The sequence below is a fragment of the Streptomyces sp. NPDC020299 genome (genome assembly GCF_044387825.1).
Taxonomy (GTDB): Bacteria; Actinomycetota; Actinomycetes; order Streptomycetales; family Streptomycetaceae; genus Streptomyces.
This window is the reverse complement of record NZ_JBIRWL010000003.1, coordinates 117994-343385: the sequence shown is the minus strand read 5'-3', so window position 1 is coordinate 343385 and position 225392 is coordinate 117994. Positions and strand designations below refer to the sequence as shown.

The 225392-nt window shown below is 70.3% G+C and carries 203 protein-coding genes, 7 tRNA genes, 2 pseudogenes and 1 riboswitch (1 of these 213 running past the window's edge); of the genes and pseudogenes, 103 read left to right on the top strand and 109 right to left on the bottom strand.

Translation table 11 applies throughout. The annotated features are described in order from the left end of the window. Positions 1-587, bottom strand: partial view of a pirin family protein gene (locus ACH45E_RS09455; RefSeq protein ID WP_361442301.1) — the 5' portion only. It extends 391 nt beyond the left edge of the window; the window shows 587 of its 978 coding nt (coding positions 1-587); the start codon lies at positions 585-587; the stop codon falls past the left edge of the window. 140 nt (positions 588-727) lie between these two features. Next, positions 728-1210 (bottom strand): SseB family protein, encoded by a 483-nt coding sequence (locus ACH45E_RS09450; RefSeq protein ID WP_361442298.1) that lies wholly within the window; start codon positions 1208-1210, stop codon positions 728-730. A 213-nt stretch (positions 1211-1423) separates the two neighbouring features. Here ACH45E_RS09450 and ACH45E_RS09445 point away from each other — a divergent pair, with 213 nt between their 5' ends. Further along, positions 1424-3250: an acyl-CoA dehydrogenase gene (locus ACH45E_RS09445; protein ID WP_361442295.1), complete on the top strand. Its 1827-nt coding sequence runs from the start codon at positions 1424-1426 to the stop codon at positions 3248-3250. 88 nt (positions 3251-3338) lie between these two features. After that, complete coding sequence (locus ACH45E_RS09440) at positions 3339-4661, top strand: M18 family aminopeptidase (protein WP_361442292.1); 1323 nt, start codon at positions 3339-3341, stop codon at positions 4659-4661. 41 nt (positions 4662-4702) lie between these two features. Here ACH45E_RS09440 and infA read toward each other — a convergent pair whose 3' ends face one another. Both infA and ACH45E_RS09430 read right to left on the bottom strand, forming a co-directional pair. Further along, positions 4703-4927, bottom strand: a complete 225-nt coding sequence (gene infA, locus ACH45E_RS09435) for a translation initiation factor IF-1 (RefSeq protein WP_361442289.1) — start codon at positions 4925-4927, stop codon at positions 4703-4705. Between the two features lie 46 nt (positions 4928-4973). After that, positions 4974-5744: a GNAT family N-acetyltransferase gene (locus ACH45E_RS09430; RefSeq protein ID WP_399040326.1), complete on the bottom strand. Its 771-nt coding sequence runs from the start codon at positions 5742-5744 to the stop codon at positions 4974-4976. 307 nt (positions 5745-6051) lie between these two features. Between ACH45E_RS09430 and ACH45E_RS09425 the strand changes: the two genes are divergently transcribed. Beyond that, positions 6052-6315: a DUF6458 family protein gene (locus ACH45E_RS09425; protein ID WP_361442283.1), complete on the top strand. Its 264-nt coding sequence runs from the start codon at positions 6052-6054 to the stop codon at positions 6313-6315. Here ACH45E_RS09425 and ACH45E_RS09420 read toward each other — a convergent pair. From ACH45E_RS09420 to ACH45E_RS09410, 3 genes are all read right to left on the bottom strand, one after another. After that, positions 6303-8222 carry an NHL domain-containing thioredoxin family protein gene (locus tag ACH45E_RS09420; RefSeq protein ID WP_361442280.1) on the bottom strand — a complete coding sequence of 640 codons (1920 nt, stop codon included), beginning with the start codon at positions 8220-8222 and terminating at the stop codon, positions 6303-6305. The genes ACH45E_RS09425 and ACH45E_RS09420 overlap by 13 nt on opposite strands. Continuing rightward, entirely contained in the window at positions 8219-9040 is an 822-nt protein-coding gene (locus tag ACH45E_RS09415; RefSeq protein WP_361442277.1) for a GNAT family N-acetyltransferase, read from the bottom strand. Before ACH45E_RS09415 ends, ACH45E_RS09420 begins: the two co-directional genes overlap by 4 nt. A 306-nt stretch (positions 9041-9346) precedes the next feature. Then, the gene (locus ACH45E_RS09410) at positions 9347-9754 is read right to left on the bottom strand and encodes an ATP-binding protein (RefSeq protein ID WP_361442274.1); all 408 of its coding nucleotides are present in this window, start codon (positions 9752-9754) and stop codon (positions 9347-9349) included. 177 nt (positions 9755-9931) lie between these two features. Between ACH45E_RS09410 and ACH45E_RS09405 the strand changes: the two genes are divergently transcribed. Beyond that, positions 9932-10822: a helix-turn-helix transcriptional regulator gene (locus tag ACH45E_RS09405; RefSeq protein WP_361442271.1), complete on the top strand. Its 891-nt coding sequence runs from the start codon at positions 9932-9934 to the stop codon at positions 10820-10822. Between the two features lie 10 nt (positions 10823-10832). Next, complete coding sequence (locus ACH45E_RS09400) at positions 10833-11171, top strand: DUF397 domain-containing protein (RefSeq protein WP_361442268.1); 339 nt, start codon at positions 10833-10835, stop codon at positions 11169-11171. A 25-nt stretch (positions 11172-11196) separates the two neighbouring features. On the opposite strand, the gene ACH45E_RS09395 is transcribed toward ACH45E_RS09400, so the two are convergent. After that, positions 11197-12042, bottom strand: a complete 846-nt coding sequence (locus ACH45E_RS09395) for a calcium-binding protein (protein ID WP_361442265.1) — start codon at positions 12040-12042, stop codon at positions 11197-11199. A gap of 258 nt (positions 12043-12300) precedes the next feature. Here ACH45E_RS09395 and ACH45E_RS09390 point away from each other — a divergent pair, with 258 nt between their 5' ends. Continuing rightward, complete coding sequence (locus ACH45E_RS09390; RefSeq protein ID WP_361442262.1) at positions 12301-12792, top strand: LURP-one-related family protein; 492 nt, start codon at positions 12301-12303, stop codon at positions 12790-12792. Positions 12793-13121: 329 nt separating this feature from the next. Beyond that, the gene (locus tag ACH45E_RS09385; protein WP_361442259.1) at positions 13122-14804 is read left to right on the top strand and encodes a PE-PGRS family protein; all 1683 of its coding nucleotides are present in this window, start codon (positions 13122-13124) and stop codon (positions 14802-14804) included. A gap of 37 nt (positions 14805-14841) precedes the next feature. Here the strand turns inward: ACH45E_RS09385 and ACH45E_RS09380 are convergent, their stop codons facing one another. Beyond that, a complete protein-coding gene (locus ACH45E_RS09380; protein ID WP_361442256.1) occupies positions 14842-15657 on the bottom strand; it encodes a carbon-nitrogen family hydrolase in 816 nt (271 codons plus the stop codon). Positions 15658-15837: 180 nt separating this feature from the next. On the opposite strand from ACH45E_RS09380, the gene ACH45E_RS09375 reads away from it, so the two are divergent. Beyond that, the gene (locus ACH45E_RS09375; protein ID WP_361442253.1) at positions 15838-16662 is read left to right on the top strand and encodes a maleylpyruvate isomerase family mycothiol-dependent enzyme; all 825 of its coding nucleotides are present in this window, start codon (positions 15838-15840) and stop codon (positions 16660-16662) included. 72 nt (positions 16663-16734) lie between these two features. Here the strand turns inward: ACH45E_RS09375 and ACH45E_RS09370 are convergent, their stop codons facing one another. Both ACH45E_RS09370 and ACH45E_RS09365 read right to left on the bottom strand, forming a co-directional pair. Continuing rightward, positions 16735-18042: an MFS transporter gene (locus tag ACH45E_RS09370; RefSeq protein WP_361442250.1), complete on the bottom strand. Its 1308-nt coding sequence runs from the start codon at positions 18040-18042 to the stop codon at positions 16735-16737. Next, positions 18039-18713 carry a GntR family transcriptional regulator gene (locus tag ACH45E_RS09365; protein WP_361442247.1) on the bottom strand — a complete coding sequence of 225 codons (675 nt, stop codon included), beginning with the start codon at positions 18711-18713 and terminating at the stop codon, positions 18039-18041. The genes ACH45E_RS09370 and ACH45E_RS09365 overlap by 4 nt, the downstream gene beginning before the upstream one ends. Before the next feature lie 245 nt (positions 18714-18958). Between ACH45E_RS09365 and ACH45E_RS09360 the strand changes: the two genes are divergently transcribed. Then, positions 18959-19861 (top strand): D-alanyl-D-alanine carboxypeptidase, encoded by a 903-nt coding sequence (locus ACH45E_RS09360; protein ID WP_361442244.1) that lies wholly within the window; start codon positions 18959-18961, stop codon positions 19859-19861. A 60-nt stretch (positions 19862-19921) separates the two neighbouring features. On the opposite strand, the gene murJ (ACH45E_RS09355) is transcribed toward ACH45E_RS09360, so the two are convergent. Further along, positions 19922-21574: a murein biosynthesis integral membrane protein MurJ gene (gene murJ, locus ACH45E_RS09355; RefSeq protein WP_361442241.1), complete on the bottom strand. Its 1653-nt coding sequence runs from the start codon at positions 21572-21574 to the stop codon at positions 19922-19924. A gap of 150 nt (positions 21575-21724) precedes the next feature. Between murJ (ACH45E_RS09355) and ACH45E_RS09350 the strand changes: the two are divergent. After that, a pseudogene (locus tag ACH45E_RS09350) lies at positions 21725-22441 on the top strand (Bro-N domain-containing protein); the annotation flags it as partial. A 109-nt stretch (positions 22442-22550) separates the two neighbouring features. Here the strand turns inward: ACH45E_RS09350 and ACH45E_RS09345 are convergent. Genes ACH45E_RS09345 through pdhA (ACH45E_RS09335) form a run of 3 tightly spaced genes read right to left on the bottom strand, consistent with a single transcriptional unit; the run spans position 22551 to position 26146 of the window. Continuing rightward, positions 22551-23954: a dihydrolipoamide acetyltransferase family protein gene (locus ACH45E_RS09345; RefSeq protein WP_361442238.1), complete on the bottom strand. Its 1404-nt coding sequence runs from the start codon at positions 23952-23954 to the stop codon at positions 22551-22553. Positions 23955-23964: 10 nt separating this feature from the next. Beyond that, positions 23965-24957 (bottom strand): alpha-ketoacid dehydrogenase subunit beta, encoded by a 993-nt coding sequence (locus ACH45E_RS09340; RefSeq protein ID WP_361442235.1) that lies wholly within the window; start codon positions 24955-24957, stop codon positions 23965-23967. Position 24958: 1 nt separating this feature from the next. After that, positions 24959-26146, bottom strand: a complete 1188-nt coding sequence (gene pdhA, locus ACH45E_RS09335; protein ID WP_361442232.1) for a pyruvate dehydrogenase (acetyl-transferring) E1 component subunit alpha — start codon at positions 26144-26146, stop codon at positions 24959-24961. Between the two features lie 522 nt (positions 26147-26668). On the opposite strand from pdhA (ACH45E_RS09335), the gene ACH45E_RS09330 reads away from it, so the two are divergent. After that, positions 26669-27712 carry a phosphotransferase gene (locus ACH45E_RS09330; RefSeq protein WP_361442229.1) on the top strand — a complete coding sequence of 348 codons (1044 nt, stop codon included), beginning with the start codon at positions 26669-26671 and terminating at the stop codon, positions 27710-27712. Positions 27713-27811: 99 nt separating this feature from the next. Here the strand turns inward: ACH45E_RS09330 and ACH45E_RS09325 are convergent, their stop codons facing one another. Continuing rightward, positions 27812-29398 carry a protein kinase gene (locus ACH45E_RS09325; RefSeq protein ID WP_361442226.1) on the bottom strand — a complete coding sequence of 529 codons (1587 nt, stop codon included), beginning with the start codon at positions 29396-29398 and terminating at the stop codon, positions 27812-27814. 345 nt (positions 29399-29743) lie between these two features. Between ACH45E_RS09325 and ACH45E_RS09320 the strand changes: the two genes are divergently transcribed. Next, positions 29744-31384, top strand: a complete 1641-nt coding sequence (locus ACH45E_RS09320; RefSeq protein WP_361442223.1) for a protein kinase — start codon at positions 29744-29746, stop codon at positions 31382-31384. Between the two features lie 89 nt (positions 31385-31473). On the opposite strand, the gene ACH45E_RS09315 is transcribed toward ACH45E_RS09320, so the two are convergent. Further along, positions 31474-32013 carry a bacterial proteasome activator family protein gene (locus ACH45E_RS09315; protein ID WP_361442220.1) on the bottom strand — a complete coding sequence of 180 codons (540 nt, stop codon included), beginning with the start codon at positions 32011-32013 and terminating at the stop codon, positions 31474-31476. 173 nt (positions 32014-32186) lie between these two features. Between ACH45E_RS09315 and ACH45E_RS09310 the strand changes: the two genes are divergently transcribed. Then, positions 32187-32738 (top strand): hypothetical protein, encoded by a 552-nt coding sequence (locus ACH45E_RS09310; RefSeq protein WP_361442217.1) that lies wholly within the window; start codon positions 32187-32189, stop codon positions 32736-32738. Between the two features lie 20 nt (positions 32739-32758). On the opposite strand, the gene ACH45E_RS09305 is transcribed toward ACH45E_RS09310, so the two are convergent. The 6 genes from ACH45E_RS09305 to pdhA (ACH45E_RS09280) form a co-directional block, all read right to left on the bottom strand. Next, positions 32759-33754, bottom strand: a complete 996-nt coding sequence (locus ACH45E_RS09305) for an NAD(P)H-quinone oxidoreductase (protein ID WP_361442214.1) — start codon at positions 33752-33754, stop codon at positions 32759-32761. 75 nt (positions 33755-33829) lie between these two features. Continuing rightward, a complete protein-coding gene (locus tag ACH45E_RS09300; protein ID WP_361442211.1) occupies positions 33830-35227 on the bottom strand; it encodes a molybdopterin molybdotransferase MoeA in 1398 nt (465 codons plus the stop codon). Continuing rightward, positions 35224-36129: an NTP transferase domain-containing protein gene (locus tag ACH45E_RS09295; RefSeq protein WP_361442208.1), complete on the bottom strand. Its 906-nt coding sequence runs from the start codon at positions 36127-36129 to the stop codon at positions 35224-35226. Before ACH45E_RS09295 ends, ACH45E_RS09300 begins: the two co-directional genes overlap by 4 nt. A gap of 46 nt (positions 36130-36175) precedes the next feature. Continuing rightward, positions 36176-37504: a dihydrolipoamide acetyltransferase family protein gene (locus ACH45E_RS09290; RefSeq protein WP_361442205.1), complete on the bottom strand. Its 1329-nt coding sequence runs from the start codon at positions 37502-37504 to the stop codon at positions 36176-36178. Beyond that, positions 37504-38508, bottom strand: a complete 1005-nt coding sequence (locus ACH45E_RS09285) for an alpha-ketoacid dehydrogenase subunit beta (protein WP_361442202.1) — start codon at positions 38506-38508, stop codon at positions 37504-37506. The genes ACH45E_RS09290 and ACH45E_RS09285 overlap by 1 nt, the downstream gene beginning before the upstream one ends. Further along, positions 38505-39641: a pyruvate dehydrogenase (acetyl-transferring) E1 component subunit alpha gene (gene pdhA / locus ACH45E_RS09280; RefSeq protein ID WP_361442199.1), complete on the bottom strand. Its 1137-nt coding sequence runs from the start codon at positions 39639-39641 to the stop codon at positions 38505-38507. The genes ACH45E_RS09285 and pdhA (ACH45E_RS09280) overlap by 4 nt, the downstream gene beginning before the upstream one ends. A gap of 175 nt (positions 39642-39816) precedes the next feature. Between pdhA (ACH45E_RS09280) and ACH45E_RS09275 the strand changes: the two genes are divergently transcribed. Continuing rightward, complete coding sequence (locus ACH45E_RS09275; RefSeq protein ID WP_399040315.1) at positions 39817-40317, top strand: Lrp/AsnC family transcriptional regulator; 501 nt, start codon at positions 39817-39819, stop codon at positions 40315-40317. A 17-nt stretch (positions 40318-40334) separates the two neighbouring features. On the opposite strand, the gene ACH45E_RS09270 is transcribed toward ACH45E_RS09275, so the two are convergent. From ACH45E_RS09270 to ACH45E_RS09260, 3 genes are all read right to left on the bottom strand, one after another. Next, positions 40335-40511, bottom strand: a complete 177-nt coding sequence (locus ACH45E_RS09270; RefSeq protein WP_361442196.1) for a hypothetical protein — start codon at positions 40509-40511, stop codon at positions 40335-40337. 89 nt (positions 40512-40600) lie between these two features. Then, positions 40601-41191 carry a TetR/AcrR family transcriptional regulator gene (locus tag ACH45E_RS09265; RefSeq protein WP_361442193.1) on the bottom strand — a complete coding sequence of 197 codons (591 nt, stop codon included), beginning with the start codon at positions 41189-41191 and terminating at the stop codon, positions 40601-40603. Then, positions 41191-42702, bottom strand: a complete 1512-nt coding sequence (locus ACH45E_RS09260; protein WP_361442190.1) for a 3-hydroxyacyl-CoA dehydrogenase — start codon at positions 42700-42702, stop codon at positions 41191-41193. Before ACH45E_RS09260 ends, ACH45E_RS09265 begins: the two co-directional genes overlap by 1 nt. Before the next feature lie 170 nt (positions 42703-42872). On the opposite strand from ACH45E_RS09260, the gene paaN reads away from it, so the two are divergent. Next, a complete protein-coding gene (gene paaN, locus ACH45E_RS09255; RefSeq protein ID WP_361442187.1) occupies positions 42873-44579 on the top strand; it encodes a phenylacetic acid degradation protein PaaN in 1707 nt (568 codons plus the stop codon). Between the two features lie 24 nt (positions 44580-44603). Here the strand turns inward: paaN and ACH45E_RS09250 are convergent, their stop codons facing one another. The 3 genes from ACH45E_RS09250 to ACH45E_RS09240 are packed head-to-tail and all read right to left on the bottom strand — an operon-like array spanning position 44604 to position 47358. Continuing rightward, positions 44604-45353 (bottom strand): TrmH family RNA methyltransferase, encoded by a 750-nt coding sequence (locus tag ACH45E_RS09250; RefSeq protein ID WP_361442184.1) that lies wholly within the window; start codon positions 45351-45353, stop codon positions 44604-44606. After that, positions 45350-46558: an HTTM domain-containing protein gene (locus ACH45E_RS09245; protein WP_361442181.1), complete on the bottom strand. Its 1209-nt coding sequence runs from the start codon at positions 46556-46558 to the stop codon at positions 45350-45352. The genes ACH45E_RS09250 and ACH45E_RS09245 overlap by 4 nt, the downstream gene beginning before the upstream one ends. Then, entirely contained in the window at positions 46555-47358 is an 804-nt protein-coding gene (locus tag ACH45E_RS09240) for a DUF5819 family protein (protein ID WP_361442178.1), read from the bottom strand. The genes ACH45E_RS09245 and ACH45E_RS09240 overlap by 4 nt, the downstream gene beginning before the upstream one ends. Positions 47359-47646: 288 nt before the next feature. Between ACH45E_RS09240 and paaA the strand changes: the two genes are divergently transcribed. The 6 genes from paaA to ACH45E_RS09210 all read left to right on the top strand — a co-directional run bounded on the left by paaA (position 47647) and on the right by ACH45E_RS09210 (position 52480). Next, the gene (gene paaA, locus ACH45E_RS09235) at positions 47647-48636 is read left to right on the top strand and encodes a 1,2-phenylacetyl-CoA epoxidase subunit PaaA (protein WP_361442175.1); all 990 of its coding nucleotides are present in this window, start codon (positions 47647-47649) and stop codon (positions 48634-48636) included. Further along, the gene (gene paaB / locus ACH45E_RS09230) at positions 48633-48920 is read left to right on the top strand and encodes a 1,2-phenylacetyl-CoA epoxidase subunit PaaB (RefSeq protein ID WP_361442172.1); all 288 of its coding nucleotides are present in this window, start codon (positions 48633-48635) and stop codon (positions 48918-48920) included. Before paaA ends, paaB begins: the two co-directional genes overlap by 4 nt. 17 nt (positions 48921-48937) lie before the next feature. Then, positions 48938-49639 (top strand): 1,2-phenylacetyl-CoA epoxidase subunit PaaC, encoded by a 702-nt coding sequence (paaC, locus tag ACH45E_RS09225; protein WP_361442629.1) that lies wholly within the window; start codon positions 48938-48940, stop codon positions 49637-49639. Further along, positions 49633-50190: a 1,2-phenylacetyl-CoA epoxidase subunit PaaD gene (gene paaD / locus ACH45E_RS09220; protein ID WP_361442169.1), complete on the top strand. Its 558-nt coding sequence runs from the start codon at positions 49633-49635 to the stop codon at positions 50188-50190. The genes paaC and paaD overlap by 7 nt, the downstream gene beginning before the upstream one ends. Then, the gene (locus tag ACH45E_RS09215) at positions 50190-51254 is read left to right on the top strand and encodes a 2Fe-2S iron-sulfur cluster-binding protein (protein ID WP_361442166.1); all 1065 of its coding nucleotides are present in this window, start codon (positions 50190-50192) and stop codon (positions 51252-51254) included. The genes paaD and ACH45E_RS09215 overlap by 1 nt, the downstream gene beginning before the upstream one ends. A 92-nt stretch (positions 51255-51346) precedes the next feature. After that, positions 51347-52480, top strand: coding sequence for an acyl-CoA dehydrogenase family protein (locus ACH45E_RS09210; protein ID WP_361442163.1), 1134 nt, complete (start codon positions 51347-51349; stop codon positions 52478-52480). Between the two features lie 21 nt (positions 52481-52501). On the opposite strand, the gene ACH45E_RS09205 is transcribed toward ACH45E_RS09210, so the two are convergent. From ACH45E_RS09205 to ACH45E_RS09185, 5 genes are all read right to left on the bottom strand, one after another. After that, on the bottom strand, positions 52502-52831 hold the full coding sequence (locus tag ACH45E_RS09205; protein ID WP_361442626.1) for a rhodanese-like domain-containing protein: 330 nt from the start codon (positions 52829-52831) through the stop codon (positions 52502-52504). Between the two features lie 58 nt (positions 52832-52889). Beyond that, positions 52890-53702, bottom strand: a complete 813-nt coding sequence (locus ACH45E_RS09200; RefSeq protein WP_361442160.1) for a hypothetical protein — start codon at positions 53700-53702, stop codon at positions 52890-52892. A 117-nt stretch (positions 53703-53819) separates the two neighbouring features. Beyond that, the gene (locus tag ACH45E_RS09195; protein ID WP_361442157.1) at positions 53820-55268 is read right to left on the bottom strand and encodes a DUF2252 domain-containing protein; all 1449 of its coding nucleotides are present in this window, start codon (positions 55266-55268) and stop codon (positions 53820-53822) included. Between the two features lie 151 nt (positions 55269-55419). Next, on the bottom strand, positions 55420-56052 hold the full coding sequence (locus ACH45E_RS09190) for a response regulator transcription factor (protein WP_361442623.1): 633 nt from the start codon (positions 56050-56052) through the stop codon (positions 55420-55422). Then, complete coding sequence (locus ACH45E_RS09185; protein WP_361442620.1) at positions 56052-57332, bottom strand: sensor domain-containing protein; 1281 nt, start codon at positions 57330-57332, stop codon at positions 56052-56054. The genes ACH45E_RS09190 and ACH45E_RS09185 overlap by 1 nt, the downstream gene beginning before the upstream one ends. Before the next feature lie 224 nt (positions 57333-57556). Here ACH45E_RS09185 and ACH45E_RS09180 point away from each other — a divergent pair, with 224 nt between their 5' ends. Beyond that, a complete protein-coding gene (locus ACH45E_RS09180) occupies positions 57557-58294 on the top strand; it encodes an ABC transporter ATP-binding protein (protein WP_361442154.1) in 738 nt (245 codons plus the stop codon). Further along, complete coding sequence (locus ACH45E_RS09175; RefSeq protein ID WP_361442151.1) at positions 58288-60807, top strand: ABC transporter permease; 2520 nt, start codon at positions 58288-58290, stop codon at positions 60805-60807. The genes ACH45E_RS09180 and ACH45E_RS09175 overlap by 7 nt, the downstream gene beginning before the upstream one ends. 95 nt (positions 60808-60902) lie before the next feature. Here the strand turns inward: ACH45E_RS09175 and ACH45E_RS09170 are convergent. Continuing rightward, positions 60903-60986, bottom strand: a tRNA-Leu gene (locus ACH45E_RS09170). A gap of 421 nt (positions 60987-61407) precedes the next feature. Here ACH45E_RS09170 and ACH45E_RS09165 point away from each other — a divergent pair. The 7 genes from ACH45E_RS09165 to ACH45E_RS09135 all read left to right on the top strand — a co-directional run bounded on the left by ACH45E_RS09165 (position 61408) and on the right by ACH45E_RS09135 (position 70867). Continuing rightward, positions 61408-62277 carry a DUF3662 and FHA domain-containing protein gene (locus tag ACH45E_RS09165; protein WP_361442148.1) on the top strand — a complete coding sequence of 290 codons (870 nt, stop codon included), beginning with the start codon at positions 61408-61410 and terminating at the stop codon, positions 62275-62277. A 10-nt stretch (positions 62278-62287) separates the two neighbouring features. Beyond that, positions 62288-62806, top strand: a complete 519-nt coding sequence (locus ACH45E_RS09160) for an FHA domain-containing protein (protein WP_361442145.1) — start codon at positions 62288-62290, stop codon at positions 62804-62806. Between the two features lie 140 nt (positions 62807-62946). After that, on the top strand, positions 62947-64497 hold the full coding sequence (locus tag ACH45E_RS09155) for a Stp1/IreP family PP2C-type Ser/Thr phosphatase (protein WP_361442617.1): 1551 nt from the start codon (positions 62947-62949) through the stop codon (positions 64495-64497). Between the two features lie 27 nt (positions 64498-64524). Further along, positions 64525-65970, top strand: a complete 1446-nt coding sequence (locus tag ACH45E_RS09150; protein ID WP_361442142.1) for an FtsW/RodA/SpoVE family cell cycle protein — start codon at positions 64525-64527, stop codon at positions 65968-65970. After that, a complete protein-coding gene (locus ACH45E_RS09145; RefSeq protein ID WP_361442139.1) occupies positions 65967-67445 on the top strand; it encodes a penicillin-binding protein 2 in 1479 nt (492 codons plus the stop codon). Before ACH45E_RS09150 ends, ACH45E_RS09145 begins: the two co-directional genes overlap by 4 nt. A gap of 171 nt (positions 67446-67616) precedes the next feature. Further along, entirely contained in the window at positions 67617-69626 is a 2010-nt protein-coding gene (pknB, locus tag ACH45E_RS09140; RefSeq protein WP_361442136.1) for a Stk1 family PASTA domain-containing Ser/Thr kinase, read from the top strand. A gap of 200 nt (positions 69627-69826) precedes the next feature. After that, positions 69827-70867 (top strand): restriction endonuclease, encoded by a 1041-nt coding sequence (locus ACH45E_RS09135; RefSeq protein WP_361442133.1) that lies wholly within the window; start codon positions 69827-69829, stop codon positions 70865-70867. An 85-nt stretch (positions 70868-70952) separates the two neighbouring features. Here ACH45E_RS09135 and ACH45E_RS09130 read toward each other — a convergent pair whose 3' ends face one another. From ACH45E_RS09130 to ACH45E_RS09105, 6 genes are read right to left on the bottom strand one after another with little or no spacing between them, the layout of a single operon-like run. After that, positions 70953-71705, bottom strand: a complete 753-nt coding sequence (locus ACH45E_RS09130; protein WP_361442130.1) for a class E sortase — start codon at positions 71703-71705, stop codon at positions 70953-70955. 14 nt (positions 71706-71719) lie between these two features. Continuing rightward, positions 71720-72736, bottom strand: a complete 1017-nt coding sequence (locus ACH45E_RS09125; protein WP_361442127.1) for a class E sortase — start codon at positions 72734-72736, stop codon at positions 71720-71722. Beyond that, a complete protein-coding gene (locus tag ACH45E_RS09120) occupies positions 72733-73371 on the bottom strand; it encodes an aminodeoxychorismate/anthranilate synthase component II (protein ID WP_361442124.1) in 639 nt (212 codons plus the stop codon). Before ACH45E_RS09120 ends, ACH45E_RS09125 begins: the two co-directional genes overlap by 4 nt. Beyond that, complete coding sequence (locus ACH45E_RS09115; RefSeq protein WP_361442121.1) at positions 73368-73529, bottom strand: hypothetical protein; 162 nt, start codon at positions 73527-73529, stop codon at positions 73368-73370. The genes ACH45E_RS09120 and ACH45E_RS09115 overlap by 4 nt, the downstream gene beginning before the upstream one ends. 52 nt (positions 73530-73581) lie before the next feature. Continuing rightward, a complete protein-coding gene (locus ACH45E_RS09110) occupies positions 73582-74286 on the bottom strand; it encodes a class E sortase (RefSeq protein ID WP_361442118.1) in 705 nt (234 codons plus the stop codon). A gap of 22 nt (positions 74287-74308) precedes the next feature. Continuing rightward, positions 74309-75097 carry a DUF881 domain-containing protein gene (locus tag ACH45E_RS09105; protein WP_361442115.1) on the bottom strand — a complete coding sequence of 263 codons (789 nt, stop codon included), beginning with the start codon at positions 75095-75097 and terminating at the stop codon, positions 74309-74311. Between the two features lie 153 nt (positions 75098-75250). Here ACH45E_RS09105 and crgA point away from each other — a divergent pair, with 153 nt between their 5' ends. Continuing rightward, positions 75251-75505: a cell division protein CrgA gene (gene crgA, locus ACH45E_RS09100; RefSeq protein ID WP_361442112.1), complete on the top strand. Its 255-nt coding sequence runs from the start codon at positions 75251-75253 to the stop codon at positions 75503-75505. A gap of 261 nt (positions 75506-75766) precedes the next feature. Here crgA and ACH45E_RS09095 read toward each other — a convergent pair whose 3' ends face one another. Next, the gene (locus ACH45E_RS09095) at positions 75767-76657 is read right to left on the bottom strand and encodes a rhomboid family intramembrane serine protease (protein WP_361442109.1); all 891 of its coding nucleotides are present in this window, start codon (positions 76655-76657) and stop codon (positions 75767-75769) included. Positions 76658-76749: 92 nt separating this feature from the next. Then, on the bottom strand, positions 76750-77283 hold the full coding sequence (locus ACH45E_RS09090; RefSeq protein WP_361442106.1) for a peptidylprolyl isomerase: 534 nt from the start codon (positions 77281-77283) through the stop codon (positions 76750-76752). A gap of 315 nt (positions 77284-77598) precedes the next feature. Between ACH45E_RS09090 and ACH45E_RS09085 the strand changes: the two genes are divergently transcribed. Then, positions 77599-78309: a DUF5324 family protein gene (locus tag ACH45E_RS09085; RefSeq protein ID WP_361442103.1), complete on the top strand. Its 711-nt coding sequence runs from the start codon at positions 77599-77601 to the stop codon at positions 78307-78309. Between the two features lie 263 nt (positions 78310-78572). Here ACH45E_RS09085 and ACH45E_RS09080 read toward each other — a convergent pair. Continuing rightward, positions 78573-78645 (bottom strand) — tRNA-Ala (locus tag ACH45E_RS09080). Between the two features lie 180 nt (positions 78646-78825). Between ACH45E_RS09080 and ACH45E_RS09075 the strand changes: the two genes are divergently transcribed. Both ACH45E_RS09075 and ACH45E_RS09070 read left to right on the top strand, forming a co-directional pair. Next, positions 78826-79374 carry a helix-turn-helix transcriptional regulator gene (locus ACH45E_RS09075; RefSeq protein WP_361442100.1) on the top strand — a complete coding sequence of 183 codons (549 nt, stop codon included), beginning with the start codon at positions 78826-78828 and terminating at the stop codon, positions 79372-79374. Positions 79375-79496: 122 nt separating this feature from the next. Next, positions 79497-80870 carry a serine/threonine-protein kinase gene (locus ACH45E_RS09070; RefSeq protein ID WP_361442097.1) on the top strand — a complete coding sequence of 458 codons (1374 nt, stop codon included), beginning with the start codon at positions 79497-79499 and terminating at the stop codon, positions 80868-80870. On the opposite strand, the gene ACH45E_RS09065 is transcribed toward ACH45E_RS09070, so the two are convergent. Together ACH45E_RS09065 and ACH45E_RS09060 are read right to left on the bottom strand one after the other, a co-directional pair. Then, positions 80834-82255, bottom strand: a complete 1422-nt coding sequence (locus ACH45E_RS09065) for a hypothetical protein (protein ID WP_361442094.1) — start codon at positions 82253-82255, stop codon at positions 80834-80836. The two genes, ACH45E_RS09070 and ACH45E_RS09065, sit on opposite strands and share 37 nt — an antisense overlap. 106 nt (positions 82256-82361) lie before the next feature. Next, positions 82362-82490, bottom strand: a complete 129-nt coding sequence (locus tag ACH45E_RS09060) for a DLW-39 family protein (protein WP_003999697.1) — start codon at positions 82488-82490, stop codon at positions 82362-82364. Positions 82491-82740: 250 nt separating this feature from the next. Between ACH45E_RS09060 and ACH45E_RS09055 the strand changes: the two genes are divergently transcribed. Further along, entirely contained in the window at positions 82741-83064 is a 324-nt protein-coding gene (locus ACH45E_RS09055; RefSeq protein ID WP_361442091.1) for a DUF6344 domain-containing protein, read from the top strand. Between the two features lie 269 nt (positions 83065-83333). Here ACH45E_RS09055 and ACH45E_RS09050 read toward each other — a convergent pair. The 9 genes from ACH45E_RS09050 to dnaA form a co-directional block, all read right to left on the bottom strand. Beyond that, positions 83334-83410: transfer RNA gene (locus ACH45E_RS09050), tRNA-Ile, on the bottom strand. Positions 83411-83510: 100 nt separating this feature from the next. Continuing rightward, positions 83511-84248, bottom strand: a complete 738-nt coding sequence (locus tag ACH45E_RS09045; RefSeq protein WP_361442088.1) for a DUF3566 domain-containing protein — start codon at positions 84246-84248, stop codon at positions 83511-83513. A gap of 16 nt (positions 84249-84264) precedes the next feature. After that, a complete protein-coding gene (gene gyrA / locus ACH45E_RS09040; protein ID WP_361442085.1) occupies positions 84265-86859 on the bottom strand; it encodes a DNA gyrase subunit A in 2595 nt (864 codons plus the stop codon). Between the two features lie 42 nt (positions 86860-86901). Beyond that, complete coding sequence (gene gyrB, locus ACH45E_RS09035; protein ID WP_361442082.1) at positions 86902-88986, bottom strand: DNA topoisomerase (ATP-hydrolyzing) subunit B; 2085 nt, start codon at positions 88984-88986, stop codon at positions 86902-86904. Positions 88987-89359: 373 nt separating this feature from the next. Continuing rightward, positions 89360-89959: a DciA family protein gene (locus ACH45E_RS09030; RefSeq protein WP_361442079.1), complete on the bottom strand. Its 600-nt coding sequence runs from the start codon at positions 89957-89959 to the stop codon at positions 89360-89362. Further along, complete coding sequence (recF, locus tag ACH45E_RS09025; protein ID WP_361442076.1) at positions 89956-91077, bottom strand: DNA replication/repair protein RecF; 1122 nt, start codon at positions 91075-91077, stop codon at positions 89956-89958. The genes ACH45E_RS09030 and recF overlap by 4 nt, the downstream gene beginning before the upstream one ends. Before the next feature lie 121 nt (positions 91078-91198). Further along, positions 91199-92077 (bottom strand): phosphogluconate dehydrogenase (NAD(+)-dependent, decarboxylating), encoded by an 879-nt coding sequence (gene gnd / locus ACH45E_RS09020; protein WP_361442073.1) that lies wholly within the window; start codon positions 92075-92077, stop codon positions 91199-91201. Between the two features lie 231 nt (positions 92078-92308). Then, on the bottom strand, positions 92309-93439 hold the full coding sequence (gene dnaN, locus ACH45E_RS09015) for a DNA polymerase III subunit beta (RefSeq protein ID WP_361442070.1): 1131 nt from the start codon (positions 93437-93439) through the stop codon (positions 92309-92311). 862 nt (positions 93440-94301) lie between these two features. Further along, positions 94302-96212 carry a chromosomal replication initiator protein DnaA gene (gene dnaA / locus ACH45E_RS09010; RefSeq protein ID WP_361442067.1) on the bottom strand — a complete coding sequence of 637 codons (1911 nt, stop codon included), beginning with the start codon at positions 96210-96212 and terminating at the stop codon, positions 94302-94304. A gap of 373 nt (positions 96213-96585) precedes the next feature. Between dnaA and rpmH the strand changes: the two genes are divergently transcribed. The 9 genes from rpmH to ACH45E_RS08965 all read left to right on the top strand — a co-directional run bounded on the left by rpmH (position 96586) and on the right by ACH45E_RS08965 (position 103531). Continuing rightward, positions 96586-96723: a 50S ribosomal protein L34 gene (gene rpmH / locus ACH45E_RS09005; RefSeq protein ID WP_005482975.1), complete on the top strand. Its 138-nt coding sequence runs from the start codon at positions 96586-96588 to the stop codon at positions 96721-96723. Between the two features lie 21 nt (positions 96724-96744). Beyond that, positions 96745-97116, top strand: coding sequence for a ribonuclease P protein component (gene rnpA, locus ACH45E_RS09000; RefSeq protein WP_361442064.1), 372 nt, complete (start codon positions 96745-96747; stop codon positions 97114-97116). After that, the gene (yidD, locus tag ACH45E_RS08995) at positions 97113-97478 is read left to right on the top strand and encodes a membrane protein insertion efficiency factor YidD (RefSeq protein ID WP_361442061.1); all 366 of its coding nucleotides are present in this window, start codon (positions 97113-97115) and stop codon (positions 97476-97478) included. The genes rnpA and yidD overlap by 4 nt, the downstream gene beginning before the upstream one ends. Positions 97479-97481: 3 nt before the next feature. After that, positions 97482-98762, top strand: coding sequence for a membrane protein insertase YidC (gene yidC / locus ACH45E_RS08990; protein WP_361442058.1), 1281 nt, complete (start codon positions 97482-97484; stop codon positions 98760-98762). Between the two features lie 15 nt (positions 98763-98777). Then, on the top strand, positions 98778-99290 hold the full coding sequence (locus ACH45E_RS08985) for a R3H domain-containing nucleic acid-binding protein (RefSeq protein WP_361442055.1): 513 nt from the start codon (positions 98778-98780) through the stop codon (positions 99288-99290). Between the two features lie 117 nt (positions 99291-99407). Then, entirely contained in the window at positions 99408-100124 is a 717-nt protein-coding gene (rsmG, locus tag ACH45E_RS08980) for a 16S rRNA (guanine(527)-N(7))-methyltransferase RsmG (RefSeq protein ID WP_361442052.1), read from the top strand. A 293-nt stretch (positions 100125-100417) separates the two neighbouring features. After that, positions 100418-101491 (top strand): ParA family protein, encoded by a 1074-nt coding sequence (locus ACH45E_RS08975; RefSeq protein ID WP_361442614.1) that lies wholly within the window; start codon positions 100418-100420, stop codon positions 101489-101491. After that, positions 101488-102597, top strand: coding sequence for a ParB/RepB/Spo0J family partition protein (locus ACH45E_RS08970; RefSeq protein WP_361442049.1), 1110 nt, complete (start codon positions 101488-101490; stop codon positions 102595-102597). The genes ACH45E_RS08975 and ACH45E_RS08970 overlap by 4 nt, the downstream gene beginning before the upstream one ends. A 316-nt stretch (positions 102598-102913) precedes the next feature. Next, a complete protein-coding gene (locus tag ACH45E_RS08965) occupies positions 102914-103531 on the top strand; it encodes a GNAT family N-acetyltransferase (protein WP_361442046.1) in 618 nt (205 codons plus the stop codon). Positions 103532-103609: 78 nt separating this feature from the next. On the opposite strand, the gene trxA is transcribed toward ACH45E_RS08965, so the two are convergent. From trxA to ACH45E_RS08930, 7 genes are all read right to left on the bottom strand, one after another. Next, positions 103610-103939: a thioredoxin gene (gene trxA, locus ACH45E_RS08960; protein ID WP_355929580.1), complete on the bottom strand. Its 330-nt coding sequence runs from the start codon at positions 103937-103939 to the stop codon at positions 103610-103612. 41 nt (positions 103940-103980) lie between these two features. Continuing rightward, entirely contained in the window at positions 103981-104949 is a 969-nt protein-coding gene (gene trxB / locus ACH45E_RS08955; protein WP_361442043.1) for a thioredoxin-disulfide reductase, read from the bottom strand. Positions 104950-105118: 169 nt separating this feature from the next. Further along, positions 105119-105922, bottom strand: a complete 804-nt coding sequence (locus tag ACH45E_RS08950; protein WP_361442040.1) for a hypothetical protein — start codon at positions 105920-105922, stop codon at positions 105119-105121. Next, entirely contained in the window at positions 105919-106608 is a 690-nt protein-coding gene (gene sigM, locus ACH45E_RS08945) for an RNA polymerase sigma factor SigM (protein WP_361442037.1), read from the bottom strand. The genes ACH45E_RS08950 and sigM overlap by 4 nt, the downstream gene beginning before the upstream one ends. A gap of 51 nt (positions 106609-106659) precedes the next feature. Beyond that, entirely contained in the window at positions 106660-108363 is a 1704-nt protein-coding gene (locus tag ACH45E_RS08940) for a protein kinase family protein (RefSeq protein ID WP_361442034.1), read from the bottom strand. A gap of 119 nt (positions 108364-108482) precedes the next feature. Beyond that, positions 108483-110831 (bottom strand): murein biosynthesis integral membrane protein MurJ, encoded by a 2349-nt coding sequence (gene murJ / locus ACH45E_RS08935; RefSeq protein WP_361442031.1) that lies wholly within the window; start codon positions 110829-110831, stop codon positions 108483-108485. A gap of 43 nt (positions 110832-110874) precedes the next feature. Then, positions 110875-113238, bottom strand: coding sequence for a DUF6049 family protein (locus ACH45E_RS08930; protein WP_361442028.1), 2364 nt, complete (start codon positions 113236-113238; stop codon positions 110875-110877). Positions 113239-113517: 279 nt separating this feature from the next. On the opposite strand from ACH45E_RS08930, the gene ACH45E_RS08925 reads away from it, so the two are divergent. Further along, a complete protein-coding gene (locus ACH45E_RS08925; RefSeq protein WP_361442025.1) occupies positions 113518-114984 on the top strand; it encodes a CCA tRNA nucleotidyltransferase in 1467 nt (488 codons plus the stop codon). Between the two features lie 108 nt (positions 114985-115092). Here ACH45E_RS08925 and ACH45E_RS08920 read toward each other — a convergent pair whose 3' ends face one another. The 4 genes from ACH45E_RS08920 to ACH45E_RS08905 form a co-directional block, all read right to left on the bottom strand. Then, positions 115093-115608 carry a hypothetical protein gene (locus tag ACH45E_RS08920; RefSeq protein WP_361442022.1) on the bottom strand — a complete coding sequence of 172 codons (516 nt, stop codon included), beginning with the start codon at positions 115606-115608 and terminating at the stop codon, positions 115093-115095. Positions 115609-115722: 114 nt separating this feature from the next. Beyond that, positions 115723-116985: an MFS transporter gene (locus tag ACH45E_RS08915; RefSeq protein WP_361442019.1), complete on the bottom strand. Its 1263-nt coding sequence runs from the start codon at positions 116983-116985 to the stop codon at positions 115723-115725. A 93-nt stretch (positions 116986-117078) separates the two neighbouring features. Further along, a complete protein-coding gene (locus ACH45E_RS08910; protein ID WP_361442016.1) occupies positions 117079-118161 on the bottom strand; it encodes an inositol-3-phosphate synthase in 1083 nt (360 codons plus the stop codon). Positions 118162-118204: 43 nt separating this feature from the next. Continuing rightward, entirely contained in the window at positions 118205-118888 is a 684-nt protein-coding gene (locus ACH45E_RS08905; protein WP_361442013.1) for a PadR family transcriptional regulator, read from the bottom strand. A gap of 363 nt (positions 118889-119251) precedes the next feature. Between ACH45E_RS08905 and ACH45E_RS08900 the strand changes: the two genes are divergently transcribed. Together ACH45E_RS08900 and ACH45E_RS08895 are read left to right on the top strand one after the other, a co-directional pair. Next, entirely contained in the window at positions 119252-121888 is a 2637-nt protein-coding gene (locus ACH45E_RS08900; protein ID WP_399040296.1) for a transglycosylase domain-containing protein, read from the top strand. A gap of 129 nt (positions 121889-122017) precedes the next feature. Further along, a complete protein-coding gene (locus ACH45E_RS08895) occupies positions 122018-123559 on the top strand; it encodes a glycosyltransferase 87 family protein (RefSeq protein WP_361442010.1) in 1542 nt (513 codons plus the stop codon). Between the two features lie 90 nt (positions 123560-123649). Here ACH45E_RS08895 and ACH45E_RS08890 read toward each other — a convergent pair whose 3' ends face one another. The 3 genes from ACH45E_RS08890 to ACH45E_RS08880 form a co-directional block, all read right to left on the bottom strand. Then, positions 123650-124681, bottom strand: a complete 1032-nt coding sequence (locus tag ACH45E_RS08890; RefSeq protein WP_361442007.1) for an alanine racemase — start codon at positions 124679-124681, stop codon at positions 123650-123652. An 82-nt stretch (positions 124682-124763) separates the two neighbouring features. Next, complete coding sequence (gene femX, locus ACH45E_RS08885; RefSeq protein WP_361442004.1) at positions 124764-125885, bottom strand: peptidoglycan bridge formation glycyltransferase FemX; 1122 nt, start codon at positions 125883-125885, stop codon at positions 124764-124766. A gap of 179 nt (positions 125886-126064) precedes the next feature. Further along, on the bottom strand, positions 126065-126382 hold the full coding sequence (locus ACH45E_RS08880) for a hypothetical protein (RefSeq protein ID WP_361442001.1): 318 nt from the start codon (positions 126380-126382) through the stop codon (positions 126065-126067). 292 nt (positions 126383-126674) lie between these two features. Here ACH45E_RS08880 and rpsF point away from each other — a divergent pair, with 292 nt between their 5' ends. From rpsF to rplI, 4 genes are all read left to right on the top strand, one after another. Beyond that, complete coding sequence (gene rpsF, locus ACH45E_RS08875) at positions 126675-126965, top strand: 30S ribosomal protein S6 (protein WP_086797674.1); 291 nt, start codon at positions 126675-126677, stop codon at positions 126963-126965. A 75-nt stretch (positions 126966-127040) separates the two neighbouring features. Continuing rightward, the gene (locus ACH45E_RS08870; protein WP_361441998.1) at positions 127041-127628 is read left to right on the top strand and encodes a single-stranded DNA-binding protein; all 588 of its coding nucleotides are present in this window, start codon (positions 127041-127043) and stop codon (positions 127626-127628) included. A 57-nt stretch (positions 127629-127685) separates the two neighbouring features. Continuing rightward, positions 127686-127922 (top strand): 30S ribosomal protein S18, encoded by a 237-nt coding sequence (rpsR, locus tag ACH45E_RS08865; RefSeq protein ID WP_003949403.1) that lies wholly within the window; start codon positions 127686-127688, stop codon positions 127920-127922. 18 nt (positions 127923-127940) lie between these two features. Beyond that, entirely contained in the window at positions 127941-128387 is a 447-nt protein-coding gene (rplI, locus tag ACH45E_RS08860) for a 50S ribosomal protein L9 (RefSeq protein WP_361441995.1), read from the top strand. A 118-nt stretch (positions 128388-128505) separates the two neighbouring features. On the opposite strand, the gene ACH45E_RS08855 is transcribed toward rplI, so the two are convergent. Beyond that, the gene (locus ACH45E_RS08855; RefSeq protein ID WP_361441992.1) at positions 128506-129843 is read right to left on the bottom strand and encodes an MATE family efflux transporter; all 1338 of its coding nucleotides are present in this window, start codon (positions 129841-129843) and stop codon (positions 128506-128508) included. A 458-nt stretch (positions 129844-130301) separates the two neighbouring features. On the opposite strand from ACH45E_RS08855, the gene dnaB reads away from it, so the two are divergent. Together dnaB and ACH45E_RS08845 are read left to right on the top strand one after the other, a co-directional pair. Then, on the top strand, positions 130302-131780 hold the full coding sequence (dnaB, locus tag ACH45E_RS08850) for a replicative DNA helicase (RefSeq protein ID WP_361441989.1): 1479 nt from the start codon (positions 130302-130304) through the stop codon (positions 131778-131780). 94 nt (positions 131781-131874) lie between these two features. Next, the gene (locus tag ACH45E_RS08845; protein ID WP_361441986.1) at positions 131875-133260 is read left to right on the top strand and encodes a serine hydrolase domain-containing protein; all 1386 of its coding nucleotides are present in this window, start codon (positions 131875-131877) and stop codon (positions 133258-133260) included. 52 nt (positions 133261-133312) lie between these two features. Here the strand turns inward: ACH45E_RS08845 and ACH45E_RS08840 are convergent, their stop codons facing one another. Together ACH45E_RS08840 and ACH45E_RS08835 are read right to left on the bottom strand one after the other, a co-directional pair. Further along, positions 133313-133768: a GNAT family N-acetyltransferase gene (locus tag ACH45E_RS08840; RefSeq protein WP_361441983.1), complete on the bottom strand. Its 456-nt coding sequence runs from the start codon at positions 133766-133768 to the stop codon at positions 133313-133315. A 9-nt stretch (positions 133769-133777) separates the two neighbouring features. Next, complete coding sequence (locus tag ACH45E_RS08835; RefSeq protein ID WP_361441980.1) at positions 133778-134236, bottom strand: MarR family transcriptional regulator; 459 nt, start codon at positions 134234-134236, stop codon at positions 133778-133780. A gap of 146 nt (positions 134237-134382) precedes the next feature. Here ACH45E_RS08835 and ACH45E_RS08830 point away from each other — a divergent pair, with 146 nt between their 5' ends. Both ACH45E_RS08830 and ACH45E_RS08825 read left to right on the top strand, forming a co-directional pair. Beyond that, entirely contained in the window at positions 134383-135591 is a 1209-nt protein-coding gene (locus ACH45E_RS08830; RefSeq protein WP_361441978.1) for an MFS transporter, read from the top strand. Between the two features lie 55 nt (positions 135592-135646). After that, positions 135647-136066 (top strand): heme-binding protein, encoded by a 420-nt coding sequence (locus tag ACH45E_RS08825; RefSeq protein WP_361441975.1) that lies wholly within the window; start codon positions 135647-135649, stop codon positions 136064-136066. A gap of 66 nt (positions 136067-136132) precedes the next feature. On the opposite strand, the gene ACH45E_RS08820 is transcribed toward ACH45E_RS08825, so the two are convergent. Next, on the bottom strand, positions 136133-136999 hold the full coding sequence (locus tag ACH45E_RS08820) for a GNAT family N-acetyltransferase (protein ID WP_361441972.1): 867 nt from the start codon (positions 136997-136999) through the stop codon (positions 136133-136135). A gap of 193 nt (positions 137000-137192) precedes the next feature. Between ACH45E_RS08820 and ACH45E_RS08815 the strand changes: the two genes are divergently transcribed. Together ACH45E_RS08815 and ACH45E_RS08810 are read left to right on the top strand one after the other, a co-directional pair. Beyond that, positions 137193-137825, top strand: coding sequence for a haloacid dehalogenase-like hydrolase (locus ACH45E_RS08815; protein ID WP_361441969.1), 633 nt, complete (start codon positions 137193-137195; stop codon positions 137823-137825). Positions 137826-138036: 211 nt separating this feature from the next. Next, positions 138037-139263, top strand: coding sequence for a globin domain-containing protein (locus tag ACH45E_RS08810; protein ID WP_399040290.1), 1227 nt, complete (start codon positions 138037-138039; stop codon positions 139261-139263). A 3-nt stretch (positions 139264-139266) separates the two neighbouring features. Here ACH45E_RS08810 and ACH45E_RS08805 read toward each other — a convergent pair whose 3' ends face one another. From ACH45E_RS08805 to ACH45E_RS08785, 5 genes are all read right to left on the bottom strand, one after another. Further along, on the bottom strand, positions 139267-139749 hold the full coding sequence (locus tag ACH45E_RS08805; RefSeq protein ID WP_361441963.1) for an NUDIX hydrolase: 483 nt from the start codon (positions 139747-139749) through the stop codon (positions 139267-139269). An 88-nt stretch (positions 139750-139837) separates the two neighbouring features. After that, the gene (locus ACH45E_RS08800; RefSeq protein WP_361441960.1) at positions 139838-140743 is read right to left on the bottom strand and encodes a LysR family transcriptional regulator; all 906 of its coding nucleotides are present in this window, start codon (positions 140741-140743) and stop codon (positions 139838-139840) included. Between the two features lie 227 nt (positions 140744-140970). After that, a complete protein-coding gene (locus ACH45E_RS08795) occupies positions 140971-142167 on the bottom strand; it encodes a cystathionine gamma-lyase (protein ID WP_361441957.1) in 1197 nt (398 codons plus the stop codon). Continuing rightward, on the bottom strand, positions 142164-142706 hold the full coding sequence (locus tag ACH45E_RS08790) for a low molecular weight protein-tyrosine-phosphatase (RefSeq protein ID WP_361441954.1): 543 nt from the start codon (positions 142704-142706) through the stop codon (positions 142164-142166). Before ACH45E_RS08790 ends, ACH45E_RS08795 begins: the two co-directional genes overlap by 4 nt. A gap of 7 nt (positions 142707-142713) precedes the next feature. Then, positions 142714-143091, bottom strand: coding sequence for a phage holin family protein (locus ACH45E_RS08785; protein WP_361441951.1), 378 nt, complete (start codon positions 143089-143091; stop codon positions 142714-142716). A gap of 58 nt (positions 143092-143149) precedes the next feature. On the opposite strand from ACH45E_RS08785, the gene ACH45E_RS08780 reads away from it, so the two are divergent. The 4 genes from ACH45E_RS08780 to ACH45E_RS08765 all read left to right on the top strand — a co-directional run bounded on the left by ACH45E_RS08780 (position 143150) and on the right by ACH45E_RS08765 (position 145419). Continuing rightward, a complete protein-coding gene (locus ACH45E_RS08780) occupies positions 143150-143467 on the top strand; it encodes a cupin domain-containing protein (RefSeq protein WP_361441948.1) in 318 nt (105 codons plus the stop codon). Positions 143468-143602: 135 nt separating this feature from the next. After that, positions 143603-143815 carry a DUF5326 family protein gene (locus ACH45E_RS08775; RefSeq protein WP_361441945.1) on the top strand — a complete coding sequence of 71 codons (213 nt, stop codon included), beginning with the start codon at positions 143603-143605 and terminating at the stop codon, positions 143813-143815. Between the two features lie 341 nt (positions 143816-144156). Continuing rightward, positions 144157-144882, top strand: coding sequence for an IclR family transcriptional regulator C-terminal domain-containing protein (locus ACH45E_RS08770; RefSeq protein WP_361442608.1), 726 nt, complete (start codon positions 144157-144159; stop codon positions 144880-144882). A gap of 99 nt (positions 144883-144981) precedes the next feature. Next, on the top strand, positions 144982-145419 hold the full coding sequence (locus ACH45E_RS08765) for an SsgA family sporulation/cell division regulator (RefSeq protein ID WP_361441942.1): 438 nt from the start codon (positions 144982-144984) through the stop codon (positions 145417-145419). A 93-nt stretch (positions 145420-145512) separates the two neighbouring features. Here ACH45E_RS08765 and ACH45E_RS08760 read toward each other — a convergent pair whose 3' ends face one another. Beyond that, on the bottom strand, positions 145513-146952 hold the full coding sequence (locus ACH45E_RS08760; RefSeq protein ID WP_361441939.1) for a YibE/F family protein: 1440 nt from the start codon (positions 146950-146952) through the stop codon (positions 145513-145515). Positions 146953-147024: 72 nt separating this feature from the next. Beyond that, positions 147025-147181, top strand: a riboswitch (TPP riboswitch). On the opposite strand from ACH45E_RS08760, the gene thiC reads away from it, so the two are divergent. The 4 genes from thiC to ACH45E_RS08740 all read left to right on the top strand — a co-directional run bounded on the left by thiC (position 147174) and on the right by ACH45E_RS08740 (position 151112). Beyond that, positions 147174-148976, top strand: coding sequence for a phosphomethylpyrimidine synthase ThiC (gene thiC / locus ACH45E_RS08755; RefSeq protein ID WP_361441936.1), 1803 nt, complete (start codon positions 147174-147176; stop codon positions 148974-148976). Its footprint overlaps the riboswitch before it by 8 nt. A gap of 134 nt (positions 148977-149110) precedes the next feature. Next, complete coding sequence (locus tag ACH45E_RS08750) at positions 149111-149638, top strand: hypothetical protein (RefSeq protein ID WP_361441933.1); 528 nt, start codon at positions 149111-149113, stop codon at positions 149636-149638. A 64-nt stretch (positions 149639-149702) separates the two neighbouring features. After that, complete coding sequence (locus ACH45E_RS08745; protein ID WP_361442668.1) at positions 149703-149831, top strand: hypothetical protein; 129 nt, start codon at positions 149703-149705, stop codon at positions 149829-149831. Between the two features lie 177 nt (positions 149832-150008). Next, the gene (locus tag ACH45E_RS08740; RefSeq protein WP_361441930.1) at positions 150009-151112 is read left to right on the top strand and encodes a hypothetical protein; all 1104 of its coding nucleotides are present in this window, start codon (positions 150009-150011) and stop codon (positions 151110-151112) included. A gap of 56 nt (positions 151113-151168) precedes the next feature. Here the strand turns inward: ACH45E_RS08740 and ACH45E_RS08735 are convergent, their stop codons facing one another. The 3 genes from ACH45E_RS08735 to ACH45E_RS08725 all read right to left on the bottom strand — a co-directional run bounded on the left by ACH45E_RS08735 (position 151169) and on the right by ACH45E_RS08725 (position 154682). Next, positions 151169-152035 carry a hypothetical protein gene (locus ACH45E_RS08735; protein ID WP_361441927.1) on the bottom strand — a complete coding sequence of 289 codons (867 nt, stop codon included), beginning with the start codon at positions 152033-152035 and terminating at the stop codon, positions 151169-151171. A gap of 182 nt (positions 152036-152217) precedes the next feature. Then, positions 152218-153291: a metallophosphoesterase gene (locus tag ACH45E_RS08730; protein WP_361441924.1), complete on the bottom strand. Its 1074-nt coding sequence runs from the start codon at positions 153289-153291 to the stop codon at positions 152218-152220. A gap of 278 nt (positions 153292-153569) precedes the next feature. Then, entirely contained in the window at positions 153570-154682 is a 1113-nt protein-coding gene (locus tag ACH45E_RS08725) for a LacI family DNA-binding transcriptional regulator (protein WP_361441921.1), read from the bottom strand. A 450-nt stretch (positions 154683-155132) separates the two neighbouring features. Here ACH45E_RS08725 and hisC point away from each other — a divergent pair, with 450 nt between their 5' ends. The 4 genes from hisC (at position 155133) to cydD (ending at position 162442) form a co-directional block, all read left to right on the top strand. After that, complete coding sequence (hisC, locus tag ACH45E_RS08720; RefSeq protein WP_361441918.1) at positions 155133-156212, top strand: histidinol-phosphate transaminase; 1080 nt, start codon at positions 155133-155135, stop codon at positions 156210-156212. A 149-nt stretch (positions 156213-156361) separates the two neighbouring features. Next, positions 156362-157870 (top strand): cytochrome ubiquinol oxidase subunit I, encoded by a 1509-nt coding sequence (locus ACH45E_RS08715; protein ID WP_361441915.1) that lies wholly within the window; start codon positions 156362-156364, stop codon positions 157868-157870. Between the two features lie 27 nt (positions 157871-157897). Next, positions 157898-158902: a cytochrome d ubiquinol oxidase subunit II gene (gene cydB, locus ACH45E_RS08710; RefSeq protein WP_361441912.1), complete on the top strand. Its 1005-nt coding sequence runs from the start codon at positions 157898-157900 to the stop codon at positions 158900-158902. Between the two features lie 12 nt (positions 158903-158914). Next, positions 158915-162442 (top strand): thiol reductant ABC exporter subunit CydD, encoded by a 3528-nt coding sequence (gene cydD / locus ACH45E_RS08705; RefSeq protein WP_361441909.1) that lies wholly within the window; start codon positions 158915-158917, stop codon positions 162440-162442. 19 nt (positions 162443-162461) lie between these two features. Here cydD and ACH45E_RS08700 read toward each other — a convergent pair whose 3' ends face one another. The 5 genes from ACH45E_RS08700 to ACH45E_RS08680 form a co-directional block, all read right to left on the bottom strand. Further along, a complete protein-coding gene (locus tag ACH45E_RS08700) occupies positions 162462-163349 on the bottom strand; it encodes an HAD hydrolase family protein (RefSeq protein WP_361441906.1) in 888 nt (295 codons plus the stop codon). A gap of 71 nt (positions 163350-163420) precedes the next feature. Beyond that, positions 163421-164332 carry an LLM class flavin-dependent oxidoreductase gene (locus ACH45E_RS08695; protein ID WP_361441903.1) on the bottom strand — a complete coding sequence of 304 codons (912 nt, stop codon included), beginning with the start codon at positions 164330-164332 and terminating at the stop codon, positions 163421-163423. A gap of 42 nt (positions 164333-164374) precedes the next feature. Next, positions 164375-164833 carry a hypothetical protein gene (locus ACH45E_RS08690; protein WP_361441900.1) on the bottom strand — a complete coding sequence of 153 codons (459 nt, stop codon included), beginning with the start codon at positions 164831-164833 and terminating at the stop codon, positions 164375-164377. A gap of 12 nt (positions 164834-164845) precedes the next feature. Next, positions 164846-165394 carry an RNA 2'-phosphotransferase gene (locus ACH45E_RS08685; protein WP_361441897.1) on the bottom strand — a complete coding sequence of 183 codons (549 nt, stop codon included), beginning with the start codon at positions 165392-165394 and terminating at the stop codon, positions 164846-164848. A gap of 171 nt (positions 165395-165565) precedes the next feature. Beyond that, entirely contained in the window at positions 165566-167323 is a 1758-nt protein-coding gene (locus tag ACH45E_RS08680) for an SDR family oxidoreductase (protein WP_361441895.1), read from the bottom strand. 214 nt (positions 167324-167537) lie between these two features. Between ACH45E_RS08680 and ACH45E_RS08675 the strand changes: the two genes are divergently transcribed. The 6 genes from ACH45E_RS08675 to ACH45E_RS08650 all read left to right on the top strand — a co-directional run bounded on the left by ACH45E_RS08675 (position 167538) and on the right by ACH45E_RS08650 (position 171748). Beyond that, a complete protein-coding gene (locus tag ACH45E_RS08675; protein ID WP_361442605.1) occupies positions 167538-168503 on the top strand; it encodes an ABC transporter ATP-binding protein in 966 nt (321 codons plus the stop codon). Then, a complete protein-coding gene (locus ACH45E_RS08670) occupies positions 168493-169419 on the top strand; it encodes an ABC transporter permease subunit (protein WP_361441892.1) in 927 nt (308 codons plus the stop codon). Before ACH45E_RS08675 ends, ACH45E_RS08670 begins: the two co-directional genes overlap by 11 nt. Then, complete coding sequence (locus ACH45E_RS08665) at positions 169419-170330, top strand: ABC transporter ATP-binding protein (RefSeq protein ID WP_361441889.1); 912 nt, start codon at positions 169419-169421, stop codon at positions 170328-170330. The genes ACH45E_RS08670 and ACH45E_RS08665 overlap by 1 nt, the downstream gene beginning before the upstream one ends. A 10-nt stretch (positions 170331-170340) precedes the next feature. Further along, on the top strand, positions 170341-171060 hold the full coding sequence (locus tag ACH45E_RS08660) for an ABC transporter permease (RefSeq protein WP_361441886.1): 720 nt from the start codon (positions 170341-170343) through the stop codon (positions 171058-171060). Between the two features lie 95 nt (positions 171061-171155). Continuing rightward, entirely contained in the window at positions 171156-171374 is a 219-nt protein-coding gene (locus tag ACH45E_RS08655; protein WP_361441883.1) for a hypothetical protein, read from the top strand. Positions 171375-171641: 267 nt separating this feature from the next. Next, a tRNA-OTHER gene (locus ACH45E_RS08650) sits at positions 171642-171748 on the top strand. Between the two features lie 19 nt (positions 171749-171767). On the opposite strand, the gene ACH45E_RS08645 is transcribed toward ACH45E_RS08650, so the two are convergent. The 9 genes from ACH45E_RS08645 to ACH45E_RS08605 all read right to left on the bottom strand — a co-directional run bounded on the left by ACH45E_RS08645 (position 171768) and on the right by ACH45E_RS08605 (position 181787). Then, positions 171768-172571, bottom strand: a complete 804-nt coding sequence (locus ACH45E_RS08645; RefSeq protein ID WP_361441880.1) for an HAD family hydrolase — start codon at positions 172569-172571, stop codon at positions 171768-171770. Beyond that, the gene (gene serS / locus ACH45E_RS08640; RefSeq protein WP_361441877.1) at positions 172568-173896 is read right to left on the bottom strand and encodes a serine--tRNA ligase; all 1329 of its coding nucleotides are present in this window, start codon (positions 173894-173896) and stop codon (positions 172568-172570) included. Before serS ends, ACH45E_RS08645 begins: the two co-directional genes overlap by 4 nt. Positions 173897-174405: 509 nt before the next feature. Next, entirely contained in the window at positions 174406-175338 is a 933-nt protein-coding gene (gene pheA, locus ACH45E_RS08635; RefSeq protein ID WP_361441875.1) for a prephenate dehydratase, read from the bottom strand. 79 nt (positions 175339-175417) lie between these two features. After that, positions 175418-176785, bottom strand: coding sequence for an iron uptake transporter deferrochelatase/peroxidase subunit (efeB, locus tag ACH45E_RS08630; RefSeq protein WP_399040280.1), 1368 nt, complete (start codon positions 176783-176785; stop codon positions 175418-175420). Positions 176786-176793: 8 nt separating this feature from the next. Then, positions 176794-178767 (bottom strand): copper resistance protein CopC, encoded by a 1974-nt coding sequence (locus ACH45E_RS08625; protein WP_361441869.1) that lies wholly within the window; start codon positions 178765-178767, stop codon positions 176794-176796. Between the two features lie 13 nt (positions 178768-178780). Then, complete coding sequence (locus tag ACH45E_RS08620; RefSeq protein WP_399040277.1) at positions 178781-179260, bottom strand: copper chaperone PCu(A)C; 480 nt, start codon at positions 179258-179260, stop codon at positions 178781-178783. After that, positions 179257-179910 (bottom strand): SCO family protein, encoded by a 654-nt coding sequence (locus ACH45E_RS08615; protein ID WP_361441866.1) that lies wholly within the window; start codon positions 179908-179910, stop codon positions 179257-179259. Before ACH45E_RS08615 ends, ACH45E_RS08620 begins: the two co-directional genes overlap by 4 nt. Positions 179911-180001: 91 nt before the next feature. Then, complete coding sequence (locus tag ACH45E_RS08610) at positions 180002-180751, bottom strand: YcnI family protein (RefSeq protein WP_361442599.1); 750 nt, start codon at positions 180749-180751, stop codon at positions 180002-180004. 160 nt (positions 180752-180911) lie between these two features. Beyond that, entirely contained in the window at positions 180912-181787 is an 876-nt protein-coding gene (locus ACH45E_RS08605; protein ID WP_361441863.1) for a hypothetical protein, read from the bottom strand. Positions 181788-181987: 200 nt separating this feature from the next. Between ACH45E_RS08605 and ACH45E_RS08600 the strand changes: the two genes are divergently transcribed. The 4 genes from ACH45E_RS08600 to ACH45E_RS08585 all read left to right on the top strand — a co-directional run bounded on the left by ACH45E_RS08600 (position 181988) and on the right by ACH45E_RS08585 (position 184960). After that, a complete protein-coding gene (locus tag ACH45E_RS08600) occupies positions 181988-182434 on the top strand; it encodes an ATP-binding protein (RefSeq protein ID WP_361441861.1) in 447 nt (148 codons plus the stop codon). A gap of 83 nt (positions 182435-182517) precedes the next feature. After that, the gene (locus ACH45E_RS08595) at positions 182518-183468 is read left to right on the top strand and encodes an intradiol ring-cleavage dioxygenase (protein ID WP_361441858.1); all 951 of its coding nucleotides are present in this window, start codon (positions 182518-182520) and stop codon (positions 183466-183468) included. A 9-nt stretch (positions 183469-183477) separates the two neighbouring features. Then, positions 183478-184293, top strand: a complete 816-nt coding sequence (locus tag ACH45E_RS08590) for a triphosphoribosyl-dephospho-CoA synthase (RefSeq protein ID WP_361441855.1) — start codon at positions 183478-183480, stop codon at positions 184291-184293. A gap of 103 nt (positions 184294-184396) precedes the next feature. Further along, complete coding sequence (locus ACH45E_RS08585) at positions 184397-184960, top strand: GNAT family protein (RefSeq protein WP_361441852.1); 564 nt, start codon at positions 184397-184399, stop codon at positions 184958-184960. 48 nt (positions 184961-185008) lie between these two features. Here ACH45E_RS08585 and ACH45E_RS08580 read toward each other — a convergent pair whose 3' ends face one another. From ACH45E_RS08580 to ACH45E_RS08570, 3 genes are all read right to left on the bottom strand, one after another. After that, positions 185009-186370 (bottom strand): PLP-dependent aminotransferase family protein, encoded by a 1362-nt coding sequence (locus ACH45E_RS08580; RefSeq protein ID WP_361441850.1) that lies wholly within the window; start codon positions 186368-186370, stop codon positions 185009-185011. 66 nt (positions 186371-186436) lie between these two features. Further along, positions 186437-187930: an aminopeptidase P family protein gene (locus ACH45E_RS08575; protein WP_361441848.1), complete on the bottom strand. Its 1494-nt coding sequence runs from the start codon at positions 187928-187930 to the stop codon at positions 186437-186439. Between the two features lie 104 nt (positions 187931-188034). Continuing rightward, positions 188035-189591, bottom strand: a complete 1557-nt coding sequence (locus ACH45E_RS08570; protein WP_361441846.1) for a PP2C family protein-serine/threonine phosphatase — start codon at positions 189589-189591, stop codon at positions 188035-188037. 496 nt (positions 189592-190087) lie between these two features. Between ACH45E_RS08570 and ACH45E_RS08565 the strand changes: the two genes are divergently transcribed. Then, a complete protein-coding gene (locus ACH45E_RS08565) occupies positions 190088-190753 on the top strand; it encodes a bifunctional DNA primase/polymerase (RefSeq protein WP_361441843.1) in 666 nt (221 codons plus the stop codon). Positions 190754-190809: 56 nt separating this feature from the next. After that, positions 190810-191412 (top strand): hypothetical protein, encoded by a 603-nt coding sequence (locus tag ACH45E_RS08560; protein WP_361441840.1) that lies wholly within the window; start codon positions 190810-190812, stop codon positions 191410-191412. Between the two features lie 244 nt (positions 191413-191656). Here the strand turns inward: ACH45E_RS08560 and ACH45E_RS08555 are convergent, their stop codons facing one another. From ACH45E_RS08555 to ACH45E_RS08545, 3 genes are all read right to left on the bottom strand, one after another. Beyond that, positions 191657-192646: a DUF5926 family protein gene (locus ACH45E_RS08555; protein WP_361441837.1), complete on the bottom strand. Its 990-nt coding sequence runs from the start codon at positions 192644-192646 to the stop codon at positions 191657-191659. 443 nt (positions 192647-193089) lie between these two features. Next, on the bottom strand, positions 193090-193731 hold the full coding sequence (locus ACH45E_RS08550) for an ATP-binding protein (RefSeq protein ID WP_361441834.1): 642 nt from the start codon (positions 193729-193731) through the stop codon (positions 193090-193092). 109 nt (positions 193732-193840) lie between these two features. Continuing rightward, entirely contained in the window at positions 193841-194680 is an 840-nt protein-coding gene (locus tag ACH45E_RS08545) for a glycerophosphodiester phosphodiesterase (RefSeq protein ID WP_361441831.1), read from the bottom strand. 268 nt (positions 194681-194948) lie between these two features. Between ACH45E_RS08545 and ACH45E_RS08540 the strand changes: the two genes are divergently transcribed. Further along, positions 194949-196442, top strand: a complete 1494-nt coding sequence (locus tag ACH45E_RS08540) for a trypsin-like peptidase domain-containing protein (RefSeq protein ID WP_361441828.1) — start codon at positions 194949-194951, stop codon at positions 196440-196442. 63 nt (positions 196443-196505) lie between these two features. Then, positions 196506-196592 (top strand) — tRNA-Ser (locus tag ACH45E_RS08535). Positions 196593-196801: 209 nt separating this feature from the next. Here the strand turns inward: ACH45E_RS08535 and ACH45E_RS08530 are convergent. After that, on the bottom strand, positions 196802-197233 hold the full coding sequence (locus ACH45E_RS08530; RefSeq protein ID WP_361441825.1) for a hypothetical protein: 432 nt from the start codon (positions 197231-197233) through the stop codon (positions 196802-196804). 43 nt (positions 197234-197276) lie between these two features. Next, positions 197277-198143, bottom strand: a complete 867-nt coding sequence (locus ACH45E_RS08525; protein WP_361441822.1) for a bifunctional DNA primase/polymerase — start codon at positions 198141-198143, stop codon at positions 197277-197279. Positions 198144-198526: 383 nt separating this feature from the next. Here ACH45E_RS08525 and ACH45E_RS08520 point away from each other — a divergent pair, with 383 nt between their 5' ends. From ACH45E_RS08520 to ACH45E_RS08485, 8 genes are all read left to right on the top strand, one after another. After that, positions 198527-198784: a hypothetical protein gene (locus ACH45E_RS08520; RefSeq protein ID WP_361441820.1), complete on the top strand. Its 258-nt coding sequence runs from the start codon at positions 198527-198529 to the stop codon at positions 198782-198784. 161 nt (positions 198785-198945) lie between these two features. Then, on the top strand, positions 198946-200097 hold the full coding sequence (locus tag ACH45E_RS08515; protein ID WP_361441817.1) for an acyl-CoA dehydrogenase family protein: 1152 nt from the start codon (positions 198946-198948) through the stop codon (positions 200095-200097). Between the two features lie 77 nt (positions 200098-200174). Then, the gene (locus ACH45E_RS08510; RefSeq protein ID WP_361442596.1) at positions 200175-201119 is read left to right on the top strand and encodes an OB-fold domain-containing protein; all 945 of its coding nucleotides are present in this window, start codon (positions 200175-200177) and stop codon (positions 201117-201119) included. Between the two features lies 1 nt (position 201120). Beyond that, positions 201121-202164: an acyl-CoA dehydrogenase family protein gene (locus ACH45E_RS08505; protein ID WP_361441814.1), complete on the top strand. Its 1044-nt coding sequence runs from the start codon at positions 201121-201123 to the stop codon at positions 202162-202164. Between the two features lie 39 nt (positions 202165-202203). Beyond that, on the top strand, positions 202204-202608 hold the full coding sequence (locus ACH45E_RS08500; RefSeq protein WP_361441811.1) for a MaoC family dehydratase: 405 nt from the start codon (positions 202204-202206) through the stop codon (positions 202606-202608). Then, positions 202605-203771: a lipid-transfer protein gene (locus ACH45E_RS08495; RefSeq protein WP_361441808.1), complete on the top strand. Its 1167-nt coding sequence runs from the start codon at positions 202605-202607 to the stop codon at positions 203769-203771. Before ACH45E_RS08500 ends, ACH45E_RS08495 begins: the two co-directional genes overlap by 4 nt. 147 nt (positions 203772-203918) lie before the next feature. Next, positions 203919-204476, top strand: a complete 558-nt coding sequence (locus ACH45E_RS08490; protein WP_361441805.1) for a SigE family RNA polymerase sigma factor — start codon at positions 203919-203921, stop codon at positions 204474-204476. 91 nt (positions 204477-204567) lie between these two features. Continuing rightward, positions 204568-206244 carry a long-chain fatty acid--CoA ligase gene (locus tag ACH45E_RS08485; RefSeq protein ID WP_361441802.1) on the top strand — a complete coding sequence of 559 codons (1677 nt, stop codon included), beginning with the start codon at positions 204568-204570 and terminating at the stop codon, positions 206242-206244. Positions 206245-206354: 110 nt separating this feature from the next. Here the strand turns inward: ACH45E_RS08485 and ACH45E_RS08480 are convergent, their stop codons facing one another. After that, a complete protein-coding gene (locus ACH45E_RS08480) occupies positions 206355-207560 on the bottom strand; it encodes an MFS transporter (protein WP_361441799.1) in 1206 nt (401 codons plus the stop codon). Positions 207561-207696: 136 nt separating this feature from the next. On the opposite strand from ACH45E_RS08480, the gene ACH45E_RS08475 reads away from it, so the two are divergent. Further along, the gene (locus tag ACH45E_RS08475) at positions 207697-208278 is read left to right on the top strand and encodes a TetR family transcriptional regulator (protein ID WP_361441796.1); all 582 of its coding nucleotides are present in this window, start codon (positions 207697-207699) and stop codon (positions 208276-208278) included. Between the two features lie 28 nt (positions 208279-208306). On the opposite strand, the gene ACH45E_RS08470 is transcribed toward ACH45E_RS08475, so the two are convergent. Both ACH45E_RS08470 and ACH45E_RS08465 read right to left on the bottom strand, forming a co-directional pair. Beyond that, positions 208307-212635 (bottom strand): PAS domain-containing protein, encoded by a 4329-nt coding sequence (locus tag ACH45E_RS08470; RefSeq protein ID WP_361441793.1) that lies wholly within the window; start codon positions 212633-212635, stop codon positions 208307-208309. A gap of 261 nt (positions 212636-212896) precedes the next feature. After that, a complete protein-coding gene (locus ACH45E_RS08465; RefSeq protein WP_399040267.1) occupies positions 212897-213403 on the bottom strand; it encodes an SSI family serine proteinase inhibitor in 507 nt (168 codons plus the stop codon). Between the two features lie 182 nt (positions 213404-213585). Here ACH45E_RS08465 and ACH45E_RS08460 point away from each other — a divergent pair. The 4 genes from ACH45E_RS08460 to ACH45E_RS08445 all read left to right on the top strand — a co-directional run bounded on the left by ACH45E_RS08460 (position 213586) and on the right by ACH45E_RS08445 (position 215373). Continuing rightward, a tRNA-Ser gene (locus ACH45E_RS08460) sits at positions 213586-213676 on the top strand. A gap of 191 nt (positions 213677-213867) precedes the next feature. Continuing rightward, a tRNA-Arg gene (locus ACH45E_RS08455) sits at positions 213868-213940 on the top strand. 137 nt (positions 213941-214077) lie between these two features. Then, the gene (locus ACH45E_RS08450) at positions 214078-214233 is read left to right on the top strand and encodes a hypothetical protein (RefSeq protein ID WP_361441787.1); all 156 of its coding nucleotides are present in this window, start codon (positions 214078-214080) and stop codon (positions 214231-214233) included. A gap of 162 nt (positions 214234-214395) precedes the next feature. Then, entirely contained in the window at positions 214396-215373 is a 978-nt protein-coding gene (locus ACH45E_RS08445; protein ID WP_361441784.1) for a phosphotransferase, read from the top strand. 136 nt (positions 215374-215509) lie between these two features. On the opposite strand, the gene ACH45E_RS08440 is transcribed toward ACH45E_RS08445, so the two are convergent. Further along, complete coding sequence (locus ACH45E_RS08440; protein ID WP_361441781.1) at positions 215510-216004, bottom strand: MarR family transcriptional regulator; 495 nt, start codon at positions 216002-216004, stop codon at positions 215510-215512. Positions 216005-216091: 87 nt separating this feature from the next. Here ACH45E_RS08440 and ACH45E_RS08435 point away from each other — a divergent pair, with 87 nt between their 5' ends. The 7 genes from ACH45E_RS08435 to ACH45E_RS08405 all read left to right on the top strand — a co-directional run bounded on the left by ACH45E_RS08435 (position 216092) and on the right by ACH45E_RS08405 (position 224880). After that, the gene (locus tag ACH45E_RS08435; RefSeq protein WP_361441778.1) at positions 216092-216469 is read left to right on the top strand and encodes an HGxxPAAW family protein; all 378 of its coding nucleotides are present in this window, start codon (positions 216092-216094) and stop codon (positions 216467-216469) included. Between the two features lie 66 nt (positions 216470-216535). After that, positions 216536-217519, top strand: coding sequence for a Bro-N domain-containing protein (locus ACH45E_RS08430; RefSeq protein ID WP_361441775.1), 984 nt, complete (start codon positions 216536-216538; stop codon positions 217517-217519). A 119-nt stretch (positions 217520-217638) separates the two neighbouring features. Continuing rightward, positions 217639-218520, top strand: a complete 882-nt coding sequence (locus tag ACH45E_RS08425; RefSeq protein WP_361441772.1) for a DUF2797 domain-containing protein — start codon at positions 217639-217641, stop codon at positions 218518-218520. Positions 218521-218727: 207 nt separating this feature from the next. Continuing rightward, positions 218728-219468 (top strand): response regulator transcription factor, encoded by a 741-nt coding sequence (locus tag ACH45E_RS08420; protein ID WP_165955629.1) that lies wholly within the window; start codon positions 218728-218730, stop codon positions 219466-219468. Further along, positions 219465-221132 carry a HAMP domain-containing sensor histidine kinase gene (locus ACH45E_RS08415; protein ID WP_361441769.1) on the top strand — a complete coding sequence of 556 codons (1668 nt, stop codon included), beginning with the start codon at positions 219465-219467 and terminating at the stop codon, positions 221130-221132. The genes ACH45E_RS08420 and ACH45E_RS08415 overlap by 4 nt, the downstream gene beginning before the upstream one ends. 14 nt (positions 221133-221146) lie before the next feature. Continuing rightward, positions 221147-222676: a bifunctional glycosyltransferase family 2/GtrA family protein gene (locus tag ACH45E_RS08410; protein WP_361441766.1), complete on the top strand. Its 1530-nt coding sequence runs from the start codon at positions 221147-221149 to the stop codon at positions 222674-222676. Further along, entirely contained in the window at positions 222673-224880 is a 2208-nt protein-coding gene (locus ACH45E_RS08405) for a glycosyltransferase family 39 protein (RefSeq protein ID WP_361441763.1), read from the top strand. The genes ACH45E_RS08410 and ACH45E_RS08405 overlap by 4 nt, the downstream gene beginning before the upstream one ends. A gap of 334 nt (positions 224881-225214) precedes the next feature. Here the strand turns inward: ACH45E_RS08405 and ACH45E_RS08400 are convergent. Beyond that, positions 225215-225322, bottom strand: a pseudogene (locus ACH45E_RS08400) (PPOX class F420-dependent oxidoreductase); the annotation flags it as partial. Positions 225323-225392: the final 70 nt, after the last annotated feature.

Below are 225392 nucleotides of genomic sequence, written 5' to 3'. Positions count from 1 at the left end.
TGCGTGATGCCGGGGCCCGCGTGGCCGTCCAGTTCACCGGCGATGACACGGAGCAGCGCGCCGCCGTCGGGGGTGCTGAGCAGCTGGACGTTGCCACCGCGGATGTCCTGGTAGCGCGGGGCCATCATCTTGTCCTTGGCGGGGAGGTTCACCCACAGCTGGAGCCCGTGGAAGAGACCGCCGGACATGACGAGGGACTCCGGCGGCGCCTCGATGTGCAGGAGGCCCGAGCCCGCGGTCATCCACTGGGTGTCGCCGTTGGTGATGGTGCCGCCACCGCCGTTGGAGTCCTGGTGGTCGAAGATCCCGTCGATGATGTAGGTGACGGTCTCGAAGCCGCGGTGCGGGTGCCAGGGCGTGCCCTTCGGCTCCCCGGGCTGATAGTCCACCTCTCCCATCTGGTCCATCATGATGAACGGGTCGAGGTGGCGGTAGTTGATCCCGGCGAACGCACGGCGCACCGGGAAGCCCTCACCCTCGAAACCGCTGGGCGCGGTCGTGACGGCGAGCACGGGCCGTGCCACGGCGTCGGCGGGCGCGATCACACGGGGCAGGGTCAGCGGGTTCTCGACGGTCACTGCAGGCATGTCGGTACCTCCTTGTGCGTCCAGTTTAGTTGAGCGTTGAACTTCTTGCTACCCGGAACACAGAAAGCCCGGAGGGAATTCCCTCCGGGCGGACGGGCGAACGAGGCAGGCAGGCGGACGGGGCGGGCGGGAGCAAGCCGTCAGCCGTACATGCGGCGCATCGCGAATTCAACCATCTGTTCGACCGCCTTCGCGTCGAAGACCATGCGGTGCTCGCCCTCCATGTCGAGGACGAAGCCGTAGCCGGTCGGCAGCAGGTCGATGACCTCGGAGCCGGTGATGACGAAGTACTTGGACTCCTTGCCCGCGTACCTGCGCAGCTCCTTGAGGGAGGTGAACATCGGGATCACCGGCTGCTGGGTGTTGTGCAGGGCGAGGAAGCCGGGGTTGTCGCCGCGCGGGCAGTACACCTTGGAGGTGGCGAACACCTGCTGGAAGTCCTCGGCGGCCAGCTGGCCGGTGGTGAAGGCGCGCACCGCGTCCGCGAGCGAGGGCGGGGACGGCTCCGGGTAGAGCGGCTGCTGCTGGCCGTACCCGCCGAGGCCGCCGCCGGGCATCTGCTGCGACGAGGCGTACTGCTGCTGAGCGGCGCCACCGTCCATGGGCTGGCCGTATCCATACATGCGCGTAAGCGTACCGAGATGCCCCGCGGGGCAGGAGGGCCGTCAAAAGTTGTTGAGCCGTTTCCGAGCGCGGGTATGTAGACCCTTCTCACACTTGGACCGGTAGGGGTTGCTTCTTATTACCGGCGGGTAGCATCATCGTAGCTACTTGTTGGTACGTGAACCAGATGCGAGGAGCCAGTGCCTCGCCCAGTCCTATACGGAGCCGTCACCATGGGGCACTACAAGTCCAATCTCCGCGACATCGAGTTCAACCTCTTCGAAGTACTCGGCCGCGACAAGCTCTACGGCACCGGCCCGTTCGAGGAGATGGACACGGACACCGCCAAGAGCGTCCTGGAGGAGCTGACGCGCCTCGCGGAGAACGAGCTGGCGGAGTCCTTCGCGGACGCCGACCGCAACCCGCCGGTCTTCGACCCCGAGACGAACACCGCTCCGGTCCCGGCGACGTTCAAGAAGAGCTACAAGGCCTTCATGGAGTCCGAGTACTGGCGCCTCGGCCTCCCCGAGGAGATCGGCGGCACGACCGCTCCCCCGTCCCTGATCTGGGCGTACGCGGAGCTGATCCTCGGCTCGAACCCGGCCGTGTGGATGTACTCCTCCGGCCCGGCGTTCGCCGGCATCCTCTTCGACGAGGGCAACGACGTCCAGAAGAAGATCGCGCAGATCGCCGTGGAGCGGACCTGGGGTTCGACCATGGTGCTCACCGAGCCCGACGCTGGCTCCGACGTGGGCGCCGGCCGCACCAAGGCCGTCCAGCAGGAGGACGGCTCCTGGCACATCGAGGGCGTGAAGCGCTTCATCACCTCCGGTGAGCACGACATGGAGGAGAACATCCTCCACTACGTCCTCGCGCGTCCCGAGGGCGCCGGCCCCGGCACCAAGGGCCTGTCCCTCTTCCTCGTCCCGAAGTACCTCTTCGACTTCGAGACCGGCGAGCTGGGCGAGCGCAACGGCGTCTACGCCACCAACGTCGAGCACAAGATGGGCCTGAAGGCCTCCAACACCTGCGAGATGACCTTCGGCGACCGCCACCCCGCCAAGGGCTGGCTGATCGGCGACAAGCACGACGGCATCCGCCAGATGTTCCGCATCATCGAGTTCGCCCGGATGATGGTCGGCACGAAGGCGATCTCGACCCTGTCGACGGGTTACCTCAACGCCCTCGAGTACGCCAAGGAGCGCGTCCAGGGCCCCGACCTGGCGAACTTCATGGACAAGGCCGCGCCCAAGGTCACCATCACGCACCACCCGGACGTGCGCCGCTCCCTGATCACGCAGAAGGCGTACGCCGAGGGCATGCGCGCCCTCGTCCTCTACACCGCCTCCGTGCAGGACGCGATAGCCGTCAAGGAGGCCGCCGGCGAGGACACCTCCGCCGAGCACGCGCTCAACGACCTGCTCCTGCCGATCGTCAAGGGCTACGGCTCCGAGAAGGGCTACGAGCAGCTCGCCCAGTCGCTCCAGACCTTCGGCGGCTCCGGGTTCCTCCAGGAGTACCCGATCGAGCAGTACATCCGCGACGCCAAGATCGACACCCTGTACGAGGGCACCACCGCGATCCAGGGCCAGGACTTCTTCTTCCGGAAGATCGTCCGCAACCAGGGTGCCGCGCTGAACTCCCTCGCCGAGGACATCAAGAAGTTCCTGGCGCTCGGCACGGGCGGCGAGGAGCTGGCCGGCGCCCGCGAGCACCTCGCCAAGGCGGCCGTCGAGCTGGAGGCCATCGTCGGCCTGATGCTCACCGACCTCGCGGCCACCGAGCAGGACGTCAAGAACATCTACAAGGTCGGCCTCAACAGCACCCGGCTGCTGCTGGCCTCCGGTGACGTCGTCGTCGGCTACCTGCTGCTCAAGGGCGCCGCGGTCGCCGCCGAGAAGCTGGAGACGGCGTCGGCGAAGGACAAGGCGTTCTACACCGGCAAGATCGCGGCGGCGAAGTTCTTCGCGGCCAACGTCCTGCCCGGCGTCACCCTGGCCCGCAAGGTGGCCGAGGGTGTCGACCTGGACCTGATGGAGCTGGACGAGGCCGCCTTCTGATCCGGCCGCACCGTCCCCGCTGAACAGTCACGAGGGCCCGCTCCCGGTAGGGGGGAGCGGGCCCTCGTACGTCGTTAAGGTGAAGACTATGAGCGCACCAGCCCGCTTCGACCGCGGCCACACCGACGACCTGATGTCCTTCCTGGCGGCGAGCCCGTCGCCGTACCACGCCGTGGCGAACGCCGCCGAACGGCTGGAGAAGGCCGGCTTCAGGCAGGTCGCGGAGACGGACGCGTGGGACACGGAGACATCGGCGGCTTCCGCCGCGGGGCACGGCGGCAAGTACGTGCTGCGCGGCGGCGCGATCGTGGCCTGGTACGTCCCCGAGGGCGCCGCCGCCCACACCCCGTTCCGGATCGTCGGCGCGCACACCGACTCCCCCAACCTGCGGGTCAAGCCGCAGCCGGACACCGGGGCGCACGGCTGGCGCCAGGTCGCCGTCGAGATCTACGGCGGGCCGCTGCTGAACTCCTGGCTCGACCGCGATCTCGGGCTCGCCGGACGGCTGACGCTGCGCGACGGCTCCACCCGCCTCGTCACCATCGACCGGCCGCTGCTCAGGGTGCCCCAGCTGGCCATCCACCTGGACCGCTCGGTGTCGTCCGAGGGCCTCAAGCTGGACAAGCAGCGGCACCTCCAGCCGGTGTGGGGCCTGGGCAACGACGTGCGCGACGGCGACCTGATCGCCTTCCTGGAGCACGAGTGCGGGCTGCCGGCGGGCGAGGTGGCCGGCTGGGACCTGATGACGCACTCCGTGGAGCCGCCGGCCTACCTCGGCCGGGACGGCGAACTGGTCGCGGGCCCGCGCATGGACAACCTGCTGTCCGTGCACGCCGGCGTCGCCGCCCTCGCGGCCGTCGCCGCCTCCGGCGAAGCGCTGCCCGCCATCCCGGTACTGGCCGCCTTCGACCACGAGGAGAACGGCTCCCAGTCGGACACCGGCGCGGACGGACCGCTGCTCGGCACCGTCCTGGAGCGCTCGGTGTTCGCGCGCGGCGGCGGCTACGAGGACCGGGCGCGCGCCTTCGCCGCCACCGTCTGCCTGTCCTCCGACACCGGCCACGCGGTCCACCCCAACTACGCGGAACGGCACGACCCGACGCACCATCCGCGCGTCAACGGCGGCCCGATCCTCAAGGTCAACGTCAACAACCGCTACGCGACGGACGGTTCGGGCCGTGCCGTGTGGGCCGCCGCCTGTGAGAAGGCGAACGTCCCCTTCCAGTCGTTCGTCTCCAACAACTCCATGCCCTGCGGCACCACGATCGGCCCGATCACCGCGGCCCGGCACGGCATCCGCACCGTCGACATCGGCGTGGCGATCCTGTCGATGCACAGCGTCCGTGAGCTGTGCGGTGCGGATGACCCGTTTTTGCTGGCCAACGCGCTGGGGGCGTTTCTGGAGGGCTAGGGCCCGGTGCGAAAGGCCGCTCCGGTTCCGCTCCGGTTCCGCTACGACCGGTACCGGTAGCGGATCCGGCCGCGGGTGAGGTCGTAGGGGCTGAGCTCTACGAGCACCCGGTCGTACGGGAGGATCTTGATGTAGTTCTTCCGGATCTTCCCGCTGATGTGGGCGAGCACCTTGTGCCCGTTCTCGAGCTCCACCTTGAAGGTGGCGTTGCGAAGGCACTCGACGACGGTGCCTTCGACTTCTACGCCCCCTGCTTGCTTTGTCATGGTTTCCCTTCTCTTTTTCTCTTGTCTTGAGATAGGTGGCGGGGCGTCAGGGGCGGACGAACTCCAGGGTTCCGCCCGCGCGCCGGGCGCCGATGCCCTCGAACAGGGCGACGGCCGCCACATTGGACTCGTCCACCTCGGCCCATGCCGAAGCGGTCCCGGAGCGGTGCAGTGAACCCAGCGCGTGGGCGAGCAGCGCGCGGGCGATGCCGCGGCGGTGCCGGTCGGCCCGGACGGCGACCAGTCCGATCCGTGGCTGCCGGGTCCGCGTCGCCAGCCGGACCAGTCCCACGTACTGGCCGTCGTGCAGCGCCACCGCGTACTTCGACGGGTCGAGCACGGTGGTCCCCGGCGGGCAGGGCAGCACCTCGGCCGGCATCGTCCGCCAGCCGATGGTGGCCTCGACCTCGTCGCGGATGACGCGGTCCAGGGCGCGCAGCGGGCCCTCTTCCGCCTGACCGGCGGGCACGATCGTCACGCCTGCCGGGGGTTGAACGGAGTCGAGCCCGGTGACCCGCGGGTCGGTGGGCACGAGGTAGCCCGACTCGCGCCGCGCGGCGGCGAAACCGGCCCGCTCCCAGGCGGACCTGGAGTCGTGGTCGGCTTCGTCGACGACGGTGTGGAGCGGCGTCGGCAGGTCGGTCACCATCGCGTCGGCGAGCCGGCCGAAGACGGCGCCGTGCCACGCGTCGACGCTGATGAAGAGCCGCCCGTCGGGCCGGTGCGAAGCGTGGCCGCGGCCGACCGTGCGGTCGTCCTCCAGGGCGTGCCACTGCGTGTCCGAAACACGCGTGACCACAGAAAGCGAAGAATTCATAGGTGTTGCCTCTCAGGAGTGCCTGTCTGCGGCGCTCCCGGCGACACCTACGTCAACCGCCCACCGTGACCGAAAGGGGGAGCACCCACACCACTACAGCCTTCATGGGTCTCACCTCCTGGCGTCGTCTCACGGCTACCCAGACGGTACCAGCGGGGTCCGCCCGGCCCAACTCATTTAATTCGTTCGATCCCGGGAACGGTACGGCATCGCATGCGGCATCGCATGCGGCATCGCATGTGGGTTGACAACGGGGGTACCCGCAGCCTCGGACCGGAACGGCCGGTCCGGACAGGAGGCGACAGTCATGGGCCTCGGCGGGTGCATCATCCTCATCGCCGTGGGAGCCATCCTCACGTTCGCGACCGACTTTCACATGAACGGCGTGAACGTTCATCTGGTCGGTTTCATTCTGATGATCGTCGGACTGATCGGGGTCGCGACGTTCAGCAGCATCGCGCGGCGCAGGCGGGTCGTGGTGCCGCCGCCGACGACCACGGTCGTCGAGGAGGAGCGGCACCACCACGGAAGCGCGTACGGCGACGGTTACCGGGACGGCTACGGCGTCTGAGCCCCGGCGGCCTCGGTCCCCTCGCCCCACACGTCCCCCTCGTCCATGCCCGCCAGCACCAGCGGCAGGCGGTCCGCCCCGCCCTCGGTGAGGCGGACCGGGACGCCCCAGTCCTGCTGGTGGACATGGCAGGCGGGGTATTCGTTGGCAGGGCCCGCGGCGGAGCCGCTGTCAGACGCGGTGTCGCAGGAGGCAGCCATCGCGGAGACGTGCAGCACGCCCTCGGTGACCTCCGGGTCGAGTTCGAGCGTGCGGGACAGGTCCGTGTCCGCGCCCTCTCCCTTCAGCAGCAGCTCCGGCGGGGTGGAGGACACCAGCAGACGGGTCGAGGGCCCGTACCGGGTGTCCAGCTTCTGCCCCGCCGGAGCCTGGAAGACGACGTCCAGCCGGAGCGTTCCGGGCGCGACCTCCGTCGCCGCGCGCTGGGTGCGGTGGGCCACGGACTCCACCCGCACCGCCTCCTCGGGCAACCGCAGCCGGGTCAGGCGGTGCCGGGCCGACTCCACGACCACGATGTCCTCGCCGACGAGCACGGCGTCGCTGGGCTCGCGCAGGTCGGTGGCGAGGGTGGTCACCTCGCCGGTGGCGGGGTCGTAGCGGCGCAGGGCGTGGTTGTAGGTGTCGCAGACGGCCACCGAACCGTCCGGCAGCGCCGTGACGCCCAACGGGTGCTGGAGAAGGGCCTGTTCGGCGGCGCCGTCGCGGTGCCCGAAGTCGAAGAGCCCGGTTCCGACGGCGGTGTGGACGTGCCCGTCGAGGTCCACCCAGCGCAGCGCGGAGGTCTCGGAGTCGGCGAGCCAGAGCCGGTCGGGGGTCGCCGCGAGCCCGGACGGCTGCGCGAACCAGGCCTCGGCACCCGGCCCGTCCACGAGCCCCTCGTTGGTCGTACCGGCGGTGACGGTGACGGTGCCCTCGGCCGGGTCGTACGCCCACAGCTGGTGCACGCCCGCCATGGCGATCCACACCTTGCCGCCGAAGACGGCCACGTCCCAGGGGGAGGACAGATCGACCTCGCGGGCCGGCCCCGAGGTCGGTGAGCCCTGCCACCACTGCTTTCCGGTCCCGGCGAGGGTCGTCACCGCCCCGCTGTCGAGGTCCAGGCGGCGCAGGGCATGGTTCACGGTGTCGGCGACGACCACGGACACCCCGTCATCGACGTCCTCAAGCAGTGCGAGCCCCTGCGGCTCACTGAAGGAAGCCTCCTCGGCACCGCCGTCGTCAAACCCGCGCACACCGGAACCGATACGCCGTACGACGGTCTCCCCGTCCCCCTCCAGCTCCACCAGCTGATGCCGGGTGGTGTCGCTGACCAGGAAGTTCCCGGAGGGCAGCAGCAGCGCCTTCCCCGGGAAACGCAGGGCGGTCGGCTCCGGCTCGGGCGCCACGTACGGGCCGTCACCGCGCCGCAGGGTGCCCTTCCCCTCGTGCTCGGCCTCCAGCTCGGTCACCAGCCGCTCGATGGCGTGCACATGCCCCTCACCGGCATGCTGCGCGACGACGTACCCCTCCGGGTCGATCACGACGAGCGTCGGCCAGGCCCGCACGGCGTACTGCTTCCAGGTCGCCAGCTCGGGATCGTCCAGCACCGGGTGCTCCACGCCGTACCGCTCCACGGCGTCCACGACAGCCTGGTGCTCGGCCTCGTGCACGAACTTCGGCGAGTGCACGCCGATGACGACGACGGTGTCCTGGTGCCTCTCCTCCAGCTCGCGGAGCTCGTCGAGGACATGCAGGCAGTTAATGCAACAAAATGTCCAAAAGTCGAGGACAACGATCCGCCCTCGAAGTTCCGCGAGGCTGTACTGCTGCCCCCCGGTGTTCAGCCAGCCCCCCTTCCCGACCAGCCCAGGAGCACGGACACGGGCGCGGCGGGGTGCGGGGGTGGGCACGGGGGCACCATCGTTCATGCTTCAAGCCTGCCATCTGGGGCCGTCCGCAGGCTCTTCCGGTAGACCGTGGAACTGTGCCGAACCGTCATGCCCACACGTAGGTACAGGGCGAGCGCTCCGGTATCAGAGTGCGTCGCGAGGGTGCAGGTCCGCCGGCCCTGCCGGTGGAAGGCGCGGAAGGCGTGACGCAGCAGCAGGCGGGCGATGCCCCGATTGCGGTGGTCACGGTGTACGGCGACCTCCTCGATGTAGCCTTCGCCGGTCTCTGGGAGGTCCAGCGCGATGACGGCGCCGACGAGTTGGGTGCCGTTGAACGCCAGTGCTGACATCGCGGGGGCGAAAGTGGGGCGTTCGACGGTGTGCTGGGCCCACTCGGAGTAGGACTTGCGCCGCTGCTGCCATTCGTCGAAGGCATCCTCGATGAGCTGGTGCGCAGCATGCTCGTCGCCGCAGCGGAACGGCCTCACCATGAGGCCCGCGGGCGGCTCGGGTACCGCCGGCTCGGCGGGCATGGCGAACTCCAGCAGCCATTCGGTCACCATCGGTTCGTATCCGCGGGAGCGCAGCAGTACGACGGCATCCGTATCGTCGTCCGGCACGGTCTGGACGATCTGATCGCTCCCTGCCTGGCGGGCCCTGGCCTCGGCCCAGTCCAGGAGCACGGTGCCGAGACCACGGCCCCGATACCGGGGGTGGACGTCCACCTCGGAGCGCCGGTTCACCCAGGCACGAGCGGCCAGCCGGCCCGCCTGGTCGTGGATCAGCAGGGTGTCCAGCTCCGGGATCAGTCCCGGCCGGGCGAGGACGGCAGCGATGCCCCCGGGGTCGGTCCGCACCCGGCCGTGCACCTCGCGTTCGCAAGCCGAGACGAGGCGATGGATGGTGCTGATGTCATCGGCTGTCGCTGGGGCTGCCTGGTAGCCCGGAGGTAAGGCAGGCACGAGGTCGGACATCGGTGGACCTTCCCGGGATGTCGAATCGGGCACGGCCTGGCGGTCTCCGGCCAGGCACAGCACCGCGACAGTGTTCCGCTCGAACTGGGGCGGATCAAAGGATTATCCGGACCGGCGCCTCGAGGGGCCCTCCGCCGTCATGCGGCGGGTGGAGTTCGTCGGTGAAACCGCGCCGTATAGGTGGGCCGCTTATCGGTGCAGGTCGAACCACACCGCCTTCCCCTCCGGGCGCGGCGGGCCGGCGTACGGGATGTCCGGGGCGTGGCCCCAGCGGCCCCCGGTGAGGGCGTCCACCAGGTGCAGCCCCCGGCCGCCCTTCTCCCAGGTCTCGGGGGTCAGCCCCCTCATCACCGGCGGGCTCGCGTCCCCGTCGTACACGACCACCCGCAACCGCCCCTCCTCCACCGCCAGCCAGAGCGCCGCGCCGTCGCCCTTGGCGTGTACGCAGGCGTTGGTGATGAGTTCGGAGGTGCAGAGGGTCGCGTCGTCCACGAGCTCGTCGCCGAGCCTCAGCTCACGGAGGACGGAGGCGACGAAGTCGCGGGCGATGCGGGGGGAGGTTTCGAGGGGAGGGCAGAAGAGGGTGTAGGAGTGCATGGGGATCAACTCCGATGGTGTGAGGGGTTGTCCATGCCACGACCGTGTTGCTGTCCGACGCCCCGGGTGTCTATGGGTCGGGGTGGCGCTTCCAACGGGTTGTGGGCGTGATGGAGTTGCGGATGCGTGACCACTTAGACACGCTCCGTGAGTACGAGACGAAGTTACTCGGTATATTTGCAACGCCGCAACCGCGTCACCGGAATTGATGAGGAGTACGCCATGCCGCCGAGGGCGACCCCCACTGCCCGTCAGGCTCGTCTCGGTACGGAGCTGCGCAGGTTGCGCGAGGCAGCAGGCCTGGTGTCCCGGGACGTCGCCGCATGGCTGGGCACGAATCAAGCGCAGATCAGCAACATCGAATCCGGCAAGCACGGCATCAGCGAGGAACGGCTGCGTAACCTCGCCGAGCACTACGCCTGCGACGACCCCGAGTTCATCGAGTCACTGGTCGCCATGGCCAACGAGCGTGACAAGGGGTGGTGGGAGGAGTACCGCAGCGTCATCTCTCCCAGGGCACTCGACCTTGCCGAACTGGAGCACCACGCGTCGTACGTGCGTACCTTCCAGGTCGTCCACATCCCAGGGGTTCTCCAGACCAAGGAACACGTGCGCGCAGCCCTGAACTTCGTCGAGTCGGGTGCCACGGAAGACGTCCATGAGGCTCGTGTCATGTTCCGCATGCAACGCCAGCAAGTACTCGACTCTGGAACACCGTACGACGTGATCATCCATGAGGCGGCGCTACGCATGCGCGTCGGCGGCTCCAAGGTCGCCCGTGCCCAACTCGAGCACCTCCTCCGCGCGGCCGAGAGGACGTCCCTCACCCTGCGCGTTATCCCCTTCACCGCCGACGGCTTCGCGGGCGCGGGCCTCGCCATGCAGTACTTCGGCGGAGCCGCCGCTGAGTTGGACACGGTGCAGATCGATACACCCCATGGGGCCGAGTTCATTGACGCGCCTGCTCAACTGAACCGCTACCGAGCCAAACTCGAACGCATTGACAGCGCCGCGCTCGCACAGGACGCTTCCCTCGACCTCATCCGCCGCATCGCCCAGGAACTGTGAAGGGTCCCCAGTGTCTTCAGCCCTCCGCTGGCAGAAGTCGTCGTACTCCGCAGGCGACTCCGACAACGACTGTCTGGAGATAGCCGCTTCCTCCACCACCCTCCACCTCCGCGAGAGCGACGACCCCGCCACCATCCTCACACCCGGTGCGGGGGCCCTTCACGCTCTGCTCAGGTCCCTCCACTGGCAGAAGTCGTCCTTCTCCGGAGGCGACGCCGACACGAACTGCCTGGAGATGGCCGCCGCCACCCCCACCACCCCCCGCCTCCGCGAAAGCGACACCCCCGCCACCGTCCTCACCCCGGCCCCCACCGCCCTCCACGCCCTGCTCACCGCGCTGAAACAGTGAGCAGGGCCACCAGCGGGCCGCGGGTTCAGTCCTGGCGGATCACATCCCGGCCGGGGCCACCGGAGAGGGTGTCACGTCCCGGGCCGCCGTACAGGCGGTCGTCGCCGCTGTTGCCGTACAGGCGGTCGTTGCCGCTCTGGCCGTACAGGGCATCGTTGCCCTTGCCGCCGTAGAGCGTGTCGTCCGCGCTGCCGCCGTAGAGCTTGTCGTTGCCGTCGTCGCCGGACAGGTACTGGCTTCCGGAGCCGCCGTGGAGGACGTCGTTGCCCTTGCCGCCCTGGACGATGTTGTCGCCGCCGCTCGCATAGATGGTGTCGTTGCCGTCGCCGCCCCAGGCCAGCCCCTCCGCGCCGACCGTGATGGTGTCGTTGCCCGCGTCGCCGGAGGCGTAGGCGCCGTCGAGGCGGCCGGAGTCGGTCAGTTTGTCGTTGCCCGCGCCCAGCGAGATCTCGGCGTAGGAGTAGACCTGGTCGGTGGCGTTCTTGTACGCGAGCGTGTCGTTGCCGTCGCCGAGGTTCGCGACCAGGGCGGCGTACGGGTCCTGGCTGTCCACGAGGGTGACCGTGCAGGAGACCTTCGTGCGGTCCGCGCGGTCGGGGTACGCGCAGTCGTGGCCCGCGCTGATCGGGACGACGTCGTCGATCACATAGGTGATGCCCGTGCGGTCGGCGGTGCGCGAAGCGGTGACGGTGGCCTTGTTGGTCTGGCCGGCGGCGGCCTTGTAGGTGAGCTGCCAGTCGTACCGGTTGACCGAGGCGGTGGCCGGTGACTGCGCGGCACCGGCGGTTCCGGCCAGGGCGGTGCCGAGGATCAGCGCCGCCACCGGGACGGCTCGTATCACCCGGCGGCGTACGGAAGAGCGAAGGAGCATTGCGGGACCTCCGAGAGGAACGTGCGGTGTCGTCTGCGACTTACGCACCGTTCGACGCGGCGCCGATGCGCCTGGTTGGGCAACTTCCTTGCACGCACTGGAAGTTCAGCTTCGGGACACCCCTCGGCCCGGCGGATTCAGGGTCCCGGTCAGCGCAGGGCGTGGCCGGTGGCCCGGCCGGTCGAGTGGGGCGCCGACGCTCAGCCCGTCGGCCTACCGGCGGCGTTGCGGACCGGCCGCCGGGGAAGCGCTGACGGTATGAGATTCCTCGTACGCGACCGGATCCTCGGCATCGGTGACGACTACTGGATCGAGGACGAGCACGGCAGCAAGGTGTTCCTCGTCGACGGCAAGGCGATGCGGCTGCGGGACACCTTCGAGCTGAAGGACACGCAGGGGCGGGTCCTCATCGACATCCACCAGAAGATGCTCAGCCTGCGGAACACCATGGTGATCGAGCGGGACGGCGAGCCGCTGGCGCGGATCAAGCGCAAGCGGCTCTCCCTGCTGCGCAACCACTACCGGGTGTCCCTGGTGGACGGCACGGAGCTGGACGTCAGCGGCAAGATCCTGGACCGGGAGTTCGCCGTCGAGTACGACGGTGAGCTGCTGGCGGTGATCTCCCGGCGCTGGCTGCACGTCCGGGAGACGTACGGCGTGGACGTCGTACGGGACGACGCGGACCCGGCGCTGCTGATCGCGGTGGCGGTGTGCGTGATCCATCTGGCGGAGCAGGAACGGGAGGACTGAGCAGTAGGTTGGGCCTACGAGACGAAGACGGGGGGCGAAACGTGGTCCCTGGGACGGACGCCGGTACGCCGGAGGCGCGGGAGCGGCGGAGCCGGGCCGTGGTGGTGTCGGCCCCGCCCGACACGGCCGTGACCGCGCGCCTCGCCTCCTTGCAGCGGACCGCCGGAAACAGCGCCGTCGTCAGCCTTCTGACGGAACGGCGGACTCCGGCGGACTCCGCCGAGAAGCACCGTAATGCACCGCGGTCTGCCCCTTAGGGCCTTCCACCACGCCGTGCCGCTGTCCTAGAACGGAAGACTTGGCAGCCGAGCCGGCGAGGGGAACCACCCATGCGCTCCGTCGAGCGGGACCACCGAAACGCGGGTGAGCGGCGGCCGGGCGCCCCGCACCCCGTCTCACCGTCGACACAGCTGAACGGCGCGTGGATACGGCACATCCAGCGCGTCGCCACGGGCGAGCGCGCCGCTCCCGCTGTCCGTGCCGAAGAGGCAGAGCCGGCGGAGTCGGCGGAGGCGAGCCGGCCGGGCCAGGACAAGGGCAAAAGCGACGGCAAGGAGATCGTCGCCCGGCTCAGCCAGTCGATCGAGCAGCAGACGGTCCAGGCGAAGTCCAAGCGGAACTTCTTCGCGCCCGGCACGTGGTGGCCCGAGCAGTGGATGGTTCACGGGCCCGCGCGGCTGAGAAAGACCCTGGACCGGCGGGTGATGCGCGGTGAGGCGTTCAACGACCAGGACCTGGCCGACATCAAGCAGCTCTCCGAGGTCAATCAGAAGTGGCTGAAGGAGGTGGGCATCGGTACGTACGACGAGGCCGCACGCTACGCGGAGGGGCCGTTCAAGGACTGGCTGCGGCTCGACGCGGGCAAGCGCGTGCTCACCGCGACGCTGGCCGTCCGGAAGAACCACCCGGCCGTCAGGGACGCGGCCGTCGGAACGCCGACGGACCCGGCCTACACGCTCGGCCGGTTCATGCTGACTCAGGCGCCCGGCACCGCGCCGGACGAGCGGCAGAGCCTGGAGAGGGAGCGCGACCAGCAGATCCGCGACACCGCCGTCGACACCCTGTACCCGGACGGCGTGGCGCCCGACCGCAAGCACACCGGGGCCGTCCCGGCAGCGGGCACCACGCTGGGCAACGGGAAGAGGAAGGCGCCCGACTATGCCGGGAAGGACACCAGGGCCCGTGAGATGCTCACCAAGATCCTGCTCGTCCTGCGCCACGGGCTGCAGCTCTACAGCCCTGAAGAGGGCGGGCACGTGGCGGACCACGAGCAGGACGTCATCCGCGCGCTGGCGCACGGCGGGCGTGTCAACGTCCGTATCCCGGCGCTGAAATCCAAGGACGAACCCGCGTACTCGCTTCCCCACTTCCTGGGTGTCACCAAGGACGCCGTCAAGGGGGAGGCCGCGGAGGACGTGTCGGAACGCGACTACGCCACGCACCGCACCTCCATCGGAGCCAACAAGGACGACAAGCCGGGCAAGTTCAAGGAGAAGGGTGGCATCCTGGCGTCCGCCACCAACAAGCTGGCGGTCGGTGCCGCCAGCCCGAAGCTGTGGGGCCAGGACACCTCCGGTGGCGGCTTCGGTTCCAAGGACTGGAACGGCGACATGGTCCTGCCGAACGGCTCGTACGGCCACGTTCTGCTGGTCTACCACCGCCCGACCATGGAGAAGGACGGCTCCCTCCAGATCGGCATCGAGACCATCGCGCCGCACGCCGACAGCCCGGTCGGCTACCAGCACGACTTCCGCTCCACCGAGGCCACCTCGAACCCCGAGTCGGTCCTGCACGGCCACAAGGGGGACAAGATCGGTTCCGGCGGCCTCGGCAAGAACGAACGCTTCGTCGACCTGCGGGCGATGGGGGCCTCCCACCCCAGCGGCGACTGGCGCGTCTACCTGGACGAGATCAAGAGGGACTGGGACCAAGCGCTCGCCGAGACGGAGAGCCTCTCGCAGGAGCGCCGGGCCCTCTACGAGACCCTGGTCGGGCCGCGGGCGGAGCGGTAGCGGTCCCGCTCGGCACACGCGGCCTACGGCCTGCGGATCAGCGCGGCGGCTCCAGGCCCAGGACCCTGTCCTTGAGCGCCGGGAACTGCTCCCGGGTCGTGGCGACCTTCGCCGGGTCGAACTCCACCGTGAGGACCTCCTCGCCGGCGCCCGCCTCGGCCAGTACCTCGCCCCACGGATCTACCACGATCGAGTGACCCGCCTGGGGAACCCCGGCGTGTGTCCCGGCCGTTCCACAGGCAAGCACGAACGCCTGGTTCTCGACCGCCCGCGCCTGAGCCAGCAGCGTCCAGTGCGCGCGACGGCGCTCGGGCCAGCCCGCCGGGATCACCAGGGTCTCGGCGCCGGCGCCGACCAGAGCACGGAACAGTTCGGGGAAACGGAGGTCGTAGCAGGTGGCCACGCCGAGGATGGTGCCGGGCAGACGGACCGTCACCAGGTCACGGCCCGCACCCATCAGGACGGCCTCGCCCTTGTCGAAGCCGAAGCGGTGGATCTTGCGGTAGGCCGCGGCCAGGTCACCGGAGGGGGAGAAGATGAGAGACGTGTTGTAGAGGGGGCCCTCACCCGCGGCGGAGCCGCTGTCGGATGCAGTGCGCTCCGGGATCGAGCCCGCGTGCAGCCACACGCCCGCGTCGCTCGCCGCCTTCGCCATCGCCTCGTACGTGGGGCCCTCGAGCGGTTCGGCCTCCCGCCCGAAGTCCTCGTAGGCGAAGGCACCCGTCGTCCACAGCTCGGGAAGTACGACCAGGTCGGACCCGGCCTGTTCACGGACCAGCGCGGCCATCCGGAGCCGCCTGGCTTCGACTGATTCGTCCTCTTCTACGGCGATCTGGATCAGCGAGGCGCGCACACTACCACCGTCCTGGCATTCGAGCCGTCCATACCGGGCCTACGATCGTCACACGAAAGCACTGCCGGGGTGCCTCACAGCAGCGTAACTTAGCGTTCCAAGACACCCGCCGACAGCAACGTCCCGCTGGCAACGCCGCCACAACCTGCCCGTGTACCGACCGCCGAGGGGTCCCGTTCCGTGAGTCTGCATCCCACCCTCCAGCCCTACGCCGACGCCTGGACCCACTCCATCGAAGCGATATCCGAACTGGTCCAGCCGCTCGTGGAGGGCGAATGGAACCGGCGGACCCCGTGCCCGGGCTGGTCGGTCCGCGACGTCGTCTCGCACGTCATCGGCATGGACTGCGAGATGCTCGGCGACCCGCGTCCCATCCACTCACTGCCGCGCGACCTGTTCCACGTCACGAACGAACACCAGCGCTACATGGAGATGCAGGTCGACGTCCGACGGCACCACACGGCCCCGGAGATGACCTCCGAGCTGGAGTACACGGTCATCCGCCGCAACCGCCAGCTGCGCAACGAGTCCCGCGAGCCCGGCCACAAGGTGCGCGGTCCGCTCGGCCGGGAGATCACGCTCGAGGAGGCCATGCGCATCCGCGCGTTCGACCTGTGGGTGCACGAGCAGGACCTGCGCGCGGCTCTCGGCCGGCCGGGCAACCTGGACTCGCCGGGCGCGTACGTCGCCCGGGACGTGCTGCTCGAGGCGCTGCCCCGGGTGGTCGCGAACGATGCGCAGGCGCCCCGGAGTTCCGCGATCGTCTTCGACGTGCACGGGCCCGTGGAGTTCCTGCGCACCATACGCGTCGACATCCAGGGCCGCGGCACCCTGGAGAGCACGCCCGCACTCGGCCCCGCCGCCACCCTCACCCTCGACTGGGAGACGTACGTCCGCCTGGCCTGCGGCCGGGTCACGCCGGAGGCCGCGGCCGACCGGGTGAAGACCGAGGGGGACCCGGCTCTGACGGGCGCGATCCTGCGGAACTTCGCGGTGACGCCCTGACGAGGTGACGGGTGACTGGGCCTGGCGTACCCCACCGTCGCACCGGTGGCCGGCCAGGCCCTGCCGCCCGCGTCAGGCGGGCACGTGCACCGTCTCCACCCGGCTGGCGACCAGCCGTTCCCGCTCCCGGCGGGCCGCCCGGCCGCGCAGGCGCAGGATCTGGCTGACGCCGAGGGCCTGGAGGACGAAGACGGCGGAGAAGGCGATGGTGTAGTCGTCGCCGGTGGCGTCCAGGAGGACACCGACCGCGAACAGGGTCGTCATGGAGGCGACGAAACCACCCATGTTGGTGATTCCGGAGGCGGTGCCCTGCCGCTCCGGCGGGTTGGCGGGGCGGGCGAAGTCGAAGCCGAGCATCGACGCCGGGCCACAGGCACCCAGCACCGCGCACAGCACCACCAGCAGCCACATCGGGGCGTGCTCGGCCGGATAGAGGAGGGTCGCCGCCCACACGGTCGCCGTCGCCGCGACCGTGCCCAGCGCCAGCGGCAGCCGCGCGGCGTGGTGCCGGGCGACGACCTGGCCGTAGACCAGGCCGATCACCATGTTCGACAGGACGACCAGGGTGAGCAGTTCACCCGCCGTGGCGCGATTGAGGCCCTGCGCCTGGACGAGGAAGGGCAGGCCCCACAGCAGCAGGAACACCATCGCCGGGAACTGGGTGGTGAAGTGCACCCAGAGGCCGAGGCGCGTGCCCGGCTCCCGCCAGGAGGCGGCGATCTGCCTGCGTACGTAGGCCGCGCCCCGGTGCGGGAAGGGCTCCGGCTCACAGCCCTCGGGGTGGTCCCTGAGGAACAGCAGGACGAGGACCAGGACGACCGCGCCGGCGACCGAGCTGCCCGCGAACGCCGGGGTCCAGCCGACGCCGTGCAGCAGCCGGGCCAGCACCAGCGTGGAGACCAGGTTGCCGGCCATCCCGGCCAGGCCCGCGAGCTGCGCGACGAGCGGCCCGCGCCGGGCCGGGAACCAGCGCGTGCCCAGCCGCAGCACGCTGATGAAGGTCATGGCGTCACCGCAGCCGAGCAGCGCGCGGGAGGCGAGCGCCGTGCCGTACGAAGGGGAGAACGCGAAGCCGAGCTGGCCCGCCGTGAACAGCACGACCCCGATGGTCAGCACCTTCTTCGTGCCGAGCCGGTCGACGAGCAGGCCCACGGGTATCTGCATGCCCGCGTACACCAGGAGCTGGAGGATCGAGAAGGTCGACAGGGCGGAGGCGTTCACGTGGAAGCGCTCGGCCGCGTCGAGCCCGGCGACCCCCAGGGACGTACGGAAGATGACGGCGACGAAGTAGACCGAGACGCCGATGGACCACACGGCGACGGCACGGCGACCGCCCGGCGGGTCCCCCGGAAGGGTGGTGTGGGCGCTCGTGGCGCTCATCGGACCTCCCCCCGCGCGAGGTGCGAGAACCAGCTCACGTGCCGGTGCACGACCGCCACCGCCGCCTCCGCGTCCCCCGAGCGCAGCGCCTCGAGGATCTCCTCGTGCTCGGTGAGGGTCTTGGCGATCCGGTCGGGGTGGGAGTGCATCACGGCGACGCCCATCCGCAGCTGGCGGTCGCGCAACTGGTCGTAGAGGCGGGAGAGGATCTCGTTGCCGCCGCTGCGCACGATCTCGGCGTGGAAGCAGCGGTCGGTGACCGCGGCCGCGGCCAGGTCTCCGGCGGCGGCCTGCGCCTTCTGCTGCGCGAGCAGCTCCTCGAGCCGCTCGATCAGCCCGGGCCCGGCGGGTACGGCCTTGCGTGCCGCGTGCTCCTCCACCAGCTGCCGGGTCTCCACGACGTCGGCGATCTCCTGCGCGGAGACGGGCAGCACCAGGGCGCCCTTCTTCGGGTAGAGCTTGATCAGCCCCTCCGCCTCCAGGCGCAGCAGCGCCTCGCGCACCGGCGTGCGGGAGACCCCCACGGCCTCGGCCAGTTCGCCCTCGGTGAGCAGGATGCCGCCCTCGTAGCGGCGGTTCAGGACGCCTTGCTTGACGTGGGTGTAGACGCGGTCGGCGGCGGGTGGCTGCTTGAGGGGTGCGGGCGGGGCGACGGACGGCACGGATGGCATGTGCACATCTTAGATACAACACGTACGCGTAGCCCCTCCCCGTCCATCATGCGGACCCCGCGTGTCCCGGCGACGCCCCGGCGGCATCCCGAGCGTCAGCCATCTCACAGTCGGAATACAGAGACCCCCCGAGAAGCCGCACAACCTTCTGTGCTACTTACGTGTCAGACACATGCGGCCCACTCCCCTTGCCACCTCAACTCGGCCGCATTATCAAGGGCATTCGAGACAATCGGGGTATTTACTTGATTACCGGCATTAAGGGCATCCGCATCCGCCGCGCCGCCGCCGTCGCCGTCACCTCCGGCGCGCTGCTCGCCACGGGCGCCCTCACCGCGGCGCCCGCGCAGGCCGTCAGCACGCCCTCGATCGTGGCCAAGGGCGGCTACCTCATGAACAACGCCAACGCCAAGACGCTGTTCACCAAGGCGGCGGACGGGCAACTCCCCACCGGCTCCACCACGAAGATCATGACCGCCAAGGTCGTGCTGGCGCAGTCGAACCTCAACCTCGACGCCAAGGTGACGATCGCGAAGGAGTACAGCGACTACGTCGTCAGGAACAACGCCTCCCAGGCGCACCTGATCGTCGGCGACAAGGTGACCGTCCGCCAGCTGCTGTACGGCCTGATGCTGCCGTCCGGCTGCGACGCCGCCTACGCGCTGGCCGACAAGTACGGCACCGGCTCCACCCGGGCCAAGCGCGTGGCGAACTTCATCGGCAAGATGAACACCGCCGCCAGGAGCCTCGGCCTGACGCACACCCACTTCGACTCGTTCGACGGCATCGGCAACGGCAACAACCTCTCGACGCCGCGCGACCTGACGAAGATCGCCAGCAGCGCGATGAAGAACTCCACGTTCCGGTCGATCGTCAAGACCAAGTCCTACACGGCCAAGACGGTCACCAAGACCGGCAGCACCCGCACGATGAACCCGTGGACCAACACCAACGGGCTCCTCAACAGCTACAGCGGCACCATCGGTGTGAAGACCGGCTCCGGCCCCGAGGCCAAGTACTGCCTGGTCTTCGCCGCGACCCGGAACGGCAAGACGGTCATCGGCACCGTGCTCGCCTCCTCCTCCATCCCCCAGCGCGAGTCGGACGCGAAGAAGCTCATGAGCTACGGCTTCGCCAAGCTCGGCTGACGCCCACGCGGTGCACGGGCCCGTCGCGGTGAGCGGCGGGCCCTTCGCGTGTCCGGCCGTTCAGCCCAGACCGGGCAGCCGCCGCAGCTCACCGACCTTCAGAAGTCGGCCGAGTACGAGATACACGACCACCAGGACGAGCGCCCCCGCGAGGGTGGCGAGCGCCGCCGGTACGGTGCCCGTCCCCAGAGCGGCACCGCAGGACCGCGCGGCCGCCCAGGCCGCCCCCGCCGCGCAGGCCGACGCGGCCAGCAGCTTGGTGTAGGTGGCCCGCACGGTTCCGTCGTCGAGCCGGCCGCCGGCCTTCTTCGCCAGCAGGCGTGCGGTGAGGGCGAGTCCGGCCAGGTAGGAGAGGGTGTAGGCGCCGGCCATGCCGGTGACCGCCCAGCGAGTGGGCAGCAGCAGATGGCACGCGGTGGCCAGGGCGATGTTCACCACCCCGATCCACACCGCCATGAGGAACGGCGTACGGGTGTCCTCGAAGGCGTAGAAGCCGCGCAGCAGCAGGTACTGGGCGGAGAACGGGATCAGGCCGAGCCCGAACGCCTGGAGCATGTGACCCATCGGCTGGGCGGAGGCCGGATCCGCGGCGCCGTGCGCGAAGACCAGGGTGGCGATCTGCGGGCCCAGGGCGAGGAAGAGGAAGGCCGCCGGCACCATGACGACCCCGCTGATCCGCAGCGCCCGGGACAGGTCGGCGCGCAGGTCGGTGATCCGGCCCTCGGCGGCGGCCCTGCTCATGCGCGGCAGCAGCGCGGTGACCAGGGAGACGGTGACGATGGACTGGGGCAGCATCCACAGGGTCTGCGCGTAGGTGTACGCGGTGTAGCCCACGCCCGAGTTCGGCAGTTCCTGGTCGGCGGCGGTGGCGTAGTTGGTGACCACGGCGAGCGCCACCTGGTTGGCCAGGACGAAGAGCAGGGTCCACTTGGCCGCGTGGATACCGGAGCCCAGCCCCGTACCGCGCCAGTCGAACCGGGGCCGGAAGCGGAAGCCGGCGGCGCGGGCGAAGGGGATCAGCGCGAGGGCCTGTACGGCGATCCCGGCCGTGGTTCCGACGCCGAGCCAGCGCACCTGTGTGTCGGTGACCTGCGCGACCGAGTCCGGCACGGTCATCAGGCTCAGGTAGCCGCCGAACATGGCCAGCAGCACGATGTTGTTGAGCACCGGAGTCCACATCATCGCGCCGAACTTCTCGCGGGCGTTGAGGACCTGGCCGTAGATCGAGAAGAGGCCGTAGAAGAAGATCTGCGGCAGCAGGAACCGGGCGAAGACGACGGTGAGCCGGAACGCCTCGTGCTGGCGGGGGGTGTCCCGCATGTAGATGCCCACGATCAGCGGCGCCGCCCACACCGCCAGCGCCGTCCCGACGGCCAGCACGGTGACGACGAGGGTCACCAGGCGCTGCTCGTACGCCTTTCCGCCGTCGGGGTGGGTCTTGCGCGCCCTGACGAGCTGCGGCACGAGGACGGCGTTGAGCGCGCCGCCGATCAGCAGCGTGTACAGGCTGGTGGGCACGGTGTTGGCGGTGTTGTACGTGGTGGCCAGCAGCCCGTTGCCGAGCGCCGCGCCCTGCAGAACCGTCCGGATCAGCCCGGTCGCCCGTGAGACGACGGTACCGACAGCCATGAGCGCGGAGGAGCGAACGAGCCCGCCCCGCTCCTTCTCGCGCCGTCTGGCGTGCCGTGCTCTGCCGTTCGTATCCGTCAACATGTGTTCAAGATAAGGCAGTTGAGATCACGCACGCTCAACTGCTGTCCCGCCAGCGGAATCAGCGATCTTCGCTCACAATCGTGAATATCGCGGCTTCGGTTGGCATATTCGATTTGCTCCGCTTTACGTTCCGCTGCGGAGGTGGTTCACATGATCGAACCGAGTAATCGACGCGACCCCGCCGAACAGCGGGACGCGATCGACGTCAGCGACTTCGTGTACGCGGCGACCGGCGCCCGGGTGCGCCGGCTGACCATGCCGGACGGGACGCATTGGTTTCCGGCGGTGGATGTCTGCAAGGAACTGGGGTACACCACGACCCGAAAGGCACTGACGGACCATGTACCGGAGGACCATCGAGAAAGTCTTGAGAGAGTGACTGGAAGTCACTCTCTCAGCATTCCCGCAGGTAGGGAATGGCGCCGAGACCTGCAACTCATCAACCTCCAAGGTCTGATTCGCCTCGTCAACGCCTGCACGAAACCTGCCTGCGAGCCCTTCAAGCAGTGGGCCGCCGAGGTGATCGAGACAGTGCAGCGAGAGGGTTCATACACCCTCGAAGAGGCCGAGGTGCAGCCCATCGACCCGAGTGCCCCGGTCGTCTACGCCATGCCGGATCAGGTCGCGGATGCCATCGTCCGGCTCGAGGCGCACAACCTCCAACTGGACGAGGAGCTTGCGAACGCACAGCAGGAATCTCTCGTGCTTCAGAAGGAGACACTCTCGCTCCAGAAGGAGACGGTCACCCTGCAAAGGGAGATGCTGGCCACGCAGAAGGCCACGCTCGCCGTGCAGCAGGCCTTGGTCCGGGCGCTGGAACGCATCGCGGACCAGGTCGACGCTCTCGTCTTCGAGGGTGGGGCGCCCCGCAACGGCTTCCTCTGACGGACCCTGAGAGAGAAAGGCGGAGGGGGCGGTCGCAAGACGAAGTTGCGGCCGCCCCCTCCGGTGCTGCGAGGCTACCCTGTGATGCTCGTCACGCCCAAGTGATCAACCGCTTCGGCTGCTCCAGCACCGCCGCCACATCCGCCAGCACCTTGGAGCCCAGCTCGCCGTCGACCAGGCGGTGGTCGAAGCTGAGCGCCAGCGTGGTGACCTGGCGGGGCTTCACCTTGCCCTTGTGCACCCACGGCTGGAGCTTGATCGCGCCGACCGCGAGGATCGCGGACTCGCCGGGGTTGAGGATCGGCGTGCCGGTGTCGACGCCGAAGACACCGACGTTGGTGATGGTGACCGTGCCGCCCTGCATGGCCGCCGGGGAGGTCTTGCCCTCGCGGGCCGTGGCGACCAGCTCGCCGAGCGCCTCGGCCAGCTGCGGCAGGGTCTTGGCGTGCGCGTCCTTGATGTTCGGGACGATCAGACCCCGGGGCGTGGCGGCCGCGATGCCCAGGTTGACGTAGTGCTTGAGCACGATCTCCTGGTTCGCCTCGTCCCAGGACGCGTTGATCTCCGGGTTTCGCTTGATGGCGACCAGCAGGGCCTTGGCGACCAGCAGGAGCGGGTTGACCCGCAGGCCCTGCATGTCCTTGTCCTGCTTGAGCTCCTCGACCAGCTTCATCGTGCGCGTCACGTCGACCGTGACGAACTCCGTGACATGCGGTGCCGTGAACGCCGAGCCGACCATGGCCTGCGCGGTGGCCTTGCGGACGCCCTTGACCGGGATACGGGTCTCGCGTGCCGTGTCGTACGTCGCGACCGGCGCCGGGGGCACGGACACGGGCGTGGCCGCCACCGGCACGGGGGCCGCTGCCGCCGGGGCAGCCGCCGTCGGGGCAGCCGCCGCGTGGACGTCCTCACGCGTGATGATGCCGTCCGGGCCCGACGGGGTGACCGTGGCCAGGTCGACGCCCAGGTCCTTGGCGAGCTTGCGCACCGGGGGCTTGGCCAGCGGACGGTCCTTCGCGGCCGCGGCCCCGTGGCCGTTCAGCTCCGACTGGACCGCCGCCGAGGCCTGGGGGACCGTGACCTCCGGGCCCTTGCGGGGGCGCCGCTTGGTCGAGGATGCGGCGACGCCGTAACCGACCAGCACCGGCTGGCGGCCCGTGCCCGCGGCCTTCGGCTGCTCCGGCTTCTTCTCCTCGGGCGCGGGAGCGGGCGCCGGCGCCTCGGCGGGCGCGCCGCCCGCCACGTCCACCGCGATGATGGGCGTACCCACGTCCACCGTGCTGCCCTCGGGGAAGCGCAGTTCGCGGACCACTCCGTCGTACGGGATGGGCAGTTCGACGGCCGCCTTGGCGGTCTCGACCTCGCACACCACCTGGCCGTCGGAGACCGTGTCACCCGGCTGGACGTACCACTTGAGGATCTCGGCCTCGGTCAGGCCCTCGCCGACATCCGGCATCTTGAACTCACGCACGGATGCTTCCGTCATCGTCGTCACGACCCTCTCCTCAGTACGCCAGGGCGCGGTCGACGGCGTCGAGCACCCGGTCCAGGCCCGGCAGGTACTCCTCCTCCAGGCGGGCCGGCGGGTACGGGGCGTGGTAGCCGCCGACCCTGAGCACCGGGGCCTCCAGGTGGTAGAAGCAGCGCTCGGTGATCCGGGCGGCGATCTCCGCGCCGGAGCCGAAGAACACCGGAGCCTCGTGGACCACGACCAGACGGCGGGTCTTCTCCACCGAGGCCTGGATGGAGTCGAAGTCGATCGGCGAGACCGAGCGCAGGTCCAGGACCTCCAGGTTCTTGCCCTCCTCGGCGGCCGCGTCGGCGACCTCCTGGCAGAGCTTGACCATCGGACCATAGGCGGCGAGGGTCAGGTCGGTGCCCTCACGGACCACCTGTGCCTTGTGCAGCGGGCCGGGGATCGCCTCGGTGTCGACCTCGGCCTTGTCCCAGTAGCGCCGCTTCGGCTCGAAGTAGATCACCGGGTCGTCGCTCTGGATGGCCTGCTGCATCATCCAGTAGGCGTCGGAGGCGTTGGACGGGGAGACGATCTTCAGGCCGGCGACGTGCGCGAACAGCGCCTCCGGCGACTCGGAGTGGTGCTCCACCGCGCCGATGCCGCCGCCGTAGGGGATGCGCACGACGACCGGGAGCTTGACCTTGCCCAGTGAGCGGGCGTGCATCTTCGCGAGCTGCGTGACGATCTGGTCGTACGCCGGGAAGACGAAGCCGTCGAACTGGATCTCCACCACCGGACGGTAGCCGCGCAGGGCCAGGCCGATCGCCGTGCCGACGATGCCCGACTCGGCCAGCGGGGTGTCGATGACGCGGCTCTCGCCGAAGTCCTTCTGCAGGCCGTCGGTCACCCGGAAGACGCCGCCGAGCTTGCCGACGTCCTCACCCATGATGAGGACCTTGGGGTCCGTGTCCAGGGCGCGGCGCAGCGACTCGTTGATCGCCTTGGCCAGAGCCATGCTCTTGGATGTCACAGTCCCTGCCATCTCAGTGACCCCCCTCGTCTGCGAACGACGCCTGGTAGGCGGCGAACTGGGCGCGCTCCTCGTCGACGAGCGCGTGCCCGTCCGCGTACACGTTCTCGAAGATGGCGAAGTGGTCCGGGTCCGGCATGGCGCGGACCGCTTCACGCACTCGCCTGCCCAACGTCTCGCTCTCGGTCTCCAGTTCCGCGAAGAATCCCTCGTCCGCGTGGTTTGAGGACTCGAGGAACCGGCGAAGGCGCAGGATCGGGTCCTTCGCCTCCCAGGCCTCACGTTCCTCGTCGGCCCGGTACTTGCTCGGGTCGTCCGAGGTGGTGTGGGCGCCCATGCGGTACGTGTACGCCTCGACCAGGGTGGGGCCCTCGCCGCCGCGGGCGCGCTCCAGCGCCCACTTGGTGACCGCGAGGCAGGCCAGCACGTCGTTGCCGTCGACGCGGACGCCGGGGAAGCCGTAGCCCTGCGCGCGCTGGTAGAGCGGGACGCGCGTCTGCTTCTCGGTCGGCTCGGAGATCGCCCACTGGTTGTTCTGGCAGAAGAACACCACCGGGGCGTTGTAGACCGCGGAGAAGGTGAACGATTCAGCGACGTCGCCCTGGCTGGAGGCGCCGTCGCCGAAGTAGGCGATGACCGCGCTGTCCGCGCCGTCCTTGGCGATGCCCATCGCATAGCCGGTGGCGTGCAGCGTCTGGGAGCCGATGACGATCGTGTACAGGTGGAAGTTGTTGCCGTTCGGGTCCCAGCCGCCGTTGTTCACACCGCGGAACATGCCGAGCAGATTGGTCGGGTCGACCCCGCGGCACCAGGCGACGCCGTGCTCGCGGTAGGTCGGGAAGACGTAGTCGTCGTCGCGCAGGGCGCGGCCGGAGCCGATCTGGGCGGCCTCCTGGCCGAGCAGCGAGGCCCACAGGCCCAGCTCGCCCTGGCGCTGCAGGGCGGTGGCCTCTGCGTCGAAGCGGCGGGTGAGCACCATGTCGCGGTACAGGCCGCGCAGCTCTTCGGGGCTGATGCCGGCGACGTACTTGTCGTACTCGGCGTTCTTGACCCGCTTGCCCTCGGGGGTCAGCAGCTGCACGAGCTCCGGGTCGGCGCTCTTCTGGGCGGTGGTGCGGGTGGTGCGCTTGGTGCCGGTGGCGCCGGCCTTGCTTCCGGCGCTGCGTCGCGGCTGGCGCGCGGCAGTGCTGTCCACGGTCACGTGTGCTCCTCCGTCGGTCCGGCCCCCGGGGTTGCCGGTAGGCCAGTGCGGCTCACCTGTTTTCGACCACCGGGCACGGGGTGGGTGCCACTCGGCCGGGAACAGGCGTGACAGGTGCCCCGGCGAGCGCCCTGCAACGGTCACGTTACCCAGTGCGCCACATTTCTGTGAAACCCCTCCTGACCTGCCATTTTGCTTGGATTTCCAAGTAAATCGGTCAGGACCGGAAGGACGCTGGTCACAGCCTTGCAGGAGGCCGGAGCAACGGCACGTTATCCCGCTCACCCAGGTCACGGGAAGAGTCGGTGTCGCGCGTCGGGCCCCCGCAGGGTGCGGCCGGACGCATCTTTTCGGACGGCGGCGGGACGACGGAGGGACGGCGAAGGGACGGCGGAGGGGCGCCTCAGGGAGAATGGAAGCGGTTACCCACACCTGACGCACTCGTGACCGAAAGCGACCACCCGCGACTGCCTGTGACAAGGCCCAGCTCACGGGCTCTTGCCTTGCCCTACCATCTGGCGCGTGCCGCGCTCATGTGTACCCCCCCTCGTACCCCACGCGCCCCCTCTGGGCGCCCTGCTGCGCCTTTACGCCGCCGGTTCCGCCGTCACCTGCGAGCCCGTCGACCAGGGTCTGCTCAACCGCGGCTACCGCGTATGCACCACCCGCGGCCGCTACTTCCTCAAGCACCACTTCGACCCGGACACCGCCGACCCGGCCGCGATCGAACGCCGGCACCTGGCCACCCAGCGGCTGGCCGCCCTCGGCGTCCCGGTCGCCCCGCCGCTCGCCCACCGCGACGGACGCACGGTCGCCGTCGTCGGCGGCCACGCCTACGCCCTGTACCCCTGGATCGACGGCAGGCACCGCCACGGCGGCCAGCTCACCCCCGGCCAGTGCGCTCGGCTCGGGTCGCTCCTGGGCGCGGTGCACGCCTGTCTGGAGCGCGTGATGCCCCCCAAGGGCCGCACCCGCCCCGCCACGAGCCCCCATCCCGTGAAGAGCGCCGACCCGGCCGACACCTTCGCCCTCATCGACGACCTGCTCGCCCACGTCCGCCGCCACCGCCCCTTCGACGCCTTCGACGAACTGGCCCGCCACCGGCTGCTGGAGCGCCGGGAACTGCTGGAGCAGCACGCCGACCGGCGCCCGCCGCGCGGCGGCCCGGTGGGCTGGGTGCACGGCGACTTCCACCCCTTCAACCTGCTCTACAAGGGCGATGCTCCCGCCGCGATCGTCGACTGGGACCGGCTCGGCGTGCAGCCGCGCGCGGAGGAGGCCGTCCGCGCCGCCGCGATCTTCTTCGTACGGCCCGTGGGCGCCCTCGACCTGCCGAAAGTACGGGCCTACGCGCGCGCGTACCGGCGCGCTGCCGGGGCCACGCCCTCGGAGCTGGCGGCGGCGGTGCACCGCGTGTGGTGGGAGCGCCTCAACGACTTCTGGATGCTGCGCTGGCACTACGAACGCGGCGACACCCGCGCCGACCCGCAGTTCCCGGCGGCCTCGGCGCTCGCCGTGTGGTGGACGCGGGAGTACGACGCGGTGTGCGACGCGTTCGTGGAGTGACGCGGCTCGGCCGCGGCCGACCGGGGCGCGGTCAGTCGGACCGCGGTCGGCCGCGGCTCAGTGGGCCGGCCTGCCCGCGTCAGTGGGTGTGGGTGTCCTTCAAGGATTGTCCCCGGCGCCGCCGTCCGTGGCTCCGCCGTCGCCCGGGTCCGTGCCCGGGTCCGTGGCCGGGTCCGAAGGCTGGGTCTGGGTCTCGGTCCCCGGGTCCGTCGGCTGCTCCGCGGAGGTCTGCGGGTCCGTCGGCTCGTCGCTCGGTTCGCTGCTGGCCGTGTCGGACTGGGTGTACGACGGGGTGGGCGACGAGGGCTGCCAGTTCCCACCGCTGCCGTTGTCCGAATTGCCCTCCGTGGACGTGTCGGTGGGCTCGTCGGTCGGCTCGTCGGTCGGGCTCTCGGCCTTCTTCGTCTCCTTGGAGGAGTGCGAGCTGGTCGGCGAGGTCTTGGTGCCCGGATCGTCGGTGTTGGTCCCCTTGTGCTGCAGCGCCAGCGCCACGCCCGCAGCGATGGCGATCACCGCGAGCACGGCGAGGATCCACAGCTTGCCGCGGCCGCTGCCCCTGTTGCCGTGCCCCTCGAAGCCGCCGTCGTCGCCGCCCCCGTACCCGGCGGGCAGGATCGTCTGCGGGATCTGCGTGGTGCCCGAGGCGTCCGCGGGGTGCGGCATGACGGTCGTACCGGCGAAACCGGCCGCCGAGGTGTGCCGGCCGTCGTGCGTGTCCACCGGGCCGGTGTTCCAGGTGCCGGTGTGGCCGCCCTGGTCGTACAGCATCTGCAGCGCGTACTGGACCAGCCCGCGCATCTCCTCGGCCGTCTGGAAACGGTCGTCCGGCTCCTTGGCGAGGGAGCGCATGACGAGGCCGTCGAGCTCCGGCGGGCAGCCCCCGTCCGAGGTCTGCGACGGCGGCACCGGAATGTCCTGGACATGCTGGTAGACCACCGACAGCGGGGTCTCACCCGTGAAGGGAGGCCGCAGCGCGAGGAGTTCGTACAGCAGACAGCCCGTCGCGTACAGGTCGGAACGGTGGTCGACGGCCTTGCCGAGCGCCTGCTCCGGGGAGAGGTACTGCGGGGTGCCCATGACCATGCCGGTCTGCGTCATCGTCGTGGACGCCCCGTGCAGCGCGCGGGCGATGCCGAAGTCCATCACCTTGACGGCGCCGTTGTCGGTGATGATGACGTTGGCGGGCTTGATGTCGCGGTGCACGATGCCGTGCTGGTGCGAGTAGGCCAGCGCCTCCAGGACGCCGGAGACGATGATCAGGGCCTGCTCGGAGCCCGGCGCCTCCGCGTTGAGCAGCAGGTCGCGAATGGTGCGGCCCTCGACCAACTCCATCACGATGTACGGCACGGACTGGCCGCCCACGAAATCTTCACCGGAGTCGTACACGGCGACGATCGCGTGGTGGTTGAGCCCGGCCACCGACTGTGCCTCGCGGGTGAAGCGGGCCTTGGATGTCGGGTCCTCGGCGAGGTCGGCACGGAGCAGCTTGACGGCGACCGTCCGGCCCAGGCGTACGTCCTCGGCCGCGAACACCTCGGCCATACCGCCCCGGCCGAGCCGGTGGGTCAGCCGGTACCGGCCGTCGCCGACGAGCCCTCCGTTACCCCACATCTCCGGCGTCTCTGACATGCCGCCGCCAGACGCCTCGGGGTCGGACGGGCCCTGGGCGCTGTGCGTCTGTGCCATCGGTCCTCGCCGTCGTTTCTGCCCGCGGTGCGCGCGGTGTTGTTACGGTCTCCGTCGGCCACGCTACAGCCTCCGCGCAAGCCTCCGGTCCGGGATCGGGTCCGGGACCGGCCCGAGACGGACCGGCCATGAAACCCCTAGCACGCGCTGTCGTGCAAATTCTGTGTACCGGACGTACGCCCGCTGTAACGCTTCCGCGACGCTTCTTTCGCTTAGGGTCACGGAACGGGCACCGAGCTTGACGTGTCACTGCCCTGGGGCAGACTTGGCCGGGAATAGCACATTGGATCACCGGCATCGGGTCACCGGCTTCACGGTCACCGGCGCCTATGGGGGACGCAGAACATGAGCCAGGACGGCGCACAGGGCCGGTACGCGGGGCGGGCTCTCGCCGCCGGCCGCTACCAGCTGCGCGACTTGCTCGGCGAAGGCGGCATGGCCTCGGTGCACCTGGCGTACGACGCCGTGCTGGACCGCCAGGTCGCGATCAAGACACTGCACACCGAGCTGGGCCGGGAACAGTCCTTCCGCGAGCGCTTCCGCCGCGAGGCCCAGGCAGTGGCCAAGCTCACGCACACCAACATCGTCTCGGTCTTCGACACGGGCGAGGACTCCCTCGACGGGATGACCACGCCGTACATCGTCATGGAGTTCGTCGAGGGCCGCCCGCTGGGCTCGGTCCTCGACGAGGACGTCCGGCAGTACGGCGCGATGCCCGCCGACAAGGCGCTGAAGATCACCGCAGATGTGCTGGCCGCACTGGAGATCAGCCACGAGATGGGCCTGGTCCACCGGGACATCAAGCCGGGCAACGTGATGATGACCAAGCGCGGTGTCGTCAAGGTCATGGACTTCGGCATCGCCCGTGCGATGCAGTCCGGCGTCACCTCGATGACGCAGACCGGCATGGTCGTCGGCACGCCGCAGTACCTGTCGCCGGAACAGGCGCTCGGCCGTGGGGTGGACGCCCGCTCCGACCTGTACTCGGTCGGCATCATGCTGTTCCAGCTGGTCACCGGGCGGCTGCCGTTCGACGCGGACTCGCCGCTGGCGATCGCGTACGCGCATGTGCAGGAGGAGCCGGTGGCACCCTCCTCGATCAACCGTTCCCTGCCGCCCGCGGTGGACGCACTGGTCGCCCGCGCGCTGAAGAAGAACCCGAACGAGCGCTTCCCGACCGCCGAGTCCATGCGTGACGAGTGCCTGCGCGTCGCCGCCTCCCTCCAGACGGCCGCGCCGAGCATCGTGCCCGGCGCCGGCCCGACGCAGAGCGGCGCGGGCGTCGGCTCCGCGGTGTTCCCGCCGGTCGACCAGGCGACCCCGGCGCCCACCGGGCCCGTGCAGACGCCGTACCAGCCGGCGCCGGCTCCGGCCCCGTACGGCACCCCGTCGTACGGCTATCCCCAGCAGGGCGGCTACCAGACGCCGCCGATGGGCTACGGGCAGCAGGCGCACGGCACCCCACCGCCGTACAACATCACGCCCCAGACCTCCGCCCAGACCTCCGGGCCGGGGGGCGGCAAGAGCAACCGGCCGGTGATCATCGGCTCGATCGCGGTGTCCCTGGTCGCGGTCGTCGGCCTGATCGTCGCTCTGGTGGTGAACGGCGGCGGCAGCGACGACGACGCCAAGGGCGGGGGTTCCAGCTCCTCGGCCGCAGCCTCGGCCTCGGCCTCCCACGCGTCGGGTTACCGCGGGCCGGACACGTCGAAGACGATCGAGACGAGCGAGTGCACGGAACCGCAGGAGTCCTACGACGACCCGGACAAGATCCAGATCCCGGACTTCAAGTTCAAGTACATCAAGTCGGTCAAGGCATGCTTCCAGGCCGCCGGCTGGGAGATGAAGGAAGTCAAGGTCGACGAGAACACCTACGGCCAGGGCGCGGTCATGGGGCAGTTCCCCACCGCCGGCACGGACGTCGCCCCGAAGGACATGCCGACGATCGAGATCAGGGTCTCGAGCGGCAACCCGGCGACCGGCTGAGCCGCGACACGCACCGGAAAGGGCCCGGCCTCCTGGCCGGGCCCTTCGTGCTGAGGCCGTCTGGCTACGGCCGTCCGGCTGGCGAACGTCTACAGATACGGGCCGCCCGAGCGGCCGCCCGCACGGGGATCATCGGTGCCTTCGTGGCCCATGCCCGGCGGCAGGGCGCGGCGCATCTGCTCCAGCTGGGCCCGCGCGGCCATCTGCTGGGCGAACAGGGTCGTCTGGATCCCGTGGAAGAGTCCCTCCAGCCAGCCGACCAACTGAGCCTGCGCGATCCGCAGTTCCGCGTCGCTGGGGGTCACCTCATCGGTGAACGGCAGGGAGAGCCGCTCGAGCTCCTCGACGAGCTCCGGCGCCAGGCCGTCCTCCAGCTCCTTCACCGAGCTCGCGTGGATCTCCCTGAGCCGGACCCGGCTGGCCTCGTCCAGAGGCGCGACCCGGACCTCCTCCAGCAACTGCTTGATCATGCTGCCGATCCGCATGACCTTGGCGGGCTGCTCCACCTGCTCGGTCACCGGGATCTCGCGGGAGTCCTCGTCCCCACCGCCGCCGAGCGCCATTCCGTCCTGGCCCACGACCAGGATCTGCGGGTTCTCCGGCGACCTATCGTTTCTCGGCATCTCCATGCCGCCATTCTCTCGCACGTGTACACCTCATCACCGTGGTGCCCCCCGGCGCCGCTGATCCACCTTTTCGACCCGCCTTAGACCCTCTGGAGCAATCCGTAATGCCTGTTTGACAGGTGAATGTGAGGCTTGTCGGCGACGGTCTTGCCGACTGGGCTCGGGAGGTCACCGACGTGACTCCATGGCTGCGCTTCACACTCCGCGTGGCACCACTGCCGCTGCTCCTCGCGGCGGTCGTGGTGCCGTACGGCGCCACCGCGTCGTACGGCGCTCAGCCCACGCCGTCGGCCTCCGCCACGCGCTCCCCGGCCGCCGGCCGCTCCTCCTCGCCCTCCGCCAGCCCCTCCCGGGCCGGCAGCCGGGCCGGTGAAGGGCGCCGGCGGCCCGGGCGGCTGGAGGAGCCCCCCGCGGAGGTCGAGGGGGACGACGACACCGCCTCCGCCCAGGACACGGGTCCGGGGGACATGGACCCGCAGGACGAGGCGGGGGAGGCACAGGAGCCGCAGGACGGCGGCACGGAGCCCCCCGCGGTCTCCGAGTCCTCGGAGCAGGCCGACGTGGTCCCCTCCGCACCGCCGCCGCAGGACCCGGACCAGCCCGTCGCCCAGGGCGGCGAGGACCCCGCCGAGCCCTTCGTACGGATCCTGCCGCTGGGCAGCGGCCTGATCCTCATCGGGCTGGGCCTGGGGCTCGCCTTCGCGGGACTGCGGGTGCGGCGCGGTTAGGACTCGCGCCGGAGCCTGTCCTAGTCCTGGCTCCGCTCGGGCACCAGCAGCAGCACCTTGCCGATGTGACCGCTCGCCTCCACCACCCGGTGGGCCTCGGCCGCCTCGGGCATCGGCAGTTCGCGGTCGATGACCGGCCGGACGTGGCCGTCGGCGAGCAGCGGCCAGACGTGCTCGCGTACGGCCGCGACGATGGCCGCCTTCTCACCGAGCGGACGGGCGCGCAGCGAGGTCGCGCTGATCGCGGCCCGCTTGCTGAGCAGCGCGCCCAGGTTCAGCTCCCCCTTGACTCCGCCCTGAAGGCCGATCACGGCGATCCGGCCGTTGACGGCGAGGGCCTTGACGTTGCGGTCCAGGTACTTGGCGCCCATGTTGTCGAGGATGACGTCGGCACCCGCGCCGCCCGTGGCCTCCTTGACCTCGGCGACGAAGTCCTGCTCCCGGTAGTTGATCAGGATGTCGGCGCCCAGCCCGGCGCAGAAGTCCAGCTTCTCCTTGGTGCCGGCCGTGACGGCGACCTTGGCGCCGACCGCCTTGGCGAGCTGGATCGCCATCGTGCCGATGCCGCTGGAACCGCCGTGCACGAGCAGGGTCTCGCCGGGGCGCAGATGGGCGACCATGAAGACGTTCGACCAGACCGTGCAGACCACCTCGGGCAGTCCCGCGGCCTGCTTCAGGCCGACGCCCTCGGGCACGGGCAGCAACTGCCCGGCCGGGACGGCGACCTTCTCGGCATACCCGCCGCCCGAGAGCAGCGCGCACACCTCGTCACCGACCGACCAGCCGCCCACACCGGGCCCCAGCGCGGCGATCCGGCCGGAGCACTCGAGGCCCGGGTACACGGGCGCACCGGGAGGCGGGTCGTAGAAGCCCTGCCGTTGCATGATGTCGGCACGGTTGACGGCGCCGGCCACCACCTCGACCAGCACTTCGCCTTCTCCGGGCACCGGATCGGGGACCTCGTCCCAGACCAGCGCCTCGGGCCCACCGGGTTCGGGAATCGTGATCGCATACATGGCGGCGACGCTACTCCTCGCCGCAGACCGCGCGGTGGAGGGCCGCCCGGTCGCGGCCGGCCCGGTCCCGGGGTTTCACGTGAAACACACTCCGATCCCGGCGGCCGCCCACGGCAGATCGAGCAGCTCCGTCTCCTGTCCCTGCCGGGCGCCGCCCGGCGGTACGACCGCGAGCGCGTCGGCGGCGGCGATGCCGCGCAGCATCGCCGGGCCGTTGTAGTGCAGCGGCACGGCGTGATCACCGCGCAGCACGACGGGGGTGAGCCGGGTGTCGTGCGGATGCCCGTGCACCGCCTCCTTCAACGGCAGCGTGTACGGCTCGGGGGCGGGACGCGCGGCGAGGGTCCGCAGCAGGGGCTCGGCGAGCGTGAGCAGACCGGAGACGGCCGCCAGGGGGTTGCCGGGCAGGCCGACGAGGTGCTGCCCGTCCTTGATGCGGGCCAGCAGCATGGGGTGGCCCGGACGCACCTTGACGCCGTCGACGAGGAGTTCGGCACCGATGCGGCGCAGGGTGGGGTGGACGTGGTCGACGGGTCCGGAGGCGGTGCCGCCGGTGGTGACGATGAGGTCGGCGTCGGACGAGGTGACGGCCTTGTGCAGGGCCTTGGCGTCGTCGCCGAGCCGGCGCACCCGGGTGACCTCAGCGCCCAGGGCGCGCAGCCAGGGCGGGAGCATCGGGCCGAGGGCGTCGCGGATGAGCCCGTCGTGCGGGAGGCCCTCGGTGAGCAACTCGTCGCCGAGGACGAGGACTTCCGCGCGGGGACGGGGGACGGCGGTGACCGTGTCGTATCCGGCGGCGGCCGCGAGCCCCAGGACGGCGGGGGTGACCAGGGTGCCGAAGGGCAGCAGTTGGTCGCCGCTGCGGCATTCCTGGCCGCGCGGGCGGATGTCCTGTCCGTGGACCATGTCGCGGGTGGGGTGCAGTCGGCCCTTGCCGTCGGTGCGGCCGTGCTCGCTGCGCAGGACGGCGGTGGTGTCCGGCGGGATGCGGGCGCCGGTGGCGATCCGTACCGCCTCTCCGTCCGTCAGCGGCTCGGCGGAGCCGTGACCGGCCAGGACGCCGTCCTCCCGGACATCCCAAGGGCCCGGGCCCGCCACGGCCCAGCCGTCCATCGCGGAGGTGTCGAAGGAGGGGAGGTCGGTGAGGGCGTTGAGGGGGGCGGCCAGTGCCAGACCGAGGGCGTCCGCGAGGGCGACGTCGACCGGGGCGCGGCGGGCACCGGCCCGGCCCGCGCGGGCGGCGGTCTCGCGGGCCTGTGGCCAGGGGGAGGCCTTGTGGTGACGGTCGTCGGCGGCGTGCCTCTCCTGGGCGGCGGGCGCGGGGACCTGGCCGCCCCGGGTGGGGCCGCCTTCGGCGGGGCCGTTGTCTTCGCGGGGTTCCCTCACGAGGGCGAGCGCCTCCTCGACGTCGAGGTCGTCTGTTTCCTCGGCGTGCTCGGCGTACTCGCCGCTCCGGGTGGCGCGGGCGGTCATGTGGCGTCCGGGCCGGGGGCGGGCTGGGCGGGGTTGTTCTCTTCCTCCCAGCGCAGGGCCAGAGCCGCGGCCTTCCGGGCGGCCTCGGCGACGGCCTCGGGGCCTCCCTTGCCCTGGGCCGCGGCGTAGCCGACGAGGAAGGTGGTCAGCGGGGCGGCGGGCCTGGCCACGCCGTGCGCGGCATCACGGGCGAGGTCGAGCAGGACGCCGGTGTCGACGTCCAGGTCGATGCCCAGCTCGTCCTTGACTGCGGAGATCCATTCATCCAACACGTGCCCATGCTCCCTGATCCGTGCCCTGGCGGCGGCGATGTCGTCCCAGGTGTCGCAGTCGAAGGAAGCGACCGGGTCCGGGACGCGGGTGAGGTCCAGCGCGCCGGTCAGCCGGCGCAGGGGTAGCCCGGTGAGGCCGCCGTGAGCGCCGGTGAGCGTCGTCAGCTCACGGCGCAGCGCGGCCGTGCGGTACGCGGCCACCAGCGGCTGGTCGCGTCCGTCCGCGTCGGTGAGCAGCGCGCCCTCGGCCGTGGTGGTACGCAGGGCTGCCAGCAGCCGCCCCACGGTGGCCGTTTCGAGGAACGGCAGGTCGGCGGAGAGCAGGACGAGGTGCTCCGCCGTGGTGTGCCGCAGCCCGGCGTCCAGTGCGGCGACCGGGCCGGCGCCCGGGGGTTCCTCGCGGGCCCACCGCACCGGGCGCGCGGTGGCCCGGGGGTCGGCCACGACGACGGTCGTGGCCGCGTCGGCGCAGGCCGCGAGCACCCGGTCGAGCAGTGGGCGCCCGCCGACCCGCAGGCCGGGCTTGTCGGCCCCGCCGAGTCGCCGGGCGGCACCGCCGGCCAGCACGACGGCGTCGTACGGCAGGGCGGTCCCGGCGGCCGGGACGTTGGCCGGGGCGTTGTCGGTCACCCTCCGAGTATGTCCTGTGCGTCCCTTCTTGCGGACACCGCCTGTGTCACAGGGTGCGCAGCAGCACCGCCGGCTGTTCCACGCAGTCCGCCACGTACCGCAGGAAGCCGCCCGCCGTGCCGCCGTCGCACACCCGGTGGTCGAAGGTGAGCGACAGCTGGACGACCTGGCGCACGGCCAGCTCGCCCTCATGCACCCAGGGTTTGGACACGATGCGGCCGACGCCGAGCATGGCCGCCTCGGGGTGGTTGATGATCGGGGTGGAGCCGTCGACGCCGAACACCCCGTAGTTGTTCAACGTGAAGGTGCCGCCGGTGAGTTCCCCGGGTGTCAGTGTCCCGGACCGGGCGGCATCGGTCAGCCGCGCGAACTCGGCGCCCAGGGATTCGGCGTCGCGTGCGTGGGCGTCCCGGACGACCGGCACGACCAGCCCGCGTTCGGTCTGCGCGGCGAACCCGAGGTGGACGTGGTCGAGCCGGACGAGCTCGCGGGCCTCGGTGTCCACGTAGGAGTTCAGCTCGGGGTACCGGGCGAGGGCCGCGGTGCAGATGCGGGCGAGCAGCGCGAGCAGCGAGATCTTCGGTCCCGCGCCCGCGTTCATCGCGGCTCGCGCGCGCATGAGCTCGGTGGCGTCCGCGTCGACCCAGCACGTGGCGTCCGGGATCTCCCGCCGGCTGCGGGAGAGCTTGTCGGCGACGGCACCGCGGACGCCCTTGAGGGGGGTGCGGACGCCGTTGCGGACGGCGGAGGCCGAGGCGGGGGCAGGGGCGGGGGCTTCCTCCGCCACGGGGGCGGGGGCGGCCTTGATCCGCAGGGCGTGCTCGACGTCGGCTCGCAGGATCAGCCCGTCGGGACCGGACCCGCACAGCTGCCGCAGGTCGAGGCCGTTGTCGCGGGCGAGCCGGCGCACCAGCGGCGAGATCACGGGGACCGGACCTTCGGCGGGCACGGGGGCCGATGGCACGGGCACGGGCTCGGACGACACGGGGACGGATGGCACCGGAGCGGGGCCCTTGGCCTTCCCGTCGGCGGCGGCCGACCGTACCCTCCGGCGCCGCGCCGGTGCTTCCGAGGTGCCGTAGCCGACCAGGACGTTGCCCGACCCCCCGGTGTTCCGGCCGTCGGCCGGGGGACCCACCGCCACCGTCAGCAGCGGCGCGCCCACCGGCAGTTCCGTGCCCTCCTCGCCGAAGCGGGCGGTGACCACGCCGCCGTAGGGGCAGGGGACCTCGACCATCGCCTTGGCCGTCTCGACCTCGACGACCGGCTGGTCGATGGCGACGACATCGCCGACCTGGACCAGCCAGCGGACGATCTCCGCCTCGGTCAGCCCCTCCCCGAGGTCGGGGAGCTTGAACTCGAGCACCTGTGCCATCAGCCCTCGGCCTCCCACTGCAGACGCGCCACGGCGTCCAGGATCCGGTCGACGCCGGGCAGATGGTGCCGCTCCAGCATCGGCGGCGGGTAGGGGATGTCGAACCCGGCCACGCGCAGCACCGGCGCCTGAAGATGGTGGAAGCAGCGCTCCGTGACACGGGCGGCGATCTCCCCGCCCGGTCCGCCGAACCCGCCCGATTCGTGTACGACGACCGCGCGCCCGGTGCGCCGCACCGACGCGGCGACCGTCTCGTCGTCGAACGGCACCAGGGAGCGCAGGTCGACGACTTCGAGGTCCCAGCCCTCGGCCCGGGCCGCCTCGGCGGCCTCGAGGCAGACGGGTACGGACGGCCCGTAGGTGATGAGCGTGGCACTGCGGCCCGCGTGCCGCACCACCGCGCGTCCTATCGGCTCAACGGTCCGCGGCTCCTCCGGGTTCCAGGAGTCCTTCGACCAGTACAGCCGCTTGGGTTCGAGGAAGACGACGGGGTCGTCCGAGGCGATGGCCGCGCGCAGCAGTCCGTAGGCGTCGGCGACGGTGGCGGGCGTGACGACATGGAGCCCCGGAGTCGCCATGTAGTACGCCTCGGAGGAGTCGCTGTGGTGCTCGACGCCGCCGATGCCGCCGCCGTAGGGGACGCGGATGGTGATCGGCAGGGGCATCCGGCCGCGGGTGCGGTTGCGCATCCGCGAGACGTGGCTGATCAGCTGTTCGAAGGCGGGGTAGGCGAAGGCGTCGAACTGCATCTCCACGACCGGGCGCAGCCCGTACATGGCCATACCGACGGCCGTGCCGAGGATGCCCGCCTCGGCCAGCGGGGTGTCCGTGCAGCGGTCCTCGCCGAACTCCTTGGCGAGCCCGTCGGTGACCCGGAAGACACCGCCGAGGGTGCCGACGTCCTCGCCCATGACGTGCACGGCAGGGTCGGCGGCCATCGCGTCGCGCAGCGCGCGCGTGAGGGCCTGCGCCATGGTGGCGGGCTTGACGGCGACGGTGGTCATCGGTCACCGCCTTCCTGCTCGGCCGCCAGCTCGGCCCGCAGCAGGTCGCGCTGCTCCCGCAGTTGCGGGGTGGGCTCGGCGTACACGTGGGCGAAGAGGTCCATCGGGTCGAGTTCCGCGTTCCGGTTCATGCGCTCGCGCAGGTCGGCGGCCATTGCCTCGGCGTCCTCGCGCGCGGCCCGGATGCCGTCCTCGTCGAGCAGGCCGCGTGCGGTCAGTTCGCGCTCCAGGAGCTGGACGGGGTCGTGCTCGCGCCAGGTCGCGACCTCGGCGTCGCCGCGGTAGCGGGTGGCGTCGTCGGCGTTGGTGTGGGCGTCGATGCGGTACGTCACGGCCTCGACCAGGGTGGGGCCGCCGCCCGCGCGCGCGTGCCGCACGGCGTCGCTGAGGACCTCGTGCACGGCTGCCGCGTCGTTGCCGTCGACCAGGCGGCCCGGCATGCCGTACCCGACGGCCTTGTGGGCCAGGGAGGGCGCGGCGGTCTGCTTGGCGAGCGGTACGGAGATGGCGAAGCCGTTGTTCTGGACCAGGAAGACGACCGGGGCCTGCCAGACGGCGGCGAAGTTCAGCGCCTCGTGGAAGTCGCCCTCGCTGGTGCCGCCGTCGCCGACCAGGGCGAGCGCGACCACGTCGTCGCCCTTGAGGCGGGCGGCGTGGGCGAGGCCGACGGCGTGCGGGAGCTGGGTGGCCAGCGGGGTGCTCAGCGGGGCGACACGGTGCTCGTAGGGGTCGTAGCCGGTGTGCCAGTCGCCGCGCAGCAGGGTGAGGGCCTCGACGGGGTCCACTCCGCGGGCCACGGCGGCGAGCGTGTCGCGGTAGCTGGGGAAGAGCCAGTCCTGTTCCGCGAGGGCGAGCGCGGCGGCGACCTCGCAGGCCTCCTGGCCGGTGCTGGAGGGGTAGACGGCGAGACGGCCCTGCTTGGTGAGGGCGGTGGCCTGCGTGTTGTAGCGGCGGCCGCGCACCAGGTGGGCGTAGAGCCGGCGCAGCAGCTCCGGGTCGGCCTCGGCGACCGCCTCGGTACCGAGGACGCGGTACGGATCGGGGTCGGGCAGCAGCGGCGCGGGGTCGGTACGGGGCTGCCAAGCGGGCGGCGGCGATGGCCGGTACGCGCCCCGCTGCTCCATGACCGTCATGACGGCACCTCCTCGTGGGAGCGGCTACGGGAGGCGCGTCGTCGGTGACCCGCCTCACCTACCGATTGTTCGGTCGCCGACACATTTTGGCTACGGGCCCCCCGAGGCTGTGGACAAACGGTTCTCCACACCCTGGAATGAACGCAGGTCGTCCACGGCGGGAAGGCGGGGGGACATGGCATCTGAACAAATGGCCGAGAGCACGGAGTCCGGTGCCACTCTGCCACCGCCGCGTCCGCTGGACGCCATCGACCAGGACATCCTGCGGATGCTCCAGGCGGACGGCCGCGCGTCGATACGGTCGGTCGCCGAGCGGGTCCATGTCTCGCGCGCGAACGCCTACGCACGCATCAACCGCCTCGTCGAGGACGGTGTCATCCGGGGTTTCGGCGCCCGCGTCGACCACGAACGGGCGGGCCACGGCACGTCGGCCTACATCACCCTGAAGATCGTGCAGAACACCTGGCGCACCGTGCGCGAACAGCTCAGACAGCTGCCGGGCGCCTCGCACATCGCTCTGGTGGGCGGCGACTTCGACGTCCTGCTCCTGGTGCACACCCCGGACAACAGGGCCCTGCGCGAGCTGGTGCTCACCCGGCTCCAGGCCATCCCCGAGGTGCTCAGCACCCGGACCCTGCTGGTCTTCGAGGAAGAGGACCTCGAGCCGGAGACCTGACCGCCCGGGCCCGCCCGTCAGGACGAGGGCACCACCGCGATCGCGACCATCAGCCACAGCACCGGAAGCAGCGCGAAGCCGAGTCCGGCGCCGGCGGCCGGCATGCGCGACGTGCGCAGGGACCGGCGGCGCGGCAGCAGCCACGAGGGACGCCTTCCACCAGGTCGCGTGGCGGCGCGCAGCGGTTGGATCATGCGCGCCACCCCATCGCCGGGGACGGGAGCAAGTGCCGCTGCGGATGTCCCACCGGGCCACGCGCGCGTACTCACACCGCAGCGCGCCCTCAGCCGGCCTGTCGCAGCCCCGAGAAGACCAGCCGCGCCACCGCGTCGGCCACTTCGCGCTCGCCCATGCCTCGGCCGTCCGGCCGGTACCACTCCACGATCGAGTTGATCATGCCGAAGACCAGCCGGGTCGCCAGGCGCACCTCCACGTCGCCGCGCACCTCCCCGTCGGCGGCGGCCGCCTGCAGCAGGTCGGCCACCCGGTGGTCGAAGTCGCGCCGCCGCTCCAGCGCCCAGCGCTCGGTGGCGGTGTTCCCGCGCACGCGCAGCAGCAGCGTCACGTAGGGCAGCTCGGCTATCAGTACCTCGACCATGCGCCGGACGACGTACTCCAGGCGGTCCGCGGGCCGCCCCACGCGCGCGCGGTCCTCTTCGAGGATCCCGAAGAGGCCGTCCAGCGCCCGGGTGACGGCGCGGCGCAGGAGTTCCTCCTTGCCGGTCACGTGGTGGTAGATCGACGACTTGGAGATGCCGGCCGCCTTGGAGAGGTGCTCCATGGAGGTGCCGTCGTAGCCACGCTCGTTGAAGACCCGCACGGCGACGGAGAGCAGGGTCTCGGGGGTGTAGGTGTCCCGCTTGGCGGTGGTCATCAGGAGCCCTCCCGCCGCTCGGTGGCGTACGCGTGGCGGTAGAGCGCGAGGGACGGGGCGTAGCGCCCGGAGGGGTCGCGCAGGTGCAGGTCGTCCAGGAGGTCGTAGGCCCAGCCGCGGCCGAGCCTGCGGCTCCACTCGAAGGGGCCGAGGGGGTAGTTGACACCCAGGCACATCGCGGTGTCGATGTCCTCCTCGGTGGCCACGCCCTTGGCGACGGCGTCGTGCGCGAGGTCGACTATACGGGCGACCGTGCGGGCGACGATCATGCCGGGGGCGTCCCCGATGAGGCTGACGTCCTTGCCGAGCGCCTGGAAGAGGCCGACGGCCTCCTGAAGGGTCTGCGGGGAGGTGTCCTGGGAGGCGGACAGGGCGACGCGGGTGGCCCGGCGGTAGTCGAGGGCGAGGTCGAAGTAGACGACGTCGCGGAACTCCACGGAGGTCTGGCCGTCGGCGAGGACCAGCTGGCCGCCGCTGGGCAGGACCAGGCGGGTGCCGTGGTCCTCGTCCTCCTCGCGGACCTGGATGCCCGCTTCGCGGATCAGCGTGAGCAGATCGGCAGCCGGGCCCAGGCCGCCCTCCGCGACGACGTAGGCGGGTGCCTGCGCCTTCTCGGCGGTGTGCGGTTCGGGGCGCTCACCGTCCTCGGCGTAGTCGTACCAGCCGTGCCCGGTCTTGCGGCCCAGGCGGCCGGACTCGACCAGGCGGCGCTGGGCGAGCGACGGTGTGAAGCGGACGTCCTGGAAGAAGGCCTGCCACACGGAGTGCGTGACGGACTCGTTGACGTCCTGCCCGATGAGGTCGGTCAGTTCGAAGGCGCCCATCCGGAAGCCGCCGCACTCGCGCAGGACGGCGTCGATGGTGGCCGGGTCGGCGGCCTGGGCCTCGTAGACGGCGAAGGCCTCGGCGTAGAAGGGCCGGGCTATGCGGTTGACGATGAAGCCCGGGGTGTCGGCGCAGGCCACCGGGGTCTTGCCCCAGGCGCGGGCGGTCTCGTACGCGCGCGTGGCCGAGGTGACGTCGGTGGCGAACCCGGAGACGACCTCCACCAACGGCATCAGCGGGGCGGGGTTGAAGAAGTGCAGGCCCACGAACCGCCCGGCACCCCGCAGCGCCCCGCCGATGGCGGTCACCGACAGGGAGGAGGTGTTGGTGGCGAGCAGGCAGTCCTCGGCGACGATGCCCTCCAGCTCGCGGAAGAGCTCCTGCTTGACGTCCAGCCGCTCCAGGACCGCCTCGACGACCAGGGCGCAGTCGGCGAGCTCGGCGAGGCTCTCGGCCGGCCGGAGCCGGTCGCGGGCGGCGTCCCGTTCGGCGCCGGTGAGCCGGTCCTTCGCCACGAGCCGGTCCAGCCGGGCACCGATCGCGGCGGCCGCCTCCTGGGCGCGCCCGGGCACGGTGTCGTACAGCCGTACGAGATGGCCCGCGACCAGCGCGACCTGGGCGATGCCCTGGCCCATGGTGCCGGTGCCGACCACGGCCACGGGGCTGCTGAGGTCGAGTGCTGTCATGAGCGCGATCCTCCCGCACAGGGTTTTCCACAGATGCGGCGGACCCCCTTGTCCCGACCGATCGTTCGGTTACTCTAACTCTGTCCGGCTGTTCCTGCCCATGGTTCTGCTGTTTCTGCCCAGGTCATGAGCTCGACGGAGAGCTCTTTCAGACGAGGAGTTGGTCCCGCATGGCCGCCGAACTGACCGCGCACGAGCTGATCGCCAAGCACCGGCCCACCCTCGACCAGGCGCTGGAGGCGATCCGCACACGTGCGTACTGGTCCCCGCACCCCGAGCACCCGAAGGCGTACGGCGAGAACGGCAGCCTGGACGCGGCCGCGGGCAAGGCCGCCTTCGACGCTCTCCTCGGCACCCGCCTCGACCTCGGCCAGCCCGGCACGGACGACTGGGTGGGCGGCGAGGTCTCCCCCTACGGCATCGAGCTCGGCGTCACCTACCCGCACGCGGACGTCGACACCCTGCTGCCCGCGATGCGCGCCGGACAGGGCACGTGGCGGGACGCGGGCGCGGAGGCCCGGGCCGTGGTCTGCCTGGAGATCCTCAAGCGGATCAGCGACCGTACGCACGAGTTCGCACACGCCGTCATGCACACCTCCGGCCAGGCGTTCATGATGGCGTTCCAGGCCGGCGGCCCGCACGCCCAGGACCGCGGCCTGGAGGCGGTGGCGTACGCCTACGCCGAGCAGGTGCGCACCCCCGACACCGCGGAGTGGACCAAGCCGCAGGGCAAGCGCGACCCGCTGGCCCTCGTCAAGCGCTTCACGCCGGTCCCGCGCGGGACCGCGCTGCTCATCGGCTGCAACACCTTCCCGACGTGGAACGGCTACCCGGGCCTGTTCGCCTCCCTGGCCACCGGCAACGCGGTCCTGGTCAAGCCCCATCCGCGCGCGGTGCTGCCGCTCGCCCTCACCGTCCAGGTGGCCCGCCAGGTGCTCGCCGAGGCCGGCTTCGACCCGAACCTGGTCGCCCTCGCCGCCGAGCGCCCGGGCGAGGGCATCGCCAAGACGCTGGCCACCCGCCCCGAGATCAGGATCATCGACTACACGGGCTCGACGGCGTTCGGCGACTGGCTGGAGGCCAACGCCCGCCAGGCGCAGGTCTACACGGAGAAGGCCGGCGTCAACACGGTGATCGTGGAGTCGACGGACGACTACAAGGCGATGCTCTCGAATCTCGCCTTCTCCTTGTCCCTGTACAGCGGCCAGATGTGCACCACCCCGCAGAACCTGCTCGTCCCCCGCGACGGCATCCGTACCGACCAGGGCCCCAAGTCCTACGACGAGGTGGTCGCCGACCTCGCCCGTTCGGTCGACGGCCTGCTCGGGGACGACGCGCGCGCGAACGCCCTGCTCGGCGCGATCGTCAACCCGGACGTGAAGGCCCGTCTGGAGGCCGCGGCCGGGCTCGGCGAGGTCGCGCTCGCCTCGCGTGAGGTCGCCAACCCGGAGTTCCCGGGCGCGGTCGTCCGCACGCCGGTGATCGTCAAGCTGGACGGCGCGCGGAAATACTGGGAGGGAGCCGACGACGAGGCCGCCTACATGAGCGAGTGCTTCGGCCCCGTCTCCTTCGCCGTCGCCGTCGACTCGGCCGCCGACGCGGTGGAACTGCTGCGGCGCACGGTCCGCGAGAAGGGCGCGATGACGGTCGGCGCGTACACCACCGACGAGCAGGTCGAGCAGGCGATCGAGGAGGCCTGCCTGGAGGAGGCCGCCCAGCTGTCGCTCAACCTCACCGGCGGGGTGTACGTGAACCAGACCGCCGCCTTCTCCGACTTCCACGGCTCCGGCGGCAACCCGGCGGCCAACGCCGCCCTGTGCGACGGCGCCTTCGTGGCGGGCCGCTTCCGAGTGGTGGAGGTCCGCCGGGAGGTCTAGTCCGCCGGGAGGTCTGGGGCCGGCTCAGGAGGGTGCGCCCCCGGTGGCGCTCCAGTGGTACAGCGTCATGGCCACACTGGTCGCGAGGTTGTAGCTGGAGACCTGGGGGCGCATCGGCAGGGACACCAGATGGTCGGTGCGGGCGCGCAGCTCGGCGGAAAGCCCGCTGCGCTCCGAGCCGAAGGCGAGCACCGCGTCGTCCGGCAGCTTCAGACCCCGGAGGTCCTCGCCCTCCGGGTCAAGGGCGAACAGGGGGCCGGGCGGCAGTTCGGCGACGGTCAGCCGCTCCACGGCGGTCGCGAAATGCAGCCCCGCCCCGCCGCGCACCACCGTGGGATGCCATGGGTCGAGCGTGCCCGTGGTGACGACCCCGGTCGCCCCGAAGCCGGCGGCCAGGCGGATCACGGCCCCCGCGTTTCCGAGGTTGCGCGGGTTGTCGAGGACCACGACGGGCGCGCCGCGCGGGGCATGCGCCAGCTTCTCCAGGCTCGCCGCGCGGGACGGCCGTACGGCCAGGGCGGCCACGCCTGTGGGGTGCGGACGCGGCACCAGGGTCGCGTACGTCGCCTGAGGCACCTCGGCCAGGAGCGCGTCCAGCGTGTCCCGGACGTCCGGGGCCAGCTCGTCGGCGAGGGCGAGCGCCGCCGACCGGTCGGTGGTGACCGCGACCGGTACCTCGGCTGCGAAGCGCACCGCGTGCTTGAGGGCGTGGAAGCCGTCGAGCAGTACACAGGCGGCGGCGCGCTCGCGCCAGCGGGTGACGGGGCCGGTCATGCCCCGAAGCCTACGCGGGCGGTCTCACCGTCCTCCGCCGAGCGCGGCGGGGGCAGGTCCGGGCCGCCGCGCCGCAGCAGCCGCTCACGCGCGCGTGCCGCCCAGCCGCCGAGCCGGAGCAGGAAGGACGTCGGCAGGAACACCGAGTCCGCGGCGATCATCGCCAGCGAGAAGAAGGGCAGCCCGAGGACGACCGCGATCGCGGCGTGCTCGGTCATCATCACGGCCAGCAGCACGTTCTTGACCCGCCGGTTGAACAGCGTGAACGGGAAGGCGACCTGCGCGACGACCGTCCCGTACGTCACCAGCATGACCAGGGTGCCGTTGGCCGACAGCAGGTCGGCGAGGGCGGGCCAGGGCGAGAAGTAGTCCAGGTGCAGCGGGTAGTAGACGGCCGTGCCGTCCTGCCATCGCGAGCCCTGGATCTTGTACCAGCCGGCCGTGGCGTAGATCAGGCAGGCCTCCGCCATGATCACGAAGAGGGCGCCGTTGTGCACGAGGTTGGCGATCACGTCCAGCAGGATCCGGGGCTCCGCCGAGCGCGCCCGGCGCTCCACCGCCCACCACAGGCCCTGAGCCAGCCAGAACGTCCACAGCAGCACGGGGACGAACAGGCCGCTGTGCAGGCTGCCCGTCACCGTCACCGCGGCCAGCGCGAGACCGAGCACCCCCCACAGCAGGGGGCCGACCCGGTCGGTGACCCGTTCCCCGCGCGCGCGTGCCGCCGCCGCGCGGCCCGCCCGCCGGGCGTCCAGCGACCACACCTGGCCGCAGCGGGTGAACACCAGGTAGATCGACATCAGGTGCAGGACGTTGTCGCCGCCGTCGCCCACGAAGACGCTGCGGTTCTGCAGGGAGAGCACGCCGACCATGAACAGCACGGACGCCGTGCGGGTGCGCCAGCCCAGCAGGAGCAGGGCGCTCGCGACGAGGGCGAGCACGTAGAACGCCTCGAACCAGGCCCGCCCGTCCGTCCACATCAGAGCCGAGAAGGCACCGTTGTCCGAGGTCAGACGGCGGGCCATGGCCCAGCTCCAGGGGCCGTCGGGGCCGTAGAGCTGCTCACGGTGAGGGAACTCGCGCAGCAGGAACAGCAGCCAGGTACCGGCGGAGCCGATGCGGATCACGGCGGACTGGTAGGGACCGAGGGCCGACTCGGTGACGCGGGCGATACCGCGGGAGACCGGCAGTGCGACACGGTTCACCGCACACCTCCCGCGGCCTCGTCCCGCGTGACCGTCCACCAGGGCAGCAGCCGGTAGACCGGGGTGTCGGAGACCTGCTCGTGGCTCCACGTGGGCGGCGGCACGTTGCTCGTACGGGAGCGGACCTGCACGCGCTCGATCACGCTCTTCCGGCCGATGCCGTCCTCGGTGTACAGCCGCCGGACCACGATGCGGCGTATGTACTCCTCCGAGAGGGAGCCGCGCAGGCCCACCGGACGGTTGTCGGCGCCGTGCGTGCCGACGAAGAAGTCCCAGGCCCGGCGCAGCTCGTTCTGCTCGGTGTGGCTGGGCAGCAGACTGCCGTCTATCGCCTCGCCGTCCTGCGCCGACAGGTCGTACCAGCCGGTGGCCGTGACCGGGCCGTCCGCCGCCCTGACCTCGGCGCGGACCTGCACCGCGATGTTCTGCTGCAGCGGATTCGGGGCGAACAGCTTCCAGTTCTGCTCGAACTCCGGGTAGATCCACTCGTCGATCGCCCGGCCGTGCTGCTTCGTCACCGTGTTCGCCGGCGCCACGTGCAGGAACACCATGCCGAGATGGACGCATGCGCCCACCGCGACGACCGCCACCGCGAGGGCGGCGGCGACCTGGTAGCGGAGGGAGAGCGCGGCCAGGCCAGTGCGCGGGCCGTTCTCCTGCTCCGCCTGCCCCTTCTGCTCCTCCCGCTCCTCCTGCTCCTCGGTGGGCCCGCCGGTGGCGTCCGGCCCGGGCCGGTGGCGCGTCCCGCCCGGGCCGTCAGGCCCCGGCGGGGCCGTCGAGTCCTCGTCGTACGCGTCCATTCCGCCCCGTTCCCTGTCACCGCCGTATGGCCCACGGGCACCGCACGGCTCGTCGGCGCCCGCACGGAACGGTACTCAGCCTCACCCGTCCGGCGCAGCCCCGAGGCACTGCCGATGCGCTGCGGCACGGCGGGGGACAGGGTGACGAGCGAGGTTGTCCACAGGCTGTGGGTGTCGTTTTCCACAGCGGTTGACACCTCGCGACGACTCGCCCCACCATTGAATCCACACGGACCGAACGATCGGTCGGGAGAGTGCTCCAGCAGAGCCCAAGATCAGGGGGACCGCATGGCCACAGCAGCCGCGCAGCGCACCGCCGGCACGGAGGCGTACGAGCGCGCCTTCGACGCGGCCGTGGCCGCGGACGAGCGCATCGAGCCGCGCGACTGGATGCCCGACGCCTACCGCGCGACCCTGGTCAGGCAGATCGCCCAGCACGCCCACTCCGAGATCATCGGCATGCAGCCGGAGGCCAACTGGATCACGCGCGCCCCCTCGCTGCGCCGCAAGGCCATCCTCATGGCCAAGGTCCAGGACGAGGCGGGCCACGGCCTGTACCTGTACAGCGCCGCCGAGACCCTCGGCACCAGCCGGGAGGAACTCCTCGACAAGCTGCACAGCGGTCGCCAGAAGTACTCCTCGATCTTCAACTACCCCACCCTGACCTGGGCCGACGTCGGCGCGATCGGCTGGCTGGTGGACGGCGCCGCCATCACCAACCAGGTGCCCCTGTGCCGCTGCTCGTACGGGCCGTACGCACGCGCGATGATCCGCGTCTGCAAGGAGGAGTCCTTCCACCAGCGCCAGGGGTACGAGCTGCTGCTCGCCCTCAGCCGCGGCACGCCGGAGCAGCACGCGATGGCGCAGGACGCGGTGGACCGCTGGTGGTGGCCGTCCCTGATGATGTTCGGCCCGCCCGACGACGCCTCGCGGCATTCCGCGCAGTCGATGGCGTGGAAGATCAAGCGCCATTCCAACGACGAGCTGCGCCAGCGCTTCGTCGACATCTGCGTCCCGCAGGCCGAGTCGCTGGGCCTGACCCTGCCCGACCCGGACCTGAAGTGGAACAAGGAGCTCGGGCACCACGACTTCGGCGCCATCGACTGGACGGAGTTCCAGGAGGTCCTCAAGGGAAACGGCCCGTGCAACGAACAGCGCATCACCCAGCGGCGCCGCGCACACGACGAGGGCGCGTGGGTACGGGAGGCGGCCGCGGCGTACGCGGCCAAGCACACCGGTGACAAGTACACCGGTGGGACAGGAGCGAGCCGAGCATGACCACCACCGACTGGCCTCTGTGGGAGGTCTTCGTGCGCTCCCGCCGCGGGCTCTCCCACACCCACGCCGGCAGCCTGCACGCCCCGGACGCGGAACTGGCCCTGCGCAACGCCCGCGATCTGTACACCCGGCGCGGCGAGGGCGTCTCCATATGGGTCGTCCCCGCGTCCGCGATCACGGCGTCCTCCCCCGACGAGAAGGACCCGTTCTTCGAACCGGCCGCCGACAAGCCGTACCGGCACCCGACCTTCTACGAGATCCCGGATGGGGTGAAGCACCTGTGACGGCGACCACCGTGCCCATGACGGCCGTCCTCGCCCTCGGCGACGACGCCCTGGTGCTCTCCCACCGCCTGGGCGAATGGGCGGGCCACGCGCCCGTCCTCGAGGAGGAGGTCGCCCTCGCCAACATCGCGCTGGACCTGCTGGGACAGGCCCGGGTCCTGCTGTCGATGGCCGGGGACGAGGACGAACTGGCGTATCTGCGCGAGGAGCGCGCCTTCACCAACCTCCAGCTCGTGGAGCAGCCGAACGGCGACTTCGCGCACACCATCGCCCGCCAGCTGTACTTCTCCACCTACCAGCACCTGCTCTACGGCGAACTGGCCGCCGGGGACGGACCGTTCGCCCCGCTCGCGGCGAAGGCCGTCAAGGAGGTCGCCTACCACCGCGACCACGCCGAGCAGTGGACCCTACGGCTCGGCGACGGCACGCAGGCCAGTCACGAGCGCATGCGGCAGGCGTGCGAAGCGCTGTGGCGGTTCACCGGAGAGATGTTCCAGCCGGTGGAAGGCCTGGACGTCGACCGGGCAGCCCTGGAGACGGCCTGGCTGGAGTCGGTCGGGGACGTGCTGCGCCGGGCCACCCTGACGGTCCCCGAGGGGCCGCGGACCGGGGCGTGGTCCGCGGGTGCCGGCCGCCAGGGACTGCACACCGAGCCGTTCGGGCGGATGCTCGCCGAGATGCAGCACCTGCACCGCAGCCATCCGGGGGCGTCATGGTGACCGCGACGACTCCCCTGGAGACCGAGCTGCTCCGCCTCGCGGGCTCCGTCCCCGACCCCGAACTGCCCGTGCTCAGCCTTCAGGAGCTGGGCGTGGTGCGTGCGGTGCGGCTGCGCGGCACGGACGCCGTGGACGTCGAGCTGACGCCGACCTACACCGGCTGCCCGGCGATCGAGGCGATGTCCCAGGACATAGAGCGGGTGCTGCGCGAGCACGGCATGCGGGAGGTCACCGTGCACACGGTGCTCACGCCCGCCTGGTCGACGGACGACATCTCCGACGAAGGGCGGCGCAAGCTGCGGGAGTTCGGGATAGCACCCCCGCGTGTACGACGGGACGCCGGGCCGGTGCCCCTGGAACTGGGGCCTACCCGCGCCCGCACCGGCCGGCTCCACGCGACCGGCACGACCGGCACGACCGACCCCGTCCACTGCCCGCACTGCGGATCCGCCGACACCGAGCTGCTGAGCCGGTTCTCGTCCACCGCCTGCAAGGCGCTGCGGCGCTGTCTGGCCTGCCGGGAACCGTTCGACCACTTCAAGGAGCTGTGATGGCCCGCTTCCACCCGCTCCCGGTGGCCGCGGCCGACCGGCTCACCGACGACTCCGTGGCCCTCACCTTCACCGTCCCGCCCGAGCTGCGCGAGGAGTACCGGCACGCGCCGGGCCAGCACCTCGCGCTGCGGCGCCGGGCCGACGGGGTCGAGATACGGCGGACGTACTCGATCTGCTCGCCGGCGCCCGAGCCCGGCGGCGAGGGACCGCGCACCCTGAAGGTCGGGGTGCGGCTGGTCGAGGCCGGGGCGTTCTCGACGTACGCGCTGAAGGAGGTGAACGTCGGGGACGCACTGGAGGTGATGACCCCGGCGGGGCGGTTCACCCTGGAGCCCGCGCCCGGTCTGTACGCCGCGATCGTCGGCGGCAGCGGGATCACCCCGGTGCTGTCGATCGTCTCCACACTGCTGGCGCGCGAGCCCCGCGCCCGGTTCTGCCTGATACGCAGCGACCGCACGGCCGCCTCCACGATGTTCCTGGAAGAGGTCGCCGACCTCAAGGACCGGTATCCGGAGCGGCTGCAGCTGGTGACCGTGCTGTCCCGGGAGGAGCAGCAGGCGGGGCTGCCGTCCGGGCGGCTGGATCAGGCGCGGCTGACGGGACTGCTGCCGGCGCTGTTGCCGGTGGGCGAGGTGGCCGGCTGGTTCCTGTGCGGGCCCTACGGGCTGGTGGACGGCGCGGAGCGGGCGCTGCGGGGGCTCGGCGTGGACCGGGCCCGGATCCACGAGGAGATCTTCCACGTGGACGCGGGCGCCGCACCGGCGACGGTCACCGTGGCCCCCGCGCACAGCACCGTGACCGCCCGGCTCGACGGACGCGGCGGGACCTGGCCGGTCCAGGACGGCGAGTCGCTCCTGGAGACGGTGCTGCGCAACCGGCCCGACGCGCCCTACGCCTGCAAGGGTGGGGTGTGCGGAACGTGCCGCGCCTTCCTGGTGGCGGGCGAGGTGCGCATGGACCGCAACTTCGCGCTGGAGGCGGAGGAGACGGAGGCCGGATATGTGCTGGCCTGCCAGTCGCATCCGGTGACGGAGAAGGTGGAGCTGGACTTCGACCGCTGAAGCACCGTTCCCTTCTTCTAGAACCTGTTCTATCTTGACGGACCGTCAGATCAGCACCGTCAGACGGGCGGATCCGCCGGGAGGACAGGACCGTGGACTTCACCTTCACCGAGGAGCAGCTGGCGGCGGCCGAGGCGGCCAGGGGAGTGTTCGCCCAGATCGCGCCGGACGCGGTACCGAGCCCCGCGCTGACCACGGGCGCCGTGGCCGAGGACTTCGACCGCGCACTGTGGTCCAGGCTCGCCGACGCCGACCTGCTGAGCCTGCTGCTCGACGCCGAGTACGGCGGCGCGGGCCTGGACGCCATCGCGCTGTGCCAGGTGCTGCGGGAGTCCGCGAAGGTGCTGGCGCGGGTGCCGCTGCTGGAGAGCAGCGCGGCGGCGGCGACCGTACAGGCCTACGGCAGCGAGGAGTTGAGGGCCGGGCTGCTGCCGCGTGCCGGGCGGGGCGAGCTCGTGCTCACCGTCGCGGCGCACGGACGCACCGGTCACGACCCGGCGGAACTCGCCGTGACGGCACGGCGGGACGGCGGGTCATGGGTGCTGGACGGGGTGCAGACCGGGGTGGCATGGGCGTACGGCGCCGATCTCATCCTCGTACCGGCGCACACCGATACCGACCGGAGCGTCCTCGCGCTGGTCCCCCGCGGCCATGACAGTGCCGTGCTCGCCGAGCAGGTCTCCACCTCCGGGGAGCGGCTGGGCGAGCTGCGTCTGCGGTCCGCACGGATCGCCGCCGGTGACGTCATCGAGGCCGACGGCGCCTGGGAGTGGCTGCGCGCGCTGCTGGCCACCGGGACGTGCGCGCTCGCGCTCGGGCTGGGCGAGCGGGTGCTGCGGATGACCAGCGACTACACCGGCAAGCGTGAGCAGTTCGGCCACCCGATCGCGACCTTCCAGGCGGTCGCCGTGCAGTCCGCCGACCGGTACATCGACCTGCGGGCCATGGAGGCCACGCTGTGGCAGGCCGCATGGCGCATCGCCTCGGGCGCGCCCGGCGCGCTGCCCGCGGCCGCAGACGTGGCCGTGGCGAAGATCTGGGCCGCGGAGGGCGTACGGCGGGTCGTGCAGACCGCCCAGCACCTGCACGGCGGGTTCGGCGCCGACACCGACTACCCCCTGCACCGGTACCACGCCTGGGCCAAGCAGCTGGAACTGTCACTCGGCCCGGCGGCGGCGTACGAGGAGACGCTGGGGGACCTGCTGGCAGCCCATCCGCTGAGCTGACCGGACCGGCCCCGCCAGGCCCTAGAGGACGTGCCCCGGCTGTCCCGCGTCGGTGACGACGGGACGGCCCGCGGCCGCCCACACCTGCATGCCGCCGTCCACATTCACCGCGTCGAGGCCCTGCTGCACCAGATACATCGTGACCTGGGCCGAACGGCCACCGGAGCGGCAGATCACATGGACCCGGCCGTCCTGCGGGGCCGCCTCGGTCAGCTCGCCGTACCGGGCCACGAACTCGCTGATGGGAATGTGCAGCGCTCCCTCGGCGTGACCCGCCTGCCACTCGTCGTCCTCGCGGACGTCCAGCAGGAAGTCGTCGTCCTTGAGGTCCGTGACCCCGACCGTGGGCACACCAGCTCCGAAACTCATGACGCCGACGCTACCCGAAGAGCTCGCGGGACCGGCGGGGCTACTCCTGCGCCAGCAGCTCCGCGAGCTCCGCCTCCCGCTCCGCCACGTCCCTGCGGAGCTTCTCGGCGATCTCCTCCAGAAGGGCGTCGGGGTCGTCGGGGGCCAGGCGGAGCATCGAGGCGATCGCACTGTCCTCCAGCTCGCGGGCGACCAGGGCGAGCAGTTCCTTGCGCTCGGCCAGCCACTCCAGGCGGGCGTAGAGCTCCTCGCCGCGGCTGGGGAGCCGCTCGGCGAGCGCCGGTCCCGCGGCCCACTCCTCGGCCAGCTCCCGCAGCAGCGCCTCGTCGCCACGGGCGTAGGCGGCGTTGACGCGGGTGAGGAACTCCTCGCGCCGCGCCCGCTCGGGCTCCTCCTGCGCCAGATCCGGGTGGGCCTTGCGGGCCAGCTCACGGTAGAGCTTGCGGGCCTCCTCGCTGGGACGGACCCGCTGCGGGGGCCGTACCTCCTGCTCGGTGAGCATCGCGGCAGCCTCCGGGAACAGTCCGTGACCGTCCATCCAGCCGTGCAGCAGCTCCTCGACACCGGGGATGGGCATCACCCGGGCCCGCGCCTCCTCGGCCCGCCGCAGGTCCTCGGGATCGCCGGTGCGGGCGGCCCTGGCCTCGGCGATCCGCGCCTCCAGTTCCTCGAGCCTGGAGTACATCGGGCCGAGCCGCTGCTCGTGCAGCCGGGAGAAGTTCTCGACCTCGACGCGGAAGGTCTCCACCGCGATCTCGAACTCGATCAGGGCCTGCTCGGCGGCCCGCACGGCCCGCTCCAGCCGCTCCTCGGGCCGTGGCGGCGGGGACTGCTCAGCTTCCGGGGTCGTCACCCGACCAGCGTAGGCCACCGCGCCCCCGGCCCCGGCCCGCCGCTCAGCCCGCCCCGACGAGTGCCTGCTCACCCGCTACGAGGGCGTCTCCCGCCTGCCACTGGAGGCGCACCTGCCTCACACGCCCAGCTCCGCCGCGATCCGCCCCGACCGCACCGCCGCCACCAGGTCCGCGTGGTCCGCCTCCGTGCGGTCGGCGTAGGCGACCGCGAACGCGGCCATCGCCTCGTCCAGTTCCTCGTTCTTGCCGCAGTAGCCGGCGATCAGGCGGGGATCGGCGCTGTGGGAGTGGGCGCGGGCCAGCAGGGCGCCGGTCATCCGGCCGTAGTCGTCGACCTGGTCGGCGGCGAGCGCCGCGGGGTCGACGCTGCCCTTCCGGTTGCGGAACTGCCGCACCTGGAACGGCCGCCCGTCGACCGTCGTCCAGCCCAGCAGGATGTCGCTGACGACCTGCATGCGCTTCTGGCCCAGCACCACCCGGCGGCCCTCGTGGTCGACGGACGGCGACTCGAAACCGGCCGTCGCCAGATGCGGGACCAGCGCGGAGGGACGGGCCTCCTTCACCTGGAGGACCAGCGGTTCGCCGCGGTGGTCCAGGAGCAGCACCACATACGACCGGGTGCCCACGCTGCCCGTGCCGACCACCCGGAACGCGACGTCGTGCACCGTGTGACGGGCCAGCAGCGGCAGGCGGTCGTCGGAGAGTGTCGTGACATACCCCTCCAGGGACGCCGCCACCGCCGCGGCCTCCGCGTCCGGTATGCGGCGCAGCACCGGCGAGGCGTCGACGAAGCGGCGCCCGCCGTCCTCGGCGGCCTCGGTCGACTTGGCCGCGAACCGCCCGCTGGTGTTGGCCCGCGCCTTCTCGGAGACCCGCTCCAGCGTGCCGAGCAGGTCGTGCGCGTCGGTGTGCGAGACGAGTTCCTCGTCGGCGATGGCGTTCCAGGCGTCCAGCACCGGCAGCTTGGCGAGCAGCCGCATGGTGCGCCGGTACGCGCCCACCGCGCCGTGTGCCGCCTGACGGCACGTGTCCTCGTCGGCGCCCGCCTCCCGGCCGGCCAGGACCAGCGAGGCGGCGAGCCGCTTGAGGTCCCATTCCCAGGGGCCGTGCACCGTCTCGTCGAAGTCGTTGAGGTCGATGACCAGACCGCCCCGCGCGTCGCCGTACAGGCCGAAGTTGGCCGCGTGCGCGTCACCGCAGATCTGGGTGCCTATGCGGGTCGCGGGGGTCCGGGCGAGGTCGTACGCCATGAGACCCGCCGAGCCCCGCAGGAACGCGAACGGCGTCGCCGCCATCCTTCCCACCCGGATCGGGGTGAGCTCGGGGATACGGCCGAGGCTCGACTCCTCCACGGCGCTGACCGCGTCCGGGCGCGAGCCGTCGAGGTCCAGAGCACTGTGCGCACTGCGCGGGACGCTCTCCCGCAGCGCCTTGCCCTCCTCCTTCGGCGAACCCTGCGCCGGCCAGTCGGCGAACCCGCGCACCAGAGGCAGCCGGCGCACCTCCCCCGCTTCCGCCCCCACCGCGGTATCCGTCCCCGCCACTCCAGCACCGGTCTCGGTCATCGCGACCGCCTCCCCCGCACCCACTCGTACGAACATCAACGCCTGCCGACCGTACAGCCGGTGGCCGAAACGCGTCAGACCCTGTGGACAACTCCGCCCCTGTGGAAAACCCGCCGGTCGGACCGCCCGCCGGGCCGTCCGTCCGCCGTCCTCACCCACGCAGATACGCCAGCACCGCCAGCACCCTCCGGTGCGTCTCCTCGGCGGGCGGCAGGTCCAGCTTGGTGAGGATGCTGCCGATGTGCTTTCCGACGGCCGCCTCGGAGACCACCAGGTGCCGGGCGATCGCACTGTTCGACCTGCCCTCGGCGATCAGCGCGAGCACCTCCCGCTCGCGCGGGGTGAGCCGTTGCAGCGGATCCCGGCGCCGGCGCAGCAACTGCCGTACCACCTCGGGGTCGACCACCGTCCCGCCGGACGCGACCTCCTCCAGTGCCGAGACGAACTCCTCGACCTGTCCGACCCGGTCCTTCAGCAGATAGCCGACGCCGGTTCCGTCACCGGAGTCGAGCAGGTCGGAGGCGTAGGCCCGCTGCACGTACTGGCTCAGCACGAGGACGGGCAGCGTGGGCCGGCGCTCGCGCAGCCGGACCGCCGCGTGCAGGCCCTCGTCCTGGAAGCCGGGAGGCATACGGACGTCCGTCACCACGATGTCCGGGCGGTGCTCGGCCACCGCGGCGACGAGCGCCTCCGCGTCGCCGACGGCCGCCGCGACCTCGTGGCCGAAGCGGGTGAGCAGACCGGTCAGCCCCTCCCGCAGCAGCACGCTGTCCTCGGCCAGCACTACGCGCAGCGCTCGGCCCTCTCGCGGGGCGGGCGGGGCCGGCAAGGTTCGCAAGGAATCTCCACACGCAGCAGGGTCGGTCCGCCCGCGGGGCTGGACAGGGAGAGTGTGCCATCCAGGACCGACACCCGGTCCGCGAGTCCGGTCAGCCCGCTGCCCCGGCCGGCCTCGGCGCCGCCCCGGCCGTCGTCGCGCACCCGCAGGACCAGCCGCCCGGCGCGGTGTCCGCCGCTCACCCGCGCGCGGGTGGCCGCGCTGTGCCGGTCGACGTTGGCGAGGGCCTCGCACACCACGAAGTACGCGGCCGCCTCGACCGGCCCGGGCAGCCGTCCGGGCAGCTCCAGGTCCACGTCGACGGGGATCGCGCAGCGGTCCGCCGCGTCGGCGACGGCGGCCTCGAGGCCGTAGTCGGCGAGGACCTTGGGGTGGATGCCGTGGATCAGCTCGCGGAGTTCGGCCAGCGCGGTGCCCGCCTCCTGGTGGGCCTTGGCGAGCTGGTCGGCGAGGGGCCCGGGCGGGGCGTCCAGACGGGCCAGGCCGAGCGTCATCGTCAGGGCGACCAGGCGCTGTTGGGCCCCGTCGTGCAGATCGCGCTCGATGCGCCGCCGTTCGGCCTCGAAGGCGTCCACCAACCGCGCGCGGGAGCGGGTGAGTTCGCTCACCGTCTCACTCGGCTCGGGGGACAGCAGCAGCCGCGCCAGGGCGGCCCGGGCGCCCGCCATGACGCCCAGCGCATAGGCGCCCGCGGCCAGCAGGACGAGCCCGAGCACGGCCACCCCGAACGCCTCCGGACAGCCGGTAACCGTCCACTGCTTGAGCACCTTCGCCTCGCGGCCCTCGCCGGCCGTGGCCATCAGCAGCGGAGTGGCGACCAGGGACAGCGGTCCGCCCAGGGCGACGCCGGCCGCGAGCGCGTCGACCGGCCACAGCAGGCCCGCGAACAGCAGCGTGTACCCGAGCTCCCGCCAGGTGGCCCGCTCCCGCAACCGCGTCACCAGCCAGGCCCGCAACCCGGTGGCCGCGGGCGTCCGGTGCGGGTCGGCGGCGGGCACGGCATCGACCAGGCGCAGCCTGCGCCGCTCCACCGCGGCCACCGGGATCCCGGCGAGGGCGGTGGCGAGCAGCAGCGGCAGCCCCACGAGCACGACGGCCAGGGCCCCGCCGGCCACCGCCGTGACCGCGAGCACCACGAGGGTGACGGCACCGGTCAGCGCGCCGGACAGCAGGTAGAGGGCTGAGCGCCACGGCCAGGCCGACAGCGGGAAGCCGGGCCGGGTCATGGCCTGCCACACGTTCCGAGGGGGCTGCATGCGGATCACCGTAGGAGGCCGGAGCGGGCCGGACCATCCGTCCAGGCAGGGGCACGGGGGTATGCCTGGCCCTACCCCGGTTCTCGGTCCTGCCGCACTGCGCCGAGGGGGCCGCCGACGGTTTCGTGGAGCCACCGATTCGTGAAGCCACCGATTCGTGGCGCCGTCAACCGGCGACAACCCCAGGGGGAGCGATGAGCACCGACGCGATCAGACTTCGCGCAGTCAGCAAGCAATACGGGGCGGGCGACGGGACGGTGACCGCGCTCGACGAAGTCACGCTCGGCTTCCCGCGCGGCAGCTTCACCGCCGTCATGGGGCCCTCCGGCTCGGGCAAGTCCACACTGCTGCAGTGCGCGGCGGGGCTGGACCGGCCCACCTCCGGATCGGTGAGGGTCGGCGGGACCGAGCTCACGGGACTGAGCGAGAGACGGCTGACCCTGTTGCGGCGCGACCGCATCGGGTTCGTCTTCCAGGCGTTCAACCTGCTGCCGGCCCTGACCGCCGAGCAGAACGTGGCCCTTCCCCTGCGCCTGGCCGGCCGCCGCCCCTCCCGCGCGCGGGTGCGTGAGGCGCTCGACCGGGTCGGACTCGCCGACCGCGCCCGCCACCACCCGGGCGAACTGTCCGGCGGCCAGCAGCAGCGGGTGGCCCTGGCCCGCGCCCTCATCACCCGCCCCGAGGTGCTCTTCGGCGACGAACCGACCGGCGCCCTCGACTCCCGCACCGGCCGCGAAGTACTGCGGCTGCTGCGCGACATGGTCGACCAGGAGGGCCGGACGGTGGTCATGGTCACCCACGACCCGGTGGCCGCCTCCCGCGCGGACCGCGTGGTCTTCCTCGTCGACGGCCGCCTCACCGGCGAACTGAGCGGCGCGGACGCGGGCCGGATCGCCGCACACATGACCGGACTGGAGGCCGCCCCGTGCTGACCCTCGCCCTGAGCACCCTGCGCACCCGCTGGGCCACCTTCACCGGCGGCTTCATCGCCCTCTTCCTCGGTGTCACGCTCCTCACCGTCACGGGCCTGACCCTCGCCGCATCCCTGGACGCACCCCACCGCGCCCCCGAGCGGTTCGCCGCCGCGCCGGTCGTGGTCAAGGGAGCGGACACCCTGCGCATGGCCACCCCGGCCGGGGAACGGGAGCAGAAACTCGCCCGGCCGCGCCCCGTCCCCGCGGTGGCCGTCACCCGATTGAGGAGGCTGGGAACCGTCGTCGAGGACCGCTCGTTCCCCGTACGAGCGGACAGCGGACCCGGCAACCTGGTCGGCCACCCCTGGTCCACGGCCGCGTTCGCTCCGTACACCCTCACCGCGGGCCGCGCGCCCCGTACCGCGGACGAGGTCGCCCTCAGCGGCGGCTGGGCGCGTCCGGGCGAGCGCGTCCGCACCGGCCACGGCACCGTCCGGGTCGTCGGAACCGTCACCGCACACCACGACTTCGAGCACGCCGTCTTCTACACCGACGACCGGGCCGCCCAACTCTCCCCGACAAGCACCCAGTTGGCCATCGACGCCGACCCGGCAGCCGTACAGGAGGTGATACGGACCACAGAAGACACCCACAACACCCACAACACCCGCAGCACGGACGGCACGGACGGCACGGACGGCACGGACGTCCAAGTCCTCACCGGCGACGCCCGCCGCCTCGCCGACGCCGATCCCGACGGGGACCGGGAGGCCCTCACCGCGCTGAACTCCCTGTTCGGTACGGCCGGCGGGGTCACAGCCTTCGTGTCGGTGTTCGTCGTGGCGTCCACCTTCGCCTTCTGCGTCACCCTGCGGCGCCGGGAGTTCGGGTTGCTGCGCGCCGTCGGAGCAACCGCCGGGCAGATCCGCCGGACGGTACTCGCCGAGGCCCTGACGGTCGGCGTACTCGCCTCGACGACCGGCTGCGCGGCCGGCGCGTACGCGGCGCCGTGGCTCGCCGGACGGGTCGTCGACGAGGGACTCGCCCCGCGCTGGTTCACGATCGGCGACCCTGTCTGGCCGTACCACCTGGCCTTCTGGACCGGCCTGCTGGTCGCTGTGTGCGGGGCGCTGGCCGCCTCCCGGCGGGCAGGGCGCAACGGACCGCTCCAGGCGCTGCGCGAAGCGTCCGTGGACGCCAGGGCGATGACTGCCGGCCGGTGGCTGAGCGGTACGGCGCTGCTGCTGACGGCCGCCGTGACGCTGTGCCTGGCGCTGGCCGGCGACCCGGGTGAACTGCTGCACCGCAAGTCGTACGTGAGCCGCCCCATGCTCCTGATCACCGCGGTCGCGCTGCTCACCCCCGCCGTGGTGCGGCCCCTGGTGCGCGCGCTGGTCCGGCTGCCCGGCGTCACCGGCCTGCTGGTGCGGCAGAGCGCGGCCGCCGACATGCGGCGCACCGCCGCGGTGGCCGCCCCGGTGCTGGTCACGGTCGCCCTCACGGGCTCACTGCTGGGCGCCACCGCGACACTGAACGCGACGAAGGCCGCCGAGAGGCGCGCCCGGACGACGGCCGCGCTCGTGATCACCCCGGGCCCCACGGCGGGAGCCCCGGCCGACGCATCGGCCGACAGCACGGGCTTCGACGCGGCGACGCTGCGCCGCCTGCGCGCGGTACCCGGCGCTCGCGTGACGGAGACCTCCTCGAGCGCGGTGTACGTCCTCGAGGACGGCGTGGCCCTGATCAGATCCGAGGCCCGCGCCGCCGACCCGGCCCGGCTGGCCGCCACCACCCGGCTCCCGCTGACCGCCGGACGCCTCGCCGACCTCGACGACGGCTCGATCATCGTCAACCAGGAGTGGCGGCGGCACACCATCGGGCAGCGCGTCCGGGTCCGGCTCGGCGACGGCACCCCGAGGACCCTGCGGATCGCCGCCGTCATGACCACCGGTACCGGCGACAACGGCGTCTACGTCACCCCGCGCAACGCCCCCGGCGCACCGGTCGACAGAGTCGACGTCACCCTCGCACCCGGCGCCGACGCGCACACCGTGGCCGCGGCACTGCGCACGGCCGTACGCCCCTCGGGCGGCCGGGTGCTGACCAAGGAGCAGTGGCTGCGGGCGACTTACCCGGGCACCGACCGCACCACCCGCCTCGGACTCCTGCTGGTCCTGGGCATCGCCCTGCTGTGCACCGCCGTCTCGGTGGCCAACACCGCGGTGATGGCCACCACGGACCGGCGGCACGACCTGGCCGTCCTGCGCCTGACCGGGGCGACCAGGGCGCAGGCACTCCGGCTGGTGGCGGCGGAGGCCCTCACGGTGGCCGCGCTGGGCGCACTCCTCGGACTGCTGGTCACCGCCCTCAACCTGTGGGGGCTCGGCGCCGCCCTGCACCTGCTGTCGGCCCCGGCCGCCGTACGCCTCCCCTGGACCGCCCTCGCCACCACCGCGAGCGCGTGCGCACTGCTCGCGGTGACAGCCTCCGTCGTACCGGCCGCACTCGCACTGCGCCGCCACACGGCCTGAGAGACTCATCACACCGCACGACTCACACCGCACGGCATCGCTCCACCAACGACAACGGGCCCATCGTGATGATCACGATGGGCCCGTTGCCTCTGTGCGCGAGGGGGGAGTTGAACCCCCACGCCCTTGCGGGCACTGGAACCTGAATCCAGCGCGTCTGCCTATTCCGCCACCCGCGCATTGGGTGTGTCTTCCGGCTCCGTCCCTCTCGGGCTGGCCCCTTCCGACACCCAGAACATTAGCACGCCGGACAGGGCCGATTCACATCCCTTCTCCGGCCCCCTGCCCTGCTCCCTGGGCGTTCCCCTGGCCACGTATCAAGGAGACCCTGTTCGCGTATCAACCTCGTACCGGTCACGGCCATCTCTCCAGGAGGCGGGCCAGGTCCACAGCCAGGTGCGGGACACTGGTCTTCAAGCCCCTCTACGATCCTTGACAAGAAGCGTTCGAAGAGGAGCCGCTCGGGGAACCGGCTGATTGCCGGGCCGCGTGGATACGATCAGTAAGCAGTACAGGCAAGACAGCACGGAACGCAGTACTGGACGGCATACGGAACCGCAGTACGGCAAGGCAGGACGACAGCGACGGAGGAGGTGCCCCATGGGAGTCCTGAAGAAGTTCGAGCAGCGCCTCGAAGGTCTGGTCAACGGCACCTTCGCCAAGGTGTTCAAGTCCGAGGTCCAGCCGGTGGAGATCGCCGGCGCGCTCCAGCGGGAGTGCGACAACAACGCCACCATCTGGAACCGCGACCGGACCGTCGTACCCAACGACTTCATCGTGGAGCTGAGCGCGCCGGACCACGAGCGCCTCAGCCCCTACTCCGGCCAGCTCGGCGACGAGCTCGCCGGCATGGTGCGCGACTACGCCAAGCAGCAGCGCTACACCTTCATGGGCCCGATCAAGGTCAACCTGGAGAAGGCCGACGACCTCGACACCGGCCTGTACCGGGTGCGCAGCCGCACGCTCGCATCCTCCAGCAGCCAGCAGGCCCCCTCCGCACCCTCAGCCGCCTCGGCGGCGCCGCCCACCGGACGGCCCGGCCCGAGCGCCCCCGGCGGCGGATACGGCTACCCGCCGGCCGCCGCCCCGCCCATGCCGGCCGCGCCGCCCCCCGGCGCCCGCCCCGGCGGATACGGCTACCCGCAGCCCGCCACCCAGCGGCCCGCGGCCGCCCCGATGAGCGGCGGGCGCACCCGCTACTGGATCGAGATCAACGGCACCCGCCACCAGATCTCCCGCGCGACGCTCGTGCTGGGCCGCAGCACCGAGGCCGACGTGCGGATCGACGACCCCGGCGTCTCCCGCCGGCACTGCGAGATCCGGACCGGAACGCCCTCGACGATCCAGGATCTCGGCTCCACCAACGGCATCGTGGTGGACGGGCAGCACACCACCCGCGCTACGCTCCGCGACGGCTCGCGGATCGTCGTGGGCAGCAGCACCATCATTTACCGGCAAGCCGAAGGGTGAAGCGGGGGCAATGTCAGAGCTGACCCTCACGGTCATGCGGCTGGGTTTCCTGGCCGTACTGTGGCTGTTCGTGATCGTGGCCGTGCAGGTCATCCGCAGCGACCTGTTCGGCACGCGCGTCACCCAGCGCGGAGCGCGCAGGGAAGCCGCGCGCCCGCAGCAGGCCCAGGCCCGGCAGCAGGCCGCGCCCCCGCAGCAGCGCGGCCAGCAGAGCGGCGGCCGGCAGCGCCGCAACGCCCCCACCAAGCTGGTCGTGACCGAAGGCACACTGACCGGCACCACCGTCGCGCTCCAGGGCCAGACCATCACCCTGGGCCGCGCCCACGACTCCACGATCGTGCTGGACGACGACTACGCCTCCAGCCGTCATGCCAGGATCTACCCGGACCGCGACGGCCAGTGGATCGTCGAGGACCTCGGCTCCACCAACGGCACATACCTGGACCGGTCCCGGCTGACGACTCCCACACCGATCGCGCCGGGCGCGCCGATCCGCATCGGCAAGACCGTCATCGAGCTGCGGAAGTAGTGCTACATCATGACTGAGCGCGAGCGGAGCGAGCACGCAGCGGCGGACCGCACCCCGGTCTCCGGCGCGCTCCCGACCGGAGGGTGGGCAGTGTGGCTCGACACGACCGGCTGTACCCGGAGCCGACTGGCGAGGTGCGCATGAGCCTGTCACTGCGCTTCGCCGCCGGATCGCACAAGGGCATGATCCGCGAGGGCAACGAGGACTCCGGTTACGCCGGTCCGCGCCTGCTCGCCATCGCCGACGGCATGGGCGGCCAGGCCGCCGGCGAGGTCGCCTCCTCCGAGGTCATCTCCACCCTCGTCACGCTCGACGACGACGTGCCCGGCTCCGACATCCTCACCTCCCTCGGCCACGCCGTGCAACGCGCCAACGACCAGCTGCGCTCCATGGTCGAGGAGGACCCCCAGCTCGAGGGCATGGGCACCACCCTCACCGCCCTGCTGTGGACCGGACAGCGCCTCGGCCTCGTCCACGTCGGCGACTCCCGCGCCTACCTGCTCCGCGACGGCGTCCTCACCCAGATCACCCAGGACCACACCTGGGTCCAGCGGCTCGTCGACGAGGGCCGGATCACCGAGGAAGAAGCGACCACCCACCCCCAGCGGTCCCTGCTCATGCGGGCCCTCGGCAGCGGCGACCGCGTCGAGCCCGACCTGTCGATCCGCGAGGTACGGGCCGGCGACCGCTACCTGATCTGCTCCGACGGCCTCTCCGGCGTCGTCTCCCACCAGACGATGGAAGAGACCCTCGCCAGCTACCAGGGTCCGCAGGAGACCGTGCAGGAGCTGATCCAGCTCGCACTGCGCGGCGGCGGCCCCGACAACATCACCGTGATCATCGCCGACGTCCTCGACCTGGACACCGGCGACACCCTCGCCGCACAGCTGTCCGACACGCCCATCGTGGTCGGCGCCGTCGCCGAGAACCAGAACCACCTGCACGACAACAACATCATGCAGACCCCGGCCGGCCGCGCCTCCGGCCTCGGCCGCCAGGGCCACGGCCAGGGCGGCGGCGAGTTCGGCCCGCCCGGCAGCGGCGACACCACCGGCTACGTCCCCGGCGGCACCTTCGGCGACTACACCGACGACGACTTCGTCAAACCCCGCAGAGGCCGCAGGTGGCTCAAGCGCTCCCTCTACGGCACCCTCGCCCTCGCCGTCATCGGCGGCGGCCTCTACGGCGGCTACCGCTGGACCCAGACCCAGTACTACGTCGGCACCAAGGACGAGCACGTCGCCCTGTACCGGGGCATCAGCCAGGACCTCGCCTGGGTGTCACTGTCGAAGGTCGAGAAGGACCACCCCGAGATCGAACTCAAGTACCTGCCGCCCTACCAGCAGAACCTGGTCAAGAACACGATCACGGAAGACGGTCTCAAGGCCGCCCAGTCGAAGATCGACGAACTCTCCGTACAGGCCTCCGCGTGCAGGAAGGAGGCCGAGCGCCGGACAGCCGCCGACAAGGGCAACAGCAAGACCGGCCAGGGCAAGACCTCGGGCACCACGGGAACCACCAACACCTCCTTCACGTCCAAGGCCTCACCGACACCCAACCCGTCGGGCAGCAAGGCGCCCTCCCCTTCGAACTCGAAGTCTCCGTCCACGACCCCGTCCGCGACCCCCAGCCCCGGCCCCACCCTCTCGGAGGATGAGCAGAAGGTCGTCTCGCTGTGCGGTAAGCAGTAGGCAAGCCGTGAGAGGCCCCGTCACACGATGAGCACTACCAACCCGTCGACGCACCACACGTCCACCATCGGCGCCATCGGCGCACCCAGCAGACGCAACACCGAACTGGCGCTCCTGGTGTTCGCCGTCGCCATTCCGGTGTTCGCCTACGCCAACGTGGGCCTGGCCATCAACAAACACGTGCCGGCCGGACTCCTGGAGTACGGCCTCGGCCTCGGCCTGCTGGCCGGCGTCGGCCACCTCGCCGTAAGAAAGTTCGCCGCCTACGCGGACCCGCTGCTGCTGCCCATCGCCACCCTCCTCAACGGCCTCGGGCTCGTCATCATCTGGCGCCTCGACCAGTCGAAGCTGCTGCAGTCGCTGCGCGGCTTCGCCCCGTACGCGCCCCGGCAGCTGCTGTACACGGCTATGGGCATCGCCTTCTTCGTCGTCGTGCTGTTCTTCCTGAAGGACCACCGCGTCCTGCAGCGCTACACCTACATCTCCATGTTCGGCGCCCTGGTCCTGCTCATCCTGCCGCTGGTGCCCGGCCTCGGGGCCAACGTCTTCGGCGCCAAGATCTGGATCAGAATCCCCGGCCTGGGCCAGCTCCAGCCCGGTGAGTTCGCGAAGATCGCCCTCGCCGTCTTCTTCGCCGGCTACCTGATGGTGAAGCGCGACGCACTCGCACTGGCCAGCCGCCGCTTCATGGGGCTGTACCTGCCGCGCGGCCGCGACCTCGGCCCCATCCTGGTCGTCTGGGTGATCTCGATCCTCATCCTGGTCTTCGAGACCGACCTCGGCACCTCGCTGCTGTTCTTCGGCATGTTCGTGATCATGCTGTACGTCGCCACCGAGCGGACCAGCTGGATCGTCTTCGGCCTGCTGATGTCCGCGGTCGGCGCCGTCGGCGTGGCCAGCTTCGAACCGCACATCCAGACCCGTGTCCAGGCCTGGCTGAACCCGTTGCGCGAGTACAAGCTCAGCCGCGTGGTGACCCACGACGGCATCCTCCACTCCGACCAGCTGCAGCAGGCCCTGTGGGCCTTCGGCTCCGGCGGCACCCTCGGCAGCGGCCTCGGGCAGGGCCACTCCGACCTGATCAAGTTCGCCGCCAACTCCGACTTCATCCTCGCCACCTTCGGCGAGGAGCTCGGCCTGGCCGGCATCATGGCGATCCTGCTGCTCTACGGCCTGATCGTGGAGCGCGGCGTACGCACCGCCCTCGCCGCCCGCGACCCCTTCGGCAAGCTGCTCGCCGTCGGCCTGTCCGGCGCCTTCGCACTCCAGGTGTTCGTCGTGGCCGGCGGTGTGATGGGCCTCATCCCGCTGACCGGTATGACGATGCCGTTCGTCGCGTACGGCGGTTCCTCCGTGCTGGCCAACTGGGCCCTGATCGGCATCCTGATCCGCATCAGCGACACCGCCAGACGCCCGGCCCCCGCCCCCGCCGCCAGCCCCGACGCCGAGATGACCCAGGTGGTCCGCCCGTGAACAAGCCCCTGCGCCGGATCGCGATCTTCTGCGGTCTTCTCGTCCTCACGCTGCTCCTGCGTGACAACTGGCTCCAGTACGTCAAGGCCGACAGCCTCAAGGACGACACGCTGAACCGCCGCGTCACCATCGCCCGCTACGCCACCCCGCGCGGCAACATCATCGTCGAGGGCGATCCCATCACCGGGTCCGTCCAGACGAAGGACGGCGACCTGAAGTACAAGCGGACCTACAAGGACGGCGCCATGTGGTCGCCCGTCACCGGGTACGCCTCCCAGGCCTTCGGCGCCACCCAGCTGGAGTCCATCGACGACGGCATACTCACCGGCGACGACGACCGGCTCTTCTTCCGCAAGACCCTCGACATGATCACGGGGAAGCAGCAGCAGGGCGGAAACGTCGTCACCACGCTCAACGCGGCCGCGCAGAAGGCCGCGTACGACGGCCTGAAGAAGCAGGGTGGCAAGGGCGCCGTGGTCGCCCTCGAACCCTCCACCGGCAAGATCCTGGCCCTGGCCTCCTACCCGTCGTACGACCCCTCGTCCTTCGCCGGCAACAGCCTCACCACGGACACCAAGGCCTGGACCGCGCTGAAGAAGGAAAACAACCCCGCCGACCCGACGCTGAACCGGGCGCTGCGCGAGACCTACCCCCCGGGCTCCACCTTCAAGGTGGTCACCGCGGCGGCCGCGCTGGAGAACGGGCTGTACACCTCGGCCGACGAGAACACCAAGTCGCCGCTGCCGTGGATCATGCCGGGCACCACCACCCCGCTGAAGAACGAGGGCAACATCCCCTGCAAGAACGCGACCCTGCGGGTCGCGCTCAAGGTCTCCTGCAACTCCGTCTTCGGCAAGGTCGGCGCGGACCTCGGCAACGACAAGATGCTGGAGGAGGCCAAGAAGTTCGGCTTCGACGCCGAGCAGTTCACCCCGGTCCGCTCCAACGCCTCGGTGTTCTCCGACAAGATGAACACCTCGCAGACCGCGCTGTCCTCGATCGGCCAGTACAACACCGCCGCGACCCCGCTCCAGATGGCGATGGTCGCCTCCGCCGTCGCCAACGACGGCAAGCTGATGAAGCCGTACATGGTCGACTCACTCCAGTCCCCCAGCCTCGACCCGGTCGCCAAGACCCAGCCGGAGGAACTGAGCCAGCCGCTGTCGCCGAAGAACGCCCAGATCCTCCAGGACATGATGCAGACGGTAGTCACGGACGGCACCGGCAAGAACGCGCAGATCAGTGGCGTCAAGGTGGGCGGCAAGACCGGTACCGCCCAGCACGGCGTCGCGAACAGCAAGAACCCGTACGCCTGGTTCATCTCCTACGCCAAGCTCCCCGACGGCAGCTCGCCGGTCGCGGTGGCCACCGTGATCGAGGACGACCAGGCGAGCCGCGACGACATCTCCGGCGGCGGCCTCGCGGCCCCGATCGCGAAGAGCGTGATGGAGGCGGTCATCAAGTCCAAGAAGTGACTCCGCTCACGTCCCCCACGCATCGGTGCACGTTGCGATACCGGTCCTGTATCGGGTGACGTGCTTGGCCAGGTCACACAGAGCGAGCCGGGTACGGTAGGCCCGGACGGCAGCCTCCGGCCGCACATCCATGTGCCGGCCGGGACCGACGGAGAGGGCTGGTAGGGAACTATGGAAGAGCCGCGTCGCCTCGGCGGCCGGTACGAGCTGGGCCAGGTGCTCGGCCGTGGTGGCATGGCCGAGGTCTACCTCGCGCATGACACGCGCCTCGGCCGCACCGTGGCGGTGAAGACGCTGCGCGCCGACCTGGCGCGCGACCCGTCTTTCCAGGCCCGGTTCCGCCGGGAGGCCCAGTCGGCCGCCTCGCTCAACCATCCCGCGATCGTCGCGGTCTACGACACGGGCGAGGACTACATCGACGGGGTCTCGATCCCGTACATCGTGATGGAGTACGTCGACGGCTCCACGCTCCGTGAGCTTCTCCACAGCGGCCGCAAGCTGCTGCCGGAGCGGTCGATGGAGATGACCATCGGCATCCTCCAGGGCCTGGAGTACGCCCACCGCAGCGGCATCGTCCACCGTGACATCAAGCCGGCGAACGTCATGCTGACCCGCAACGGCCAGGTCAAGGTCATGGACTTCGGCATCGCCCGCGCGATGGGCGACTCCGGCATGACCATGACCCAGACCGCGGCGGTCATCGGCACCGCGCAGTACCTCTCGCCCGAGCAGGCCAAGGGCGAGCAGGTCGACGCCCGCTCGGACCTGTATTCGACGGGTTGCCTCCTCTACGAGCTGCTGACCGTCCGCCCGCCCTTCGTAGGCGACTCCCCGGTCGCGGTGGCCTACCAGCACGTCCGCGAGGAACCGCAGCCTCCTTCGGTCTTCGACCCCGAGATCACGCCCGACATCGACTCCATCGTCCTCAAGGCACTGGTCAAGGACCCCGACTACCGCTACCAGTCCGCCGACGAGATGCGCGCCGACATCGAGGCCTGCCTCGACGGCCAGCCCGTCGCGGCCACCGCGGCCCTGGGCGCCGTCGGCTACGGCGGCTACCCGGACGACCAGCCGACGACGGCCCTCCGCTCCGACGCGGGCGCCGGCGCCACGACCATGCTCCCGCCGATGAACCCGGACGACGGCGGCTACGGCTACGACGACCGCCCCGACCGCCGCCGCCAGCAGAAGAAGAACCACACCTCCACGATCCTGCTCGTCGTGGCGGGCATCCTGGTCCTGGTCGGCGCGATCCTGATCGGGAAGTGGGCGTTCCCCGGAAGTAATGCCGCGGACCAAACCTTCCCGGCCCCGAACTTCGTGGGCCACACGCAGTCCGAAGCGCAAAGCATGGCCAGGAACAGCGATCTGAAGGTCTCGATCACCCCGAAGGCCTGCGGCAAGCCGGCGAAAACGGTCTGCTCCCAGAACCCGACCCCGAACTCGGACGTGAAGAAGGGCGCCACCGTCACCCTGACCGTGTCGACGGGCACGCCGAAGGTCACCGTGCCGAGTGTGATCGGCCTCAGTCAGGACGACGCCGAGTCGCAGCTCGAGGGCGACGACTACAAGTTCGACGTCAAGATCAAGACTCGCATTTCCACCGAGGACCCTGGGAAGGTACTCGACCAGAATCCCATCGGCGGCAAGCAGGTTCAGAAGGGCTCGACCGTCACGATCACCGTCGCCAAGGCCGAAGCCAAGGCGACCGTCCCCGACGTCACCGGCAAGTCCTGCGACGAGGCAAAGGCCCAGATGACGGCCAACAACCTGGTCGGCAACTGCACCGATGTCGAGACCGACGACAACTCCAAGGTCGGCAAGGTGATCGGAACCGACCCACCGGCCAACACTCAGCTCAGCAAGAACTCGCCGGTGCAGATCCAGATCGGCAAGGCGAAGCAGAACCAGCAGACGCAGGTTCCGAACCTCCAGGGCCAGACCCTGAAGAACGCCAAGACCCTGCTCCAGCAGGCCGGCCTCCAGCTCGGCAACGTCAACGGATCCCAAGACGACAACGCCATCGTCTTCACCTCCGACCCGGGCGCGGGCAACACGGTCGACCAGGGCACCGCGGTCAACGTGGTAACGGTCGGCCAGGGCGGCAACAACAACGGCGGTAACAACAACGGCGGTAACGACAACGGCGGCAGCAACATCTTCGGCGGCGTCACCGGCTGATCGCATACCGAAGAGCCCCGGCACCCATCTCACACGGGTGCCGGGGCTCTTTCGTGCGCAGCACGAACACGCCACACCGACCGCACGACAGTTCTGCGACCCATCGTGTCTTCGTATGTCATGACTCGTTGATCGATGGGGTGGGGAATCGAGTCTCTGCCCCGGCCGGACGGCCACGAGACGAGCCAGAGGGGCAAAACGTGATCAACGAATCGGCGCTGCTTGAGTCGAAGACCCTGCGCGACAGCGTGCTGGAACGCACTGACGTACTGGACCGCGTGAAGGCGCTGTCACTGCTGCCGGACGGGATGCATGTGACGACGGCCATGGTGGCGGCGTACTTCGGGGTCGCCGTCGAAGCCGTCCGTCAGCTGACCAAACGCCACCGCGAAGAGCTGGAAGCCAACGGCCTGGTCGTGCTCCGGGGCGCTGACCTGCGGGAATTCGAGAGTGACAACATGTCACTCTCGCTGGGAAGTTATCCACAGGCACGGCGGAGCCTCACTATCTACTCCCGCCGAGCCGTGCTCAACATCGCCATGCTCCTCCGCGACAGCGATGTCGCCCGGCAGGTGCGCACGTACCTCCTCGACATGGAGTACCTGATCCGTACCCAGCCTGTGGACAACACTCCCCGAACGGCTCAGGACTCCCTCGACGACCACATCGACCAACGCATCACCCGCATTCTCGGCAAGACAGTCGTCCCCATGTTCAACGCCCTGATCGAGACATCGGGCGAGCACCGCCGCGAGCTCATCGCCCTCCGCGACGACATCCAGAACGTCGAGCAGAGGCTGTGCTGGCACCACCAACGGCTCAACGCCCTGGAAGGAGACGCGCCGACGGATCAGGTCAGGGCTGCCATCAGTGCCATGACCTGGCAGGCCTTCGAGCACCATGTCGCGGATCTGCTCCGCCGGGACAGCTGCACGGACGTCGTCGTACGACGGGCCCACAGCGACCGGGGCATCGACGTCACCGCCCGCACGGCCGACGGCCGTACCGTGGCCGTCCAGTGCAAGAACCGGGCCGGCCGCTGGACCGTCCCCAGCGCCGACATGCAGAAGTTCGTCGGCGCGGCACGAGCCATCGACCGCGTCGACGTCGCCCTGTTCGTCGCCACGTCCAACTTCAGCAGCGAAGCCCAGGCCATCGCCGACCTCACCGGAGTCATCACCGTGAACCGCGACGAGGTGGAGGCATGGAGCGCGGGGGCGCGCCTGAAGGCGCTGCGCTGAAACCAAGAGAGGAGGCCCGAAGCCGCAAGAGCAAGTTGCGGCTTCGGGCCTCCGTCATACAACTGGCCTCCTGAAAGGAGGCCAGTCAGCTCAGTTCCTTCGGCGGCGTCCGCTTACTGTCCACCTTGTCCACACGGACCAGCTCCCCCCACACCACATACCGGTACCTCGACGTGTACACCGGCGTGCACGTCGTGAGGGTGATGTAGTGGCCGGGCTTGTTGACGCCTGACTCCTTCGGGACCGAGGTGAGGACCTTGACGTTGTACTTCGAGGTTTCCGGGAGGATGGCGAAGGCCTTGTAGACGTACCACTTGTCCTTCGTCTCGAAGACGATCGGGTCGCCCTTCTCCACCTTGTCGATGTTGTGGAACTTGGCGCCGTGGCCGTCACGATGGGCCGCGAGGGTGAAGTTGCCCTTCTTGCCGGAGGTCGGCAGCGTGGCCTTGACGGGGTCCGTGTAGTAGCCGGCGACGCCGTCGTTCAGGACGTCCGTCGACGTGCCCTTCTCGACGAGGACCTCGCCGTTCTTCATCGAGGGAACGTGCAGGAAGCCGATGCCGTCCTTGGTGTCCAGCGCCCCCGGACCACCCGCCGAGCCGTGGGCCCAGCTGTCCCGGACCTTGTCGGCCTGCTTGTGCGCCGTGCGGTCGGCGACGACGTTCGTCCACCACAGGGAGTAGACGACGAAGAGGCCGAGCACGAGGCCCGCCGTGATGAGGAGTTCACCGAAAAAGCTGACCGCCGTGGCGATCGGGCCGGTGCCCCGGCGCCGTGGTGCGGGCGCCGCCGCGGGCGCCCCCGTGTGCTCTTCGGTGTCGTCGGCGGTCGCTGCCACTGTTTCATCTGCCCTTACTCGACGAGCGCATCCGGCTTGCCCTTGCTGCGCGGCCGTTCCTCGACCATCTTGCCCCAGACGATCAGCCGGTACTTGCTCGTGAACTCCGGCGTGCACGTGGTGAGGGTGATGTAGCGGCCCGGCTTGGTGAAGCCCGACCCCTTCGGAACGGGGTCCAGCACGCTCGTGTTGGAGGGCGCCGTCACCGGCAGCATCGACGTCATCTTGTAGACGTAGTACGTGTCCTGCGTCTCGACGACGACCGCGTCGCCCTTCTTGAGCCGGTTGATGTACCGGAAGGGCTCCCCGTGCGTGTTGCGGTGCGCGGCCAGACCGAAGTTGCCGGTCTTCGCGTCCGGCATCGCCGTCTTCAGCGCGCCCTCGCCGTAGTGGCCGACCATGCCCTTGTCGAGCACCTTCTTGTTGCTGACGCCCTCCGCGATCGGCGCCACCACGTCCAGCTCGGGAATGTGCAGGATCGCGAAACCCTGCCCCGGCTCGAAGATCCCCGGCGCGCGCTTGCCGCTCGCCCAGTCCTGCTGGAGGCTGTTCGCCTCCTGGCCGGCCTGGGCGTGCGCCCGGACGTTCGTCCACCACAGCTGGTAGGTGACGAACAGCAGCATCAGCACACCGGTGGTGATGAAGACCTCGCCGATAGCCCGGCTCGCGAGGACCGCCGGGCCCGGCTTGCGGGCCCGTTCCTGCCGCCGTGCCTCGACCCGGGACAGCGGCGCCCCGGACCTCGGCTCCCCCGAAGATCCCTCCGACGGCTCCTGCGCGGCCTCCCGCGCCCCGCCATGACGCCCGCCACGCCGCTTGGCGGCCTTTCTGCGGGCCGCTCGGCCGCCCGGTGTGGTTCGAGTGGCGGACGTGGCCGAAGAGGCCGTAGAAGCCGACGTGGGCGGCGGCTCCGGCAGCCGCAGCGCCACCGTCTCCTCATCGATGGGAGACTCATGCGGCGGCAGGCGGCCATAGGAGTCGTACGACGCGCCGCCGTACGACTCCTCGCGCTCGGGGCGGAGCGCGGTCACGCCGTGGCCCTGCCCACCACCGGGGCGAGCCCCGCCGACCTCGCCACGGCACCCAGGTCGCCGCACTCCACCAGCCAGTTGGCCAGCATCTGGTGCCCATGCTCGGTCAGCACCGACTCGGGGTGGAACTGCACGCCCTCGACGAGGAGTTCACGGTGGCGCAGGCCCATGATGATCCCGTCGTGCGTCCGGGCCGTGACCTCCAGCTCCGCCGGTACGGTGGCCGGCTCCGCGGCCAGCGAGTGGTACCGGGTCGCCGTGAAGGGAGAGGGCAGCCCGGCGAAGACGCCCTTGCCCTCGTGCTCCACCAGCGAAGTCTTGCCGTGCAGCAGCTCGGGCGCGCGGTCCACCACCCCGCCGTACGCCACCTGCATCGACTGCATGCCCAGACAGACACCGAAGACGGGCACCCCGGTCGCGGCGCAGTGCCGGACCATGTCCACGCAGACCCCGGCCTCCTCCGGCGTGCCGGGCCCCGGGGACAGCAGCACACCGTCGAAGCCGTCCTGGGCGTGCGCCGTCGACACCTCGTCGTTGCGCAGCACCTCGCACTCGGCGCCCAGCTGATAGAGGTACTGGACCAGGTTGAAGACGAAGCTGTCGTAGTTGTCGACGACGAGAATCCGCGCGCTCACTGGTTGTCCACCGTCACATCGTTGAAGGGCAGCAGCGGTTCGGCCCAGGGGAACACGTACTGGAAGAGGACATAGACCACGGCCAGAACCAGCAGGAGTGAGGTCAGCGCCTTCACCCACGTGTTTCCCGGCAGATGCCGCCAGATCCAGCCGTACATGCCGTCCCTTCCGTTCCACCACGGCACCAGACTCCCGCCGTACGTCACCAGACTAACGGCGCAGAGCCTTCGGTTCGCCTGTCTCCACAGGCTGTGTGGAGTCCAGGTGCGCCCAGACGATCAGCCGGTGACTGTGGCCCCATTCGGGATCGCACGTGGTCAGCGTCAGATACCGGCCCGGACGCGTGTACCCCGACTTACGTGGCACAGCGTCGATCACTTCAACATCGGTCGGCACCGTTTTGTAGGGCCCTTTGTCGATCCGATACGTGAACCAGGTCGTTCCGTCCGTCAGTACGACGGCGTCTCCGGCCCGCAGCTTCGGGAAGTCCTTGAAGGGATCGCCGTACGTCCGCCGATGACCCGCGACGGCGAAGTTGCCCTCCTGCCCCAGCCGCGCGGTGCGCGCGTAGTGGGCGAGCCCCTTCTTCAGCACGTCGGTGCCGGTTCCCTCGAGCACGGGCTTGTTCCACGTGAAACCGAGCCGCGGAATGTACATGATCGCGAAAGGCCTGCCGTACGTGTAAGGCGCGGGCCTCGCAGCGGGCCTCGGCGCCGGCTTTCCCGCCCCCCGCGACGCGGCGGCCGTGGGATGCACGGCCCCCTTCGACCACTGCTGGTGCAGCTGGTCGATCTGCTCGTTCATCTCACTGTCGGCCTTGACGCCGGTCCAGAACAGCACATAGACCACGAACAGCACGATCAAGGCGCCCACCGTGATGCAGAGCTCGCTGACGGTCCTGACGATCACGCGCACCGGCGGCTCCTGGCGAGGGCACCTACTTCACGGGCTTCGCGTAGTGCAGGTCCACTGTGCCCGAGTAGCCGGGCAGAGTCACCGCCCCGTCCTCGGTGACTTTCCAGCCGAGGCCGTAGACGTTCACGTACACCATGTAGGTCTGGATCGCCTGGGAGTCCGCCAGCGCCTGCTGCATCTTCGCCGGGTCACCGACCGCCGTGATCTTGTACGGCGGCGAGTAGACGCGGCCCTGGAGGATCAGCGTGTTGCCCACGCAGCGCACGGCGCTGGTGGAGATCAGCCGCTGGTCCATGATCTTGATGCCCTTGGCCCCGCCCTGCCACAGTGCGTTCACCACGGCCTGGAGATCCTGCTGGTGGATGACCAGGTAGTCGGGCTGCGGCTCGGGATAGCCGGGCAGCTTGGCCGTGGCGTTCGGCGGGGCGTCGTTGAGCATGACCGTGATCGCCTTGCCCTTGAGCTTCTCCGTCCCCGCGTTCTTCTCCAGCCCGGAGAGCTTCTCGTCCTGCGCCTTGGTGCTGCCGTCGTCCCGCTCGGCCAGCGACTCGACGTCGTCCCGCAGGGTCGCGTTGGACTCGTCCAGCCCCTTGTTCTTGTGGCTGCGCTCCTGGATGAGGTCGGACAGCTTCAGCAAGGAGGAGTCCGTACGGATGTCGGTGCCCTTGGCGGTGTTGAAGCTGGTGAAGAAGATCAGTCCGGCGAGGGCGAAGACCGCCGCGGTCAGGATCCGCAGCGGCTTGAAGCGGGGACCGCGGACCGGGCCGGAACCCGTTGATCCCGTACCGGGGGAGTCGGCAGAATTGCTCAACGTACCCTTATCTCCTTCGGCGCCGCGGAAGCACTACGCTAACGGACGCCCGGGGGAGTGCTCAGTCCGCCCTTACTGTCCCCTTGTACGCTGCCCCGGAGCCCGACCCAGTTACCTGCGCGGCCACGCAGCGCATCGACAGGAGAGACCCTCGTGCCGAAGTCACGTATCCGCAAGAAGGCCGACTACACGCCGCCGCCGTCGAAGCAGGCCACGACCATCAAGCTGACCAACCGTGCCTGGGTCGCGCCCGTCATGCTGGCGATGTTCCTCATCGGCCTTGCCTGGATCGTCGTCTTCTACGTGACCGACGGTTCACTGCCGATCGACAAGCTGGACAACTGGAACATCGTGGTGGGCTTCGGCTTCATCGCCGCGGGGTTCGGCGTCTCCACCCAGTGGAAGTAGCGACTGCTTCCGGGTGAACGCAGCTCTGCCCAGGGCTATCCGCTGAGTTATCCACAGGCACTGTCCACACGCTGGGGACAAAAGAAAGACGATCTGTGGATAACCCACCGGAGGTTGACGCCGGTATGACAGACGTACTGGCTGACGCCTACCCCTCGCCCCCTGTCCGACCTGGGGAAACACACCTGAGCGGCAGGGGGCGCAGCTGTGGGTGCACAGTGTGCACAAGATCGGGCACAGACTGTGGACAACGGTTCGGTATCAGGTGAGTTGAGCCGTCCTGACCAGCGTCAGGAGCACCACCACGGCCAGGACCAGCGCACAGGTGCCGTACTGGATCAGGGCGCGGTGTCTGCGCGGGGCGTGGACCATGGCGTAACCGCACACGACGCCTGCGACGAGGCCGCCGATGTGGGCCTGCCAGGCGATGCCGTGGGCCCCGAAGGTGAAGATGAGGTTGATTACCAGTAGGGCGATGACCGGCCGCATGTCGTAGTTGAGCCGGCGCATCAGGACGGCCGTCGCGCCGAAGAGACCGAAGATCGCGCCGGAGGCACCGAGCGAGGGCTGGTTGGGTTCGGCGATCAGGTAGGTGAGCGCGCTGCCGGCCAGGCCCGAGACGAAGTAGAGGGTGAGGTAGCGGGCGCGGCCGAGGGCGGCCTCCAGAGGACCGCCGATCCACCACAGGCTGAGCATGTTGAACAGGATGTGCACATAGCCGCCGTGCAGGAACATGGCGGTCACCAGCCGGTACCACTGGCCCTGTGCGATGCCCTCGGCGGAACCGAGCAACGGCACGTAGGCCTGGCCGAGGAGTTCGAACCGGTTGGTGAAACGGTCACCGAGGGACAACTGGATCAGGTAGACGGCCAGGTTCGCGCCGATCAGCAGCTTGGTGACCAGCCGCGGGTCAGCGGTGACCGTGCCCCCCGCCACGGTACGCGGCCGGACGTCGGCACGAGGTTGCCCGGAGCCGGAAGCACCGCGTACGCATTCCGGGCACTGGAAGCCCACGGAAGCGCTGACCATGCACTCGGGACAGATGGGGCGCTCGCAGCGGGTGCAGCGGATGCCGGTCTCGCGGTCCGGGTGCCGGTAGCACACGGGCACGCTCCTGGCGTCCTGCGCGCTGCCTGCGGCCTCCTGGTCCATGGAGTCCCCTCGGTCGTCTCGTGGACACTGCACCACTCCGCTCATCCTTACGGACGAGCGGGGCGATTGGTTCCCCGGCCTGTCCGGGCAGGTCAGCCCTGGCGGCGCTCGATGACGATGGTCTCGATGACGACGTCGTTGACCGGGCGGTCATTGGGCTTGGTGGTGGGGACGGCGGCGATGGCGTCCACGACCTTCTGGCCGGCCGGGTCGGTGACCTCACCGAAGATGGTGTGCTTGCGGTTCAGCCAGGTCGTCGGGGAGACGGTGATGAAGAACTGCGAGCCGTTGGTGCCGGGCCCGGCGTTGGCCATGGCGAGCAGGTAGGGCTTGTTGAAGGACAGGTCCGGGTGGAACTCGTCCTCGAACTCGTAGCCCGGGCCGCCGATGCCGCTGCCGAGCGGGTCGCCGCCCTGGATCATGAAGCCGCTGATCACCCGGTGGAAGACCGTGCCGTCGTAGAGCTTGTCCTGGCTGGTCGCGCCGGTGGCCGGGTGCTTCCACTCGCGCTCGCCCTGGGCGAGCTCGACGAAGTTCTTGACCGTCTTGGGCGCGTGGTTCGGGAAGAGCCGGACCTCGATGTCGCCGTGGTTGGTCTTCAGGGTGGCGTAGAGCTGCTCGGCCACGATCTGCCTTCCGTTGTCTTCCTGTGACCCTCAGATCCTCGCACGCTCCGGACCGCGCGTCGCCCGACCGTGTCCAGTGGGCGCGAATCGTCCCCGGGCGGGCGCGCGCGGCGGCGATTCGTGGCATTGTCGGGATTGTCGGCGACAGGCTCGTGTTGCCCCGTATTCACCCGCTCTTCGTGTGGTGCGTGGGGTGTGAGCGGCTCGGTCGGCACCCGTATGCCCGTCCTCGCATGCCCCATGTCCCGTTGACAGGCATGATCCGTAAAAGGGTGGAAAGTCGAATTACCGTACGCCACCGAGGAGGAGGAACCCGTGACCCGCATCGACAGCGTGCGCGCCGCGACCGGCTCGGCGAAGGACAGCGTGCTGCACGCCGCGGAAGTGGTGGCGCCCTACGCCGACACGGCCAAGGAGCGTGCCGCGCAATATGCGCAGGAGGCACGCGTACGGCTCGCGCCCAAGGTGTCGCAGGCCGCCGAACAGGCCCGCGTGCAGTACGACGCCCGTCTCGCGCCCCGTCTGGAGCTGGCCAGGGCGCAGGCCATGGCCCATGTACCGCCGAAGGTCGACCAGGCCGCCCATAAGACCGCGGTCCGCACCCGAAAGGCTGCCAGGCAGGCAGCGGAGTACTCGCGGCCGAAGATCGAGCAGGCGGTGGCCGCGGCCGGGCCGGTTCGCGACGAGGCGACGGCGCGGGGTGCCGCGGCGCTGGCCGCGCTCCGTGGCCAGGTCTCGCCCAAGGAGATCCAGAAGCTGGCTCGCAAGCACCGGCGGCGGGCCAGGGCGGGCCGTCTCGCCAAGGCGCTGGCCGTGGCGGGTGCGGTGGCCGGTGGTGCTTTCGCGGCCTGGAAGTGGTGGGACAAGCAGGCCAACCCCGACTGGCTGGTGGAGCCGCCCGCCGCGACGGAGGTGCCCGAATCGGGTCGGCTGGCGTCGGTCGACGGCGCCCCGCTCGATCCCGAGGTGCAGGCCAAGGAGGCCGAGGAGGAATCGGCGGACCGCGACGAGCGCGGCCGCGGCTGACGGCGGCACCCGGAGAGGAACGCGGTGGGGGGGGGGGGGGGGGCGCCCCCCCCCCCCCCCCCCACCGCGTTTCACTGCCGCGTTCCACTGCGTTCCATAGCAAACAATTGCAAATCACCGCAAATCGCTCAATCGGCACCCAGTCACCCAATCACCCAGTCGCCCGGCCGGAACACGGCCCCGAGACACCGGAGCGATCGTGCCCGCGGCACGCAAAAGCCCCTCCGATCCGCTTTCCGCAGATCGGAGGGGCTTCCTGGGGGTGGAGCCTAGGGGAGTCGAACCCCTGACATCTGCCATGCAAAGACAGCGCTCTACCAACTGAGCTAAGGCCCCGGGATGCAGGCATCCACCGGAAGAATCACTTACCGGCGGGCGCCGCAGACCAGAGTACCGGGTCACCCCCGGTATCTCGCAAAAAAGTTGGGGTCCCCGTCGACGACCACGCTCCGTAAGATGCCCCTCGTGGTTCGCTACAGCGAACCCACGTTCAAGGGGAAGCGATGGGGAGACGCAATGGACGCCGCACAGCAGGAAGCCACCGCAAGAGCGCGGGAGCTGCAGCGGAACTGGTACGGGGAGCCGTTGGGGGCGCTCTTCCGTAAGCTCATCGAAGATCTCGGTCTCAACCAGGCCCGCCTCGCGGCGGTCCTCGGGCTGTCCGCGCCGATGCTGTCGCAGCTGATGAGCGGTCAGCGCGCCAAGATCGGCAATCCGGCGGTCGTGCAGCGGGTGCAACTGCTGCAGGACCTGGCGGGGCAGGTCGCGGACGGCAGCGTCAGCGCCGCCGAGGCGACCGAGCGCATGGATGAGATCAAGAAATCACAGGGGGGATCGGTGCTCAGCAACACCACACAGACGACGAGCAGTTCGGGGGCGCCCACGGTCAAGCGGGTGGTCCGCGAGATCCAGTCGCTGCTGCGCTCGGTGGCCGCCGCCGGGGACATCATCGAGGCCGCGGACACCCTCGCCCCGAGCCATCCGGAGCTGGCGGAGTTCCTGCGCGTCTACGGTGCCGGCCGCACCTCGGACGCGGTCGCGCACTACCAGTCCCACCAGAGCTGAGTCCACGGCCCGGGGAGGGGTCGTAACTCTCATCACGGGGGAAGCACGTCACGGGGGAAACGGGGGAAGCTCGTGACGGGGGAACAACACGGGGGCCGCAGGGGGAGGAGCGACGGACAGCCATGGGTGAGGTCTTCGCCGGGCGGTACGAACTGGCCGATCCGATCGGACGCGGCGGTGTCGGCGCCGTCTGGCGCGCCTGGGACCACCGCCGTCGCCGCTACGTCGCCGCCAAGGTGCTTCAGCAGCGCGACGCCCACTCCCTCCTGCGCTTCGTACGGGAGCAGGCCCTGCGGATCGACCATCCGCATGTGCTCGCTCCGGCGAGCTGGGCCGCCGACGACGACAAGGTCCTGTTCACCATGGATCTGGTCGCCGGCGGCTCCCTGGTCCACCTGATCGGGGACTACGGTCCCCTGCCGCCCGGTTTCGTCTGCACCCTCCTCGACCAGCTGCTGGCCGGCCTCGCCGCCGTGCACGCCGAGGGAGTCGTCCACCGGGACATCAAGCCCGCCAACATCCTGCTGGAGGCCACGGGCACCGCGCGGCCCCGGCTACGGCTGTCCGACTTCGGCATCGCGATGCGGCTGGGCGAGCCGCGCCTGACGGAGACGAACCTCGTGGTGGGGACTCCCGGTTACCTCGCACCCGAGCAGATGCTGGGCGCCGAACCGGACTTCCCCGCCGATCTGTTCGCCGTCGGCCTGGTCGCGCTGTACCTGCTCCAGGGCGCCAAGCCCGACGCCAAGGCGCTCATCCAGTACTTCATGGAACACGGCACGCCCGGCGCGCCCAAGGGCGTTCCCGAGCCGCTGTGGCAGGTCGTGGCCTCCCTGCTGCAACCGGACCCGCAGGCCCGCTTCCGTACCGCCACGGGAGCGCGCAAGGCCCTCGCCGCCGCCGTGGAACTCCTGCCGGAGCCCGGCTCCGACGAGGAACTGATCGAGATCTTCGACCAAATCGGCCCCCTGCCTCCGGGATTCGGCCCGGAGGGGCCACTGGCGGCCGAGCCCGGGGCAGGGGCGTACGCGGGCACGAGTACGGGGTCGGGGCCGGAGGCCACTACCGGCACGGACACGGACACGGGCCACTCCGTGTCGGACACCGGCAGCTTCCGCCTGCCACCGCCGCAGCAACCGCCCGCCCCGACGCCCACGCCGACACCCACACCGGGACCCACACCCACGCCGACACCCACACCCACGACGCAGAGCCACAATCCCGCGCCCGCGCCGCACGCCCCCTTTCCCCCACCCTCGTACGCCGTCGCATCACCCCCGTACACCCACACCCCCACGGCCCCATACACCGCACAGGTTCCCCAGATCCCACAGGCCCCACCAGCCTCACAGAGCCCACAGGCCCCCCGAGCCGCGCATGCCGCACACGCCGCGCGCCGTCACCGCCCCGGGCCCCCGCCCAAGGTCGTCGTCCCGGTACTGCTGCTCGCGTTGGCCTGCTACGCGGTCGGGTTCTGGGCGCTGACCCGCATCTGAGCCTCGGCAGCTTCGGCTGCCTCGGCGGCCGAGGCCCTGCGCCGTGCCGTCAGGGTCCACAGGCCGAGCCCCAGCAGCAGGACCGTCCCGGTGCCGATCCCGCCGGCGGCGAGGGCCTTCATGGCGGTGCCGCCGCCGGGGGCCACGCCCGTGGCCGCGGCCTCCCGGTCGCCGTCGGTGATCTCGAAGAGGTTCGCGGGGGCGGACTTCCCGGTGTACCCGGGGCCCGCGTGCGGCGTGCCGTCGACGCGGACGCGCAGTGTCAGCCCGAACGCCTTGTCGCCGAAGGTGTCGGCGACCTGCCCGCTGAGGTGGACGGCGAGGTAGTAGTTGCCGGCGAAGCGCATGGCGCTGACCTGGCCGCTCGGGGCGTACCTGTTGTCGTATTCGACGGGCGGCAGGGGGGCGAGGGTGACGGTCGTCTGCCGGCCGTTGTAGCTGCGGGGAACGTCCGTGACGTCACCGCGGGCGGGGTTGTACAGGGCCAGGTCGAGGGCGCTGGTCACATAGCCGCCCTTGCCGGTGGAGCTGCCGAGTTCGGCGGTGGCGTACAGCTGCTGGCCCCAGTCGACGGGGACCTTGTAGAAGAGGGTCTGGCCGGGCCGGATGCGGGTGTCCCAGACGCCCTGGTCCAGTGCCTGAGCCCCGGCGAAGCCCGCGGTGCCGGTGCGGGTCCCGGGGTCGCCGGTGAGGGGCTCGGGGGTGGCGGAGTTCCAGGCCTCGGGCGCCGCGGTGCCGGCGGCCTTGGCCCGGGGCGGTTCGGTGACCGGGGCGATCTCCAGGCTCCAGTCCTGGGCCGAGGAGGCGCCGCCGGCCCCGGAGCCGGCCCCCGAGCCGGTCGCGTCGACGCGTTCGACGACCAGGTAGAACGTGCCCGCCCCCTGACACAGGGCCTTGCCCGCCTCACGCGTCCCCAGCGCGGTGACGGGCTGCGGGCTCAGGCCGCCGCCGAAGCCGGCGCTGTCGTTGGAGCAGGCGTTGCCGTCACCGTCCTGGAGCGAGACGCGGATGCCGTCGGTGGCCGCGACCTTGGCGTCGGACGGGGGGACGGCGGTGACGGCGACGTAGGCGGTCGCCCGGTCCTTGAGTGCGAGGCGGTAGTAGACCTCGGCGTTCTTACCGAGGGAGCTGCGGTAGGTCTCGCCGGGCTCGAGGGGTTCGGCGTCCGTGGTACCGGCCGTGCCCTGCACCGTCCGCGCCTTGGGCGCGAAGGCGTAGCCGCTCGGTGTACCGCCCGGTGTCCCGGTCGTGGTGCCGTCGGCGACCGCGGTGCCGCCCGGCAGGGCGACCGCCGCGCCCGTCAGCGCTCCGGTGACGGCGAACCGTACCGCCGTACGCCACAACGCCGTACCCCACCGCCCCGTACGCCACCGTCCCGTCCCCATGCCGCCCGCCCCCTCGCGCTCGTACCGGACCGCCGCCCATCCTGCAACACGAAACCCCGACCGCGAGGGCGGTCGGGGCTTGCTCAAATTCCGGTTTTTCCGGTACTCACGAACCCGTGGGCACGGAGTCAGTCGCCTCCGTCCACAGATCCTGCTCGGCGCGATCCGCCTGGATCTGGCGGTACACGAGGAGCCCGCCGATGGCGGCCAGTGCGACCAGGAGAAGCTTCTTCACCGCGCGACCTCGTCTTTCGTTGACGTAGGGGACCTCTGGCGCCCGACTATACACACCGACCGATATCGATCGGTGACCTACATCAGGCCGTCAACTTCCGCCCCCGTGAGAACAATTCTTGTCCTTTACGCCCATACGAGTGGTGTTCATCAGAACATCGCCGCGCCACGGGCGTCGGTCCACCACTTCGCGGCCCTCATACACATCATGAGGAAAGTACGCAAATCGCCCGACCTGAAAGTGAGGGGCCATGACCCAGAACAAGGTCATGAAGCTGTGGACCGCCATCGTCACCGCATTCCTCGCGCTGTTCACGGCGCTCGGCCTCGCCACGGCGACCACCGCCGCGGCCGCACCGCAGACCCGGACCGAGGAACCGTGCGGCGAGACCGTCCAGGTCTCGGCTCCGGTCCCGCCCCTCTTGTCCCGGTTGGTCGCCGCGTCCCTGCCCCCCACGATGAAGCAGCGCATCCAGGCCGAGGCCCACGGCAAGTCCCCCGGCTGCCGCCGCCAGCCTTCCGCCGACCAGGAAACGTCCTCCTCTCCCGAGCACAAGGCCCCCCTTCAGACCTGAGGGTCTGGGCAGCACGCCAGCGAAGTAACACGACACAACGGCGGTTTGCGTACAGCCACCCGCACAGAGAGACCCCCGACCGGCAGAACCGGTCGGGGGTCTCGTCGTACGCAGTGCTCCGTACCGGCGCCCGCCTTGCGCAACCGGAACCGGAGCCTGAACCGGAAGGAACCGGAGCCAGTGACCGTGGGGGTCTCACCCGATACCCAAGGCAAGGGGCCACCGGACGCCAAAGACCCCCAACCGCTGTCGGTTGGGGGTCTTCGTGCTGGTGGGGCTAACAGGATTTGAACCTGTGGCCTCATCCTTATCAGGGATGCGCTCTAACCAACTGAGCTATAGCCCCGCCGCGCTTTGCGGTGTATCTCCCGCGCGCTGACTCCTGAAGATTAGCGCACGAGAGGGGCAGTCCCAAAATCGGTTGTCGGGGGACTGTCGGGGGACTGTCACTCGTCTTCGGCGAGGGTCAGCTCGATGCCGCCGACGAAGCCGGCGGAGAGGTTGTAGATGAACGCGCCGAGCGTGGCCAGGGCGGTGGCCAGGACGACGTCGATGACCGCGATGATCGCGGCGAACGTCAGGACGTGCGGCAGCGAGAGAAAGGCCTGCAGGTCGAAGCCGTTGGACTCGGTGGAACCCGTGGCCTCCGAGATCTGGCCGCCGACCGTCGAGAAGACGCCCATGGCGTCCAGGACCATCCACAGCACCGCGGACGCGACGACGGTGCAGATGCCGATCGCGATGGAGAGCAGGAAACTGACCTTCATCACCGACCACGGGTCGGCCTTGGCCACCCGCAGCCGCGCCTTGCGCGTGCGGGGCATGGTGCGCGCCACGGAACCGGTGCGCGGCCGGCGTACGGCCGCCCCGGTGCCCTGGGCCGGGTAGGCCTGCGGCGGGTGGTACGGGCCGGAGGGCTGCTGCTGTTTGCGTTCCCCGGGCAGCGGCGAGGCCGCCTCGGGCGCCGGCCGGTCCTCGCGGCCGCGGGTGTCCCCCACACTTCCCCCCTGGGATCCCTGCGCGTCGGGAGAGGACGAGTCCGCCGCCTCCGGCTTGACCGCCTTCAGGTTGGTCGTGTGCGGATCCGTCGGCTGCGCGGCGCTCGCGGCGGAGCCACGGCCGCCGCCGCCCGTTTCCGTACCCGTGGAGGTACCGGCCGACCCGGCGCCCGTGGCTCCGCTCACGATCTCACTCCTCGTGCTACTCGTCCGAGGGCGCCTCACCCTCGTCCGTGCCGGTGGTCGCGGCACCCTCGGCGGTCTCGTCGACGGCCACATCGCCGTCGACCTCCTCCGCCTCGCGTCCCGCCTCGGCGTTACGTGCGATACCGACCACGGCATCGCGCTTGCCCAGGTTGATCAGTTGGACGCCCATGGTGTCACGGCCCGTCTCCCTGACCTCGTTGACTCGCGTACGAATCACACCGCCGGAGAGGGTGATGGCGAGGATCTCGTCGAGTTCCTCCACCACCAGCGCGCCCACGAGCGATCCGCGGTCCTCCACGATCTTGGCGGCCTTGATACCGAGGCCACCGCGGCCCTGGACGCGGTACTCGTCGACGCGGGTCCGCTTCGCGTACCCGCCGTCTGTGGCAGTGAACACGAACGTACCGGTTCGAACAACATTCATCGAGAGCAGCTCGTCGCCCTCGCGGAAACTCATGCCCTTGACACCCGAGGTGGCACGGCCCATCGGTCGCAGGGTGTCGTCCGAGGCGGTGAACCTGATCGACTGTGCCTTCTTGCTGATCAAGAGCAGATCGTCGTCGGCCGAGACGAGTTCGGCTCCGATCAGTTCGTCGTCGGAACCGTCCGCGCTCTCCCGCAGATTGATCGCGATGACGCCACCGGAACGGGGCGAATCGTAATCCTTCAGAGGCGTCTTCTTGACCAGACCGGCCTTGGTGGCCAGCACCAGGTACGGCGCCGCCTCGTAGTCCCGGATCGCGAGGATCTCGGCGATCGCCTCGTCCGGCTGGAAGGCCAGCAGGTTGGCGACGTGCTGCCCGCGCGCGTCCCGGCCGGCGTCGGGGAGCTCGTACGCCTTCGCCCGGTACACCCGGCCCTTGTTGGTGAAGAACAGCAGCCAGTGGTGCGTGGTCGAGACGAAGAAGTGGTCGACGATGTCGTCTTCCTTCAGCTTCGTGCCGCGCACGCCCTTGCCGCCGCGCTTCTGCGCCCGGTAGTCGTCCGTCTTGGTGCGCTTGACGTAGCCGCCGCGCGAGACGGTGACGACGATGTCCTCCTCGGCGATCAGGTCCTCGATGGACATGTCACCGTCGTAGGGCACCAGCATGGTCTTGCGGTCGTCGCCGTACTTCTCGACGATCGCGGCGAGTTCCTCGCTGACGATGCCGCGCTGGCGGACCGGCGAGGCCAGGATCGCGTTGTACTCGTTGATCTTCGCCTGGAGTTCGTCGTGCTCCTGGACGATCTTCTGCCGCTCCAGGGCGGCCAGGCGGCGCAGCTGCATCTCGAGGATGGCGTTGGCCTGGATCTCGTCGATCTCCAGGAGCTCCATCAGGCCCCCGCGCGCGATCTCGACGGTCTCACTGCGCCGGATCAGCGCGATGACCTCGTCGATGGCGTCCAGCGCCTTCAGCAGGCCGCGCAGGATGTGCGCCCGCTCCTCCGCCTTGCGCAGCCGGAAGCGCGTACGGCGGACGACGACCTCGATCTGGTGCGTCACCCAGTGCCGGATGAACGCGTCCAGCGACAGCGTGCGCGGCACCCCGTCGACCAGCGCCAGCATGTTGGCGCCGAAGTTCGTCTGCAGGTCCGTGTGCTTGTAGAGGTTGTTCAGGACGACCTTGGCGACCGCGTCCCGCTTCAGGACGATGACCAGCCGCTGCCCCGTACGGGACGACGTCTCGTCGCGGACGTCCGCGATCCCGCCGATCTTGCCGTCCTTGACGAGATCGGCGATCTTCTGCGCGAGGTTGTCGGGGTTTGTCTGGTACGGCAGCTCCGTGACCACCAGGCACTGCCGGTTCTGGATCTCCTCGACCTCGACGACCGCGCGCATGGTGATCGAGCCGCGGCCCGTGCGGTAGGCCTCCTCGATGCCCTTGCGGCCCACGACGAGCGCGCCGGTCGGGAAGTCCGGGCCCTTGATGCGCTCGATGAGGGCGTCCAGGAGCTCCTCGTGCGAGGCCTCCGGGTTCTCCAGGTACCACTGGGCGCCGGCCGCGACCTCGCGCAGGTTGTGCGGCGGGATATTGGTCGCCATACCGACCGCGATACCGGCCGAGCCGTTGATCAGCAGGTTCGGGAAGCGGGCCGGCAGAACGGTCGGCTCCTGGGAGCGGCCGTCGTAGTTGTCCGTGAAGTCGACGGTCTCCTCGTCGATGTCACGGACCATCTCCATCGACAGCGGCGCCATCTTGCACTCGGTGTAGCGCATCGCCGCGGCCGGGTCGTTGCCCGGGGAGCCGAAGTTGCCGTTGGAGTCCACCAGCGGCATCCGCATCGACCACGGCTGCGCGAGGCGCACCAGGGCGTCGTAGATCGAGGAGTCGCCGTGGGGGTGGTAGTTGCCCATGACGTCGCCGACGACACGGGCGCACTTGTAGAAGCCGCGGTCGGGGCGGTAGCCGCCGTCGTACATGGCGTACAGGACGCGGCGGTGGACGGGCTTGAGACCGTCACGGACGTCGGGCAGCGCGCGGGACACGATGACGGACATCGCGTAGTCCAGGTACGAGCGCTGCATCTCCGTCTCGAGCCCGACGGGCTCGACGCGCATCGCGACTTCGCCGCCCTCTTCGGGGGTGACAGGAGTGTTCTCGTCGGCCATTGCTGGTGAAGATCCTTCCTTGTGCGGTCAGCTGAGACCGACTCAGATGTCGAGGAAGCGGACGTCCTTGGCGTTGCGCTGGATGAACTGGCGGCGGGCTTCCACGTCCTCGCCCATCAGGACCGAGAACAGGTCGTCGGCCTGGGCCGCGTCGTCGAGGGTGACCTGGCCGAGAACCCGGTGCTCCTGGTCCATCGTGGTCACGCGCAGCTCCTCGGCGTTCATCTCACCGAGACCCTTGAAGCGCTGGATCGAGTCCTCGCGGACGCGCTTGCCGCGCTGCCGGCCCATCTCGATCAGCGCGTCACGCTCGCGGTCCGAGTAGGCGTACTCGATGTCGTCCCGGCCCCACTTGATCTTGTACAGCGGGGGGCGGGAGAGGTACACGTGCCCGGCCTCGACCAGCGGCCGCATGAAACGGAACAGGAAGGTCAGCAGCAGGGTGCTGATGTGCTGGCCGTCGACGTCGGCGTCCGCCATCAAAATGATCTTGTGGTAGCGGAGCCGCTCGATGTCGAAGTCCTCGTGCACACCCGTGCCGAACGCGGAGATCAGCGCCTGGATCTCCTGGTTCTGCAGGATCTTGTCGATCCTGGCCTTCTCCACGTTCAGGATCTTGCCGCGGATCGGGAGGATCGCCTGGTACTCCGGGTTCCGGCCGGACTTGGCCGAGCCGCCGGCGGAGTCACCCTCGACGATGAAGATCTCGCACTTGGTGGGGTCGTTCGACTGGCAGTCGGAGAGCTTGCCCGGCAGGGACGCCGACTCCAGCAGGCCCTTGCGGCGGGTCAGGTCGCGGGCCTTGCGGGCCGCCACGCGCGCGGTGGCCGCCTGGATGCCCTTGCGGACGATGTCCGCGGCCTCGATGGGGTTGCGGTCCAGCCAGTCGTTGAGGTGCTCGTAGACCGCCCTCTGCACGAAGGTCTTGGCCTCCGTGTTGCCCAGCTTGGTCTTGGTCTGGCCCTCGAACTGCGGCTCGCTCAGCTTCACCGAGATGATCGCGGTCAGACCCTCGCGGATGTCGTCACCCGTGAGGTTGTCGTCCTTCTCGCGCAGCAGCTTCTTGTCGCGCGCGTACTTGTTGATCAGCGAGGTCAGCGCCGCGCGGAAACCCTCCTCGTGCGTGCCGCCCTCGTGCGTGTGGATGATGTTGGCGAACGAGTAGACGCCCTCGCTGTAGCCGCTGTTCCACTGCAGCGCGACCTCGAGGGACAGGCTCTTGTCCTTGTCCTCGGCCTCGAGGTCGATGACCGAAGGATGCACCAGGTCGCCCTTGCGGGAGTTGAGGTACTTCACGAAGTCGACGATGCCGCCCTCGTAGTGGTACCTGACCGACTTGACCTCGTCCTTCTCGTCGGCGCCCGCCTCGTCGGCACCGGTCACGGCCTTCGCCGACTCGCGCTCATCAGTGAGTTTGATCGTCAAACCCTTGTTGAGGAACGCCATCTCCTGGAAGCGCCGCGAGAGCGTCTCGAAGGAGTACTCGGTGGTCTCGAAGATGTCCGGGTCGGCCCAGAAGGTGACCGAGGTACCGGTCTCCTCCGTCTCCTCGTGCTTGGCGAGCGGGGCCGTCGGGACGCCCAGCTTGTAGTCCTGGGTCCAGCGGTGGCCGTCGGTCCTGATCTCGACGGAGACCTTGGTCGACAGGGCGTTCACGACGGAGACGCCGACGCCGTGCAGACCGCCGGAGACCGCGTAGCCGCCGCCGCCGAACTTGCCGCCCGCGTGCAGCACGGTCAGCACGACCTCGACGGCCGGCTTCCCCTCGGAGGGGACGATGCCCACCGGGATGCCGCGGCCGTTGTCGACGACGCGCACGCCACCGTCGGCGAGGATCGTCACGTCGATGGTGTCCGCGTGGCCGGCCAGCGCCTCGTCGACGGAGTTGTCGACGACCTCCTGCACCAGGTGGTGCAGGCCGCGCTCACCGGTGGAACCGATGTACATACCGGGTCGCTTGCGGACCGCGTCCAGGCCCTCGAGGACGGTGATGGCGCTGGCGTCGTACGAGGCCGTGACCTCCCCGTTCGAGGAGGTCGCCGGTCCGTTCGCGCCCGCGTCGGTGGACGGGATGTTCTCGTTGGGGTTGCCGGAATCGGCCACGAAGCGCCCTTTCTGGCACAGCACGAGCCGGGCTCGTCGGCGGGTTGCCGGAGCGGCTGCGGCATGTTGCGTTGGTAAGCCTTGATCAGCGTTGCTCAGCTTGTCCCGGACGGTCCCCACGTTCGGGGCGGGATTGTCTTCCAGTCTACCGGTAGCGCCGACAGTGATGGGGGTTTGCCGGTACCTGAGTCCTCATGTGCCGCCCTCAACCGGTCTCCGCCGGGTCCCGATATACGGAAGGGGGCTCCAAGAGGCTCACAGCGGCACTCAGCGCTTCGGGATGTCAACCCTTCGCTACTCAAGGGTCAGGTCAGGATTCGCAAGAGCGTGCGGTTGCATGCCGAACCACCGGGACGCGCCCGCGACAGGCCCCTGCGACGTTCCTGTGTGAGTTCTGTCACCCGTAGGTGTCACCGGGGCCCATGCTGCCCGGAGCCCGCAACGGACCATAGCGACGGACGGGACCACCGGGCCCCAACACCTTGATCACCCGGACCGCGCCATGCCCCAGATCCTCGTTGAGCCGCGCGACCAGAGTCGGCGCAAGCAGCCGCAGATTCGTCGCCCACGCCGTCGAATCACAGCGCACGACCAGCGTCCGCTCGTCCTCGTCGTACTTCTCCGGAACGCAGTGCTTGGCCACGTCCTCGCCCACGATCTGCGGCCAGCGTCCCATCACACCGCCCACCGCGGCCGGGGCCTCCCAGCCCCGCTCGGTGATCAGCCGGTTGATCGCCGCACCGAGCGCCATCGGATCACGGCCGTCCGCCCGCGCACCGGAACGCAAGCCCCCCCGCCGCGCCTGCTTCTTTTGCTGCGCCGCGTCCCCACGCGCGCGTGCCTGCTCCTTCGCGGCACGCAGCGCCACCCGAGCCAGATCGACCCCCGAAGGCTCGGGCGCCTTCCCGGAAGTCGTGTCGGACCCGGGAGCCGTGCCGGACCCGGTAGTCCTGTCAGGCCTGGATGTCCTGTCGGCGCCGGAGCCCTCGGTGCTCATACCCGCTCCACCGCCCCCTCGGACACGGCATACCGGACACCCGCCAGCACATGCGGCACGTCGTCGTCGACCGCCGCCGTCACCAGCACCTGCTCACCCGGAGCCACCAGCTCCGCCAGCCGCTCACGGCGCCGGGCGTCCAGCTCGGCGAAGACATCGTCGAGGATCAGCACCGGCTCGTTGCCCTCCGCGCGCAACAGGTCGTACGACGCCAGGCGCAGCGCCAGCGCATAGGACCAGGACTCACCGTGCGACGCGTACCCCTTGGCGGGCAGCTGACCCAGCTTGAGCACCAGATCGTCCCGGTGCGGGCCCACGAGGGTCACGCCCCGCTCGATCTCCTGCTTGCGAGCGTCCGCCAGGGCCGCCATCAGCTGGGCGTACAGATCCTCGCGCGTGTGCGCCTCACCCGGCGCCGACGGCTTGTACTCCAGGGCGACCGGACCGCCGCCGGGGGCCAGCTGCTCGTACGCCTTGTCGGCCAGCGGCTGGACCGCGGCGATCAGGTCGATGCGCTGCGCGAGCAGTTCGGCGCCCGCACGCGCCAGATGCTGGTCCCACACGTCCAGCGTGGACAGGTCCATGGAGCGGCCGCCGTGCCGCCGGGCCAGCGCCGCCGACTTCAGCAGCGTGTTGCGCTGCTTGAGCACCCGCTCGTAGTCGGAACGCACGCCGGCCATACGCGGAGAACGCGCGGTGACCATCTCGTCCAGGAAGCGGCGCCGTTCCCCGGGATCACCCTTGACCAGGGCGAGGTCCTCGGGCGCGAACAGCACCGTCCGTACGATCCCCAGCACGTCCCGCGGCCTGACCTGCGAGGACCGGTTGATCCGGGCACGGTTGGACCGGCCCGGGTTCAGCTCCAGCTCGACCAGCTGCTGCCGCTCGCCCTGCCGGACCTGAGCACGGATGATCGCGCGATCGGCGCCCATGCGCACCAGGGGCGCATCCGAGGCGACCCGGTGACTGCCGAGGGTGGCGAGGTAGCCGATCGCCTCGACGAGGTTCGTCTTGCCCTGCCCGTTCGGGCCGACGAAGGCCGTGACACCCGGGTCCAGCGGGACCTCGACCCGGGCGTACGAGCGGAAGTCGGCCAGCGACAGATGCGTGACGTGCATGGTCGTTCGCCGACCTCCCCCAGGGTTGTGGATCGCCGGGCGACCCTGTGGACAACTTATTCGGTCTTCTTGCGTCTTCGTCGGGCTCGGTCGGGCTTCGTCGGGTGGCGTCGAGTCCGCGCTACGGCTTCTTCTCGACCGCGTGGCCGCCGAACTGGTTGCGCAGCGCGGCGATCATCTTCATCTGCGGGGAGTCCTCCTGGCGCGAGGCGAACCGCGCGAACAGCGAAGCGGTGATCGCCGGCAGCGGTACCGCGTTGTCTATGGCGGCTTCCACCGTCCAGCGCCCCTCGCCGGAGTCCTGTGCATAACCCCGCAGCTGCGCCAGGTGCTCGTCCTCGTCCAGGGCGTTGACCGCGAGGTCGAGCAGCCAGGAACGGATAACCGTGCCCTCCTGCCAGGAGCGGAAGACCTCGCGGACGTTCTCCACGGAGTCGACCTTCTCCAGCAGCTCCCAGCCCTCGGCGTAGGCCTGCATCATCGCGTACTCGATGCCGTTGTGGACCATCTTCGCGAAGTGGCCCGCGCCGACCTTGCCGACGTGCACGGCGCCGAGGTCGCCCTCCGGCTTGAGCGCGTCGAAGACCGGCCGCACCTTGGCGACGTGCTCGGCGTCTCCGCCGTACATCAGCGCGTACCCGTTCTCCAGGCCCCAGACGCCGCCGGAGACACCGCAGTCCACGAAGCCTATGCCCTTGGCGGCCAGCTCCTCGGCGTGCCGCTCGTCGTCCGTCCAGCGGGAGTTGCCGCCGTCCACGACCACGTCACCGGGCTCCAGGAGCTCGGCGAGCTCGTCGATCGTGGACTGCGTGGGCTCGCCGGCCGGGACCATCACCCAGACCACGCGCGGGCCGGGAAGCTTGCCCACAAGCTCTTCCAGGCTGTGGACGTCCGCGAGGTCAGCGTTGCGGTCGTATCCGAAGACGGTGTGGCCCGCGCGGCGGATCCGCTCGCGCATGTTGCCGCCCATCTTGCCGAGGCCGACGAGACCGAGCTCCATCAGTTGTGTTCCTTAGGTCGCTGTGTGGCGTGTAAGGCACTGTCGTACCCGTGTCCGAGCCTAAACCCGGACGCTCACGCACAGCTGTGGGCATACGCGCTCATTCGTATGCCCTCACCTGGGGCTTTGCCGGAGGTCGCGCTCAGCCGCTCAGCCGCACCGGCATACTGCGGTCTTGTGGGGGATGCCCCCACACCCCCAGCCGTCGCCCAGTGCCGGTCGCCTGCAGACTCAGCCGCTCAGCCGCACCGGCATGATCAGGTACTTGTAGGCCTCGTCCGCCTCGGCGTCCACCGCCGGCTTGCCGCTGAGCAGCGCGGGCTTGGTGGACGTCGTGAACGACAGCTGGGCCACCGGGGAGTCGATCGCGCTCAGCCCGTCCAGCAGGAAGGTCGGGTTGAAGGCGATGGAGATGTCGTCGCCGTCGAGCTGGGCGTCAACCCTTTCCACAGCCTGTGCGTCGTCGCTGGAGCCGGCCTCCAGGATGAGCACGCCCTGCTCGAAGCTCAGCCGCACCGGGGTGTTCCGCTCGGCGACCAGGGCCACACGCTTGACGGCCTCCACGAAGGGGGCGGTCTCGATCACGGCGACGGAGTTGAACTCGGTCGGGAACAGCGTGCGGTACTTCGGGAGGTCGCCCTCGAGAAGGCGGGTCGTCGTACGGCGTCCGGCGCCCTCGAAACCGATCAGGCCCTCACCCGCGCCCGAACCGGACAGCGCCAGGATGACGCTGTCGCCGCTGGTCAGCGCCTTGGCGGTGTCCTGGAGCGTCTTGGCGGGCACCAGCGCGACCGCGGAGACGTCCGGGTTCTCCGGCTTCCACAGGAACTCGCGGACCGCGAAGCGGTAGCGGTCGGTGGAGGCCAGCGTGACCGTGTCGCCCTCGATCTCGATGCGCACACCGGTCAGGACGGGCAGCGTGTCGTCGCGGCCGGCGGCGATGGCGACCTGCTGGACGGCGGAGGCGAAGACCTCGCCGGGGACCGTGCCGGTCGCGTTCGGCATCTGGGGCAGCGCCGGGTACTCCTCCACAGGCAGTGTGTGAAGTGTGAACCGCGAGGAGCCGCAGACCACGGTCGCCCGTACACCGTCTGTGGAAATCTCCACCGGACGGTTGGGGAGGGCGCGGGAGATGTCGGCGAGCAGGCGGCCGGAGACGAGGACCGTGCCCTCCTCCTCGACCTCCGCGTCGACCGACACGCGCGCGGAGACCTCGTAGTCGAAGCTGGACAGGCTCAGCTGGCCGTCCTCGGCCTTCAGCAGGAGCCCGGCGAGCACAGGCGCCGGCGGACGGGCCGGGAGGCTGCGTGCCGCCCACGCCACTGCCTCCGCGAGTACGTCGCGTTCCACCCGGATCTTCACCGTAAGCCGCCTCCTGCTGCTGTTGCCTCTGAGTCCTCCGACTCGGTGTCACCGCCCACTGCGACGGGAAGGACACCGGGACCAGTCTGACGCACCGCACTGACAGTAGGTGCCTGTCGGGGTCAAGTCGCTCCGAGGGGCAGCCGGGCTCGAGACGGCGAGTTGTGCACAGGCCCCGCTTCGAAACGGATTCCCAGCTCTCTCTAGTTGGGAGTAGTAGTAGGGCCTGTGGATACCGTGGATAACCGCGTTTGCCCAGCTCAGAGGCCATTTTTTATCCACTGGGCCTGTGGGTGACGCCGGTGGAAAACCGAGCGTTTCTGTGGAGAACAGAAAGTTCTGCACACACCACCCACAGCCCGGGGGCAGTTCTCCCCAGCTGCGTCCCCAGGTTTACCCACGTTTCCCACACCCCAACCCGGCACCCTGATGTGACGCCTTTCACTCGAGGCGGTGATCTGGTGCGTCGCGTTGCCGAACAGTGGACAGCCATGTGGAGAAGCCCGCGATCGCTGGGGACAACCCGCCCCAGCCTGTGGGTTGCCGGTGGACAACTTCGTGCACAGGCTGTGGATCACCGCTTCTTCCACAGCCTGTGGAGATCCTTCGTCCACCGATCCACAGGCACATGAGCTGGCCTGATGACCTTTCAACCGCACAGCCTGTGGATGGTTTCGGGACAACTTCGCAGTCCCCAGCGTGTGGACGCAAGAAAGTGCCCGAATCTGTGGAGAAAGGCCGTAACCCGGCGAGTAATCGAACACCGGCTGGCCGTGGCATGACGAAGGGCGCCCCCGGGATCTCCTCCCGGGGGCGCCCTCAGCGCTGTCGTAGGGCCGCGCCGACCGTTCGCAGGGCCGTGTCAGCCGTTCTTGATGCGGTTGGTCAGCTCGGTGACCTGGTTGTAGATGGACCGGCGCTCGGCCATCAGCGCGCGGATCTTGCGGTCGGCGTGCATGACGGTCGTGTGGTCGCGGCCGCCGAACTGCGCGCCGATCTTGGGCAGCGACAGGTCGGTGAGCTCACGGCACAGGTACATGGCGATCTGCCGCGCGGTCACCAGGGCGCGGCCGCGCGAGGTGCCGCACAGGTCCTCGACCGTGAGGCCGAAGTAGTCCGCTGTCGCGGCCATGATCGCGGTGGCGGTGATCTCGGGGGCCGCGTTCTCGCCGCCGGGGATGAGGTCCTTGAGGACGATCTCCGTCAGGCCCAGGTCCACGGGCTGCCTGTTGAGCGAGGCGAACGCGGTGACCCGGATCAGCGCACCCTCCAGCTCGCGGATGTTGCGCGAGATCCGGGAGGCGATGAACTCCAGCACCTCCGGCGGGGCGTTGAGCTGCTCCTGCACCGCCTTCTTGCGGAGGATCGCGATGCGCGTCTCCAGCTCGGGCGGCTGGACGTCGGTGATCAGGCCCCACTCGAAACGGTTCCGCAGCCTGTCCTCCAGCGTGACCAGCTGCTTGGGCGGCCGGTCGCTGGAGAGCACGATCTGCTTGTTGGCGTTGTGGAGCGTGTTGAAGGTGTGGAAGAACTCCTCCTGCGTCGACTCCTTGTCCGCAAGGAACTGGATGTCGTCGACGAGCAGGATGTCCATCTCGCGGTAGCGCTTGCGGAAGCTGTCGCCCTTGCCGTCGCGGATGGAGTTGATGAACTCGTTGGTGAACTCCTCGGAGCTCACGTACCGCACCCGCGTGCCCGGGTAGAGGCTGCGCGCGTAGTGCCCGATCGCGTGCAGCAGGTGCGTCTTGCCGAGGCCGGACTCCCCGTAGATGAAGAGGGGGTTGTACGCCTTCGCGGGCGCTTCGGCGACGGCGACCGCGGCGGCGTGCGCGAAGCGGTTGGAGGCGCCGATGACGAAGGTGTCGAAGAGGTACTTCGGGTTCAGCCGCGCGGTGGGCTCGCCCGGGCCGGTCGCCGGCGCGGGCTGCGCGGCCAGCGGGCCGGGCGCGCCGGTCGTGGGCAGGTTCGGACCCACGGGTCCGCCGCGGTGCACATGGCCGGCGCCGGGCGGCGGCTCCGGGAGCTCGCGGCGGGCCGGGTCCCGCTGGTCGTAGTCGACGCGGGAGGGGTCGTACTCGGAGCGTGGCTTGTCGTAGTCCGGGCGCGGCTTGTCGTAGTCCGGGCGCGGCTTGTCGTAAGGCTGCTCGTAGGGCTGCTCGTACGACGGGCGGTCCATCGCCGGCTGGCGGTAGTCATGGGGCGGGGCACCGTAGGCGTCACGGTGCTGTTCACCGTAGGTGTCCGGTGGGGAGGCGTACGGGTCGCGCTCCGGGAAGCCCAGGCGCTGCTGTTGCCAGCCGTAGTCGTCGTGGGTAGGGCGCGGCCAGGCGCCCGGCTCGGGCCGCTGGTACTCGGACGGGTACGCGGGTCGGGCGGTGGGGAGCTGGTCGTCGGCCCGGTGGCGGCCGTATCCCTCGTACTGTCCCGCGGGGAGCTCGGGCTCCTCGTAGCGCGGCTGCGGCTGGGCGGGGGGCGCGGGTGGGGCCGGGGGTTCGCCCGCGGTGTCGTCGACGGTGATCGCGATCCGGATGGGGCGTCCGCACTCACGGCTCAGGGTCTCGCTGACGATCGGGGCCAGACGGCCCTCCAGTACGCCCTTCGCGAATTCGTTCGGTACGGCGAGCAGGGCGGTGTCCGCGACGAGCGCGAGGGGCTGGCAGCGGCGGATCCAGTGCTCGTCCTTGACCTCCACACCCTGTCCGCGGCCCTCTCCGAGGAGTTGCTCGAGTACTCGTGGCCACACTGCGGCAAGATCGGCAGGTACGTCAGCCACAGGACACGCTCTCTCACAGGTCCCACGAACGTGTGGTTGTGGGACGGGTCGGGATGTAGATCGGTGGGGCAGGGGACAAAGGAACGAATCGGAGTCCAGTCACGGTAGTCAGGGCGGCGGGTACGGTTCAAGTTGTTGTCCCCAGCCTGTGGATAGTGTCTCTCCGTGACACTCGGTTTGACCGGATGGCGTAGCCCCGCGTACCGTAACCAGGTCGAGTTGTCGATGGCTGCTGCCGCCTGCCTCCGATGGGCACAGATCGCTGAAGGTGATCGGGAAGCGGTGCACTCGGGCGTGATGCGAGCTACTCGTGGGCGCACGGTGACAGCCAGGACGGCACCCCGCCACTACCGATTTCTTCTGGAGCCCCCGAGTGAGCAAGCGCACCTTCCAGCCGAACAACCGTCGTCGCGCGAAGACCCACGGCTTCCGCCTGCGGATGCGTACCCGTGCCGGCCGCGCGATTCTCGCGAACCGTCGCAGCAAGGGTCGCGCCAGCCTGTCCGCCTGAGTCTGATCAGGTCATGACGTCGTGCTGCCTACCGAGCATCGGCTGAGGCGGCGCGAGGACTTCGCGACCGCGGTACGACGGGGTCGCCGGGCAGGCCGCCCGACGCTCGTCGTCCACCTTCGTAGCGGTGCAACGGACCCGCACGCGCCTGGGGAGAGCGCTCCCCCGACGCGTGCGGGTTTCGTCGTGAGCAAGGCCGTGGGTGGTGCGGTCGTGCGTAACCAAGTGAAGCGCAGACTTCGCCATCTGATGCGTGACCGAGTCGTCCTGTTTCCCCCCGGTAGCCTGGTAGTCGTACGAGCGCTGCCCGGAGCGGGCGACGCAGACCACGCACAGCTGGCCCGAGACCTGGATGCCGCCGTTCAGCGGCTGCTGGGAGGGGGCGCGCGATGAAGTACCCGCTGCTGGCTCTGATCAAGCTGTACCAGTGGACGATCAGTCCACTGCTGGGGCCGGTGTGCAAGTACTACCCGTCGTGCTCCCACTACGGCTACACGGCCATCGACCGGCATGGTGCGCTCAAGGGCACGGCACTCACCGCCTGGCGCATCCTGCGGTGCAATCCGTGGTCGCTGGGCGGGGTGGACCATGTTCCGCCGCGCAAGCGCCCACGGTGGCACGAAATGCTGCGTGACGCCTGGCGTGCACGCAGGGGCGGGCCCTCCGCCGCCGAACCGGCCCTCGAAGGGGAGCTTCCTCCCGAGTCTTCTTCGAGCCCGGCCGCAGAGACCTCGTCCCATGCCCAAGGAGCATGATTAGTGGACACGATTGCCAGCCTCTTCAGCTTCATCACGACACCCGTTTCATGGGTCATCGTCCAGTTCCACACGGTGTACGGCGCGATCTTCGGGCCTGACACGGGGTGGGCCTGGGGCTTGTCCATCGTGTCCCTGGTGATTCTGATCCGTATCTGCCTGATCCCGCTCTTCGTGAAGCAGATCAAGGCGACCCGGGCCATGCAGACGCTCCAGCCCGAGATGAAGAAGATCCAGGAGCGCTACAAGACCGACAAGCAGCGTCAGTCCGAAGAGATGATGAAGCTGTACAAGGAGTCGGGCACCAACCCGCTCTCCTCGTGCCTTCCCATCCTGGCGCAGTCCCCGTTCTTCTTCGCCCTGTACCACGTGCTCAACGGCATCGCGTCGGGCACGACCATCGGCGTCATCAACGAGTCGCTGCTGGCCAGTGCTCGTCAGGCGCACATCTTCGGGGCGCCGCTGGCCGCGAAGTTCAAGGACGGCTCCGCCACCGTCCAGGCCCTGGGCGCGACGGTCACCGATGTGCGGGTCGTCACCGCTGTCATGATCGTCATGATGTCGGCGTCGCAGTTCTACACGCAGCGCCAGCTGATGACGAAGAACGTCGACACGACCGTGAAGACGCCGTTCATGCAGCAGCAGAAGATGCTGATGTACGTCTTCCCCATCATGTTCGCCGTCTTCGGCATCAACTTCCCGGTCGGTGTCCTCGTCTACTGGCTGACCACCAACGTGTGGACCATGGGCCAGCAGATGTACGTGATCCACAACAACCCGACCCCGGGTTCGAAGGCTCAGGCCGCCTACCTGGAGCGTCTGACCAAGCACGTCACGCACCACGGCAAGATCGGCCGGCGGAGCGAGAAGGCCATCGTCAAGGCGATCGTCGCCAAGGGCCGTGACCGCAACGAGTTCGAGCGCAAGTTCATCAACGGCCTGACCAAGGCGGGCCTCGCGGCCCAGGCCGACGGGTCCGTGGTGAAGAGCGAGGGCCAGGCCGTGGCGGAGACCGAGGACGGTGTGACCACCACCGCCACGACCGCCGCCAAGCGGCAGCAGCCCAAGCGGCAGAGCAAGGCCCAGCGCCAGTCCGGCAGCGCCAAGCAGGCGGATGACGCCGTGCCGTCCACGTCGCTGGAGAAGTCCGGGGAGTCCGAGGACGCCAAGCCTGCCGCCGCCGAGAAGGCCGCCCCGAAGTCCGGCGGCGGCACCCGCAGCAGGGCCCAGTCCGGCCAGCGCAAGGGTGGCCCGCAGCGGCCCAAGTCCCCCTCCAAGAAGTAAGAAGGAGTCCATCCCGTGACGGAAGGCACCACCTCCGCCGCTGCCGAGGGTGCAGACACCCTGACCCGCCTGGAGCAGGAGGGTGAGATCGCGGCGGACTACCTCGAGGGTCTGCTGGACATCGCCGACCTCGACGGCGACATCGACATGGACGTCGAAGCCGACCGTGCCTCTGTGTCGATCATCAGCGACGCGGGCACCCGCGAGCTGCAGAAGCTGGTCGGCCGGGACGGCGAGGTACTGGAGGCGCTCCAGGAGCTGACGCGGCTGGCCGTGCACCGGGAGACCGGGGACCGCAGCAGGCTGATGCTGGACATCGCCGGCTACCGGGCCAAGAAGCGGTCCGAGCTGTCCGAGCTGGGCGCCAAGGCCGCCGCCGATGCCAAGAACAGCGGCGAGCCCGTGAAGCTCAAGCCCATGACCCCGTTCGAGCGGAAGGTCGTGCACGACGCGGTGAAGGCCGCGGGTCTGCGCAGCGAGTCCGAGGGCGAGGAGCCGCAGCGCTTCGTCGTCGTGCTGCCCAACTGATTCGGTTCGTACGTCCCCTCGGCCCCGTCTGTTGCGCAGGCGGGGCCGAACTTTGTCAGCCTGGTAGTTCTGGTGATCGGCGTGTGCGCGTCGATGCTGTACGGAAGGACGGTCCCCGTGACGGAGGCAGCGGAGCTCCCCCCTGTGCCCGAGCAGGCGCGAGAGGTGTTCGGTGATCGCTTCGCCGATGCGGTGCGCTATGCGGAACTGCTGGCCGAAGCCGGTGTGCAGCGGGGGCTGATCGGCCCCCGTGAGGTGCCCCGCCTCTGGGAGCGGCACCTGCTGAACTGCGCGGTGCTCTCGGAGGTGGTCCCGGAGGGGGTGACCGTGTGCGATGTTGGCTCCGGTGCCGGTCTGCCCGGCATTCCGCTGGCGCTCGTCCGAGGCGACCTCAAGATCACGCTGTTGGAGCCGCTTCTTCGGCGTACCAACTTCCTGACCGAGGTCGTCGAGCTGCTGGGCCTGGACCATGTGACCGTCGTGCGTGGCCGTGCCGAGGAGGTCATGGGGAAGGTCCAGCCTGTTCATGTGGTCACGGCCCGTGCGGTGGCTCCCCTGGACCGGCTGGCCGCGTGGGGCATTCCGCTGCTGCGGCCCTACGGCGAGATGCTCGCGCTCAAGGGGGACACCGCGGAGGAAGAGCTGAAGGCCGCGACAACCGCGCTGAGCAAGCTCGGTGCGGTGTCGACGTCCATCCTTCAGGTCGGTGAGGGAGTGGTGGATCCCCTGTCCACCGTTGTGCGGGTCGAGGTGGGCGAAAGCCCCGGTGGTGTTCGCTTCGCGGCCAAGCGGGCCAAGGCGGCCCGTACAGGACGAGCGCGCAGGCGTCGGTGAGGGCGTCAGGACGGATCGGCCGCGCTGATCCGTCCTGACGACGAGACGTACTCCACACAAGCTGCCAAACCTACGCATGACGGAGTGTCGCGGCGGTCAGGGCCCGCTCGCTGTGCATCGTGTTTCACGTGAAACGTCGCTCACTGCTGCACGGCATCATCAGTCGCGGCCGCGCTGCTGCCGAACCGCGGGACCGGAAGCCTCTCGGCTCACTCGGAGAGGCAGCGGAGTTGTCCACAGAGGTGGATTTCTCCACAGAACGCCAGGCCTCACTGGTTCACGACCCCGAAGGCATGGGAGGCTCTGTGTATTGCGAGCCTGAAGTCGAGGAGAGTGAATCCTTGCGGTCCGACGCCAACATCGCGGGACCGATGACCGATCCGGTCCCCGGTCCCCGTACCGAGTCGATGGGGGCGGATGTTTCACGTGAAACACCGCCTCCGATGGACGACACTCCCATCGGTCGTGCTGCCCAACTTGCGGTGGAGGCTCTCGGCCGTGCCGGTGAAGGCCTGCCACGGCCTGAGCAGACCCGGGTCATGGTGGTCGCCAACCAGAAGGGCGGTGTCGGCAAGACGACGACGACCGTCAACCTTGCTGCTTCGCTGGCTCTGCATGGCGGTCGCGTCCTGGTGATCGACCTCGATCCGCAGGGCAATGCGTCCACTGCCCTCGGTATCGACCACCACGCCGAAGTTCCGTCCATCTATGACGTGTTGGTCGAGAGCAAGCCTTTGGCGGAGGTCGTCCAGCCGGTTCCCGATGTCGAGGGGCTGTTCTGTGCCCCGGCCACGATCGATCTCGCCGGTGCGGAGATCGAGCTGGTGTCACTTGTGGCGCGGGAGAGCCGGCTGGAGCGGGCGATCCGGGCCTATGAGCAGCCGCTGGACTACATCCTCATCGACTGCCCGCCATCGCTCGGCCTGTTGACGGTCAACGCGCTGGTCGCCGGCCAGGAAGTCCTCATTCCTATCCAGTGCGAGTACTACGCGCTGGAGGGGCTGGGGCAACTGCTGCGCAACGTCGATCTGGTGCGGGGGCACCTCAACCCCGACCTGCATGTGTCGACGATCCTGCTCACCATGTACGACGGCCGGACGCGGCTCGCGTCCCAGGTCGCCGACGAGGTGCGCACCCACTTCGGCGACGAGGTGCTGCGGACGAGCATTCCCCGATCGGTCCGGATCTCCGAGGCGCCGAGTTACGGCCAGACGGTGCTGACGTACGATCCAGGTTCGAGCGGTGCCCTCTCCTATCTTGAGGCCGCACGAGAAATCGCGCTGAAGGGCGTCGGTGTCAACTACGACCCGATTCAGGCCCACATCGGCGCACAGAGCAATCCGAGCATGGTGGAGGGGATCCAGTGAGCGAGCGACGGAGGGGACTGGGCCGTGGTCTCGGCGCACTGATTCCTGCTGCCCCGACGGAGAAGAACCCGCCCTCGGCCCCTTTGGGGGGTGCGGTGTCCCCGTCCCCCGCGACGGCGCCGGTGCTGACGGCCGACCGGGGAGTGGCCGCGGCGAAGGTGGCCACGCTGCCGCCCGTTTCCGAGGAGCCCGAGGAGCCTTCGGTGAACGGAGCGGTGGAGGCGCCCGCGCCCCCGGTGGGCGCGCACTTCGCCGAGATCCCGCTCGACTCCATCACGCCGAACCCTCGCCAGCCGCGTGACGTCTTCGATGAGGACGCGCTCCAGGAGCTCGTCACCTCCATCCAGGAAGTCGGCCTCCTCCAGCCCGTCGTCGTACGGCAGCTGGGTCCAGACCGCTACGAGCTCATCATGGGCGAGCGGCGCTGGCGGGCCTGCCGAGAGGCCGGGCTCGAGGCGATCCCGGCGATCGTACGGGCCACGGAGGACGAGAAGCTCCTCCTGGACGCACTGCTGGAGAACCTGCACCGGGCACAGCTGAACCCTCTGGAAGAGGCGGCCGCCTACGACCAGTTGCTCAAGGACTTCAACTGCACGCACGACCAGCTGGCGGACCGCATCGGGCGTTCCCGCCCGCAGGTCTCCAACACGCTGCGTCTGCTGAAGCTCTCGTCGGCCGTGCAGAAGCGGGTGGCCGCCGGTGTGCTTTCCGCCGGGCATGCCCGGGCTCTGCTCTCGGTCGAGGACTCGGAGGAGCAGGACCGGCTGGCACACCGGATCGTGGCCGAGGGGCTTTCCGTGCGGGCGGTCGAGGAGATCGTGACGCTCATGGGCTCACGGCCGCAGAAGGCGCAGCGCTCGAAGGGACCGCGGGCCGGCGGCCGCGTCTCCCCGGCGCTGACCGATCTCGCCACCCGGCTCTCGGACCGCTTCGAGACTCGGGTGAAGGTCGACCTGGGGCAGAAGAAGGGCAAGATCACGGTCGAGTTCGCCTCCATGGAGGACCTGGAGCGGATTCTGAGCTCACTCGCTCCGGGCGAGGGGCCGGTCCTCCAGAAGGGCCTTCATGACGGTGAGTCCTCGGAGTCCGAGGAGATGGAGGTCTGACGCGCGGCTGATCCGCACGGTCGGGCAGGGGAGCGGATCGTGTCCGGTAAGTACCGGAACACGGTCCGCTCTTTGCTTTCAGGCGGTTTCTAGGCAATCGCATCGTGGATACGATGCGATCAGGTATGGCGCATCCACCTGACGGCACCTCTGAGTGGGAGGCGGGGGCCATGCGATCGGTGAGCCGCACCGGACTGGTGAGCGCGGGCCTGGGGCTCGGCGCGGTCGGCGGGTTCGTCGGCAGTCTCCTCAGGGAACGGAGCGCACTGACAGCCGCTCGCGAGACCGCGGGCGAAGGAAGCGAGGATCAGCCTTCATGGGGCGCCGGCTCGTACCGCTCACGTTGGACAACCTTCAGGACCTTCCCAAGCGCTGTCGCTCGTGCGTCTTCTGGGAACTGGACCCGGTCAGCGGTGAGGCCGCGGTAAAGGCAGGGACAGCCGCTCTGGAGAAGGAGGCGTGGATCTCCGCCGTCCTGCTGGACTGGGGATCCTGCGGCCGGGTGGTCTATGTCGACGACATCCCGGTGGGCTTCGTGCTCTACGCTCCCCCGGCCTATGTCCCCCGGTCCACCGCGTTCCCCACAAGCCCGGTGTCCCCGGACGCGGTGCAGCTGATGACCAGCTTCATCATGCCGGGCTATCAGGGGCAGGGGCTCGGCCGGGTGATGGTCCAGACGGTCGCCAAGGATCTCCTGCGGCGCGGCTTCAAAGCCATCGAGGCGTTCGGTGATGCCCGCTGGAAGGAACCGGCCTGTCTGCTGCCCGCCGACCATCTGCTGGCCGTGGGTTTCAAGACAGTCAGGCAGCATCCTTTGCATCCCCGGCTGCGGCTGGAGCTCAGGTCGACGCTCTCCTGGAAGGAAGACGTGGAGATGGCGCTCGACCGGCTGCTGGGAGCAGTGCAGAAGGAACCGGTGCTGCGGCCTCTCTGAGCATCTCTGGAAAGCGTCTCTGGAAAACAGATGGGCCAACCCCTGGGGGGTTGGCCCATTCGTGTTTCACGTGAAACGTCACTCGGCGATGAAGTCCTCGAGGTCGCGGACGATCGCGGCCTTGGGCTTGGCACCGACGATGGTCTTGGCGACCTCGCCGTGCTGGTAGACGTTCAGGGTCGGGATCGACATGACGCCGTACTTCGCAGCCGTTCCGGGGTTCTCGTCGATGTTGAGCTTGACGACCTCGATCTTGTCGCCGTACTCGGCGGCGATCGCTTCGAGGGACGGAGCGATCTGACGGCACGGACCGCACCAGGCGGCCCAGAAGTCCACCAGGACGGGCTTGTCGCTCTTGAGGACGTCCTGCTCGAAGGAGTCGTCGGTCACGTTCTTCAGGTCGGCCACGGGTGGCTCCTAACGGGTGCGTGCGGTGGGGTGGAAGGGGATCAGACGGCGGTCTTCTCGGGCTCCGGCTCCTCCTCGTCCGCGAGGGCGGAGAGGAAGCGCTCGGCGTCCAGGGCAGCGGAGCAGCCCGTGCCGGCCGCGGTGATGGCCTGGCGGTAGGTGTGGTCGACCACGTCACCGGCGGCGAAGACACCGGTCACGTTGGTGCGGGTGGAGGGCGCGGCGACCTTCAGGTAGCCCTCCTCGTCAAGGTCCAGCTGGCCCTTGAACAGCTCGGTGCGCGGGTCGTGGCCGATCGCGATGAACAGACCCGTCACCGCCAGGTCCGACAGCTCGCCGGTCTTGAGGTTGCGCAGCTTCAGGCCGGCCAGCTTGGGGTCGCCCTGGATTTCGGCGACCTCGCTGTCCCACACGAACTTGATCTTCGGGTCGGCGAAGGCGCGCTCCTGCATGGCCTTGGAGGCGCGAAGGGTGTCCCGGCGGTGGACGATGGTCACGGACTTGGCGAACCGGGAGAGGAAGGTGGCCTCCTCCATCGCGGTGTCACCTCCACCGATCACGGCGATGTCCTGATCCCTGAAGAAGAACCCGTCACAGGTGGCACACCAGGAGACACCGCGACCGGACAGCGCGTCCTCGTTCGGCAGCCCGAGCTTGCGGTGCTGCGAGCCGGTGGTGACGATGACGGCCTTGGCCCGGTGGACCGTGCCCGCGGTGTCCGTGACGGTCTTGATCTCTCCGGTCAGGTCGACCGAGACGATGTCGTCCGGGATCAGCTCGGCACCGAAGCGCTCCGCCTGGGCGCGCATGTTGTCCATGAGGTCGGGGCCCATGATGCCGTCGCGGAAGCCCGGGAAGTTCTCCACCTCGGTGGTGTTCATCAGCGCACCGCCGGCAGTGACGGCTCCCTCGAACACCAAGGGCTTCAGCGACGCGCGCGCGGTGTAGAGCGCCGCCGTGTAGCCGGCGGGCCCGGAGCCGATGATGATCACGTTACGGACGTCGCTCACGGCTTGATTCCTCGTCTCTGGTCTGCGTCATTCGACCGGTGGGAGCCCTGTCAGAACTCTCACCCCACCCAACGGATCCTAAGGGGCCCGCATTCCCGGTGTGTCCGGGCACACGGGGGTTCACCCACGGTACGGATAACCACGTGGGGCCAAGACGAAGCCGGCTTGTTCAGGGACGTGCGAGCGACTGCTTCGCCAGGACCTTGCCGGCCGAGACAGGCTGGCTGCTGACACAGGCGGCGACGACGTAGGCCGTGACCCGAGTGGGGTCGGAGGTGTCGGACACCACGACGAGGAAGGCGTCCTTTCCTTCGTAGGACCCTGTCTTCGCTCCGAGGACGTCACCGTTGCTGTGGATGCCCTTCCGGACGCACTCCGGGACGGGGACGGAGGTCTGCATCAGGGTCTTGGCGCTCTCGGAGCCTCGCTGTGGCTTCTTCTTCGCCGAGAGGAGGCCGTCCACCTGACTCCTGAGATCACTTCCGGAGAAGGTGCCGACGGAGGCCGTCTGCTGGCCCTGTGCCGTCGAGTTCGACTTTTCGGTGCCGAGGGACTGCAGGAAAAGCGATCCGGCACCCAGGACGGCCGCGGTGAGGACGGCGCCCAGGACAACGGTCCGGCGCCGGCGCCCGCGTCCGCGACCCTTGCGGCCGGGTCCGGTGGCCGCCTGCGGGCGCCCGGCGGGGCGGTCTGCCGGCGTCGGTGTTTCACGTGAAACATGCGTCACCGATGCCTCGGCGGCAAGGGCGGCATCGATGCGGTCGGCGACATCGGCGGGCATGCGCGGTGGCTCGGGCAGCGTGCCCAGAAGCTCCCGGATCTCTTCCAGGGAGGTATGGACGTCGGCGCAGAGCTCGCACTCCTCCAGATGGCGTCGTATGTCCTCGGTCCGGGAGGGGGGAAGGAGGCCGTCGGTGAGGTCGGAGATCTCGGCAACGTCCGGGTGCCCGGCCGCGTCTGTCGTGGAAGTCACGCTCGCCCACCTCCGCCCTTCACTGTGTCCTGAGGCCCCGCTGCGGGTGGGACGGATGTCCCCTGCGTCCGGTTCCGTACTCGGCCCGGTTCTTTCCCGTCGCCGGGCTTTTCCGGCCGTAGGTGGGAGAGCAGCGGCAGCAGTCTGGCTCTGCCTCGGGCGCAGCGGCTCTTCACCGTGCCCGTCGGCACATCCAGGACACGGGCTGCCTCGGCGACGGGGTAGCCCTGCATGTCCACGAGGACGAGGGCGGCGCGCTGGTCGGGCGGGAGAGTACCGAGGGCTTCGAGGAGCTGGCGGTGCAGATCGTTTCTCTCGGCGGGAGCCGAGGCCGCCTCGTGCGGTTCCAGCAGCTGCTCGAGGCGCTCGGTGTCGTCGACGGGAGCGGTCTTGCGTGAGGCGGCCTTGCGGGCACGGTCCAGACAGGCGTTCACCGTGATCCGGTGCAGCCAGGTCGTGACGGCCGACTGGCCCCGGAAGGTGTGGGCGGCCCGGTAGGCGGACACCAGGGCGTCCTGGACCGCGTCAGCGGCCTCCTCGCGGTCCCCCAGGGTCCGCAGGGCCACGGCCCAGAGCCGGTCCCGGTGCCGCCGGACGATCTCCCCGAAGGCGTCGGGATCACCTTGGACGTGTCGGGCGAGGAGATCCTCGTCCTTCGCGTCGCCGTAGCCGGCGCCATCTGCCATCCGCCCCTCCCTCGGGGGCAACCTTACGGACTTCCCGGCGGGAATCCAGCCTCAGCTGGTCACCTTGATGTCTGCCACCCTGCCCCGCCACTGGCCGTCGTCCTGCATGGGCAGCTTGGTCAGCCATACCAAGAGGTAGCGCGACTTCAGGGACTTCCCTGGCTTGAGTTCCACGGTGGTTCCCGACCCGTCGGCGACCTTGGTGTAGGCGGAGAAGGAAGTCGGCCGGGAGCCCGGGTCTCCGCTTGCGCTGCGGAGCTCGACCGACGTGTCTCCCACGAAGGAGACGGTCACCTTCCCGACCTGCTGGGCCTTGCCGAGGTCGAGGATGATGCCGACGCCCGATTTCAGGTTGCCGAACTTCGGGCTCAGGTAGAAGTCCGTCTGCCAGTACGTGCTTGTGCTGTGGTCGTAGGCCTTCCCTATGTCGGCCGGCTTCTCGGAATGGTCTTCGCTGAAGGGGTCGAAGTCCCAGGCCTCGCTGATGGCGATCGGCTTGCCGGAGGGGGCCGGCTTCTTCTTGCCGCCCTTGTCGCCCCCGTCCGTGGTCTGCGTGGTCGGCTTGTCCTCGGACTTGCCGCTCTGGCCCATCAGGGCGTCCGCGAGCTGCCAGCTGCCGAGGCCGAGGGCGGCGATGAGGAGGGCGGAGACCGCCCACTTCAGGGCCTTGCCCGTTCGGCTCTGCAGCGGGGGCGGCGGGGGCGCGATTGGCTGGGTGACGCCGGGGCGCGGGGCCGGACGGCCGTACGTGCCCTGCTGGTACGTCGTGCGCTGGTACTCCGGTGGGGCCGTGAACGCGGGCTCCGGGGGCCGGATGCGCGGCATCTCCCCGATCGCCTTCACCAGCTCCTCGGGGGTGGTGCAGGGCGACTCGTGCCGGGAGGCGGTGGCACCGTCGTTGGCGAGGGCCCGCATGGCGAGTTCGGACAGCCCGCGATGCACACCGGCCCGCACCTGGTCCGGCGGGATCAGACCGATGTCCTTGGGCAGGCCGGACAGGCCGTAGGCGTCGTTCTCGTACGGCCAGCGCTGGGTCAGCGCCGCGTACAGCAGGGCGCCGATCGCCTCGGTGTCGGTGCGTTGCGGGGTGTCGGAACTGATGCCGCGCAGTGCCGCGTTGACGGCGAGGCCACGGATGCGCCACTGGCCGGTGGAGGCCCGCAGTACGGCGTTCGGGTTGAGGCGCAGATGGGCGAGGCCCTCACGGTGGGCCGCGGCCATGGCGGAGGACACCTGGCTGACCAGCTGGTAGGCGTCGTGCGGCTCCAAGGGGCCGACGGACAGCAGCGTGGACAACTCGGTGGCGTCGGGCAGCCACTCGTGCACGACGTACACGAGGTCGTTCTCCTCGACCGCGTCCAGGACCTGGACGAAGCGGGGGTCGCCGAGCAGTGCGGCGGAGCGTGCGGCGGCCAGCACCGAACGGGCCCGCGCGTGATCCGAGGGCAGGACATGGACGCCGACGGCACGCCGGAGTTTCTCGTCCACCGCGCGCCAGCTGCTGAATCCGTCCAGACGGGTGACACATTCCTCGAGACGGTAGCGTCTGGCGAGCTTGTGACCGCTGTGCAGTTCGGGTGGCGAGGCCTTTCCAGGCCCGTCCGTCCCACCGCTCCCCTCCGTCTCTTCGCTGTCTGTGTCCCGCTCCGGGTTCTGGGCCACCCCGTCGGCCGTGGACTGGTCCGCCTTGGCGGTCAGCGGCTCGTCACCGCTGTTGTCTGCCACGTCGACGGCAGCCGTGCTACGTTCCGCCACCGTCGTTCCCTGCCTCCCCATCCATTGCACCCTGTCCGACGCCGAAACCAATTGTGCCCACAGTCCGCCGCTATGCACGACACGCGGCGGCGAACGATGGTTGTGCGCTTACCCCTGCCTCAGCGTCCCAGGCGCCCGCGCACCATGCCCACGAGGGAGTTGAGCTCCTCGATGCGCATGCGTCGGGCGGCGACGAAGAAGACGCCCAGGAGGACCGCTCCGCCGGCCAGCAGCGCGGCGAAGGAGCCGAGGGCGCCCTGACCGAGAGTGTGGCCGATTCCGTAGCAGGCCGCACCACTGAGCAGGGCGGCGGGTACGGAGGCGATGCACAGCCGCGCGTACGTCCTGGTGACCCGGGCACCGTCCAGGTCGCCGCCGAGCCGCTTGCGCAGCCGCTTCCAGGCGACGCCCACACCGATCGCGTAGGCGAGGCCGTACGAGGCCGCCATGCCGGCCACGGCCCAACGGGCGGGTAGCAGGAAGTAACAGGCCCCCGACGCGCCCGCGTTGACCACGGCCACGATGACGGTGTTGTAGAACGGGGTGCGGGTGTCCTCGTAGGCGTAGAAGGCACGCAGGACGACGTACTGCACGGAGTACGGGATCAGGCCGAGGCCGAAGGCCATCAGCATGTAGCCCATGTTGGTGGCCTCACTGGTGCCCGACGAGCCGAAGATCAGCGTGCACATCGGGATGCCCAGCGCGACGAAGCCGAAGGCGATGGGCACGATCGCGACCGCGGTCGTGCGCAGGCCCTGCGAGATGTCGTCGCGGACGGCACCGCCGTCGCCCTCGGCGGCCGAGCGCGAGATACGCGGCAGCAGGGCCGCCATGAGGGAGACGGTGATGATGGCCTGCGGCAGGCCCCAGATCAACTGGGCGTTGGCGTAGGCGGCGAAGCCGGTGCCCGCGACCCCTGCGTCCTTGCCGGCGGCGGTCGACAGCTGAGTCACGATCATGGCGCCGGCCTGGTTGGCGAGGACGAACAGCACCGTCCACTTGGCGAGCATCGCGGCCTTGCCCAGGCCGTGTCCCCGCCAGTCGAAGCGCAGCCGCAGCCGGAACCCGGTCTCGCGCAGGTACGGGATCATGGCCAGGGCCTGGACGACCAGGCCGAGCAGCACGCCGATGCCGAGCAGGCGCTGGCCCTCCGGCGGGATGTTCGTGACGGTCATGTGGGAGTTGGCGGCGGAACCGTACACCCAGATGAACATGCCGAGCGTCACGATGATGACGATGTTGTTCAGGACCGGGGTCCACATCATCGCGCCGAACTTCCCACGCGCGTTGAGGATCTGACCCATCACCACGTGGATGCCCATGAAGAAGATCGAGGGCAGGAAGTAGCGGGTGAAGGTGACCGCGACCTCGTTGGCCGCCGGGTTGGTGGCGACGGAGTTGGAGATCATTCGTACCAGCAGCGGCGCGGCGAACATCGCGAGCGCGGTGAGGGCGGCCAGAGCCACCATCACGAGCGTCAGCAGCCGGTTGGCGAACGACTCGCCACCGTCCTCGTCCTCCTTCATGGCCCGCACCAGCTGCGGGACGAAGACGGAGTTGAGGCCGCCGCCGACGGTGAGGATGTAGATCATCGTCGGCAGCTGGTAGGCGACCTGGAAGGAGTCGCCGAGGAAGCCGAGGCCCAGCGCGGAGACGATCAGCGCGGAGCGGACGAAGCCGGTGAGGCGGGAGACCATCGTGCCCGCCGCCATGACGGCGCTGGACTTCAGCAGGCCTGCGGCCTTTCCGCCCTTCTTCCCGACGGGAGCCGCAGGAGCGGCGGCCTCCTGACCCGCGGGACCCGAAGGGCCGCCGGGGGCGGCCGGAGCGGGCGCGGAAGCGGAAGCGGCGGCGCCGAGAGAGACCGTGGAGTCGGCGTCGTAGGTCCCGGCCCCAGGCTGGGGAGCGGAGGGGTACGAGGCCGCCGGGTACTGCCCCACGGGCGCCTGAGGCCCGCCCGGCGCGTGGGCCGGACCCGGTACGGACGGGGGCTCCGTCGACGCGTGCCCGCCGCCCTGCTGCTGGTCCCGGAAGAGGTGTGCGAAGGCGTCCGGCTGGTGGCGTTCCTCGCCGGAGTGCGTCACCAGGTCGTCGACGCCCACGAACTGGGTCGTACGGGGGTCGTCGCCGTACGGCAGGTACTGCGTCGGGCCGGACGGTTCCGGCGCCGGGGTCTGGGCCCACAGGTGCGGGTCGGGAGCGTACGGCGACTGGGCCGGCTGGGCGTACGGCTGCTGCTGCGGGTACGTGCCCGGGGGCGGCGGGGGGTGGGCGGCACGGTCGTACAGCGCCTCGGCGACCGGGTCCTGGGCGGAGAGGTCCTGTGCCCGGTAGGGGTCCTGGTCGTAGGCGTCCTGGAGGTACATGTCCGCCGCGTGCTGCGGCGGCACCTGACCGGGCTCGGGCGGCTCGGGGTAACCCGAGCCGGCCGCGGCCTGGCCGCGGTCACCGTCGTACGGCGAATTCATGGTTACCCCACCTCATCCCCGGGCCCACCGGCCACGACATCGCTCAACGGTCCACTCTCTCACCCGTCCCGGACGGGTCGGTGCTTTCCGGTGCGGTGTCCGGTGTCGGGTCACTCGGCTGCTCCGGGTCGCCTGCCCGGGTGGGCGTGTCGGATTCCTCCGTGAGACGGTCGTCTGCGCCTTCGGGTTTCTCCGCTCCGTCGGTGCCCTCCCCCGCCTCGTCGGTGCCGGCGCCCCCGGCCTGCCGTGCGGCCGCGCGCTTGCGCTGGGTGTACATACGGAATCCGGCGAGGACGAGCAGCAGGACGCCGCCGCCGATGACCAGCATCACCGTGGGCGTGACCTCGGTGACCTTCACATTGAACTGAACCGGGTCGCCGTACTTCTGGCCGTCCTGCGTGTACAGCTGGGCGGTCACCATCACGGGGCCGTTGGCGTTGGCCGACGTGGTGAACTTCACGGACTGGCTGTGTCCGCCGGAGACGGCGACGCGCTGCTCCATATAGGCCTTGCCGCCGATCTTGAGGCGGGTCGGCATGGTCGAGGTGAGCCGCAGCATGAGGTGGTCGGCGCCCTGGACCAGGTTGTTCTGGACGGTCACCGGGATGGTGGCGCTGCGGCCGGAGAGCTTCGTCTCCGACTTGGGGATCAGCTTGACCTGCTGGGCGAGGTCGTCGATGTAGTTCTCCACGGCCTGCCGGAAGCTGTCCGCCTTGGTGCTCCTGCCCCGCCACGACAGGGACATCTCGCGGTTCATGGCCCGCCCGAAGGGGGTCACCACCCGGGACTGGTCGGTGAGGATCACCTTGAAGTTCTCGAGCTTGTCCTCGGTCCGTGCGATCTGCTCGAAGGCCGACCGCGGCAGTTCCTGCTTGCGCAGGGAGGAGGGATAGGCGGAGGTCGACGGGATCCGCGTGGTGGCGCCGGAGTCCGGTTTGGCCTTGGCCGCGGCGGCGAGGTCCTGCGACTGGCTCCAGGTGCCGCCCTGGAGCGCTGTGATCGCCTGGGCCATCGCCTGCGCCTGTCCGGTGGACGGCATCCGTTGCGGGGCGACGACGATGCTGCGCTGCTTGTCCGTCTGGTGGTCGAGCTCCAGGCTCTGGGCCAGGAACTGCTGCACGGCGAGCGTGGTGGCGCCCGCCTTCGTCAGGTCGCCCTCGAACGCCGTGGACAGCCGGGCGTCCGCGGCCACCGCCGTGGTGCCTCCGCCGACCGGACGGGCGGCGGAGGGGGTGTAGGACAGGCCGCCGGTCTCCTGGAGGCTGTCGCTGCGGGCGATCACCTTGTCCGCACCGGCGGAGGTGGCGACCTTGATGATCGAGGGGTCGACCGCGCCGTCCACGGGCCAGGCGAACTCGGTGCTCGGTGTGACGTGGAGCACGGCCTTCACGGTGATGGAGGCGACGTCCGTGGCGTCCTTGAGGTGGCTCAGCGACCCGGTGACGCTCGTCCCGTTGTGGGCGAGGGAGGCCAGGTCCGGGTCGGCGAAAGGCAGGGCGACGACCTCTTTGCCGGCCACCGCTTCCTGAAGATCGGCGAGCCACTGCTTGGCGACGGCCTGATGGGTGCCGGCCGTGGTGGTGCCGTCCGGGCCCTGGATCTTGTAGTTGCCCGCCATCGCGTCCACGGCGGCCAGCAGGTCTGGGTCGATCACCCAGGTGACGTCGAGGTCCTTGCCCAGAGCCAGCATCTGCGCCAGGCGGCCGCCCGGGGCGATCTCCTTGGCGAGGTCGTCGTTGAGGAAGACCGGTGTCTGGTGTTCCCCGGCGCCGGTCTTCGCCGTCATGTGGACGGTGGAGATCAGCGGCCACAGATACGTGGTCTTCGTCCGGGTGTCGGCCTCTCCCGGCTGCCACGGCAGGAAGGTGCGCCGGATGCCGAGCACCTGGTCCCACGGCTGTGCGGACGTCCGGCCCGAGAGCGAGACATCGAACTCGTAGACGCCGTCCTGGCCGAGGTCGAGCTTGTCGACCGGTACGGAGATGCTGAAGTGCTCGGCGACGCCCGGGGTCAGCTTGGCGAACTTCGCGACGTACTTGCCGCCGACCTCGGAGCCGACGGAGGTCTGGAGGTCGTCGGAGCGGTTGGCGGTGGTGTCGATCGCCGACCGGGTGTCCATCTGGGGGCCCACGCGCAGCCCGACGTGCGCGTTGTCGACCGTCTGCTTGCCGTTGTTGGTCACCGTGCCGGAGACGGTCAGCGTGTCCCCGTCGGTGGGCGCGCTGGGGCTCAGGGAGTCGAGGGAGACGTCCACCGTGTCCGAGGCGGCGGCTTGGGCCGGAGCGGCGGCGGGCAGCTGGAGCAGGCCGGCCAGCAGCGGCGCCCCGGCGAGCAGTGCTCCGGTGCGCCGCAGCCAGCGGCGGGCAGGTGAGGGACTCATCCCCTGGAAGTCTGCCGCCTCGGCCACGCGCTCGCCCGTCCCTCGTCGTCGTCAGTGGTCGTCGGAATGTGCGTCCACGCATGGTAACGATGTGCGCTGAGGGGAAGTGCCGCGGTCTGCTCCACAAGATCCGGAGACATTGCCGCCCCACCCTGTATTTCCGGCCGCCCCGCCCTGTATTTCCAGTATCGAGCGGAGAACGGTCGTACGCGGCAAAGGCTGTCTTTGTGAGGAAAGACATCCCTCTGTTCCCATGTACTTAATGGAGGCGCTGCCGGGCGGCCGGGCCACGTACCCTCTTCTGTTGTGCCGAACGCCAACGAAGACACTCCCAACGCCCTCAGCCAGGCGCAGCAGCGCGCGGTGAGCGAACTGCTGACGGTAGCTCCCGTCGCCGACGATCTCGCCCGCCGTTTCCAGGAGGCGGGGTTCTCGCTCGCCCTGGTCGGCGGCTCGGTCCGGGACGCGCTTCTCGGCCGGCTCGGCAACGACCTCGACTTCACCACCGACGCCCGGCCCGAGGACGTACTGAAGATCATGCGGCCCTGGGCGGACGCGGTCTGGGAGGTCGGGATCGCCTTCGGCACGGTGGGAGCGCAGAAGAACGCGCGCGTCGGAGACGCTGATCGGTGCTTCCAGATCGAGGTGACCACGTACCGGTCGGAGGCGTACGACCGCACCTCGCGCAAGCCCGAGGTGTCGTACGGGGACTCCATCGAGGAGGACCTCGTCCGGCGGGACTTCACGGTGAACGCGATGGCCGTGGCGCTGCCGGAGAAGGAGTTCATCGATCCGCACGGCGGGCTGCAAGATCTTGCCGCGCGGGTGCTGCGTACTCCTGGAACGCCTGAGGCGTCCTTCTCCGACGACCCGCTGCGGATGATGCGGGCCGCACGCTTCGCCGCCCAGCTCGACTTCGAGGTGGCCGGCGAGGTCGTCAGCGCCATGAAGGAGATGGCCGGGCGGATCGAGATCGTGTCGGCCGAGCGGGTACGGGACGAGCTGAACAAGCTGATCCTTTCCGCGTACCCCCGCAAGGGGCTGACGCTGCTGGTCGACTGCGGCCTCGCGGACCATGTGCTGGCCGAGCTGCCCGCCTTGCGCCTGGAGCGGGACGAGCACCACCGGCACAAGGACGTCTACGAGCACACGCTGATCGTCCTGGAGCAGGCGATCGCGCTGGAGGAGGGCAGTCCCGATCTGACCCTCCGCCTCGCGGCGCTGCTGCACGACATCGGCAAGCCGCGTACGCGCCGCTTCGAGAGGGACGGCCGGGTTTCCTTCCACCACCACGAGGTGGTCGGGGCGAAGATGACCAAGAAGCGCATGACGGCCCTGAAGTACTCCAATGAACTGGTGAAGGACGTCTCGCGCCTGGTCGAACTCCACCTGCGCTTCCACGGATACGGCACCGGGGAGTGGACGGACTCCGCGGTCCGGCGCTACGTCCGTGACGCGGGTCCGCTCCTCACCCGCCTCCACAAGCTGACCCGTTCCGACTGCACGACCCGGAACAAGCGCAAGGCGGCCGCGCTGTCCCACGCCTACGACGGCCTGGAGGAGCGCATCGCCCAGCTCCAGGAACAGGAGGAGCTCGACGCGATCCGCCCGGACCTCGACGGCAACCAGATCATGGAGATCCTGGGGGTCGGCCCCGGCCCGGTCGTGGGGAAGGCCTACAAGCACATGCTGGAGCTTCGCCTGGAGCATGGACCCATGGGTCCCGACGACGCGGTGGCGGCGCTCAAGGACTGGTGGGCCGAGCAGAACTGAGACCGTGAAAGTGGTGCATGTTTCACGTGAAACATGCACGCCGGATGCGGCCCGGACATGAAGAGGGGCGGTGTTTCACGTGAAACACCGCCCCTCTCCGCTTCTTCCTTACTTCTTGTAGTCCTTCAGGCAGAGCAGGAAGTCGCTGCCGCCCTTCTGCTCGGTGTAGGCGTACTGGAAGTCCTTGGCCTCGGTCTCGCAGGAGATCTGAGCCGAGGCGCCGGAGTACGTGCCCTTGACCTTGGCCAGGACGACGAACTGGGCCTTGGAGGAGCCGCAGTCCACGACCTCGAGGTCCGGGTTGCTGTCATTGCTGCTGCCGCGGTGCATGCAGTCGCCGACCTTCGCCGTGTCGGCGTCGTTGCGGCTCGACAGGTAGCCGCCGATGGCTGCGCCGAGGGCGATCACGACGACGACGATGAGCCTGATCGTCTTGAAGCTGATCTTGCGCTTGGGGGCCTGGGGCGGCATCGGCGCGTACGGGGCGGCCTGCTGGGGGAAACCGGGCTGGGGCGGGTACGGCGCCTGGCCCTGGGGCGGGTACGGCGCCTGACCCTGGGGCGGGTAGGGCGCCTGGCCCTGGGGCGGATACGGAGTTTGGCCCTGCGGCGGCGGAGTGGTCACTCGGGGTCCCCCTCGAACATGGATGCGCGTGGCGCGAAATAAGACCCACGTAAGTTAGCGGTTGCCTCTGACAACCCTGTAACCCAGGAAGCCTCTGTGGCCGTGATGTGACACTTACCGGCGCTCAAAGCGGCCCATAGCAACCGCAACCGCTCCGTAGACCACGGCGACCAGCACCACCAGCACGACCGACCGGCCGTCCGGCGGGAGTATGAGGGCGGCCACGGCCGCGGCACCGACGAAGGCGACGTTGAAGAGCACGTCGTACACGGAAAAGATCCGGCCTCGGAAGCCGTCGTCGACGGACGACTGGACGACGGTGTCGGTGGCGATCTTCGCCCCCTGGGTGATCAGCCCCAGGACGAAGGACGCGACCAGCAGGGGACCGGTGGCGAAGGGCAGGCCGAGCGCGGGCTCCAGGAGTGCGGCGGACCCGGCGCACACGGCGATCCAGCGTTCGGGGCCGAGCCGCCCGACCGCCCAGGGGGTCACCGCGGCCGCGGCGAAGAAGCCCGCGCCGGAGAGCCCGAGGGCCAGCCCCAGCAGACGGAGCCCCTCAGCGGGGCCTGAGGAGAGGGCGTACCGGCACAGCATCAGCAGCATGACGAGCAGCGCGCCGTAGCAGAAGCGCATCAGCGTCATCGACGCCAGCGCCCAGGCCGCTCCTCGGCGCTCGGGCGCGGCGAGGTGACGCATCCCCGCCAGCAGATCACGCGCCGTTCCGGCGAGCGCGGCACGCAGGCGTGGCCGGCCCGGCGTGCGCTCGGGCCCCAGCAGTCCGGGGGCCATGGTCAGTGACGCGAAGGCCGCGCACAGGTACAGCAGCGCACCCAGCAGGACGACGGTCGCATCGGAGTCGGAGATCGCCAGCCGTACGGCGAACGCGAGGCCGCCGCCCGCGGTCGCCGCGAGTGTCCCGGCGGTCGGGGAGAGGGAGTTGGCGATCACCAGGCGCTCGGTGTCGACCACGCGGGGCAGCGCGGCGGAGAGGCCGGAGAGGACGAAGCGGTTGACGGCGGTGACACACAGCGCGGAGACGTAGAACAGCGCGTCCGGGACGTCGCCGGCCATCAGGAGGGCGGTGACCGCCGCCAGCAGAGCGCGCAGCAGATTGCCGCACAGGAGGACCTGGCGGCGCCGCCAGCGGTCGAGGAAGACCCCGGCGAAGGGGCCGACCAGCGAGTACGGCAGCAGCAGTACCGCCATGGCCGAGGCGATCGCGGCGGGTGAGGTCTGCTTCTCCGGTGAGAAGACGACGTAGGCGGCGAGTGCGACCTGGTAGACACCGTCGGCGCCCTGGGAGAGCAGGCGCACGGTGAGCAGGCGCCGGAAGTCCCGCAGGCGCAGCAGGACGCGCAGGTCACGGACGACGGGCATGAGGCACAGCCTCACACAAGGGAGGGTCCCCGGGGCGTATACCCGGGGACCCTCTCAGCCCTGGCAGGAGCGTTTTTCGGCGTGGCCGGTCGGTTAGCGCTCGACCTCGCCGCGGATGAACTTCTCGACGTTCTCGCGGGCCTCGTCGTCGAAGTACTGCACCGGCGGGGACTTCATGAAGTACGAGGACGCCGACAGGATCGGGCCGCCGATGCCACGGTCCTTGGCGATCTTCGCGGCGCGCAGGGCGTCGATGATGACACCCGCGGAGTTCGGGGAGTCCCAGACCTCGAGCTTGTACTCCAGGTTCAGCGGGACGTCACCGAAGGCGCGGCCCTCGAGGCGGACGTAGGCCCACTTGCGGTCGTCCAGCCAGGCCACGTAGTCGGAGGGGCCGATGTGGACGTTCTTCTCGCCGAGGTCCCGGTCGGGGATCTGCGAGGTGACGGCCTGCGTCTTGGAGATCTTCTTGGACTCCAGGCGCTCGCGCTCGAGCATGTTCTTGAAGTCCATGTTGCCGCCGACGTTCAGCTGCATCGTACGGTCCAGGATGACACCGCGGTCCTCGAACAGCTTGGCCATGACGCGGTGCGTGATGGTGGCGCCGACCTGGGACTTGATGTCGTCGCCGACGATCGGGACACCGGCCTCGGTGAACTTGTCCGCCCACTCCTTGGTGCCGGCGATGAAGACCGGGAGGGCGTTGACGAAGGCGACCTTGGCGTCGATGGCGCACTGGGCGTAGAACTTCGCCGCGTCTTCGGAGCCGACGGGCAGGTAGCAGACGAGGACGTCGACCTGCTTCTTCTTGAGGACCTTGACGACGTCGACCGGCTCGGCCTCGGACTCCTCGATGGTCTCGCGGTAGTACTTGCCGAGACCGTCGAGGGTGTGGCCACGCCGGACCTTCACACCGGTGTTCGGCACGTCGCAGATCTTGATCGTGTTGTTCTCGGAGGCGCCGATGGCGTCCGCGAGGTCGAGGCCGACCTTCTTCGCGTCGACGTCGAAGGCGGCGACGAACTCGATGTCCCGCACGTGGTAGTCACCGAACTGCACGTGCATCAGGCCGGGGACCTTGGAGGCCGCGTCGGCGTCCTTGTAGTACTCGACTCCCTGCACCAGCGACGCGGCGCAGTTGCCCACGCCGACGACGGCTACGCGAACCGAACCCATTCCGGTTGCTCCCTGTGTGTACGAGTGAGGCCCTGAGTGGGTCTCACGTGGCGGTGTCGTCGGGCGTATCCGTCCGGGGGGTCTCCCCGGGACGGGGCAGGCCGCCCGTCGATCCAGTGGTGGTGTCCTGCGGAGCGGACCCCCGGGACGCGGAACCCTTCAGGTCCCGCCCGGCCCGCTCGCTCTCGATGAGCTCGTTCAGCCAGCGCACTTCGCGCTCCACGGACTCCATCCCGTGGCGCTGGAGCTCAAGCGTGTAGTCGTCGAGGCGCTCCCGGGTGCGCGCCAGAGAGGTGCGCATCTTCTCCAGGCGCTCCTCCAGACGGCTGCGCCGGCCCTCCAGCACGCGCATGCGCACATCGCGTGACGTCTGGCCGAAGAAGGCGAAACGTGCGGCGAAGTGCTCGTCCTCGTAGGCGTCGGGGCCGGTCTGCGAGAGCAGCTCCTCGAAGTGCTCCTTACCTTCCGCCGTCAATCGGTACACGATCTTCGCGCGGCGGCCGGTCAGGGGCGCGGCGAGGGCGTCCTCGTGTGTGTTCCCCGGTTCCTCGATCAACCAGCCGTTGGTGACCAGCGTCTTGAGGCAGGGGTACAGCGTCCCGTAGCTGAACGCGCGGAACACACCGAGGGACGTGTTGAGTCGTTTGCGCAGCTCATAGCCGTGCATCGGGGACTCGCGAAGCAGGCCGAGTACGGCGAACTCGAGGATCCCGGAACGCCGGCTCATCGTCGCCTCCCCTCGTCCTCGTCCCGCTTATCTCGCTCTGATGTATCGACTCGATACATCACGACGATAGAACGGCCGTCCGTACGCGACAAGTGGGGAGACGGTGAACGGGATCACATCACCGATTCTCAGGAGACGAGTTGTCCTATTTGCTCCGAACCTCGGGGCTCGGCTGGTTTTGGTGATGCGTAGTCTGTGCGGCATGCATACCGCCGGGAACCAAGTGATGCCTGGGGAGCGTCGATGTCCTCGGTGCAGTACGGGTGAATGCGGGAACGACCGCATCCGTACTTCGGGGGGACCGGAAACCAGCCGCCGTTTCCAGGCGCGCATGGGTGCGCCTGCCCGAGGAGTAATCGTTCGATGAGCGAGCACCGTCGCAAACAGCCGCAGCCGCAGGGAGGCGGACGTGCCGCGGCCCGACGCGGCCAGTCCGGCTCGTCCTCCGGCCGCCGTGCGGCTCCGCGTGACGCCACCGGGTCCCCTTCCGACGCCTACGGCTCGGGTGGTGACGACCGCCAGTACGGCAGTCGTGCCGAGGCCCGCCGGGCGGCGCAGAGAACCGGAGGGGGCCGCAGAGGGCCCGACAACACCGGGCCGGGCGGCCGGCGCGGTGGTCCAGGTGGGCCGCCCGGCCCCGGGCGTGGCAGAGGCCGGGCGAGCGAGCCCGCAAGGAAGCGTTTCATCGACTACCCGCGCGCCGGCAAGTACGGCTGGCAGCGCTGGATGCCGTCCTGGAAGCTCGTCTCCGGGCTGTTCATCGGGTTCGTCGGCTGCCTGGTCGCCACGTTCGGCATCGCCTACGCGATGGTCTCGATCCCCAACGAGAACGACGCGGCCAAGTCCCAGAACAACGTCTACTACTGGGCCAACGGCGCGCAGATGGTGGCCACCGGTACGGGTGCGAACCGGCAGAACATCCCCATCGAGCAGATTCCCAAGGCCATGCAGTTCGCGGTGATCTCGGCCGAGAACAAGAGCTTCTACTCGGACTCCGGTGTCGACCCCATGGGCATCGCGCGCGCCCTGGCGAACATGGCGCGGGGCGGTCAGACACAGGGTGGCTCGACGATCACCCAGCAGTTCGTCAAGAACACCTACCTGAGTCAGGAACAGTCGATCTCCCGGAAGTTCAAGGAGATGTTCATCTCCATCAAGGTGGGGACGAAGGTCAAGAAGCCGCAGATCCTCCAGGGCTACCTGAACACCTCGTACTTCGGCCGTGGCGCCTACGGCATCCAGGCCGCGGCGCAGACGTACTACGGCAAGGACGCGGCCAAGCTCACGCCGAGCGAGTGCGCCGTCCTCGCGGCCCTGCTCAAGGGCCCGACGTACTACGACCCCGCCGGAGCCACGGACCTCGACAAGTCGGCGACTCAGGATGCCAATACCAAGCGTTCCAAGGACCGCTGGAGCTGGATCCTCGGTGAGATGCACAAGGACAAGCACCTCACTGACGCCGATTACCAGGAAGCGATCAAGAAGTACCCCACGCCTCAGGGCCGCAAGGCGATCAAGGGCATGACGGGTCAGATCAGCTACCTGGCGGACACGGCGAAGAGGTACGTCCTGGCGCACTCCGACATCACGGAGGCGCAGTTCGACAAGGGCGGTTACCAGATCTACACGACCTTCGACAAGGACAAGGTCACCGCCCTGACCGCGGCTGTGAAGAAGATCCAGAAGGACCGCCTCGACCCCAAGAACCGGGAGCTGGACAAGTATGTCCAGTTCGGTGCGGCGTCGGTGGTACCCAATGACGGTGCGATCGTCGCGCTGTACGGCGGCGCGGGATACGAGAACGGTCACTTCACGAACAACGCGGACACGTCCGGTGTCCCCGTCGGCTCGACGTGGAAGCCGTTCGTGCTGGCCGCGGCGATGGAGTACGGCACATACAAGACCGCGCCCACGGGCCTCTCGCCGATGAGTAAGTACAACGGCAATGACCATCTCAAGGTGAGACGGCCGGACGGCACGTACTTCCTGAACAAGGACAACTCAACGTTCTTCCAGAACAACGAGAGTGACCACGCCTGGGGCTACATCACCCTTCGCAAGGCGATGGAGCAGTCCGTGAACACGCCGTTCGTCCAGCTTGGCGTGGATGTGGGCTTGTCGAAGGTGCGAGACGTCGCCAGGGCGTCCGGCATTCAGACGGGATTCGAGGGACTCAATCCGTCTTTCGCCATCGGCACCTCGACCCCGAGCGCGATCCGCATGGCAGATGCCTATGCGACGTTCGCCGCCTCCGGCAAGCACACGGACCCGTACTCCGTGACGCAGGTCAAGTACAACGGAACGGACCAGCCCGGCTTCTCCAAGCCGAAGAGCACCCAGGCCATGGACGCGAACGTGGCGAACAACGTCACGGACACGCTGGAGAACGTCATCCAGAACGGTACGGGTCAGAATGCCAAGGCCCTGGGCCGTACGGCGGCGGGCAAGACCGGTACCACCGACAGCAACAAGTCGGCCTGGTTCGTCGGCTACACCCGGCAGCTGTCGACCTCGGTGGCGATGTTCCGGGAGAACCCCAAGACCCACAGGTTGCTGTCCATGAACGGGACGGCGGGCGTGGCGTCCATCCATGGTGGTGACATCCCGACCTCCGTGTGGACCGAGTACATGAAGGCCGCGCTCAAGGGCAAGTCGGACGAAAGCTTCCCGTCGGCCGAGAAGATCGGCGAGGTCGACGACGAGGCAGGCGCCCCGTCCCCGACCCCCACGATCACGCCCACGCAGCCGACCGAGACCCCGACCGAGTCGCCGAGCCCCACGCCCAGTGACACCCCCACCACGCAGTCGCCCAGCCCGACCGATTCCTGCCAGTTCGGTTTCAACTGCGACAACACCGGCGGCACCGACGCGGGCGGCACGGACGGAGGCGTCACCGGTTCGCCAACGCCTACGGACACCACCGGCAACGGAGGCACCACCAGAGGCAATGGAAACGGCAACGGAGGCAACGGAGGCCTGTTCGCCGGTACGAACGGCTGATCCGGAGCCCTGACCGGTTGGCGATCATTTCGCCCGCCAAGGGTGTTTCACGTGAAACATGGGCCGCCGCACTCACGAGGTGCGGCGGCCCTCGGCGTATTCCTAGACAGGTACGGCAGGATGTGCCCCATGCCCAGTGCAGAAACGACGCCCGCGAGCGCGTACGAGCCCGAGTCGGTCCGGCCCGCCCCGGTGGAGACGGTGCGGCCGACCAGGGAGGACGAGGTCGCCGCTGCCGGCAGTGAGCTGATCGGCGGCCCCATCGGGCGGCGCGCCCTGCGCGGGACGTCCTGGTGGACTCCCGTGCGGATCGTGGCGCTCGTGGCGATCGGCATGTTCGCCCTCGGCCTGGTCCAGAAGGCGCCCTGCTACAACAGCGGCTGGTTCTTCGGTGCCAGCTCGCAGTACACGCACGCGTGCTACTCGGACATCCCGCACCTCTATCAGGGGCGCGGCTTCTCCGACGGACTCGTGCCGTACTTCGACAAGCTCCAGGGTGACATGCAGTACCTCGAATACCCGGTCCTGACCGGTGTGTTCATGGAGGTGGCCTCCTGGCTCACGCCCCACAGCGGCAGCATCCAGCACCAGGAGCAGTGGTACTGGTTCGCCAACGCCGGGATGCTGATGGTGTGCGCGGCCGTCATCGCCGTCTGTGTCGCCCGGACCCACGCCCGGCGTCCCTGGGACAGCCTCCTGGTCGCCCTGGCGCCCGCGTTCGCGCTGACCGCCACCATCAACTGGGACCTGCTGGCCGTGGCTCTGACCGCCGCGGCGATGCTGATGTGGGCCCGGGGGCGCACCGTCGCCTTCGGTGTCCTGCTGGGGCTCGCCACGGCCGCCAAGCTCTATCCGGTATTCCTCCTCGGCCCGCTGCTCGTGCTGTGCTGGCGGGCCGGCAAGTGGCGGGAGTACTTCACGGCCGTGGGCGGCGCGGCGGTCGCCTGGCTGGCCGTGAACCTGCCGGTGATGGTCTTCGCCTTCGACGGCTGGTCGAAGTTCTACACCTTCAGCCATGACCGGGGCGTCGACTTCGGCTCCTTCTGGCTGATCTGGGCCCAGAACTCCAGCAACCCGCCCAGCACCGACACGGTCAACTTCTTCGCCACGCTGCTGGTGGCGCTGTCGTTCGTGGGCATCGCGGTGCTGACCTTCACGGCACCGCGCCGGCCGCGCTTCGCGCAGCTGGCCTTCCTGATGGTGGCCGCCTTCATCGTCACCAACAAGGTCTACTCGCCGCAGTACGTCCTGTGGCTGGTCCCGCTGGCCGTGCTCGCCCGGCCGAAGTGGCGGGACTTCCTGATCTGGCAGGCGTGCGAGGTCGCGTACTTCCTGGGCATCTGGATGTACCTCGCGTACACGACCAGCGGGGACGCCCACAAGGGGCTGCCGACCCACGGCTACCAGTGGGCGATCGCCATGCACCTGCTGGGCACGCTGTATCTGTGCGCCGTCGTGGTGCGGGACATCCTCATGCCGGAGCGCGACGTGGTGCGCCGATCCGGAGACGACGATCCCTCGGGCGGGGTGCTCGACGGTGCGGAGGACGTCTTCGTCCTCGGCCCGGCGGCCCACCCGCCGCGGCACGCCGCGCACCTAGAACCGGCGTACGGGCCTCAGGTGGAGTGGGGCAGCCGAGGACCGGATTCCCCCGTCGAGGGTTCGCCCTGAGCGAACACGCCGGGGTCGGGGCACGGAAAAGGCCGTACACAGTGGTCCGGGAGGACCCGTGTACGGCCTTTCGGCTGCCGGCCGGCCGGATCAGCGGTCGACGATCCGGTCGAACTGCGTGGTGGTGTGCCGCAGATGGGCCACCAGCTCCTCGCCCACCTTCGGCTCGGGCGCGTCCGCCGGGACGAACAGGATCGACACCTGCATGTGCGGCGGCTCCGCGAACCAGCGCTGCTTGCCGCCCCAGACGAACGGAGAAAGGTTCCGGTTGACCGTGGCCAGGCCGGCCCGTGCTACGCCCTTGGCGCGCGGCATGACGCCGTGCAGGGCCTTCGGGGCCTCCAGGCCCACTCCGTGCGACGTACCGCCCGCCACGACCACCAGGAAGCCGTCCGAGGCAGCCTTCTGCTGGCGGTAGCCGAAGCGGTCGCCCTTGGCTACGCGCGTGACGTCCAGGACCGCCCCGCGGTACTCGGTGGCCTCGTGGTCCCCCAGCCACAGCCGCGTGCCGATCCGGGCGCGGAAACGGGTCTGCGGGAACTGCTGCTGGAGCCGGGCGAGGTCCTCGGCCTTGAGATGGCTGACGAACATCGTGTGCAGCGGCAGCCGGGCGGCGCGCAGCCGGTCCATCCAGCCGATGACCTCCTCGACGGCGTCCGAGCCGTCGGTGCGGTCCAGCGGCAGGTGGATGGCGAAGCCCTCCAGCCGGACGTTCTCTATGGCCGAATGGAGCTGCGGCAGGTCCTGCTCGCTGATGCCGTGCCGCTTCATCGAGGACATCACCTCGATGACCACGCGGGCGCCCACGAGCCCGTACACGCCGTCGATCGACGACACGGACCGGATGACGCGGTCGGGCAGCGGCACCGGCTCCTCGCCGCGCCGGTACGGCGTGAGCACCAGCAGGTCTCCGCCGAACCAGTCCTTGATGCGCGCGGCCTCGTAGGTCGTGCCGACGGCGAGGACGTCCGAGCCCAGTCGCGTGGCCTCCTCCGCCAGGCGCTCGTGCCCGAAGCCGTAGCCGTTGCCCTTGCAGACCGGGACGAGCCCGGGGAACTGCTCCTGCACGTGCTTGTGGTGCGCCCGCCAGCGCGCGGTGTCGACGTAGAGCGTGAGCGCCATGGCCGGACCTGGGACCTTTCTCGTGGCTGCGATGGGGCAGAGGTGTGGACGGTGTGAAGCCTATGGAATCAAACGGCTGGGCTCAGCGGCGCGACATGTAGATGTCGAGCGCCTTGTGGAGCAGCTTGTTGAGCGGGAAGTCCCACTCGCCGAGGTACTCCGCGGCCTGCCCGCCCGTGCCCACCTTGAACTGGATCAGGCCGAAGAGGTGGTCGGTCTCGTCCAGCGAGTCGGAGATGCCGCGCAGGTCGTAGACGGTGGCGCCGAGCGCGTAGGCGTCGCGCAGCATCGTCCACTGCATGGCGTTCGAGGGCCGGACCTCGCGGCCGATGTTGTCGGAGGCGCCGTAGGAGTACCAGACGTGCCCGCCGACGATCAGCATCGTCGCGGCCGAGAGGTTCACGCCGTTGTGGCGGGCGAAGTACAGTCGCATCCGGTTGGGGTCCTCGGTGTTGAGGGCCGTCCACATGCGCTGGAAGTACGACAGCGGGCGGGGCCGGAAGTGGTCGCGCACGGCCGTGATCTCGTACAGCCGCTGCCATTCGGCGAGGTCCTGGTAGCCGCCCTGGACGACCTCGACGCCGGCCTTCTCGGCCTTCTTGATGTTGCGGCGCCACAGCTGGTTGAAGTTCTTGTGGACCTCTTCCAAGGACCGGTTGGCGAGCGGCACCTGGTAGACGTAGCGGGGCTGTACGTCGCCGAAGCCGGCGCCGCCGTCCTCGCCCTGCTGCCAGCCCATGCGGCGCAGCTTGTCGGCCACCTCGAAGGCGCGGGGCTCGATGAAGTCGGCCTCGACGTCGCGCAGGCGCTTCACGTCCGGGTCCTGGATGCCCTGCTTGATGGAGTTGGCCTCCCAGCGCCGGATGATCACCGGCGGGCCCATCTTCACGGAGAAGGCGCCCTGCTGCTTGAGGTGCGCCAGCATCGGCTGGATCCAGTCGTCCAGATTCGGCGCGAACCAGTTGATGACCGGGCCCTCGGGGAGGTAGGCGAGGTAGCGCTTGATCTTGGGCAGCTGGCGGTAGAGGACCAGGCCCACGCCGACCAGCTCGCCGGTCCGCCCGTCGAACCAGCCGAGGCTCTCGGAACGCCACTCCGCCTTCACATCAGCCCAGGCCGGGACCTGCATGTGGCTCGCCGACGGCAGGCTCTGGATGTAGGCCAGATGCTGCTCTCGGCTGATGGTCCTCAGGGTCAGGCTCATTCGGGGCGCTCCTCGGGCTGGTGTGTCCCCCTGGGTACAGGGGCTCCGGCTCACGCGCCGAAGCCTACTGCGCCGTGCGAGCGCCCCGGCTGGGCATACGGCACCCGCGCCCCGGCCAGCGGTTCGCCGGGGTGTTCCACGGTGTTCAGAAAGAAGCCGGAGGGACGGCGTCCGGAGGCTCAGCTGATGAGGCCGCCGAACAGCCCGCCGTTCGCCATGCCGAGCATGAAGCCGACGCCCGAGGCACCGAGACCCACGATCAGACCGAAGCGCTCACGCGTGGTCACCGAGATCCACTGTCCGGACGCGCCGGTGAGCAGGCCCACCAGGCCCGCCCAGGAGCTGAGCAGGTGCAGACTGCCGAAGAAGCCCGTGATGAAGGCGGTCACGCCGAGCACCAGCGTGACCGCCATCAGGGCGTCCGGGAGCGGATGGGGTTTGCCGTCGGTGGCGAAGAGGGATCCGGCGGTGTTGGGTCGCAATGCCTGTTGTGCCATGGGGCACCTCCTGCGGAAGGCGGCGCACTGTAGCGCCGTACACACCCGATGTGTACAGACTGACGTCCTTCCCGGCCGGATTTCAACCGGAAGCACGTGTGCGGGTAGTGTGTACCGTCTGCACCGGTGTCTGCCCAGGCCTGATCGTCATCTGATTGTCAGCGGCCCTGCTTCGTCAGTGGCCCCGATCCTCAGTGCGTTGTCAGTGGCGGCCGATACCGTTGCCTACGCATCACAACCCTCCTGCCACGGAACGACCGTGGCCGCTGAGTCCAAAGGAGGTGGGTTCCACATGCGTCACTACGAGGTGATGGTCATCCTCGACCCCGATCTGGAGGAGCGCGCTGTCGCCCCCCTGATCGAGAACTTCCTCTCCGTCGTCCGTGAGGGCAACGGCAAGGTGGAGAAGGTCGACACCTGGGGCCGTCGTCGTCTGTCGTACGAGATCAAGAAGAAGCCCGAGGGCATCTACTCGGTCATCGACCTGCAGGCCGAGCCTGCGGTCGTGAAGGAGCTCGACCGCCAGATGAACCTGAACGAGTCGGTCCTCCGGACCAAGGTCCTCCGCCCCGAGATGCACTGAGCTCTCCCGCTCAGCTGATCCCGGGATTCGAGTAGCACCAAGCAGCCAGCAGCAAACCCGCCGAGAGGTTCCCCCATGGCAGGCGAGACCGTCATCACGGTCGTCGGCAACCTTGTCGATGACCCCGAGCTGCGCTTCACCCCGTCCGGTGCGGCGGTCGCGAAGTTCCGCGTCGCGTCCACTCCCCGCACCTTCGACCGCCAGACGAACGAGTGGAAGGACGGCGAGAGCCTCTTTCTGACCTGCTCGGTCTGGCGTCAGGCGGCGGAGAACGTCGCCGAGTCGCTCCAGCGAGGCATGCGCGTCATCGTGCAGGGCCGGCTGAAGCAGCGGTCGTACGAGGACCGCGAGGGCGTCAAGCGCACGGTCTACGAGCTGGACGTCGAGGAAGTCGGCGCCAGCCTGCGCAACGCCACGGCCAAGGTCACCAAGACCGCCGGCCGCGGTGGCCAGGGCGGTTACAGCGGCGGCGGTGGCGGCCAAGGTGGCGGCGGCTGGGGCGGCGGCCCCGGTGGCGGCCAGCAGGGCGGCGGCGCTCCCGCCGACGACCCGTGGGCGACCGGCGCTCCCGCCGGTGGTGGCCAGCAGGGCGGCGGCGGTGGCGGCGGCTGGGGCGGTGGCTCCGGCGGCGGTGGCGGCTACTCGGACGAGCCCCCCTTCTAGGCCCTCGGGCCAAGGGTGGGTCGTACCCAAACTTCTTGATCACACAGGAGAAACACCATGGCGAAGCCGCCTGTGCGCAAGCCGAAGAAGAAGGTCTGCGCTTTCTGCAAGGACAAGGTCACGTACGTGGACTACAAGGACACGAACATGCTGCGGAAGTTCATTTCCGACCGCGGCAAGATCCGTGCCCGCCGCGTGACCGGCAACTGCACGCAGCACCAGCGTGACGTCGCCACGGCCGTGAAGAACAGCCGTGAGATGGCGCTGCTGCCCTACACGTCCACCGCGCGCTAAGGGAAGGGTGACCGACACATGAAGATCATCCTCACCCACGAGGTCTCCGGCCTCGGTGCCGCGGGCGACGTCGTCGACGTCAAGGACGGTTACGCTCGCAACTACCTGATCCCGCGGAAGTTCGCTATCCGCTGGACCAAGGGCGGCGAGAAGGACGTCGAGCAGATCCGTCGTGCTCGCAAGATCCACGAGATCCAGACCATCGAGCAGGCCAACCAGGTGAAGGCCCAGCTCGAGGGCGTCAAGGTCCGCCTGGCCGTGCGTGCCGGCGACGCCGGTCGCCTCTTCGGCTCCGTCACCCAGGCCGACATCGCTTCGGCGATCAAGGCTGCCGGTGGCCCCGAGGTCGACAAGCGCCGCATCGAGGTCGGTTCGCCGATCAAGACCCTGGGCGCCCACGAGACGTCCGTGCGTCTGCACCCCGAGGTGGCCGCCAAGGTCAACCTCGAGGTCGTCGCTGCGTGATCGCTGCACCCGGCTTGAACGGCTGAGGCAACTCGGCCTGAACGGCTGAGAGAAGGGGCCGCACCTGCTGGTGCGGCCCCTTCTTCGTGTTGTCTTCGTTGTGTTTCACGTGAAACCGTCAGCGCGTTGCGCCGGTGACGATCCAGCGGCCCGAGCGGGTACGCAGCCACAGCGTCAGCATCCGTACGGTCATCATCAGCGTCATGGCTGCCCAGAGCGCGGTGAGTCCGCCCCCGACGACGGGGACCAGCAGCGCCACGGGAGCGAAGACCGCAAGGGTGACCAGCATGGCTCCGGCCAGGTACGGCCCGTCCCCCGCGCCCATGAGTACGCCGTCGAGGACGAAGACCACTCCGCAGACCGGCTGGGAGAGCGCCACCATGAGCAGCGCGGGCAGCGCGGTGTCCTTCACTACGCCGTCGCTGGTGAACAGGGGCAGAAACAGCGGTCGCGTCACGATCACCAGGAGTCCGAGAAGCAGCCCGACTGCCACGCCCCACTGCACCATCCGACGACAGGCGTCCCGGGCTCCCCGGGCGTCGTCCGCGCCGAGACAGCGCCCGATGATGGCCTGCCCGGCGATCGCGATGGCATCGAGGGCAAAGGCGAGCAGGCTCCAGAGGGACAGGACGATCTGGTGGGCAGCGATGTCGGCGTCGCCGAGGCGGGCCGCGACGGCTGTGGCGATCATGAGGATCGCCCGCAGTGAGAGTGTCCGGATCAGCAGGGGTGCGCCGGCATGGGCGGAGGCCCGGATGCCGGATGTGTCGGGCCGCAGGGATGCCCCGTGCCGACGGGCTCCTCGGACGACCACGGTGAGATACACCGCCGCCATCCCGCACTGGGCGATCACCGTGCCCCAGGCGGAACCGGCGATGCCGAGACCGGCGCCGTAGACGAGACCGACGTTGAGGGCGGCATTGGCGACGAAGCCCCCGACGGCCACGTACAGCGGTGTCCTGGTGTCCTGGAGCCCGCGCAGCACACCGGTGGCGGCGAGCACGGCCAGCATGGCCGGGATGCCCAGGGCGGAGATCCGCAGATAGGTCGTCGCGTACGGGGCCGCGGTGGGCGAGGCCCCGAAGAGGTCGATCAAGGCGGGCGCCAGGGGCAGGACGAGGGCGATGACCGTGGCACCCAGCAGCAGCGCGAGCCAGATGCCGTCCATGCCCTGACGGATGGCCGCCTGGAGGTCGCCGGCGCCGACACGTCGGGCGACGGCCGCCGTGGTGGCGTAGGCGAGGAAGACGAAGACGCTCACGGCCGTCGTGAGGAGGGCCGAGGCGACACCGAGGCCGGCGAGCTGGGACGTGCCGAGATGGCCGACGATCGCACTGTCGGCCATGACGAAAAGGGGCTCGGCGACCAGTGCGCCGAAGGCGGGGACGGCCAGGGCGACGATCTCGCGGTCGTGCCGTCGTGGGCCGGCTCCGGGGATCGTGGAAGCCTGTGGCATGAGCACTAATCTAATCGTCCACAGGTAAGAGATGCAAGCGTGTTGCACCCCTTACTTATGGTTGTGGGTCACATGCTTGTACACCCCTCCTGGGGCGATCTTGGTCCGACTGGGCAAGTTTTTCTTCTGCACAGCCAGTGGATGGGAAAAGCGCAGTTCAGGGAGTTATCGAGGGAAGGATCGAGGGCTTGTTCACAGGGCTGTCCACCGGGTCGTGCACAGGTTTTGGCAAGTTCTCCACAGCATCCGGGCCGTCGTCCACATGGCCTGTGGATAACCAGATTGGCTGACGGTGCCGAGGGGCCTACCGTTGTCCGGCGCCCGCTCCTTCCGCCGGTCTCGGAAACCTCACAAAACCGACGCGGTGCAACCGGAATTGGGTCTCTCAGTTGTCAGTGCCGTGCCGTACAAAAGTGGCATGGCGAGGTCCGCCCGGGCGGACGGGAGGAGGTGGCTCGGTGAGCATTTCCGAGCCCTTGGACGATCCGTGGGCCGACAGCGGTCCCAGCGATCGTCTGCCCGCCTCCCGCCGTAGCGGCGGTGGTGGCCGCGGCCGCGATGAGCAGCACGACCGGGGTGGCGACGGTGGTGCGTGGGACGGCGGTGGTTCTTCCTTCGAGCGGGTGCCGCCGCAGGACCTCGACGCCGAGCAGTCCGTGCTCGGCGGCATGCTGCTCTCCAAGGACGCCATCGCCGACGTCGTCGAGGTCCTCAAGGGCCACGACTTCTACAAACCCGCGCACGAGACGATCTACCAGGCGATCCTCGACGTCTACGCGAAGGGCGAGCCCGCCGACCCCATCACCATCGCCGCCGAGCTCACCAAGCGAGGTGAGATCAACAAGATCGGCGGAGCGGCGTACCTGCACACGCTCGTCCAGACGGTGCCGACGGCGGCGAACGCCGAGTACTACGCCGAGATCGTCCATGAGCGAGCGGTGCTGCGCCGTCTGGTCGAGGCCGGCACGCGCATCACGCAGATGGGATACGCGGCCGACGACGACGTCGACGAGATCGTCAACCGCGCCCAGGCCGAGATCTACGCCGTCACCGAGCAGCGCACCAGCGAGGACTACCTCCCGCTCGGCGACATCATGGAGGGCGCCCTCGACGAGATCGAGGCGATCGGCTCGCGGAGCGGCGAGATGACGGGCGTGCCCACCGGGTTCACCGACTTCGACTCGCTGACGAACGGCCTGCACCCCGGTCAGATGATCGTCATCGCGGCGCGTCCCGCCATGGGTAAGTCGACGCTGGCCCTGGACTTCGCACGGGCCGCCTCCATCAAGCACAACCTGCCGAGCGTCATCTTCTCGCTCGAAATGGGCCGCAACGAGATCGCGATGCGTCTGCTGTCCGCCGAGGCCCGCGTCGCCCTGCACCACATGCGCTCGGGCACGATGACCGACGAGGACTGGACACGGCTGGCCCGCCGGATGCCGGACGTGTCGGCCGCGCCGCTCTTCATCGACGACTCCCCGAACCTGTCGATGATGGAGATCCGCGCCAAGTGCCGCCGGCTCAAACAGCGCAACGACATCCGGCTGGTCGTGATCGACTACCTCCAGCTGATGCAGTCCGGCGGCTCCAAGCGTGCCGAGAGCCGTCAGCAGGAGGTCTCGGACATGTCCCGTAACCTCAAGCTGCTCGCCAAGGAGCTGGAGGTCCCGGTCATCGCGCTGTCCCAGCTCAACCGTGGCCCCGAGCAGCGCACCGACAAGAAGCCCATGGTCTCCGACCTGCGTGAGTCGGGGTCCATCGAGCAGGACGCCGACATGGTCATCCTGCTGCACCGTGAGGACGCCTACGAGAAGGAGTCCCCCCGCGCGGGCGAGGCCGACCTGATCGTCGCCAAGCACCGAAACGGCCCGACGGCCACGATCACGGTCGCTTTCCAGGGCCACTACTCGCGGTTCGTGGACATGGCACAGACCTGATCCACCGGCGTCGCCCACATCGACACGTCGGCCACGTCAACACGTGTGGCAAATCAACTCGACGCCCACGGGCCTCCCGGGGTGGACTGACGGCATGACGACATCTGAGGAAGAGCTGCTGCCCGGCACCTGTCGGGCATTGCGGCACCGGATCGCCGTGGCCCAGGCCGAAGGGCGCGCACCGTCGCTGGTCGCGGCGGTGGTGCGGGGCGGGCGAGCGGTGTGGCACGGAGCGCGGACCTGCGTGGACGGCCATGGGCCGGACGAGAACGTGCAGTACAGGATCGGTTCGATCACCAAGACGTTCACCGCCGTCCTGGTGCTGCGACTGCGTGACGAAGGTGTGCTCGATCTCGGTGATCCGCTGGAGAAGCATCTGCCGGGCACCGGTGCCGGGGAGGCCACCATCGCCGAACTGCTCGCGCACACGGGCGGGCTGGCGGCCGAGTCGCCGGGGCCCTGGTGGGAGCGGACTCCCGGTTCTTCGCGTCCGGAGCTGAGTGACGTCCTGGGCGAGCAGCCCCTGCTGCATCCGGTCGGCCGCCGGTTCCATTATTCGAACCCCGGCTACACGCTGCTGGGCACGCTGGTGGAGGAGGTGCGTGGCGCCCCCTGGGAGGAGGTCCTCCGGCGGGAGGTGCTCGAACCCCTGGGGCTGAACCGTACGACTGCCCAGCCGCAGGCACCCCATGCGGGTGGCTGGGCGGTGCACCCATGGGCCGACGCGCTGCTGCCCGAGCCGGTGGAGGACCTCGGCCGAATGGCACCTGCCGGCCAACTGTGGTCGACGACGGGTGACTTGGCCCGCTTCGCCGCCTTCCTGGCCAAGGGTGACGACCGTGTCCTCGGCGCGGGGTCGGTACGGGAGATGCGGACGCCCGCGGCGCCGGCCGAGGCCGCGGATGTGATGGACGGAGCCACCTACGGCCTCGGTCTGCAGATCCAGCACCGCGACGGGAGACTGCTCGTGGGACACTCCGGGTCGTTGCCGGGCTTTCTGGCGAACCTCACCTTCAGCGTGGCGGACGATGTCGCGGCGGTGGTGCTGGCCAACTGCACTTCCGGCCCCTTGCTGTCCGTGGTGGGCGCCGACCTCGTACGTATCGTCGCCGATGCCGAGCCGAGGATTCCCGAGCCCTGGCGTCCGCTGTCCGAGGTCGACCGCTCGGTGCTGGAGCTCGCGGGACAGTGGTACTGGGGCACACATGCATTCGCTCTGCGGGTGACGGCCGACGGGCTCGTCTCGCTGGGGCCACTGTCCGGCAACGGCCGCAGCTCGCGTTTCCGGGCCAACGGTGACGGCACCTGGACGGGACTGGAGGGCTACTACGCCGGAGAGCTTCTGCGGCCTGTAGGGCGCCCGGACGGAGCCCTCAGTCATCTCGACCTCGGGTCATTCGTGTTCACACGTCAGCCGTACGACGAGGAGGCTCCCGTACCCGGAGGCGTGGACGCGGAGGGCTGGCGGGGGATCGGCTAGCTGATCGCACCGGTGGGCTTGTTTCACGTGAAACAAGCCCACCGGCCGGTACTCAGAGTGGGAGCTTGAAACCCACGTGCGAGGCCGTGAAGCCGAGCCGCTCGTAGAACCGATGGGCGTCGGTGCGTGTGGTGTCGGACGTCAGCTGCACCAACTGGCAGCCCAGCCGCCTGGATTCCTCGATCGCCCACTCGATGAGCCGTGTGCCCAGGCCGCTGCCCCGTTCGTCCGCGTGGATGCGGACGCCCTCGATGATCGACCTGGTGGCCCCGCGCCTCGACAGCCCGGGAATGGTCGTGAGCTGAAGCGTGCCGACGACTCGGCCCTCGCGTTCCGCGACGACCAGATGCTGGTTCGGATCGGCGTCGAGCCGCTTGAACGCGCTCAGGTAGGGGGACAGGTCGTCCGGTGACTCGCGCTGTGCGCCGAGCGGGTCGTCGGCGAGCATGCCGATGATGGCGGGGATGTCGTCGGCTACGGCGGCGCGAATCTCGAAGTGATCTCCCATGGGCGCACCCTATGCGGGCACGTGCAGCGACTCCACCACGCTTACCAGCGGTGCCAGTTCGGGGCTCCTGGCCGCCTCGTCGAGGGCCTCCCGCAGGGCGGTGTCATTGGTGGGGCGCGCCTCGTCGAGCAGTTTGAGCCCGGCCTCGGTGACGTTGGTGTAGATGCCCCGGCGATCGGTGGGGCACAGGTAGCGCTCGAGCAGCCCGCGGTCCTCGAGCCTGGTGACCAGGCGTGTGGTGGCGCTCTGGCTGAGGACGACCGCGTCGGCGACCTGCTTCATCTGCAGGTGGCCTCCCTCGCCGTCGTGCTGCCGGCTGAGTACGTCCAGCAGGGAGTACTCGCGCACGCTCAGACCGTGCCCGCTCTGCAGGGCGCGCTCGATGTGCGCCTCGATCCTCCCGTGCAGCAGGGAGAGGGCGCACCAGCCCTGTGCGAGCGCGGTGAGCGCGGGGTCCGTCGCTGTCATGTGGCGTTCTCCTCGGTCCCGGAGCGGCTGCAATCCAAGGATAGGGCAGTATCGCGATAGCCTGCGATTGCATTTAACCCGCGTCTGCAACTATTGTGGACGCACGCAAAGCGCACCTGCAATCGTCTGGGAAGGTGTACCCCCACATGCCTCTCGCGCTTCTGGCCCTCGCGATCGGGGCCTTCGGAATCGGCACGACCGAGTTCGTGATCATGGGTTTGCTGCCCGAGGTCGCGGGCGACTTCGGGGTGTCCATCCCCACCGGGGGCATGCTGGTCACCGGCTACGCGCTCGGCGTGGTGCTCGGGGCTCCCCTGATGACCGCACTCGGCACCAAGGTCTCCCGCAAGCGGATGCTGATGCTGCTGATGGGTCTGTTCATCGCCGGGAACCTGCTGTCCGCCGTCGCCCCCGTCTTCGCGGTCATGCTGATCGGCCGTGTGGTCGCCTCCCTCGCACACGGAGCGTTCTTCGGTATCGGCTCGGTCGTCGCGGCCGGCCTGGTGGCACCGGAGAAGAAGGCGGGCGCCATCGCGATGATGTTCACCGGCCTGACCGTCGCCAACGTCGTCGGTGTCCCGCTCGGCACGCTCGTCGGGCAGCACATCGGCTGGCGTGTCACCTTCGGCATCGTCGCGGCCCTCGGTGTGGTCGGCCTGGCCGGCATCGCCAAGCTGGTGCCCGAGCTGCCCAGGCCCCAGGGCGTGCACCTGCGCCACGAGCTGGCCGCCTTCAAGAACGCCCAGGTCCTGCTGGCCATGGCGATGACCGTCCTCGGCTTCGGCGGTGTCTTCGCGGCCATCACCTACATCGCGCCGATGATGACCCACGTCGCCGGTTTCGCCGACGGGTCCGTCACCTGGCTGCTGGTGCTGTTCGGCCTCGGCATGGTCGGCGGCAACCTGACCGGTGGCAAGTTCGCCGACCGGGCGCTGATGCCGATGCTCTACATCTCGCTGGGTGCCCTGGCGGTCGTACTCGCGCTGTTCACGCTCACCGCACACAACAAGATCGCGGCAGCGGTGACGATCGCCCTGATCGGCGCCCTGGGCTTCGCGACCGTGCCGCCCCTGCAGAAGCGTGTCCTCGACCAGGCGCATGGCGCCCCGACACTGGCGTCGGCCGTGAACATCGGCGCGTTCAACCTGGGCAACGCCCTCTCCGCCTGGCTCGGCGGTCTGGTGATCACCGCGGGCCTCGGCTACACCGCCCCCAACTGGGTCGGTGCCGTCCTCGCCGCGGCGGCCCTGGTACTGGCCCTGCTCTCCGCGGCTCTCGAACGCCGCGACAGCGTCCGCAGCACCGTGATGGACGCCGGTACGCCCGCCGAGCAGCGCGCAGCTGTCCATCACTGAACCATCGTGCTCCCCGAGCACGATGTCCGGAACACCACAAGGAGAAGCACCCCTCATGAGCACCACCACCGTCGCCCCGCTGACCACGCAGGACGCCGAAGCCCTCGTGCAGGCGGCCCGCGAGGCGGCCGAGGCGGCCGGAGCCACCGTCAGCGTCACCGTCCTGGACGCGGGCGGCCACCTGCTGGCCTTTCGCCGGGACGACCGGGCCGTACTGATCTCCGGTGAGACCAGCACCCGCAAGGCCTACACGGCGCTTCAGCTGAACACCCCCACCGCCGGCCTCGTCGACGCCGTCCAGCCCGGCGCACCCTTCCACACCCTGCCCACCGCGCTCGACCGGCCTTTGCTGTTCATCGCGGGCGGCATCCCGGTCCACCGCGACGGCCGTCTGATCGGAGCGATCGGCGTCGGCGGTGGCACGCCGGAGCAGGACCACGGCTTCGCCCTCACCGCGGTGGAGACGCTCGCCTGATCACGGAAACCGTCAGCGCCGGCCACGCGGTTCAGCGGTGGCCGGCGTTCCGCGTACGGGGGCCTCTCAGCCCGCCGCCACCGTCAGGGGAGCGAATCGGCGGGCCCAGTCCCCGGGCAGGTCTGTGACGCCGTAGGTCATGACCGAGTTGAAGGCGATGGACTCCAGCCCACGCTCCTTCACCCACGTCAGCAGCCCTTCGTGCCGTACGTCGATGTCGGTGCGCAGCGGGCGGTCCGTGTGGGCGGCGAGTGAGGCGATGAGGGCCTGCGCCGTCTCGGCGTCCCGGGCGATCAGCGGTCCGACGACCTGCGTGTCCATATTGGACCAGGCGCCCGCGTACCCGGTGAGCCGGCCGTTCTCCTCGGCGACGCGCAACTGGTCGGCGAAGGCGGGAAGCCGCGTGATGATGTGGGTGCGGTCGGCCCCGAACACCTCCTCGTCGAGCCGGAGGATCGAGGTGAGGTCCTCCGCGGTGGCCGCACGCGTCGGGACGCCGTGCTCCGGCCCACCCGGGGTGAAGTGCCCCATCACCATCTCCGCCCGGCCGGTGACCTTGAAACCGAGCTCCTCGTAGAGCGGGCGCCCGTGCGGGGTCGCGTGCAGGGTCAGGGGAGTGGTCCCCATCGCGGAGACGACGTGGCGCATCAAGCGGCGTCCGACGCCCCGGCGGGCATGCCGCCCGGCGACCAGGACCATGCCGAGGGCACCGAGAGCCGGGCGGTCCTGCGGGCCGTACTGCGTGACGACGCACGCGGCGACCAGACCACCCTCGGGATCGTCGATGCCGTAACCCCGTCCGGCGACGAGAAGGAAGCCCCACTTGTGTTCCTCCCGTGGCCACCCCCGGTCTTCGGACAAGTCGGCGCAGGCGGTGAGATCGCGCAGCGTCAGACGGCGAATGGGCAGAGCATCGAGGGATGGAGTCGGCACGCAGGTCAGGCTGTCCGACCGGTGCCCTCTGCGTCCACCGGTTTCGCGGCATACGCAGGTGCTTTTGGCCATGTCGTAGCCATCCGCACAGCGCACGGACAGGCACGGGGTGTTTCACGTGAAACGTCGGCGAACGACGAGCATCCGGCAGGCCGCAGAAGGGTCACCAAGCCTTCCCATTAGCCTCTATGGCATGCCGAGACTTCATCTCTTCGACCTTGATGGAACTTTGCTGCATGGCACGACCGCTCCAGTGGAAATTTCCCGCCAACTCGGCTTGGAGGCCGAGGCGGTGGCCCTCGATCTGGAGATGGCGGCAGGACGGATCGGACCGCCGGAATACGCGATGCATGCGCGTGTGCTGTGGGCGGAACTCACCGAGGCGCATGTGATCGCCGCTTTCGAGGGGGCTCCTTGGCTGGCCAGGATTCGTGATGTGTGGGCGAAGATCAGGGATGGCGGTGACTATTGCGCTGTGGTGTCGCTCTCGCCTTCGTTCTTCGTGGAACGGCTCCTGGGCTGGGGAGCGCATGCGGCGTTCGGGTCCCGCTTTCCCGCTGTGCCGTTCACCGAGCCGGTGGATCCGGCCGGTGCGCTCAACTCCGCCGCCAAAGTGCGGATCGCGGACCAGTTGTGCGAGAAGCTCGGGGTGACGCGTGCCGACTGTGTCGCTTACGGCGACTCGATGTCGGACCGGGATCTCTTCACGGTGGTGCCGGTGTCCGTCGCGATCAATGCGGACGCAAGTCTGACGGGTCTCGCGACACACTCCTACACGGGGCGGGATCTGTGGGATGCCTACCAATTGGTGGGCCCTGCCCGGTAATTGTGTGGCGGGCGGTGGCCGGTAGGGTCGACTCCGGTTCACGGCGATCCAGCTAATTGAGACGGAAAGATCGAAGGACGTATTTCTGGGTATGCGGCCAGAAGTATCCGCTCTGGGGGCATGCTGCAGCCGGCCGTGGGGGGGAAAGCGGGCATCTTCCGGTTCCGGAGGTGCGCAGACCGACCGAAAGATGTTCGAGGCGAGGCACATTATGGACGCTCCGACCACCACGTCGGCGGACAACGGCACGTCCGGCGGGGGCGGCTGGTTCACGCCGCACACCGCGCCAGCTGTCCCACCGGGCGGTGGTGGTCCGGAACACCCCTCCCCGGACGCCCTCCTCATACGCCGCACCATGGCCGAAGTCGCTCCTGTGGCCGACAAGGTCACCTCGTACTTCTACGCTCTGCTCTTCGTGCGCCACCCCGACCTGCGACCGCTGTTCCCACCCGCGATGGACATTCAGCGGGAGCGGCTGCTGAAGGCGCTGCTGACGGCGGTCGAGCACATCGACAACACGCCCGTCCTCGTCGACTACCTGCAGAATCTCAGTCGCGGTCACCGCAAGTACGGCACCCGGCCCGAGCACTACCCGGCCCTCGGCGAGTGTCTGGTCGGCGCCCTGAGCCAGTACGCCTCCGCCGTTTGGGACGCTGAGACAGAGGCGGCCTGGGTGCGGGCCTACACGATGATGTCGCAGGTCATGATCGACGCGGCGGCCGCCGACGAACTGCGCTTGCCGGCCTGGTGGCATGCGGAGGTCGTCGCGCACGATCTCAGGACGCCGGACGTCGCGGTCCTCACTCTTCGCCCGGACCAGCCCTACCCTTTCCTCGCCGGGCAGTACACGAGCGTGGAGACGCCCTGGTGGCCCCGCGTCTGGCGGCACTATTCCTTCGCCTCCGCCCCTCGCAGCGACGGGCTGCTGACGTTCCACGTGAAGGCCGTTCCCGCGGGCTGGATCTCCAATGCCCTGGTGCACCGGGCGCGCCCCGGAGACGTCGTCCGGCTCGGTCCGGCCACCGGGTCCATGACCGTCGACCACACCACCGACAGCGGTCTGCTCTGTCTCGGCGGCGGCACCGGCATAGCGCCCATCAAGGCACTGGTCGAGGATGTCGCCGAGCACGGCGAACGCCGCCCCGTCGAGGTGTTCTACGGCGCCCGCACGGACCACGACCTGTACGACATCGACACCATGCTGAGGCTCCAGCAGAGCCATCCCTGGCTCTCCGTCCGCGCGATCGTCGACCAGCAGGCGAACCTCCAGCTTCCCGACGCCGTGCGTGAGTACGGCCCGTGGGCCCAGTACGAGGCATATCTCTCCGGGCCGCCCGGAATGATCCGCAGCGGCGTCGACGCGCTCAGGAACGTCGGTATCCCCCCGGAGCGGATACGCCACGACGCGGTCGAGGAACTCGTGGTCGCCGCGAACTGAGCCTCAGCCCAGATCCGGGGCATGCATGGCCCTCACGCCCTCGATGTTGCCGTCCAGGTAGTGCCGCAAGGACAGCGGGACGAGGTGGACGGAGGCGATACCGACCCGCGTGAAGGGCACACGGACGATCTCGTACTCGCCGGCGGGCGCGTCCATTTCGGGGCCGTGGCGCAACGAGGGGTCCATGGACTCCAGTCGGCAGACGAAGAAATGCTGCACCTTCACGCCGGTCGCGCCGCCGTCCTCGCCGATGTGCTCCACGGTGTCCACGAAGCAGGGCACCACATCGGTGATCTTGGCGCCGAGCTCCTCATGCACCTCGCGGTGCAGGGCGTCGACGACGGTCGTGTCGCTCGGTTCGACACCGCCACCGGGCGTGACCCAGTAGGGATCGACACCAGGCTTGGTGCGCTTGATCAGGATCAGGTCGTCACCGTCGAGAAGAACGGCACGGGCGGTGCGCTTGACCACGGGTCGGACGGTCATGGGAGAAATGTCGCCCGGTTGGTTCCACGTGAAACATCGCAAAGCGCCACCGGGTGAGCGCACGCCGTGACCGCAGTGCGCCCTCGCGTCAGCACCAGTCGGCCGCCGCCCGCTGAAGCCACTCGTGCGCCCGCGCGATATGGGGCATCGCGAGCGTGCCGGTACGTACCACCAGGAAGTATGTCCGCAGTGGGGGCACGTCCGGCTCGTGCAGTGCGACCACGTCACCTTGCTGGACGGCGGCGGTGCACAGATAGCGGGGCAGTACCGCCAGCCCGGCCCCGGCGCTCGCGCAGGCGAGGACGGCGCGCAGGTCGGGAACGATGACGGTGCCGGACGCGCAGGGACGGGAGTCGAAGACGGAGGCCCAGTACCGGGAGACGAAGGGCAGCGACTCGTGGACCTCGACCACAGGCAGGTTCTCCAGGGCGGCGGCCCCCTTGCGGCGCGGTTTCCCCGAGCCGATCCGCTCGGCCCAGTGAGGGGCGGCGACCAGGACGTGCTCCTCATCGCACAGCGGAGTCGCCGTGAGCAGTGCACCGCGCGGACGGGCCGTGCAGATGACCAGATCGTGATGCCCCGCGGCGAGCCCCTCGAGAATCTCCTCGGCGGTCCCGAAGGAGGCGCGCAGCGCGAAACCCTGCCCGTCGTTCCCGGCGAGCTCGGTGAGGGCGGGGAGCGCGCGTTCCGCGGTGAACTCGGGCGGCCCGGCGAGGTGCAGGGTGCGCAGCGAGGACTCGTCGTCGAGCCCGGTCTCGGCTATCTCCACGAGCGCGTCGAGATGCGGCGCGGCCTTGTGCGCGAGCTCGTCGCCGATGCTCGTGGGGGTCACCCCGCGGGCCTGCCTCAGGAACAACGGGCGGCCCAGCTGCCTTTCCAGGGTGCGGATCTGGGAGGTGACGGCCGGCTGGGAGAGACCGAGAAGCGCGGCGGCGCGGGTGAAGGAGCCGGCCCGGTGCACGGTCACGAAGGTGCGCAGCAAGGCCAGATCCATGGAACGCCCTCCCCTTTCCCTGCCCTTCTCCCGTCCCCCGGACAGGTCCAACTATAAATAAGTCGATAGGTCTCTGTCGCTAGCGTGATTGGACACTGACAGAGAGTCAACTAGCCTTGTTCGCGCGGTTCTGCGCGTGCGGAACCGGGACGGTCCGAGCCACGAGGGGGGAGGCTCGGACCGTCCGTCGTGCACGGCACGGATCCCAGCGGGTTCTCGTCCCGCCCTCAGCCCGCCGACTCGTCCAGCGCCCGGCGCACATCCGCCACCAGGTCCTCCGGGTCCTCGGCGCCGACCGACAGCCGGATGAATCCCTCCGGCACCGCGTCCCCGCCCCAGCGGCCGCGCCGTTCGGCCGTGGAGCGGATCCCGCCGAAGCTGGTCGCGTCGTCCACCAACCGGAGGGCGTCGAGGAACCGGTCGGCACGCGCGCGCGTGGGCAGCGTGAAGGAGACGACACACCCGTAGCGGCGCATCTGCTGTGCGGCGATCTTGTGCGCGGGGTCGTCCGGTAGGCCCGGATAGCGCAGCCCGCTCACCTCGGGCCGTTCCCGCAGGGCCTCGGCGAGAGTCAGGGCGGTGGCGTTCTGCCGGTCCACCCGCAGCTGGAGCGTGGCCAGGGAGCGGTGGGCCAGCCATGCCTCCATGGGCCCGGCGATCGCTCCGGCGATCTTGCGCCAGCGGCGTACGGCGGCCATGGCCTCGCCGTTTCGGCCGGTGACGTATCCGAGCAGGAGGTCCCCGTGTCCGGTGAGCTGCTTGGTGCCGCTGGCCACGGAGAAGTCGGCGCCCAGGTCCAGTGGCCGCTGCCCGAGCGGCGTCGCGAGCGTGTTGTCGACGGCGACCAGGGCGCCACGTGCGTGAGCCGCGCCCACGAGCCGCCGGATGTCGCAGACGTCGAGCCCGGGGTTGGCCGGCGACTCGATCCACAGCAGCCTCGCCCCGTCGAGGACCTCCAGCTGGGCGTCGCCGCCGGTGGGCGCGCTGCGCACCTCGATGCCGTACGCCTCCAGCTGGGCGCGCACCAAGGGCAGCGCCTGGTAGCCGTCACTGGGCAGCACGACGGCGTCCCCGGTACGCAACTGGGAGAACAGCACGGACGAGGTGGCGGCCATGCCGGAGGAGAAGACCAGCGTCTCCACGCCGTCCTGCCCAGGGGCCTCGAGCTCGCCGATGGCGCGCTCCAGCAGGGTCCAGGTGGGGTTCTCGTCGCGGCCGTAGGTGTACGGCCCCGTGGGATCGCCCGGCAGGTGGAAGTGGGCGGCGAACACGGGCCCGGGCAGGGTGGGCTCGTGCTTGACCGGCTCGGGCAGCCCGGCCCGCACCGCGCGCGTGCCCTCGCCCGGGCTGGAGAGACCGTGTCCGGCGCCTCCAGGGCCCGTCTCCGCGCCCGGGCCGGTGTTGCCCGCAGCCGGCTCGCTCATGCCGCTCGTCCCTCCGCTTCGTGCCGTACCGAGGCGAGCAGACCGGTGCTCGCCGCCTCCACCATCTCAAGACACTCCTCGAAGCCGTCCAGGCCCCCGTAGTACGGGTCCGGTACGTCGAGGTCGTCGCCCGCGCAATCGGCAGGTGTGTGCGAAGCGCTCGTTGAGGGGTGGTGGTCGGGTGACGGGAGGGCGTAGGAGCGCAGCAGCCGCACCTTCCGTGCGTCCTCCTCAGTGGGTGCCAGGCGGCGCAGGGCCTTGAGGTGCCCGGTGTCGAGGGCGATCACCAGGTCGAGGCGGGCGAACCACGACGCCTGGAACTGGCGGGCCGTGTGGTCGCTGTCGTAGCCGTGGCCGTCCAGGACGGAGACGGTGCGCGGGTCGGCACCGTCGCCCTCGTGCCAGCCGCCGGTGCCGGCGCTGTCGACCTCGATGAGATCCTCCAGCCCGGCCTCCGCCACGCGCGCGCGGAAGACGGACTCGGCCATCGGGGACCGGCAGATGTTGCCGGTGCAGACGAAGCAGACGCGGTAGGTCATGACTGGCTCAGTCCTCATCGGGCAGGACGACGTGCAGAGCCCAGGAGACGATCGAGATGATCAGGCCGCCGAGCACGGCCGTCCAGAAGCCCTCCACGTGGAAGCTCAGGTCGAGCTTGTCACACACCCACGAGGTCAGCAGCAGCATCAGCGCGTTGACCACCAGGGTGAACAGGCCGAGCGTGAGGATGAACAGCGGGAAGGTCAGCACCTTGAGGAGCGGCTTGACCAGCCAGTTCACCAGGCCGAAGACCAGCGCGACGGCAATCAGCGTGCCGGCCTTCTTGGCGGTGTTGTCACCGGTCAGAGTGATCTTGTCGAGCAGCCATACGGCGACCGCCAGAGCGCCCGCGTTGGCGATCGTCTTGACTATGAAATTCTTCATGTGTCTGATCGTGGCAGACCTGAACGGCTGCGAGCAGTAGGGCGAGGGCGACAACAGGATGAAGGCATTCCGGCTGGACGAACTGGAGGCGGAGCGCGCCGCCAACGCGGGTGCATACCTCCAGTTCCTGCGAGAACGGAACATGTCGGTAGGCCTGTACGCCCTCGACGCGGGCGAGCACGACCCGCAGAAGCCGCACAACCAGGACGAGGTGTACTTCGTCGTCAGCGGCCGGGCCTCCATCACGGTCGGCCTGGAGACCATCCAGGTGGCACGCGGCAGCGTGGTGTACGTGCCGGCCGGGGTCGCTCACAAGTTCCACCACATCAGCGAGGACCTCAGGGTCCTGGTGGTGTTCTCTCCGCCCGAAGCGTGAAGCCGACCCCGGTGATTCCCTAGGGGAACGGTCAGGGGAGGACAAGGGGTGCGAGGCCCCCGCCGAGCCCCCTCGCGGACCTAGCATCGAGGCAGGACATCTGGAGCACGACTTCGAGAGCAAGGGACAAGGGCAATGCGAGAGATCTTCGCGGGTCTGCCGTGGTGGGTGAAGTGGGTCGCGGTGCCGGTCATCGCCCTGGTCGTGTTCGGCGGTCTGATAGCCACCGTCGTCGGGTTCGTGATCGGCCTGCTCTTCAAGGCGCTGGTCTTCGTGGCCCTGGTCGGCGGACTCATCTACATCGTGCGGAAGTTCATGGCGGGCTCCTCGTCGCGCAGCGACTGGTGAGCCGTAGAGGGAGCCGGTGACGGTAACAGGGAGCGCCGGTTCCCTCGGGCGAGGGAAGTTTTCCGGGCGAGCGGTCCGCGAGCGGTGGCGGGCGATTAGAGTCCGGAATTCGCCACGGGGCCCAGCCCCGGGGACGGCATACACCCCCACCCCGTGTTCCTGCTGCACGGGCTGCCCCCTCGCGCTTCGGGAGTGACCTCTTGGCCACGGTCGACACCGCACCCGCGGAACCGCCCGCACCCCCCACCCAGCCCCAGCCACGCACCGCCACACCTGCGGCCGGGCGGCCGCACACCGTGGCGATTCCCGAACAGCGGCAGTCCGCGACCCTCATCGGATCGGTGCAACGCGCGATGCGCCTGCTGGAGACCGTCGCCGGTCACGAGTACGGAGCCCCCGCCAAGCAACTGGCCCGCGAGACCGGGCTCGCCCTCCCCACGGCGTACCACCTGCTGCGCACCCTGGTGCACGAGGGTTATCTGCGCCGGGAGAAGGGACTGTTCTTCCTCGGTGAGGCGGCCGAACGGCTGAGCAGCAGCGGAGCGAAGCAGAAACGTCGCAGCACGGTCGCCGACGCGCTGGCGCACTGCCGGGACTCCCTCGGTGTGCCGGTGTACTACGCCATGTACCGCGAGGGCGAGATCGAGGTCATGTGTGTCTCCGACACCCCGGGCAACCCTGCGGTCGAGGAGTGGGCCGACTTCCGCGAGACCGGGCACGCGCACGCCATCGGTCAGTGTCTGCTGTCCCAACTGGACGAGGAGGCCCGCCGGGACCACCTCGACCGTTATCCCGCGCAGTCCCTCACGCCGTACACGGTGCGCGACGACCACGCCCTGCTGCGGCGCCTCGAGCGGATCCGGCGGATGGAACCGGTGACAGAGCGGCAGGAGTACGCGCTGGGCACGGTCTGTGCCGCGATCCCGATCACCGTCGGCACCACGGCTGCCACGATGGCCATCTCCCTGCCGTCCCATCAGTCCGACCGGCTGCTGCCCGCGGTCCAGCGGCTCCAGACGGAAATCGGCCGGAACCTGGGCTCGATCGCGGTCTCTATCAGTATCTGAAAACTCACTCCTTGTGATCTCCTGTGTACTTTCAGCAAGATTTCATCAGTGTCAAAGGGGTCATTACCGGCCAGTCGGTGTCCTATGACGGGATGGGCGATGCGCGAGTCCGTACAGGCAGAAGTCATGATGAGCTTTCTCGTGTCGGAGGAGCTCTCCTTCCGCATCCCCGTGGAACTGCGGTACGAGACATGTGATCCCTATGCCGTGCGGCTGACCTTCCACCTGCCTGGTGATGCCCCGGTGACCTGGGCCTTCGGGCGCGAGCTGCTGGTTGACGGGGTGGGCCGGCCGTGCGGCGACGGCGATGTGCGCATCTCGCCCGCAGGCCCCGAGGCGCTGGGTGAGGTGCTGATCAGGCTTCAGGTGGGGGCGGACCAGGCCCTGTTCCGCTCCTCGACGCCCCCGCTGGTGGCCTTCCTCGACCGTACGGACAAGCTGGTGCCGCTGGGGCAGGAGGGGGCGCTGGCCGACTTCGACACCCACCTCGACGAGGCTCTGGACCGCATCCTGGCCGAGGAGCAGAGCGCCGGCTGAAGCGTCACGGCAGGGCCCGGGGAGCTCCGCCTCGGCACCGGGGAGCTTGCAGTAACGCTTCTCCGCCTGCTTCCGTCAACTCCTGCCGCAGCCTCACCGCTTCCGGCGCCGACCCCGTCCACCGCGTGCCGGAGCCGGCGAACTCACGCCGGCCGCGGCCGGCGCCGCTCCCGGACGGTCGGCCGCCACCACCAGAGCCGCTAGGACGGTGGTGACCGGTACGGAGGCCACCAGACCGATCGAACCCACCAGCGTGCGAACGATCTCCTCCGCCACCAGCTCGCTGTTGGCGACCGTGCCCACGCTGCTCTGCGCGATGGAGAACAGCAGGAGCAGCGGCAGCGCGGCACCCGCGTAGGCCAGCACGAGCGTGTTGACGACGGATGCGATGTGGTCACGGCCGATACGGATGGCCGCGCGGTACAGCCCCCGCCAGCCCATCGACGGATTGGCTTCGTGCAGTTCCCACACGGCCGAGGTCTGTGTCACCGTCACATCGTCCAGGACACCGAGCGAGCCGATGATGACACCGGCGAGCAGCAGACCGCTCATGTCGATCGACGGATACAGGCCGTGGATCAGACCGGTGCTGTCGTCCGTGTTGCCGGTGAGGGCGGCCCAGCCGATGAACAGCTTGCCGAGGACACCGATCAGGGACAGCGAGATCAGCGTGCCGAGGACGGCCACCGATGTACGGGCCGACAGGCCGTGGCACATGTAGAGCGCGATCAGCATGATGGCACTGGCGCCGACCACCGCCACGATCAGCGGGTTCGACCCCTGCAGGATCGCGGGCAGGATGAAGAAGTTGAGGATCAGGAAACTGATGGCCAGCGCGACCAGCGCCATGACGCCACGCATCCGCCCGACGACCACGACGGCGAGTGCGAAGATCCCGGCCAGCAGTGCCGTCGGGAAGCGCCGGTTGACGTCGGTCACCGAGTACTGCAGGTCCTTCGGCGCCGAGGGCTCGTAGGCGGCCACGACCTTCTCGCCCTGGTGCAGCTGTCGTGGCTGGTCCGGCTGCACGATCTCCGTGAACGTACGGCCCTTGTCCTTGCCGGTGTCGACCCGGATCGTCGCCTTCTTGCAGGTGCCACTCGCCTCCTGCTGCGCGGAGCTGACCCCGGCGGTGGAGGTGTCGCCGGTCGAGGTGCCCCCGGAGGCGTACACCGACTTGCAGCTGACCTCCACGACCTTGGTGACTGTGGCCTGCTGCGTCTGCCGGTCGAAGCCGACGCCCGTTCGCTTGTGCGGAGGGGCGCCGCCGGGCCACAGAACCACGAGCCCGACCACTACCGCCGCGGTGAACGGGATCAGAATGGCCGCGATGACCTTGCGCAGATGCTTGGAGACCGGGGCCGCGGGGCCGTGGCTGTGACTGTGGGAGTGCCCGTGTCCCCCGCCCTGTCCGTGTTCTCCGCCGTCCCCGCGCCCCTCACCGGCGGCGTGGCCGGATTCTGAGCCGTCGCCAGGGCCGTGCCCGTGTGGCGGCTCGGGGGGCGGGTACGGAGGCTGTTGCGTCGTGGTCACCGCCCGATCATTGCAAGAACGGGCAGAGGCGGACTGTTCACCGCGCCACAAATGACGCTAGCGTGGAGGCACCTTTGCACACGCGGGAGCTCGGAGCACCGGGCTGAGAGGGCGCTGACCTCCGTCTTCGCGATGTTTCACGTGGAACACCGACAGACGGAAACCGCTGCGTCGACCGCCGAACCTGTTACCGGGTAATGCCGGCGTAGGGAGTAGGTCTCATGACCAACAAGGACGCACGCACGCCTGCCTCCACGCAGCTCTCCAGCGACGGGGAGGCCGGGAAGTCCATCGGCTGGCACAAGGGGTATGTCGAGGGTTCGCGCCCCGACCTGCGCGTGCCGGTCCGTCAGGTGCACCTCACCACCGGCCGGTCGGTCACGCTGTACGACACCTCCGGCCCGTACACCGATCCACTTGTCGAGACCGACGTCCGCAGGGGCCTGTCGCCGCTGCGGGACAACTGGATCATCGCCCGCGGAGACACCGAGGAGTACGCGGGCCGTCCCGTCCGCCCTGAGGACGACGGGATCAAGCACACCTCGCCCCGGGGCGGCCTGCGCAACCTCGACGCGGTCTTCCCCGGACGGCCCCGCCAGCCGCGCAGGGGCCGGGACGGCCAGGCGGTCACCCAGCTCGCCTACGCACGCCGTGGCGAAATCACACCCGAGATGGAGTTCGTGGCGCTGAGGGAGAACGTTTCTCCCGAGGTCGTCCGTGAGGAGATCGCGGCGGGCCGGGCAGTGCTGCCCGCCAACGTCAACCACCCGGAGATCGAGCCGATGATCATCGGCAAGCGGTTCCTGGTGAAGGTCAACGCCAACATCGGCAACTCGGCGGTGACCTCCTCCATCGAGGAGGAGGTCGAGAAGATGACCTGGGCGACCCGCTGGGGCGCCGACACGGTCATGGACCTGTCCACCGGCCGCAACATCCACACCACCCGCGAGTGGGTGCTGCGCAACTCCCCCGTCCCCATCGGAACGGTGCCGCTCTACCAGGCACTGGAGAAGGTCGACGGCAAGGCCGAGGAACTGACCTGGGAGATCTACAAGGACACGGTCGTCGAACAGGCCGAGCAGGGCGTGGACTACATGACCGTCCACGCCGGCGTGCGTCTGGCGTACGTGCCGCTGACCGCGAACCGCAAGACCGGCATCGTCTCGCGCGGCGGCTCGATCATGGCGGCCTGGTGCCTGGCGCACCACAAGGAGTCGTTCCTGTACGAGAACTTCGAGGAGCTCTGCGAGATCCTCGCCGCCTACGACGTCACGTACTCGCTGGGCGACGGTCTCAGGCCGGGCTCGATCGCGGACGCCAACGACGAGGCGCAGTTCGCGGAACTCCGAACGCTTGGGGAACTCAACGGGATCGCCAAGCGTTTCAACGTACAGACCATGATCGAGGGTCCGGGACACGTCCCGATGCACAAGATCAAGGAGAACATCGACCTTCAGCAGGAGATCTGCGATGAAGCTCCGTTCTATACGCTCGGCCCGCTGACCACGGACGTCGCACCGGCGTACGACCACATCACCTCCGGCATCGGTGCCGCGATGATCGCCTGGTGGGGCACGGCGATGCTCTGCTATGTCACGCCCAAGGAGCACTTGGGCCTGCCCAACCGTGACGACGTCAAGACCGGCGTCATCACCTACAAGATCGCCGCCCACGCAGCCGACCTCGCCAAGGGCCACCCAGGTGCCCAGGAATGGGACGACGCACTGTCCGACGCCCGCTTCGAGTTCCGGTGGGAGGACCAGTTCAACCTCGCCCTCGACCCGGACACGGCACGGGAGTTCCACGACGAGACGCTCCCGGCCGAGCCCGCCAAGACGGCCCACTTCTGCTCCATGTGCGGGCCGAAATTCTGCAGCATGAAGATCAGTCAAAGCATCACAGAGCGGTTCGGTGGTGCGGCGGCTGAGGGGGCGTCGGCTGAGGAGGTAGCCGAGGGGATGCTCCAGAAGTCGAAGGAGTTCGCTGAGGCGGGGAACCGGGTGTACCTGCCGATAGCGGATTGACCGACGCCAGTAGAGGCGCCGTCCCCAGAAAAGCTGAAAGCCGGGGGCGGCGCTTGGCCGTATGGCCGGGTTGTGATCCACCGTAAGCTGCCTGCTTCAGCGCTCGATCGTCAGGAAGAGGTGGGCTCACGGGCATGGGCATATGGGATGTGAAGCGCGACGACGAGCGGTTGCAATGGACGCTGGAGCCGTTCGAGCGCATCGGCCCGCTGATGTTCGGAATGCGCCCCGCAGAAGTGGCCAGTGCCCTTGGCCGGGGTGCAGCGGGCTACCGCAAGAGCATCCCGTGGGGAGACACCGTGACGGGTCTGGAGGGCTTCACGGACGTGGGCCTGACCGCTTACTACGCGGATGGCGTCCGCTTGGCCGGCATTACGGTGGACGCCCGCCTCGGGCCCCAGGTCCTGGCTGACGGGAAGGCGCTCGTCGGACGTGTCCCCTCTGAGATGGAGCAGTGGCTCATAGAGCGCGCCGAGGTGAGAGAACCGTACTGCGAACTCTTCTACATGCCCGGGGCTGACCCGGGCTCACAGACTCTCGGTCTGGTGATGTGCGTGCAGAGGGTCGGAGATGTCGTGCTCACTCGGCCGGTCTTTGTCGCCTCTGAATGGATCGACGACGTCTATCACCGCCTTCCGAGCTCGGAGTGGGCAACCTTCTGAGGCCGGACGCGCACAACCTGCGGTTGCCCCGGTGCTTTCCGATTCCTGGCTCGTGTTGTCGAGCATGAAGATCTCACACGACATCAGGCGTGAACACGGCAAAACTCAGGCCGACATCGAGGAGGGTACGGCGCAGAAGTCGAAGGAGGTCGCGGCGAGCGGGAACCGTGTGTATCTGCCGATCGCGGACTGAGCCCGGACGACGGGTGGTCCGTGCTGCCGGATGGCCTGAAGCCGGCAGGGAGCACGGACCGCCCGGTCTCTCCCGGCACAGCCTGGCTGACCCGGGACCGTCCGCCGAGGGCCGCTCGTCGTAACGGAAAGGGCAAGCCGCCGGTCGCCGCCCGGCAAGATCACTACTGTCTCCGGCATGGGCGGGATCGATGTTGCCAATGGAGTGGTGGGTGCCGTACTCGGCATGTTGTGTGCGGTGCTGTTCCAGCAGCCTTTGCAGGACGGCTGGTATTGGCTGCGGAGGCGTTCGTCGAGTGCGATCCGCGGTCTGAGGCGCCAGGAGGAGTCGGGGCCCGCCTGGCGGACGTTCTCGCTCGGGCCTCTGCAGACGTCCGCCCTGATCGTGGAAGGCGACGGCGAGACCCCGGTTCCTGCCGAGACGGTCTTCGTCCATGTGCTCGACGAGGAGGTGAAACTGCCTGATGACATGGCGCCCTGGCTGGATGAGATCGCCGGGGAGAGCGAACGCCTGCGAGCCGAGGGACGCGTCCCGCTGTGGAACGGCCCGCGGTACGCGGTCGAGTCGTTCGACATCTCCCGGACCGCGCTGGAGGAGAAGCCCGAGGTCCATCTGAGACTGCGTCCGACCGACTACTACACGTTCCTCGCCGCCCAGCAACTCGACCGCCGGCTGCCGGACGGAACGACACCGCGGTCCCGTTACCTGGATCCCGACCGCCCCCTGACCGCGCCGGCCTTCCTGCAGTGCAGCTTCGCCGTCAACGTCGCGGTGGTGACGGCCGACGACATGCTGGTGGTGAGCCGGCGCAGCGAGCGGGTGCGGATGGCTCCGGGTGTGTGGAACTCCTCTGTCAACGAGGGGCTTTCCCGCCACATCGACTCCTCGGGGCGCAGCGCACCCGATCTGCATGCCGTGGCGTGCCGAGGCATGCGGGAGGAACTGTCACTGGAGCCCCATGAGTACTCGTTGGAGCTCCTGGCGTTCGTACTGGACACGAACAAGCGCCACTGGAGCGGTCACTTCTACGCCCGGCTGAAGGAGCTGCGCAGCGAGGATCTCCAGGCGCGGATGAGCCGGGGTGTCGCGGACCGGTGGGAGCACGAGACGATCGACTACGTTCCTTTCCGCCCCGCGTCGGTGGTGAGGTACATGCTGCGGGAGGACCGCGTCCACCGGTGGGCGCCTCTGGCACCCGCCCTGTTCCATCTCAGTCTCGTGCATGTGTTCAGCCGTACGAGCGTCGAACGAGTGGAGGCGCAGGTCCTCAGACGTCTGTAGTGCGCAGGCGTGCCCCGTCTCCGGCTTGCGCCCCCGCCGGGGGCGCAAGCCAGGGGTCATTCCGGCTGGTGCTCCGGGCCACCGAAGTCCGGGCTCGTGTAGTCCGGGCTGCTGAAGCTCGGGCGAGAGCCCGGAGTGGTGCCGTCGTCGGGGCTGCTGAATCCCGGTCGGTCGTAGCCGAGCCGGGGCATGCGCCCGGTCGGCGACGGCGGGGTCATGTGGTGCAGGGAGCTGGTGCCGGGGGCGGCGAGCGCCTCCTGGAGGAAGGGCAGGATGCCGCGCTCCAGCAGGGCCTCGTGCCAGGCCTCCCTGGCCCGGGTCACTTCCTCGGTCGCCTCCCCGTGGAGTCCGTCGTCGAGCGAGGGGTTGTTGCGCAGGGCGGTGAGGAGCAGGCCGACGGCGGCGACCAGGATCGCGGCAGCCGTCATGGCGCCGAACACCCAGCCAGTGGTGATCATCGTCTGGGCGAAGGCCGGAGCCGGGTCCAGCATCTTCAGGATGTAGCCGACGAGGAGGAAGATCGCCGCGGCGGTACCGGCGAGCACGGGAGCGAGGACCGCGACGATGGCGACGGCGCCCGCGCCGGCGGTCTCGGCGGCCTCGCCGAGGGTGGTGGCGAGCCCCATCGGACCCGTGCCCGGCTCCGCGGACTTGGCCAGGGGGACGGAGGACGGAGTGGGCGGCGCCGGCCGGCGCAGTTCCTCGCGGACCTTTACGTAGTACTGGTACTCGGTCGCCGCGGCCGCCGTGATGAGTGCGGTGGCGTTGAGCGCCATGGTGCGCAGTTGTTCGGGGTTGAGCCGCTGTCCTACAGCGACCAGTTCCGGGCGGTGTGGTGCGGAGCGCAGCGCCTCATCGAGGATCCGCTCGTATTCCTGGCGGTCCTCGTTCAGCAGGTGCTGCGGAACGCTGTTCATGTGCATCCCCCGATGCTCCGTAGGGCTTGGGGCTCGCACGTCGACGAGCCGTCGGGCAGAAACGGAGGGGAGCCTGCTACGGATAAGCCGATGGTAGAGCCGTCACGGCGCGTGGTGACAGGGGGTTGCCGGAAATTGGGTGCCGGCCTGCACGAACGCCGCCGGGGGAACGCCTGCCCGGCGAACGCTCAGCCACCTAGCGGAAGTTGTTGGACCAGCAGCTTTCCGGCCATGGTCACTCCGCCGTCCATCGCGATGGCCAGCCCGTCCGCGTAGACGTGGGGTCCCTCGACCACGGGACCGGTGTCCTCGTCCTCTTCCTCGGAGCCGGCCTCGCCCAGCAGGTAGGGGATGGGGCTGTGGCCGTGAACGATGCGGGTGCCGCCGTACGTATCGAGGAGGGAGCGCACCGCTTCGGCGCCGCCCTCGCGGAAGGAGAAGCGCTTGGTGAACTTGCGGAACAGGTCCCAGACTTCGTCCGCGTCGTTGCGCGTGATGGTCTCGCGGACGGTGTCGTTGACCGCTTCGATGGAGTCGCCGTAGTCGAGGTAGGCGGTGGTGTCGGAGTGGACGAGCAGGTAGCCGTCGACCTCCTCGACGGCGTCCAGGCGGGCCATCCACTGCAGGTGGTGGTCCTGGAGACGGTCCATGTCGGTCTTCTGGCCGCCGTTGAGCAGCCAGGCCGCCTGGAAGGTGGCGGTGCCGGCGCCGGAGTTGACGGGGGTGTCGCCGAACCGCTTGGCGCCGAGCAGCAGCAGCTCGTGGTTGCCCATGAGCGCCTTGCAGTAGCCGCCGGCCGCGGCGGCCTCGGCGGACAGCCGCATGACCAGGTCGATGACGCCGATGCCGTCCGGGCCGCGGTCGGTGAAGTCACCGAGGAACCACAGCCGGGCGGTGCCCGCGCACCACTGGCCGACGGCGTCGATCAGGCCCTTCTCCTGGAGGGCGGCGACCAGCTCGTCGATATAGCCGTGCACGTCGCCGACGACGTACAGCGGGCCCGGGCCGGTGTTGGGCTGGGCGGCCGGTGCGGGTCCCGGTTCGACGGTCACCTGGACGGTGTCGCCACGGTGGATGACGGGCAGGTCGCGCTCGGTGGGCGTGTACCCCTCGGGATACGCCTCCTCGACGGCGGGCGCGGTGTCACCGGGGTGGGTGCTGCGCACGTACGGACCGGTCTCGTTGACGTACGCGGGCACCCGGAAGTCGCGCAACGTCGCCGTCCGCTCCACCTCGGGTCCCTGACCGGCCCCCTGAGTCATCAGACCCCTCCACCATCGCGCCGCATCTGCACCGCATCGGACTGCCTGGTCGCAGCGGCCCGCGGTGTCGTGGGCCCATCATAGGAATGCGGATCGCGCCGTGTGATGACCCAGGGGTGGTGAATCGGAGCAAGACGCCAGTTCACCGCGGCTTTCGCCCCGTTTGGGCAGGGGTTCGACCGACTGCTGATCCCGGTGCCGGCCGCCTGTGGTCCCCCCTCGGGCCTCGCCGGCGAGTCTCCGGGCACTCCCCTTGGTCGCGGCGCCGGGACCGGCCGTCAGCTCCTCTCCGGCGCGCGCGGCGGGCTGATGGTCGTACGGGGCGGCCGGCGCTGGGAGGAGGTGCGCACGATCAGCTCCGTCGGTATCACCTGCTCCACCGGGTGGTCCGACTCCACGCCTTCGATGGCGTCGATGAGCAGCTGAACCACGGCCGTGCCGATGCGGCGGGGCTTGAGGGAGAGCGTGGTGATGGGCGGCTCGGTGTTGGCGTACACGGTGGACTCGCTGCAGCAGACCAGGAGCAGGTCGTCCGGGACGCGCAGGCCGTAGCGGCGGGCGGCGGCCAGCAGGTCGGTGCCGTTCGGGTCGAACAGGCCGTAGACGGCGTCCGGCCGGTCCGGCCGGGCGAGCAGCCGGTCGGCGGCGACGGCGCCGGCGCAGGGGTCGTGCGCCGGGTAGGCCTCGTACACCGGGTCCTGGCCGACCCGCTCGCACCAGTTCAGGTACGCGGTGGTGGACAGGTGGGTGTAGGTGTCCGTGGTCGTTCCGGTGAGCAGGCCGATCCTGCGGGCCCCGGCGGCGGCGAGGTGATCCAGGATGCCGAGGACCGCGGCCTCGTGGTCGTTGTCGACCCAGGCGGTGACCGGGAGGGACCCGGCGGGGCGGCCGTCCGAGACGACCGGCAGGCCCTGCCGGACCAGCTCGCTGACCACGGGATCCTGGTCGGAGGGGTCGATGACGACCGTGCCGTCCAGGGCGACGTTCGACCACACGTCGTGGCGGGAGGTCGCGGGCAGGATCACGAGGGCGTAGCCGCGGGCGAGCGCGGCCGAGGTGGCCGCGCGGGCCATCTCGGCGAAGTACGCGAACTCGGTGAAGGTGAAAGGTTCATCCCCGTAGGTCGTCACGGTCAGGCCGATCAGACCGGATTTGCCGGTACGGAGTGTGCGGGCGGCGGCCGAGGGCCGGTACCCCAGCCGGTCGGCGACCTCTCGGACATGGCGGCGGGTGGCGTCCGGGAGCCGGCCCTTGCCGTTGAGGGCGTCGGAGACGGTCGTGATGGAGACCCCGGCGGCGGCGGCGACGTCTCTGATGCCTGCCCGGCCCGGCCGACTGCCTCGACGTGAGGTTTCCGCGCGGCTCACCTGGTGCTTCCCTGCTGCTGTCATGGCGAGCCGATAGTAGGGCTCATGCGGTGGGGTAGTGCGGACGCATATGCACGCGTTGACAGGCACGTTTCTGCATGGTCATAGGGGGTCAACTACCTTAGAAAAAAAGGTAGTTGAACGCTCCAAAGGCAAGACGTGACTTGTTGGCGCGCATAGGCCTGCTAAGTGTCCGATGTCTCGAAGAGGTCTCAACTCACCTTCACGGGTGATGCGCGCCAGGGCGCGAGCCACCGGCGCATAGATATATGTGCGGCGCGCCCCCCGATACGTACGCCTTGGGGTGGTGATGCCCGTGATGCCGGTGTGGCGGAACGCATGAGTGCAGCGAGCTGTCCGAGGCCGTCGCTGTCATCGCTCAGCTGTACGCAGAAACGCCGAATCCTCATAAGGTGAGGAGTATTGGAAGCCGGCGGCGCTGACGGTCCGCCGGTGGTCGCGAGGAGGACTGCGGTGAGCGAGACGAGCCCCAAGCTGCGCGCCGAGCTGGAGGGTATCCCCACCTACAAGCCGGGCAGGCCTGCCGCGGCCGGTGGACCGGTCGCGTACAAGCTGTCCTCCAACGAGAACCCCTACCCGCCGCTGCCCGGGGTGATGGAGACCGTGACGGCGGCGGCCTGCAATTTCAACCGCTACCCGGACATGGCGTGCTCCGGCCTGATGGAGGAGCTCTCGGACCGCTTCGGCGTGCCCGTCTCCCACCTGGCCACCGGCACCGGCTCCGTGGGCGTCGCCCAGCAGCTGATCCAGGCCACCAGCGGGCCGGGCGACGAAGTCATCTACGCCTGGCGGTCCTTCGAGGCGTACCCGATCATCACGCAGATCAGCGGGGCGCGCTCGGTGCAGGTGCCGCTCACGCCGGGCGATGTGCACGACCTGGACGCGATGGCGGACGCGATCACCGACCGGACCCGGCTGATTTTCGTCTGCAACCCCAACAACCCCACGGGCACCGTCGTGCGGCGGGCCGAGCTGGAGCGCTTCCTCGACCGGGTGCCCCGCGATGTGCTGGTGGTGCTGGACGAGGCCTACCGGGAGTTCATCCGGGACCCCGAGGTGCCCGACGGTGTCGAGTTCTACCGGAGCCGGCCGAACGTCTGTGTGCTGCGGACCTTCTCCAAGGCGTACGGTCTCGCAGGGCTGCGGGTCGGCTTCGCGATCGCCCATGAACCGGTGGCGGCGGCGCTGCGGAAGACGGCGGTGCCCTTCGGCGTGAGCCAGCTGGCGCAGGAGGCGGCGATCGCCTCGCTGCGCGCGGAGGACGAGCTGCTCGGCCGGGTCGGCTCGCTGGTGTGCGAGCGCAACCGCGTGGTCGACGCGCTGCGCGCCCAGGGCTGGACGGTGCCCGAGACCCAGGCCAACTTCGTGTGGTTGCGGCTGGGGGAGCGCACGGTCGCGTTCGCGCAGGCCTGCGAGCGGCACGGCGTCGTGGTCCGGCCGTTCCCGGGCGAGGGTGTGCGGGTGACCGTCGGGGAGGCCGAGGCGAACGACATCTTCGTGAAGGTGGCGGAGGAGTTCCGCAAGGAGTCCTAGGCGGCCGTGGGCCGGCCGGATCCTGCCTGGTGGGGCCGGTCGGCCCGGTTGGAGGGACCCCCCTTCTCCGGCGTCGAACGGCTATGCGTCATAATGGCTTGTGAATGTGAACGCATTCACAAGCTCGTCGATGTAAGGAGGCCGGCGACGTGGAGTTGGCTTTGGCGCCGGAGACGCTGGCGCGCTGGCAGTTCGGCATCACCACCGTCTACCACTTCCTGTTCGTCCCCCTGACGATCTCCCTGGCCGCCCTCACGGCCGGGCTGCAGACGGCGTGGGTACGCACGGAGAAGGAGAAGTACCTCAAGGCCACGAAGTTCTGGGGCAAGCTCTTCCTGATCAACATCGCGATGGGGGTCGTCACCGGCATCGTGCAGGAGTTCCAGTTCGGCATGAACTGGTCCGACTACTCACGCTTCGTCGGCGACATCTTCGGCGCCCCGCTCGCCTTCGAGGCCCTGATCGCGTTCTTCTTCGAGTCCACCTTCATCGGTCTGTGGATCTTCGGCTGGGACAAGCTGCCCAAGAAGATCCATCTGGCCTGCATCTGGATGGTCTCGCTCGGCACGATCCTGTCGGCGTACTTCATCCTCGCGGCCAACTCGTGGATGCAGCACCCCGTCGGCTATCGGATCAACAAGGCGAAGGGCCGCGCGGAACTCACCGACTTCTGGGCGGTGCTGACCCAGAACACCGCGCTCAGCCAGGCCTTCCACACCCTCTCCGCGGCCTTCCTGACCGGCGGCGCGTTCATGGTCGGCATCGCCGCCTACCACCTCACCCGCAAGAAGCACGTCCGGGAGATGAAGACCTCGCTGAGGCTCGGCCTGGTCACGGTCGTCATCGCGGGTCTGCTCACCGCGGTCAGCGGAGACACCCTCGGCAAGGTGATGTTCAAGCAGCAGCCGATGAAGATGGCCGCCGCCGAGGCGCTGTGGGACGGCCAGAAGCCGGCGCCGTTCTCGATCTTCGCCTACGGCGATGTCGACAAGGGCCACAACACCGTCGCCATCGAGATACCGGGTCTGCTGTCCTTCCTCGCCGACGACGACTTCTCCTCGTACGTGCCCGGCATCAACGACGTCAACAAGGCCGAGCAGCAGAAGTTCGGGCCCGGTGACTACCGGCCCAACATCCCCGTCGCCTTCTGGGGCTTCCGCTGGATGATCGGCTTCGGCATGGCGTCCTTCGCCATCGGCCTGGCCGGGCTGTGGCTGACCCGCAAGAAGTTCCTGCTGCCACAGCACCTTCGGGTGGGCGACGACGAGGTGCCGCATCTGGTCCTGCTCCCGAACAAGGCGCTCGGCCCCAAGCTCACCACCTGGTACTGGCGCATCGCCATCTGGACGCTGGCCTTCCCGCTGATCGCCAACTCCTGGGGCTGGATCTTCACCGAGATGGGCCGCCAGCCGTGGGTCGTCTACGGCGTCCTGCAGACCCGCCAGGCGGTCTCCCCCGGCGTGTCCCAGGGCGAGGTCCTCACCTCGATGATCGTCTTCACCGCGCTGTACGCCGTCCTCGCCGTCGTCGAGGTCAAGCTGCTCGTGAAGTACGTCAAGGCCGGACCGCCCGAGCTCACCGAGGCCGACCTCAACCCGCCCACGAAGATCGGCGGCGACACCCGTGACGCCGACAAGCCGATGGCCTTCTCGTACTAGGCCTCGGGTCAAGGGAGCTGCACTGTCATGGAACTTCACGACGTCTGGTTCGTCCTGATAGCCGTCCTGTGGACCGGCTACTTCTTCCTCGAGGGTTTCGACTTCGGGGTCGGCATCCTCACCAAGCTGCTCGCCCGTGACCGGCCCGAGCGGCGGGTGCTGATCAACACCATCGGTCCCGTCTGGGACGGCAACGAGGTATGGCTGCTCACAGCGGGCGGCGCGACCTTCGCCGCCTTCCCCGAGTGGTACGCCACGCTGTTCTCCGGCTTCTATCTGCCGCTGCTGGTCATCCTGGTCTGCCTGATCGTCCGGGGCGTCGCCTTCGAGTACCGGGCGAAGCGGCCCGAGGAGAACTGGCAGCGCAACTGGGAGACGGCGATCTTCTGGACCTCACTGATCCCGGCCTTCCTGTGGGGCGTGGCCTTCGGCAACATCGTGCGGGGCGTGAAGATCGACCAGCACTTCGAGTACACCGGGAACCTGGTGGACCTGCTGAACCCGTACGCGCTGCTCGGCGGGCTGGTCACCCTGACGCTGTTCACCTTCCACGGCGCGGTGTTCACGGCCCTGAAGACCGTCGGGGACATCCGGACACGGGCACGGAAGACCGCTCTCCGGGTCGGCCTCGTCGCCGCCGTGCTGGCGCTGGCCTTCCTGGTGTGGACGCAGGCCGACAGCGGTGACGGCAAGAGCCTGGTCGCCCTGGTCGTGGCGGTCGCTGCACTGGTCGCGGCACTCGTCGCGAACCAGGCCGGGCGCGAGGGATGGTCGTTCGCCCTGTCCGGAGTCACCATCGTGGCCGCGGTCGCGATGCTCTTCCTGTCGCTCTTCCCGAACGTCATGCCGTCCACGCTCAACGAGCACTGGAGCCTCACGGTCACCAACGCCTCGTCCAGCCCGTACACCCTGAAGATCATGACCTGGTGCGCGGCGATCGCCACCCCGATCGTGCTGCTGTACCAGGGGTGGACCTACTGGGTGTTCCGGAAGCGGATCGGTACCCAGCACATCGCCGAAGCAGCGCACTGAGGTGTGTTTCACGTGAAACCGATCGATCCGCGTCTCCTCCGGTACGCCCGTGCCACCCGGCTGTTCCTGGTGGCGGTCATCGGCCTGGGCGCCATCGGAGCGGGACTGGTCATCGCCCAGGCCATGCTCATCGCCGAGGTGGTGGCCGGTGCCTTCCAGCACGGCCGGACGTCCGGTGAACTGAGCACTCCCCTACTGCTGTTGACAGCCGTGGCGGTCGGCCGTGCCCTGGTCTCCTGGCTCACCGAACTGGCCGCGCACCGGGCCAGTGCGGCGGTGAAGTCGGAACTGCGCGGGCGGCTCCTCGACCGGGCGGCGGCGCTGGGCCCCGGCTGGCTGAGCGGGCAGCGGACCGGCTCGCTGGTCACGCTGGCCACCCGGGGCGTCGACGCCCTGGACGACTACTTCTCGCGCTATCTGCCGCAGTTGGGGCTCGCGGTGGTCGTACCGGTCGCGGTGCTGGCGCGGATCGTCACCGAGGACTGGGTGTCGGCGGCCATCATCGTCGGCACGCTGCCGCTCATCCCGCTCTTCATGGTGCTGATCGGCTGGGCCACCCAGTCCCGCATGGACAGCCAGTGGCGGCTGCTGTCCCGGCTCTCGGGGCACTTCCTGGACGTCGTGGCCGGACTGCCCACCCTGAAAGTGTTCGGGCGGGCCAAGGCGCAGGCCGAGTCCATCCGGCGCATCACCGGCGAATACCGGCAGGCGACCATGCGGACCCTGCGGATCGCGTTCATCTCCTCCTTCGCGCTGGAACTGCTCGCCACGCTCTCCGTCGCGCTGGTCGCCGTGACGATCGGCATGCGCCTGGTCCACGGCGACATGGACCTGTACATCGGTCTGGTCATCCTGGTGCTGGCGCCGGAGGCGTACCTGCCGCTGCGCCAGGTCGGCGCGCAGTACCACGCGGCGGCGGAGGGGCTCGCGGCGGCGGAGGACATCTTCACCGTGCTGGAGACGCCCCTTCCGGCGGCCGGGACCGGGGCGGTGCCGTCGGGGGCGTCGGCCGTCGACGCGGCCCTCGAGGTGGCCTTCGAAGGGGTGACCGTCCGCTATCCGGGGCGCTCCGCGGACGCCGTGACGGATGTGTCCTTCACGGTCGGACCCGGGGAGACGGTGGCGCTGGTAGGGCCCAGCGGAGCGGGCAAGTCGACGCTGCTGAACGTGCTGCTTGGGTTCGTGCGGCCCGATGCGGGCCGGGTGCGGATCGGGGGAGCCGATCTCGCCGGCCTCGACCCCGTGCGGTGGCGGTCGCGGGTCGCGTGGGTGCCGCAGCGGCCGCACCTGTACGCCGGGACGATCGCGGAGAACGTACGGCTGGCCCGTCCCGGCGCGGACGACGACGCGGTACGCCGTGCGCTGCGGGACGCGGGAGCCCTGGAGTTCGTGGACGCGCTGCCCGAGGGTGCCGCGACGGTGCTCGGCGAGGACGGGGCCGGGCTGTCCGCCGGCCAGCGCCAGCGGCTCGCGCTGGCCCGGGCCTTTCTCGCCGACCGGCCCGTGCTGCTGCTGGACGAGCCGACGGCCGCGCTGGACGGCGCGACGGAGGCCGACGTGGTGGCGGCGGTCCGGCGGCTGGCCGTCGGGCGGACCGTGCTGCTGGTGGTGCACCGGCCGGCGCTGCTGGAGGTGGCGGACCGGGTGGTGCGGCTGGAGGCGGCCGAGTCCCCCGTGTCCCCCGTGCCCGCGGATTCCCAGTCGCGGACGTCCGCGGCCACGGGAACGGGACAGACACCGAACGGCACCCTCGCCGAGGACGAGCCCGAGACGGACCTCGCGGTGTCCTCGGGGGACGTCCTCGGCCGCATCCGTGCCCTCGCCGGTCCCCGCCGCGCACGGCTCGCGCTTGCGCTCCTGCTCGGATCGCTGGCGCTCGGCAGTGGCGTGGGGCTGATGGCGACCTCCGGGTGGCTCATCTCCCGGGCCTCGCAGCAGCCGCCCGTGCTGTACCTGATGGTGGCCGTGACGGCGACGCGGGCCTTCGGGATCGGGCGGGCCGTGTTCCGGTACGCGGAGCGGCTGGTGTCGCACGACGCCGTGCTGCGGATGCTGGCCGACACCCGGGTCGCCGTGTACCGGCGGCTGGAGCGGCTGGCCCCCGCCGGGCTGCGGCGGACCCGGCGGGGCGATCTGCTGACCCGGCTGGTCGCCGACGTGGACGCGTTGCAGGACTACTGGTTGCGCTGGCTGCTGCCCGCGGGTGTCGCGGTGGCAGTCTCCGCCGCCTCCGTCGGCTTCACCGCGTGGCTGCTCCCCGAGGCGGGGGCCGCGCTCGCGGCGGGGCTGCTGGCCGCCGGGGCCGGGGTGCCGCTGCTGACCGGTGCCGTGGCCCGGCGCGCCGAGCGGCGGCTGGCGTCCGCCCGGGGAGTGCTCGCGACCCGGGTGACGGACCTGCTGACCGGCACCGCCGAGCTGACGGTCGCCGGCGCTCTGCCCGCCCGTACGGACGAGGCGCGGCGAGCCGACGGCGCCCTCACCCGGATCGCGCGGCGCGCCGCCACCGCCACCGCGCTCGGCGACGGGCTCACCGCGCTGTGCTCCGGCCTGACCGTCGCCGCCACCGCCCTGCTGGGCGCCCAGGCGGTCGCCGGGGACCGGCTGAGCGGGGTGGCGATGGCCGTGGTCGTCCTGACTCCACTGGCCGCCTTCGAGGCCGTACTGGGCATGCCGCTCGCCGTGCGGTACCGGCAGCGGGTGCGCCGGAGCGCGGAGCGGGTGTACGAGGTGCTGGACGCGCCCGAGCCCGTACGGGAACCGGCACGGCCCCGGCAGGCGCCCGCGTCGCCGTTCCCGGTCGTCCTCGAGGGACTGACCGCCCGCTACCCGGGAGCGGACCGGGACGCCCTCGCAGGGCTGGATCTGACGCTCGCCGAGGGGCGGCGCGTGGCCGTCGTCGGACCGTCCGGGTCCGGCAAGACGACTCTCGCCCAGGTGCTGCTGCGGTTCCTGGATCCGCGGGCGGGTTCCTGGACGCTGGCGGGTGTGGATGCCCGTGCGCTCGACGGCGACGACGTACGGCGGCTGGTCGGGCTGTGCGCACAGGACGCGCACCTCTTCGACAGTTCCGTGCGCGAGAACCTGCTGCTGGCGAAGAAGGACGCCACGGAGGCGGAGCTGCGGGAGGCGCTCGTGCGGGCCCGGCTGCTCGACTGGGTGGACGCACTGCCCCACGGGCTCGACACCCTGGTCGGCGAGCACGGGGCGCGGCTGTCGGGCGGCCAGCGGCAGCGGCTGGCACTGGCCCGTGCGCTGCTGGCCGACTTCCCCGTGCTGGTGCTCGACGAGCCCGCCGAGCACCTGGACCTGCCGACGGCCGACGCGCTCACCGCCGATCTGCTGGCCGCCACCGAGGGCCGTACGACGCTGCTCATCACGCACCGGCTGGCCGGGCTGGAGGCCGTGGACGAGGTGGTCGTGCTGGACGGGGGGCGGGTGGTGCAGCGCGGGCCGTACACCGAGCTGGCTGCCGTGGACGGTCCGCTGCGCGGGATGGCTCAGCGGGAGGCGGCGGCGGAGGCGCCGGCCGGCGTCCGCTGACGCCGGGCGCCCCGGCTCCTTACAGCCGTTCCGCCAGCATCCGCTCGATGACGACGGCGACCCCGTCCTCGTTGTTGGCCACGGTCCGTCCCGAGGCGGCGGCCACGACCGCCGGGTGGGCGTTGCCCATGGCGTAGGACTGGCCCGCCCAGGTCAGCATCTCCACGTCGTTGGGCATGTCCCCGAAGGCCACGACCTCCTCGTGCGAGATACCGCGTTCGGCGCAGCACAGGGCGAGCGTGCTGGCCTTGGAGACGCCGGGGCCGCTGATCTCCAGCAGGGCGCTGGGGCTGGAGCGGGTGACGGTGGCCCCGTCGCCGATGGCGAGGCGGGCGACAGTGAGGAACGCGTCGGGGTCCAGCGTGGGGTGGTAGGCCAGGATCTTCAGGACGGGCTCGTCGGGGGCCGCGCCACCGGGGGCCAGCAGGTCCTCGGCGGGTGCGAGGTCGTCCGGTATCTCCATGTGGAGCTTCGGGTAGTCCGGCTCCTGGTGGAAGCCGTACGTCTGCTCGACCGCGTACACCGTGCCGGGGGCCGCGTCGCGCAGCAGCCGTACGGCGTCGAGCGCGTTGGCCCTGGCCAGCTCGCGCACCTTCACGAACCGGTGGGTGCCGGGGCCGCCGTGCAGATCGACCACGGCGGCGCCGTTGCCGCAGATCGCCAGACCGTGGCCGTGGACGTGGTCGCTGACGACGTCCATCCAGCGGGCGGGGCGGCCGGTGACGAAGAAGACCTCGATCCCCGCCTCCTCGGCGGCGGCCAGCGCGGCGACCGTGCGTGGGGAGACCGACTTGTCGTCGCGCAGCAGGGTGCCGTCGAGATCGGTGGCGATCAGCCGCGGCGGGAGGGCGCGGGCCGGGGTCTCTGGCTGTCGAGTCGCTGAGGTCACCGCGCCATTCTCGCGCATATGCCCGCACGGTCGTGCGGGACTTCGCACAGATGAGTCACAGCCGGTGCACGGACCGCATTCGGCCGAGGTCAGCGCAGCTGCGCCGTTGCCTCCATGGCGATCTGCTCGAAGACCTTCTCGTCGGCCGCGAAGACGGAGTCGGGGATGGGCCAGTGGAGCACGATCTCCGTGAAGCCCAGCTCCTGGTGCCGGCCCGCGAAGTCCACGAAGGCGTCCAGGGACTCCAGCGGGCGGCCGCGGTCCGGGGTGAAGCCGGTGAGCAGGACCTTCTCGACCCCGGCCAGGTCCCGGCCGATCGCGGCGCAGGCGTCGGCCAGCTTCTCGACCTGCCCGCGCAGGGCCTCGACCGACTGCTCGGACGTGCCGTTCTCGTACAGCTTGGGGTCGCCGGTGGTCACCCACGCCTGGCCGTGCCGTGCGGCGAGCCGCAGGCCGCGCGGGCCGGTGGCGGCCACCGCGAAGGGCAGCCGGGGACGCTGGACGCAGCCGGGTATGTTGCGGGCCTCGTGTGCCGAGTAGAAGTCGCCCTCGTACGACACCCCGGCCGGGCCGTCCTCGGTCAGCAGCCGGTCCAGCAGCGGGACGAACTCGGCGAGCCGGTCGGCCCGCTCGCGCGGGGTCCAGGGGTCCTGCCCGAGCGCGGTGGCGTCGAAGCCGGTGCCGCCCGCGCCGATGCCGAGCGTGACCCGGCCGCCGGAGATGTCGTCGAGGGAGATCAGCTCCTTGGCCAGCGTCACAGGGTGCCGGAAGTTCGGCGAGGTCACCAGCGTGCCCAGCCGGAGCCGGTCGGTGACCGACGCGGCGGCGGTCAGCGTCGGTATCGCACCGAACCAGGGGCCGTCGCGGAAGCTGCGCCAGGACAGGTGGTCGTAGGTGTATCCCGTGTGGAAGCCCAGCTGTTCGGCCCGCGTCCAGGCAGAACGGCCGCCCTCGCTCCAGCGGCGGTACGGAAGGATCACGGTGCTCAGACGCAGACTCATGAGCTCGAGCCTAGGGCCCGGGCCATGTTTCACGTGAAACGGTCACCGCACGCGGCTGCTCAGCCACGGAGTGAGACCCATCGGCGGCATGTACTCCTTGTGCGTACGGTCACCGGGGAGCGGGACCATCAGGAAGTAGTCCGGCGGGAAGCGGCGTGCCTTGACGTACGCCAGGCCACCGAAGACGGAGCGAAGGAAGGCGGGTACGTCGTCGCGTGGGATGTCGGGGCACTCGACGCCCTCGACGGCGATCAGTGCGTCGCCCTCGGGATACAGCCGCACGGTCACCCCGGGCGAACCGCCGAACTCGACGAAGGCCTCGTGCGGGAACGAGCCGTCAGGGTCGGTGGTGACACCGACACCCACCGCGGTGCGGCGCGAGGTCTGGTCGGCGCCGATGTCGTGCGTGACGTCCATCTCACGCGCGTACTCGTCGGCGATCGCACGGCAGGCGGAGACGGCGGCTTCCGTCGTCGGGAGGCGGTCCATGCGACCGATCATGCCAAACGGGGGTCAGTGCGCCCCGGGAAACCGCAGGTACTGCGGCGGCACGGCCTTCGTCAGCCACACCCCGTTGGCGCTGACGTGGAAGACATGCCCGTCGCGGTGCATGGCGGCCGCGTCGACGGGGAGGACGACGGGCCGGCCGCGGCGGGCGCCGACACGCTCGGCCGTCTCGCGGTCGGCCGACAGGTGCACGTCGTGCCGGTTCATGGGCCGCAGGCCCTCGGCGCGGATCGCGTCCAGGTTGCGGGCCACGGTGCCGTGGTAGAGGTACGCCGGCGGTGTCGCCGGGGGCAGTCCGAGGTCGACGTCGATGCTGTGGCCCTGGCTGGCGCGGATCCGGGGACCCTCGACCGCGAACCGCTTCTTGTCGTTGGCGGCCACCACGTGGTCGAGTTCCTCGCGCGTGAACCGGAACCCGTGCGCGCCGGCCGCGGCGATCAGCGTGTCGATCTCGACCCAGCCGCTCGCGTCGAGCGTGAGGCCGATCCGCTCGGGCTGGTGGCGCAGGTGCTTCGAGAGGTACTTCGACACCTTCACGGTGCGTCTTTCGTCCATCCCCTTTTCACCCATTCCCTTTTGGTCCATCCGCTCAGCATGGCGGGAGAGACGGGGATCACGCATTTTGTTTTGCCGGTGAGGTTTGGTCCACAAGCAAGTGCTGTTATCCACAGGTCAGTTGGTGATTCTGTGGACAACTCACTGCCGTTCCAGGGGAGTTCGACGGGATCACAAGCGCGGCTCCACCCGGGCGAGTGCCCGTAGTGCCCCGGGCGCGAAGCGGGACAGCAGATGCATGCCGCGGGCCTCCGGGGTCACCGGGACCAGGGGCTTGTTGCGGGCCACCGCGTCCAGGACGGCGCCGGCGACCTTCTCCGGCGGGAAGTTGCGCAGGCCGTACAGGCGGGCGGTCCGCTTCCGGCGCCGCCTCTGCTCCTCGTCGTCCACGCCCGCGAAGACGGCCGTCGACGTGATGTTCGTGTTGACGAAGCCGGGGCAGACCGCCGTCACGCCGATGCCCTGGCCGGCCAGCTCCGCCCGCAGGCATTCGCTCAGCATGAGCACCGCCGCCTTGGAGGTGCTGTAGGCGGGCAGGGCCCGGGAGGGCTGGTACGCCGCCGCCGAGGCGATGTTGACGATGTGGCCGCCCTGCCCGCGCTCGGCCATCCGGGCGCCGAAGAGACGGCAGCCGTGGATGACGCCCCACAGGTTGACGTCCAGGACCTTGCGCCAGTCGTCCGGTGTCGTGGCGAAGAAGGAGCCGGACAGTCCGATGCCCGCGTTGTTGACCAGCACGTCGACCACACCGTGCTCGGCGGCGACCCGCTCGGCCAGCTTCTCCATGGCCTGCTCGTCGGAGACGTCGACCGGTTCCGCCCAGGCCTCCGGGGCGCCGAGCGGCAAGGACAGCTCCGCGGTACGGGCGGCGGCCTCCGCATCCCGGTCGACGGCCACCACGCGCGCGCCGGCTGCCGCGAACGCGAGCGCCGTGGCCCGCCCGATGCCGCTGCCCGCGCCGGTCACCAGGACCAGCTGACCGGCGAAGCGGTCGGCGTGGCGGCCGGTCGGCTTCGACAGGGGGCGGCCTTCCTCGATGCCCGTGACGAACTCCCCGATCCAGGCCGCCAGCTGGTCGGGCCGGGTGCGGGGAATCCAGTGCCCGGCCGGGAGCGTGCGGCGGGTCAGCCGCGGAACCCACTGCTCCAGATCGTCGTACAGCCGCTCCGACAGGAACACGTCCTCCAGGGGCGTGATGAGCTGCACGGGCGCGTGCGCGTGCGCGTCCGGGCGGGGCCTGCGCAGCCGGGACCGTACGTTGTCCCGGTACAGCCAGGTGCCGTGGGCCGCGTCCGCGGGCAGGGACTCGGTGGGGTAGTCGTCACCGGGGAGCCTCTCCATCCGCCGCAGGATCTTCGGCCACTGGTTGGCCAGCGGGCTGCGCCAGGCCAGTTCGGGCAGGGCGGGGGTGTGCAGCAGGTACACGTACCAGGACCTGGCACCCTGGCCGAGGACCTGGCCCACGCGGCGGGGCGTGGGGCGCTTCACGCGCGCGTTGATCCAGTGCCCGAAGTGGTCCAGGGACGGCCCGGACATCGAGGTGAAGGAGGCGATCCGGCCCTTGGCGCGCTCCACGGTGACGAACTCCCAGGCCTGCACCGAGCCCCAGTCGTGCCCGACGAGGTGCACCGGCCGGTCCGGGCTGACCGCGTCGATCACCGCCAGGAAGTCGTCCGTGAGCTTGGCCAGGGTGAAGCCGCCGCGCAGCGGTCGCGGTGCCGTGGAGCGGCCGTGGCCCCGGACGTCGTACAACACGACGTGGAAGCGGGCGGCGAGGCGGACCGCGACCTCGGACCAGACCTCCTTGCTGTCCGGATAGCCGTGCACCAGGACGACCGTCGGCTGCTCCGGGTCGCCCAGTTCCGCCACGCACAGCTCGACCCCGCCCGTGCGCACCCGGCGCTCCCGCGCGCCCTCCAGCGTTGCCATCCCGCCTCCGCCCGCTGTCGGCTCCGGTCTCACCGCGTGCCCGCGGCCCGGTCCACGCGACTGTTCCAGCTGTTAGACCGATCGTCAACAGTGCGGCCGGTCGTCCGACCTCAGGGTTACCCCTAAGGCCCCGTACGACTGGAGTCTGACGCCAATACTGCTCTCCGGTCTGACGCCCTGAGTGGCCCCCGTCACTACCTTCTATGACGTGACTGTGATCGCGACCGAAAGCCTGAGCAAGCGGTTCCCCCGGGTGACCGCGCTTGACCGGCTCTCCGTGGACGTGGGACCCGGTGTGACGGGGCTCGTGGGTGCCAATGGAGCCGGCAAGTCCACACTGATCAAGATCCTGCTGGGTCTGTCCCCCGCCACGGAGGGCCACGCCGAGGTGCTCGGCCTCGACGTCGCCACCAAGGGCGCCACCATCCGCGAGCGCGTCGGCTACATGCCGGAGCACGACTGCCTGCCGCCCGACGTCTCGGCCACCGAGTTCGTCGTGCACATGGCCCGCATGTCCGGCCTGCCGCCGGCCGCGGCCCGCGAGCGCACCGCCGACACCCTGCGCCACGTCGGCCTGTACGAGGAGCGCTACCGCCCCATCGGCGGCTACTCGACCGGCATGAAACAGCGCGTGAAGCTCGCCCAGGCCCTGGTGCACGACCCGCAGCTGGTCTTCCTCGACGAGCCGACCAACGGCCTCGACCCGGTCGGCCGCGACGAGATGCTCGGCCTGATCCGCCGCATCCACACCGACTTCGGCATCTCGGTCCTGGTCACCTCCCACCTCCTGGGCGAACTCGAGCGCACCTGCGACCACGTCGTCGTCATCGACGGCGGCAAGTTGCTGCGTTCCAGCTCCACCACCGACTTCACCCAGACCACGACCACCCTCGCGATCGAGGTCACCGACAGCGACACCCACCCCGACGGCACCCGCGCGGTCCGCGAGGCACTCCACGCGCGCGGGGTGGACACCCACGCCGAGGGCGCCGGACTGCCCGGTGCCGGACACATCCTGCTGCTGACCGCCTCCGGCGAGGAGACGTACGACCTCGTGCGCGACACCGTCGCCGACCTCGGACTGGGCCTGGTGCGCATGGAACAGCGAAGGCACCACATCTCCGAGGTGTTCACCAGCAGCGACGAGCAGCGGAAGGAGGCCGTCGGCCATGGCGGTTGAGCATCCCCCGGCAGCGCCTTCGACTTCGCCGGGCGACCAGACCCGTATCCACAACATCGGCTACCGCAGCTACGACGGCCCCCGCCTGGGCCGCGCCTACGCCCGCCGCTCCCTGTACTCGCAGTCCCTGCGCGGCGCCTACGGCCTCGGCCGCTCGGTGAAGTCCAAGGTCCTGCCGATGCTGCTGTTCGCGGTGATGTGCGTGCCCGCGGCCATCATGGTGGCCGTGGCCGTCGCCACCAAGGCGCACGAGCTGCCGTTGTCCTACACCCGCTACGCGATCGTCATGCAGGCCGTGATCAGCCTGTACGTCGCCTCCCAGGCACCCCAGTCCGTCTCGCGCGACCTGCGCTTCAAGACCGTACCGCTGTACTTCTCGCGGCCCATCGAGACCGCCGACTACGTACAGGCGAAGTTCGCGGCGCTCGCCTCGGCGATGTTCATCCTCACTGGCGCCCCGCTGCTGGTGATGTACATCGGCTCGCTGCTCGCCAAGATGGGCTTCGCCCACCAGACCAAGGAATTCGCCCAGGGACTGGTCGCCGTGGCCCTGCTCTCGCTGCTCTTCGCCGGCATCGGCCTGGTCATCGCCGCAGTCACCCCGCGCCGCGGCTTCGGCATCGCCGCCGTGATCGCCGTGATGACCATCTCCTACGGTGCCGTCACCACGCTCCAGGCCATCGCCTACAACCAGGGGGGCAGCAGCAGCGCCAGCGCCATCCCGTGGATCGGCCTCTTCTCGCCCGTCACCCTGATCGACGGGGTGCAGTCCGCCTTCCTCGGCGGCACCTCGGCCGCCCCCGGAGGGGTCGGCCCGTCCAGCGGGCAGGGCGTCGTGTACGTCCTCGTCGTCCTGGGCCTGATCGCCGCCGCCTACGGCCTCCTGACGCGCCGCTACAAGAAGGTGGGCCTCTGATGACCACGCTCTCCATCGACCACGTCTCCCGCTGGTTCGGCAACGTGGTCGCCGTCAACGACATCACCATGACCATCGGCCCCGGCGTCACCGGCCTGCTCGGCCCCAACGGCGCCGGAAAGTCCACCCTGATCAACATGATGGGCGGCTTCCTCGCCCCCTCCACCGGCACCGTCACCCTCGACGGGCAGCCGGTGTGGCGCAACGAGGAGATCTACAAGCAGATCGGCATCGTCCCCGAGCGGGAGGCGATGTACGACTTCCTCACCGGCCGCGAGTTCGTCGTCGCCAACGCCGAGCTGCACGGGCTGGGGGACAAGGCCGCCCAGCGCGCCCTGGCCACGGTCGAGATGGAGTACGCGCAGGACCGGAAGATCTCCACTTACTCCAAGGGCATGCGGCAGCGCGTGAAGATGGCCTCCGCGCTGGTCCACGACCCGTCCCTGCTCCTGCTGGACGAGCCCTTCAACGGCATGGACCCGCGCCAGCGCATGCATCTGATGGACCTGCTGCGCCGGATGGGCGACGAGGGCCGTACGGTGCTGTTCTCCTCCCACATCCTGGAGGAGGTCGAGCAACTCGCCTGGCACATCGAGGTCGTCGTCGCCGGACGGCACGCGGCCAGCGGCGACTTCCGCAAGATCCGCCGCCTGATGACCGACCGCCCCCACCGCTACCTGGTGCGCTCCAGCGACGACCGCGCCCTCGCGGCCGCGCTGATCGCCGACCCGTCGACCTCCGGCATCGAGGTCGACCTCACCGAGGGCGCACTGCGCATCCAGGCCGTCGACTTCGGCCGCTTCACCACCCTGCTGCCGAAGGTCGCCCGCGACCACGGCATCCGGCTGCTCACGGTCTCGCCGTCCGACGAGTCCCTCGAGTCCGTCTTCTCGTACCTGGTCGCGGCGTAGGAGGCCCATGATGTACGACCCCACAGTCGCCCGGCTCACCTACCGGGCCCTGCTCGGCCGTCGCCGGGCCCTCATCCTGGGCGCCCTGCCCCTGCTGCTGATCGTGATCTCCGTGGCCGTACGCGCTCTGACCGGCGCCGACGACCAGACGGCCTCCGACGTCCTCGGCGGCTTCGCGCTCGCCACGATGGTGCCGATCATCGGTGTCATCGCGGGCACCGGGGCGATCGGACCGGAGATCGACGACGGTTCCGTCGTCTACCTGCTGTCCAAGCCGCTGAAGCGGCCGACGATCATCCTCACCAAGCTGATCGTGGCGATCGCCGTGACCATGGTGTTCTCCGCGGTGCCGACGATGATCGCGGGCCTGATCCTGAACGGCAACGGCCAGCAGATCGCCGTCGCCTACACCGTCGCCACGCTGGTCGCCTCGATCGCGTACGCGGCACTCTTCCTGCTGCTCGGCACGGTGTCCCGGCACGCCGTGGTGTTCGGGCTCGTCTACGCCCTCGTCTGGGAGGCCCTGTTCGGCTCCCTGGTGCCCGGCGCGCGCACGCTGAGCGTCCAGCAGTGGTCGCTGGCCGTCGCCCACAAGGTCGCCGGCGGGGACCTGGTCACCTCGGACGTCTCCCTGACCACGGCGTCGGTACTGCTGGTGGCGGTCACCGTGCTGGCCACCTGGTACGCCGGCCAGAAGCTGCGGTCGCTGACGCTGGCGGGCGAGGAGTAGGCGCGCGAGGAGCAGGCGCGGACGGCGTCTTGACGGGGACTTCACCTCCGTCCGCGCACACTGGACAAAGCGGATGAACGGCTAGGAGGACGGGGATGGCAGAGGAGACACCGGAGAGCGGCGTCTGGGACGACGTCGTCCTGGACGACGCGTTCATACGGGGCGCCGAGACCTCCGAGCCGTCCGCGAGAGCCCGCATGCTCGCCGCCCGCTGGCGTGCGGAGTCGCCGGAGCCGCAGCCCTGGCGATCGGACGAGCCGCCGGCCGGGTGGTTCTTCAGCAAGGCACGTCGTCGCAGATGGCGGCGCCGGTAGCGGACCGGGGCCGCGGTTAATTCAGTGGCGTCCAACTGGGCGGCGGGGCAGAGTGGTTGTGCCCCATCCGCCGGGAGTGTCCCGGCGCCACGTTCTGGGAGAGGAGCCGGGCGATGTCCATGCACGACAGTACGTCCGGCTCCCGACAGGGCAGCCCGCGGCGGGCTCCGGTGTAGTTACCCCACTGTGGAGCCCTCCCCGCACGGGGAGCTGCCCGGGGCGGTCGCTTCGAGCACGCGATGTCGCTCTCGCGTGGACCGCCCACCCGGAGGATTGGCCGAGTGGTAAGGCACTGGCTTGCGCTGTGTTCAATCAGAAGCAGGTCTAGGTCGGGCCTGAAAAAGCCCGCGCACGTTCGATCCGTGCATCCTCCGCACAGGCGAGACCGATAGCTCAGCCGAGCAATCGTTCCAGCACCACCGCGATGCCGTCCTCCTCGTTGGAGGAGGTCACCTCGTCGGCGACCGCCTTGAGTTCCTCGTGGGCGTTGGCCATGGCCACGCCCCGGGACGCCCAGGCGAACATCGGGATGTCGTTGGGCATGTCGCCGAAGGCCAGCGTGTCGGCGGCCTTCAGGCCCAGGCGGCGGGCCGCCAGCGACAGACCCGTGGCCTTGGACAGGCCCAGCGGCAGCAGCTCCACGATGCCCGCACCCGCCATCGCGACGGAGACGAACCCGCCCGCGGCCCGCTGGGCCGCCTCGGCCAGCTCGTCGTCCGACAGGTCGGGATGCTGGATGTAGATCTTGTTCAGCGGGGCGCTCCAGAGGTCCGACGCGTCCGTGAACGGGATCGAGGGCAGCGTGCCGGTGACCGCGTAACCCGGGCCCACCAGCACGTCGCCGTTCAGTCCGTCGCGGCTCGCCGCCAGGTACAGCGGGCCCACCTCGGCCTCGATCTTGGCCAGCGCCAGGCCCGCCAGCTGCCGGTCCAGGGTCACGGAGGTCAGCAGGCGGTGCTCGCCGGCGTGGTAGACCTGCGCGCCCTGGCCGCAGACGGCGAGGCCGTCGTAGCCGAGGTCGTCGAGGATGTGCCGGGTCCAGGGGACCGCGCGGCCCGTGACGACGATGTGCGCGGCGCCCGCCGCGGTGGCCGCGGCGAGCGCCTCACGAGTGCGCTCGGAGACCGACTCGTCGGAGCGCAGGAGCGTTCCGTCGAGGTCGGTGGCGATGAGCCGGTAGGGGAAGCTCTCGCTCACTTGGCGACCGGCTCCAGGACCTCCCGGCCGCCCAGGTACGGGCGCAGCACCTCGGGCACCCGCACGGAGCCGTCGGCCTGCTGGTGGTTCTCCAGGATCGCCACGATCGTGCGCGGTACGGCGCACAGCGTGCCGTTGAGCGTGGCCAGCGGGCGGACCTGCCCGCCCGTCGCCCGACCACCACCCCTGCCGGAGGTCGCTTCGCTCCCGCTGGACTTCTCGCGGACGCGGATCGACAGGCGCCGGGACTGGAACTCGGTGCAGTCCGAGGTCGAGGTCAGCTCGCGGTACTTGCCCTGGGTCGGGATCCACGCCTCGCAGTCGAACTTGCGCGCGGCCGAGGCGCCGAGGTCACCGGTGGCGACGTCGATGACGCGGAACGGCAGCTCGAGCGAGGTCAGCCACTGCTTCTCCCAGTCCAGCAGGCGCTGGTGCTCGGCCTGCGAGTCCTCGGGAGCGACGTAGGAGAACATCTCGACCTTGTCGAACTGGTGGACGCGGAAGATGCCCTTGGTGTCCTTGCCGTGCGAGCCGGCCTCGCGGCGGAAGCACGGCGAGAAGCCCGCGTAGCGCAGCGGCAGCCGGTCCGCGTCGAGGATCTCGTCCATGTGGTACGCGGCCAGCGGCACCTCGGACGTGCCGACGAGGTACAGGTCGTCCTTGTCGAGGTGGTAGACGTCCTGGGCGGCCTGGCCGAGGAAGCCGGTGCCGGCCATGGACTGGGGGCGTACCAGGGCCGGGGTCAGCATCGGGGTGAAGCCGGCGGCCGTCGCCTGGGCGATCGCCGCGTTCACCAGGGCCAGCTCCAGCAGGGCGCCGACGCCGGTGAGGAAGTAGAAGCGCGAGCCGGAGACCTTGGCGCCCCGCTCGACGTCGATCGCGCCGAGCAGCTGGCCGAGCTCGAGGTGGTCCTTGGGGTCGAAGCCCTCGGCGCCGAAGTCGCGGATCGTGCCGTGCGTCTCCAGCGTGGCGAAGTCCTCCTCGCCGCCGACGGGCACGTCGGGGTGGACGAGGTTGCCGAGCTGGAGCAGGAGCTGCTGGGTCTCGGCGTCGGCCGCGTCGCGCTCGGCGTCGGCGGCCTTGACGTCGGCCTTCAGCTGCTCGGCGCGCTTGAGCAGCTCGGCCTTCTCGTCGGCGGAGGCCTTGGGGATGAGCTTGCCGAGCTGCTTCTGCTCGGCGCGCAGCTCGTCGAAGCGGACGCCGGACGACCTGCGCCGCTCGTCGGCGGACAGGAGGGAGTCGACGAGCGCGACGTCCTCTCCACGGGCGCGCTGGGACGCGCGCACACGGTCGGGGTCCTCACGGAGCAGGCGAAGGTCAATCACGCGGTCAAGGCTACCGGTGCCGCGTTCCGGCTCACGACTCGGTTTTCCGAACTGCGGTGGACTACGGCTTACATACCGTTATGAGGGAATTGCGCATCGTGTCAATAGGTGCCGTCTCACTCCCTGGGACGAGGTATGTGAGAGGCGGCACATTGACTCGATTCCCTTGTGGAGAGCGGCACTTGGAGACTGGGTTGTCCACAGCGATCCCCACCCCCCGATGAGTTATCCACAGGCTGTGCGGAAGGTCTGTGGATTTCGGAATCGATCACTCCGGAAGTGTCGAGCAGAGTGAAGAATTCCCGGTTCAAACTGGTCTGACACCCACTTTCGGGTGGAAAGGGGTCGCCCCAAAAGATGAACCAAAGGAAACAGGTGGACGAAGGGTGATGTCCCTGGTGGTGTCCCTCGGTGCCGCCGGTAGGGCGATTTGTCGACGAAGTCGCCCTACCGTGTCGACTTGTCCCCAGGTCCACACGGGGGCCTGTGGATAACTCCTGTGGATAACGCTAGAAGCGCCCGTCCTGGCACCGCGCGACCCAGTCCGCCGCCGCCACGAACTCCTCGTCGGACGTCCCGGGCAGCGTGGGTCGTACTCCTTCGGGTGCGATGTCCGCACGCGGGTACGAGCCGAGGAACCGTACCTGCAGACAGATCCGCTTCAGCCCCATCAGCGTCTCGGCCACCCGCTGGTCGGAGATATGGCCCTCGGCGTCGATGCAGAAGCAGTAGTTGCCGATGCCGGCGCCCGTCGGGCGGGACTGCAGCAGCATGAGGTTGATGCCCCGGGTGGCGAATTCCCCGAGCAGGTCGCGCAGCCCGCCGGGGTGGTCGTCGCGCTGCCAGAGCACCACCGACGTCTTGTCCGCGCCGGTCGGGGCCGCGGGCCGGGCGGGGCGGCCCACCAGCACGAACCTCGTCTGCGCGTTCTCCGCGTCGTGGATCTCGGTTTCCAGGGCGGTCAGGCCGTACCGAGCGGCCGCGAACTCGCCGGCGAAGGCGGCGTCGTACCGGCCCTCCTGGACCAGCCGGGCACCGTCCGCGTTGGAGGCGGCGGACTCCCAGACGGCGTCCGGGAGGTTGGCCTTGAGCCAGTTGCGGACCTGGGGCTGGGCGGCCGGATGGGCGGTGACGGTCTTGATGTCGGACAGCTTCGTGCCCGGCCGGACCAGCAGCGCGAAGGTGATGGACAGCAGCACCTCGCGGTAGATCATCAGCGGCGCGCCCGCGACCAGCTCGTCCAGGGTGGTGGTGATGCCGCCCTCGACGGAGTTCTCGATCGGTACGAAGGCGGCCTCGGCTTCTCCGGCGCGCACGGCGTCCAGCGCCGACTGCACCGACACGTACGGGATCAGCTCCCGGGTGGCCGCCTCCGGAAGCGTGCGCAGGGCGACTTCGGTGAAGGTTCCCTCAGGGCCCAGATAGGCATAGCTCGCTGGCATGTCCTCACCCTAATGGCCGCGCGCGAACCCGGCCCCGGTGTCTCACGACTGCCCCCGTCGGGAGTGAACCGGCGTGGGTTCACCCCTCCAGCAGCCGTTGCCCCACGTATTCTCCCCGCGCGGCGCCGCCGGGGACCGCGAACAGTCCGCTGGCCTCGTGGCGGATGTACCGGGACAGGGCGTCGCCCCGGTCGAGCTTGCGCTGTACGGGCACGAAGCCGCGCAGCGGATCCGCCTGCCAGCAGACGAACAGCAGGCCCGCGTCGGGCGCCCCGTCGGTGTCGATTCCGTCGTGGTACGAGAACGGGCGCCGGAGCATGGCGGCGCCCCCGTTCTGGTCGGGCCGGGTGATGCGGGAGTGGGCGTTGAGCGGTACGAGGTAGTCGCCCTTGGCGTCCGCCTTCTCCAGGTCCATCGCGGTCGTCTCGGTGCCGCCCGACAGCGGCGCCCCGCTGGACTTGCGGCGTCCGATGACCGCCTCCTGGGCCCCGGTCGACAGCTTCTCCCAGTCGTCGAGGAGCATGCGGATCCGGCGTACGACGGCGTAGGAGCCGCCCGCCATCCAGGCGGGGTCGCTCGAGCCGGAGGCCGGGACGAAGATCCGCTTGTCGAAGTCGGCTTCGGCGGGCTTGGGGTTGCGGGTGCCGTCCAGCTGGCCCATCAGGTTGCGGGCGGTCATGGGGTGGGCGGTGGCGCCCGGGGTGCGGTTGAAGCCGTTCATCTGCCAGCGGACACGGGCCGCGCTGCCGGCGTCCTTCTGGATCGCGCGCAGGGCGTGGAAGGCGACGAGGGCGTCGTCGGCGCCGATCTGCACCCAGAGGTCACCGTTGCTGCGGGCCTTGTCGAGGTGGTCCGAGGAGAAGTCGGGAAGGGGGTCGAGGGAGACCGGGCGCTGCTTCTCCAGCCCGGTCCTGCCGAAGAAGCTGTGTCCGAACCCGAAGGTGATCGTCAGCGACGACGGTCCGGCGTCGCGGGCCACGTCGGTGTCGTCGTGTGCGGCCGCCTCGCCCGCCATCAGCCGCTCGGCTGTGGCCGACCACCGGCGCAGCAATGCCGCCGCTTCCTTGCGGCCCGCGCCCGCCGCGAGGTCGAAGGCGACGAGGTGGCCGCGGGCCTGGAGGCCTTCGGTGATGCCGGGCTGATGTTTCCCGTGAAACATCACCCGGTCGGCGCCCACCGCGGTCAGCGGCGTGGCTCCGGCGGGGGCGGCGGCGTACCCCACGGCCCCGCCCGCCGCGCCGAGTACGAGACCCGTGGCACCGGCCGTGCCGAGGAGTTTGCGCCGTGAGAGGCCGTCCCGTGCGGAGCCGCCGCCGCGGGCCTCGGCCACAGCGGTGCCGGGCTCCGCCGTGGCGTCGGACTCCACGGGGGTGCCGGACTCCACGGCGGTGTCGGACTCCACGGCGGTGTCGGAAGGACGAGCCTTCGGGATGGACTGGTCAGCCATGGTGCGGTTCAGCCGATCTGCGCGTTCTTGGAGACGGTCGCCTGGTCGATGTCGGAGGTGCGCACGGTCACCGCGATCTTCCATTCACCGGCGATGGGGATCTGCACCCCGGTCGCGGCCCAGTGGCCGGTCGTGACGTGGTCGGGGGTCACGGGCAGCGGCCCGATCTTCTTGGCGGTGAGGGTGAAGGCGACCTTCACCTCGGGGATGTCGAAGGCGCGGCCGTTGGGCCGCTGGACGTAGACGTGCATCTCGTTGCCGCCCACGCGCGCGGGGTCGAAGTCGAGCCGTACGACGCCCTTGCCGTCCTGGCCGCCGGTGTCGAACGGCATGTCCAGGGTGAGCGCACCGGAGGAGGACGAGGAGGCTGACGACGAGGACGAGGACGCGGCCGCCTTGGCCTCCTGCTCCGTGCGGCCCGGTTCGGTCTGCGTGAGCACCGTGGTGACCGCGAGCAGGACCACGGCGACGCCCGCCTCGGCGAGGACCGAGCGGCGCAGTCCGAAGCGGCCCGGGTCGGCGTCCCGCACCCGCTTCTCCCGGGCGGTGTCCTCGGCGGCGCGCTGCCGGGCGAGCTGGGCGGCGCGCTTGGCGTCCCCGGCCGCGGCGGGCGCGGTCACGCGCTCCTTCACCTCGACCTCGACTTCGGCCTCGACCTCGGCTTCCACCTCGGTCTCAGCGTCGGCGTCGGCCTCGGCCTTCGCCTGTGCCTTCGCGGTCTTGGACTGCTTCCCCGCCTTCGACACGGGCGCCGTATCGGCGAGCCGTGCCGTCCACCGCCGGGAGATCGCCGCGATGCCGACCAGCAGTGCCACGAGCCCGATCTTGACCAGCAGCAGCTGTCCGTACCGGGTGTCGGTGAACGCCGACCACGAGCCGAGCTGGCGCCAGGACTGGTAGACGCCGGTCGCGACCAGCGCGGCGACGGAGCCGAAGGCGAGGCGGGAGAAGCGGCGGACGGCCGCGGTCTCGACCGGGGTCTCGGCGGGCGCCCGGTAGAGGGCGACCAGGAGGGCGGTGAGCCCGCCCAGCCAGGTGGCGACCCCCAGCAGGTGGACGACGTCGACCGGCATGGCGATGCCCGGCTGGAGTCCGGTCGAGGCGTGCTCGGCCATCGCCCAGCTCGCCGCGAGCCCGGCGGCCACCACGGTGCCGCCGATCGCTAGCCCGAAGGTCAGGTCCCGCTTCTCCTCGTCCTCCCGCTTGTCATAGGCGCCGAAGAGGACGGCGATGAACAGTGCCGCCGCGGCGAGCAGCAGCAGCCGGGAGACGAGCGCGGCGCCGGTCTTGGTCTGCAGCACCTGCCCGAGCAGGTCCAGGTCGAAGATGGCGCCGACCTTGCCGGAGCTGGTGTAGGAGCCGCGCAGGAGCAGCAGCCAGAGCGTGGCCGCGGTGAGCGTGAGCCAGCCGCCGACGACGAGCCGCTGCATGGCCCGTACCCCGGAGCCGCGCTGCCAGCAGGCGAGCACGAAGGCCGCGCCGCCGACCAGCACGATGTAGCCGGCGTACGACATGTAGCGCCCGAACCCGTACAGCCAGCCCACGACGCCGCCGCCCGCGGTCTGCCCGGAGACGGAGACGGTGGTCTGGGACGGGGCCCCGACGGAGAAGGTGTAGGCGCCGGACACCGGGTGGCTGTCCGCCGAGACGACCTGGTAGGCGACGGTGTAGGTGCCGTCTGCCAGGCCGCTCTTGAGCTGCACGGCGTAGGTGGTCCCGCTGATGTTGGACGGCTTGCCGACGTCGACCTTCTTCCCCTTGGGGTCGAGGACGTGCAGCGAGTCGTCGTTCATCGACACCTGCTCGGAGAAGGTCAGCGACACCTGGGTGGGCGCCTTCTTGACCACCACCCCCTGTGCGGGGTCGCTGCCGGTCAGCGCGGCGTGCGCGGAGGCAGGCCCCGCACCGGCCAGCAGCGCGCCGGTGACGGCCAGGAACAGCAGCACCAGGGTGCGCAGGCGGGGGGTGATGGTCCGCGTCAAGGTGGTCCCTCCCTCAGTGTCCGGTCGACGGGTTGTACGTGGCGGACTTCACCGGCATCTCGACGGTGAGGGGCCTGGACTTCGCAAAGCCGAGTTTCAGGGTGATCGTCTGGCCCTGTGCCGGCCGGTGCTTCAGCTTCTCGAACATCAGATGGTTGCCGCCGCTTTTGAAGACGAGTTGACCATGGGCGGGGACGGGGAAGGAGGTGACCTGCTCCATCGCGCCGCCGACGGTGTCGTGCATGGTGACGTCACCGGCGGCGTCACTGGTGACCGAGGTCAGCTCGTCCTTCGTGCCGCCCTTGTTGACTATCGTCAGGAAACCGGCCGCCATGTCGGCCGAGACCGGCTGGGGCATGTAGGAGGAGCGGACCGACAGCTCCGCCGCGGCGTCGCCGGATCCGCCGCAGCCGGCGAGCGCCAGGGTGCCGGCGGTCGCCGCGGCCGCCGCGGTCGTCGCGGCGTGCCGTGCGGAACGGGTGGAACGCCTCACGGCTTGGCTCCCTTGATGATCTTGGGGAGGTCCTTGGTGTAGTCGTCGACCGTGGTGTCCTCGCCGTAGAGGAGGTATCCGCCGTCGGTCTTCGGGGAGAAGGCGATGACCTGGGTGCCGTGGACGGAGACGACCTTGCCCTTCTTGTCCTTCTTCGTCGGCTCGATGGAGATGCCGAGGGAGCGGGCGCCGGCCTGGATGGTGGAGAAGTCGCCGGTCAGGCCGATGAACTGGGGGTCGATGCCCTTCAGCCACTTGCCGAGCTCGGTGGGGGTGTCGCGGGCGGGGTCGGTGGTGACGAACACCACCCGCAGCGCGGCCTGTTCGGCCTTGGGCAGCGACTTCTTGGCGACCGCGATGTTGTTCATGGTCAGCGGGCAGATGTCGGGGCAGTGGGTGTAGCCGAAGTAGACGAGGGTCGGCCTGCCCTTGGTCTCCTTGCGGAGGTCGTACTTCTTGCCGTGGGTGTCGGTGAGGACGAGGTCCGGCTTCTCGAACGGCTGGTCGAGAACGGTGGCGGGCTTGTCCGAGCCGGACTCCTCGGAGACCACGGCTATGGGCGACTTGTCGTCGTCGCCGCTGCCGCAGGCGGAGAGGGTCAGGGTGGCCGCGGCGAGCAGCGCGGCCGCGGCGAACGTCTTGTTGCGCATGGAAAGGTCCCAGAGTAGAGAGCTCCGGCGCGCACCGGGGCCGTACGCAAGCGTGGCACGGTCCCCTGTGCGCGGTGCGGAGGGGAGGCGGTCAGGCGGTGGTACGGCGCCGTCCGGCGAGCACGCCGTAGGCCACGCCCGCGGCGCCCACGACGATGCCGACGACGCCGAGCACGCGCGCGGTGGTGTCGCTGCCCCCGGAGTCGCCGGCGGCGGCCGCGGTCTCGGTCTTCGCGCCGGCCTTCTCGTCCGTCTTGTCGGAGGCGTCCTCGGCGGTGCTCGAGGCGTGGGAGTGTCCGTCCTCGGAGGCGGCGGCCAGTTCGAGGACCGGGGCGGGGTTCTCGGGCTCCTCCTGGCCGTCCTGCTGGACCTCGATCCAGCGGACGGTCTCCTTGTCGGAGTAGGTCTGGATCGCCTTGAAGACCAGTTCGTCGGTGTCGTCGGGCAGGGCGCCGACGGACAGCGGGAACTTCTGGAAGTAGCCGGGCTCGATGCCCTTGCCGTCGGCGGTCCAGGTGACCTTGGTGACCGCCTCGCTGATCTTCTCGCCGTGCATCTCCATCGGCTTGGCCAGCTTGGACTTGGTGACCTTCACCTTCCAGCCGTCGATCGGCTGCGGCATCACCGAGGCCAGCGGGTGGTCGGTGGGGAGGCTGACCTCGATCTTGGTGGTCGAGGCCTTGTCGCGCTCGTTGGGCACCTTGAAGTCGACGACCGCGTAGCCGCCCTTGGCGGCCGTGCCCTCCGGCTGCACGCTGACGTGCGCGAAGGCGGGGGCGGACAGGGCGAGCACGGAGACGCCGGCGACGGCGGTGGCGGCGGCGAGACGGGAAGCCTTGATGGACTTCATGAAAGACAGCACTCCACTCTGAGTGAGTCCGGGGTGAGTCCCGGTGATGAAGCCGGGGTGAGTCCCGGTGATGAAGAGGGATACGCGCGCGTGGCGCGACGGCGTCCCCTCTCCGAGCACGGATGTCGTGTGGAGTGGCTCTCGTGTCGCGTCAGGCGGCGAGGTCGAGTGCGGCGGCGGGAGGCGGGCCGCGCCGGATCACCGTGTGCTGGAGTGCGGTGGTGTGCGGGGCGGGTGAGTCGTCCGAGGCGGTACGGCGGTCACGCGCGCGCGGGTCGGGAGTGCCCGGGAGCCCGGCACACAGGGCGCACGCCAGCGCGAGCGCCGCGCGCAAGGAACGTACGAGCGCTCCCTCCGCGACTCCATGCACCGAGAGGTCCAGCAGCCGCAGCACCGCCAGATCGCCGCGACGCAGCAGCCAGCCGACGGCGACGGCCGCGATGAGGTGGCCGAGGAGCATCGGCAGGGAGGGCAGCAGGGAGAGCAGCGAGGCGGAGGAGCCGGTGGTGTCCGCCGCGTGCCGCATGGTGCTCATGCCCGTGCCCGCCGCCGAGCCCAGGTCCGCCCCGGTGGCCAGGTGCGCGTCGGCGAGGAGCCGGTACGCGTGGGCGGGCGTCAGGGAGGCCGCGCTGCTCCCGCACAGCAGTCGCGCGGCGCGGGCCACGAGGGCCTGGTCGCTCATCCCGGCCGACGCGCCCATGGAGCCCATGGACGCCGCGGACATCGTGCCGGAGGCCGTCGCGGCCATGGCGTGCTCGGCCAGCCCGAACAGCGTGTGCAGCGCGGCCTGCCCCAGGGTGAGCAGCACCGCGATCCCCGGAAGGGAGCGGTCCCGCCCGGCGAGCGGGGCCACCAGTACGAGTGCGCCCAGGAATCCCGCGCCCAGCGTCCACAGCGGGACGGCGGCGCAGGCGGCCAGGCTGTGCCCCGCCGCGGCCAGCACGACACAGACCGCGGCGAACACCGCGGCCCGCAGAATCCGGAGTTCCGCTCCGGTGCGCGTCGTGCGCGGGTGGGGGGCAGTCATGGCGCGCTCATCATCGCACTGCCCTTACCCGCGCTCCACGGCAGGTCCGCGGGAAGGGCACCTCCCGGCCGACCCTCATACACCGATTCGTCCTCGGCCGCATCCCCCGTATGGGCGGCGTCACGTCAACGGGGTGCTTACACATGGCCACGGGCGGCAATACGTAACGGTATGTCGAGCCGCAGCCAGGAGGCTGGAGCATGAGCATCTGGTGGTCACTCCATCTGCGGCGCGAGGCCGCGAGCGTGCCGCTCGCCCGACGCCTGCTCCTGGGCACGATGGAGACGGCGGGCGTGGACCCCGACGTCTCGTACGACCTGTCCGTCGCCCTCAGCGAGGCCTGCGCGAACGCCGTCGAGCACGGCGGGGGCGGGGCGTTCGGCGACTCCGCCGAGGCGTACCGGGTGACGGCCTACCTCGACGGCGAGAAGTGCCGCATCGAGGTGACCGACTCCGGCCCGGGGCTGGCCCGCGGCGCGGAGATCCGGCTTCCGCGCGTGGACGCCGAGCAGGGGCGCGGCCTGTGCCTCATCCGGGAACTCGCCGACCACGTCCACATCGGGCCCGAGCCGGGCCGGGCCGGGACGGTGGTCACCTTCGACAAGATGCTCAAGTGGCGCGACGACGCGCCGCTCATGGCGGTCTAGCGCTTCAGCCTTCCGGGCTTTCACAGGCTTTTCCCAGCCGTGGCTCATGTCCCTGACAAGCCCGGTTCCTACGTTCCTCGACCATGACGGGAAAGCACAAGCACAACATCACCCGGCGTCGCGCGATCGCGGTGACCGGGGGCACGGCCGCGGCCGGCGGGCTCGCCGTCGCCGGTTACCAGTCGGCGTTCGCCGACACGACCACCGAGGCCTCGGCGAGCGCGTCCGCTTCGGCCACCTCGACCGGCGGTACCTGCGCGCAGCTGATGCCGAGCGTCACGGAAGGGCCCTACTACCTCGACGGTGCCTTGGTGCGCAAGGACATCACCGAGGGCAAGAGCGGTGTCCCGCTGACGCTCCGTCTCACCGTCGTGGACGCCACCGACGGCTGCACCCCGGTCTCCGGCGCGGCTGTGGAGATCTGGCACTGCGACGCCTGGGGCTACTACTCCGGCTACACCACCGCCAACCCCGGCGGCTCGGCCCCGGCCGAGAGCGAGGAGGGCGACAGCGCCGACGACAAGACCTATCTGCGCGGTTACCAGGTCGCCAACGCCAACGGGGTCGTCAAGTTCGAGACGATCTTCCCCGGCTGGTACACCCCGCGCACCTGCCACATCCACGTCAAGGTGCACACCGGCGGCGAGAAGGAGGACGGCACCTACGAGGGCGGCAAGGTCAACTTCACCGGCCAGCTGTTCTTCGACGACGACATCGCCGAGGCGGTCTTCGCGCTGGAGCCGTACTCCAAGCACACCGGGAGCTACACCGAGCTCGCCGACGACATGGTCTACGACGGCGGCGGCGCCTCCAGCGGTCTGCTGACCCTGGAGCCCGTGCACAAGAAGGACCCGGCCAAGGGCTACAAGGGCTACCTCACCCTGGGCATCGACCCCGACGCCGAGAACACCGGCGCGGGCAGCGGCGGCGGGGGCACCCCGCCGAGCGGCGCCCCCAGCGGCGCCCCGACGGGCACCCCGCCCAGCGGAGCCCCGAGTGACAGCGCCTCCCCTTCGGCCTCCGCGTCCTCGTAAGGTACGGCCATGAGCAGTCGCGAGGACGACGCGCTGGCGCGGGCCGCGGTGGCCGCGCTCACCGGGCAACTGGCCCTGGTACCCAAACCAGGGCTGCCCGACCCGCGCGACCTGGCCGCCCGGACCACCCGCCGGGACCACGTCGCCCTGCGCTGGTCGGCGAAGGCGCTGGCACCCGGCCTCGCGGCGATGGCCGCCTCCGCCCGCCGCACCGGCGACGTCACGCCGGCGTTACGGGCGGAGCTGGGCGCGATAGGCCGGTGCACCGAGCACTCGGTCGGTCTGGCGGGCGGCGGACACCGGGGCGCCCTGTGGACGCTGGGCCTGCTGGTCTCCGCGGCCGCGCTGGGCCCGAGGCCGGGGGCACGGGACGTGCTGACGGTCGCCAAGCGGATCGCCGCGCATCCGGACCGGCGCGCCCCGCTGCGGCCCTCGCGGGGCTCCTCCGTGTCGGCCAAGTACGGCGCGGCCGGGGCCCGCGGCGAGGCGAAGGCCGGATTCCCGCACGTGCGGCGGGCGTTGGACGCGCTCGCCGCCGCCCGCTCGGCCGGCGCCACCGAGGCCGAGGCCCGGCTGGACGCCCTGCTCACCGTGATGTCCAGCCTCCAGGACACCGAACTGCTCTACACGGCGGGCCCGCTGGGCCTGCGCCACGTGCAGGCGGGCGCCCGCGGGATCCTGGAGGCGGGCGGCACGGCGGCACCCGCGGGCGCCGAGGCGCTGGCCGCGCTGGACGCGGACCTGCACGCGCGCGCGTGGAGCCCACGGGGAAGCGCGGGACTGCTCGCGGGGGCGTTGTTCGTGGATTCGCTGCCGGCGGCCTGAATTCCGGAATCCGCTTTCGTGGCCGGGCTTTAACGGCCCGGCTTCCACGCCCGGCTTTCATGGCCCGGCGGACGCCGCAACCGTAGCCGCCTAGGGTGACCGCATGGACATTGCGGCCGAGGAATTGACGGACGGCGTGATATTGCGGCCGGCCACGGAAGCCGACGCTCCGGCACTCGCCGCGGCGTACGTGGAGAACCGCGAGCATCTCGCCCCCTGGGAGCCCCGGCGTCCGGAGAAGTTCTTCACCGCCGCCGGCCAGGCGGCCGTGCTCGGCGAAAAGCTGCGGCAATTCGCCGAACAGCGGACCGTCCCGTGGGTCCTGGAAGCCGCCGACGGACGGATCGCCGGGACGATCACGCTGTCCGGGATCGTCCTCGGCCCCTGGCGCAGCGCCTACCTCGGTTACTGGATCGCCGCCGACCACCAGGGGCGCGGGCTGGCGACCGCCGCCGTGCGGGCGGTGTGCCGCGTGGCCCGCGAGACCGTGGGGCTGCACCGCATCGAGGCCACCACCGTCCTGGACAACGCCGGCTCCCAGCGTGTGCTCGCCAAGTGCGGTTTCGAGCACATCGGTACGGCCCCGCGCTATCTGGCCATCAACGGAGCCTGGCGGGACCACCGGATGTTCCAGCGCATCCTGCACGACGACGAGCCGACCCCCTGACCTGCCACCCCCTGACCTGCCACCCCGTGACCCGCCGCCCCGGCCGGCTCACCCCGCGTCCAGCACCTTCGCCAGTACCTCCAGCGCTTCCGGATACGCCCGTTCGCGAGGTGTGCCGTACCCGATGACCAGGCCCTGGGCCCTCCCCGGGCCGGGGGTGTGCCAGTGGCCGCCCAGGTGGCCCACGGCCAGGCCCTCCGCCTCCGCGCGGGACAGCGCCTCCGCCTCGTCGGGAACCTCCACCAACGCGTGCAGCCCGGCCGCGATGCCGCGTACCCGGCGCCCGCCCAGCCGGTCCAGCAGCTGGTCCCGGCGGCGCCGGTAACGCAGCCGGCACGCGCGCACGTGACGGTCGTAGGCGTGGCTGTCGATGAGCTCGGCGAGCGCCAGCTGACCTATCGTCTCGGTGTGGTGGTCGCTGTGCAGCTTGGCGTCGGCGACCTGGTCCACCAGGTTCGGCGGCAGCACCATCCAGCCCAGCCGCAGCGCGGGGCCGAGGGTCTTGGAGGCGGTGCCCAGGTACACGACCCGGCCCGGCGCCATGCCCTGGAGGGCTCCGACGGGCTGACGGTCGTAGCGGAACTCCCCGTCGTAGTCGTCCTCGACGATCAGCCCGCCACGCGCGCGTGCCCAGTCGGTGAGCGCCCGCCGCCGCTCGGGGTGCAGGGTCACACCGGTCGGGTACTGATGGGCGGGCGTGACGATCACGGCCGACTCCTCGCCCAGGTCCTGCGCGCACACCCCCCGCTCGTCGACCCGTACCGGGATCACGCTCCCGCCGTTGTGCCGCACCACGTCCCGGTGGAAGGGCAGCCCCGGGTCCTCCATGGCGATGTCGCCGCCCAGCACGCGCGTGAGGAGCGCCAGGCCCTGCACGTACCCGGAGGTGATGATGATCCGGTCCGGCGGCGCGATCACCCCGCGCGCCCGCCCCAGGTAGCCCGACAGGGCCGTGCGCAGCTCGATCCGCCCGCGCGGATCGCCGTAGTCGTACGCCAGCGAGGGCGCCGTCGCGATGGCCCGGCGCAGCGCCCGCAGCCAGGCCGCCGCCGGGAACGCCCCGACGTCCGGGCTACCGGGCCGGAGATCCAGACGCGGGGCACGCGCGCGTGCGACCGCCTCCGGAGCGTCGGTGTCCACGGAGGGCAGCGAGGCCACCCGGGTGCCCGACCCCTGCCGCGCCGACAGGTACCCCTCGGCCACCAACTGGTCGTACGCCGCCTTCGCGGTCCCCCGCGAGATCCCCAGCTCCACCGCGAGCCGCCGCGTGGCCGGCAACCGCGTCCCGGGTGACAGCCGCCCCTCCCGCACGGCATCCCGCAAAGCCCGCTCGAGCCCGGCCCTCCGCCCGTTCACCGCGTTCGGTTCCAGATGCAGATCGACACCCATACCGGACCAGAAATCTTCCACGAACACCCTCCCCCTAGGCACGTGAATGGCCGGGCACCGCTCAGGTACCCGGCCATCGTTCTCGTATCAGCCCTTGCTGCCCTTCAGCGAAACCATCCATGCCTCGACCTCGTCCGACCGCCGAGGCAGCGCAGCGGAGAGGTTACGGTTGCCGTCCTCGGTGACCAGGATGTCGTCCTCGATGCGGACACCGATGCCCCGGTACTCCTCCGGCACGGTCAGGTCGTCGGCCTGGAAGTACAGGCCCGGCTCGACCGTCAGCACCATGCCGGGCTCCAGCGTGCCGTCCACGTACGTCTCCACGCGCGCGGCGGCGCAGTCGTGGACGTCCATGCCGAGCATGTGACCGGTGCCGTGCAGCGTCCAGCGGCGCTGCAGGCCCAGCTCCAGGACGCGCTCCACCGGGCCCTCGACCAGACCCCACTCGACGAGCCGCTCGGCGAGCACCCGCTGCGCGGCGTCGTGGAAGTCCCGGTACTTCCCGCCCGGCTGCACGGCCGCGATGCCGGCCTCCTGGGCGTCGTACACGGCGTCGTAGATCTTCTTCTGGATGTCGCTGTAACGGCCGTTGATCGGCAGCGTGCGCGTGACGTCCGCGGTGTACAGCGTGTGCGTCTCCACCCCCGCGTCCAGCAGCAGCAGGTCGCCGGAGCGGACCGGGCCGTCGTTGCGCACCCAGTGCAGGGTGCAGGCGTGCGGGCCGGCCGCGCAGATGGAGCCGTAGCCGATGTCGTTGCCCTCCACACGCGCGCGGAGGAAGAACGTGCCCTCGATGTAGCGCTCGCTGGTCGCCTCGGCCTTGTCGAGGACCTTCACCACGTCCTCGAAGCCGCGCACGGTGGAGTCGACGGCCTTCTGCAGCTCGCCGATCTCGAAGTCGTCCTTGATCAGCCGGGCCTCGGAGAGGAAGACGCGCAGTTCGTCGTCGCGCTCGGCGGTGACCTTGTCGGTGAGGGCGGCCTCGATGCCGGCGTCGTGGCCGCGCACCACGCGGACCGGGCCGGTCGCCTCGCGCAGCTTGTCGGCGAGGTCGCGCACATCGGCGGCCGGGATGCCGTACAGCGCCTCGGACTCGGTGAGCGAGTGGCGGCGGCCGACCCACAGTTCGCCCTGGCCGGACAGCCAGAACTCGCCGTTCTCCCGGTCGGAGCGCGGCAGGAGGTAGATCGTCTCCTTGTGGCCGTCCGCTGTGGGCTCCAGGACCAGCACGCCGTCCTCGGTCTGGTTGCCGGTGAGGTAGGTGTACTCGACCGACGACCGGAAGGGGTACTCCGTGTCGTTCGAGCGGGTCTTCAGGTTGCCCGCCGGGATCACCAGACGCTCGCCCGGGAAGCGGGCGGACAGCGCGGCGCGGCGGCGCGCGGTCTGCCCGGCCTGCTCGACGGGCCGCAGGTCGCGCAGCTCGGTGTCGGCCCAGCCGGACTTCATGTTCTCGGCGAGCTCGTCGGACACCCCCGGGTACAGGCCGTTCTTGCGCTGCTTGATGGGCTCTTCGGACTCGGTTTCCGCCGTTTCCGGGGTCTCCGGGGTCTGCGGGGTGAGCTCGTCCGCCACGGTCATCCTCCTCGACACTGCGCTCGATCCCGTCCATCGTACGGTCGTACCGGACAGGGCCACAGAGCCGAACGCTCATGACCGGGTGAGCTGCCCTCCTGACTCACCGATCAGTCGAACCGCGCCGCCAGCAGCACCACGTCCTCCTCGCTGTCCGCCGTGTCCAGCCCATCCGGCAGCACCGTGCGCAGCACATGGTCGGCGAGGGCACCGGGGTCCTGCCGCATCGCCCGCGGCGCGCTCGCGGCGGCCGAGTGCAGCCGGGCGAAGGCGCGGTCCATGGGGTCGCCGGTGCGGTGCAGCAGTCCGTCGGTGTACAGCAGGACGGTGTCCCCGGCCTCCGCCTGGATCTCGGCGCTCGGTGCCTCCCAGCAGGCGAGCATCCCCAGGGGAGCGGATACGGAGGTCTCCGCGAACTCCGTGCGCCGCTCGCCGATCAGCAGCGGCGGACTGTGCCCGGCGCCGGCCAGGGTGACCTTGCGCAGCGCGGGCTCGCAGTAGGCGAACAGGGCGGTGGCCGAACGGGCCGGCTCGGTCAGGCGCAGCAGCAGCTCCAGGTCGGACAGGACGGCGACCGGGTCCTCACCCTCCATCACCGCGTACGCCCGCAGGCTGGCCCGCAGCCTCCCCATGGCGGCGACCGCGCTGGGCCCGGAGCCGGTCACCGAGCCGACCGCGAGGCCGAGGGCGGCGTCGGGCAGCGGCAGCGCGTCGTACCAGTCGCCGCCGCCGCGCGGGCCGGTGCGGTGCCGGGCGGCGAGCTGGACACCGGCGACCCGCGGCAGCCGGGAGGGAAGCAGTTCCTCGGCGATGGTCGCCATGCACGCGCGCGTGCGCTCCACTTCCAGCAGCCGGGCCAGGTGCTCGGTGGCGTAGCGGACGTACAGGCCGGCCAGATGGCGGCGGCGCTCGTCCGGCTCGGCGGGCTCGTCGTAGAGCCAGCCGACGGCGCCGAGGCGGCCGGCGGTCTCGGTGGCAAGGGGGAGGGCGTAGCTGGCGGCGTAGCCGAGGCGGGCGGCCACCTCGCGGTGCCGCGGGTCGAGGCCGTCCTCGGCGAACAGGTCGGGGTGGACGCTCTCGCCGCGCCCGGCGGGCGGTCCGGCGGGGTCGAGGAGTTCCCCGTAGGGCAGGGCGCCGCGCGGCACGGTCTCGATGTGGCCGAGGTCGGCCCGGCCCAGGCCCAGGCCGACGGTCGTGCGGGGGCCGAGTCCGTCACCGGGCTCCAGGGCGACGAGACCGCGCCGGGCGCCGACGAGAGCGGCGCCGGCGCGCAGCAGTTCCGTCAGCGCCGCATCGAGGGTGCCGGTGCGGGCCAGGCGTTCGGTGAGTTCGTGGAGGGTGGTGAGGTCCGAGACCCAGCCGGCGAGCCGGTCCTGGAGCACGGTGCCGGGGGCGGGGGCGGGCGTGGTGTGCGGGGAGTTCGCCTGGTGGGCGGTGGGGACCAGCGGGGTGCCGGGTGCGGCGGGTGCGGGTGCGGGTGCGGCAGTGTGGGCGGGCGTGGGAAGCGTTGAGTCGATTCCGGCCACTTTCGGGGGGTGAGGGGCGCTCATGGTGCCCGGCCTTCGGACCTGTGCGTATTGCTCAAAAGCATCGCAAACCCCCATGTCTTTCTGCGCCGCTAGCAGTGCCTCCACATGTACACGCACTCGTGAGGGGATGTCCAGCATTGTCCTGCCGGGATTCCTGGTGTCCGTGGGCCACTTGTGGGTATCTGTATGAGGTCTTGCATAACGGCTAAGTTGGCTTGAAACTGCCTCAGGTAACGGTTCATTGCGGTCGACTGGGCTTGCTCCACGGAGCGTCACAGCGGTCGTGATGGGTACGTACTCGGAGAAGGCCAGGGGTGGTTGGGAACTACCCGGAACCTGGCGACGGACCCGGGCGTCTTAGCCACCGACGACCGTGCCCCATCCTCCCGTGGCGGAGGCGAAGAGAAATACGCGCGACGGCAAAACGCCAGACTTCGCCACCCCCGCGCCGCGGCCGTGTTTTTGATGGACGCAGTATGGACGCGGACGCGGCCAACGCTCGACCCCCTGGGGTTCCCCTTGCTCTGCGCAGGGGTGTGATGCGCCAACAGGTACGCACAGTGAAGTGATCGACACATGACGTGTATGTGGTCCACGGTGTTGCCAGCGGTGCAACGGAAAGGAACGAGCGCTCATGCGCGAGATCCTCGGAAGGCGACGCAGGCTCCTGTCCGGGCGTGACGACGGGAGGCCCGAGCAGATCAACGCGGCCCTGACCTTCGCGACCAAATGGCGGTGGCCCGTACTCCCGGGCGTGGCCCCGGACCCGCGGGGGCGGTCCCGCTGCACCTGCCCCGACCCGGAGTGCACGGTGCCCGGCGCGCACCCCTTCGACCCGGGCCTGCTCGCGGCCACCACCGACGAGCGCATGGTGCGCTGGTGGTGGGCCAACCGGCCGGGCGCGCCCATCGTCCTCGCGACCGGCGGCACGGCGCCCTGCGCGGTCAGCCTGCCGGCCGCCGCGGCGGCCCGCGCCCTCGACGCCCTCGACCGGGCCGGCATGCGCCTGGGCCCGGTGATCGCCTCGCCCACCCGCTGGTCGCTGCTGGTCAAGCCCTACTCCATGGAGCAGTTGGGCGAGCTGCTGTACGCCAAGGACTTCGTCCCCGGCTCCCTGCGCTTCCACGGCGAGGGCGGGTACCTCGCCCTGCCCCCCTCCGAGACCGGCCAGGGCGCCATCCGCTGGGAGCGCGCCCCGCTGCCCGGCTCGGCCGTGCCGTGGGTGCCCGACGTGGAGGCCGTGGTGGACGCCGTGGTCGACGCCCTCACTCGTACGGGTGTGAGCGCGCCCGAGTTGTAAGGGTGTCGGGCGCGCGCGAGGTCTGTGGCGCGTCCTGGGACTTATCTTCCCTGTTCATGAACGTTCGTCTGCTCGCCCTCGCGGGCGTCGTGGCGTGCGCGGTCGCGCTGCCGCTGACCGTGGCGTCCGCCGGGCAGGTGGGCGAGGCGCGGCGCGCGGCCGTACGTACGTCCGAGCGCGCCGACGCCACGGCTTCGGGCGCCGACGCCGCGGCTCCGGGTGCCGACGCCACGGTTCCGGGTGCCGACGCCAAGGACCCCTCCACCGCGCCCACCCCCGTCCGGTCCCCGCTGCTGCTCGGTCTGGGCCTGGCCACCGCCGCCCGCTGCGGCCCCGAACTCACCTCGCCCGACGGTGTCGAGGCCCAGACCTGTGTCATGGCGCAGGGCGCGGAAACCTGGGCACGCACCTACTACCGCAATGCCACCGGCGAGGCGCTCGACGCCGTCCTGAGTTTCATGGGGCCCGGCGGGCACACGGTGCAGATGCGCTGCGCCGTGGGCGCCGACGACGAGCCCGGCACGTGTGAGACACCCAGGGAGCGCAGTCGGGGCGGACCGGACGGCTACACGGCCGTCACGGAGTTCGCGGCGCGCGGCGCCGACGGGCCGCTGCTGCTGCGATCCGGCAGCAACTCCGAAGTCCCCACGGGGAGTTGACGGACGACAGCGTTCCGTACACCGGAGGCGGACATGGAAAGACCCGGTTGCTGGCGACGGGGGATGCACCAGCAACCGGGCTACTGGAACGGTAACAAGAGATCGCCGGTTCGCAAATTCGATCTCGGCTATTCGGACACGGATTTGCCTGTCACATCGGGGAGTTGTGACAGGAGTCACCCGGCCGGAGGGCCTGACCGCGACTGACCGGCCGGTCAGTCGCGGCCCGTGCGTCGGCTGTGCTTCAGCTGAGCGTGACCTGCCGGTTGGTGAGCCCGCCGCGCGCCCGGCGCTCGTCCGGGGTGAGCGGAGCGTCCGAGGCCAGGGCGGCGGCGAGGCGCTCGGTGAACTCGGCGGCTGGCTTCTCCACATCCTCCGCGCCGACCCCGCTCGGCAGGTCCCAGACCGGCACGGTGAGCCCGTGAGCGCGGAAGGAACCCACCAGCCGGGTGCCCTCCCCGAGGCTCGACCGGCCCGCCGCGTGCAGCCGGGCAAGAGCGTCCAGAAGCTGCTCCTCGGGGTGCGGCATGACCCAGCGCAGGTGGTTCTTCTCCGGCGTCTCGCACCAGTACGCGGCGTCCACGCCGGTCAGCTTCACCGTCGGGATGGCGGCGGCGTTGGCACGCTCCAGGGAGGCGGTCACGTCGGGCGTGGCGTTCTCCGGGTCCGGCACCCAGAACTCGAAGCCGCTGTGCACCACGGGCTCGAACGCGCCCTCGGGGCCGATCAGATCCTGCAGCCGCGGACCGTCGGCCGGGGCGCGGCGGCCCTGCACCGGTGTGCCCGGTTCGGCGGTGAGGGCCCGCTGGAGGGTGTCGGCGAGGTCGCGGCTGATGTCGCCGGACGACGTGTCGTTCTGGAGGCCGATCAGGACCGAGCCGTCGTCGCGGCGCAGGGCCGGCCAGGCCATCGGCAGCACCGTGGCGAGCACGACCGACGGGACGCCCTCGGGCAGGCCGTCCTTCAGGGACAGCTCGACCGTGGCGGCGGGCACCAGCTCACGCAGCGCCACCCAGTCGCACTCGCCCGGCAGCCCCTCGAAGGGCCGCTGGACCAGCTCGGTCACGGCGTGCGCGGCGGCCCGGCCGTGGCAGGCCTTGTACCGGCGGCCACTGCCGCAGGGGCAGGGCTCGCGGGCGCCGACGACCGGAACCTGTCCATCAGCGCCTGCGGCGCGGGCCCCGTCGGTGAGCTGCGGCCGCTTGGCCTTCGTCTGGGGTCGCTTCTTGGCCATCGTGGGTGTCTCCCGGTTACGGCTCGTCTCGTACGGGCGCGAGCCTAGTCGCTCACGCGGCGGCCGACGGGGAGCTGTGGACAACGTGAACTCGTGGTCCACGACAGCCCCGGAGCGGCGTGAGCATGGCGTGGCACCAGTAGCCCGGCGATCGGCAGCCTGTGTCCGCCTGAGACGGTGAGGCTTGGCCCGGGCGCGCGGCAGCCCCTTCGCGGGCCGGGGGTGGTTGGTCGGGCCTGCCGGGGGGGTGTCGGCGGTCGGCGGGTTCGGCCGCAGGGTGGCACCGGTCGTCCGGCGATCGGCAGCCTTGGATCAGGGCCGGATGGCGAAGTCGCAGGTGACCGGGTTGCGGCGTGGCCCGTGTCCGCCTCGGGCGGTCGGGCTTGGCCCGGGGTCGTCGGCCGTCGGCATGTTCGGTCTCCGCGGGTTCGGCCCCGGCGTGTTCAGTCGAGGTCGTCGAACACGTCCGTGAAGTCCAGTTCGACGGCCATCGCCGAGACCGGGGGCGCGGTGACGCGCGTGGCGAAGTCGTCGCGACGGTGCGTGGCGTCCGGATCGTGTACGTCCTCGTGGACCACCGCCCACACCGTGACCTCGCCCCGGGCGTCGTCCCGGACGCCCCAGTCGTCGGCCAGCGCGGTGATGATGTTCAGCCCGCGGCCGCCGTGCGCGGTCACCGAGGGGGTGGCCGGAGCCGGGCGGGTCGGGCCGCCGCCGTCCGTGACCTCCACGGTGAGGCGGCCCCGCGGGTCCACCTGCCACGCGGCCCGCACGTCACCGTCACCGACGGCCGCATCACCCAGAGGGCGACCGTGCTTGCAGGCATTGCTCAACAGCTCGGAAAGGATCAGTACGGCATCGTCGATGACCGATTCCGACACTCCACCCCCGCGCAACTGTGCGCGCATACGGTGTCTGGCTTCCCCCACGCCCGCAGGGCCATGGGGTACGGCCATGCTCGACGACGTGGGCACCTCCTGTGCCACCACCAACGCCACCCCCGAGACCTCCTTCGCCCCACGCCACGGTGTGGATGCCCCCTTGGCCTGTACCGGAAACCGGCCAATCCACTTCCGGTGACGCATTCACCGCAGTCGAATACAGATCGAACGCGCCGGAGCACTCCCTGTGAGGGAGTGGCTGGATTTCGTTGATATGGCCGAAAGGGGAGGATGCTTCAAGCGGGTGCCCGGGTCAAGATCTGCGGCCGAGCCGGTTCAGTACCGCGCGCGGGCGGTTGGTGATGATGGCGTCGATGCCCAGCTCGACACAGAGGTCGACGTCCTCGGGCTCGTTCACCGTCCACACGTGCACCTGGTGACCGGCCCGCTTCAACCGCTCGATGTACGCCGGATGGTTGCGCACGATCCGGATCGAGGGGCCCGCGATCCGGACACCGGCGGGCAGCCGCCCGTCGCGCAGCCGGGGCGAGACGAACTGCATCAGGTACACCGTCGGCAGCGTCGGCGACGCCGCCCGCACCCGGTGCAGCGAACGCGCCGAGAAGCTCATGACGCGCACCTGCGACTCGGCGGCCGCGGCGGCAGGGGCGTCCAGGCCGAACCGCTTCAGGAGCAGCAGCAGCCGCTCCTCGACCTGCCCGGCCCAGCGTGTGGGGTGCTTGGTCTCGATGGCCAGCTCCACCCGGCGCCCGGCGTCGGCGACCAGCTCCAGCAGCCGTTCCAGAGTCAGTACGGAGGTGTGCTCGCGGTCCTCGGGGCGGTGCTCCCAGTCGGGCTCCTCGTCGCGTACGCGCCAGCTCTCGCGGGTCTTCCAGGAGCCGAAGTCCAGCGCGGCCAGATCGGCCAGCTCCAGGGCCGACACCGCCCCGCGTCCGTTGGACGTACGGTTGACGCGTCGGTCGTGGACGCAGACCAGGTGGCCGTCCGCGGTCAGCCGGACGTCGCACTCGAGGGCGTCCGCGCCGTCCTCGATCGCCTTCCGGTACGCGGCGAGGGTGTGCTCCGGGGCGTCCTCGGAGGCCCCCCGGTGGGCGACGACCTGGATGTGGTGCTGTCGTGCATGGGTGGTCACCGCGTCATGGTGCCACCGCGAAGGGGTACGCACGTATCTGAGAACCCCCTTAGATGTTCCGGGGATGCGGCTACTCCATCCCTAATGTCGGATATAAGGAATAGCCGCGGACCCACAGTCACCGCTTATGGTGCTCTGACGGCCCGTGGGAAAAGCTGAGGCATACAAAAGCACATGCACAGCTGCAGCGCGCCGGGTCTACGACGAGCGTGAACGAGCGTGACCGAGTGCGACCGAGAAGAACAGCCGTGGATCGAGGAGAAGACCTGTGAGCACCGAGAACGAGGGCACCGCAGTACCCCCTGCCCCGTCCGCACCTCCAGTGCCGGTGGCGACTCCCGGTGCTTCCCCGCAGGCAGCCGCGCCCGACGGTGCCGCCCCGACCGCTCCGCTCCCGCCGGTGCCCCAGGGCGCACCCGGCGCGCCGGAGCAGGGCGCGGCCCAGGTGCCCCAGGGCTTCGCCCAGGAGGGGCACGCCTCCGGGCCCGCGCCCGACGGTTCCTGGCCGCCCCCGCCCCCCGCGACGCCCTCGTACGCCGACGGGAGCGCCGGCGCCGGCTACGGCGGTGCGGGCTACGGCGGTGACGGCGGGGGCGGCGGCTGGGGCTCCTCGTACCAGCAGCAGCCCGCGCCGAAGTCCGGCCGCGGGCGCGGCGGGCTGGTCGCGGCGGTCCTGGTGGCCGCGCTGGTCGCGGGCGGCCTGGGCGGCGGCCTCGGCTACACCCTGGCCAAGAACAACGACGACACCGGCTCCACCACCGTCTCCGCCTCCAGCAGCGCCGCGCAGGTCAAGCGCGCGCCCGGCACGATCGCGAACGTGGCCGCCAAGGCGCTGCCCAGCACGGTCACCATCGAGGCGGAGAGCACCAGCGGCGAGGGCGGTACCGGCACCGGGTTCGTCTTCGACAAGCAGGGCCACATCGTCACCAACAACCACGTGGTGGCGGACGCGGTGGACGGCGGCAAGCTCACCGCCACCTTCCCGAACGGCAAGAAGTACGACGCCGAGGTCGTGGGCCACGCCCAGGGCTACGACGTGGCGGTCATCAAGCTCAAGAACGCCCCCTCCGACCTCAACCCGCTCGCCCTCGGCGACTCCGACAAGGTGGCCGTCGGCGACGAGACCATCGCGATCGGCGCCCCCTTCGGGCTGTCGAACACGGTCACCACGGGCATCATCAGCGCCAAGAACCGCCCGGTGGCCTCCAGCGACGGCAGCTCCACCAGCAAGGCCTCCTACATGAGCGCCCTCCAGACCGACGCCTCCATCAACCCCGGCAACTCCGGCGGCCCCCTGCTGGACAGCTCCGGCGCGGTCATCGGCATCAACTCCGCGATCCAGTCCAGCAGCAGCGGCGGCCTGGGCGGCTCCGGCCAGTCCGGCTCCATCGGCCTGGGCTTCGCCATCCCGATCAACCAGGCCAAGTACGTCGCCCAGCAGCTGATCAAGACCGGCAAGCCCGTCTACGCCAAGATCGGCGCGTCCGTCTCCCTGGAGGAGAGCACCGACGGCGCGAAGATCACCGACCAGGGTACGGGCGGCGCCTCCGCCGTCGAGGCCGGCGGCCCCGCGGACAAGGCCGGCCTCAAGCCCGGCGACGTCATCACCAAGCTCGACGACCACGTGATCGACTCCGGCCCGACCCTGATCGGCGAGATCTGGACCCACAAGCCGGGCGACAAGGTGACCGTCACCTACAAGCGCGACGGCAAGGAACACACGGTCGATCTCACCCTGGGCTCCCGCGCCGGCGACAGCTGACCCCCACGCCCACCTGCCAACCCGTTACTCTTGTCCCCGCGCCGCCGATCTCGCGCGGCGCGGGGAGGCGTGCCCGAGCGGCCGAAGGGAACGGTCTTGAAAACCGTCGTGGCAGCGATGTCACCGTGGGTTCAAATCCCACCGCCTCCGCGCGATGAGCAGTGAGAACGGCCCCTGACCTGGACGTCTGGTCAGGGGCCGTTCTTGTGCCCGGTAACCGGGGGGGGGGACTACTCAGGACGCCGGTCGCGCGCCACGCGTACGCCACGGTGACAAGTGCGGTGCATCTGAGTAGCCGTGTTCATGTGCAGTACGTGCCACGACAGCATGCTGAGTGACATGTCATTAGCAGAATGTCACTAAAGCTCGTAGTCCTGGGCCGACTTCTCCCACGGGACCGAACGCAGCCCCGCGTCCGCCCTGTCCCCCGACGGTGCCTGCGGGCTCTGCTGGAACCAGACGACGGTGAGGGCGGAGCGGTACAGCACCGGGTCGTGGTCCGGGGCCATGGCTGTGGAGCGGAACGTGCCGACGCAGGCCACGGGCGGGAGTATCTCGACGGGGCCGAAGGGGCCCGACTCCCCGTCACGGCGTTCACGGGGCGGTGGGACGAGGTGGACCGGGATGGTGGGGGACGCGGCTTCCGCCGCCCGCAGCAGGCCCCGGATCTTCATCTCGTTGACGCGTTCGCACGGATAACCCTCCAGGAACCTGCCGTACGTCGAGGACAGCTGGAGCTCCATGAGCTCGATCGAGCGGCCGGAGGTGAGGACGACGTGGGTGAGGGCCATGGGCCACACCCTAGGGAAGCCTGGTCGGCGCGGGCTCGTGGTTTTACGGGCGGTGGCCGGTCATGCGGGACGCCGAGGCGATCGTCGCGCGGGCCTCGTGTTCGGGCAGGCCTGTGTGGACGGCCGCGTCGACCAGCGGAGCGGTGAGGGCGGGGCCGATGCCGTTCTCGTAGGCGCGGCAGGCGGCCCAGAAGAGGCGGGTGTTGCGCTGGCCCTCGTGGGCGGCGAGGACGAACTGGATCAGACCCTGGCCGTGGTGTCCGGTGGACGGCGGGGTGGGGTGCGGGGCGCGCGGGGGCGGCAGGAGCAGGCGGAGCAGGGCCGGTGGGCAGGCGGCGGGGGCGATGTGGGCCGTGCCGGGAGCGGTGGAGTAGACGCCGTGGTCGGTGCGTGAGCCGGGGCCGACGAGGTAGCCGCCGGCGCCGCGGATGTCGATGCCGGGGGCCAGCCGTCCGGCCGAATTGGGGACGACGACGTCGGGCGGGCCGGTCAGCCAGAGGTGGCGGCCGCCGCTGGGGGTGAGGACGACGACCGTCACGGGGATCGTGAACAGGTGGCGCAGCGCCAGTTCGCGCAGGGCGGCCGAGGCGTCCGTGCCCGTTTTGGTGTCGAGGTCGACGCCGATCAGGTGGTGCGGGGGCAGGCCGCAGGCGATGCCGTAGCCGATGGCCCAGGGGGCGGCGGCGAACAGTTCGCGGATGCGTGCCGGGTCCCTGGAGGCGTCGTACACGCCGTGGCCGAAGTGGCCGCACTCGCCGTGGCAGGCGGGGGCGGTGGGGTCGTCGCGGTGGGGGGAGCGCAGGGCCGGGAGTTTGGTCCGGGACAAGGGGATGACGGCCAGGCCGCGTTCGGCGGCTGACAGGGCGTGTGCGAGGGCCAGCGTCGTGGCCTGCCGGTCGGTGGTGGCCATACTCCATGGTCGTACGTGTGTTCGAAAAAGGGAAGAGGGGTGAGGTGCGACGCGCCACGCGGCTCGCTCTGCGGGAGTGATCGGCCGGATGTGCGCCGGATGTGCGCCGGAACGATTCGCCGCCTGTGGCGTCTGGACCTCGCCTTGTCCCGTACTGTCCCGACCGGCTCCTTTGACTGGTTAAAGGTGGCGAAAAGGGTTTATCGACTTGTCCTCACGCTTACGTGCGAATGGGGCTTCCAGGGTGGTTCGCCGGGGATTCGGTGGGCAACTCTGGATGCGCGACGTCGTGCAATGCACAACCGTCGGGGCGGTCGGCCAACTGCCTTGGCAACAGCCGTACTTCATGCACGTACTTCATGCACCTGTTCTGGAGGAACATCATGGCAAGCATCCGTACCGCCCGCGTTCTCGCCGCCGTCTCCGCCCTCCCCCTCGCGGCCGCCCTCTTCGCCGGCGTCGCCTCCGCGGACAACGGGGTCGGCCTCGACAACTACGGCAACTCGTCGACCACGGGGCAGAACGCGGTCGGTTTCGGCGCCTCGAACAAGAGCAATACCGCCCAGGTCAATGGCTCCGCGCTCAACCAGATCCAGCAGGGGGACGGGAACGTCGCCATCCGCTTCACCCGTCTGTGGTGATCCGCTAGGGGGGCATGGGGGGGCTCAAGGCCCTTGTGGGGTGCGCTCAGTGGGGATGTGTCGCGTCTGCGCGGCGGTGCTTCGGTGCCGCCGCGCAGACGTTTCCGGATGCCTGGAGACGACCTTGACACCCGGCCGAATCTGACGGACAGTCAGAAACCATGCATCTCGCCCCCACCGAGCGCCAGCAGCGGCTGCGCGCGGAACTGCGCGCCTACTTCCGGGACTTGCTGACCGGCGACACCGATCCGCACGAGCGCCGCACGCTGCTGCGTCGCATAGGCGCCGACGGCTGGCTGGGCCTCGGCTGGCCGGTCGAGTACGGCGGCCGGGGCCGGGGCGCGGACGAGCAGTTCGTGTTCTTCGACGAGGCGTACCGGGCGGGCGCCCCCGTCTCCATGGTCACGCTGAACACGGTCGGGCCCACGCTGATGAAGTACGGCAGCGAGGAGCAGAAGGCCTACTTCCTGCCCCGGATCCTGCGCGGCGAGCTCGTCTTCGCGATCGGCTACAGCGAGCCGTCCGCCGGGACCGATCTGGCCTCGCTGCGGACCCGGGCGGTGCGGGACGGCGACGGCTGGCTGATCGACGGGCAGAAGGTCTTCACCTCGGGCGCCCAGCACGCGGACTGGATCTGGCTGGCCTGCCGCACCGACCCGGAGGCCCCCAAGCACCGGGGGATCTCCCTCCTCCTCGTGCCCACGGACGCGCCCGGGTTCTCCTGGACGCCGATCGAGACGGTGGGCGGCCAGACGACGACGGCCACCTACTACGACGGGGTCCGGGTTCCGGCGGGCAGCCTGGTCGGCGCCGAGAACGACGGCTGGTCGCTGATCACGAACCAGCTCAACCACGAGCGGGTCGCCCTCGCCGCGATCGGCATGCAGGCCGAGGAGTTCCTCGCGGCGGCGCTGATCGCCGCCCGTATCCCCGATCCGGTGACGGGGCGGCGCCGCATTGACGAGCCGTGGGTGAATTTTCAGCTGGCCGAGGCACATGCCCGGCTGGCGGCATCGCGCCTGCTCAGCTGGCGTTTGGTGGCGGATGTGGGGGCCGGTCGACTGGCCCCCGGCGAGGCGAGCGGGGTGAAGTTCGCGGGAACGGAATCGGCAGTCGCGACGTATCGCATGTGTCAGCACATCGTGGGCGATACAGGACTCGTCCGCTCCGGTTCCCCGGGAGAGTTCGGGGCCGGAGAGCTGGAGCGGCTGAACAGGGCGGCACAGATCAACACGTTCGGGGGCGGGGTGAGCGAGGTGCAGCGGGAGATCGTCGCGACGATGCGGCTCGGGATGACGAGGGGGCGGCGGTGACCGCGCCGGCCGGGGAGCCGGACGCCGGGCCGGCGGCGCGGCCCGAGGCGGACGAGACACGGCTCAAGGCGTACGAGGTGCGGCTCAAGGCGTACGAAGGGCGGGCGGCCGCCGTGTCCGGCGTCGGCAAGGATCCGGTCAACCAGCCGATGATCCGGCACTGGTGCGAGGCGATGGGCGACACCAGCCCGGCGTACACCGGCCCGGAAGCCGTCGCCCCGCCCACCATGCTCCAGGCCTGGATCATGGGTGGCCTCTCCGGCCACGAGGGACGCACGGACGCGTACGACGAACTGCTCGGCCTGCTGGACGAGGCGGGCTGCACCTCGGTGGTGGCCACCGACTGCGAGCAGGAGTATCTGCGGCCCCTGCGGCCGGGGGACGAGGTCACGTTCGACACGGTGATCGAGTCGGTGTCGGAGCGCAAGACGACGAAGCTCGGCTCGGGGCACTTCGTCACGACCCGCACGGACGTGCGCGTGGCCGGCGACCTCGCGGGCACGCACCGCTTCCGCATCCTCAAGTACGCCCCGGCCCGGCGGAAGGCCCCCGGGGAGCCCCGGCCCCGCCGCCCCCGCCCGGTGGTCAACCGCGACAACGCCGGCTTCTGGGAGGGCGTCGCCGAGCACCGGCTGCTCATCCAGCGCTGCACGGGCTGCGGCACCCTGCGCCACCCCTGGCTGCCGGGCTGCAACGCCTGCGGCTGCCTGGACTGGGACACGGTGGAGGCCGGTGGCGAGGGAACGGTCTACTCCTACGTCGTGATGCACCACCCGCCCTTCCCGGCGTTCACGGAACCCGATCATGCCGCTGACGCGGCGGGTCCCTACGCGGTCGGCCTCGTCGAACTCGCGGAAGGTGTGCGGATGGTGAGCAACGTGGTCGGGGTGACCCACGACAAGGTGCGCATCGGGCTGCCGGTCCGGGTCGAGTTCCGGCGATACGAGGACGAGGGGGCCGGTGGGGACGACGGGGGCGCGCAGGTCCTGCCGGTGTTCCGGGTCCTGGAGAGCGAGGCCTGACATGGACTTCACGCCCACCGAGGCGCAGGCCGGGGCCCGAGAGCTGGCCGCTCGGATCTTCGGTGACCTGGCCACGCACGAGCGGCTGGCGGCCACCGGAACCGGCAGCGACCCCGAGCTGTGGAAGGCCCTGTGCGGCGCGGGACTCATTGGCGCCGTGGAGGAACTGGGCCTGCTCGGACTGGTGCTGCTCCTGGAGGAACAGGGACGCACCACGGCCCAGGTGCCGTACGCCGCCACTTGCGCGTACGGGCTGCTGGCGGTCGCCGCCCACGGCACCCCGGAGCAGCGGGAGCGGCTGCTGCCGGGCATCCGGGACGGATCGGCGGTGGTGAGCGGGGCGCTTCCGGCGCAGAGAGGTGTACGGGTCTCCGCGCGAGGCGGGGCGACCGGCCGGGCGGAGCTGACCGGAACGGTCCCCGTCGTCCCCTGGCTCCGGGAGGCCACGCACCTCCTCCTCGCCGACGGCGACCTCCGGCTGTGGCTGGTCCCGCTCGCGGAGGGCACCGACGTCACACCGGTCGAGCTGACCGCGCCCTGGTCGGCCGGGCGGCTCACGCTCGACGGGGCGCCTGCCGAGCGGCTCGGCGGGGCTGAGGCCTGCGCGGACGTCCTGGCCACCGCGCGTACCGCGTTCGCCGGACTCCAGGCGGGCGTGTGCGCGGGCTCCCTCGCCCGGGCCGTGGCGCATGTGAACACCCGCGAGCAGTTCGGCCGGCCGCTCGCCACCCGGCAGGCCGTGCAGCTGAAGGCCGCCGACGCGCACATGGACACCGAGGCGATACGGGTGACCGCGTACGAGGCGGCCTGGCGGCGGGACGCCGGACTGCCGTACGCCACGCACGCGTTGACCGCCGCCTGGTGGGCGTCCGAGGCGGGACAGCGGGTCGTGCACACGGGCCAGCATCTGCACGGCGGCGCGGGAGCCGACCTCGGCCACCCGGTCCACCGGCACTTCCTGTGGGGGCGGCAACTGGACGCTTATCTGGGATGCGGCGGCGAATTGCTGCAGGAACTGGGGGAGTTGATCGCGAGTGGGGAGTGAGGCGGGGAGCGAGATGGTGAGTGGGACGGTGAGTGGGACATGGCGGAGGTGAAGGCCGGCGCGCAGCTGCCCCCGCTGGAGATCCCGATCACGCGCACGCTGATCGTGGCGGGTGCGATCGCGTCGCGGGACTACCAGGACGTGCACCACGATCCCGAGCTGGCGCGGCGCAGGGGTTCCCCGGACGTCTTCATGAACATCCTGACGACCAACGGCCTGGTCGGCCGGTACATCACGGACCACTTCGGCCCCACCGCCGTGCTCCGCAAGGTGTCCATCCGGCTGGGGGCACCCAACTACCCCGGCGACACGATGGTGCTGTCGGGCACGGTCGAGGAGGTGGCCGGCACCACCGCCACGGTCCGAGTCGTCGGGGAGAACGGCATCGGACGCCATGTGACCGGCACGGTGACGGTCATCGTCCCGGCGGAGCGTGCGGCATGAGCGGGCGGACGCGGGACGCCCTCGGGGGGCGGGCGGCCGTCGTCGGCATCGGGGCGACGGAGTTCTCCAAGGACTCGGGGCGCAGCGAGCTCAGGCTGGCGGTGGAGGCGGTGCGGGCCGCGCTGGACGACGCGGGGCTGACGCCGGGCGATGTGGACGGGATGGTGACGTTCACGATGGACACCAGCCCGGAGATCACCGTGGCCCAGGCCTGCGGGATGGGTGAGTTGTCCTTCTTCTCCCGTGTCCACTACGGCGGCGGGGCGGCCTGTGCGACCGTCCAGCAGGCGGCGCTCGCCGTCGCCGCCGGTGTGGCCGAGGTGGTGGTCTGCTACCGGGCCTTCAACGAGCGGTCGGGGCGCCGCTTCGGTTCGGGGGTGCGGCACCGGGAGCCGTCGGCGGAGGGTGTGGCGCTCGGCTGGGGGCTGCCCTTCGGGCTGCTCACCCCGGCTTCCTGGGTGGCGATGGCGGCACAGCGCTACCTGCACACCTACGGGCTGGCACCCGAGGTCTTCGGGCAGGTGGCCGTCGTCGACCGCGGGTACGCGGCGACCAACCCGGCGGCGTACTTCCACGGCCGCCCGATCACGCTCGCCGACCATGCCGCCTCGCGCTGGATCGTGGAGCCGCTGAGACTGCTGGACTGCTGTCAGGAGACGGACGGCGGGCAGGCGCTGGTGGTGACGTCCGTGGAGCGGGCCCGCGACCTGCCGCACCCGCCCGCCGTGATCGCGGCGGCCGCCCAGGGCGCGGGCCGGGCGCAGGAGCAGATGACCAGCTTCTACCGCGACGACCTGACCGGCCTGCCCGAGATGGGTGTGGTGGCCCGCCAGTTGTGGCGGACCTCGCGGCTGGGCCCGGCCGACATCGACGTGGGGATCCTCTACGACCACTTCACGCCCTTCGTGCTGATGCAGCTCGAGGAGTTCGGGTTCTGCGGCAGAGGGGAGGCGGCGGACTTCGTGGCCGCGCGGGGGCTGCCGCTGAACACGCACGGCGGCCAGCTGGGGGAGGCGTATCTGCACGGGATGAACGGGGTGGCGGAGGGTGTGCGCCAGCTGCGGGGCACGGCGGTCAACCGAATACCGGGGGCGGCCCGGGTCCTGGTGACGGCGGGCACGGGGGTGCCGACGTCGGGGCTGGTCCTCGCGGCGGACGGATGAGCCCGCCCGGGTAAACCCGTAGTACGCGGGGGGTGTCCGTCCACCTTCAGGAGGTGGAGCCCGCCCCACCCCTACAACCTGAGGCGGACCTCGCTTCGGGACCTGGGGCCGATCCGCGGGAACAGGGGTCGCTCATAGCGTGGAGCCATGACCACACCCGTCTGCACCAGCGCGTCGGCCGTCGCTGCACCAGCGAGGCAGACCCGGCCGTACCCGTCGTTCGCGTCGTACGTCAGGGCCCGCCAGCCGGTGCTGCTGCGCACCGCCCGGTCGCTGACCGCGAACCCGAGCGACGCCGAGGACCTGCTGCAGACCGCGCTGACGAAGACGTATGTGGCGTGGGAGCGGATCGAGGACCACCGCGCGCTGGACGGCTATGTCCGCCGGGCCCTGCTGAACACGCGTACGTCCCAGTGGCGCAAGCGCAAGGTCGACGAGTTCGTGTGCGACGAGCTGCCGGAGCCGGAGCCGGTGCCCGGCGACGACGACCCGGCCGAGCGGCAGGCGCTGCACGACGCGATGTGGCGGGCGATCGGCAAGCTGCCCGCACGGCAGCGGGCGATGGTCGTCCTCAGGTACTACGAGGACCTGAGCGAGGCGCAGACGGCCGAGGTGCTCGGGGTGTCCGTCGGCACGGTGAAGTCGGCGGTGTCGCGGGCACTCGGCAAACTGCGCGAGGATCCCGAGCTCGGCCTGGTGAGATAGGCCCGCGAAGCCCGCGAGTTTTCCTTCCCCTAGTGACATACCGCACGGTATGTGCGCAGAATCAGCGGCAGCCCATACCGCCGCGCAGGCAATGTCGCCTTGGGAGGACGCCGTGCTGAGCACGATGCAGGACGTACCGCTGCTGATCTCGAGGATCCTGACCCACGGGTCGACGATCCACGGTGCGTCGCAGGTGACCACCTGGACGGGTGAGGGTGAGCCGCACCGCCGCAGCTTCGCCGGGATCGGTGCCCGCGCCGCCCAGCTGGCGCACGCCCTCCGCAAGGACCTCGGGGTACGGGACGACGACCGGGTCGCGACCCTGATGTGGAACAACGCGGAACACACCGAGGCCTACTTCGCGATCCCCTCCATGGGTGCCGTGCTGCACACGCTCAACCTGCGCCTGCCCGCCGAGCAGCTGGCCTGGATCGTGAACCACGCCGCCGACCGGGTCGTGATCGCCAACGGTTCTCTGCTGCCGCTGATCGCCCCGCTGCTGCCGCACCTCAAGACCGTCGAGCACTTCGTGGTCACGGGACCCGGGGACCGTACGCTGCTGGCGGACGCCGGCGTCCCCGTGCACGAGTACGAGGAGCTGATCGCCGGGAAGCCGACCACGTACGACTGGCCGGAGCTGGACGAACGCCAGGCCGCCGCCATGTGCTACACCTCCGGCACCACCGGCGACCCCAAGGGCGTGGTGTACAGCCACCGCTCCATCTACCTGCACTCCATGCAGGTCAACATGACCCAGTCGATGGGCCTGACCGACCAGGACACCTCCCTCGTCGTGGTCCCCCAGTTCCACGTCAACGCCTGGGGCCTGCCGCACGCCACCTTCATGACCGGCGTCAACATGCTGATGCCGGACCGCTTCCTGCAGCCCGCCCCGCTGGCGGAGATGATCGAGAGCGAGAAGCCGACGCACGCCGCCGCCGTCCCCACCATCTGGCAGGGCCTGCTCGCCGAGCTGACCGCCAACCCCCGGGACGTCTCCTCCCTCACCCAGGTCACCATCGGCGGAGCCGCCTGTCCGCCCTCCCTCATGGCGGCCTTCGACAAGCTCGGCATGCGGGTCTGCCACGCCTGGGGCATGACGGAGACCTCCCCGCTGGGCACGGTCGCCCGCCCGCCGGCCCACGCGATCGGCACCGAGGAGGAGCTCGCCTACCGCCTCACCCAGGGCCGCTTCCCGGCCGGCGTCGAGGGCCGCCTCACCGGCCCCGGCGGCGAGCGCCTCCCCTGGGACGGCGAGTCCGCCGGCGAGCTGGAGGTGCGCGGCCCGTGGATCGCCGGCGCCTACTACAACGGCCCCGACGCCGAACCCCTGCGCCCCGCCGACAAGTTCAGCGAGGACGGCTGGCTGAAGACGGGAGACGTGGGGACGATCTCACCCGACGGCTTCCTCACCCTCACCGACCGCGCCAAGGACGTCATCAAGTCCGGCGGCGAGTGGATCTCATCCGTCGACCTGGAGAACGCCCTGATGTCCCACCCGGACGTCGCCGAGGCCGCCGTCGTCGCCGTCCCCGACGACAAGTGGGGCGAGCGTCCGCTGGCCACCGTCGTCCTCAGGGAGGGCGCCACCGCCGACTTCGAGACCCTGCGCGTCTTCCTCGCCGAGGAGGGCAAGATCGCCAAGTGGCAGCTCCCGGAGCGCTGGACGGTCATCGAGTCGGTGCCGAAGACGAGCGTGGGCAAGTTCGATAAGAAGGTGCTGCGCAGGCAATACGCGGGGGGCGAGCTGGACGTCACCCAGCTCTGACCCCGCGACCGCGCACACGCCGGTGCCGGGGTGCGAGAACACCCCGGCACCCGGGCACCCGGCACCCCGGTCCCTGCGTACGCCCGCCCCTCCGCTCAGGAGGGCAGCCGTCACCGTCGTACGGCCGTCGTCAGCCACCCGAGCGTCAGCCAGAGCGCGGCCACCGCGCAGACGCCGTCCCATCCCCACTGGCCGTAGGCGACACCCGCGAGGACCGAGGCGAGCGCGCCGCCCGTGAAACCGGCCACGACGTAAGCGGTGTTGGCGGTCGCGGGGGCGGAGGTGGTGGTCAGGGCGAGGGTCTGGTTGGCGACGTGCGAGGCGACCAGGGCCGCGTGGACGGCGACCGCGGCCACGAACAGCGCGACGAGCACCTGCCCGCCGAGCCAGAACAGCGGCACGGAGACGGCGGCGAGGACGTAGGCCGACCATACGACCTTCGCGGCGCCGAAGCGGTCCACGAGCCCGCCCGCGAGCGGGGCCACCGCGCTGGCCGTGAGGCCGAAGAGGCCGAACAGACCGGCGGTCGCGGTCGACAGGCCGTACGCCGGGCCGGTCAGCAGCAGGGCGAGCGAGGTCCACAGGGCGCTCCAGGCGCCGAACATCCCGGCCTGCCTGACGCACGCCCGCCACAAGTCGGGCGAGCTGCGGACGAGCTCGGGCAGGGCGGTCAGGCCGGCGAACAGCGGACCGGTACGGCGGCGCCGCTCCCTCGGCAGGGCGAGGGCGGTGGCGAGTCCCAGTACGAGGGTCAGCGCGCCCGCACCGGCGAACACCCACCGCCAGCCGAACGCCTGCCCGGCCAGGCCGCCGACGACCCGGGCCGCGACGATGCCGGTGAACAGACCCGCGATGACGGCGGCTACATGACGGGCGCGGCGGTGGGCGGGGGCGCGCTCGGCGACCAGCGGGACGAGCAGTTGCGGGACGACGGTCGCGGCGGACGCCACGAACACGGCGACCGCGAGAGCGGCGGTGCCGGAGGCCGCCGCGCCGAGCACCAGCGCGGCCGTCGCGGCCACCGACAGGAGGGCGACCAGCCGGCGCCGGTCGACGCGGTCGCCGAGCGGGGCGAAGAAGAGCAGCCCGGCCGCGTAGCCGAGCTGCGCGACCGAGGCGATCCAGGTCACGGCCGGGGGGACCGTGCCGAAGTCGTGGGCGATGAGGGGGAGCAGCGGGGCCGCGAGATAGATGTTGGCGGCCGTGACGGCGGTGCAGACGGCGATGAGTACGAGGAGGAGGCGGCCGGAGCCGGCCTGCTCGCGGGCGGGGACCCGGATCTCCTGTGCCTCTTGGGTGGTGGTCGCTGACGGCATGACCGGATGTACTCCTTGGTGGGCTTGGAGCCGACTCTCACAACTAACTGGTTGGTTGGAAGTGGGAACAGCGTGCCCCGCCGCCGAATTCCCTGTCAACCAAATAGTTGGTTGCTTCGGGCGCTACCCTGACCCCATGGCAGCAGTGAGGAACCCCGAGGCCACCAAGGCGCGGATCTTCCAGGCGGCGGTCGCCGAGTTCGCCCGGCACGGCATCGCCGGGGCCCGCATCGACCGCATCGCGTCCGAGGCCAAGGCCAACAAACAGCTGATCTACGCCTACTTCGGCAACAAGGCGGAGCTGTTCTCACAGGTCCTCGGCATCTGCATGGTCGACCTCGCCGCCGCCGTCCCCATCGACGCGGACGATATCGAGGGCTGGGTCGACCGCCTCCTCGACTACCACGCGGCCCACCCCGAGCTGCTGCGCCTGCTCTTCTGGGAGGGCATCGAGTACGGCACCGCCGAGCTGCCCGACGAGGCCGCCCGCCAGGAGCACTACGCCCGCAAGGTCGCCACGCTCGAGGACGGCCAGGCCCGGGGCGTCGTCACCGACGCCATCCCGGCCGGCGATCTGCTGATCCTGCTGACCGCGCTCACCAACTGGATGGCCGTCGTCCCGCAGATGCGCCGCATCCTCGCGGGCCCCGAGGACAGCGACCGCGAGCGCCTGCGGGCCTCCATCAAGGAGGCGGCCCGCAGGCTGGTGGCCCGCTAGGGCCGGACAGGTCCTGGGCCAGGTCGGTCTAGTTGGTGCCGATGCGGGCCAGCAGGTCCACGATCCGGCTCTGGACCTCGCCGCTGGTGGAGCGCTCCGCCAGGAACAGCACCGTCTCCCCCGAGGCCAGCCGCGGCAGGTCGGCCTGGTCGACGGCGGCGGTGTAGACGACCAGCGGGGTGCGGTTGAGCTGCCCGTTCGTGCGCAGCCAGTCCACGATCCCGGCCCGGCGCCGGTGCACCTGCATCAGGTCCATCACGACCAGGTTCGGCCTGAGCTGCCCGGCCAGCGTCACCGCGTCCGCGTCACTCGCGGCCCGCGCGACCTGCATCCCGCGCCGCTCCAGCGTCGCGGTCAGGGCGAGGGCGATCTCCGCGTGCTCCTCGATCAGGAGGACACGCGGCGGGTGCTGCTCGCTGTCGCGCGGCGCGAGCGCCTTCAGCAGGACGGCGGGATCGGCACCGTACGCCGCCTCGCGCGTCGCCTGCCCGAGCCCGGCCGTGACCAGCACCGGCACCTCGGCCGCGACCGCCGCCTGCCGCAGCGACTGCAGCGCGGTACGGGTGATCGGCCCGGTCAGCGGATCCACGAACAGCGCGGCGGGGAAGGCCGCGATCTGCGCGTCGACCTCCTCGCGCGAGTGCACGATCACCGGCCGGTAGCCGCGGTCGCTGAGCGCCTGCTGCGTGGTGACGTCCGGCGCGGGCCACACCAGCAGCCGGCGCGGGTTGTCCAGCGGCTCCGGCGGCAGCTCGTCGTCCATCGGCTGCGGGCGCGGGGGGTCCGCGACCTCGATCGCCCCGCCCGGACCGTCCAGCGGCTCGGGACCCTCGGCGGCGTTCTCGTCCGGGGCGCCTATGGCGTACGACCGTCCGGCACCCTCGGTGGCCGGGGCGAGCCGCGACTGCCCGGCCAGAGAAGGCTGGGGGACGGGCTGCGCCACCGGCTGTGCGAGGGCCTGGGCGACGGGCTGCGCGACCGGCTGTCCCGGCGCCTGCTCGGCGGGCGGATGCGGGCGGGCACCCTGCTCCGGACGTGTGGCCGGGTCGGGCGGCGTGCCCAGTTTGCGGCGCCGCCCGGAACCGCCCGGCTGGTGCGGGGGCGGCGTGGCCGTCGGCTGCTGCACCTGCAGGGCCTGCCTGCTGAACGGCACGCCCTGCCCCAGCGTCCGCACGCTGAAGCCCTGCCCCTGCGTCGAGTTCACGTCGACGGGCGCGGCACCCGCCTCGGCGGGCAACGGCTGGGCGGCCCGGGCCCGCGCGGCGGCGTGCTCCGGGGGGAGGGGGGTACCGGGGGCCGGGGTGGCCGTTGCGTTGGGCGGTACGGGGACGTCCGCGGCCGGAGCCGGAGCCGGAGCCGGAGCCGGGAGCTCGGGGGCCTGACCCGCGGGTGCCTGGCCTGTGGCGGACTGGCCGGGAACGGCCTCCGCGGGCAGTGGCTGGGCGGCGGGCAGCGGCCCGGTGTTCTGCGCGGGGAGCGACACGGCGGCGGCCTGAGCGGGAGTGGCCTGGGCCGCGGCGGGGAGCTCACCCGGGGTGACCTGCGGCGGGACCGTCTGACCCAGCCCGGCCGGAACCGCGACCGGCTGGCCGGGGGCGATCTGGACCGAACTTCCCGGCGCCGGAGCCGTGCCCTGGCCGGGAGCGCCGGCGGCCTCCGCCGACTGCTGCGCCGGGACCACGGCCCGTCGGCGGCGGCCCGTCGGCGCGCTGGTGGGATGCGGCTGGGGCGGGGTGTGGTCCTCGGACTGGTCGTGCGCGACGGCGTCGTGCCGGCCGTCGTCGACCGGCACACCGGCCGGCACCGGCGCACCCACACCCGGCGCCTGCCCGGCAGCCTCCGGCTGCTCCACGGCCGGCGCCTGCACCTGACCCGGGACCTGCGCCTGCCCCACGGCCTGCGCCTGCCCGTCCGGCCCTTCGGCCGGGCGGTCCGCCTCGGCGGGCGGCAGGGCGAAGACCGTACGGGCCCCCGTCTCCTGCGCGGCGGCACGCTCGGCCGCGGCGGCCAGCGCACGGCGACGACGTCCGGTCGGCTGCGCGGTCTCGGCCGCCGGGACGGCCTCGGGGCCCGGCTGGGGACCGGCCGCGGGCAGCGCGGGCGGCAGGGCCTGCCGGTCTCCGTCGTCACGCCGGGCACGCCGTCCACCGGGCGCGGGCACGCCCTGCGGCGGCACGGTTCCGCCGAGTCCCGTGTTCGAGGCCGCGGCTCCCGCGGCATGCTCGGCCGCCGTGACGACAGCGCCTTCGGCGACACCTTGCTCACCACCGACACCAGCGGCGGCACCAGTGGCACCAGTGGCACCAGCGGTGCCCCCGGCATCATCGGCACCGGACCCGGCTCCGTCACCGGCGTCCTCGGCGGGCCGTCCCCGCCGCCGCCCGGTGCCGCCGGACGCCTCAGCACCCCCGGACACCTCAGCTCCCCCGGACACCTCCGCACCCTCGGCCGTCGGCTGGGCCACCTGCTCAAGGGCACGCCTGCGGCGCCGCCCGGTCGGCGCGGGCGCCTCCGCCCCGTCACCACCGGACTCGCCCGGGTCCTCGCTCTCCAGGAAGGCATCGGTGGAGCCCCGCCGGGCCCGCCGCCGCCCGCCACCGGAGCCGTGCTCGACGACGGCCTCCTCGTCGGCGGTCGAATCACCCACCAGGGCCACCTCGGCCCCCGGCACCCGTTCCGGCGCCGGGACGGCCCCGGCCCCACCGCCGATCGGCACCTCGAGCACATACGCACTGCCGCTCATCCCCGGCACCTCGTGCGTCTGCAGCACACCACCGTGCGCCCGTACGATCCCGCGGACGATCGGCTCGTGCACCGGGTCTCCCCCGGCGTACGGCCCGCGCACCTCGATCCGTACGACCTCACCGCGCTGCGCGGCCGCCACGACGACGGTGTTGTCCATGTAACCGCCCGTCGAGACGGGCGCGTTGCCGGTCGCGTCGACCCCGGCGACGTCCGCGACGAGATGCGCGAGCGCGGTCGCGAGCCGCTGCGGGTCGACCTCGGCCTCGATGGGCGGCGCGTGCACGGCGAACTGCACCCGGCCCGGCCCGATGAGCTCGACGGCTCCCTCGACACCGGCGGCGACGACCGAGTCCAGCATCACCTTCGTACGGGCGACGTCCTCCGTGCCCGCGTCGAGCCGCTGGTAGCCGAGGACGTTGTCGATCAGCTGGGTGATGCGGGAGTAGCCGGCGGAGAGGTGGTGCAGCACCTGGTTGGCCTCGGGCCACAGCTGCCCGGCGTCGTCCGCGGCGAGTGCGGCCAGTTCCCGGCGCAGCTCGTCCAGCGGCCCGCGCAGGGAGCCCGCGAGCAGCGTGAGCAGCTGCTCGTGCCGCCCGGCCAGGGCCTCGTAGCGGTCCTTCTCCCGCTCGCCGAGCGCGGCGTACCGTTCCTCGCCGGCCGCCAGCTCCTCGGCGTGCCGCTCTTCCAGCTCCTCGATCCGGGTGACGTGCTCCTGACGCAGCGCGGTCAGTTCGGAGGCGTGCTCCTCGGAGAGCTTCTCCAGCTCCAGGGCGTGCGCCTGCTCCAGGGCCGCCTTCTCCTCGGCGAGCGCGTCCAGGGGCCGCCGGTCGGTGAAGGTCATCACGGCGCCGACCAGCTGGTCGCCGTCGCGCACGGGCGCGGTGGTCAGATCGACCGACACCTCGTCCCCGGACTTGGACCACAGCACCTGCCCGCGCACCCGGTGCTTGCGCCCGGAGCGCAGGGTGTCGGCGAGCGGCGACTCGTCGTACGGGAAGGGCGAGCCGTCGGCGCGGGAGTGCACTACGAGGGTGTGCAGCTCCTTGCCGCCGAGCTCGCTGGCCCGGTAGCCCAGTATCTGCGCGGCGGCCGGATTGACGAGCACGATCCGCCCGTCCGTGTCCGTGCCCACGACACCTTCCGCCGCGGCCCGCAGGATCATCTCGGTCTGCCGCTGTGAGCGCGCCAGCTCCGCCTCGGTGTCGACGGTGCCGGACAGATCGCGTACGACGAGCATCAGCAGCTCGTCGCCGGTGTAGCCGTAACCGTCGTAGGCCTGCTGCCCGTTCTCCAGATTCGCGCTGGTGACCTCGACCGGGAACTCGGTCCCGTCGGTCCGCCGGGCGATCATCCGCGTCGGCTTGGTCCGGCCCTGCGGGTCCATCTGGTCGGGCCGCCGCATGGAGCCCGGGATCAGCCTGGAGTCGAACTCCGGCAGCAGATCGAGCAGCCCCCGCCCCACCAGAGCCGTACCCGGAGTCTCGAAGGCCTCCAGGGCGATGGTGTTGGCGTTGACGACCGTTCCATTGGCGTTGACCAGCACCAACGCGTCGGGCAGCGCGTCCAGTATGGCTGCGAGGCGAGCAGCGCCTCGGGATGGCCTGCTGCTCACGAAACGCTTCCTCCCTGTTACCGCACCTTGCCGACCGCTCGGGCCATCTTGCCAACCGGCCCGCAGCGTGTCACGCGAGGGAGTCTAAGGGCAGCGGTTGCGCTCGCGACGCCGGATGAGAGGGAGGTCGCACGACGAAGTGACGGGGAACGTGTGACCGCCCGCCCCAGCCTCCGCTCTGCCTCGGTCTTTGGCCCGCGAGACTTTCGCAGGACCTTTACGGGACCGGGGATTCCGCCACGGAAAGTCTGTGGCCGGTCGCTACGCACGCAGGTCGGGCAGCAGGGGGACGAGCCGGTCCCACCGGTCGATCTCGCACCCGTTGCTCCGGTCGTACGTCGCGTCGACCGGCCGCCCGGCCCAGACCCCCGTCACATGGGCGGTGGCCGGGCCCCCGTACAGCATCGTGCACATCTGGCCCGGCGCGACCGGCGCGAAGGTGTCCCGTCCCCACCGTGTGTTCCGGTCCAGCGTCCGGCAGGCACCACCCACATCCGGGTGACTGCCGGCCCCCGGATGACAGGACAGCCGGTACCGGCCGTCCCGGCCACCGCCCGCGTGCCGGACGGTGACGGTGAGGTGATCGCCGGAGGTGGCGGTGGTGGCGGCCCGGTCCTCGGGTCGTACGGGCGGGGGCGCCGAGACACCGCTGTGTACGGCAGCGGGCGCGGCGGCGAGAGCGGGCGCGGCGGAGAGGGCGGAAAGAGCGGCGGCGGCCACTGCGGCGATGTGCGCCCGCGAGATGACCGGCAACATGTCCTGCAACATGTCCTGCCCAACGCTCCGGCCGCCCGGACGTTGCGCTCCCGGCCCCGACCGGCTCGCCGACAAGGAAGGCCTTTGCCCTGTGGCCCGCCTGCCTAGTACCGTGGGAGCCGATTGGTGACAGCACGCTCGACTGTGTCATCATCTGCACGCACCGATCGCGCGCTCGCGTGAGCGGTTGTGCTGGAGGCGTCGCCTAGTCCGGTCTATGGCGCCGCACTGCTAATGCGGTTTGGGCCTTACAGCCCATCGAGGGTTCAAATCCCTCCGCCTCCGCCCCTGATCACCGAAGCCCCGGTCCACACGGACCGGGGCTTTGGTGCTCTACAGCTCCCGACATCGCCATTTCCGCAGGTCACAAGGGGTGTGCGGAACGGATTTCACATGGCGGCGGCAGTCATGTAATGTTCTTCCTGTCGCCGCGAGCGGGCCGGAAGGGCCGGGAGCGGGGACAAAAAACAAAACAAGCACTCGTAGCTTAACGGATAGAGCATCTGACTACGGATCAGAAGGTTGCAGGTTCGAATCCTGCCGAGTGCACAACAGTTCAAAGGCCCCGGATCACTCCGGGGCCTTTGGCGTTTCAGGACGCGGTGAGGAGAAGATCAGTGAACTGGGCGCCGTACTCGGCGGCCTTGCTTCGACGCTTCATGACGAGCAGCAGGACACGCACGACTGTGTTGATCACACCCGTGGAGCGCGTGGCCCAGAGCGAGGCGATGACGCTGGCCGACGAGGGGCGCACGGCCAAGGCCATCCGCCGGTTGCGCAAGGAATCCGGCCTGGGGCTGGGCGCGGCCTCCGTGGCACTGGACCTGCTCACCCAGGGATGACGGACCTGCTCATCAGCGGCCACCGCGACTCCGCGATCAAGATCCTCAGGGAGCGAACCGACGTCGGTCTCGCCGGGTCCTACCATCTCGTGACGGAACTGAGCACCCGAATCGATCCGCATTGAATCCGGGTGGCACACCAGCATCCTGAGAGGTAGCTGCATGCGCGACACCGCCGACTTCATAGCCGAGACCTACGCGCTCGGCGCCGGGCCGTGGACCATGGCGCGCGTCACCCGTGGTGCACTGGGGCAGATCTGGAAGCTTTCCGGAGACGGTTCCGCTTGGGCGATAAAGGAACTCCTCTTCGGCTGCGACGAAGAACAGGTCCGCCGGGAGGCGGCATTACGGCAGGCCGCGGAGAACCTGGGAATCGCGTCACCGCGGCTCATCCCCAATCGCCACGGTACGCACGTCTCACAGATCAGCCCTTCTTCGGGCGGGTCCTACGTGAAGGTGTACGACTGGATCGACGGCACCGAGGCGGATGCCTCCGACCCGGACGTCCTGGACTGGTTCGGCCGGACGATGGCACTCCTCCACACGGCGGGGGAGGGCGCGAGCGAGATGCCGGGCTCCTGGTACGAGCAGTGCCCCCGGGAAGCGGACTGGAAAGACCTGCACGAGAGGGTCCACCGGGCCGGCCTGCCGTGGTCGGACGCGCTGGGCCGGTTCATCAGCACGTCGGCGGCAGAGCTGGCGCACTGGGTGACCGCGTCCGACCCCGGTGATCTGGTGACCTCGCATCTCGACCTGCGGCCCCAGAACGTCCTGGTCGGCCCGGACGGACCGGTCCTCCTCGACTGGGACAACGCCGGGACCGTTTCGGCGGAACGGGAACTCGCACGCGCCGTGTACGTATGGGCGGGCGGTAACCGGGTGAACATCGATTCCGCCCGGCGACTGGCGCGGGCCTACCGGAGCGCCGGAGGCCGCGCCACGATTTCCGGACCGCGGTCTTTCTCGATGCTCTTCGCGACGGACCTGAACTTCATCCACGTACAGGCCCAGTGCGCGATCGACCCGACCGTGACCGCCGCGCAGCGCGAGTTCGCGAGCGACCAGGTCGTCGCTTGCCTGCGCAGCGTTCCGGATCTGGCGGCCGTTTCCCGGTTGGCCGCCGAGCTCGGGGACGTCTGACGCCACTACAACCTTCCTCACACCTCACGGGTCTCCACGCTGTATCAGGCCCCGATCCGCGACTTCACCGGCTTCGAGATCGCTCGCCGTACGGCGAGACCCGTGCCATGACCAGGCTGGCCGGTTGACGGTCCGCTCAGCACTCCCCGCCGCCGGGCTCGCCCTTGTTCAGTTTCTCGAGGTACTCGTGGGCGAGTGCGGTGGCGCGGGTGAACCAGTCGTTGACGACGGCGAGTTCGTCGGGCGAGTAGTCGGCGAAGAGCGCGTTGAGGCGGGCGTAGTGGCCGGCGTACACGGCTGTGACCCGCTCGACCGCCTCGGGAAGGGCGGCCACACGGACACGGCGGCGGTCGGTGGGGTCGGGGCGGCGGGTGACGTACCCGGCGCGTTCCAGGCGGTTGAGGATTCCGGTGACCGCGCCTGTGGTGACGTGGGCGCGGGCCGCCAGGTCGCCGGCCGTGAGCAGGTCGTCTCCGGCCTCCAGGACGAAGGCGAAACAGGTCAGGTCGGTGACGTTCAGACCCAACCGCCGGGCCAGTTCCTGCTGTCCGATCAGGTGGGCCGCGATGAGGTGGTCCATCGCGGACAGCGCCTGGGCCGGGGTGGCTGGTGGGCGCGGCGTGCCGTGCATCTTGAGGGGCTCCAGTGTCCCCCACTTTCGAGCCGATTCTGCTGCCCGCGCATGCCCACGCATGTCCCGGGTGAGGGAGGCGGGTGCATGAGCGCGCATCTGTACGACGAGGGTCACACGGTCGCCGGCTGGACCGGCTTCGGCATCGCGACCGCCGGGGGCGGGTTGGTGGGGCTGGGGGTGTGCACGGGCTCGGTCGCCGCTCTGGGGGCGGGGCTGGCGGTTGTCGTACTCAGCGTTCTCGTCACCTGGGGCCTGCACCTCTCCGGCTGGGGCAAGCCGCCCGGACGGCGGCCCAGGGGGCAGTGGGGGATGCGGGTGCGTGATCCGCTGGCGCGAGAGGGGCACGCGGGGTGCGTGGGGTGTCGGCTGGCGGGGCGGGGGCGGCGGAGTGCGGCGGCCGTGGTGCCGGACGGGGTGGGCGACGAGTTGGCAGAATCGGTACCTCTGTCGCCTTTCGAGTGAACGTGCCTCATGCGAACGGGGATTGGCCGTATGTGCTCATAGCTTCCGGTGTGGAGGTGATGCTCGATGTACGAGCAGAACGACATGCCGCCGGAAGCGCCGGCGGCACGGAAGCAGGACGCGATCGACATCAACGACTTCGTGTTCGCGGCCACGGGGGCGCGGGTGCGGAGGCTTACCTTGCCGGATGGGGAGTACTGGTTCCCGGCGGCGGACGTGGCGCGCCAGCTGGGGTACACCAACACCCGGCAGGCACTGCAGATGCATGTCGCGGCAAACTGCCAGGAGCGCCTGAGCGAGATTGCACAAGGCGTCTGTACAGCAGACACCTTGAGCAAACTTGCAGCTCACAGGCTGCAAAAGTCGATGAAGATGGTGAATCTCAAGGGCCTGATCCAGCTCGTACAGGGTTGCACCAAACCCGAATGCGAGCCCTTCAAGCGATGGGTCTCCGACGTCATCGCCATCATCCAGCGCGACGGCTCCTACAGCCTGGAACCGGCTCCCGTGCAACCCGCCCCCAACGGCGGCACGGCGTACCTCATGCCCGAGCAGGTCGCTGACGCCATCGTCCGCCTGGAGGAGCGGAACATCCAGGCGGATGAGGCGCTGACGGTCGCCCAGGCCGAGCGGATCGCGGAGATGCGCCAGACCAACGAGCATCTGGCGGTCATGAAGGAACAGTCCCGGTCCACCGAGCGGTCCATCGGCGAAGCACTCCACCGCATCGCCGACACCCTCGACCTCCTCGCCCAACGGTTCCGGCCGACCGCGCCCGCTGCGGAGGTCCCGGCGATCACGCCCCAGGAGCTGCTGGCCGGCTGGCGGGCGAGGAACCTGGTCGTCACGGAGGACGTGCACGCGGTGGCGGCGTACCTGGCGCCTGCGCTGGTGCGGGGCCCGGTCCGGTGTCAGCTGGAGGACGTCGCCACACGCACGGGGCTGACGCTCGACCGTGTCCGTGACTGTCTGCGCATGCTGATCAAGCGGGGCTGCATGCGGCAGACGGGATGTACGCCGGACGGGGCACCCGTCTACGTCCTGCCGTAAGGCAAGACGATGCAGGCCCGAAGTCGCAAGACTAAGTTGCGGCTTCGGGCCTTTGCGTACGGTACCGCCTTCCGGCCGCCGCGGGACGTTGTCAGTGGGTCGTCCTACTCTCATGAGTGATGGCACAGGCATGGAAGTGCACGGGGCTGCGGTGGTCGGCGGACGGGCCCGTGCTCGTGTGGGGCGGCGGGCGGAGCAGTGCGCTGCCGTGGGGGAAGCGGGTGGCCTTCGGGGTCGCGGACGGGGGAGTGCGGACATGTGTGGGGGCGCGGGCGCATCCCTGTCCGGTGCGGGCGGCGGTGCCGGGGCGGAGTACGGGGGCGCGGTGCGAGGAGTGTGCGCGGCTGGACCGGGCGCACTCCGTTGCCGCGGACACCATCGCCGATGATCCGCGGCCGTACCGCGTATATCTGGCGTGGTTCGGGCCCGGCATGGTCAAGGTGGGGATCACCGCGGCCGAGCGCGGCTCGGCGCGGCTGCTCGAGCAGGGGGCCGTCTGCTTCAGCTGGCTCGGCACGGGGCCGCTGATGGCCGCGCGGCGCACCGAGGAGTTGCTGCGTGCCGCGCTCGGGGTGCCGGACCGGATCCCGTACGCCGAGAAACGGGCGGTGCGGGCCGCGTTGCCCGGGTCGGCGGAGGAGCGGGCGGCGGAGATCGGGGAACTGCACGCGCGGGCCGTGGCGCTGGCCGGCTGGCCGGACTCGCTCACCCGGGCGCCGTACCAACCCGTCGATCACGTGGGCGTGTTCGGGCTGGACCGGCTGCCGCCCGCCGCCTTGGTGGTGACCGAGCTGGTCGCCGGCGGCTCGGTGAACGGTGAGCTCGTGGCAGCCGCCGGGCCGGATCTTCATCTGGCGACCGGGGGCGGGGTCGCGGTACTCGACACGCGGCTGGTGACCGGGTGGGAGCTGGTGCGCGCCGGCTCCGGTGGACTGACGGAACTGACCGTACTGACCCGGAAGTGTGTGAGAGCGAGGAGCACGCAGGACGAGCTGTTCTGATGGGGCGCTGACGGGACGGACAGGAAGCGGAAAGCGCGTTCACAGGTGACGCACATCACGTGCCTTGGTTTGTGCGTGTCAAAAGGGCCGCAACTGCTGGAAATGGGCCGTGAGTTCGGGGTTCCCTGAGAGATCCCTGTGTGTTTCTCAGGAAAATCACAGACAAGAGAAAGCGTCTTCTCAGAGGACCCCGACAAGGTGTCCACCATGACCACGACCTCGCCCCAGGGGCGCACCGAACTGCTGAGGCCGGACGGGAGCCCCGTCCGAGTGCTTGTGGTGGACGACGAACTGTCGATCACCGAACTCCTGTCCATGGCCCTTCGCTACGAGGGCTGGCAGATCAGGAGCGCGGGTGACGGGCAGGGCGCCATCCAGACGGCCCGCGAGTTCCGGCCCGACGCCGTCGTCCTGGACATGATGCTCCCCGACATGGACGGGCTGACCGTCCTCGGGCGGCTGCGGCGCGAACTGCCCGACGTGCCGGTGCTGTTCCTGACCGCCAAGGACGCGGTCGAGGACCGTATCGCCGGTCTCACCGCCGGCGGCGACGACTACGTCACCAAGCCGTTCAGCCTCGAAGAGGTCGTGGCCCGGCTGCGCGGGCTCATCCGGCGGTCCGGTGCGGCCGACCGGCGGTCCGACTCCGTGCTGGTCGTCGGCGATCTGACCCTCGACGAGGACAGCCACGAGGTGTCGCGGGCCGGGGATTCCATACACCTCACCGCCACCGAGTTCGAACTCCTGCGCTTTCTCATGCGTAATCCCAGGCGTGTACTCAGCAAGGCGCAGATCCTCGACCGCGTGTGGTCGTACGACTTCGGCGGCCAGGCCAATGTCGTCGAGCTCTACATCTCGTACCTGCGGCGCAAGATCGACGCGGGGCGTGAGCCGATGATCCACACCCGGCGTGGGGCCGGTTATCTGATCAAGCCCGCCGCGTCATGAGCGGGCGACGACGGCCGCGTGCGCAGAAGCGAGCAGGTAAGCCGCGTACCCTGCGGACGCGGCTCGTCGTCTCGACGGTGACGCTGATCGCGGTGGTGTGTGCGGTGATCGGCACGGTGACGACCCTCGCGCTGAAGCAACACCTTGACGAGCAGCTGAACGGCAAGGTGCACGAAGTCGCCATGCGTGCGGGAGGCGGCAACATGCTGCCGAAGGGCCCGAACGCGAACGGTCCGAACGGGAAGGCCCCCACCGCCCCCGGCAGCCAGGGCACCGTGCAGAAGGTCGACACCTCGGCGCGCGGCAAGGTGAAGAACCTCGTCACCAACGGTCCCACGCAGGAAAAGACCATCGCCGCCTACGTGGAGAACGGCAAGGTCACCAGCGCGGCCATCGCCAAGCGGACGAACGACAACGCCGGCTTCTTCAAGAACATGGCCGCCGACTACCTCGACGCGGCACAGCGGGCCGCCCTCGACTCGGTACCGAGGGACCAGAAGCCGCACACCGTGGACATCCCCGGCCGGGGGGATTACCGCGTCGAATACGTCCAGAGCCGCGACAGCACTGACGCCTACTACGTCGCCCTGCCGACGGCCGATGTCGACGGCACCGTCAACACCCTGATCCTCGTCGAGATCAGCATCACCGCCGCCGGCCTCGGCGCCGCCGTCCTCGCCGGATACGTGCTCGTCGGCGTGGCCACCCGCCCCCTCCGCAAGGTCGCCGCCACCGCCACCCGGGTCTCCGAACTCCCCCTGCACACCGGCGAGGTGAACCTCAGCGAGCGGGTGCCCGAGTCCGAGACCGATCCGCATACCGAGGTCGGCCAGGTCGGCGCGGCGCTCAACCGGATGCTGAACCATGTGCACGGCGCGCTGCACGCCCGGCAGCAGAGCGAGATGCGGGTACGGCAGTTCGTGGCCGACGCCAGTCATGAGCTGCGGACGCCACTCGCCTCCATCCGCGGGTACGCCGAGCTCACGCGCCGCGGGCGCGAGCAGGTCGGGCCCGACACCCGGCACGCGCTCGGGCGGATCGAGTCCGAGGCCGGGCGGATGACCCTCCTCGTGGAGGATCTCCTGCTCCTCGCCCGGCTCGACGCCGGACGGCCCCTGCAGATCGAGCAGACCGACCTGATCCCCCTGGTCGTCGACACGATCAGCGACGCCCGCGCGGCCGGCATGGACCACAACTGGCGGCTCGACCTGCCCGACGAACCGGCGCTGGTCGCGGCGGACGCGGCGCGGATCCAGCAGGTGCTGGTCAATCTGCTGGGCAACGCCCGCAAGCACACCCCGCCCGGTACGACCATCATCGCGCGCGTGCAGCGGCGCGGCCCGTGGATGTGCGTGGACGTCGAGGACAACGGCCAGGGCATCCAGCCCGACCTGCTGCCGCACGTCTTCGAGCGGTTCGCGCGAGGCGACGCGGCCCGGTCCAGGGCGACCGGCTCGACCGGTCTGGGGCTCGCCATCGTCCAGGCGGTCGCGACCGCGCACGGCGGTGCGGTGACCGTGGACAGCGTGCCGGGGCAGACGGTGTTCACCGTGCACCTGCCCGCACTGGGCCCGGCCGTGCCGCGACCGGCGCCCGAAACGAACTGGCAATCGCACTCACAGGCACACCACAGTGCCACCACATGGGTGCAACAGGGGGCTTGACCAGAGTCGTTGTCATGCGAACCGACTCTTCTCCCGGCACCCTGCCGGCGCGGGAGCACCTCCCGGCCGGCGACGCCGGTACGCCTGTCCTGGACGTAGTGATCCCCGTCTACAACGAGGAGAAGGACCTCCAGCCATGCGTGCTCAGACTGCATGAGCACCTCACGCGCACCTTCCCGTACGCGTTCCGCATCACGATCGCGGACAACGCGTCCACGGACACCACCCCCCAGGTGGCGGCGCGGCTGGAGGCGGAGATCCCGGAGGTCACCAACTTCCGCCTGGAGCAGAAGGGCCGGGGCCGCGCCCTGCGGACCGTGTGGTCCGCGTCGGACGCCCCGATCCTCGCCTACATGGACGTCGACCTGTCCACCGACCTCAACGCGCTGCTGCCGCTGGTGGCGCCGCTGATCTCGGGCCACTCCGACCTGGCGATCGGGTCCCGGCTGGCCCGTTCCTCGCGGGTGGTGCGCGGTCCCAAGCGGGAGTTCATCAGCCGCGCCTACAACCTCATCCTGCGCGGCTCGCTCCAGGCCCGCTTCTCGGACGCGCAGTGCGGGTTCAAGGCGATCCGGCGTGATGTGGCCCAGGTGCTGCTGCCGCTCGTCGAGGACACCGGCTGGTTCTTCGACACCGAGATGCTGGTGCTGGCGGAGCGCGCGGGCCTCAGGATCCACGAGGTGCCGGTCGACTGGGTGGACGACCCGAACTCGACGGTGCACATCGTGAAGACGGCGACCGACGACCTCAAGGGCGTGTGGCGGGTGGGCAAGGCCCTGGCCACCGGTTCGCTGCCGCTGGACCGGGTCGCCCGGCCGTTCGGCGACGACCCCCGCGACCGGGAGATCAAGGACGTACCGAAGGGGCTGGCCCGCCAACTCGTCGGGTTCTGTGTCGTCGGCGGTCTGTCGACGCTCTTCTACCTGGTCCTGTACAGCGTCTTCCGGCAGTTCTCCGGCTCGCAGATCGCCAACGCGCTGGCGCTGCTGGTCTCGGCCGTGGCGAACACGGCGGCCAACCGGCGGCTGACCTTCGGGGTGCGCGGCCGGGGCGGGGCCGTCCGGCACCAGGCGCAGGGCCTGGTCGTCTTCGGTATCGGCCTCGCGCTGACCAGCGGTTCGCTCGCCGCCCTGAACGCGGCCACCTCCGACCCCGCGCACTCCACCGAGCTGGCGGTGCTGATCGCCGCCAACCTCGCGGCGACGGTGCTGCGCTTCCTGCTCTTCCGCGCGTGGGTGTTCCCGGACCGCGACGGCGCCGACGACTGCGACGACCGTGACGAGGAGTCCACGGGCGTGGCCGCGCACCATCCGTCCTCGCCGACCCACAGCACGGTGATCCCGCAGCAGACCGGCCCGTACGCGCCGCTGCCGCAGCGCCCGACGACCCACCAGCCCCACCAGCCCCGCACGCCGTACGACACGACGTACGGCACGACGACCCAGTTCCGCGCCGGTGAAGCCGCGGACGGCACCTGGAGGGACGCGACGATGCGGCTGCAGCCGGTCCGTCCCCACGACACCGACCCGAGGGACGCCCGATGACCACCCACCCCGACCAGACGACCTATCCGGGGGGCACCGGTCCCTCCGGCTGGGGGCCGCCCCCGGCCACCCCGCAGACGCAGCAGCCGCCCGCTGCTCCGGCGCCCGGTTCGGGTGAGCCGCAGCAGCCCTTCGTACGGAGACTGTGGCGCGGCCGGCCCGAGGACCCGCGCTGGGTGCGCCCGGCCTTCCTCGGTCTGCTGGCCGTCACCTTCCTCCTCTACCTGTACGACCTGAGTGCCTCCGGCTACGCCAACTCCTTCTACTCGGCGGCCGTGCAGGCGGGCAGCAAGTCCTGGAAGGCGTTCTTCTTCGGCTCGCTGGACGCGGGCAACGCCATCACCGTCGACAAGCCTCCGGCCTCGCTGTGGCCGATGGCGCTGTCGGTCAGGATCTTCGGCCTCAATTCGTGGGCGATCCTGGTCCCCGAGGTCATCATGGGCGTCGCGACGGTCGCCGTGGTGTACGCGGGCGTGCGCCGCCGGTTCAGCCCCGTGGCCGGTCTGGTCGCGGGTGCGGTACTCGCGCTCACCCCCGTCGCGGCGCTGATGTTCCGGTTCAACAACCCGGACGCGATGCTGGCGCTGCTGATGGCCCTCGCCTGCTACCTGGTGGTCCGGGCGCTCGAGGACGGCCGTACGAAGTGGCTGGTCTGGGCGGGCGTGGCGATCGGCTTCGCGTTCCTCGCCAAGACGCTCCAGGCCTTCCTGATCCTGCCGCCGCTGGCGATCGTGTACGCGGTGTGCGCGCCGGTGTCGCTGAAGAAGCGCTTCGGGCAGCTGGCCGCGGCGACGCTCGCGCTGGTCGTCTCCGGTGGCTGGTGGGTCGCGATCGTCGAGCTGTGGCCCGCCTCCTCCCGCCCGTACATCGGCGGCTCGCAGAACAACTCCTTCCTGGAGCTGACCTTCGGCTACAACGGCCTCGGCCGGCTCAACGGCGACGAGACCGGCAGCGTCGGCGGCGGCGGTGGCGGTGGCGCGGGCGGCGGCACCGGCATGTGGGGTGAGACCGGCTGGGACCGGATGTTCAACTCCGAGATCGGCGGCCAGATCTCCTGGCTGCTGCCGGCCGCGCTGATCCTGCTCGTCGCGGGCCTGGTGGCCACCCGGAGGCTGAAGCGGACGTCCGTCACCCGCGGCTCGTTCCTGGTGTGGGGCGGCTCGCTGCTGATCACCATGGTGGTCTTCAGCTACATGGCGGGCATCTTCCACCAGTACTACACGGTGGCCCTCGCCCCGTACCTCGCGGCCGTGATCGGCATGGGCGCCGGGCTGCTGTGGGAGAAGCGGCAGGAGATGTGGGCGTCGATCACCCTCGCCGCCTCCGTGGTCGCGGCCGCGGCCTGGGGGTACGTGCTGCTCAACCGCACCTCCGACTACCTGCCCTGGCTGAGGTGGCTGGTGCTGATCGGCGGCCTGGCCGCCGCGCTCGGCCTGGTCTTCGCGGGCCGGATGAGCCGTCAGCTGGCTCTCGGGGCTGCGGCGGTGGGCCTGGTGGCCGCGCTGGCCGGCCCGACCGCGTACACGCTCAGCACCCTCCAGGAGGGCCACACCGGTTCCATCGTGACGGCGGGCCCGGCGGGCGCGAGCATGATGGGCGGCGGCCGTGGCGGTCCCGGCGGTGGCGGTGGCGGTATGCGCGGCGGCATGCCGGGCCAGAACCAGCAGGGGCAGCAGGGGCAGCAGGGCAACGGCACCGGTGGCTTCCCCGGCGGCGGCATGCCGGGCCAGAACCAGCAGAACGGCGGCGGCACCACGCAGAACCAGCAGAACGGCGGCGGTTTCCCCGGCGGCGGTCGGATGGGCGAGGGCGGCGGAATGGGCGGCGCCGGTGGCGTCGGCGGTCTGCTGAACGGCGCCAGCGTCAGCTCCGCGGCCAAGAAGCTGCTCGAGACGGACGCCGGCAAGTACACCTGGGTCGCCGCGTCCATCGGCTCCCAGAACGCCGCGAGCTACCAGCTGGCCACCGGTGACCCGGTGATGGCGATCGGCGGCTTCAACGGCACCGACCCGTCGCCGACACTGGCCCAGTTCAAGAAGTACGTGGCGGAAGGCAGGATCCACTACTTCATCTCGGGCGGCGGCATGGGCGGCGGCAACAGCGGTACGTCGTCGCAGATCACCTCGTGGGTGCAGAGCAACTTCAAGAAGGTGACGGCCGGTTCGGCCACCTTCTACGACCTCACGCAGAAGACCAGCGGCTGACGGTGGTCGCGACGGTCGCGATGGAGACCGGGACGCGGGGAGAGGCGGTGACCGGAGGGTCGCCGCCTCTCTCGTTCCGTTCGGCGACGGTCGCCCGCGGCTGCCCGAAGGCCCCCGGCTACTCCAGGCCCGCTGCTATTCCTCGGACACCAGTCGCGCCGGAAAGCCCCCGGTGGCGACCGGGCCCCAGCGCTCGGGCGTGATGCGGATGATGGACTTGCCCTGCTTGCGCATGGCCTCGCGGGCCCCTTCTGTCCGCGCCCCTCGCACTGCTGCGCAGGCGTCGGTGCGCTGCGACGGACTCCGTCCGTCGAGGAGGGCCGGGCGTCCCGGACTATTCCTCGGACACCAGCCGCGCCGGAAAGCCCCCGGTGGCGACCGGGCCCCAGCGCTCGGGCGTGATGCGGATGATGGACTTGCCCTGCTTGCGCATGGCCTCGCGGGCCCCTTCTGTCCGCGCCCCTCGCACTGCTGCGCAGGCGTCGGTGCGCTGCGACGGACTCCGTCCGCCG

What these genes read in the sequence shown, in the direction of transcription:
- paaN (WP_361442187.1), top strand. Translation starts at nt 42,873, where the DNA reads ATGGCCGCCGAACTGACCGCGCACGAGCTGATCGCCAAGCACCGGCCC.
- ACH45E_RS09340 (WP_361442235.1), bottom strand. Translation starts at nt 24,957, where the DNA reads ATGGCAGGGACTGTGACATCCAAGAGCATGGCTCTGGCCAAGGCGATC.
- ACH45E_RS09385 (WP_361442259.1), top strand. Translation starts at nt 13,122, where the DNA reads ATGCGCTCCGTCGAGCGGGACCACCGAAACGCGGGTGAGCGGCGGCCG.
- recF (WP_361442076.1), bottom strand. Translation starts at nt 91,077, where the DNA reads ATGCACGTCACGCATCTGTCGCTGGCCGACTTCCGCTCGTACGCCCGG.
- ACH45E_RS08520 (WP_361441820.1), top strand. Translation starts at nt 198,527, where the DNA reads ATGGCAAGCATCCGTACCGCCCGCGTTCTCGCCGCCGTCTCCGCCCTC.
- ACH45E_RS09215 (WP_361442166.1), top strand. Translation starts at nt 50,190, where the DNA reads ATGGCCCGCTTCCACCCGCTCCCGGTGGCCGCGGCCGACCGGCTCACC.
- femX (WP_361442004.1), bottom strand. Translation starts at nt 125,885, where the DNA reads ATGAGCCTGACCCTGAGGACCATCAGCCGAGAGCAGCATCTGGCCTAC.
- ACH45E_RS09370 (WP_361442250.1), bottom strand. Translation starts at nt 18,042, where the DNA reads ATGAGCGCCACGAGCGCCCACACCACCCTTCCGGGGGACCCGCCGGGC.
- ACH45E_RS08585 (WP_361441852.1), top strand. Translation starts at nt 184,397, where the DNA reads ATGGACATTGCGGCCGAGGAATTGACGGACGGCGTGATATTGCGGCCG.
- sigM (WP_361442037.1), bottom strand. Translation starts at nt 106,608, where the DNA reads ATGGCAGATGGCGCCGGCTACGGCGACGCGAAGGACGAGGATCTCCTC.
- ACH45E_RS08655 (WP_361441883.1), top strand. Translation starts at nt 171,156, where the DNA reads ATGGCAGAGGAGACACCGGAGAGCGGCGTCTGGGACGACGTCGTCCTG.
- ACH45E_RS09185 (WP_361442620.1), bottom strand. Translation starts at nt 57,332, where the DNA reads ATGACCCGGCCCGGCTTCCCGCTGTCGGCCTGGCCGTGGCGCTCAGCC.
- thiC (WP_361441936.1), top strand. Translation starts at nt 147,174, where the DNA reads ATGACCAACAAGGACGCACGCACGCCTGCCTCCACGCAGCTCTCCAGC.
- ACH45E_RS08590 (WP_361441855.1), top strand. Translation starts at nt 183,478, where the DNA reads ATGAGCAGTCGCGAGGACGACGCGCTGGCGCGGGCCGCGGTGGCCGCG.
- ACH45E_RS08895 (WP_361442010.1), top strand. Translation starts at nt 122,018, where the DNA reads ATGCCCAGTGCAGAAACGACGCCCGCGAGCGCGTACGAGCCCGAGTCG.
- paaC (WP_361442629.1), top strand. Translation starts at nt 48,938, where the DNA reads ATGACGGCCGTCCTCGCCCTCGGCGACGACGCCCTGGTGCTCTCCCAC.
- ACH45E_RS09265 (WP_361442193.1), bottom strand. Translation starts at nt 41,191, where the DNA reads ATGACCACCGCCAAGCGGGACACCTACACCCCCGAGACCCTGCTCTCC.
- rpsR (WP_003949403.1), top strand. Translation starts at nt 127,686, where the DNA reads ATGGCGAAGCCGCCTGTGCGCAAGCCGAAGAAGAAGGTCTGCGCTTTC.
- ACH45E_RS09240 (WP_361442178.1), bottom strand. Translation starts at nt 47,358, where the DNA reads ATGGACGCGTACGACGAGGACTCGACGGCCCCGCCGGGGCCTGACGGC.
- yidD (WP_361442061.1), top strand. Translation starts at nt 97,113, where the DNA reads ATGAAGTACCCGCTGCTGGCTCTGATCAAGCTGTACCAGTGGACGATC.
- ACH45E_RS08900 (WP_399040296.1), top strand. Translation starts at nt 119,252, where the DNA reads ATGAGCGAGCACCGTCGCAAACAGCCGCAGCCGCAGGGAGGCGGACGT.
- ACH45E_RS08560 (WP_361441840.1), top strand. Translation starts at nt 190,810, where the DNA reads ATGAACGTTCGTCTGCTCGCCCTCGCGGGCGTCGTGGCGTGCGCGGTC.
- ACH45E_RS08600 (WP_361441861.1), top strand. Translation starts at nt 181,988, where the DNA reads ATGAGCATCTGGTGGTCACTCCATCTGCGGCGCGAGGCCGCGAGCGTG.
- ACH45E_RS08565 (WP_361441843.1), top strand. Translation starts at nt 190,088, where the DNA reads ATGCGCGAGATCCTCGGAAGGCGACGCAGGCTCCTGTCCGGGCGTGAC.
- ACH45E_RS08435 (WP_361441778.1), top strand. Translation starts at nt 216,092, where the DNA reads ATGAGCGCGCATCTGTACGACGAGGGTCACACGGTCGCCGGCTGGACC.
- ACH45E_RS08890 (WP_361442007.1), bottom strand. Translation starts at nt 124,681, where the DNA reads ATGGCGCTCACGCTCTACGTCGACACCGCGCGCTGGCGGGCGCACCAC.
- ACH45E_RS09440 (WP_361442292.1), top strand. Translation starts at nt 3,339, where the DNA reads ATGAGCGCACCAGCCCGCTTCGACCGCGGCCACACCGACGACCTGATG.
- ACH45E_RS08690 (WP_361441900.1), bottom strand. Translation starts at nt 164,833, where the DNA reads ATGATCGGTCGCATGGACCGCCTCCCGACGACGGAAGCCGCCGTCTCC.
- ACH45E_RS08780 (WP_361441948.1), top strand. Translation starts at nt 143,150, where the DNA reads ATGAAGGCATTCCGGCTGGACGAACTGGAGGCGGAGCGCGCCGCCAAC.
- ACH45E_RS08475 (WP_361441796.1), top strand. Translation starts at nt 207,697, where the DNA reads ATGGCAGCAGTGAGGAACCCCGAGGCCACCAAGGCGCGGATCTTCCAG.
- ACH45E_RS08670 (WP_361441892.1), top strand. Translation starts at nt 168,493, where the DNA reads ATGGCGGTTGAGCATCCCCCGGCAGCGCCTTCGACTTCGCCGGGCGAC.
- ACH45E_RS08500 (WP_361441811.1), top strand. Translation starts at nt 202,204, where the DNA reads ATGGCGGAGGTGAAGGCCGGCGCGCAGCTGCCCCCGCTGGAGATCCCG.
- ACH45E_RS09055 (WP_361442091.1), top strand. Translation starts at nt 82,741, where the DNA reads ATGACCCAGAACAAGGTCATGAAGCTGTGGACCGCCATCGTCACCGCA.
- ACH45E_RS09075 (WP_361442100.1), top strand. Translation starts at nt 78,826, where the DNA reads ATGGACGCCGCACAGCAGGAAGCCACCGCAAGAGCGCGGGAGCTGCAG.
- ACH45E_RS08840 (WP_361441983.1), bottom strand. Translation starts at nt 133,768, where the DNA reads ATGGGAGATCACTTCGAGATTCGCGCCGCCGTAGCCGACGACATCCCC.
- ACH45E_RS08815 (WP_361441969.1), top strand. Translation starts at nt 137,193, where the DNA reads ATGCCGAGACTTCATCTCTTCGACCTTGATGGAACTTTGCTGCATGGC.
- rplI (WP_361441995.1), top strand. Translation starts at nt 127,941, where the DNA reads ATGAAGATCATCCTCACCCACGAGGTCTCCGGCCTCGGTGCCGCGGGC.
- ACH45E_RS08505 (WP_361441814.1), top strand. Translation starts at nt 201,121, where the DNA reads ATGGACTTCACGCCCACCGAGGCGCAGGCCGGGGCCCGAGAGCTGGCC.
- ACH45E_RS08555 (WP_361441837.1), bottom strand. Translation starts at nt 192,646, where the DNA reads ATGGCCAAGAAGCGACCCCAGACGAAGGCCAAGCGGCCGCAGCTCACC.
- ACH45E_RS08745 (WP_361442668.1), top strand. Translation starts at nt 149,703, where the DNA reads ATGAAGATCTCACACGACATCAGGCGTGAACACGGCAAAACTCAGGCC.
- ACH45E_RS08425 (WP_361441772.1), top strand. Translation starts at nt 217,639, where the DNA reads ATGGCACAGGCATGGAAGTGCACGGGGCTGCGGTGGTCGGCGGACGGG.
- ACH45E_RS09430 (WP_399040326.1), bottom strand. Translation starts at nt 5,744, where the DNA reads ATGAATTCTTCGCTTTCTGTGGTCACGCGTGTTTCGGACACGCAGTGG.
- ACH45E_RS08465 (WP_399040267.1), bottom strand. Translation starts at nt 213,403, where the DNA reads ATGTTGCAGGACATGTTGCCGGTCATCTCGCGGGCGCACATCGCCGCA.
- ACH45E_RS08440 (WP_361441781.1), bottom strand. Translation starts at nt 216,004, where the DNA reads ATGCACGGCACGCCGCGCCCACCAGCCACCCCGGCCCAGGCGCTGTCC.
- ACH45E_RS09315 (WP_361442220.1), bottom strand. Translation starts at nt 32,013, where the DNA reads ATGGAGATGCCGAGAAACGATAGGTCGCCGGAGAACCCGCAGATCCTG.
- infA (WP_361442289.1), bottom strand. Translation starts at nt 4,927, where the DNA reads ATGACAAAGCAAGCAGGGGGCGTAGAAGTCGAAGGCACCGTCGTCGAG.
- efeB (WP_399040280.1), bottom strand. Translation starts at nt 176,785, where the DNA reads ATGGCTGACCAGTCCATCCCGAAGGCTCGTCCTTCCGACACCGCCGTG.
- paaB (WP_361442172.1), top strand. Translation starts at nt 48,633, where the DNA reads ATGACCACCACCGACTGGCCTCTGTGGGAGGTCTTCGTGCGCTCCCGC.
- ACH45E_RS09275 (WP_399040315.1), top strand. Translation starts at nt 39,817, where the DNA reads ATGGCATCTGAACAAATGGCCGAGAGCACGGAGTCCGGTGCCACTCTG.
- ACH45E_RS09115 (WP_361442121.1), bottom strand. Translation starts at nt 73,529, where the DNA reads ATGTACGGCTGGATCTGGCGGCATCTGCCGGGAAACACGTGGGTGAAG.
- ACH45E_RS08430 (WP_361441775.1), top strand. Translation starts at nt 216,536, where the DNA reads ATGTACGAGCAGAACGACATGCCGCCGGAAGCGCCGGCGGCACGGAAG.
- ACH45E_RS08785 (WP_361441951.1), bottom strand. Translation starts at nt 143,091, where the DNA reads ATGAAGAATTTCATAGTCAAGACGATCGCCAACGCGGGCGCTCTGGCG.
- ACH45E_RS08695 (WP_361441903.1), bottom strand. Translation starts at nt 164,332, where the DNA reads ATGAGTCTGCGTCTGAGCACCGTGATCCTTCCGTACCGCCGCTGGAGC.
- ACH45E_RS08810 (WP_399040290.1), top strand. Translation starts at nt 138,037, where the DNA reads ATGGACGCTCCGACCACCACGTCGGCGGACAACGGCACGTCCGGCGGG.
- ACH45E_RS08805 (WP_361441963.1), bottom strand. Translation starts at nt 139,749, where the DNA reads ATGACCGTCCGACCCGTGGTCAAGCGCACCGCCCGTGCCGTTCTTCTC.
- ACH45E_RS08880 (WP_361442001.1), bottom strand. Translation starts at nt 126,382, where the DNA reads ATGGCACAACAGGCATTGCGACCCAACACCGCCGGATCCCTCTTCGCC.
- ACH45E_RS08490 (WP_361441805.1), top strand. Translation starts at nt 203,919, where the DNA reads ATGACCACACCCGTCTGCACCAGCGCGTCGGCCGTCGCTGCACCAGCG.
- ACH45E_RS09425 (WP_361442283.1), top strand. Translation starts at nt 6,052, where the DNA reads ATGGGCCTCGGCGGGTGCATCATCCTCATCGCCGTGGGAGCCATCCTC.
- ACH45E_RS09395 (WP_361442265.1), bottom strand. Translation starts at nt 12,042, where the DNA reads ATGCTCCTTCGCTCTTCCGTACGCCGCCGGGTGATACGAGCCGTCCCG.
- ACH45E_RS09030 (WP_361442079.1), bottom strand. Translation starts at nt 89,959, where the DNA reads ATGAGCACCGAGGGCTCCGGCGCCGACAGGACATCCAGGCCTGACAGG.
- ACH45E_RS08910 (WP_361442016.1), bottom strand. Translation starts at nt 118,161, where the DNA reads ATGGGTTCGGTTCGCGTAGCCGTCGTCGGCGTGGGCAACTGCGCCGCG.
- ACH45E_RS08915 (WP_361442019.1), bottom strand. Translation starts at nt 116,985, where the DNA reads ATGCCCGTCGTCCGTGACCTGCGCGTCCTGCTGCGCCTGCGGGACTTC.
- gyrA (WP_361442085.1), bottom strand. Translation starts at nt 86,859, where the DNA reads ATGGCCGACGAGAACACTCCTGTCACCCCCGAAGAGGGCGGCGAAGTC.
- ACH45E_RS08660 (WP_361441886.1), top strand. Translation starts at nt 170,341, where the DNA reads ATGTACGACCCCACAGTCGCCCGGCTCACCTACCGGGCCCTGCTCGGC.
- ACH45E_RS09365 (WP_361442247.1), bottom strand. Translation starts at nt 18,713, where the DNA reads ATGCCATCCGTGCCGTCCGTCGCCCCGCCCGCACCCCTCAAGCAGCCA.
- ACH45E_RS09155 (WP_361442617.1), top strand. Translation starts at nt 62,947, where the DNA reads ATGAGCCTGTCACTGCGCTTCGCCGCCGGATCGCACAAGGGCATGATC.
- ACH45E_RS09325 (WP_361442226.1), bottom strand. Translation starts at nt 29,398, where the DNA reads ATGGCACAGACGCACAGCGCCCAGGGCCCGTCCGACCCCGAGGCGTCT.
- ACH45E_RS09320 (WP_361442223.1), top strand. Translation starts at nt 29,744, where the DNA reads ATGAGCCAGGACGGCGCACAGGGCCGGTACGCGGGGCGGGCTCTCGCC.
- paaD (WP_361442169.1), top strand. Translation starts at nt 49,633, where the DNA reads ATGGTGACCGCGACGACTCCCCTGGAGACCGAGCTGCTCCGCCTCGCG.
- ACH45E_RS09150 (WP_361442142.1), top strand. Translation starts at nt 64,525, where the DNA reads ATGAGCACTACCAACCCGTCGACGCACCACACGTCCACCATCGGCGCC.
- ACH45E_RS09165 (WP_361442148.1), top strand. Translation starts at nt 61,408, where the DNA reads ATGGGAGTCCTGAAGAAGTTCGAGCAGCGCCTCGAAGGTCTGGTCAAC.
- pheA (WP_361441875.1), bottom strand. Translation starts at nt 175,338, where the DNA reads ATGCCAGCGAGCTATGCCTATCTGGGCCCTGAGGGAACCTTCACCGAA.
- gnd (WP_361442073.1), bottom strand. Translation starts at nt 92,077, where the DNA reads ATGGAGCTCGGTCTCGTCGGCCTCGGCAAGATGGGCGGCAACATGCGC.
- ACH45E_RS08665 (WP_361441889.1), top strand. Translation starts at nt 169,419, where the DNA reads ATGACCACGCTCTCCATCGACCACGTCTCCCGCTGGTTCGGCAACGTG.
- pknB (WP_361442136.1), top strand. Translation starts at nt 67,617, where the DNA reads ATGGAAGAGCCGCGTCGCCTCGGCGGCCGGTACGAGCTGGGCCAGGTG.
- ACH45E_RS08735 (WP_361441927.1), bottom strand. Translation starts at nt 152,035, where the DNA reads ATGCACATGAACAGCGTTCCGCAGCACCTGCTGAACGAGGACCGCCAG.
- ACH45E_RS08405 (WP_361441763.1), top strand. Translation starts at nt 222,673, where the DNA reads ATGACCACCCACCCCGACCAGACGACCTATCCGGGGGGCACCGGTCCC.
- ACH45E_RS08855 (WP_361441992.1), bottom strand. Translation starts at nt 129,843, where the DNA reads ATGCCACAGGCTTCCACGATCCCCGGAGCCGGCCCACGACGGCACGAC.
- ACH45E_RS09180 (WP_361442154.1), top strand. Translation starts at nt 57,557, where the DNA reads ATGAGCACCGACGCGATCAGACTTCGCGCAGTCAGCAAGCAATACGGG.
- ACH45E_RS08765 (WP_361441942.1), top strand. Translation starts at nt 144,982, where the DNA reads ATGCGCGAGTCCGTACAGGCAGAAGTCATGATGAGCTTTCTCGTGTCG.
- ACH45E_RS08905 (WP_361442013.1), bottom strand. Translation starts at nt 118,888, where the DNA reads ATGAGCCGGCGTTCCGGGATCCTCGAGTTCGCCGTACTCGGCCTGCTT.
- ACH45E_RS09160 (WP_361442145.1), top strand. Translation starts at nt 62,288, where the DNA reads ATGTCAGAGCTGACCCTCACGGTCATGCGGCTGGGTTTCCTGGCCGTA.
- rpsF (WP_086797674.1), top strand. Translation starts at nt 126,675, where the DNA reads ATGCGTCACTACGAGGTGATGGTCATCCTCGACCCCGATCTGGAGGAG.
- ACH45E_RS08685 (WP_361441897.1), bottom strand. Translation starts at nt 165,394, where the DNA reads ATGGACGAAAGACGCACCGTGAAGGTGTCGAAGTACCTCTCGAAGCAC.
- ACH45E_RS08550 (WP_361441834.1), bottom strand. Translation starts at nt 193,731, where the DNA reads ATGCGTCACCGGAAGTGGATTGGCCGGTTTCCGGTACAGGCCAAGGGG.
- ACH45E_RS08700 (WP_361441906.1), bottom strand. Translation starts at nt 163,349, where the DNA reads ATGCGCGAGAATGGCGCGGTGACCTCAGCGACTCGACAGCCAGAGACC.
- ACH45E_RS08525 (WP_361441822.1), bottom strand. Translation starts at nt 198,143, where the DNA reads ATGGCCACCACCGACCGGCAGGCCACGACGCTGGCCCTCGCACACGCC.
- ACH45E_RS09065 (WP_361442094.1), bottom strand. Translation starts at nt 82,255, where the DNA reads ATGGGGACGGGACGGTGGCGTACGGGGCGGTGGGGTACGGCGTTGTGG.
- ACH45E_RS08515 (WP_361441817.1), top strand. Translation starts at nt 198,946, where the DNA reads ATGCATCTCGCCCCCACCGAGCGCCAGCAGCGGCTGCGCGCGGAACTG.
- ACH45E_RS08445 (WP_361441784.1), top strand. Translation starts at nt 214,396, where the DNA reads ATGCGCGACACCGCCGACTTCATAGCCGAGACCTACGCGCTCGGCGCC.
- ACH45E_RS09290 (WP_361442205.1), bottom strand. Translation starts at nt 37,504, where the DNA reads ATGGCACAGGTGCTCGAGTTCAAGCTCCCCGACCTCGGGGAGGGGCTG.
- ACH45E_RS08480 (WP_361441799.1), bottom strand. Translation starts at nt 207,560, where the DNA reads ATGCCGTCAGCGACCACCACCCAAGAGGCACAGGAGATCCGGGTCCCC.
- ACH45E_RS09450 (WP_361442298.1), bottom strand. Translation starts at nt 1,210, where the DNA reads ATGTATGGATACGGCCAGCCCATGGACGGTGGCGCCGCTCAGCAGCAG.
- ACH45E_RS08975 (WP_361442614.1), top strand. Translation starts at nt 100,418, where the DNA reads ATGGGAGGCTCTGTGTATTGCGAGCCTGAAGTCGAGGAGAGTGAATCC.
- ACH45E_RS08605 (WP_361441863.1), bottom strand. Translation starts at nt 181,787, where the DNA reads ATGACTGCCCCCCACCCGCGCACGACGCGCACCGGAGCGGAACTCCGG.
- ACH45E_RS08830 (WP_361441978.1), top strand. Translation starts at nt 134,383, where the DNA reads ATGCCTCTCGCGCTTCTGGCCCTCGCGATCGGGGCCTTCGGAATCGGC.
- paaA (WP_361442175.1), top strand. Translation starts at nt 47,647, where the DNA reads ATGGCCACAGCAGCCGCGCAGCGCACCGCCGGCACGGAGGCGTACGAG.
- ACH45E_RS09410 (WP_361442274.1), bottom strand. Translation starts at nt 9,754, where the DNA reads ATGCACTCCTACACCCTCTTCTGCCCTCCCCTCGAAACCTCCCCCCGC.
- ACH45E_RS08495 (WP_361441808.1), top strand. Translation starts at nt 202,605, where the DNA reads ATGAGCGGGCGGACGCGGGACGCCCTCGGGGGGCGGGCGGCCGTCGTC.
- murJ (WP_361442031.1), bottom strand. Translation starts at nt 110,831, where the DNA reads ATGAATTCGCCGTACGACGGTGACCGCGGCCAGGCCGCGGCCGGCTCG.
- ACH45E_RS08845 (WP_361441986.1), top strand. Translation starts at nt 131,875, where the DNA reads ATGACGACATCTGAGGAAGAGCTGCTGCCCGGCACCTGTCGGGCATTG.
- ACH45E_RS09095 (WP_361442109.1), bottom strand. Translation starts at nt 76,657, where the DNA reads ATGGACCAGGAGGCCGCAGGCAGCGCGCAGGACGCCAGGAGCGTGCCC.
- cydB (WP_361441912.1), top strand. Translation starts at nt 157,898, where the DNA reads ATGGAACTTCACGACGTCTGGTTCGTCCTGATAGCCGTCCTGTGGACC.
- ACH45E_RS08740 (WP_361441930.1), top strand. Translation starts at nt 150,009, where the DNA reads ATGGGCGGGATCGATGTTGCCAATGGAGTGGTGGGTGCCGTACTCGGC.
- ACH45E_RS09195 (WP_361442157.1), bottom strand. Translation starts at nt 55,268, where the DNA reads ATGACCGAGACCGGTGCTGGAGTGGCGGGGACGGATACCGCGGTGGGG.
- ACH45E_RS08680 (WP_361441895.1), bottom strand. Translation starts at nt 167,323, where the DNA reads ATGGCAACGCTGGAGGGCGCGCGGGAGCGCCGGGTGCGCACGGGCGGG.
- ACH45E_RS08615 (WP_361441866.1), bottom strand. Translation starts at nt 179,910, where the DNA reads ATGCGCAACAAGACGTTCGCCGCGGCCGCGCTGCTCGCCGCGGCCACC.
- ACH45E_RS08870 (WP_361441998.1), top strand. Translation starts at nt 127,041, where the DNA reads ATGGCAGGCGAGACCGTCATCACGGTCGTCGGCAACCTTGTCGATGAC.
- ACH45E_RS08485 (WP_361441802.1), top strand. Translation starts at nt 204,568, where the DNA reads ATGTCGCCTTGGGAGGACGCCGTGCTGAGCACGATGCAGGACGTACCG.
- ACH45E_RS08790 (WP_361441954.1), bottom strand. Translation starts at nt 142,706, where the DNA reads ATGACCTACCGCGTCTGCTTCGTCTGCACCGGCAACATCTGCCGGTCC.
- ACH45E_RS09270 (WP_361442196.1), bottom strand. Translation starts at nt 40,511, where the DNA reads ATGATCCAACCGCTGCGCGCCGCCACGCGACCTGGTGGAAGGCGTCCC.
- ACH45E_RS09260 (WP_361442190.1), bottom strand. Translation starts at nt 42,702, where the DNA reads ATGACAGCACTCGACCTCAGCAGCCCCGTGGCCGTGGTCGGCACCGGC.
- ACH45E_RS08800 (WP_361441960.1), bottom strand. Translation starts at nt 140,743, where the DNA reads ATGGATCTGGCCTTGCTGCGCACCTTCGTGACCGTGCACCGGGCCGGC.
- ACH45E_RS08725 (WP_361441921.1), bottom strand. Translation starts at nt 154,682, where the DNA reads ATGACAGCAGCAGGGAAGCACCAGGTGAGCCGCGCGGAAACCTCACGT.
- ACH45E_RS08575 (WP_361441848.1), bottom strand. Translation starts at nt 187,930, where the DNA reads ATGACCGTGGCGGACGAGCTCACCCCGCAGACCCCGGAGACCCCGGAA.
- pdhA (WP_361442199.1), bottom strand. Translation starts at nt 39,641, where the DNA reads ATGACGGTCATGGAGCAGCGGGGCGCGTACCGGCCATCGCCGCCGCCC.
- ACH45E_RS09070 (WP_361442097.1), top strand. Translation starts at nt 79,497, where the DNA reads ATGGGTGAGGTCTTCGCCGGGCGGTACGAACTGGCCGATCCGATCGGA.
- ACH45E_RS08410 (WP_361441766.1), top strand. Translation starts at nt 221,147, where the DNA reads ATGCGAACCGACTCTTCTCCCGGCACCCTGCCGGCGCGGGAGCACCTC.
- ACH45E_RS08965 (WP_361442046.1), top strand. Translation starts at nt 102,914, where the DNA reads ATGGGGCGCCGGCTCGTACCGCTCACGTTGGACAACCTTCAGGACCTT.
- ACH45E_RS09420 (WP_361442280.1), bottom strand. Translation starts at nt 8,222, where the DNA reads ATGAACGATGGTGCCCCCGTGCCCACCCCCGCACCCCGCCGCGCCCGT.
- ACH45E_RS08775 (WP_361441945.1), top strand. Translation starts at nt 143,603, where the DNA reads ATGCGAGAGATCTTCGCGGGTCTGCCGTGGTGGGTGAAGTGGGTCGCG.
- ACH45E_RS09305 (WP_361442214.1), bottom strand. Translation starts at nt 33,754, where the DNA reads ATGTATGCGATCACGATTCCCGAACCCGGTGGGCCCGAGGCGCTGGTC.
- ACH45E_RS08420 (WP_165955629.1), top strand. Translation starts at nt 218,728, where the DNA reads ATGACCACGACCTCGCCCCAGGGGCGCACCGAACTGCTGAGGCCGGAC.
- ACH45E_RS08825 (WP_361441975.1), top strand. Translation starts at nt 135,647, where the DNA reads ATGAGCACCACCACCGTCGCCCCGCTGACCACGCAGGACGCCGAAGCC.
- ACH45E_RS09300 (WP_361442211.1), bottom strand. Translation starts at nt 35,227, where the DNA reads ATGACCGCCCGCGCCACCCGGAGCGGCGAGTACGCCGAGCACGCCGAG.
- ACH45E_RS08750 (WP_361441933.1), top strand. Translation starts at nt 149,111, where the DNA reads ATGGGCATATGGGATGTGAAGCGCGACGACGAGCGGTTGCAATGGACG.
- ACH45E_RS09285 (WP_361442202.1), bottom strand. Translation starts at nt 38,508, where the DNA reads ATGACCACCGTCGCCGTCAAGCCCGCCACCATGGCGCAGGCCCTCACG.
- ACH45E_RS09445 (WP_361442295.1), top strand. Translation starts at nt 1,424, where the DNA reads ATGGGGCACTACAAGTCCAATCTCCGCGACATCGAGTTCAACCTCTTC.
- ACH45E_RS09390 (WP_361442262.1), top strand. Translation starts at nt 12,301, where the DNA reads ATGAGATTCCTCGTACGCGACCGGATCCTCGGCATCGGTGACGACTAC.
- ACH45E_RS08415 (WP_361441769.1), top strand. Translation starts at nt 219,465, where the DNA reads ATGAGCGGGCGACGACGGCCGCGTGCGCAGAAGCGAGCAGGTAAGCCG.
- ACH45E_RS08570 (WP_361441846.1), bottom strand. Translation starts at nt 189,591, where the DNA reads ATGCTGGACATCCCCTCACGAGTGCGTGTACATGTGGAGGCACTGCTA.
- ACH45E_RS09250 (WP_361442184.1), bottom strand. Translation starts at nt 45,353, where the DNA reads ATGACCGGCCCCGTCACCCGCTGGCGCGAGCGCGCCGCCGCCTGTGTA.
- ACH45E_RS08730 (WP_361441924.1), bottom strand. Translation starts at nt 153,291, where the DNA reads ATGACTCAGGGGGCCGGTCAGGGACCCGAGGTGGAGCGGACGGCGACG.
- ACH45E_RS08795 (WP_361441957.1), bottom strand. Translation starts at nt 142,167, where the DNA reads ATGAGCGAGCCGGCTGCGGGCAACACCGGCCCGGGCGCGGAGACGGGC.
- ACH45E_RS08530 (WP_361441825.1), bottom strand. Translation starts at nt 197,233, where the DNA reads ATGGCCCTCACCCACGTCGTCCTCACCTCCGGCCGCTCGATCGAGCTC.
- ACH45E_RS08835 (WP_361441980.1), bottom strand. Translation starts at nt 134,236, where the DNA reads ATGACAGCGACGGACCCCGCGCTCACCGCGCTCGCACAGGGCTGGTGC.
- ACH45E_RS08595 (WP_361441858.1), top strand. Translation starts at nt 182,518, where the DNA reads ATGACGGGAAAGCACAAGCACAACATCACCCGGCGTCGCGCGATCGCG.
- murJ (WP_361442241.1), bottom strand. Translation starts at nt 21,574, where the DNA reads ATGTTGACGGATACGAACGGCAGAGCACGGCACGCCAGACGGCGCGAG.